Here is a 230686-nt window from a genome sequence, read left to right on the forward strand (position 1 = left end):
AAAAGGAAACAGGGTTTTTTATACACAAGTATTTAGATTTGCTTTTTGAAAGCTTTTCTTCCTTGCTTCATTTGTGACTTGAGTTCATCTATTGTAATTCCTTTTTTTGCAGCCAGTTCTTCCAGCTTCTTTTCTCTATCGGCTTCCACTTTGGCTTTTGCATCATCAAACGCTTTAACTACTGCATCCTCCTGAGCCTGTGTTATTGTTCCTGCCTTCACCAGACTGTCAAGACTCTCTTTAATTGTATTCTGAGTGTCTTTTGAAGGTTTTAGTGCCTCACGAATTGCCTTCTGCTGGTCGGCGGTTATTGTCCCTGCAGTTACAAGGCTATCCAATACATTAATATGCTTTTGATTTTTTCCCTTGAAAGCACCTTTTTTATCAGCAGGTTTCTGTGCCCTTGCGTTATCAAATGTTTTGACTACTGCATCCTCCTGAGCCTGTGTTATTGTTCCTGCCTTTACCAGACTATCAAGACTCTCTTTAATTGTATTCTGAGTGTCTTTTGAGGGCTTGAGCGCCTCGCAAATTGCCTTCTGTTGATCGGAAGTTATCGTTCCTGCCTTTACCAGACTCTCCAAAACGGCCGGCTTTTTAAATCCGCCCTTTCCCTTAAACATTTGTGAGTTCTGGTATTTCGGTTTTGCTGTATCTGATGATTTTTCGGAATTAGCAGCAAAAGCAAAACTCATTGAACTGATTAAAATAGCCAGACCCAAACCCATTCCGATTAACTTTTTTACATTACTCAACAAAAATCACTCCTTCAATTGTTTTTTTCGGATAATATACCCATGGTTATAGAATAGCCATCCTCTGTGTAGTTACTGTGAGATTTTTGTTAACAAAATTTGAACTGGATGTTACAAGTAGATTTTAAAGAATGTATAAGCATATTGTGAATATATTTATAATAATAATCAATTGGGGGTTTTTATGAAATACATATACAAGTCAGGAATTATAGTGTCATTGTTCTTTATAATTCTTGCCATAACTACGATCTGTATAAGGGTAGACAATCAGAATCACAAAACAAATATATTAGGAGGGTCTGTCAAGGAATTGGCGCAAATTAAAGAAACTGACGAGGTATTATCCAGACAAACAGTTTCTATTATGAAAGATAAACGTAATAATTTCAATGAAACTTATTTCAGGCCATCTTCATTAAAGTCACTGAATAACAATTTTATTGACTTTAACACCTTTTCAGAAACTTTTAAGGGAGGAACGGTTCCGGCAGAATTAATGGATACTCCGGTTAAAACAATTGTCAATTATTTCAGTGTGCTTCAGCAGGCTGAAAACCTTACAGATGAAAAAACAGGGGGTTGCGGCACTGTGGGTTATGCAAAAGAACCATACCCCATAGCATACCAGTTTCTTTCTAAAAATAATAAGAAATCAATGCCCTACAACGAATATCTGGATTCCTTTCAGGGTATAGGACATATAAACCTCATTAAAGTAATACCCGTAATAACTGAAAATCCCAAGGAAATCAAATATTTTCTGGAGTTGGAGATTCTTGAAGGAACAAATACCGGGGGAACATGTTTTAACTATTATTTTGCTGAAATTTCACTTGTAAACGCAAATAACAGGTATTATATTGATTCTCTCGCCCTGACTCCTGAGGATTTTTTCTGTGCTGCATATCACGGCTGGTCACAATATGCAGAATCTTATGTTGAAATTGTATACGGTAATTGGTGCGGTCTGATTAAAAAACAGTATCCGCCTCAGCAAAATGATTTCACTAAGGAAATTGTCGTTGACGGAGTAAACGGAGATAAATATATGTTTAAGTTTGCAAAATTGACAAACGGTACGGATTTTCTAATTAATACCCTGATACAAAAAGACGGTGCCTGGGTTCCAGTAAACATTGACGTTAATAAGTGTCTTGAAAAAATGAAAAAAGATAAGGCATAACAGCTGTAATTAACAGTTGTTATGCCTTTTGATTACTATGCTTTAATGCTATTGTAAACTCTTTTTGCGTATTCTTTTGCTGCTTTTATGTCGTTTACATCAGGACTCTTTCTGTTTGCAAATATAAAATACTTTCCTTTGCAGCAGAATGATTCATCAATAACATTTATACCCTTTTCTTTTAGAAGAGATTTAATTGTAGCAATCGCCGAACCTGCTATACCCTTTCCGTTAGTTCCGAAAACAGCTACATTTTTAACTCTGTCTTTGTTTAAAGTTCTGATAAATTCCAATAATTTTGAATCAGGCTTGCCTGCGTATTCACCTGTACCGAGAAACAGTAAGGTAACGTTTTCAGGTGGATATGCAGGGGGAATCTGTTCTGATTTCAATACATCGTCTAGCTCATCTGCAATTGCATCCGCAATCTTCTTGGTATTTCCACCTTTACTGTAATACAAAACCCATGTCTTCATTGCAATCTCCTCTACAAATATTGTTATGTTTGCAAAAGACTTATTGGTTCTGCCGGATATACTTGTCTATAGCCTCTGCTGCTTTCTTTCCGGCACCCATTGCCAATATAACAGTAGCTGCACCGGTAACAGCATCTCCACCGGCATAAACTCCACTCTTACTTGTTGCACCAGTCTCTTCTTCAACTATTATACCGCCCCACGATTGTATGTCAAGTCCGGGGGTAGTGGATGATATAAGCGGATTTGGAGATTGTCCTATTGCAATTATGACTGTTTCAAGGTCTACTACATGCTCGGAACCTTTCTTTTCTACAGGACGCCTTCTTCCTGACTTGTCAGGTTCGCCAAGCTCCATTTCCACACATTCCATACCTTTTACCCATCCGTCCTCTGTTCCCAGAATCTGCTTAGGATTGGTCAGAACCTTAAAAATTATTCCCTCTTCTTTTGCATGATGAACCTCTTCAAGTCTTGCAGGCATTTCTGCTTCAGAACGTCTGTATATAATGTAAACATTCTCGGCTCCGAGACGCTTTGCGCTTCTGGCTGCGTCCATAGCAACATTACCGCCTCCTACAACTGCAACATTTTTTCCCACGAATACCGGGGTATCGGTACTTGGGAATTTATATGCACCCATAAGGTTTATCCTTGTTAAAAACTCATTTGCAGAGTACACTCCGTTGTAGTTTTCTCCGGGAATCCCCATAAAACTTGGCAGACCGGCACCGGAGCCTATAAATACTGCCTTGTAGCCTTGTTCTTTCAGATCCTCAACGGAAAGAACCCTACCTATTACCATATTTGTCTGTATATCAACTCCCAGATCCTTCACTGTCTGGATTTCCTGCTGAACCAAAGCCTTTGGCAAACGGAACTCAGGTATTCCATACATAAGAACCCCACCCGGGACATGGAATGCTTCAAAAATAGTTACTTGGTATCCCATTTTTGCAAGGTCTCCTGCACAGGTAAGTCCCGCAGGTCCTGATCCTACAACAGCCACCTTTACACCATTACTTTCAGGCTTGTTAACGGAAGACTTTACGTTCTGCATGTACCAATCTGCCACAAACCTTTCAAGTCTGCCTATTCCAACAGACTCACCCTTATTAGTTCTTACACACACCATTTCACATTGGGACTCCTGTGGACAAACTCTTCCACAGACAGCGGGCAGGCTGTTGGTTTCTCTTATTTTATTATATGCTTCCTCAAATTTTCCTTCTGCTACGAGCTGGATAAACTCAGGTATCTTTACGTTAACAGGGCAACCGGATACACATGGCTTGTGTTTGCAGTTGAGGCATCTCTGTGCTTCTTCAATAGCCATCTTCTCATCGTAACCTAGTGCAACCTCTTTAAAGTTCTTGTTTCTTATGTCCGGCTCCTGCTCAGGCATTTTTACCTTAGTTAATGACATATTAGGCATTATTTGCACCCCCAAGTCTGCATACGTGTATATCAGTGGATTCTTTCTCCTGTTTTTTGTACATATTTTGTCTTCTCATTGCTTCGTCAAAATCTACTTCATGTCCGTCAAAGTCAGGCCCGTCTACACAAGCAAACTTTGTCTTTCCACCGACTGTAAGCCTGCAGCCTCCGCACATGCCTGTTCCGTCTATCATAACCGGGTTCATGCTTACCAATGTCTTAATCCCATATTCTCTGGTAAGGTTGCTGACAGCCTTCATCATTACAAGTGGCCCTATAGCAATAACCAAATCATATTTATTTCCTTCATCTATAAGCTGCTTTAACACATTAGTAACAAAACCTTTATTTCCGTTTGAACCGTCATCAGTCGCTACAATCAGCTTGCTGCTGACCTTTTCCATTTCTTCCTCAAGAATAATAAGGTCTTTATTTCTGAAGCCCGTAATTGCATGAACTTCTGCGCCAAGACTGTGAAGCTTTTTGGCTTGTGGATAGGCTATGGCACTTCCAAGACCTCCTCCGATAACAGCAACCTTTTTATAGCTATCAAAATGTGATGCAATTCCCAAAGGCCCTACAAAATCCAGGAGACTATCTCCCTCATTCATTTCAGCCAGCTCTCTTGTGGTCTTACCGACTATCTGATATATAATTGTAACAGTACCGTTTTCCCTGTCATAATCAGCTATAGTAAGGGGTATTCTTTCTCCCCCTTCGGATATCCTCAAAATGATGAATTGTCCCGGCTCAGCCTTCTTTGCTATTAAAGGTGCGTCTATAGACATTAAAACAACTGAAGAATTCAATACTTGTTTTTTTACTATTTTAAACATACAAATTCCCCCCCATTTGATATTATGGTTTTATAACATTCAATAAGACATTCTACTTGTAATTTTATAATTATGATGTACTAAAAGTCAACACAAACGATAGGTTTAAATAATACCATTTACCGCAAACTTAGCTTTTTGAATATTATATATTTTTTGTCAGCATTTCCCCTACTGTAATATCTGAAACACCTTTCATAAGTGTATTCAGGATATCTTGTTCTGTTATGGATTTTATAACATGCAAGTCATTATCCAATACCTTAATTATATGAAATACATTGGAATAATCCATTGCTTTTACCAAATCCAGTACTTTAACATCCTCCAATACCGCAATTTCTCTTACAGGAAAAATACCTTTTCTAATAATAGCCGAACGTTTTAAAATGAAGTTTTTCATATTCAAGATGGCAGCCTCCTTTTTGTTTTTCTTTAACAGAAAAATAATGTAAAATCCAATTAAAACAAGACTCCCATTGTATTTACTCTTAATTAATACCACCGTTCCGGTACATATAATCATAATTGAAAAAAACAATGAAAATATATTCATAAATCTGCTTGCACGGAATAAACCCACTTTATCCGACAGAAGTTCTATTGCGATTCTGCCACCGTCAAGGGGATGGATAGGAATCAAATTAAAAATAGCCAGCCATAAATTTATTGTTATGGCCAGCATAATATCTACAGTTAAAAGTCCTCCTGCAGGAGTCTTCCACTTATGTACACAGTATATGATTATTGCAAAAACAACATTTACCAAAGGGCCTGAAATATATATCATGAGTTTTTGAGACTTACTGCATTGAAAATCGTCAATAGCTGCATTAACGCCTACAGGTAAGAGCCTGAAGCTGCTGAGTCCGGCCCCGCACATTGCCCCGGCAGCGATATGACCGAGTTCATGACAAATAATAAAACCCAAGGTCATAGAATATGCAACAAGAAGTTTTCCTATCATTGCCGCCAAAAATACAGGAAGAATCAATAAATCTATCTGAATCCTTGTTCCTTTGAGTCGGAAATCCAAATGTGGCAATGCTTTAGTTACCTCCATTAATAAGGTCAAATAGCTTTCCCGGATTAATCAACTTGTTGTCCTTCCATACTTCAAAATGCAGATTTGAACTTGCTTCATCCTCAGAGTTACCAACCTTTGCAATTATATCTCCTTGATTAACCTTTTGTCCTACTTTTGCAACCAGAATTGAACAATGCCCATAAAGAGTCATTATACCGTCATTATGTTTTATCTTTACATACTTATCATATTCAGGATTTGAGCCCACCTCAGTAACTTCTCCCGACAATGCTGCTTTGATGGATGTTCCCATATTTGCCTCTATGTCAATACCTGAATGGAACTGAGGATTTCCGCTTAGTGGGTCTGTCCTTGTTCCAAAGGGCGAAATTATTTCTCCTTTAATAGGAACAATAAATGAGTATTTATCCGCAATACTCTTTATTTCAACATCGTCCAGCACCTGCATGTCACTTCCCGATACTGCTTTACTGTCCGTAGATACAGAACTGCTGTTTGTGCCGGATGCTGGATTAACCTCACCACCTGAATCTGTTTTATCTATAACAGATGAAGTCTGAATATCATTATCATCTGTACTATTTCCGCCTCCCACCAGTTTTTGAAGCTTACCGCCCTCTTCTGGCAATCTTACACCTAATGTAGTAGCCGCACTCACAATATATTTATTTACGTCATAGTTTACAGTTGTAATTGCCTTAACCTTTGATATAAAAGCGTCTGTTGCAGGTGTATTTGCTGCCTTACACAAGGCTATTGCAGATAAAAAAACCACCACAATCAGCATTTTTGCAGCTGCAATTGTTGAAATGAGGTCATTGTTTGTATTTCTTCTGTTTCTCCGGGGAGTACCGGTCGGTCGGGAGTATTTCGGTCTTTCAATAATTTCGTCCATTACTTCCACCCTTTCTTTGGCTTATTAATAATTATATAAATTATATTTAGCAATTTAATGGAATATTCCAGATAGAGTTTATAGTCAACAAAAAAGATACCCTGGAATATCTAGGATATCTTCTAAAATAAAAACTCTGTTATAAATTTTTCTTAATCCTGCCTCAGTAGCTCTCTCCACGCAAGGTCTCCACGTTCAAGACCCTTTATAAGCACCTCGGCAGATGCTATATTGGTAGCAAAAGGAATGTTGTTAACATCACAATGCTTGAATAACAGGTAATTATTGTGGTCCTCTTCACTATTTGCATCCCTGAAATAAATCAGTAAATCAATTTCATCGCAAGCAATCCTGGCTGATAACTGCTGTGCACCCAGACTGCCGTATGCAAGAAGATTGACATTCAACCCTGTGGCTTTATTGATCATAATACCTGTAGATCGTGTCGCTATTATATGATGTTCATGAAGAATTGACTTGTAAGCTATACAAAAGCTTGCCATTAATTCTTTTTTGTTATCATGAGCTATAAATGCTATATTCATCTAACCAATCACTTGCCTTTGAGTTTATTTACCTGCATTTTTTACATTTTTTATTGGAATATTTGCAACCAGAGCGGGAACCACTCTGTCACCTTCTTCACTTTTGGTTCTGGTTAATTGTATATCAAGTGCGCTCTCGTCAATTTCCATATAATGTTGTATTACCTTTATTATTTCACCCTTAACCATTTCTAAAAATTCAGGAGAAACGTTAGCTCTGTCATGAATCAGCACCAACTGGAGCCTTTCTTTGGCTACATCCTTAGACGGCTTGGATCTGCCAAAGATTTTAGAGAAATCTATCAGCATACTACTAACCCTCCTTATGTATTTTTAAATCCCAGTAATTTTTTAAACTTGTTCAAAAATCCTTCATCAGTATCAAGGTTCATGATGGGTACATCTTCACCTTGTATTCTTCTGGTTACGTTTCTGTATGCTTGTCCTGCAAGAGATTTTTCATCAGTTACCGCAGGCTCACCTTTGTTTGTAGACACAACAATCTTTTCATCGTCAGGTACAACACCTATCAAGTCAATAGCAAGTATATCAATGATATCGTCAATGGTCATCATATCTCCGCGCTTAACCATATCAATTCTTACCCTGTTTATTAAAAGCTTTGGATTTCTCAGTTCATTTGCCTCCAGCAACCCCACAATACGGTCAGCATCCCTTACCGCTGAAACCTCCGGTGTTGTTACTACTATTGCTCTGTTTGCTCCGGCAATAGCATTTTTAAAGCCTTGCTCGATTCCTGCCGGACAATCTATTATTATGTAATCAAAATCATTTTTTAATTCATTTACAAGATTAATCATCTGCTCAGGTGCTACTGATGACTTGTCTCTTGTCTGTGCTGCGGGCAGGAGATACAAACCTTCATACCTTTTATCCTTTATCAGGGCCTGCTTAACTCTACATACTCCTTCAATAACGTCAACCAAATCGTACACGATTCTGTTTTCCAAGCCCATTACAACATCCAGATTTCTTAGTCCTATATCAGTATCTATAAGTACTACCTTTTTACCTGCCAGTGCCAGGCCAGTACCAATATTGGCAGTTGTTGTAGTCTTACCTACTCCACCCTTTCCGGATGTAATTACAATTACCTCGCCCATACAGCATTGCCTCCAATTCTAAGAAGAAAATATATTAAAAGAGAATTATTTCAAACTTATACACATTAAACTATATATTTGTTTTTTCAATTTGTCAATATTGCTGCCTTTTTGAATCGGGCTATCTGGCAGGTAAAAACCGTTCTACGTAAAGCGTATCATCCTTTATATATGCCAGTTCAGGTATAGGATTCCCAACTCCTCCTTTTTCATCAGGAGAACGTGTTATAATGTCTGCTATTCTCAACTGTGTGGGATTCAAACCCAAAGCTGCTACTATTGCTTCCTTGTTTCCGTCGCGGCCTGCATGAACAACTCCCCTGAGCAAGCCCATTACAACTATATTTCCTGTAGCCTCAATTACTGCACCGGGATTAACATCTCCAAGTATTACCAGATTGCCGTCAAAGTTTACCAGCTGCCCTGAACGGACAGTTCCTCTGTAAAACTTTGTCTGTCCTTCTTCTATTCCTTTAAAGAACATATACTTTTTTATCTGATTCTTTCTTTCAACAGGCTTGTCCGTTGATACATTATTAACTGCAGCCTGAACCTGCTCCTTATCCTCTTCAAATGATTCTATCCTGGCTCCGCTTTCCCTGACAAGTATCTCCAACAGTTGGGACTTTTCTTCTTGATTGAGGATTCTGCCTTTATACTTTACTGCAAGCTTCGCACCTCTGAAGAATTTACCTGCGGAATTTACTTTGTCCCTCATGCATTTTACAACTTCACCAAATTCCGTCTCGTTCTTTAAAATAATTGTCAATCCGTTTACAGTCCCTTTAAAAGTTACTGAACTTTCATCCATACTTTTAACCTCCACCTGCCTTACCCTGCGGCATAAATACTTTACTTGGTCAATTGGACTATATCTGCCTTAACAGTATAATCCTTATTGCCTGTTCCGTTTGAATCAAAGTAATATTTAAGTATATCCTTTGCAATGGGTGCTGTATAAGCACCAAATACACCTCTTTCAACTACTACGGCTACTGCTATCTGTGGCTTATCGGCCGGTGCGTAGCAAATAAATAATGCATTTGAGGACTGAGTTGCTTCCCTTCCTGTTTCGGCAGTACCTGTTTTTCCTGCAACCGTTATTGGCTTTAAGTCAATGAAAGTATTTGCAGCCGTACCATCTGTGGCATTGGCAACCGCTATCATACCCTGCTGAATTGCTTTCATATTTTCCTTCTTAACAGGAATTATTTCATATTCCGGCTTTGTTTCAGTTACGATAGAACCATCATACTTTACAACCCTCTTTATAATGTGAGGTTTTAAATGCTTGCCTCCATTTGCAATGGTAGCAGCATAGTTTGCAAGCTGTATAGGTGTAAAGCTGTTATACATCTGCCCTATTGATGTCTGTGCTGTATCAGCGGCAGTCCAGGGATATGGTTCTACTGTTTTCTTGTACTCCCTAGAGGAAATAATACCCTTACTTTCACCCAGAAGGTCAATTCCTGTCTTTTGGCCCAACCCGAATTTTTTTGCCCATTTTACTATATTATCAATCCCAACTCTATTACCACGATTGTAAAAATAGGGATTGGACGATTTTTGTATTGCAGTTATAAGGTTAACTGTTCCAAGACCTGCACGGTATTGGTTGTACTCAATGGACTTTAGCATTAAACCGTCATATGTTTCGTAACCTTTGTCAAAATACGTTTCATATGGGGTTGTCTTTCCTTCTTCTAATGCGGCAATTCCTACCAAGGGTTTAAAGGTTGAACCCGGTGTATATATTCCGGCAATTGCCCTGTTATACTCAGACGTAGTTGTATTTTTAGGATCTCCCAAGGCTGCTTTTGCTTTATTTGCCGCCTCATCGTCAGGGTCTGCAATGAAAATGGACGGGTCGTAGCTTGGATAATTTGCAAGTGCAAGTACTTCGCCGGTATTGACATCTATTGCAACTGCTGCCCCCGCAAATGCATCATGACGATTTTTTTTGTTGTTGTTGGACTCTCGTATAAGCTTTATATTTTTTGCAAGGGAATCCATTGCTACCTTCTGAAGTCCCATGTCAACAGTCAACACAACGTCACTACCTGGCTTTACTGATTCTTCACTGACTGTTCTTGGCTTTCCGTTATCGTCAACTTCAACACGCCTGTAACCGTTAGTACCTCTCAGATACCCTTCGGTAGTCAGTTCTACTCCTGATTTACCTATAGTATCCGTCATTTTATAGCCTGCATCACTGTTCTTAGCCAGTTCTTCAGCATCTATAGGACCTACGTGACCAATTAATTGTCCTGCATACTTCGCATCAACATATTTCCTGCTGGGAACACTTTCTATAATTATTCCCGGAAATTCGTCGCTCCGTTCTTCCAACTCTGCAATTGTTTTGGTACTGATTGATTCTGCAAGAACAGGATCCATTGAAATTCCTTGAAACCTAAGTGTCATAATATCATAAGCATCCTTTTCGGAGTACTTGTCATCAACCTTGAACACCATGTCCTTGACATATTCATATATTTCTTCAGGTGTAGAATCCTGATCAAAGTCCTTGAATTCATATCCTGTCATAATTTTGAGGGTTTTTCTTCTATTTTCATTATTTTTCAGCATAGACCCAAAGCCCAAAGGGTAGGTCAGATACTTTGAGAAAGTTTTGTTGTGTGTGTCTCCGTTCTTTTCAAGAACCTTAAGAATCTTATACATCATTTCATTGAGCTTTTTAGACCCAAGCCCGGTATCCATTAATATAACGGAATAACTGGTGGAATTAACAGCTACAGGAACACCATACCTGTCAAGTATATTCCCACGTTCAGCCAGAATGGTTGTTGATCTCATTATTTTACTTTGGGACTGGGTATAGTAGTTTTCACCCTGAACCAACTGCATGTTTGCCAACTGGTAAACAATTACAGAGAACATCAGAACTATAACTATTCCCACAATGGTATATCTGTCTTTAAAAAACTGTTTCATTTAACCTCTAAACCTCATTTAATACCTGTTTTTTTCTTCAACCTCTAAAAACTTCCTGTCCAGCAATATAATAATTACAAATATAACGATACCCAAAACGCAGTTTACCAGTGATTCAGGTAAAATCACAGTTTTGAGGGTTGCAACAAACTCAATTTTCAGGCCCAGCAGATAGGATGCAAATATAATCGCAGACTCGAAAATATATGTAGATAAAAAAGTACAAAAAGCCATTACAAGTATATTTTCCTTGAAAAGCCTTTTGTTTATATTACCTAATGCAAGTCCGAGGAGCATTCCTACTAGTGCATGGTACCCCAAAGCAACACCTATTACGGCATCCATGCACAATCCGGCAGAAAAGCCGACAACCGCACCGTCTGTCTTGCCTTTCAGCAGTGAAATGCTAACTATTAAAATAATCACAAGATTCGGAGATACTCCGAAAATTGTAAAGTTATTCAATAATGTAACTTGTGCAGTTACAAATATGAATATAAGTATAGCATATAAAATTACTTTATTTCTCATTTGTCTGCATTTTCCATTTCTGACTTTGATTGTGCTTCTTTGTTTCTGAGTATTACCACCTGATTCAGTCTTTTTAAATCAGCTGCCGGCTGAATAATTGCATACCTGTCAAGATCGCTTTCTCCTGATCTTATTTCCTTGACTGTTCCTATGGTAATACCCTTTGGATAAATACCTCCGATTCCGGATGTTTCAATTACATCTCCCTGAATCAGGTCAAGCTCTGCAGGAATATATTCCAGTTTGCACAAACCTTCCTTTTCCAGCTTAATGTCTCCCTTTACAACAACATAGTCGCCACTTTTTGCAACAATGGCACTTACAGAGCTGCCGTCTTCAATGATGCTAATTATTTTGGAAGATAAAGGCTGTGCAGACACAACTTTTCCCACAAGGCCTTTGCTGGTAATAACCGGCATATTGTAATCAATCCCGTTAGCAGAACCTTTGTCCGTTAGAAAAATATTAAAGAGATTTCCGCCATCTCTAGCTATTATATTGGCACCAACAAAATCAGAGTCTGCCAGCTGATCTTTCAAATCAAAAACTTTTCGCAAGTCTTCATTTTCCCTTTTCAGCCTTAAATACTCGGTTCTTTCATTATTTAACTTATCAATTTTTTCTTTTAACTCCTTGTTTTCAGCTTGAAGCTTTTGAACATTGTCAAAAAGATTTATTCCATCCTCAACCTTCTGTCCTGTGTATGAAAATGCCTTTTCAACAGATGTAAAAGGTACTGAAATCAAGTTCCCTATCCAGTTTATATTACTTGCCGGATTTACGGTCAAGCCTATACACACAATTATAATTAAAATTATTATTGTAACTACCAACGCCCTACTTTTAAAATACTTCAAGGAATACTTCTCCTCTCTTAACCCACCTACTTAAAGCTTTTAGTTATTTTAACCTCTGTGGTGATAAAAGAACCTTTTTCAATGTTTCTATTTCCTCCAGAACTTTACCTGTTCCCAAAGCAACGCAATCAAGAGGATTTTCAGCAATTGATACAGGCATACCTGTCTCCTGCTTTATTAGCTTATCCAAACCGTCAAGAAGTGCCCCTCCTCCTGTGAGCATTATTCCCCTGTCCATAATATCGGAAGCCAACTCAGGCGGAGTTTTCTCAAGGGTATATTTAATGGAATCTATTATGGCATTGACAGGCTCTTTCAATGCTTCATTTATTTCTGAGGAAGTTATTTCAATGTTTTTTGGCAAGCCTGTAATCAGGTCTCTTCCCCTTATCATCATTTTTTCTTCTTTTGCCTTCGGAAAAGCGCTTCCTATTGTAACCTTGATTTGCTCTGCTGAACGCTCACCTATCATAAGGCTGTATTCTTTTTTAATATAATGTGCGATTGATTCGTCCAATTCATCTCCTGCAATTCTCAGTGATTTGCTTGTAACTATTCCTCCGAGAGATATTACCGCAACTTCCGAAGTACCTCCACCTATATCAACAACCATGCTTCCGGAAGGTTCTTCTACAGGTAACTCCGCACCAATCGCAGCAGCCATGGGCTCCTCAATAAGGTAAGCCTCTTTTGCTCCTGCCTGTAGAGTCGCATCTTCAACGGCTCTCTTTTCAACCTCTGTAACACCTGATGGAACACATATTACAACTCTTGGTTTACTGAACCTACCTTGAGACATAGCCTTTTTTATGAAATACTTTATCATATTTTGGGTTATGTCAAAATCAGCTATAACACCATCTTTCATAGGTCTGATTGCTACAATATTGCCTGGCGTACGTCCAATCATTTCCTTTGCGGCTTCTCCAACCGCCAATACTTCGTTATTTTTAATGTTAACTGCTACAACGGACGGCTCTCTAACAACAATTCCCTTTCCTTTAACATGTACCAATGTATTCGCAGTTCCCAAATCTATACCAATATCTCTTGCAAAAAAACTCATTTAAAAAGTACCTCCTGTGTATTTTGGCTAAATAAAGCCTTGTTCTTTTAAACTCACATATCTTCCATCACCCAGTACAATATGGTCCAATACCTTTATCCCCAATATGTCTCCCGCATTTACAAGTCTGTCAGTAGTACGTATATCTTCGTTACTGGGTGTAGGATCCCCACTTGGATGATTATGTACAAATATAATACTGTTGCAGCCGCATTTCACAGCTTCGCTGAAAACCTCTCTTGGATGAACAATGGAAGCATTCAAACTGCCTGTTGAAATACTAACTATTTTTAACACTTTATTTTTTGTATCCAGTAGAATAGCTTTGAACATTTCCTTCTTAAGGTATCGCATTTCTTCCATCATCAGATTACTTACATCATCGGCACTTTTGACAAAATGGCGTACAACTCCGTTACTCGTTGCTATTCTTTTTGAAAACTCAAGCACAGCTTTTATCTGAATTGCCTTTACACGGCCAATTCCCCTTACTTTCATAAGCTGTTCAATAGAGAGGTTGTTAAGGGAGGAAAGTCTTCCGTCCTGAGAAAGCTTTAAAACCATCTGTGCAAGCTCTACAGCTGTGTAAGATCTGGTTCCTGTCTTAATTACTATAGCAAGCAATTCGGCGTTTGACAGGCACTCTGCCCCCACTTCCGACATTTTTTCATAGGGCCTCTCGCATATGGGAAGCTCTTTTATCTTTAACCTATCCATTGTTACCCTCGTTAATTTTCCAGCGTTCTAACTAACTCACATATCTTTTATTATACCATGTTTTTGTTCCAATTACATCGTCATTATGTGTTTTAGAGTTGTAAATTTAAGAACCCGGTATTATAGCATTTTATTTAATGACGCTTTCCTGAAGCTTTTCCAACATTTCACTTAGTCTGGTTAACGGAAGTCCTACAACATTTGAATAACATCCTTTTATTCCCTTTACAAATATTGCCCCTACACCCTGAGCTGCATAAGAACCTGCCTTATCAAATGCCTCACCGCTTTTAATGTACGCTTTTATTTTTTCGTCATCCAGCTCTATAAATTGTACAATTGTTGTTTCATGTTGTATAAGCTCTATCTTGTTATCTAAGTCTATCAGACATACTCCGGTGATTACCTCATGTTCCCTTCCACTAAGCTTTTTAAGCATATCATAAGCGTCTTCGGGGCCTTTAGGCTTGCCTAAAATCTCATCGTCAATTACTACAATTGTATCTGCTCCTAAAACCAAACCTTTTTTAACTCTGTTGGAAACATCTCTTGCTTTTTGGTATGCCAGTTGTTCTGCCTTTTGGGCGGGAGTACCGGTCAACTCACTTATATTTTCATCAATTTCGCTTGGAATAATTTCAAATGGTAATTTTATTTGTCTCAGTAAATCTTTTCTTCTCGGCGACAATGATGCCAAAACTATATTTCTCATTTTTATTCCTCTTATGATTGCATATATTTTTAAATATTATATATTTTTATAGGTATTATTTCAAATGTATTGTAGCTTTGTAATGAACCTTTAATGTATTATTTACATTGCAGTATAATAATAGTAATTGTATTATATGGTTGTATTTATAGATATTACATGTCTTTGCAAAGTATATTATTGATAAATATTACTTCTCAACTATTTATTTTCGAAGTATAATAGAGTAAACTATTAAAAATTAATGTTCAGCAGGTTTTCCAGATTAAATTAATTAAAGTAAGTTGGTGATTGAATGAGAATAGAAAAAGTTAATGAAAATGTACTGAGGGTCACAATCACATTAAATGACCTGGAAGAAAGAAATATTGATATTTCTTCTCTGAATTATAATTCACCTGCCGCCCAGGAATTATTCTGGGATATGATGGAACGTGCCGAAGAAGAGTACGGTTTCGCATCAGGGGATTCTCAGCTGGTATTTGAAGCCTCACCGGAAAACGAGGACGGATTTGTCGTAACTATTACAAAGATTGATTCAGACGGCGAATTTGAATCCATTCAGAAATATATCAAAAGCAAATATAAGAATTCCGATTTGAGGCAGAAAAAGAAAAAAAGCAAGGTTTGCTCCACTTTGAACATATACTGTTTTGATTCAATTGAAGACTTATGCCAATTAGCAAAAAGGATTTATCCTTTGTACAACGGCGAAAGTTCTGTTTATAGGTTTAAAAGCAGCTATTACCTTCTACTTGCCGGGTCTTCATCCTCTCCTCAACTGGAGATAATCATGGATGAGTATTCTGCTCATGTGGGAAATGCCAACTTTTTTGAAGGCTATCTGAATGAATACGGAGAAAGAATTATCCATGAAAACGCTTTAGAAACTTTAAACGTTTACTTTTAATAAAACCATTAAAACCGGTTGCAGCTTCCGCTACAGCCGGTTTTATATTTATTTGTTATTCATTACCAAATCAATTACCTTGTCATATGCTTTTGCCAGATCGAATACATCCTCGTCAATGAGAGTGTCCTCTTCTATCAATACTTTTCCCTCATTATCATATATGGTTTTTGATACTCTTTTGCCATTGAGAAAATCACGGTGTTTATTTTCCATAAGCTCACTCATTGAACCTGATTCAATATTTTCGTCAATAATTGTATTGTTTATTTGGATTGTATCTGAACCTTCGTTTTCTATCCCTGATTCTAACTTTGAAATATCATCAGTAAGTGCGGATTCAACATTTTCCTGTACAACTATTAGGTTTTTACCAAAGGTTATAACACTTTCTCTTGGAATTAGTCTTATATTTTTTTGGTCTTTAATTGAAATGAACTCCAGAGCAAATATTGAACAACTGTTATCTTCATCTACATAGATATCCCCTATTTCACCTATTAAGCTTCCCTTTTTTGTCATAACTCTTGTGCCCTTAACGGGTATATTTTTTTGGAGATGGTCTATGGCAGCAGGTATTTTGCTAATATCATTTATCACAGCTTCATTTTCTATGGTCAGTGCATATTCACCGATTCCTATTACATCCTTTGCAGAAATTACTTTTGCATTTAGAATCTGTATTCCGTTTTCTACTACCACATAGTCAACCGCACCTTTTGCAGCATTAACTATAACTCCCTTTACCTTACCAACTTCCTCACCATCACAAATGCTAATTATAGGTAAACCTATTACCTCTTCAGTTTTTTTCATTAAAGCTGACCTCCTTGAAAAATGTAAAACAATCTTCCTTTATTTTAGATTTTTGATAATTTCCGCTCTGATTTCAGGTTTTAATTCATTACCGTACCTTTTTGCAACACTGTTCAAGATACTGCAGGCCAATTCATTAAGTCCCAGTTCCTTATACAGGGCACAAATGTCCAATACTACCCAAAAAACCATATCATTGCTAAGGTTGCCATAGTCTAAAGCCTTTGTATAATACTGGACAGCCTGCTCTTTTTGGCCTTTGACTTTACAATCAAAAGCTTTTAACACCAGAATTTCTGATTCATTAACAGGTTCATGCTTGTCTTCGGAAACCTCTTCTTTGAGAGTATCTTCCAAAACATCTTCACAAGCAACAGTTTCTTCGATAGCTGATATTAATTCACACTCTTCCTCAACTGACAAATCTTCACGGCTTTCATCGTTTTCGGAAACTTCAGGTGTCTTATTTTCCGATATCTCAGGTTTAAAATGACTTTTTGTCCTTCCAAAAAATCGTTCAATCACCAGGCTGCAATTTATGGAACTTAGCCTGTCAGGTAGAAAAACTGAAACTAATATACTTATGGTAAATACCAGAATTAAAAAGAATAAAGAAGCTATGACTAAAAAAAATAAAAATTCAACATCCCGATTTATGTTATTGAATCTTTCCATATAGCCAAATACAGTATTATAAGCGGGATTAAAAGTGATACCAAGAATAACTGCACCTATTGAAACAGACGTTAAAGTACCTAAATCAAGCTCTCTTGATTTATATAGATAGTAAAAAGCCAGCAAAGCTGTAATTAATATAGTTGCAGCAGCCATTATACTATTTGTCATAGGGTCCTCCGGATATAACTCTCTAATTATTTATTTGTAAACATAATTATCCCAAAATATTATATTCGCCATAAATTTATAAAAATCCTTCTTATTTTAAATTTTTTTTAAAGAAAAACAGCTATTTTGGAATATCATCCAATATAGCCACTTTAAATTTACCACATTATTTTTTAATCTTTAAGCCATTTTTTTCAGAACTTCTATTACTGCATCTCCAACATCATTTGTCTTGGAGGTTCCTCCCATATCAGGAGTCAAATGCTTCTTTTCTACCATTACCTGCTCAATTGCATTTAATACTTTACTTCCCCAATTTTCATAACCAAAGAAATCAAGCATTTGGCTTACTGACCATATTGCCGCCAGTGGGTTTGCTTTTCCCTGTCCTGCTATGTCAGGTGCCGAACCGTGTACAGGTTCAAACATTGATGGAAAAGTCCTTTCAGGATTTATATTTGCACCGGCAGCCAGTCCCATTCCTCCTGATATAGCCGCACCCAAATCTGTAATAATGTCTCCGAACAGGTTGGATGTTACTACTATCTGGAATCTCTCAGGCTGCTTTACAAAGAACATACAAGCAGCATCTACAAGATATGAATATGTTTTTACATCCGGATATTCTTTTCCTACCTCTTCAAAAATCTGATCCCAGAACACCATTGAATAGTTGAGAGCGTTTGCCTTACTTATGCTTGTGAGGGTCTTACCTTCTTTTCTTGCAAGCTCGTATGCGTATCTGATAACACGCTCGCAGCCTTTGCGCGAAAATACTCCCGTTTGAAGTACAACCTCTTCAGGCTTGTCCTTGAATAGCCAATCTCCGGCACCGGCATACTCGCCCTCACTGTTTTCTCTTACTACAATCATGTCAATCTGGCTGCGGTCTACTCCCTTTAAAGGACATTCCGCACCCTCAAGGAGCTTTACCGGACGAAGGTTTACATACTGGTCAAAGCCTTTTCTGATTTTAAGAAGAAGACCCCAAAGGGATATGTGGTCGGGTACTCCCGGATAACCCACGGCACCAAGATAAATTGCATCAAACTTCTTGAGTTGTTCCATTCCATCATCTGCAATCATTTTTCCAGTCTTTACATAATACTCGCATCCCCAAGGAAATTCCGTGAACTCAAAATTAATTTTCGGGTTCAATTCTGATATTGTCTTTAATACTTTTACTCCTTCAGCAATTACTTCAGGACCTATTCCATCTCCGGCAACTACTGCAATCTTGTGTGTGTTCATTTTAACACCCCTAACTCATTATATGTAAAATAATACAATTTCATCAGCAGCCGTTTTATTATTTACTACAAAAGACAGCTTTCCCTTAAGAAAACACTGTGTTTTCACAGGGAAAGCTGAAAGCTGTCTGACAATAATCATTATTTTTTAACTATTCCTTTTTATGAACAAGTGCATTTTCCAATACTGTATTCATATCAGGAGCACATATGAAATTTAGAGCCTGTCTTACATTCTCAGGTATTTCTTCTATATCTTTTTTATTGTCTACCGGAAGAATTATTGTCTCAATCCCAGCTCTATGTGCCGCCAGCACCTTTTCTTTGAGTCCGCCTATGGGAAGGACTCTGCCTCTGAGTGTAATTTCCCCTGTCATAGCTACTTTTCTGTTTACAGGTAATCCTGACAAGGCGGACACCATTGCCGTTGCCAGTGTAATTCCTGCTGAAGGTCCGTCTTTAGGAATTGCACCTTCGGGAACATGTATGTGTATGTCATTTTTTTCGTAAAACTTCTCATCTATTTTCAAGTCCGTGCATCTTGACCTTATAAAACTCATAGCCGCCTTGGCAGATTCTTTCATAACATCACCCAAATGCCCCGTAAGCTCCAACTTGCCATTACCCTGCATAAGGTTTACTTCTATTGAAAGTGTATCACCGCCTACAGGAGTCCATGCAAGGCCAGTGGCAATACCGATTTCATCCTTTTCCCCTGCATAATCAAACCTGAACCTCTTAACTCCAAGAAATTTCTCCAGATTATTTCTGTTTACTGTCACAGATTTTTTATTTTCAGATACCAGAACCTTGGCAACTTTTCTGCAAACGGAGCCTATCTCTCTTTCCAGATTTCTTACCCCTGCCTCACGTGTATAGTAATTGATAATATCCCTTACAGTTCCTTCGTCTATCCTTATATTTTTTGATGATAGACCGTGAAGTTTTATCTGTTTTGGGAGCAGGTATTTCATAGCTATATTTGCCTTGTCCTCTTCTGTATAGCTTGAAAGATTAATTATCTCCATTCTATCAAGCAGTGGTCTCGGTATTGTATCCAGAGTATTGGCAGTAGTCAGGAACAATGAATTTGATAGATTAAACGGCAGCTCCATATAGTGATCCCTGAAAGCAAAGTTTTGTTCTGAATCCAGTACTTCCAGCATAGCTGAAGCAGGGTCTCCTCTGAAATCGCTGCTCATTTTATCTATTTCATCCAGAAGTATCAAAGGATTGTTTGAGCCCGCCTGTTTTAAGGCTGATATTATTCTCCCGGGCATTGAACCAACATATGTTCTTCTATGTCCTCTTATCTCCGACTCATCCTTTACACCACCAAGAGAAATACGTACATAGTTTCTGTTCAGTGCTTTTGCTATAGACTTTGCAATGGATGTCTTACCCACTCCCGGTGGTCCTACAAGACAAAGAATAGGACCTTTCAGGCTATTTTTGAGCTTCTGAACCGCCAAATATTCTATTATTCTTTCCTTTACCTTTGTAAGACCGTAATGGTCTTTCTCCAGAATTTCTTCTGCACTTTTCAGATCTATATGCTCTTGTGTTGATTTATTCCATGGCAAATCAAATATCCAATCAAGGTAGGTTCTGATTACACCGCCTTCAGCAGAACCCTGAGGCATTTTCAAAAGCCTGTCCAATTCCTTCTGAACCTTCTTTTCAACCTCTTCCGGAAGCCCGGCTGATTTTAGTTTTTCCTTGTATTCCTCAACCTCACCGGCAATTCCCTCTCTGTCACCAAGCTCAGTTTGTATTGCCTTCATCTGTTCACGAAGATAGTATTCTTTCTGGAGCTTATCTATTTGTTTTCTTACTTTTGAATTTATATCTTTTTCAATCTCAAGTATTTCTGTTTCCTGATATAAAATTTCCAGTAGTTTTTCAACCCTTCTCAGAGGGTGGAATTCTGAAAGTATAGCCTGCTTCTGCTCAACCTTCAGAGGTATATTATTTGCTATTATATCGGAAACCTGACTTATGTTGCTAATCTCCACAACCGAAAGGGCTGTATCCGGAGAAACCTTTCCGCTGAGTTTTACATAATCCTCAAAGGCCGAAACCAGCCTTCTTTTCAAAGCTTCTACTTCATTTTCGACAAAGTCCTCTTCTTCTATAGTCGTCTCAACCACTTCTGCAATGAAAAAAGGATCATTCTGGACAATTTTCTTTATTTCGGCCCTGTGTATGCCTTCAACAAGAACTCTTATTGTATCACCCTGAAGTTTAAGTAACTGCTTAACCTTTGATACAGTACCGATTGAATAAATATCATCAGCACCGGGAGAATCAGCCGAAGCATCTTTTTGTGCAACAAGAAAAATCAGTTGGTCATTGATCATTGCCTCTTCGAGTGCCTTTATGGATTTATCCCTTCCTACATCAAAGTACAAGGTCATAAAAGGGAAAACCGTTAGTCCCCTGAGCGGAAGCAGCGGTAATTGCTTTTTCTGTTTTTTTTCACTTTTGTCAGCCATGTCTATCCTCTCATTTTTCCATAAAATATACCAATTAGCATTAATTATTATAACCTTATTGACTTTCCAGTTCAACTGATAAATCCCTTTTTCAGACATTTATCAATTACATCTGATTATCAGGCCTCTTTCAGAATCAACTGTTACTACGGAGCCCGATTTCAATATTTTAGTAGCATTTTCAGCCCCTACTACTACAGGTATATCCAGTGCCAAGCCAACTGTTGCAGTATGGCATGACTGTCCGTGTTCTTCGACAACTATGGCAGATGCCCTCTTTATTATGGGAAGCATAGAGTTATCTGTAAATGGGACAACTAATATATTACCATCGCTGAATTTATCCATTGCTTCTTTAGCATTCTGGGCAACACATAATTCACCTGTTGCACAGGCCGCACCGATTCCAACACCCTGAACCAACACTTTTCCCACAATATGCACTTTAAGCGTATTGGTTGTTCCGCTTATTCCGGCAGGCATTCCTGCAGTTATTACTGCCAAGTCACCGTTTTTAACAAGGCCGGATTCCAGTGCTTTTTCAATACCGTTGTCAAACATTTCATCTGTTGTATTTGCAATTCCTACTAAATACGGTAATACTCCCCACGATAAGTTCAACTGCCTTTGCACCTTTGGATTTGCTGTTGTTGCAATTATTGGGCAAGCAGGACGGAATCTGGCTATCATTCTGGCAGTGTGTCCCGACTGTGTAACCGTTATTATTGCAGAAGCCTTTAAGTCCAGCGCAGTAGTACAGGTTGCATGACTGATAGCATTTGTAACACTGGAATTTAATTCGGAACGTGCAGTTGTGAATCTCTTCCAGTAATCCATAGATCTTTCAGCCTTCTCGGCAATCCTTGCCATTACCTCAATGGTTTCAAGTGGGTACTTACCCGCAGCTGTTTCCCCTGAAAGCATTACACAGCTTGTTCCATCAAATATAGCATTTGCAACGTCGCTTGCTTCGGCTCTTGTAGGTCTAGGATTTCTAATCATAGAGTCAAGCATTTGGGTAGCAGTTATTACAGGCTTACCGGTCTGATAACATTTTTCTATAATGTTCTTTTGAACAATTGGAACCTCTTCTACAGGTATTTCTACACCAAGGTCTCCCCTTGCTACCATTATTCCGTCAGAAACCTTAAGAATATCATTGAAGTTCTTTATACCTTCTCTATTCTCAATTTTTGCTATTATTAATATATCCTTGCCGCCATTCTTTTCAAGTACCTTCCTTATCTCCACAACATCGGAAGCTTTTCTTACGAATGAGGCTGCAATGATATCAAAGTCGTTCTCTATACCGAATTTGATATCATCAATATCCTGTTTTGTCAGGGCAGGCAGTTTGATTTCCGCACCGGGTACATTTATTCCCTTGTGATTCCCTACTGCCCCACCGTTAAGAACTCTACAGTAAATATCCTTGTTCTTTATTTCAGTAACTTCAAGTTCAACCAAACCATCGTTAATAAGTATTTTGCTTCCCTTTGAAACGTCCTTGTAAAGCTCTTTGTAGGTAATTGTACATTTTGTTTCATCACCTATTATATCCTTGTTAACAAGTATAAACTCATCATTTTCACTAAGTATGACCTGGCCGTCCTTAAATTTGCCGGTTCTTATTTCAGGCCCTTTTGTATCAAGTAATAAAGGTATTGGAAGATTAAGTTCTTCTCTTATTTTCTTTACTAAGTCTGCCCTCTTTTTATGTTCTTCATGTGTTCCGTGGGAAAAATTCAATCTTGCCAGACTCATTCCGCCAAGCATCATATTCCTTAATACGTCCTCATTATCAGAAGCAGGCCCCAATGTACAAATTATTTTTGTTCTCCTCATTTTTGTCCTCCATATATACCATTTATTTTGTTTTAAATATATTATTATTGCTACGGTTTTATTGCATAAGTATCTAATTTATGATATTTTATTTTTTGCTCCTTGTCTACACATGTAATTATTTTGTTATTTTGGTTATACCCATGTTTTACATTTTTAACCTCATTAAAGTTACATATCTGTATTATTATTATCAAACTGTAAAAAATAATTATTACTAAAGCACTGGAGGTACTTTAAATTAATGGAAAAAAAATCGCAGGAAAGAGAAAGGTTTTCAACAGGATTAGCAGTATTTTTTGCAACACTAAGTTCTGCAGTAGGTCTTGGCAATATCTGGAAGTTTCCTTATCTTACAGGCAAGTACGGTGGAGGTGCTTTTCTACTGATATATTTTATATGTATTGTCCTTGTTGCACTGCCTGTTATGATAAGTGAACTATATATCGGAAGAAAAACCAGAAAAAATCCTATAGGTGCCATATCTTCCATTAAACCAAGAGGCCCATGGAAAATAATAGGGTATATGGGGATATTATCGGCTTTTTTTATTCTTTTCTTCTACAGCTCTGTGGCAGGCTGGACTTATTCCTATATTTTCAAGGGTTTGTCAGGAATTTTTGCAAACAGTACTTATAAAGACTTGGACAACATATTCAATCAAACCGTTTCTTCTCCGGTTGTGCCTATTATATGGCAGTTTATAGCTATCTTTGTAGTAGCGTCAATTCTCATTCTTGGCGTAAAAAAAGGTATTGAACGAATGACCAAAGTTTTGATGCCTATATTACTTATTCTAATTATAATCTGCGATATACGTTCATTGACATTGCCGGGTGCTATGGAGGGATTGGCTTTCATTTTTAAGGTGGACTTTTCCAGTATTACAAAAGAAGTTATTTTAATGGCATTAGGGCTTTCTTTTTTCAAACTGTCTTTGGGAATGGGAACTATTATTACCTATGGCAGCTACTTTACCTCTGACAACAATATGATTGCTACCGCCGGAAGGGTTGCCGTGTCAGATACAATTGTTTCGCTTCTGGCAGGTATAGCAATTTTTCCAGCTGTTTTCTCCTTTGGCATGACTCCTCAGCAAGGCCCCGGACTGTTGTTTAAAACTCTACCGTTGGTCTTTGCAAAAGTACCCTTTGGCAGAGTGCTTATAGTGTTATTCTTTATATTGTCGGCCATTGCAGCAACAACCGCAATGCTCTCAATGTTAGAGGTTGTGGTTACCTACTTTGTGGAAGAAAAGAAAACATCTAGAAGAAAAGCAGTTTTGATATGTTCCTCAATAGTTCTGATTATCGGAACATTTGTTACCATGTCTCAGAACGGAGCTAACCCAATAAGCAAAATAAAACCCTTCGGTTTAAACTTATTTGATTTGTTTGATCAGGTTTCTTCAAATATATTGTTACCTCTTGGCGGACTACTCATCGCATTGTTCGCAGGTTATGTTATAAATAAAAATGATATAAAAACAGAGCTTTCCAATTATGGAGAGTTGAAAAACCAGACACTCATAAGGATTTATACCTTTTTGGTAAGGTATATTACACCGGTTCTGCTGTTTATTGTTTTCATGAGTATGATAGGAGTTTGGGGATAACGCAACTTAAGCGTTTCCCCATCCTTATTAAAAAGAATAATTATCTTTCTTCCATCGGTAAGAATTTGTGCGGCTTTGAAATACTCTTGTATGCAGGCCTTATTATCTTTTGCATGCAAACTACCTCTTCAATTCTGTGGGCACACCAGCCAACTATTCTTGCAACTGCAAATAAAGGTGTGAACAGTTCGGTTGGAATTCCCAGTGCGTCATATACAAATCCTGAGTAAAGGTCAACATTGGCACAAATATTTTTAGTTGTACCTTTTGCCTGTGCAAATACTTCAGGTGCAATTCTTTCAACAGCATCATACAGCAGGAACTCTCTTTCCCTTCCCTTTTCGATTGCCAGATGGTGCGCCTTTTCCTTTAGCAGTATTGTTCTCGGGTCTGACAAAGTATACACGGCATGGCCCATTCCGTATATGAGGCCTGCCTTGTCAAAGGCTTCCTTGTTGATTATCTTTATCAGATAATTTCTGATTTCATCATCGTCCGCCCAATCTTGAACGTTTTCCTTTATATCTGTAAGCATATTCATTGCTTTTATGTTTGCTCCACCGTGCTTCGGTCCCTTCAGAGAGCCGACTGCAGCAGCAATGGCTGAATATGTATCTGTTTCGGTAGAAGAGACTACTCTTGCAGCAAACGTAGAGTTGTTTCCTCCTCCATGCTCTGCGTGAAGTACCAGTGCAAGGTCAAGTATTTCAGCCTCAGACTGCGTATATTTATTGTCAGGCCTGATCATATGCAGTATATTTTCAGCTGTTGACAATTCAGGTAAAGGACTATGGATATATAGACTTTGCCCTCCGTAATAGTGAGACTTTGCCTGAAATCCGTAAGCCACCATTGTAGGAAATCTAGCTATCAGCTCAATGCTCTGTCTTAAAAGATTTCTAGGGTCTATACCGTCGGGTTCTTCATCAAATGAATAAGAAACAAGTACACTTCTTGCAAGCTTGTTCATAATGTCTGAGCTGGGTGCCTTCAATATCATATCCTCGGTAAAGCCGTTTGGTAACGCTCTTAATCCTCCCAACAACTCCGTAAACTCTGACAGCTCATCACTATTTGGGAGCTTACCGAACAACAGCAGATAACATACTTCTTCAAAGCCAAATCTTTTCTCCTGCTGAAATCCCCTTACCAACTCGTAAACGTCTATACCTCTGTAAACAAGACGACCTTCGTCTTCTTTTCTCTCGCCTTCGTACATAACATAACCATGGACCTCACCTATTTCGGTCAATCCCACCAGAACTCCGGAACCATCGCTATTTCTTAGTCCTTTTTTAACACTGTATTTTGTAAAATATTCCGGGTCAATTCTGTTTACACAATCAACTACACTTACCATCTTATCAATATAATCATTTAATTTTTTTTCCATATCTTCTCCATTTCCGGCATTGGATAAAACATTTTTTATGCCTGTGCCACTATTTATTTGCTAAATTAATCAAAATTTATTTTGTTCTAGTATGAATTATCAGAGGCCTGTTCTTTCACAAAAAGTTCCCAATCTATACTAATTGTATAATAATTCATTTGTCAGTGCAAGTTTAATTTGTTAAAAATTCATCAATATCGATATACAAATTTCCCAAAGGCCTTGAACCTTGCCGTTTATAAGAAAAAACAAAGGCTTGAGTCAATCGGGGAAATATCCGTGTTTAACTCAAGCCTTTTATTTACGTGTATAATTATTCTCTAATATCAAAAAATCTTACTTTCCGCAACATTTCTTGTATTTTTTCCCACTCCCACAAGGGCAGGGGTCATTTCTGCCAACTTTATTGCTTATAGCAATTCCTGCCTTTCTGTATTCAGTAGTAATTTCTTTTCTTCTTTCAACAGTAAGTATGTCTTCCCATTCAGGCAGGTTGTATAACCATTCTGCTTTTGCATCCAGCATGTTAAAATACAGCTTTTCGTAATCTATTTCCGCATCCAGAACTGTTGTTTCATCTAATGACTCCAAATCAATCTCTTGTACGAGACTGGTATTTATTCCGTCCAAGAAACCTGTAAATGTAACATTATCCATATTAAACGTACTTGCAAGTTCTTTCAGTTCGCCTTTCAAGGTCTTTAAATTATTGCCTAATATATATGCGTAGTTATCTTTTTCCTTTAAAAAATAATCTTTCCAAAAAGACTCATTTTCTTGTGGAGTTCTTTCAGCATCCGCAATTTCTCTCCACTGTTCGTATATCGACATAACAACTACTCCTTTTCTTATAAAATCTCATGCTATTATACCATAAACAAATTAATCATACACTAATTATTTGAATTCCCTACAATATAAAATTTTTGTATGATTCTTTTTTATTTAATACTTATGTTAACTTTTCCCCATTCCACCGCATATATTGATATATGACTACTCAAATTTATTATAGAACATGGTGGTGAATTTTATGGATTATGACTTTTTTGACATTGATCAGGCTGACAGTCTGAGACAAATGCCCGGCATCTCATATGTCAGGCTGTTTCACGCTTCTCCGGGAACTCCTGCTGCTGATGTCTATGCAAATGACAGACTTATTGCCAGAGGACTTTCATATGGACAGTTTACTGAATATATGCCATTGGCTACAGGTACGTACAAGATTGAGGTGTACCCTGCCGGACAGAAGAATACTCCAATATTGAGTATAAATCTCCCCATATCGGAAAAACAGGTATTTACTCTGGCCGTAATCGGAATCCTTCCAAGAATAGGAATACTGCCTGTTGAAGATGAATATGAAACTCTTGCTCCAGGCAGAGTTAACATCAGGTTTGCTAACCTCTCACCTAATTCCGGCAACCTTGATCTTGTTTTAAGAGGAGGCCCGGCAGTATTTACAAATGTAGGATATACTGAAGTTTCCGATTACAGGAGCTTCCCTCCGGGTAGATACAACTTTTTTGTCAGACCGTCCAACTCGTCAACCAATCTCTTATTTGTGCCTGTAAATCTTCTCCCGAGAAGAAACCTGACTTTCTACGTTGTTGGAAATCAAGGGATTCAACCCGGACTGCAAGTATACATCCCTATGGACGGTACTACCTATCTGAGAGTGTAAAACATAAAAGGGAGCTTTTCACATTTTTTTGTGAAGCTCCCTCATTTTTACTAGAATTCACAGCTACCTGTGGTTCTTGCGAAAGGTATCACATCTCTGATATTTGTTATTCCTGTGAGATACATTATAGCTCTCTCAAAACCAAGACCGAAGCCTGCATGTTTTGTGCCTCCGTATTTGCGAAGGTCAAGATACCACTGGTAATCTTCCTTGTTAAGACCCATTTCATCCATCTTCTTTTCTAGGACATCCAGACGCTCTTCCCTCTGGCTTCCACCTATTATCTCGCCTACGCCGGGTACCAGAAGGTCCATGGCTGCAACAGTCTTGTCGTCATCATTAACCCTCATATAAAATGCTTTTATCTCTTTAGGGTAATCGGTAACAAATACAGGTTTCTTGTATACCTGTTCTGTAATATATCTTTCATGCTCTGTTTGGAGGTCAGCCCCCCACTCCACAGGATATTCAAACTTGTCCTTGTTCTTTTTCAGAATCTCAATAGCTTCTGTATAAGTAATGTGTGCGAAATCAGAATTAACAACGTTATCCAATCTTTCTAAAAGACCTTTATCTACGAAGCTATTAAAGAACTGCATCTCTTCAGGTGCATTTTCAACAACATAATTAATAACAAACTTGAGCATATCTTCTGCAAGCATCATGTCATCCTTTAAATCAGAAAAAGCAATTTCCGGTTCAATCATCCAGAACTCCGCTGCATGTCTGGCAGTGTTGGAGTTTTCAGCCCTGAAAGTAGGTCCGAAGGTGTATATGTTCTTAAATGCCATAGCATAGGCTTCACCAGTAAGCTGACCACTAACCGTAAGACTTGTTTCCTTTTCAAAGAAGTCCTGTGAATAATCTATCTCACCGTTTTCAGTCCTTGGAGGATTTTTCATATCCAGTGTGGTAACTCTGAACATCTGTCCTGCACCCTCACAGTCGCTTCCTGTGATAAGGGGAGTATGAACATAGACAAAGCCTCTCTCCTGAAAGAATTTGTGTATGGCAAAAGCAGCCAGCGACCTTACTCTGAAAACAGCAGAAAATGTGTTTGTTCTGGGTCTCAGATGTGAAATTGTCCTTAAAAATTCAAAGGAATGCCTTTTCTTCTGGAGCTGGTAGTCCGCAGGGCATAGGTTCTCAATGGATATCCTCTTTGCCTTAAGTTCAAAGGGCTGTTTTGCGTTTGGAGTCTCCACCAGTTCACCCTCAACCTCTATGGATGATCCAACAGAAAGTTTTGCAACCTCTTTAAAGTTGTCAAGCTTATCTTCTTCAAATACAACCTGAAGGTTTTTAAAAAAAGTTCCGTCGTTCAATTCAATAAAACCAAAGGTTTTGGAATCACGGACAGTTTTTACCCATCCCGGAACTGTTATGGTTTTTCCAATATATTCATCTGGCGACCTGAATAGTTTTTTTATCTCTGTATAACTCATTTACCGTACTCCTTTGTACATTTGTTTTACATAACATACTCTAGTCTATAATATGCCAAAACTTATTAAATTAAAAGTACCTGTATAAAATTAAGTACCCCATTGTACATTTTATATAGGCTTTATATATTCTTTTACAGTAATTCTATATTGTTCTTTGAGCAATCGGATATCATATCATCACTCCATATTGAAGCTTGAACCTCTCCGATATGTGCCTTTCCAAGGAAGAACATGCATATTCTTGATTGGCCGATTCCTCCGCCGATTGTGTAAGGGAGTTCCTTGTTTAAAAGCTCCTTGTGGAATTTGAGGTTCTTTCTGTCTTCACAGCCCGCTTTTTTAAGCTGAGCCATAAGTGAATCTTCATCTACTCTTATACCCATTGATGAAACCTCATATGCTATGTCCAAAACAGGATAGTAGAACACTATATCTCCGTTCAGTGCCCAGTCATCATAGTCAGGAGCTCTACCGTCGTGTTTGATTCCGGAATTCAGGGTGTCTCCTATTTTCATAATAAATATGGCTTTCTTTTCTTTTGCAAGTGCAGTTTCCCTTTCCTTTGGAGTCATTTCAGGATACATATCCTCAAGTTCCTGAGTGGTTACAAAGAATATATCTTCTGGAAGGTATCTTTGCAGGTTTGGATACAGTCCTGACAAATAGTCCTCAGTTCTCTTGAATACTGAGAATATCTTTTTTACTATATTTTTTAAGGTTTCTTCGGTTCTTTCGCTTTTAAGTATTATCCTCTCCCAGTCCCACTGGTCAACATATACTGAATGAAGATTGTCCATATCCTCATCTCTTCTGATTGCATTCATATCCGTGTAGAGGCCTTCTCCCGGTGCAAAACCGTATCTTTTGAGTGCCATTCTCTTCCATTTTGCAAGTGAATGAACAACTTCCACAGTGTCTCCGTCGATACCCTTTACATCGAAAGCTACGGGTCTTTCAACACCATTGAGGTTATCATTCAAGCCTGTTTCAGGTCTCACGAATAATGGTGCGGAAACTCTGGTCAAATTCAATTCTTTTGCAAGTTCACCTTCAAAATAATCCTTTGTCTTTTTAATGGCAACTTCTGTCATACGTATGTCAAGGCTTGGTTTATAGCCTTCTGGCTTAATTAAACTGTTCATGTTTACCTCCTGAAAAATTATTATTTAAAACTTAATAAATCTCTAAAATTTGCAAGTCGCAAAACAGCTAGTGTCATTTTATCACACTTTTAGGAAAATATATAGTAAATTGCCGGTGGCAGACAAAAAAGCATAATAACCGAATCCTATGGTTATTATGCTTTTAGGTTCTCTTTAATTACATCATTGAATCAAGAGTATTCTTTACTTCAACAAGGAATTGTTCGGTATTTACAGTCTTTATGTTCTTCAATTCAGAAAGAGCAGCCAAATCCTTTGTCATTACACCGTTTTCAATTGTCTTTATTGAAGCTTGTTCAAGCTTGTCCGCAAATTCAACCAGTTCATTTATGCCGTCCAGTTCCCCTCTCTTGCGGAGAGCTCCTGTCCATGCAAACAATGTAGCCATGGAGTTAGTGGAGGTTTCCTGTCCTTTGAGGTGCTGGTAGTAGTGACGCTGAACTGTTCCGTGAGCTGCCTCGTATTCATAGAAGCCCTCAGGTGATACAAGAACAGATGTCATCATTGCAAGACTTCCGAAGGCAGTAGCTACCATATCTGACATTACATCTCCGTCGTAGTTCTTGCAGGCCCATATGAATCCGCCTTCAGACCTTACAACACGTGCAACTGCATCATCAATCAAGGTATAGAAATATTCAATTCCTGCTTCCTTGAATTTTGCATCATATTCCTTCTCATATATCTCTTGGAAAATATCCTTAAATGTATGATCATATTTCTTTGATATGGTATCCTTTGTAGCGAACCATACGTCCTGTTTCACGTCAAGTGCATAGTTGAAGCAGGATCTTGCAAAGCTTTCTATGGACATATCGATATTGTGCATTCCTTGTATTACGCCTGCACCTTTGAAATCGTGGATTGTCTCACGGGTTTCTTCACCCTTTTCGTTTATAAATACCAATTCTGCCTTTCCTGCTCCGGGAACACGATATTCTACGTTCTTGTAAACGTCACCGTAGGCATGTCTTGCTATTGTAATAGGCTTTGTCCATGTTTTAACAAATGGTTTAATACTGTCAACCAATATAGGTGCACGGAAAACTGTTCCGTCAAGAATTGCTCTTATTGTACCGTTAGGGCTTTTCCACATCTGTGTAAGGTCGTATTCCTTTACTCTTTCTGCATTTGGAGTTATGGTTGCACATTTTACTGCAACACCGTATTTTTTAGTAGCAATAGCAGAATCTGTAGTTACCTTGTCCCCTGTCTTTTCTCTGTATTCAAGTCCAAGGTCGTAGTATTCTGTTTTGAGGTCAATATAAGGATTTAAAAGAATGTCCTTAATCATTTTCCAGATTACTCTGGTCATTTCGTCTCCATCCATTTCAACCAGTGGAGTTTTCATTGAAATTTTTGCCATATATATACTCCTTTTTAGATTAGTTTACTCAGATTGTACCGCATGTCCGAGTAAAATCCGAGTTTATTATACAAAGTTAGTTTGTTATTGATTTCACACACTACTTTAATATAGCATATCCGAAGGATGTATGTAAACTTGATTTTGATAGAGAAGGGAAAGAACTTAAAATCTTTAATCTACACAGTATTTTTAACAAAAAATTCAACAGACTTAATGATTATTTCTCTAATAAAACACTTTTGCTTTTTTATATACCGTCATGCATAGTAGTATATTTATTTTATGAATATCTAATAAAAGTTCCTTTAATATTAAACCTTCCTGATATAATCAAAAGCAGAATCCCTGTAAGTAGTATTTACAACCCTGTTCTACATAGCTTTAAATCATTTTTTGTCTTTTTATATTCGATTATTATAGGAATTATAATGCACATAAGTCTAGATGAATTCACACATTCCAATACATTTCTTTCTAAAAACTTTACCGTCCTTAGTAAAAAAGTTGGGATACTCTCTATATCCAACTACCTGTACATATTAACATCTATTGCAGGTACGGTAGTATTGGTACTTTATGTATTAAAAAAAAAGCGAAAATTCATTCACGAATCATTAAAAACAACTTCTGCACGAAAGTTCTTTTACTGGGGTTTTATACTTATCTGTGGAATTGTCAAATTACTTGGTTCATACCGACAATATAAAATACTTTTAATTGCATTCTTAAGTATCCATGATTACACAATCTTATTAGGATTAATAAGAACCTTTATAGTTCAGTTCCTCTCAGGATGTATTATCGGAATTTTAACAGTTTCTATTATTTTTAAAAGCCGGTGTGTATTTAAAAAATCTAAATCCAACCGGCCATTAAATACCTAGAGTTAATTATTATCTACATAATAGCTTCCACCTCATGTGTCCTGCCGTCGTCAACAAGCTCTATTCTGTTGGTCTCTGTAGTTTTACCGTCTATGGTTATTCTTTGAACGTTTCTGTTTTTGTGTCCCTGATTTTTTACTGTTATATTATAAACCGAACTGCCGTAAACATATCTGACGGAGTATTCGTTCATACTCTGCGGAATACAGGGATCCAGCAAAATGGAATTCCCTTGCTTTTTAATTCCCAAAAGATGATCTATACCTATCCTGTACATCCAGCCTGCTGCTCCAGTGTACCAAGTCCATCCCCCTCTGCCTTCGTTGGGGTAAACCGCATATACATCGGCAGCCATGACATAAGGCTCCACTTTGTAAGTCATACTCTCATTCTTTGTTCTGGCATGATTTACGGGGTTAATCATATTAAACAGCTCCCATGCCCTCTCTCCGTTTCCAAGTCTGGAAAATGCGTAAATAACCCAAGTAGCCGCGTGGGTATATTGCCCTCCGTTTTCTCTTACTCCGGGCAAATACCCCTTTATATAACCGGGATTGAGTTCACTGTCATAGAAGGGTGGAGTCAGCAGTTTAATAAGTCCGTTTCTCCTGTCAACCAGATATTTTTCTACCGCACCCATTGCTTCCTCTACCCTGCTGTTTTTTGCTGCCCCGGTTATTGCGGCCCATGACTGGGATAGAGAATCTATCTTACATTCATCATTTTCTATTGAACCCAGAGGCGTTCCATCGTCAAAATATGCACGTCGGTACCAGCTTCCGTCCCATGCTTCTCTTTCTATTGACTCAATAATAGCGTCAGCTTTTGTTTTGTATTTCTCTGCTCTTTGGCTATCTCCCATTTTGCTACAAATCGGAATCATCCTTAGCAGAACGCAATACATAAACCAGCCTAGCCAGATACTCTCACCTTTTCCATTAACACCCACAAGGTTCATTCCGTCGTTCCAGTCTCCACCACCCATCAGAGGTATTCCATGGATTCCGAATTTCAGACCCTGATCTATGGCCCTGACACAGTGGTCGTAAACTGTTCCCTTCAGACCTGAATCACTTGGTATTTCATATCTTTCATGTTCATTTTCATTAAGAGTAGGAGACGTAATGTACCGTTCCTCCATATTTAGGATTTCAAAATCTCCGGTTACATTTATATAATCACAGGTCACGTATGGCAGCCATAGCAGGTCATCAGAGTACCTTGTTCTGATACCGTTCATCTTTTGGTTATGCCACCAATGCTGAACATCTCCTTCCGGGAACTGATGCCTGCAATGCAAGAGTATCTGATTTTTTGTAAGCTCCGGCAAGCTATATACAACAGACATTACATCCTGCAGCTGATCACGGAAACCGAATGCACCTCCTGCCTGATAGAAGCCTGATCTTGCCCATATCCTACAGGAAAGCACCTGATATTGCAGCCACCCGTTCAACATCAGATTAATTGATATGTCCGGGGTATTAACCTGTATCTGTCCCAGTCTTCTGTTCCAACTGTCTTTTACCTTTTCAAGTTCATTTTTTACCTGCTCGGTATTTCTTAACCCTTTAATTACTTCCGAAACCCTTTCAAGATTGTCCTGTCCAATAAGAAAAACTATTTCTCTTGACTCACCGGGTTTAAGCCGTATACCGGCCTTTAAGACTGCACATGAATCAATACCTGCTCCTGTATTGGAATCAAGTTCTTCCCTCATACCTGCCGGATTTGATATTTCCATATCCGGGCCGAAAAATTTCATTCGGCTGCCGGTATAGGATACAACACTTTCAGAGCAAGCGAGAAAAGCTCTTAATCCTCTGAAATCGGCATTGTACACATTGTCAATAAGAATAGCGTTTGAAGCTTCATCAAATCCCGTGACAATATACGGGGATGTCTGTGAAAATTCCGTACCCAGTACCGGCCTGAAATAATATGCTGTTTCCAGAATCATTTCGCTTGTTGTGGTGTTTTCCAACTTCAATATACTGATTTTTACAGCTGCTTCTTCTGCTGCAAACTGTGTAAGGGTTTGGTCTATTCCATTGCTTTTATGCCTGAAACAGGTATACCCGAAGCCATGTCTTATGGTATACGGTTCCGTTTCTCTCACAGGCAAAGGAGTACAGCTCCACACCTTACCGCTTTGAGTGTTACAAATATATATTATCTCCGAAGGAGTATCGGTAATAGGATCATTTATCCATGAGGTCAGTTTATTCTGACTGCTGTTAAGATGCCATGTATAACCTCCTCCCGATTCGGTACATATAAATCCGAATCTTTCATTGGCAATTACATTTACCCATGGCGCAGGAGTAGTCATTCCTGCACCTAATTCAACAACGTATTCTTTACCGTCTTTGGTAAAGCCTCCAAAGCCATTGAAAAATAACAGTTCTTCGGTTGTTACGGTATCTTTCCCGGGGTTTTCACTTATCAGAGTCGGTGTAACAGTCTCTGTGTAAGGCTCTGAAGTCCCATGAATTTCAACATTCAGAGATTTTTCAATACTTTCTATTACCTCTATCAGCGACGGAATTCCCTTATCAGCGTCCACTACTATTTTTGCACATGCAAAAAGCAAGTTTTTCTGTTCTTCATTCATTTGCCTTGAATTTCTTATAAATATACCGCCTCTTTTATCAAGAAGGTCATAAGACCTCCCTGAAGCAGCCATATCCCGTATCATTTCAAATATAGGCTGTATATAGGATTCTTCATCTGTAAGAAGAATTACCAGATCAAATACAACCCCTTTGATTCTATAGAAATCATGTAATTTCAAGGCCCAGTCAACCTCTTCAAAGCTGTCTCTGCTTTTTACCGTAACAAGTACGATAGGCAGGTCTCCTGATATGCCAAAAGGCCATAAATCAGACTGGCTCAACGAATTACGCAGGATATATTCAGCCTGATTTCTTCTGTCAATACCAAATAGCATTCGAGGCAGAAGTCTCAGGTAAGCTTTCTCGTCATCCGCATCAACATCTATAAAGCCTGCCTCTACAACACTTCTTGTCCACGCCATTTCAATGACTCTGTCCGCCGCCGCCGGGTCGCTGTATTTTGACAGCATCTCAACCCCTGTTTTTCTGCTGTCACAAGCACCCATACAAAAATTGACTACAGTACTTTCTCCCGGTTCAACTATAACCCTTATTCTCAGACTGAAAACAGGGTCAAGTACTGAACCTACAGAGTTTGAAAGGGGTCTGTCCGGTTCCATGGCACGGGGATTTGCAAGATTTCTGTTTCTGCCTATAAAAAGGGACCTGTCCGTCTCATATTCCACATGCCCGTATACTTTCCCATTAGTAGATGCAATGTGATATCCCCATGTAGTCTGTTTTATATCATCTCTTTTCCTCCTCATTGCCAGAAGTCCGTTGTATTCATCCACATATTCAGTCTTTACAAACAGCTTACTGAATGCGGGGTGGGCTGAATCGGCTTCAGGCTGTGTCAGAACAACTTCCATATAACTGGTAAGCTCTATTACCCTTTTTGAGTTGCTGTGATTGTGTATGCTTACTCGTCTTACCTCGGTGTTGTCCTCTGAACTGATTATCACCTCGGTATTTGTTTCAATGTTCCCTTCTCTTCTGACAAACTCCGCCTTGTGAGGTGCAAATATAGCCTTGTAGGCCTCGGGCTTTGTATTTGTGGGATTATAGGTAGTGGACCAGAACTCATTTGAGTTTACATTTCTGATATATATAAATGCTCCGCTGCTCTGCATATAATCGTTAATCCATCTGTACACAGCCATTGAATGCAATTTACCGTAGCCGGAGCCTTTGTCCGTAATCATGAGGTAGTAGCTTCCGTTGGACAACAAGTGCATATTGGGATATGCTGTAAGCCGTTCATATTCCCTGATAACCGTATCCTCGTGGTTAATGTTCTTTCGTACTCCTCCTACAGGCTGTTCTCTGAATTCCTTGCTTATTACGGCAGCTGCCGGGAACTTCTCCTGAAGCAGGGAATCTACCGCTTTAATTAAAGGATTACTGTGGAAACGCTCCTGCATTATGTTATTTTTAAAGAAATTCACAAGAGCCAGCATACTCATTCCCTGATGGTGAACCATGTAGCATTTTACAACAGCACATGACTGATTCTTGCTCATTCTAGAGCTTGTAAAATCAACCGCTTCATAAAGTCCAAAATTCCCGACAGCACCAATCTCTTTGAACCTGTGTATGTTTTCAACACATTCCCGTGGTGCTATATCCAGAGCCATTACAGTTGCATAGGGTGCTGCAACAAAATCGTTTGCAAGGCCTCTTTTCAATCCCAATTGAGGTACACCGAAGGCTCTGTACTGGTAATTTAAACCTATATCAAATGCATAATAGCAGGATTCTGAAATTCCCCAAGGAGCTTTGTTTGCCAGTCCATATTTTATCTGTGTTTTTACAACAAATTCATAGGTTTTATCTATTAATGTGTTAGAGTAACTCTTAATCAGTAGTCTTGGCATAAGGTATTCAAACATTGTTCCTGTCCATGATGCAAGTCCCTTCATACCGTTTACCCTTACCAGCTTCCTTCCCAGCTTGAACCAGTGCTGTCTTCCTGCTTCGCCTCTGGCTATGGCAACAAGGCTGGTCTGTCTGGCTTCCGAAGCAAAAAGGTCATAATATGATTTGCTTGCATGGCCTTCCTCAACATCAAAGCCTATGGTAAAAAGATTTCTGACCGGGTCAAATAAATATTTGAATTCCATTGCATCAATGAGCTGCTGAACCTTTGTTTGCAGCTGTTGAATTCTCTGCATCTCCTGTGATATATTTTGTATGGGAGCAAAGAGATTTTCCTTGTATTTTGTGTATTCAGTGTTAAATGTGATAATACAGCTATCCAGCTTTTTGAGCCAGTAACCTGTTTTTTTGCTTTTATCCAGTTCATCAACTAATTTTAATACGGCTGGCAAGAGATTTTTATAGCTTTCTTCAATATTATCCCTGTCTACTAGCTTTTTCAAAAGCTCAGTATCAAAATACGCCTTACTGCTGTCTATTTCCGAATTGCATATTTCAAGCAGGTCAAATAACCCCTCGATTGTTGAGAAGTCATATATTGGACTCTCCATCAGCCCGGAAAGGCCTTCCTGAAGCACCATCAAATAGCCTATAAAGTTTCCGCTGTCTACAGTTGAAATAAATTTGGGACGAAGTACCTCCAAGGTGGCAGTGTTATACCAGTTATATAAATGCCCGTTCCATTTATCCATTTTTTCAACTGTATTTATTGTATTTTCTATTCTTGTTAAAAAGTCCAGTGTATTTATATATCCCATATCTCTGGCAGCCAGATTTGATACCAGAAGCAAACCTATGTTTGTAGGAGATGTTCTGTGTGCAGCTCCCTTATATGGCTCTTCCTGGTAATTATCCGCAGGCAGATAGTTTTCTTCCGGCCCTGCAAATTCATCAAAATAGCACCAGGTTCTTCTAGCCAGCAATCTGACTTCTTCCATTCCTGCCGAATCAAGCAAAGCATTGTCTTTTGTTGTAGGAAGGCTGATAATATAGGCTATCCATGGGGAAAGCACCCATAAAATAAATGCTGCCGCAGCCAGAGGTAAAAACTCTTTCCTGTATAAAATTGAAAGCAGCAAAATAATCGCACTATATACAGGTGAAAACCACATTCTTCTGTAATAGCTGCCCACTCCGTTTTTAAGGGACATTTCCATGTCAGCTGCTGTAACCCATTCCAGCAGGTTCTGTTTTGATAAATATACTCTGTATATTGATTTTGAAACAGCATTTACCATTAATTCCGCCTGATACGGCAAAAAGGTTATAAGCAGTCCCAATTGCAGGAGGATTGCTTTGAACCCCGTTATAATAGTAGTCCTCCGCTTTGCAATATATATTTTATAGTTGCCTGCAAGCACAAGCTGTACAAAATAGTTCAATACCGGAGAACACAAGGATATAAGCGCAAGTATGAGCCATCCCCTGCTGCTGTATCTGAAAAGCCACACGGCCAGTAATGCTATAAGTGCCAAAACGGGCTGAACCAGACTTCTCCTTAAGTTGTCTATCATCTTCCAGCGTGACAGCAAAGATAAAGGATTTTTGCCCAGTATCCACGGAAGCAGTTGCCAGTCCCCTCTTGTCCAGCGGTGAAGTCTCATCATAAATGAATTGTACTTTGCAGGGTAGCCGTCAATCAATTCTATATCTGTAACAAGAGCAGTTCTTAAAAAACTGCCTTCCAACAGGTCATGGCTTAACACACTGTTCTCAGGTATTGTTTTATCAAGAGCCATTCTGAAAACATCAACATCATATATGCCCTTCCCGGTAAATATTCCTTCGCCAAAAACATCCTGATATACATCAGATACTGTTGTTGTATACGGGTCAATACCTCCCTGCCCTGCAAATACTCTGGTAAAAAGGGATATTCCTGCACTTTCAATGTTTACGTCAACACGAGGCTGCATAATACCGTAACCTTTGGTTACAATCCCCTTTTCAGCATCAAAATAAGCCTTGTTCAAGGGATGAGCCATAGCTCCTACCATCTGTTTTGCAGTATCCAAAGGAAGCTGCGTATCCGCATCCAAAGTTATTACATACTTGATATTAGGCAGAGAAACAATATCGCCACTGTTAAATACATAGCTGGTATTTCTGTCTCCCCCAAGAAGTCTGTTAAATTCTACAATTGCCCCTCTTTTTCTTTCCCACCCCAGCCACTTACTCTGCTTTTCGTTGTAGGTTCTTTTCCTGCAGAAAAAATAAAAAATAGGTTTGCCTTCGCTCTGGCCGTATTTACTGTTTAAATCCTTTACCCTTTTTATGGCAGCCTCTACTATTCCATTATCATCAGAGAGGGTTTCTTCATCTGCATCCTTGAAATCTCCGACAAGGCTAAAATATATATTGTTGCCTTTGTTGGCAAGATAATAAATTTCAAGATTATCTATAAGTTCCAGCGTTCTCTTTACATTAGGTATAAGGGTAGGAATAATTACCATAGTCGCCCAATCCTCCGGGATGCCATCCTTGAGTTCCAGTTTTGGAAGCCGTGCTGGCTTTGCAACCCTGCTTATGCAGCTGTTGAGTACCGCCACAACTATCTCGCTTGCAGGAATTATTGAAAGTATTCCGACCAGTATAGCCAAAACTATTAGCCCGTCCTTTTCCCTTACAACGCTGCTCATTGTAGGGATAAGTGCAATTAAAACAGAGAAAATCACTATGGCTGAAATATAACATCTCTCACGGTTTTTAAAGAACGGGGGCTTATTGTTTCCAAGCCGGTCAGTAAGAATACTGCTTCCATTTCCGGCAAGATAATATCCTACATGGTTTTCAGCAGATATGAAAGAATTCTGTTGGTACTTTTCCTTTGCCAAATCTACGCACAATCTGGCTATGTTTATTTCAGTTGTATCGTATTTGCTCCCCATTTTCATCACTATGTCCCTGTACTGGTTTCTGGAATTGAAGTCCATTTGTGAATATATTCCACAGGGGTCAAGCTTGAGGATTCTCTCAACTTCACTTAATTCCTCGAACAGGACAGTATTATCAAAGTTAGATAATGCTCTGAAGCCGTTAATAACATTTCCTATGGATACCTGAAGTGTTGCCTGATTAAAATGATCTTCTGAGATAAGGTTGTCTGTTGAAGTACTTTTCTGAATAAGAATACTGTCCAAACATTCAATCATCCATAGAGTTTTTGCCCCATCCTTTCGCAGCTTTTTGATAAGATGCTCCGCAAAAGCAGGGGTTATTTCGTCAAGCTGTTCTATATGTCTTTTGAAATCATCGCAATTCTCATTATTATGTCTGATCCCATTAACTATATTATCTGCCCTGTACCAATCCTGACGGTTTGTATTCATCCTGTCGCAAACAGTCCAGAGTTTTTCTAAAAGAGCCGCCTTTAGCATTGTTGATAGCATCCAAAGCTCCTGTATTGAAAGGAAAGTGTACTTCTGATACGCAGTTATGAAGTCCCTTATTATCCTTTCATTGACATTGCCGTCACAATGGGACACTAAATCCGCCGCTATTGCAAATACCCTTGGATACCCTGCATAAGCACCCTCAGATATTACAGGCACCGCTTGTCTTGCTTCGCTTAATTCTTTTAGAAGGATGCTTTTTTGTTCTTCAATAATATAGAAGTTATCCAAAAGCCACTCCGCAGCCGGAGGAACAGGAAAAGACGCAGAAATATCTATATTGAATTTATGGTAGGTCTCAAGAACATTTTGGAAATTTCTTTCAATTCTTTCCCGAATCTTATTTATTCCTGAGCTTCTTTTTTCCGTAACCTGTTTCTTCGCCAACTGCTCGGCATGTCTCATTAAATCATCAGGATTGAGGACTACATCTTCTATCTGAACATCATAAGAGGGTCTGTTTCTTAGAACAAGTCCTATCAAACCTGCAATAATGGCAATTAGTGTTATTATTAGGATAATTGATATATTATTCATATATGTATATCACCGTTTATCTTAAAATTTTTTTATAACAAAAAACTAAACATCAATAATTATGTTTCCCTAAAATTGAATGTTTAGTCATTTGGTGAAATACATATTCATATTTAAATTTAATCTTTTAATTTAAGCAGGTTAATATCTATGATTTTTGTAATTGTTTTACCTGAGGAATTATCGTAAAAGCTGTATGTAAGATTCCCTTTATTATCCTTTTTCAATTCTGGCGAATAGCTTTTACTGCTTATGGAAAATTCACCGATATTGTTATAGTACCCTATTTTAAAGTCTTTTGTAACATAGTACATTTTATATGTATTTAAATTGGAAGATGCATATTGACCTATAAGAAAATCAAAATTCCCATCTTTATTATAATCCTTTAAAGTTATATCTATTTTATTTTTAAAGGTCAGCTCTTCATTAATTGGGTATGATTCAATAACACGATCCTGTAGTGTCTCAATAATACACAGTTTGAAGTTTCCTGTCCAGTTGGGCCCTGAATCACTTCCCGGGAGATACTGTTCATGATACTCACCTTTGAACATTCTCAGTGCCAGTATATAGTCAGCTTTTCCCATACTGTTTAACGAGCAGCTACCTAAGGTTACTTCCGTATTAACCTTAACACCCGGAGTACTTTCAGTTTGACTGACATCTTGTGTATTGACTGCCCCCTGCTGTCCATTGCAACCGCACAATACTATTAATAATAGTGCAATCATAGAAATAAAACGATTAATTTTCATTGTAACTAATTCCTTTTAATAAATGAGCTTGAAATATCTTTATTGTATAGCTACTTACAGCACTGTTCAAAATATCATCCTTCCTAACAATGTAATTAAATGGTTTATTTGTAACTCAATTACATTACTTTATCGGCTTTTTTTATATCAACCTTTAATTATTTTGCATTCATCATAGTCTTGACAATAAAGCATTTTTTAATATATGGTAATAGTTATAGCTATATGAACTTAACAATTTAACGGAGGCATTCATAATGCAACAGGAACATCTTTCATGGCTTTATAAATATTTATTGGAAACGTACCAAGCTCCCATACTTGAAAATTTTCTTCAGCTTGAAATAGCTGAACTGGCTGAAGGGAAATTTATATGCAAGACAAAAATTCTTGACAGGCATTGTAATATTTATGGCTTTGTCCATGGAGGAACTCTGGCTTCATTATCTGATATAGTCATGGGAGTTTCCTGTATTACACTTAAAAAGCGAGTTGTAACGATAGATATGAACAACAGCTATATAAAAAATTCACCTGTAGGCTGCAGCCTCACCGCGATAGGCGAGGTAATAAGCAACGGTAAAACCATTATGAGGGCTTCCGGTCAGATATTCAACGAACAGCAGCAGCTTCTTGTACGGTCACAGGCATCATATTTTGTAACAGGTGATTTTTGTGAAAATGACTTTCCTGTATTAAAAAAAATGCCTCAATGATTTTAAATCATGAGACATTTTTCTAGTGAAAAAACGAATTATAATTAATAGGGAGGTTTTGCTGATGAAGGCTAAATCAAACTGTGACTGCTGCATTAATTACCTATACGATGAAGAATACGGCACTTATTACTGTCAGGTAAATCTGGACGAGGATGAAATGCTAAGATTTATGACAAAATCCTTTAACAGCTGCCCATACTTTCAATTTAATGATGAATATAAAACCGTAAGAAAGCAAATGTAAAATTTTTACGGTTTTCCTGTGGTCAGAATGTTTTTAGCTCTGTCTACTTCTTCCTGTGAAGGGGACGACACTCCCTCCAGAGGGTATTCTACGTTTAGTTTCTCCCATTTGACCTTTCCCATAGAGTGGTACGGAAGAACCTCTATTTTCTCTATATTTTTAAATCCCTTTAAATAATTATATGCTGCCAGCAAATCCTCTTCATCGTCAGTATAACCCGGTACAAGGACGTATCTTATCCAGACAGGTTTTCCAATTTCACCAAGATAGCTGGAAAACAGCTTTATGCGTTCATTTTCCACACCTGTCAATTCCAAATGCTTCTTTGCGTTTGCCTGCTTTAAGTCCAGTAGTACAAGGTCTGTGTACTCAAGTGTTTCCTTGATATCTTCCACATTGACGTAGCCGGAAGTGTCCACAGCAGTATGTATCCCTGCTTCACGGCACAATTTAAACAGTTCCGTTACAAATTCATGCTGTATTAACGGCTCTCCTCCGCTGACTGTTATTCCTCCATGTGAGGCTTCTATAAAGTTTCTGTATTTCAGTACTTCCTTCATAACCTCCTGAGGGGTGTACAGTTTTGCACCCTCCGAGCTCCATGCATCTCTGTTATGGCAGTACTTACATCGCAGCGGGCAGCCTTTGAGAAATACTATAAATCTAATCCCGGGACCATCTACAGTCCCAAAGGTTTCAAACGAGTGTACTCTTCCTTTGATTTCCATCAGAATTACCTCCTTAAAACTGCAACCCCCGTATAAAGATTAAATCCGGGGCAGCTTCCGAGGAAATTTCTTTGACTGAATTATTCCTCGGAAGCTGTCCGGCTGTAGCTATATGTTTTCGTGTATAGTTCTGTTGATTACATCAAGCTGCTGTTCCCTCGTCAACTTTATAAAGTTTACCGCATAGCCGGAAACCCTTATTGTAAGCTGAGGATACTTTTCAGGGTGCTCCATTGCATCCATCAGCATTTCCCTTTCAAATACATTTATATTAATGTGATGTCCGCCTTCCTTAAAGTAAGAGTCTAGCATTGACGCAAGGTTGCTTATCCTTGTATCTTCCTCTCTTCCAAGTGCTTTTGGAATTATGGAAAATGTATAAGATATACCATCCTGTGCAAACTGGTAAGGTAGCTTTGCTATGGATTGAAGTACTGCAAGTGCTCCGTTCAGGTCCCTTCCGTGCATTGGATTTGCACCCGGTCCGAAAGGTTCGCCCGCTTTTCTTCCGTCAGGTGTATTGCCTGTCTTCGCTCCATATACCACATTTGATGTAATAGTGAGTACTGAAAGAGTAGGAACAGAATGTCTGTAAGTCCTCTGTTTCTCCAACTTTTCCATAAAACGTTTCACCAACATTACTGCTATATTGTCTACACGGTTGTCATTATTTCCGAACTTTGGATAATCCCCTTCAATAGCATAGTCAACGGCGAGTCCATCTTCATTTCTTATTACTTTAACCTTTGCATACTTGATAGCGCTCAGGGAATCTGCAACTACGGACAATCCTGCTATTCCGCAAGCCATGGTTCTTAATATATCCTTGTCGTGCAAAGACATCTGCAGTCTTTCATATGCGTATTTGTCGTGCATATAGTGTATAATATTCAGAGTGTTAATGTAAAGCTTTGCAACCCATGTAAGTACAGCATCAAACCTCTTCATTACATCATCATAATCAAGATATTCAGTCTCAACTGCCTGCATTATAGGCCCTACCTGAACTCCTGATTTTTCGTCACGCCCTCCGTTAATTGCATATAACAAAGCTTTTGCCATATTACAGCGGGCTCCGAAGAACTGCATCTGCTTTCCTATTCTCATGGCCGAAACACAGCATGCTATACCATAATCATCACCCCAATAATACCTCATTATGTCATCACTCTCATATTGAATGGAGCTTGTATTGATGGAAACGTATGAGCAGTATTTTTTGAAACCGTCAGGCAGATGCACCGACCATAGAACCGTTAAATTCGGCTCAGGTGCGTGTCCCAGATTAAACAACGTATGCAACATTCTAAAGGAATTCTTAGTTACAAGAGTACGTCCGTCAAGGCCCATACCTCCGATGCTCTCGGTTACCCAAGTGGGGTCGCCGGAAAACAGTTTTTCGTATTCCGGAGTCCTCAGAAATCTTACTAATCTCAGTTTCATAACAAAGTGGTCCACAAGCTCCTGGGCCTCTTCCTCAGTAAGTGTACCCTCCTTCATATCCCTCTCTATATAAATATCAAGGAATGTTGAAACTCTACCAAGACTCATTGCTGCACCGTTCTGCTCCTTTACTGCTCCCAGAAAACCGAAATACAGCCATTGGAATGCTTCCTGTGCGGTTTCTGCAGGCCTTGAGATATCAAAGCCATACATTTCTGCCATTTGCTTTAAGTACTCAAGGGCTTTTATCTGGCTTTTTGTTTCTTCCCTCTCCTGAATGGTTTCACTGTCCATATAATCCATTTCTAGACTTGTAAGTTGCTTCTTTTTATCTTCAACGAGCCTGTCAACCCCGTACAATGCAACCCTTCTGTAATCGCCGATTATTCTTCCTCTGCCATATGCATCAGGTAGCCCGGTTATGATACCAGCTTTTTTTGCCCTCATCATTTCAGGAGTGTATACATCGTAAACGCCGTCATTATGAGTTTTTCTATATTCAGTAAAGAGCTTTACAACGCTTTCGTCAATCTTTTTGCCGTAGGCCTCTCCACCCTTTACCACCATCCTTATGCCCCCAAATGGCATTATACCCCTTTTCAAAGGTTGGTCAGTCTGCAAGCCTACAATTTTCTCCAGTTCTTTATCTATATATCCGGGGTCATGAGAAGTCATTGTTGATATAATTTTTGTATCGACATCGAGGACTCCTCCGTTCTTCCTTTCCTCCTCCAGTTTGTCACTAACTTTTTTCCAGAGTTTTTGTGTCCTTTCCGTTGGACCCTTTAAAAAGGAATCATCCCCCTCATATGGTGTATAATTATTTACTATAAAATCCCTTACATCTATTTCCTCGGACCAATTCCCGTTTTTGAAATATCTCCATGCATCCATTGTAAACACCTCTTTTTATATTGTGTTAATATATTTATACCCAAAATAAGAAGTGAAAACCAACAAAATTACTGGGAATTTATAACACGCTATATGATAAAAGCTTCATCCAAAGTGGATGAAGCTTTTAAATACCGTTTCAGCATTAATTGTACTGCTTTTTATTATTTGCTTATTTTCCTATTTATAACTTATATTGGACTTAATGTCGATTCATATATTTTAGACTAGAAGCCATGATACATTGAATATGCAAGGTGGAAAATGGTTTCCTCATCTCTTACGTTTGTATTATCACTCATATACGCCTGAACACCGCATACATCGAAATAATGGTAGGAAACACCTGAATCGTACATTTCACCACCCACTCCTGAAGGCAAACCTATAGAAACGTTAAACCGGCCTGAAGAGTCAGTTACACTAGTGCCGGTTCTAACAGCACATGAAGGTGTGTTATTTCTATCCCAATATGGATTATAGTACATTCCTGTAACTCCCACTCCTGCAACCGCATAAGTAACATTTGTAGTAGGATCTTTTACTGTGGCATACCCGGAAATTGTTAATGTTCCTGTACCTGTCCTGAAATGAGTTCCATAGCCGGGATACGTAACCACATGATTCAAACCTTCTGTTCCGTTTAAATCTGTAATTGTAATAGTGTCCGCTCTTAATATCGGAGTTACTGTCAATGTATAGTTCTGAATATCTGCATCATTATATTCTTCCATGGTTTTTGCATTGCTGACTCTTATATAATATGTTCCGGTGCCAACAGAAAAATTATTTCCATTCGGAGTTACCGTCTGCATAGCAAACCCTGATGATGCAGCATTTCTATATACCTGGACTGAACAAGTATTAGCAGACGGAGTGGTGGCAGTAATCTGCAATTTGTCATATATTCTGCTGCTAGGTATTGTAATAACATACCAATCGTTATCTATTGGTGAACTCAAGTTTCTTGCGTTGACATATGCCCCACCTGTTCCGTATGTAAACGCAAGGGCCTGACTTACATGCTCATCTATTTCATAGTTATCACAAGCACTGCTTACTGAATAATCTAATGTAAATGCTTCGCTTACACTTCCTCCGTTTGAAGAATGAACATATAAATAATATGTAGCTGTTGCATCACCTGATGTTATATATCCCAGCGCTTCCGGCAATGTTCCGCTGGTTCCGTTAATCTGTGTAAAATACTCTGAACCACACAGAACATTTCCTTGTGAATCCAGCAAATATAAATCATAATCCAAATCCGGATTTGCAGGAGTTGTCAACTGTGCTTGAAGGTATATTCCGGGCTGCAAATTTAAAGAATATAATTCTGCATCACTGGTAGCAGATAAATATCCACTTACAGTCCCTGCCACTACTGTTGATTGAGCCGTTACGGCGGACTCGGTAGCTGCTACTTTCGCTGTCCCTGTCTCATTCTGCAGGTGTCCCTTCTTGACACTTGAAATATTAACTTTCTTCTCCAGCTTTTTGAGCTTATCCGTATTTTTAGCAGAAATCAATTTTGTAACCTGTACAGCTTCCTGGCTCTTTATTTCTTTATTTGGTGCATACTCAACATGCATTTTTGTATCTGTTTTTTCTGCTGCAAGTACGTTCATTGGACAAATAATAGCTAAAGACATTGAAACAACCATCAGCAATGATAGCAATTTCTTTTTATTAAATTTCATATAAAATCTCTCCTTGTTGTATAGTTAGTCGTCCGACTATCTTGAAGTTATCAAGGAAAACCCTTTACTTAGCAAATATTTTCTCTAAAAAAAGCAGTACAGTTCAGCTGATTATCAGCAGTACAGTACCCTCCCTTCATTGTCAGACTTACATTATGACCTGAACACTGTACTTTCTGATTTTATCAACTTCCCAAAATATTGTCAATAAATTCCATATATGTAATTTATTATAACACATTCCCTTTATCTTCACGGATGACAAAAAGGTATTTTATATCAAATACATGATATAAAATACCTTTTAAGATTAAGCACTATTATTTACTGTTTTTAAGCTTTTCCATTATAAATTTCTCTGCAAAGTCTTTACTGAACGGGAGAACAATCCTTTCTGTTCCCGAAACAAGCACTGTCTGTTTCTTGCCATCCTTATCCTCGGTAATAACCTTTGCAGTTTTAGCACTTATTGTATGCTCCTGTCCCATAAGCTTTAAGGTAGCTGTACCGTTGTCTACCGTGAAGCTTGGAAGATTAAAATAAATTACCACTCCAATTGCTATGACCGCAATAAGTATTCCAAGTTTCAACAGTTTTTTTGCCACCTTTGCAATAATAAGTACAATAAGAATAACCACAATAACCGGAACCAAGAAAGATGCATTTAAAATACCAAGTCCCTTTAAAATCTCCATTATTTTTCCTCCAAAACGTAAAAATCAAAAACCTTTTATTACTTCTACCACTATCTGTTATTTTCCTTCTTTGATAAATTTCTGATATTTTAGCTGTTGCCCATTTTCCCAAGGTCTATAATTATTGGCAAAGTCTACTCTGGATTTAAAAGTAGGGTGGTCATAGGTCCAAAGCATATAAACAATACCCGGTTCGGGCATGGTAAGACTTTGCTGGTGAAGCTTGACGGTTGCTGTTGCGGTAGCAAAATTATTCCTTGTAAGCTCAAGTTCGAAGCGGTCTGCCTCAGTTTCCATACTCCTGGAATATGCATTGGTTATGGGTGCAGTAAAAAACATCATCAGGTTTATAAGCAGTATTATAAGAGGAAATGCTGCTATATCCGATACCTTGCTGAAGCCAAGTCTTCCTTTGGTTTTTCTAAGTATATACCCCATCATCCTATATATAAGGTACAAAATAATAATACTTCCCAAGCCCCCAAAAACAATTGATTTCCATACATGCCCCATAAGGTAATGCCCCATCTCATGGGCGGTAACCCCCAATACTTCATCCGTGTCCAGATAATTTATTGTAGTGTCCCACAGAACGATTCTTTTGGTATTGAATACCCCCGTCATATAGGCATTCATCTGGTTTGTTTCCTTGCTTTTATCCACCTGATAAACCTGACAGTCACCTATTGGTGTTTTATGCAGCAAATCTTCGATTTTCAAAGACAGTTGACTGTCTTCAATTGGTTTGTACTGATTGAATATAGGGTCAATTACCACAGGCTGTATATACGAAACTACAAATAGATATGGAATTGATATTAATGCTATGTATAGCCACCAACGCTTCGGAGACTTTTTTATTATAAGAAACGGAACCCATATAATTGCGCCAGTTAAAACCGTATTTACAATGAAATTTTTAATTGTATCTATTAGCCATTGAACAAAATTCTGGTTTGACAGGCCGTATTGATGCATTCTGAAAAAACCTGTATAGATATCCAGAGGAAGATAAATTAGGGTTTCAATAATTGAATACGCAATGAAATATAGAATAATTATTGAAATCCAGCGGCGTGCTCTCCCGGCTGCCCAGTTTCTAATCTGAATTGATAGCTTTGAAAATATAAAAAAAGCAGGAACTGCAAAGCTGAGAAAAAGTCTTATCAGCCATGTTGTTACCTTGCTTTTCTGAAAATCAAAAGCCGCCTGAGTGGGCATTGTTACCTGAACAGTATCGGGTACAGCTATTTGCCCGCTTTGTGGGTATGTTCTTATGATATGATTGTAATTTACTATTTCCGATACTGTTACAGCTGCCGCAAATATTACAAACAGGCTGATAAATACTATTATTATCTTGCGAAAATCCTTGGTCAATGCAATCAACCTCCAATTAACTATTAGGAATATGTCCACCTGTTAATTATATGATTGTACCACGCATTTTAATGTATTAACTCAGCTTTTTTAATACATTTTCCCCTTGGCAATAACATTCACTATGTTCAGTCCGCTATCACAAATAACGCAATCTGCATCTTTTCCCACTTGCAAAGCACCCTTTTTATCGTCAATCTTCAGCCTCTGAGCAGCATTTTTTGTTATAATGCCTATTGCCGTTTCCACGGGAATTCCCCTGTCCTTAATGGCTGTACGAACCTCATCAAAAAGTATCTTGCAGCTTACGGTCTCGGAGGAAACCACGTTTCCGTTTTCGTCAAAGGTGGGTACGCTTCCGTACGCATCGGAGCTGATTGTTATACCTGAAAAATCCAGATTACTATCCTGGATAGTCCTTAATGCATCATAGGTAGCAACACATTCTGGGTCACTATCCGTCGGAATAAATCCCGCCGTCAAATCAATATTGCCACCCTGCTTTAAATACTCCAAAGCCTTGCTAAAAAGCCTTTTGGTACGATTAACATGTGTAGGAAGAATGTGCTGTTTGGGTATTAAAGTCTCATTTGCAAGCCTGAACATATACTCCATTGCACTTTCACCTAGTCCAAGATGAAAATGCACAAGACCAGCTTTGCCTGAAATAATAGCACCGTTTCTGGTTTGGGCTGCAATTCTGCTTATTTCGTCAAAAGACGGTTCAAATGTTCTGCTGTCGGCAAGGCAAATCTCTCCTACACCTATAACCTTATCTACGAAAACCATATCGCTTTGTACGCTTCCTGTTAAAGTTATAACCGGAACCTGATATGAACCGGTATATATATAAGTTGAAAGACCCTCAAGTTCCAGTTGACGTGCTTTTGCATAAAGATTGGGCATGTTTCTGGTAACACCATCTGCTCCAAGAACTCCTACAACTGTTGTTATGCCGTATTTGAGTATGTCAGCTGCCTTTGCTTCCTCAGTCCTTGTAGTAAAGCCACCTTCACCGCCTCCGCCCGTTATATGGACGTGAAGGTCGATAAAGCCCGGAAACACAATTTTGCCGTCACAGTTGACTAGCTCAATATCTTTAAAACCTTTAGGGTATATATTATCTTCAATTAAAGCCACCTTGTCAAAGCAAAACAATATGTCTTTCTTACCCAGATATTCCGGGGAATATACTGTTGCATCCTTTAACAGCTTGAACATACGTGCCTCCAACAATTTTTAAGAATTTACATTTATTATCTAAAGTATCTTACTTAAAAATTCCTTTGTTCTGTCATCTTTAGGATTTGTAAAAATTTCACTTGGTGGAGCATCTTCCTTAATTTTGCCCTCATCCATGAATAATACTCTGGTTCCAACCTCTTTTGCAAAGCCCATTTCATGAGTAACAACCACCATTGTCATTCCTTCTGCCGCCAACTCTTTCATTACCTCCAGAACTTCACCTACCATTTCCGGGTCAAGGGCTGAAGTAGGCTCGTCAAAAAGCATTACATCCGGGGACATAGCAAGAGCGCGAACAATAGCTATACGTTGTTTCTGTCCTCCTGAAAGCTGTGCAGGATAGTTATTTGCCTTTTCTTCCAATCCTATTCTCTTTAACAGTGACATAGCATTCTCTTTTGCTTGCTCAGGAGTCTGATTCTTGAGTTTTATAGGCCCGAGAGTTATATTATCAATAATAGACAAATGTGGGAATAGATTGAAATTCTGAAAAACCATCCCCATTTTCTGTCTTTGTTTGTTTACATCGTTTTTCTTATCAGTGATATTTATGCCCTCAAAAATTATTTCACCGTCGGTGGGCTGTTCCAATAAGTTCAAGCACCTGAGGAAAGTACTCTTGCCTGAACCGCTTGGGCCGATTACAACTACTACCTCGCCCTTTTCAATGGTTACGTCTATCCCCTGTAAAACATGAAGGCTACCGAATGTCTTGTGCAGATTCTTTACATTAATCACTTGTCCTCATCCTCCTTTCAGCATATCCCAGAAGCCTTGTAAGACTGAAGGTCAATACAAAATAAATAACAGCCGTAATGGCTAACGGCTCAAAAGGCCTGTAAATTGCGCCCTGTATAATATTTGTGTTTCTCATAAGCTCACTTATACTGATAACAGACAGTACGGAAGATTCCTTAATTACAACAACAAATTCATTTCCTAAAGCAGGGAGTATGTTCCTTAGTGCCTGTGGCAATACAATGTATCTCATAGCCTGCCCTTGAGTAAAACCGATAGATCTTGCCGCCTCCATCTGGCCCTTGTCCACAGCCTGAATCCCTGCTCGTATTATTTCAGCCACATATGCACCACTGTTTACAGACATAGCTATAACACCGGGTATAAATCTCTCCATTTCTAAACCGAATATATGAAATTCCGGCAGTGAAATCAGGTAGAAAAAAAGTGTTATCTGAACAAGAAGAGGTGTACCCCTTATAAACTCTATATAAGATGATGCAACTGCCTTGAAAATCTTGTTATGGGATATCTTCATTAATGCAATACCTGTACCTATAATAACACCAAGTATTACGGTGAGAATTGCAATTACTATTGTATTTACGGTACCGCTTACAAAGTAGTACCAATATTCACTTAGAAATCCGAAATCCAAGCTAATCCCTCCCTATTATAAAAATTCTCCGAAAACAAAACACAGGGGTGCCCGTGGACATCCCCTTTGCTTTGGCCTTCATATAATGTCAGTTATTATTTTGTCACGTTCTTTTCATTAGCCTCCTGAACAAACTTATCAATTAATCCATCCTTCATAAGTCTGTCAAGGGATTTATTTATCTGCTCTACAAGGTTTGAATTACCTTTTTTGACTGCTATAGCAGATCCGCCTGTATCATCCTTTACAGGAACATCTGTAAGTGCCAAATCGTTGTTGTTTTTAACGTAACCGCTTGCTACGGGAAGTTCAACAACCAGTGCATCTATCTTTTTATTCTTTAATTCCATAACCAAATCAGGAATCTTGCCTAATGATACAAGGTTTGCACCCTCAAGCTGTTCTTTTACTATCTTCTCCTGTGTAGTTCCCAGCTGTGCACCAACTTTTTTATCCTTTAAATCTGCAACAGTTTTATATTTGTCTTTGTCTTCAGCCCTTACCATTACACCTTGCTTTGCTTCATAATAAATCTTTGAAAAATCAACAGATTTTTTTCTCTTTTCGTCAGGATTCATACCGGCTATTACAATGTCTACCTTGTTTGTGTTAAGTGATGACAACAGTCCGTTGAAATCAGTATCCACAATCTGGAGCTGCACGCCCATGTCTTTTGCAATCTCCTCAGCAATTGAAATATCGATACCTACTATAGTATCCTTTCCATCTACCAGCATGTGATATTCATACGGTGCATAATCTCCGCTTGTACCTACAACCAGTTTGCCGGTCTTTTCAATTCTCTTCATTGTTTCTCCACCACCGCAGCCTGCAATGGATATTCCGATAGTGACAACAATAATCAAGCAAAATATCCTCTTTAACATTCCTTTCATCATTTTGAAATCCCCCTATTATTTTTCTACATAATAAAACATCGATGTGTACAATTATAAATTATTATGCATAAAAATTCAATACAATGCATAAATATTTTGTTACAATATGTCGTATATTAACATTCCCTTTAAATAGCCTCTCTTAATTTATATTCAGGGAAATATTCTATATGCAGATATTGTCTGCGGCACCGTTAAAGAGCCCCTATCAGTGATAATCGCCTTATTCGCAAAAAATGTAACAGTAATGAAATTTTCATTTTGACAGTAAAATTAATATAATGAACTAATGCAATACTATATTTTTCCAGTTATAATATAGTAATAACTAAAAATCAGAGGTGGATTGTATAATGCTTAAAAGACTTTTATTGCTTGGCACACTAATGATTGCCATACTATTTGAAAGTACAGCTGTTTGCGGTGCAGCCGACGCAAAAGACAAAAATCAGTATCCTGAAGTATCACAGTCGGCAGTGAAAATTGATACCACCGTATTGGATAAAACACTTGATACTCAAAAAAAACAGCAGGAAGCCCAGAAGAAAAAGGAAGAAGCTGCTGCAAAGGAAAAATTACAGAAGAAAGTTGCCCAGTTGCAAAAAGACATTACCGCCAATACATATTTGAAGTACATTAAGCAGCTTGGCTACTATAAAAAGGCTTCAAAAAGTGATGAGAAACTCAATATCAGAAATGCACTTCTTTTATTTCAAAGCAATCATAATATGAGTGTAACCGGTACATATGATACAGCAACAAAAAATATGCTTGTACAAAGGTTATCCAGTAACAAGTTCGTTTATCTTGACAAGGTTACAAAGGCCCCCACTAAAGGAAGGTGGATTGCTGTAAACAAGACCACAAGAGTTTTAACATTATATGAAGGTATAAAGGTATTAAAAAAGTATGCCGTTGCAGTAGGTAACCCCGCTTCCCTTACGAAATCCGGTAAATATATCGTCACCAGCAAACTTATAGACCCTGATTGGGGAGGTGGAGGATTTGCAGACCCCGTAAAAGGCGGAACACCTCAAAATCCTTTGGGAACCCGTTGGATGGGGATAAACAGAACCGATGGTTCCTATGGAATACACGGCACAAATTCATTTTATTCCATTGGAAGGTACATATCCCACGGCTGTATGAGAATGTCAAATTACTGTGTAGAGGAACTGTACCCTCTTGTTCCTATGAAAGCACCTGTCTGGGTAGGTACTCAGACCGAGTTAAAGAACTGGAGTATTACTCAACCCCTGTTCAAACAGCAGGTCTCGTAGAAAATTTTTATTATTGAATTTTAAACGGCATTGTGATAAAATACACAGTACAAATACAAATGTCATTGAATGGTGGACACTTTATTATTTTATTCGACTCACCCTCCATTCAATATCCTTTCAATAATATGAAAATCTACGAATAGGAGGCATAAAGGATGTCTAAGCTAAAAGTTGGTATAATCGGTGGTACTGGAATGGTCGGACAAAGATTTATTTCACTTCTTGAAAATCATCCATGGTTCGAAGTTGTTTCCATTGCTGCCAGTGAAAAATCTGCCGGAAAGCGATACGAAGAAGCAGTAGGTAATAGATGGAAGATGTCTACACCTATGCCTGAAAACGTTAAGAATATTGTAATAAAAAACGCAACAGAACAAGTTAAAGAGATTTGTGATGAAGTGGATTTCGTTTTCTGTGCAGTTGATATGAAAAAGGATGAGATCAAGAAGCTCGAGGAAGAATATGCGAAAAATGAAACTCCTGTAGTTTCCAACAATTCGGCACACAGGTGGACTCCTGACGTACCTATGCTTATACCTGAAATCAATGCAGATCATGTGAAGGCTATAGATGCTCAGAGGAAAAGGCTTGGAACAAAATACGGATTTATTGCCGTTAAGCCAAATTGTTCAATCCAGAGCTATGTTCCTGCTCTTACTCCTCTAATGAAATATGGTATTAAAAATGTTGTTGCAACTACTTACCAGGCAATTTCCGGTGCAGGAAAGAATTTCACTGACTGGCCTGAAATGCTTGATAACGTAATACCTTATATCGGTGGAGAAGAAGAAAAAAGCGAACAGGAACCTTTGAAAATCTGGGGTAAAGTTGAGAACGGAGAAATTGTAAAGACTTCATCACCTCTTATAACTACACAGTGTATAAGAGTGCCTGTAACTGACGGTCATCTTGCAGCAGTGTTTGTTTCCTTTGAAAACAAACCTTCAAAAGAAGAGATACTTGAGTTATGGAAAAACTTTAAAGGTGAACCCCAACTGTTGGATTTACCAAGTGCACCAAAGCAGTTTATTAAATATTTTGAAGAAGACAACAGACCACAAACCAAATTGGACAGAGATGCTGAAAACGGAATGGGTATAACTGCAGGAAGACTTCGTGAAGACACCCTTTATGATTATAAATTTGTTTGTCTCTCACACAATACTGTCCGCGGCGCTGCAGGCGGTGGTGTACTCATGGCAGAGTACCTAAAGTCCCAAGGATATATTCATGCAAAATAAGTAATATTACCTATTTTTCGTAGGATTAGGTAAATAATTTAGTATAATATGCCGATAAATGAGCTAGGTAAATAACCTAGCTTTTTTGTTATGTTCAAATTTTTACCACAAATGTTAATGTTCAATTTTCGTACAGGTAAAGGAGATCAAAATGGGCATAAAATCAGACTATGCAGGCCAATATTTGTCCGGTCAGAATGAAACGATTATTTATGAAGGTGACAGAGTATCCTCCGTTATTTTAATGCTCCAGGGGAAGCTGGATGTTTTACTGTCGCCCTTTGATACAGCACCAAATAATGAAGGTTACACAGCCGATAACAGCTGCCGCCTTTTTACCTTGGAGCAGAATACTTTTCTAAGCGTTAATGACATTTTGAAAAGCGGAAAGAACTCCTTTAGTTTAAGATCCCAGCAAGCTTGTAATTTATACTGTTTTCAGGCTTCATCCGCAAATGGTATAAGAGATATCATGAATACTCAAAAGGATTATTCAACATATATTGTCTCTTCACTGGCAACACTCATTGACTTAAGCTATGATTCCTATCAGAAGCTTCTACCTATATGCAGGAGTCTGGATATATTGGTAAAAAACCTATCCGTATATTATTGGGCTATAAAGGATAAATACTACTTCAAATATTCTCCTGAGATAGAGAATCTGGATTACTACAAAAACGCTTATCAGGAAGCAAGAGATAACGGTATACGTTTCTTCCCTGTTGATACTGATTCTTTATCAAATACATATATATGTGAAAATTGTGGGGACAACGAAAATGAAATAGATGATGCAGGTTTTGAGTATTTTTCAAAGCTGCTTAGCGTGCCTCTTGAACAAAGAAAAGGTTTTTTCAATAGCGAAAACTATGTTTGCGAATACCATATAAAAAAGGGTTCTGATCTTATGGAATCCCTTGTAGGTGAAATTAAGAGTAAGCTGTCCCAATTATACAATAATATTTACTGTCTCTATACTGCTCCGGTGAACCTTATGTCTTCTTACGCAAAAATAGCGGTAGATTCAAAGGATGATAAGGAAGCAGTACTGACCCTTTATGGAATTATGGAACAATCAGCAGCTGTTATTGCAAATTGTATTGGCAGGCTTCAGAATGAGTTTGACTGTTTCAACTCCATAACCATTTCAAAGATTAGTGAAATGGTTGAGGCTGTTAAGGAAAAGGCGTCCATAAACCGTATACCTCAGAATGATGATGGTACATATTCAGGAGATGAGCTTCCAAAGGAACTTGAAAATAGTCTTGATAAGATTTTAACCATATGCGGCTGCACTATGGATTTTAAAGACAGCTTTAATAAACGGCTTAGTCATTTCAGAGCCTTGAAGGATAAATCCGCCAGTGACTCTGAAGCAAGGGAGCTTCGTTCTTCACTTACAAGTGATTTCTTTACTGTTTATGAAACTGCTTTCAAAAAAGCTCAGGAAAGCGGCCAGTACCCAAAAATTATAAGCATGTTTTTAAATTTTGGTTATATGGATGAACGTCTTGTGACAAAAGAACAGGCCATTGCTTTATACAGACTATGTGACAAGGAATATCCAAAATCAAAATTCAATATATATAATTCAACAAAGTGGATTCAGGAAATTTATAATAACCGCAAAGAACCTTCTATCAATGACTTCGGGCAGGATTACTACGATGTTTTCAGAGATATGAAGAAAAGAAAAATTGTTACAGACCTTGATAAGCCGGCATATGAAAAGGACTTTAATACCAAGGTAAGCTTTGAAATAAATAACATGTTAAAAACAAATCAAAAAGTGTGCCATGGTCACATGAGCAGCTACTTTCCTATTTTGCACAAGGATATTATCACCCGTGATCTTGAGAAATCAGTTGTGACTCCTCATAAGATTACGGATGCTATTATGAATATCCTTGAAACTGATTTTTCAGTATTCTACAGAGAAATCTGGTATAAAAATGAAAAGAAGAATATTGAAAAAGAACCGATAATGAAAGAGATTCTTCCTGACATTATCATAGTGCCTACCTTCGGTTCTCGTGCGTCCATGTGGCAGGAAATTACAGGAAGAGGCAGAAATACACCCGGCAGATTCATATTCCCTGCATTTACAGATGAAAACATATATGATATGGTACTGAAACTTATCGGTACATTCAGATGGGAACTGTGCAGAACCATGATGGGCGTGGCATGGAACGATATAACTGAAAAATCTTTGACTTCGGAGTACACTGATTACATTCAGTTCTATAAGAAAAACCATGACCTTTCCGAAGAAGCCAAGGAAAAAATCAAGGTACAGATACAGAAAAACAGGAACATGATGAAGGATATTTTCACAAGTGATTATGATATCTGGATAAATTATGAATCAAAGGGTATCCTCAGGCTCAACAAAATAGCAAGATCAATATTATTCAGGCATTGTCCTCTTCCTAAAGAACAAAGGACAAATCTTGCAAAGCAGCCCGCATTCTCAGACCTGTGTATGCAGTTGAATACCACCAGAGCAAAGACGGCAAAGTCACTTACAAGTAAGTACACTAAACTATTCAAGAACGGCCCTATGGACGAGGATATGGAAGCAAACCTGATTTTCTATAGAGATCTTTAAAAATAATTTAATAAAAAATTAAAAAAATCAATGAGAGCTTCAAAACAAGCTGCTCATTGATTTTTTATACTTTTATCTATAATACCGCAATACATTCTATCTCGATTAAGACATCCTTTGGAAGTCTTGCAACCTCTACGCATGACCTTGCAGGGTAATTGTCCGTGAAGAATTTTTTATATACTTCGTTTATTGTTGCAAAATCATTCAGGTCTTTAATGAAAACGGTAGTTTTTACAACGTTCCCCAGACCTGCACCGGCTCCTTTCAGAACTTCTGCAAGATTTTTAATTGCCTGCTCTGCCTGTTGGGCTGCACCTCCGGCAACAACGTTTCCGCTGGCCGGATCTACTGGAATTGCTCCCGAGGTATATATAACGTTTCCGCATTTAACCGCTTGCGAATACGGGCCTATTGCGGCAGGTGCCTTGTCAGTTGAAATAATCTCCAAATCCATCTTTAATCACTCCTTAAATGTCTTTATATCTCTTCAATCTGCTTATCTATTTTTACATGCTTAAATTGTCTCTTGTTTGTGGCATAATCGTCCACAATCTGCCCGTTGCCAATCAGCATGTATTTGTAGCTTAACAAACCGTCCAAACCCACAGGGCCTCTGGCATGAAGCTTGCTTGTGCTTATTCCTACCTCTGCACCAAAACCGTACTTGAAACCGTCGCTAAATCTCGTAGATGCATTCCAGAAAACATTCCCGGAATCAACTAGATTCATAAATTTGACTGCAGTTGTTTTGTCCTTTGCCACTATGCTGTCAGTATGCCCTGATCCATAAGTATTGATATGCTTTATAGCTTCATTCACACCGGAAACAATCTTTATGGATATAATGTAATCAAGATACTCTGTAGCCCAGTCTTGGTCACTGGCAGGCTTAACTTCTATTATTTTAGCTGTTTCTTCATCTCCGAATATTTCAACCTTCTTTTTATCAAGTTCAGCCTTTAATCCCGGTAGAAATTCCTTTGCCACTGCCCTGTCAACCAAAAGGGTTTCTGTTGCATTACAAACTGCAACATACTGAGTTTTTGAATCTACTGTGATTTTCTTTGCCATTTCCAAGTCTGCACTTTCGTCCACGTAAACATGGCAAATACCGTCTGCATGGCCCATTACCGGTATTCTTGAATTATCCATTATATAACGTACAAATTCGTTTGAACCTCTTGGAATTATCAGGTCAATATATTCATCCATTTTCAGCATTTCATTAACATCGTCCCTGCTTTCAAGAAGACTTATCCATCCCTTGGGCAGTCCGGCTGCTACAGTAGCTTCTTCTATAACATCTGTAAGAACTCGGTTTGTTTCTTTTGCCTCAGAACCGCCTTTAAGGAGAACACAGTTTCCGCTTTTTAGGCAGAGTGTTGATATCTGCACAAGTGCGTCGGGCCTTGATTCAAATATGATACCTATAACACCTATTGGGCAGGTAACTTTAAACAGCTCAAGGTCTTCGTCCAGCATATTTGAAAACAGAGTTTTACCTACAGGTTCTTCAAGGGCCTCTAGACTTTTAATTCCTTCAACTACATCATTTAATTTCTTCTCATCAAATTTAAGTCTTTTTAGAAGCGGTGAAGCCAGATTCTCCTTTTCGCTTCTTTCAAGGTCATGCTGATTTGCTTCTATGATTCTTTTACTGTTGGCTAGTAATGCATCCTCTATTTTCAATAGTGCATTGTTCTTAACTTCTCCGCTTAGTGCAGCCATTTTTACAGATGCCTCACCGGCATATTTACATAATTGTCTTATGTCCATTTTTACCTCCTAAATATCCCATTTCATTGATTTTTCAACCGCTTTCTTCCACTTTAAGTATAGACCATCAAAGTATTTTTTATTTCCTAAAGGAGTGTACGTCTTGTCAAGATTCCATGCCTGTTCAATTTCTTCCTTGGATGTCCATATTCCGATTCCAAGCCCCGCCAGAAATGCCGAGCCAAGTGCCGTTGTCTCCCTTATCACAGGCCTTTGTACAGGTATATTCAGTATATCTGCCTGAAATTGCATAAGAAAATCACTCGCACTTGCACCTCCGTCTACCTTGAGTGCATTTAACTCTATTCCCGAATCCAGTTCCATTGCTTCCAGTACATCCCTGCTCTGATATGCTATGGCTTCAAGAGTGGCTCTAATAATATGTCTTCTGTTTGTACCTCTGGTTATCCCCAATATTGTACCACGAGCATACATATCCCAGTACGGCGCTCCTAATCCCGTAAATGCAGGAACAATATATACCCCACCCGTGTCTGGTACTTTTTCAGCCTCAATATCGCTTTCATGTGCGGTCTTTATTATACCAAGCTCATCCCTTAACCATTGAATGGCTGCTCCGGCATTGAATACACTGCCTTCAAGGGCATATTCTACTTGATTATCTATACCCCATGCAATAGTCGTAAGAAGATTGTTTTTTGAAGAAACAGGTGTTTTGCCGGTATTCATCAGAATGAAACATCCGGTACCATACGTATTTTTTGCATCTCCCTGTTTAAAGCAGGCTTGCCCGAAAAGAGACGCATGCTGGTCTCCGGCTATGCCGGAAATTGGGATTTTGGCTCCTAGAATTTTTTCAATTGAGTATGCACATACCCCGGATGATGAAACTACTTCCGGCAACATACAAGCCGGTATCTCCAGTTCCTTCAGCAGTTCTTCATCCCATTTTAATTCATTTATATTATATAGCATAGTTCTGGAGGCATTTGAATAATCCGTGATATGCTTTCTGCCTCCCGTTAAATTCCAGATAAGCCATGAATCAATGGTTCCGGCAAGGAGCTCCCCCCTTTGAGCCTTCTCCTTTGCTCCCTCTACCTGCTCCAGAATCCATTTTATCTTGGTTCCCGAAAAATATGCATCTATTACCAACCCGGTTTTACTTTTGATTTTATCTCTCAAACCAGCCATCTTTAAGCTGTCACATATTTCAGAACTTCTCCTGCACTGCCACACAATGGCTCTATGTACTGGTTTTCCTGTATTTTTGTCCCAGACAACTACGGTCTCCCTCTGGTTTGTGATACCGATGCAGGCAATTGCTTCAGGACTTATTCCCGCCATCTTTATTGCACCCGCTATAGCAGCCATCTGATCCCTGAAAATATCTTCCGCATCATGTTCAACCCATCCGGGCTGAGGATAAAACTGCTGCAGCGGCACACTCTTTATTCCGGCTATATTGCCGTTCAAACTGTCGAATATTACTGCTCTGGAGCTGGTAGTCCCCTGATCAAGGGATAAAATGTATCTCTTATGCATAAATCCCGTCCCCTTTGTACATCACAAAGTTGTTGCTTTTAACAATTTATTTAACAGTATTATATCATATTCTACACTCTGGAAATTATAATCTCACAAACGTAAACAACGGTAATTGCACACACAGCTACCTTTAACAGACTTTTTTCAAAGTAGGCCAGTATAACTGCAACTCCAAGTCCTATGACAGCTGACAAAAGATGCCCTGTGGACATAAGTATATCAGGAAATATCATAGCTCCCAGAACTGCATAAGGCACGTATGCGAGAAATGCAGTTATAAATCGGGACTTTATTTTATTTTTGAACACAGCCATGGGAAGAACTCGTGGAAAATATGTAACCAATGCCATAAGAAGTACTGCAATCAGAGTATCATTCATTTGCCGTATCCTCCATTGGGAAAAACTTTGCACCTATTGTACATGCAATAAAGGTGGCTATGATTATTCTCCATCCTCCTGAAACAACAGAAAATACAGGTACCCATTTTATAATAGAACTTATAAATATAGCGCAGCCTGCCACAATCAGAGCCGCTTTTGACCTCTTTGCCGCCGGTATTACAAGGGCAATAAACATAGCGTATAAAGCAATGCCCATTGAATTCTGCAAAGATTCGGGCAGTATAGTACACACTAAAGCACCTGCTGCGGTGCCTGCCGCCCACCCGATATAGGGCAGCACTTCAAGTCCTGTCATAAAGGAAAAGGTTATATCCTTTTTTTGCATGGCAGCTACTGTAAAGGTTTCATCTGTGATTCCGAAAGACATTAGCCAACGTTTATATCCCGGTATACCCTCAACAATTTTCTGAGATAGTGACAAGGACATAAGCATGTATCTGATATTTATAACAAAGGTGGTAATTGTAATTTCAGCAAGGCCCGCTCCTGCTATAATCAGGTTTGTCCCCGCAAACTGTCCCGCCGAAGTGAGGTTTGTCATTGATATTAATACGACTATCCAAACAGGTATTCCGCCCTTTACAGCCATAAGCCCGAACGTAAAAGATACGGGAAAATACCCCAAGGCTATAGGAAGGCTTTGTTTTGAACCGTCAAGGAAATCGTGGAATGCCGTGTGCTTGCTATGTAATACTTTCTCTTGCTTAGTTAACATTTCTAATATCCTTTTTTCATTTTCTTATGAATTAACAACAAGTAGTATTATAACATAGAAAGTGCAGTATTCTCATCAAAAAACTCTTACCTCGGTTTAGAGGTAAGAGTTTTTTGATACCTATCCAATCTAAAATTATGATATATTCCTTAGTTTCATTTCATTTTGCACAATTTCCAATATACCGCCAAAGGTAGAAAATTTTCCGTTGGCAATTTCCTCTTGAGGAATTGTAATATTGAACTGGCTCTTTACATCAAAGTATATGTATAGTAAATCTCTTGCGGATAACCGTATTTCTTCTCCTAAAAGATTTTTAGAATAATAATCCTTGTCCCATTTAGTAAAATCGATATTAATCCTTTTTTTAAAAATTTGGATAAGCCCTTCTTTTGTATTATCTGACAGTAAATTATCCATAGTGAGTTTTCTCCTTTATACTATCTGTACATTACCGTACCCGGTAAGTTTTTCAATAGTTTGGTGTACCATATTATCGGAATCATCTTTATTTAGAATATTAAATACAGGTATTTTGTTTTCGGTAAACTTTGTTTTCTTCTCATCAATAAACTTGTAATCCAATGAAGTATAAGACTGCACATATTCCTCATATGATCTTTCCCAATCAAATTGCATGTTTGCAACATTGAAAAAGTCAACATCAAATCCAAGTTTATATTTTATTGAATTTGCATACATATCAAATCCTTCAGCCTTGTAATCTTCATATAGTAAACTGGCAATAACAACGTCCGGGAAAACTGCATGAGATATTTCAAAGGCAAGTAAACCGAATTTGTTGGTAAACTTCCTGTTAAACGGCATAATACCACCGGGTACTCCGATAATTATAATATCGGGCTCTTCGGTCATTTCAATTTTCTTGATGAATCTATTGAACATCAATACTTTATTTATATCAGAAATAGCATTTCCATACATAAATGAAGGGAAAGAATGGAACCCCATCATCTCACAGTATGACCTAGTGCCTATCTGACTTATTTTATATCCTGATTTCTGAATTTTTTCCCTTAGTGCAAGCTGGATTTCAAATTTATTTGTTTTCTCAGATATTCCAACCGTCAAAATAACAGGTGTATCTATTTCTTCAATACTTTCGTTATAAATAGCTATCTCCTCTGGCAGAACATTCTGAATTCCGTCAAAGTACTTGAAATACACTCCCTCACAATTACACAGAGACGAAATTTCTTTAATAGCCTCTCCATCCAATTTCAATGAGCATATTATGTTTTTTTTCAATTTTACTGCCAATTTAATTTTATTAAATATATACTTTTCAAAATCAAACGGTAAATGCGATTCAACAATCATTACGGTATCGCATAAGTCCAGTGATTTTTCAAAATCTGCAGATACCAAGATGCCTATATCGGGTCCTCTATCTGCAATACCAGCATCTTTTCCTGTTAAGCCCCATCCATTTGGAGATACAAGGCACGATATGTCATATTCCGTAAGCAAAGACCTGTGCCTTAATACCGGAGTAAATTCCATATTGTACGGATAAATCAAAAGCCTCTCGTTTTTTTCCATATTAACCCCCTCCATTATTACAGCTTTCACTCCGCCATATCGAAAGCATGAATCTCTTCGCCTAATTCAGCCCCAAATTCCCTTAAAGTGCAAATATCCTTCAATATACTATCAGCTGAGTTTCTTTCATAACTGCATCTTGAAACCTTCTTTTCCATTGAAAGACCATCATTTTCATCTGCTGCTGCTGCACATAAATTACAAAACATAAGTGCCCAACAGTTTATACACTTCTTTTCACTTATTTTCCCTACATTAAGCAAAGATAGTATTTTATCAACATCAAAACCAGCATCTATATTTCCTATTTTCATGTGTGGCGATGCTTCACTAACCCTTTCACACGGGTAGAAATTACCGCCAACATCCATAAACAGCCTTTGAACCCCAGGTACGCATGGTCCTCCATGATGAATTTTATCAGGTAGCTCTGGTCTCATTTGCAATCGACCGTACCTATCCTTTCTTTCCGTGTAATGCCTCAATAGTAGTTTTGATGTATATTTCTCGTCCAGATAACCAAGCCTTGATAAAAATATCTTAAAATATTCATATTGAGTTTCAGAAATATAATTATCAGATGTTTTTACAGTATCTTTTCTGTATAAATTAGATATTTCTGAAGCCATAATATTTGCTTCTTTTGCTATTTCAAAATCAACAAAAAAATTATTTACACAGCTAAACTCATTCTGCGGATCTAACACAGCATTAAAAGCAATATTAGTACTTAAATAATCAGAAAATTTAGTTTTAATCATCTCTAAGTTTTCCATTACTTTTTCAAAAGTCCCCCTATCATCATATCCATAAACCCTGTTCTTGTTATGCACCTCAGAAGGGCCATCAAGACTTATTAGCAAATGTACATTATGCTTTTGAAAATAATTTACAATCTCTTCAGTTAAAAGGGTTGCATTTGTTGTCAAGTTTAAGTGAATATTTTTTCCCTCTGCTCTTTCTTCAAAGTACTCAATACAATTTTTTATAAATTCAAATTCAAGCAGAGGCTCACCCCCATAGAAAGCCAACAAGCCATTCTCATTATCTTTTGAATGCTCAATATAAAAATCTATTCCCTTTTTGGCTGTCTCAAGAGTCATTTTCTCATTTGAATGATCCCTATTTTCATAATTTCCTGAGTAAACACAGTATTTGCACCTGAGATTACATTGCTTTGTTATCTGCAGTGTAATCATTTTAACTTTATTATTGAGGTGGCTTAAAATTGTATCATTTAAAGGATGGTACATTTCCTTTGGCCTTTTTTCTGATAAGAAACCTAAAACACGCAAATGATCAATTGACTCTACAGCTTGTGTACTGAATTCCGAGGTGGTGCATTTACCGGTATCATCACTATCTCTATAATAATCGAGTATCTTATATTGCTCTTCCGATAAGCTGAGAATGACATTTTTGTTGACGTCATATAAATAATGCCCTCCAGGAGTTTTAAACAGGTGTATGAAAGAATCCAAAACTATCACTTCCTCCTTATTAATTAAAATTAACCGGAATATAAACTGTATTCCGGTTAATTTTTAGCATGAATTACCAATAAATTACGAATTGTAAGTATTAGTGAGATAAGCGCCAGTCGACACATCGTTTCGGTTATTCTGAAGAATATTCACCATAACTGTAGTGTCCCCACAGCTTGAATAACTACAAGCACAATTGCCGCAATAACTACATACGCACCAGTATGCCTCTATTGTTTCCATACCGTTATGTATTTTTTTACCTAACTTTTTCATATTTTCACCTCCATTTCGTATATTCAGATTTATTAAATTAGGTCTGACTTTATTTAAGCTCACTAAGCTTTACCGCGGATAAACCTTGTGAGTTCAAATCCTATTAAACAGCACCGTTCATAACAAGAAAATCATTATAATTATCGAATTGGTGTATGCTACCATTATCCACGACTAAAATTCTATCCACTTTAGTCAATATATCAGGCTTGTGGCTTATTATTAAAACCGTTTTGTCATTAAAATCCCGAGTCAAAAGTTGGTTTAAATACATCTCAGATTCCACGTCATAATTTGCTGTGGCTTCATCAAGAATAAGTATTTTTGCTTCCCTTGCAAAAGCTCTTGCTACAGCTATTTTCTGCCTTTGTCCACCTGATAGCTTAGAACCATTTCTGCCTACCTCACTTTTGTACTTTAAGGGCATGTCCTTTATGAACTCATATGCACCACTTCGCTTTGCAGCCCTTTTTATATTTGCTTCATCTTTTTTTAATCCGATAGATATGTTACCTTCAATTGATGTGTCAAAAAGATACAAATCCTGACTAACTACTGATATCAAGCTTCTATAATCCTTTAGGTTAATACTGCTTACATCGGTTCCGTCTAGTTCAATTTTCCCATTATCAGGCTTATAAAATCTTAACAGCAGATTAATAAATGTGCTCTTTCCTGAGCCGTTTGCCCCTATAATAGCTATCTTTTCTCCCGGATTTATTTCAAGATTAATATTGTTTAAAATTTGTTCATCTTCTCTATATGAAAATCTAACATTACTAAACTTTATCTTACCTTTGATTTTGCTTGCATCCAATCTTACAAGGTTTTTAGTCTTTTCTTCAGTTTCTGTTTCCATATCAATAAATTCGAAATACCTTTTTGCAGAAGGAATTATATTAGAAAAATTATATCCAATATTCAATATTGCTGATATTGGACCAATAACATACGCACTATATGTTAAAAAAGCAAACAAACCTCCAATGGTAACACCATTCTGGAAAACAATATATGCTCCAAGTATGTATAACATACAATTAATTCCCTGAAACACTATACTTTCAGAGTACTCATTAAACTTGTCTAAAAAAGCTAATTTTATATTCATTTTGACAATATTTTTTTGTTTCTTTATAAATTCACCTATTTTTATCCTGTCAATCCCCAATAGTTTTATTTCCTTAATACCGGTTATGGTATCTCCGTACCAGGATGAGTACTCCCTGTTATACTCCAGAAACTCCTTAAACATCGATTTTCTCTTTTTTGCAAGAAATTTTACGGTGAAATACCGAATGGGAACTACAAAAATTACCACTATAGTTAGTTTCCAATCGATAAGCAATAAGCCGACTAAGCCTCCGATAATTCTGAATATCTGAGATACTATTATAAAAGTACCCTTATCGCATATCCTTGATATATTTCCAACATCCATTCCGATGTTACCCATGATTTCAGAAAAATTTGTACTATTAAAGTATTGCAGTTTAAGCTTCAAAAGATGTTTAAATGCTGCCTTTTGTAACGAATACTGGAACATAGAATTTAAATAAGAAAAATATTTTGTTTCAAGTAAGCCAATTGCTTGATCAATTAAAACCAACGCAAAAGTAAAAAGAGAAAATTTAACTACTATCCCGAAATTACTTTTAAGTAGACCTCTATCCATAACTTGTTTGCTGAGTAGCGGAAAAAGCATACTGATACCGGCAGAAGCAATAATACATACAAAAATAATACTGATTTTTTTAATGTATGGCCTTAAAAGTTTTAAAATTCTTTTTAGAATGTTATTGGTATCTTTAGAAAATAGCATTTTGACCTCATCAGACAATTTACTTTATTTTTTAATTATGGTATATTGTACCATAAACTCTATGGTATATCTACATACATAATTTGTCAAATATTAATTAATCGGATTATTTATAATTTCTTTCATTTATGGTATTATTTGTATGGAGGTAACGCTAAAAAAACCCCACCTAATATTACACAAGCACTTAACATGTTTAACACTTAAAGAAGTGAGGTAATACAAATGGAATTAGAACTTAATCAGCCACCAATAAATTGTTATTTACATCATGCCTATCCCCTAACTGTAGCAATGTCCCACAAAGATTTTAATTCATGGTTTTTCAGTAATTATATACAGTTACAAATTAATGTCAAATATTATTTTTTGAATTTTTTTACATATCCAATATGCGGAAACTCTATTTTAAGTCCGTTAATAGATTACAAAATTTTAGATTTAGAATTTATATATAAATCAAATACAAATATAATTGATTTTATAAAAAGCAGTTTAAACCTTGGATATTATGTAATGACTTATACGGATGAGTTTTTTATACCCCATAGAGTATCATACATGAAAAAACACTTTAGACATGAGATTATGATTTACGGTTATAATTTAGATAATAGTCTATTTCATGTAATAGGTTATAATGATACGGGTACTTATTATCCGTCATGTGTTAGTTTTTCTGAGTTTGAAAACAGTTTCTTAAATTCTATAAAAAAAACCAATGATATAATATTAATGAAAGCCAAAGATAATACATCATATCGTCCATCATATGAATTTGATATGGAAAATGTTAAAAATCTACTATTCGACTATATTTTTTCTAAAAATACATCATTCAACTTGCGGACAATAGGAACCCCAAACAATTTAGTATACGGAATTTCAGTATATGATCAACTGATAAAATATTATGAGAATATCCTTAAAAATGATTCTGAAGAAGAATGTGACATTAGACATTTTCATTTACTTTATGAACATAAAAAAACTATGGTGTCCCGCCTGGAGTACTTTGTTGAAAAGAAGTATATTGATACTAAAAATAATTTCATTAATATCTTTTATAAATTAGAAAATGAAGCTTTAAATAATAGAAATATCTTAATTAAATATAATATTACTAAAAACAAAAATAAAATAAATACTGTAATTGAATCTCTACATGAAATGTATAAGGAAGAAAAGAAGACAATTGAAGATTTATTAACAGGTATCTCATCATAAGTTACGATTAGAAATAATCAAGCTTTTGACTTAGCTAACATTTTTCTTATAACCGATACTAGTAATAGCACTACAGGAATAAAGAATCCTTCAGTAAAGGCTAGCGCGGGCCAAGTTTCAGTATCCCATCTTATTTGGTATGGAACGCTTTTATATATAAATTGGGAAAAAACGGCTATAATTAGGCCAATTGGAATAACTATTTTTCTATAATCCGTAAGCTTCAATATCTGAGACATACCTTTAACTCCCAAATAGATGAAAAAAAATGTACTGATAAAATTAGTGGTTAACCAAACAGCTACTACAACGCCTTCAATTCTTTGGACTATAATACCTACATCAACCTCAGTGCTAAGAACAAAGAGAGGGTAGCGTAAATTTGCTGTAATGGTGCCACCCAGTACCAAAATACACATCAGTACTCCTAAAAAGGCCATAAACATACCTAATAAATAACCCAAAAACGTGGAACGTTTTGCATTTTTTATGTTACTAAAATAAGAAAGAGGAATCATATTTAGAATAATCATTGGCCAGGCGGATGGTTCTTTATATCTATATTGGGGGTAACCAGTATCAGGGTAAATAAATATAAAGGAAATAAGCCGTAAAAATAGATTGTTACAGCTCTATACATGGCTTCCAAGCCATATAGCAGTGCAATTACTAAAGCGACTACAAATAATATGTTAGTTGGATAGGCCGATATTTCGGGAGTATATGTTGTTGTTATTAAATCGCCGACATACCATATTATTTGAGTACCGGTTAAAAGTGCAGTAAAAACATAAATTATAGATAAAATATTCCCAAGCCATTTTCCAAGCAATAAACTAAATACTTCAATTAGCGTTTTATCCGGGTATAATTCCCTTAAATAAATGTTAATCCAAACAGACAATAAACCTAAAATAGTTGCAAAAATTGCAGAAATCCATGCATCTCTTCCTGCTATAATTGCAGTACCGGAAGAAAGAAAAAGTGGACTGGAACCAAAAACAAAACCGGAGGTTGTTATCATAAACTGTACATTTGATATTTTAATTTTGTCGTTCATTCGCTCACCTCCAAAAAGCGGTTTAAAGTTAGTTCTTTAATAAATCAGAAAACGGAGAAAATACCCATGCTACCCAGTCAGAGGGATTTGATATTTTAACATTAAGGCTTCTTAAAATTGCCATAATAACACCCAAGGCAAGTAATATACAAAAGGCCCATAAGTCTCTATAACTTTTACTATTAACCATTTGGGGAATTTCAAAAAAGCACAATATAGTACTGAAGGTCAATACTAATATAATAGATACAATAGGCATATTATTACTTCCCTTTCGTAAAGATTGACTTAGTAGTTTCCCCTAAACCGTTTATTTTACTCTTAACAGTAACACTAACTGGAAGCCTGGTGAATTCGTTATTCCAATCATTCTTTATTTTTTTCCTATAGCTTTGGATGAGCTCTGTGTATTACCTCTCCAAATCCGAAAATATCTGTTTGCAAATCTTCTTGAGTTCTCTTAATTGAAGCCTCACAATGCTTTTTTATTTTTTCTTCTACAAGGCTATTTAATTTTTCTGCATTTTTTTCTATTGATACATCATATTTCCCGACTTCTGCAGCAATATTTAAAGTTAAATCTATTACAACATTAACAGCCGGTTTACCATTTATCATATAAGCTTTTGTTTTTGATTTAGCTTCAATAACTTCAAAGGTTACCCTGTTTTTTTCATCAAGTTGTAAATATCCAACCGTATTTTTTACATTCCCCGTAATGTAGTTAAAACCCTTACTTTCATCCTCAGTCAGATATCCCAAAAACTTATCCTTTTTAAATGCACATAAACCGGTAAGCTTTAATTTACTGACAACACTTCGCTTCAAAATATCAATAGAATCTGACTTATCTTCTTGTTCAACAATCTCTACAGCTGATAAAACAGGATTTACGCCCTCAGAAACCAATTTACTGGCCAACTCAATTATTTTTACAGTTTTTGTAGGTGCCCATGCTTTCTCAGCGGCTTTTATTGAATTATACATTTCCATACCGGATACATATTCCAGTGGGGTTATACTTTTCAGTACTTCATTTGCAGTAGTTCCTTTTGCTACAACAAAATAAAAATCTGTACGAAACTCATGATCCCGAAGAAAGAAATCCAATAAGCCTTCAATCCCTTCTTTTGCAATCTCTTCATTTAATACAACCATTCTTAAGTGAGAATTATATATTTTCCTGGGAGATATTGTAGTAATGCGCCTTATTACCTCAAACAAATCTTTTCCTCGTTCCGTGTAAAGAAATACAGGCGATTCAATTGACGATTTTTTTGACGCAATTGCTTTAGGATTTAATATTTGGTAGGTTACAGAATACTCATCATCTACCTTATCTATTCCTATAGAAATAGATAGAGCAAGTGTATTAATCTCTTTACTACCTAAACAGCCGTTTAAAATAAGATTTGTGGATATGATAAATGTTAACAATATTTTTTTACATTTCATATTTATCATCTGAACTCCGGTTCTTCTTTTTGCTCAGTAGTTACAGGGTTATTCTCCTCTACCCTTGGAGACTTATCATTACTGATTCCAATGGGCCTGTATTTGTTATCCCAAATAGGATACCTCAATATTGTATCTTTAAATCCATTTTTTGTTGCTGTAGCAATAGGTGCCATATAAGGAACTCCCACAGATTTTAATTTACACAAATGAAGAATTAAAACTATTAACCCCATAAAAACACCATACAACCCAAATATAGCGGAAAGTATCATCAAAGCAAGCCGCATTAATCGTATACAATTAGACATTGTATAATTTGGTATTGCAAAACTTGATATAGCGGTAATTGAAACAATTATAACAATAACAGCAGATATAATACCTGCATCTACTGCGGCCTGACCTAAAACCAACGCACCAACAATAGATATTGCCGGCCCTATAACCTTGGGCATCCTTACCCCAGCTTCTCTTAATATTTCAAATGTTCCCTCCATGAATAAGGCTTCAACAAAAGCAGGAAAGGGTACTCCTTCACGCTGGGCAGCAATACTAATCAATAATTGAGTTGGAATCATTTCTTGATGGAACGTGGCTAGTGCAATATAACCTGCAGGTACAATAAGTGTAAGAAAAAAGGCTATATACCTTATTATCCTGATTGCAGAAGCTACTAAATAAGGATAATAGTAGTCTTCACTTGATTGAAGAAAATCAGTAAATAGAGCAGGAGCAGTCAGCACATATGCGGTTCCATTCACCAAAATAGCTACTCTCCCCTCAAGTATGGCAGCTGCAACAGAATCAGGTTTTTCAGAACTTAAAAATTGAGGGAAAATAGAATATCTGTCATCCTTTATCAATTCTTCAATGTAACTGCTATCAAAAATGCCGTCAATATTTATAGAGTTAAGTCTTCTTCTGAGCTCATCAACAATTGCTTTTTTTGCAATTTTATCAAAGTACATAATTACTATTTTGGTTTTTGTTATATTTCCCTTAGATAGCTCCTCAACTCTCAAGGATTTGTTTTTTATTCTATTCCTGAGCAACGAAACATTGACATTTATATTTTCAACAAAGCACTCCTTAGGGCCTCTAATGACATTCTGTGATGTAGGTTCTGAAACAGCTCTGCCTTCAACAGAAAAAGTATCTATTGAAAAGAATTTGTTATATCCATCAATAAAAAATAAAGTTTTTCCGGATAGTAAATTAGATATTAAAACATTAAAATCAGTGCCTTCTTCGGATTTTCTAAATCCAAAAAGGGCATTTTTAAATAAATTGAAATAGCCTTCAGGTGTGCAATCTTTTAATTTATCTTTTGCCTTAAGTACATTTGTTATTTCTGAGGATAGGCTATTTATAGTATCCTTATCTACAATATTTTCAATATAAATGCTTACATAACATAAGTTTTCATTGATATTGTCTTTACATAGATTAATTGAAAGATCGCTGGAATTGCCTAACTCATTTTTTATCTTTTCAATATTTTTATTTATATTTCTACTTAAATTTTCAGATTCAGAAATGTTGGATATATGTGTTTTTTTCTTAAATAAGTTTCCAAATGCCTTCATATTGCACCCCAATCCAATCATTTAATGTATTATTAATTAGTGTTACAAACACTTATTTTTTTATTCGTATTGGATTATTGTGGTTTATATTTGGATGCATATAAATTTCTTCGTTATTTTTCAACATATTTAGCCTTTAGAATAGGTAGTATTGTAGCTAATACCAGTACTATCAATAATATAAATGCCATTCCATTAGAAGCAACAAATCCCCTTGGACCAGAACCCTTTATAACTCCTGTAACTTGGAGTATTATGCCTATAAGTCCTATTATAGACCCTCCGGCAACAAGTCCGGAAGATAAGCTTATACCATTAGAAACCCTTGCATCTTTTTCTTGTTCAGATTTACTGGCTTTTTCAACAAAATATCTAACTAACGCGCCTATTAAAATTATAGAAGTCGTAGATATTGGCAAATAGAAACCTATTGCTACCGTCATTACAGAAAGCCTTAACAAGAATAAAACAACTCCCATAACAGCACCAACTATAACCATAACCCAGGGTAATTTACCTGACATTATACCACCTGTCAAGGTTGCCATTAAGTTAGCTTGAGGCAGTGCAAAAGCAACGTTATCACCGGTCATTACCAATTGGTTTGAAAGTAATAATATAGTTCCGATAACTACAGCAGTACCAGCTATACCAGCTATAGTAAAGTATTTCTGCATTTCATTTTTACTTCCACCAATTAAAAAAGTAACTTTTTGTGATTGGGTATAACCCCCAGCCATTGCTATAGCAGTAACTATGAAGGTACCAAATAAAAGTAGAGACCTGTTATTCTCAGTATTTTTCCATCCGAATATAACGAACAGTAATGTTACAATAACTATAGAAGCTATAGTCATACCCGATACAGGGAGGTTAGAAGTTCCTATGGTACCAGTTAAACGACCCGCAACTATGACAAATAATAATGATAAGAACAATGACAAAATAGATGCAGTTATTGCCATCAGTATATTACCCCTTGAAACTATAAACCCACCTATAAACCCTACTACTATACCACCTATTAATATCAAACTTTCAATAGATGAAGACTCACCGCTTTTAGAAGACTTGACATTAAGAGTTTCTTTTATAGATGATATTATGGTAGGTATGAGTTTTAAAGCACCTATTAATCCACCCGAAAGCATCATACCGGCACCCATATATTTTACATAACTACCTGCGATATGCTTAACTTGCATACTGTTAATAGCAACGTCAGGGTTATTCCATATGTTTGCACCTTGTTTTCCAAGTTCAGCGAAATAACCGATTAAAGGCGTAATACCGAAGTTAGATAATATTGAGCCTGCAAACATAGCTACCGAAACTTCCATTCCAACAATAAATCCTATACCTAATAATAGTGGGTTTACTTCTATTTCAAATTTCCACTTGTAGAAGGTTTCATTTACATAGCTAATAACGTTGTTGGCTACATTCAAAAATGAACTGGTTATAACAGTTATTATGCCGCCAATACCAAATCCAATCCCCATAAACTTCATTGATTCTCCGGCACCTTCTGAAGCAACTAGGGTTTCAGATATAGCCATTGACTCCGGGTACATTAATTTACCATGTTCTTCAACAATTAAGTAATTGTGAACAAGAGCAGCTATTCCTACACCAAATAACACTCCTCCCGCACTAACAATAAAACCTTCCAGGAACGTAACTTTAAAACCTATTAAAAGAACTGCCGGTAAAACAAATATAACACCACTGGCAACTGATTCCCCACCACTTGACATTCCTTGAACCAAGTTTTTTGCAAGGATACCTTTATGCTTAGCAAATACTGCTATAAATGCTGAACCTATTATAGAACCGGGTATACCGGCAGCAACTGTAAGTCCGGATTTCATACCTGAATAGGCAGTGGATGCCGTGAATAAAACAGCTAAAATAATACCGATTATTAATACAGAAATATTCCCACCTGATTTAGAACCGTCGGAAACATAGGGCACATAGTCTTTACCATTTACGCCGCCATAAGCATCTTTAGATAACTTTTTATCCATAGTATATACCTCTATTATTTTATATTCTTTAGTACTTCCAATAGGTATTCCCACATCCTCTGAACCGAAGAAATACTCATGTGCTCATTGGGAGTGTGAACGTCATATAGATTTGGTCCAAAAGAAATTGCATCAAGTTGCTCAAATTTTTCAGCAAAAAGTCCGCACTCAAGTCCAGCATGTATCGCCGTTATTTGAGGCTTCTTTTTGTACATTTTTTCATATACATCTTCGAAAATTGTTCTTATTTTGGAATCAGGATTATATGCCCATTCAGGGTAATCTGATTCCGTAACAACACTTCCACCATTTAGTTTAGCGGTTACAATAAGTCTATTAGTTAATTCATTCTTTAAACTTCTTACTGAACTTCTGATTGAGCTTATAAATTCTATGCAATCTTTAGAAGTCGTAATTACCCCCAGATTCAAGGAGCTTTCCACTAAACCCTTAATATCCATACTCATGGAAGTTACCCCATTTATCAGCAAGTACAAATAGTTAACTGCATTAATAGTTGATTCTTCTGAAAGCATTTCTTTGGGGTGGTCAGGTAAAACTTCAAATTCCACTCTTACATCAGGGTCTTGTGTTCTCAACTCCGTTGTAAACATTTTTTCACATTCAGATATTTTGTTCTCAACTAAGGTTTTATCATCAGCTCTTACTAAAATAACAGCATCTGACTCACGTGGAATTGCATTGTGTTTTGAACCTCCGTTTAATGAGCTAAGTCTGAAATCTGTTTCAGATAAAATAGACATAAGTATACGGCCCATCAGTTTATTGGAGTTTCCTCTTTCTTTATCTATCTCCATTCCGGAGTGTCCGCCCTTTAAGCCCCTAATTTTTACTATATATGGAACAAGGTTTGCATCTGCTGCTTCCCATATTGCCGGAATTGTTGTTTTAGCCGTACGTCCACCGGCACAGCTCACTAATAGAGTACCCTCTTCTTCTGAATCTATGTTAATAAGTATTCTTCCTTTGATATTTTCAGGTTCCAGTGCCATGGCTCCATCCATTCCTGTTTCCTCAGAAGTGGTAACAAGTAATTCAATGGCCGGATGTTGATATTCATCAGATGCCAAAATTGCTAATCCCATGGCAACTGCAATTCCGTTATCAGCCCCTAAAGTTGTATCAGTTGCATATATCATGTCATCAATTATTCTTAACTTTAATGGATCCTTGGTAAAATCATGCTCTATATCTTTATTTTTTTCACATACCATATCCATATGCCCTTGTAAAACAACAGCAGGGCTGTTCTCGAACCCCGGTGTAGCCTTCTTTCTTATAACAACATTTAATGCAGAGTCCTGAACGTATTCCAACTGATGTTCTTTTGCGAAGGATACCAAATAATCGCTGACCTCTTTTTCATTACCAGACCCCCTTGGAATCTGCGTGAGCTTTTCAAAGTATTTAAATACCTCAACAGGTTGTAAGTTTTTAAGTATTTCAGTCATTATATTTACCTCACATTTCTTATTTTGAATATTCGCCAAAAATTTCTACATCATTATTATACTAATTAACCAATAATATTAAACTTTAAGTCGTAAAATTTTATTTAGGTAGTATTCTTTCCATGTATGGCATAAATAACACTTTATTTTTAGATTGAATACTTTGGTACATTTTCTATGTAATTACAATATTGGGGTGAATTGCATTGGGTAGCGATTGAGAAGGGGGTTTATAAACGCAGAAAAGCCCGACAAAATCGGGCTTTTGAGATAAATTGTGGTGAAGGCAAACCGTACTCGTGAAAAAGTACAACGGATACGCTCTTAATAAGATTCACCCATTTAAAAATTTAGGATTGTAATCTGCAATGTAGAATACGCATGTACAAAGTATCGGGATAACCTTTTCGACCTCTACTTTAGAAAGTTGTTTCATTAAAACCTCTATTAAATCAGGAAGAAGCTGGTCGACAGCACCTAATTTTTGCCTTGCTTCTGATATGCGCCAAGCTTTATCAATATTTTGATGAATTACCATATTACATTCTTCACGATTAACAGCAAATTTAGAATAATTACGGTTACGGTTTTCTCTGTTTACTCTTTGTTTATATGTTCCTTCAATTAGTTCTTCTAATGAAACTATATAATCATTATAGTCTTTGTCAGGTATTGATTTCATGTGATAAAATGCTTCAACCATAGGATAATTTATATATAATTTGCCCATATCCGAGGACTCAGAGAAATATTGCATCATCTCTAATATTTTATCACCGGAAAATTGAGGATCCTGCGGCTCAAAATCAAATATTAAAATAATATCAGAATATCGAGCATCAAAAATTTTCTTTTTTGTTGGATCTTTTTCTCTTTCTTTAAGAAGTTGCACTAAATCTATGGAAGAAGGATCCCCATCCGCGAACATCTCCTGATATAATACATAGATATTCGTATTATACGGTACTATCTCATGGTTTTTGTCAATACTATATATATGTAGAAGATGCTCCATTAGTCGAAAATCAGTCTTTGCGCCTTCAACAAGAATAAGTATTCTGCTGGTTTTATCCATTAAATTCACCGCTCATATATAGTTTTTCCAAATTATGTCCCTCTCGAAGCTCCCGATCAGTTGCATTTACAAGAGATATTAATTTTTCCTTAGTTAATATGAAATAGCAGTCTGGTCGCATTATTCGGTTGGTAAGCAGATTTGTATTATGCGATGTCAAAATAATCTGAGTATAAGTCATCTTTTCCAACATAGAAACAATGCTTTCAGCTAGTTCATAATGATAGTAGGCATCAAACTCATCTATAAACATAAATGTAACATCGTTGCATGTCTTATACCAATAGAAAAAAGTATATAACGCCCTTGTACCACTTGATGCAACTTTAAAAAATGGTAATGGAGTATCAGTCTTGAAGTATAAACGTTTTTGACCATCATTATCCTCTTTAACAACCAGATTATCTTCCACTCCTGATTTGTGAAGAAAGCTTTCAAATTCAGATAGTACTTCTGGTTCGAATATAAAATCATAGTAATCGTTACTTTTATTCTTATAGCCAATATATCTATTTTCATCCAAGCTTCTAAACCAAAGCATGTTAGAAACGTATCTCATCATTCTCCGTAGGGGGTGGCTGTCATCAATCACGGTGTTATTCATTACATATTTAAGAATTGAATCAACATCTTGAAATGCCCAGTTCAATGTCGGTGCAATCTGCTTTATTCCTTCAGTATTACCTTTATTCTGCTTATAATCATATTCATAAAGCATTGTTTCATTAATAGAAACTTTTTCATACGTCAGTATATGCTTGTTATTTTTACGGTATCTGTAGTCAACCTCCTGTTGGTCGAACTTAAAGACATAGTGAAATTCCACATAGTCGTTGATACTATTAGCATTTAAATAATAATCATAAAGTCCAGGGGTGACATTTTTGTTTGATAAATGAGAAACAATATCAAATATTGCAAGTCCAAAATTAGATTTACCAACAGAGTTCTTTCCGTAAATGATAACCTTACCTAATAGATTCTTAGTAATGCAATTACTATTAAATTTATAATCACGAACATCCGAAAAATCTAACTTTATTGTATCTTTAAAACTTTTAAAACCTGTAACCTCAAATATCTTAAGCATTAATAATTCACCTCTTCGTATTTATTATATCCGAATATAACGAAAAGGCAACACCAGCCGGAAATTTTTTACGGAATAAATGCGAAATTTTTTCGGGATTATTTAAGATTCTTTGGCATTTATTGACATATGTATTACAAATATATAAAATGATAACAAATAACCATAGAATCTACTTATAATCAAACATATTTCTTTTCTAATAACTTAGGCTATTCAATTGTAATTATTCAAAAAATCATTCTTGTAAGACACTTCAACTAAAATCGATACAACATTTTTACTTAGAATTAATTATTCCATTTATCCAAGATGGCAGATAGAATATGCCGAAAGACTTTGGTTAGTAAAAAATTTAATACTAAATGGGGGGATTTTAAATGAACTTTTTGGGTACATGGATGCTACGATTTGCTTTTACATGTGGTCTTATATCGTTCTTGCTCATTACCTTTAAAAATGAAAAAGAGGAAAGTAAAAATCTTGGAATACTAGCAGGTATAGTTGCAAGCTTTGGAGTTCTGATATCTTCAATTCTTTTATTTTATTCCCTTGTAAGTGGGAACTATTCAGTTGAATATGTATATCATAATACAGAGAAATCACTTCCGTTAATATATAAAATTTCGGCATTCTGGTCGGGCAGTTCAGGTTCAATGCTTTTTTGGACTTCTGTTTTAGCTGTTCTTCTTATAATTGTCTATTTTAGAAATAAGGAAGAAAGTTCAACGAAAACTATAAGTGGTGTTTTATTATTTGTTATGACACTTTTTATGTTTGTTGTAACATTTATAAAAAACCCATTTAAACTGGTATCAGAACAAAGTGATGGGTTTGGCCTTAATCCAGCGCTCCAAAGTCTAGGTATGGTCTTTCATCCACCTGTTATAATTATCGCATTTTCTTTTTTCTTCATAGCTTTTGGATATCAATTATTTGACATCAGAAAAAACACTGAAGAGCACGTAAATATTACATGGAAATGGGCAATGTGGGGTTGGATACTTCTTACCTTCGGAATTGTTACCGGCGGCATATGGGCATATACCGAGCTTGGATGGGGAGGTTACTGGGCATGGGATCCAATAGAAAATTCATCTCTGGTTAACTGGTTATTTGCAACGGCTTTTCTCCATGGCTTGCGAAGCAAAGGTAATAACAATAAAAGAAGGAATTTTGTTTTGATATTTTTAACTGCATTTACCATACTTGTTGGGACATACATTGCAAGAAGCGGTTTATTGGAATCGGTACATGCATATAGCAGCCGTGGTGTCACAGTGGTTTTCGGTGTAGTATTACTGGTACTCGTACTGCTTTTCATTTTCTATTACTTCAAAATTAAAAGATTACATACAGAAGACATAATAAATAAACCTGATGAAACAGCCTTTAAAAAAACATTCCTTAATATAATTAAGCCTTGCAATCTGTTTTCTACAATAAGTATTATAACAGCTGTTTTAATTTTCGGTGGTACTACATTCCCCTTGTACGGGGGACTCTTTCTCAAAGATGTATCGGCTACCCCCATAAGTTTTTATGAATATGTTTTTGGGATATTTGGTTTACTGGTACTTTTATTTCTTGCAATTAATCCAAGCCTTTTTATAAGGAAAGTTCTTCTGATTCCCGGCGCTGTAAGTGGATTAACAGTATTGGGTCTAATGCTATTTCTTTCTGATTATGGCTGTCTTACAAAATTGTCTCTATCCGTTTGTGCAATGCTGGCAGTAAATTTGGTTATAGAACTTGTAATAAATTATAAAAAGCATATTTCCAATCCGAAACGAGTGGCAGTTTTATTACTACATGCTCCACTTATAATAATGGCAGTGGGATTTGCAGGGTCCATGGGCATGCCTTTGAATACTGATAAAACTCTGGAAAAAGGCAATACCATGGTTGTTGGAGAATATGAAGTAAAATACAGAAACCTCTATTGGAAAGAGGAAACCGGAAAAACTACAGCTGTTTCTGTTTTAGGCGTTAACGGTCCTAAGGGAAAATTCCAATTGAAACCCGAACTTTCATATTATCAGAAAATGAAAACGTCTCACTCTAGAGCAGTAATAAAATCAGGATTGAAAGAAGATTTGTACATAATTTTTGAAGGGATAGACGAAAAAGATAATATATCACTAAAAGTTAAGGTAGTAAAGTGGGTTAACCTTGTATGGATAGGAAGTATTTTATTGGTTGTATGCACAATTCTGTACTATTTTTCTGAAAATAAAAAAACAAAGATAGTAATAAAAAATAATTTAGAACAGGAGGTTTAAAAATGACAAAGGTATCAAAACTATCTCACAAGATTATTGTCGTTATGTTAATAACCGCAATTTTAATGGTTACTCAGATTTCTGTTGTATTGTCGGGAAATGTTGATCTTACAACGTCAGAGTTTAACTTTGACAAAATCGTTTTTACCAAACATCAGCCATATTCAGGTGTTGAAAACCATATGATTGATGGCAACTTTGGATTTACAGCAGTAAAAGGCGGAGGATTGTATATTCTGAATAATGCCTTTTCTGGCAATCCGACTGTAACCGATGTTTTGCAGAATTCTGTCTGCAAAAACGGACGTTACGCAGGGAAGAAGCTTACAGGAGGAGCCTTCTATTCCTTTGATCTGAGTTACGACGCGAAACAGATTGTATTCGCCTACACAGATGCACAAAATTCCTACGGTGTTTGGAATGAAAACACTACCTACCACATTTTCAAGGTAAATGTGGATGGGACAAATCTTACACAGCTGACTGATGGAAGTGTAAATGATTTTGATCCTCGCTGGCTTCCGGATGGAAGGATTGTATTTATATCAGAAAGAAGAGGCGGATATGGACGTTGCCACCAGCGTACAGTTCCCACCTTTAATCTACATACAATGAATGCAGATGGAAGCAATATCAGATGCATAAGTTACCATGAAACTAATGAATGGAGTCCATGTGTAGATAACAACGGCATGATTGTATACACCCGTTGGGACTACGTGGACAGAGGTGCCACTCATCCTCATTCTGCATGGATAACCACTCCGGATGGCCTTGATGCGAGAGCTATTACGTTAAATTACCCAAACTCGGGCGCCGAATGGTGGAAAAATGTCCCTATGATGCAGAATTCGTTAAGGGCGATACCAAATTCGAATAAATATGTTGCAACAGCCGCTCCTCATCATGCTCAAAACTATGGACCGCTTATTGTAATTGATCCAGATGTTGAAGATGATGATAATCTTTCCACGATTACAAAAATTACACCTGATGCAATGTATCCAGAAACCGAAACCGGTACCACAACCGATCAAAAATATGGAACTCCATATCCTTTAAGTGAAGACTATTTTCTATGTATATATGATCCAAATGCCAACAGTGATGGCGCAAACAAGCGATATGGCATATATGCAATAGATACAAAAGGAAACAAGACAATGCTTTATAGCGATCCTAATATTTCCTGCTACAGTCCGATACCATTAAGGCCACGTACTGTGCCCAATAGTATTCCGGGCTCTGCCATACCAACGGGACAAGCTCCAGATGGAGTTGTATCTATAATGAATATTTATGATACGCTACTTCCATTCCCGTCGGGGACAAAGATTAAAGAACTGCGTATATGGCAGGTCTATCCAAAGACTACTCCACTTGCAACAGACCCCATAGTAAGCTACGAAGGAACTGAAAGTTCATGGGCCGGAAGAAATACCAGAGGACTCTTAGGTTCAGTACCTGTTGAAGAAGATGGAAGTGCATCCTTCTATTTGGCACCCGGAAAACCTGTTTTTTTCCAGGCTATTGATCAGGATGGAACTGCTGTTCAGACTATGAGATCTGATACCTTCCTTATTCCCGGACAAAACCGGCTGTTATGTGAGGGCTGCCACGAACCTGCCCGCAAGGCAGCAGAGAATCCTGAAAGTGTTCCCCTTGCATTAAGAAGGGCTCCTTCAACAATTACACCTGATGCATCAGAAGGAGCAAGACCAATGAGTTTTCCAAGGCTTATTCAGCCTATCTTGGATAAAAAATGTATATCATGTCACAATGGCTCTCAGGTGCCTGACCTTAGAAAAGGAAACTTAGATTCCCAGACAAAATGGTTTAGTTCATATAAAAATTTGAAGCCATATGTTGCACTATTTGATGTAATGTATGCGGGTGCTAGCTGGGATCATGTATACCCACGAACCGAGCCAGGCAAGTTTGGTTCTAGGGCATCAAAGCTATATCAAAAGCTGAAGACAGGGCATGGTAATCTTACCCAAAGTGAGCTTCACTCATTTACAATTTGGATGGATTCAGGAATTGCTCCATTCTTCGGAGACTACAAGAATACAGATGCACAGTTAAGAGGAGAGCAGGTCGAGCCATCTCTGAATTAAATACATTGGCTAAAAATAATAATGGATGGGAGTGTTAAAAATGAATCGGGTTACAAATAAAAAACTAATTCCCATGATTCTTTGCATAGCGATAGTCATTACTATAGTAAGCTTCCTTTTCCCGGAAAGTAATATTGGGTATTCAGCTGATAATTCATATTTTTCACCTTTTGATACTGCATATTCTCCTGATGGCAGCTTGATTGCGGTATCGGATTCAACTAAAGCACAGATGGAAATATTGAAGGCATCCGATGGTGAAGTTCAAAAGGTTATACAATTGGATGGACAGCCTAAAGCCCTTGCATGGAACGGAAATCTAAATATATATGTTTGTGAGTACGGAGCAGGAACTGTTGCCGAAGTAAATCCTGCTTCAGGAGAAGTAACAAGAAGGTTTGCAACAGGTTCGAAACCTCTTGGAGTAAAAGTAGTAGACGATAAACTTGTTGTATCTGATTATGGCTTAAAAAAAGTATCTGTTGTTGATTTGTCCTCCGGTGATGTTGAAAAAGATATTACCGTTAAAGATTATCCATACTTGATGGATAGTACTGTCGATGGCAAATATGCAATAGTCGGACACGCATTGCCATCAGGAAATGCCTCTGAAGCCAAGTATGCTGCATCAGTTACCTTTATTGACATGAACACCTATAGTGAAGTTGCAAATATAGCTCTTCCGCAGGGTTCATCAAATGTAAGGGGAATTAAATGTTCGCCCGATGGCAAGTGGGCGTACGTTCTTCACACATTTGGAAAAACCTCCCTCCCTACTACCCAAATTACTAGAGGGTGGACAATGACAAATGCTGTTACAATAATTGATATTGCAAATAAAAACATATATACCACATTCTTATTGGACAGAATGATGGAAGGAGCAGCAGACCCATGGGGACTGGCAATATCAGCAGACAGTAAAACCATGTGGGTTAGTGTGTCAGGAACTCATCAGGTGCTGAGAGTTGATTTAAATGGTCTTCATCAGCTTTTAACCGGGAATTTGAACGGCGGTGACAGTTCTCAAATTGATTCAAACTCTTATTATAAGGTTGTAAACAGGAATAGTGGAAAAGCAGTTGATGTTCCGGGCGGTAATTCTGCAAACAACACACAACTGGTACAATGGGATGATGTTGGCAATAATAATCAGCAATATAAGTTAGTCGCTGATACTGATGGATATTATACCATTATCAATAGAGGAACAAACAAAGCACTGGACAATGCAGGTGCTACCGCCGATAATTCAGCTGTAGTTGAATGGGATGTGACTTCTTCCAATAATCAAAAATGGAAATTGATTGATACAGGGGACGGTTACTACAAGCTTCAGGTGAAATCCAGCCAGAAATATATGGATGTAAGTGGTGCTTCGGTTGCCAGCAATGCCGGTATAGTAACAAACAGCAGCAGCACAAGCTTGAGCCAGCAATGGAAAATATCAAAAGCCGGTACAGGAACTTCGTCAAGCAATTATTCCTTATTATTCCGTTCAAAATCAGGATTTGACAAACCATATTCAGATATATGGTTACAAATCAAAGCCGATCCCACAAAAAAAAGTGAGCTTAAATACGACCTTGGAGCATTATGGGGAGCAGGTCTGCTAAAAGAGATAGAGTTACCCGGTCAGGGGCCAAGGGGTATATCATTATCACCGGATGGTAAAACGGTAGCCGTAGGTGCATATTTTGCAGGAGAAGTATATCTTATAGATACCTTTGGGAGTGTATTGAAAAGCACAGCAAAACTCGGTATTCAACCCCAAGAAAGCCAGATTAGAAGTGGTGAACGTATATTCTACGATGCGTCAACCACCACACAAAAATGGCTTAGCTGTGCTTCCTGCCATCCTGATGGCAGAGCCGACGGACTTAATTGGGATATGCCGAATGACGGTATCGGCAATACTAAAAACACTAAATCAATGTTATATGTTTTTGACACACCTCCTGCTATGTGGCGTGGGGTAAGGGATGACGCCCATGTTGGCATAAAAGCAGGTTTCAAATACATAAAGTTTAAAGAGCCAACTCAACAAGAACTTGATGATGTAGCTGCTTATATCAAGAGCCTCTCTGAAGAGCCTGACCCATACTCAAATGAGAGTACGATGACAGCAGATGCTGTTGCCGGGAAAGCAATTTTTGAAAGTCCGGAAGCAAAATGTTCATATTGCCATTCAGGAGCACTGTATACAGATTTGAAAGCTCACGATGTAGGTACAAAGGATATTCTTGATCCTGATGGATTGTATTATACCCCAACACTTAAGGAGTTGTGGAGGACTGCTCCATATCTTCATGATGGTTCTGCTGCAACAATCCATGATGTACTGACAACGAAGAATGCAAATGACAAACATGGATATACATCACAGCTTACTGCTGAGCAACTCTCCCAGTTGGAGGCATACATACTTGAGATAGGTAGTAACCCTGCTCAAACATTACAAAAAGGTGATGTAAATGGGGATGGAGATGTTAATGCAATTGATTTGGCCTTTATGAAAAAGTACTTGATGGGAGAACTTAATTTGCCGGACGAACAGCTAAAAGCTGCTGATGTTGATGATAATGGAGAAATCAATGCCATTGATTTTGCCATTTTGAAACAAGTAGTACTTGGACTTAGAACTGGTTTTTAAATATTGTATCAATCAAGGGGCTGTTGCAAAACTGAAAGTTTGAGTTTTAACACCTGTACTCCCGTATAAAATTGTATCAATGATTGCTTCCAAGATATTTGCAAGTGTTTCTAGCGGCTCATCATAGGATATTTTACCGTCGCTCACATTCATCGTCCATGATTCATGGTTTCGCTAAAACCTACCTCGTGATAGGTTTTCCGGTAAAATATCCATGTTCGCCGACAAACATCTGCAAATATCTTTAACTAAGCTTCCATTGATACAATGTATACTCACTTACAGGCTAGAAAAGATAAAAACTAATTTTGCAACAACCTCTTATATTAGCATATCTATTTTGTAGGATAAGGTAATTCTGCAATATCACCCAGCAGGTATTTCTTGAATACGGCTAAATCAATGGCATCGATTGCGCCGTCACTATTGAGATCCGCCACTGCAGGGTCAATTTGTACTGGTAAATTAGTAGGAATTCCAAGCATATACATTTTCATCAGTGCATAGTCGGTTGCATCTACACTGGCATCCCCATTAAGATCTCCGGCCTTTACAGATACGCCAGTAAATTTGAACCAGTTTAAATTGAATAAGTATCCGCTTCCTCCTGTAAACTTCAGGTATACGTCATGTTTTCCGCTAACACCGCTGATACTACATGATGCATCTACATAAGTTTGCCAATCTCCGTTTCCGGCAATGGGACAAGTTCCTATCAAAGTACCGTTAATGCTATCGAGATGAATTTCAATATTTCCTCCACTGGAGTTACTCGCTACTCTGGCCTGAAATTTTTCCGCACCATTGCCAAAATCCATATTACTGTAAACAGCATAATCCCCATTTTCGATGTACCCAACATCCTCTCCGCCCTCAGAACAGGTTTCCGTTTGAACTCCCGATTGGTTGTTAAAGCTTTCTGCTTCAATCTGTGTAAAAGCCGACCTCAGTTCAGGGTCAGGTATCACAGCTCCACCTGTTATTTCCGGTCTTTCGTTCCAGACGGAGCTTTCTCCGTTTTCATTTACTGCCGTTACAGCAAAGTAATACTTTGTTCCGCTGGTAAGTTCTGAAACGGTGTATGGGCTTGCAGTAACACCTTTTATTGTATTGGTGTACACGCCGGGTTCCGTTCCGTATTTGATATTATATGAAGTTGCCCCTTTGGAAAGCCTGAACCAAAGCCTTACACTGTTGTTACCGGGCTGGTGGGAATATAATAATGGCGGGCATGGTTTGTTTTCTGTTGTGAATGACCATATACCACTGGAAGAGGCTGTGGAGTATGTCAGATTTTTTGAATATGCTGTAACTCTCCAGTAATACTTGGTATCAGGACTCAAAAGGTTCGGTTCTACGGTATATTTGTTGTAGATCATCCGATCCCTCAGGATTATGGGGTTAGACATGTCTGCATTTGCAGATACCTCAAGCTTGTAGAAGAATGCGTTCCTTGAAGGTGTCCATGAAAGCACCGCCCTGTTTGAAACCCCCATTGTTCCGTTTGTAGGAGCGGATAGGCTAAAGCTTGTAGGCGAATTTCCTGCAGCCTTTGTAGTAAAATACTGTGTAGGCCCATTTATTGGTCTCTCCCCATTTGCATTAACAGCATATACCTTCCAATAATATGTAGTATTGTTCTCCAATGCTGTGGTAGGAGTAAAAGTTGATGCCGTGTTGGAGCCGAACTCATTTGTACCTGTTATAGTAGTAATCCCTGACTTATTGATTACCGGGGATGAAAGGTCGCTGTTTTTGGAAACTACCAAACGATAAGAGGTTGCGTTATAAGCTCTTGACCACAGGAATTTTGGTGTAACTGATTCATTGGGTGCATTCCGTGATGGAAGATAAGGTCCAAATTGTCCGGGTACACCGGCATTTGCACCGGCTATAAACGAATACACCGCATCGTTTGAAACCGTCCGACTTCCACTGGAGTTTACGGCAGTAACATTCCAGTAATATTTTTGGCCTTCTGTCAAAGGTGTTGCAACCGTGTAGCTTGTATCAGTAATGCCTGCCTGGTTGATGACAGGGTCGGACAAATCCTTGTTTACAAATACTTTCACCGTATAACTTGTAGCACCTTGTGCTGCCGACCAGGTAAGTGTCGGTGCTACTGTAGTAACTTCCCCGTCATCAGGAGTCATTGGGTGGAAGAAGTTCGGAGCAGAATCAATCTTTTTCAAAACAACTAGCCATGAGTCATTAGCTGCCGCATTGTTTATTGAAAAGCTTATATTGGAAGTTGACGAAGGGGTAATGCTGGATTGGTACGTCAAACCGTTATTTTCACTTGAAGTGATCTTGTAAAGGTCTATCCTAACATTCTGCCCGCTGAAAGGCTGGTTGTTCAGATTTACATTAATGGTTCCTGCAGTTCCACTCTTTGCAATGATAACCTTGCATTCATCAGTATCTCTGCTGGCACAAGCGGTAAAGTCATCCCCTGTACTTGTTGAAACTCCTACATACTGTCCCGACAATTGAGAAAACATATAGTATACCCACCATATGGGCGTCCTCACAGCTCCATTTTGTTGGCTGTTTCTTACAGTTGTTGTCAATATATCGCTCATACCATTCCAATTGCCTGATTTGATACAACCCTTAATATTTTGGGTGATGCCTGACCGTATTACATTGGCCATACTTCGTGTCCAATCAATCGTTGACGTTGACCAAGAGTTGTTTTCCTCCCATACCACATACTTGCCGTTGGTTTCAGGATATTTTGTCTGAAGGCTGACAATCGGGTCTTTCCATTTATTTGTCTGGGTATAGGAGGCAAATGTGCTACCTTCCCAGTATTCATGCCAGCAAGGCCCTTCCAAATCCATTTGGTTTTGGCTTGAAAACGGGATGTAAAAATCCGCTATTCCTGAATAGCCCACTGCACCGGGGCCTACTATAGGTATATAGTCGGGATAAACTTCCCTCACTGCTTCCCAGTTACCCTTGAAAGTCTCTTCACGCCCAGTCCAGTACTCATTTGTAAGGTCTGCAAAGTCGGGCGTTGCTCCATTATCCTTTAAATACTGGAGCACGTCTTTCACATACTGCTTAAACCAAGCCTGATTGGTAGGGGCACCGCCACCGGGAGCGCCATTCGGCGCTGTCCACGACGGGTTAAGTCCCAGAAGGAAGTACCACTTCAATCCATTTGCCTTTGCCCTTTGATATGCTTCCAAGCACCTCTGGAGCTGACTGTCTTCGTTATTAAAGCATGTACTGTCCAAATCACCTACTCCCTGAAAGGTCTGGACTGGGATAGTCTCTCGGTTAAGAATCGGTCCGAGCATTTTCATCCTGCTATCGGGTATATCATAGTTAGGTGTGAGAATATAGCCGAAGTTACTATGATTTACCGGCCGTAAAATATTATTAAAATCCACGTTCACAGTATCAGTTGCCGCCGCTCGAACAAATCCGCCTGATTGAAAAAGCAACCCAAATACCAGAAAAATTGCAAGTTTACGGTAAAATACACAGTTGACTTTTTTCATAAATTGACCTCCTAATTTTTCATTTGCAAAACTTAATAATGGAACTCCTTTAATTGTAAGACAATATTACCATATTATCCCATAAGGTTCAATTATTTGCAGCCACTAAGATTGAGCTAATTTATTACAGGGAATTGTAAAACAGAATATATAAGCTATTTCTTCGATAACTCTCAAAGAAAAACGGTGAGCCTACAAAGCCCACCGTTCATTGTATAAGTTGCAGCATACTTCGGATCACTCCTTAACGCTGTCCTATTTATGCTGCAACATTTTATCATCAAAATAACAACTCTATCCGTAATCTATAGAGTGCGTTTCAAACCCTTCCCGACAGGACAGACTGTCCTGCATTTATTGCAGTCAACTGTATCAAAACCTTTTTTAGTTTTTCCGTATGAATTCAGTCTGCACTTTTTTTGTTCTACCTTGTCCTTATTAATAGCATTAACAGCACATATATCCAGACACAGTGTACATGCTTCAATACAGATACTTTTTGCGTAGGGGTCGGATTCAAGCTCAATATCGGTTAAAACCGCCCCAACAGTTAAACGGTTACCATATACTTCATTCAATAGCAATGTGTTTTTCCCAAGGGTACCAATACCGGCAGCCACAGCTGTATGCTTCATGGAGAGCAGCCCATGTCCCGTCATGGATTCTTCATTCCATGAGTTGTATGGAGCATCACATGGAAGTGGAACACAAGTACACCTGAATTCTTTTTCCATTCTGTTTGAAGCAGATAAAGCTATGTAATCAACCATGGAGCAACTAATTGTATTGAAATGTTCATACATGAGCCGGGGTTCTACTTCCCATAATCCCTTTGGTAAAGTAATACCAAAGACAATAACCGACTTGCATTTGCTATACAAATCTGTTGGATGAAATCCTTTCGGAGCAGTTTCAAACCTTTCTATACCTGCTATTCCACATACATCTGAACCTAAAGATGTGAAAATATTTTTTATAATTTCCTTCATTGCAGCCCTACCCCTTTTTCATTTTAAAGCAGCCGAATAAATACAGCCATAATATTAATTATATCTTAGTTAAGTCAGGCTTTCCAGATAGTCACAAATACTTGTGATAGTAGTAAAGCTCCTAAAATCCAATTCATCGTCGTCGAATTCAACATCAAATTCCTTTTCAAGCTCAACTACAATTTCTATGAATTTAATGGAATTAATCCCTACCTCCGACAAATCATCCTCGGTTTCAGCTTTCTCTTTTAAATCCGGTATGTTCATTACTTTTACTATTATATCAATAACTTTATCCCGTGTATCCATACTTATTCTCCTTATATATGTAGTCTTTAAATTGAAACCTTAAGGGCATTTCTGTCAATTTTCCCGTTATTATTAACAGGCATTTTTTCGGTGTGAACAAAAATTGACGGAATCATATACTGAGGTAATTTAGACTTTAAATACTTTTTCAGATCACTTTCAGATATCTCATTGTATGTTGAATAAACAGCACATAAGTACTGATTATTATCATTATCGGATTTAACAACAACGGCAGCCTGCTTTATATTGTCATATTCCATAATAACACACTCAATTTCACCAAGTTCGATTCTATATCCGCTTATTTTAATCTGATAATCCAGCCTGTATAAATAATTGATACTACCGTCGGGCAACCTTTCAACCAAATCTCCTGTTTTGTATAATCTGTCAGATGATATTTCCGGCAGAAAAACAAAGTTTTCTTCTGTCAACATGGGCTTATTTATATACCCTCTGGCTACTCCCACTCCCCCGATATATAGTTCACCCTTGTTGTCCAACTCTCCATTTTCATTAATAATAAAAGTCGTATAGTTTGACAAAGGCTTACCTATGTCAACAATTCCTTTGTCCGTAACATCTGAAACCAAACAATACACTGTTGCTTCCGTAGGCCCATAAGCATTATAGATTTTGGCAGTTGAATGTTTTTTTATCTGATCCCTCAGGGACTTTGGGAATACTTCTCCTCCGATAATCATTGTTTCAATATTTCTCAAATAATTCAGTTCTTTGTCACAGCTCAGAAAGTACTGTACTGTTGACGGTGTCATCTGGATAATATTGATATTGTTTTTTACTATAATTTTACCTAAAAGTCTGGGATTATAGAGTTCTCTTTCATTTGCAAGGTAAATTTCCATACCATGTGCCAATGCAAGTAATGACTCAATAACAAATATATCAAATACTATTTTTGTAATACTTAATAGCTTCCCTCCGTCCTCTAACCCCATAAACTCTGGTATGGCTTTGACTATATTTGTAACGGATTTATGTTCAATCATAACACCCTTTGGCTTACCGGTAGAGCCTGAAGTGTAAAGGATGTATGCTAGATCTTCCGGACAAATATCGGTCTTGGTAAAATCTTCCAATAGACTTGGATATTCAGCAAGTGCAGTGGTGATATTAATTGTTTTTTCATCAAAGATAAACCCGTCCTTAGTCCCGTCATTGATTAATAGCAATTCCATGTTACTGTCATCAATCATATATTCAATGCGTGGAGCAGGACAACCGGGATCAATAGGCATATACGCAGCCCCTGCCTTAAGTATGCCGATCATGGCAATAATCATTTCAATAGACCTGGTCATCATAATACCGACAACAGATTCTTTTTTTATCCCTCTCTGAATGAGTATACCGGCAAATGCATTTGATTTTCTGTCCAAATCTTTATATGATATACCTTCCTTGTTACAGACGATTGCCACTGCATCAGGGATATCGGCTGCCTTTTGTGAGATTATATTTGTTATGCTTTGAAAACTCAAACATACCACCTCTTTCTGATTTACCTATTATCCGTTAATTTGTGTTTAATTTTGTCCAAAACGTCTATACATTCTTTTTCATTTTCCAGAATTTCATCCAATTGCACTTTTATCTTCTCAAGCAGAGCATCTGTGCTTAGCAAGGAAAACTTAACAATCAGTTTAAGTAATTTACTCCACAAACTTACACCTTTTCCGATTACTTCAACCTCGTAATCGCAGTTCTCTACTGTAATACTCCGTAAGGCTCTCTCAATGTACCCTGCAAAAAACATTCGGTACTTTGGCATCAGGAACAGCATACCATGCAATCTTGAACTCAGCTTCTTCCTCTCAGTCTCCGAAAACTGCCCCATGTCATTTATGATTTCCTTCAATTTATACAAGACAGCGATTCCGCAACAACTACTCTCAGATATAGAGGTCTTTGAATAATACTCCTTTTGCATCTTGTCAATTGTAATGCTCAACAAGGTCCTGGAATCTGCTTCCCAACCATCTTTTTCAATCTCTATCCACTTATTCAAGATAGGAAAATCACTGTTTACAAGCATCCCCTTTGGGTTTTCAGATGCCCGGGCCTTCATAAAATCCTCATACTTCAGAGTACCCTTGTAAAAGTAAGGCTCATACCAATCAACAACATATACCTCCTGAAGCTCATCGGAATACCCGCATAAAATCACAGAGTGTATTGCATTTGCCTGCAGGTAGTAAGGCAGATATTTCAGATAATAAACATCAACCATTGTTATAACAGGTATTCCTTTTTCAACTTTTTCTTTTAAGGTATCCCAGTCAGCAAACTCATCCTTATATGCGATTGGAATAACAGATTTCACTTTACTCAAAAAAGGATCAAGTACAGAGGCGGTATCTATATTATATTTGATGTCAAGTTTAGTAATATCGTTCTCAGGAATTGACATATCCACGCCAATTACTGTATCGATAAATGCCCATGAATTTTCAACACCATAATAGTCCAATAATTGTTTTACATTGTTATGTATACAAAAGTTATCATACTCTTTTAAGAAGATACGCTCGCTCTGTATAAGCTCTTCAATTCTCACATTTTTTCCAGACATATTAAATCATCCGTTCTTATTTAAATGAAATATCCCAATATTACAGTTCAATCCATGTAAGTTTTGTCTGAGTATACTGTTCTATGGATTCAATTGATTTATCTCTGCCAAAACCTGACTGCTTGAATCCCCCGTGAGGAACACTCCAATCCCCGTCACCTGTACTGTTTATAAGTATCTTTCCACATTTAAGCTTTTTCGACAGGGATACTGCTTTCTTTAAATCCGATGTCCACACAAAAGCACATAGCCCATATATTGAATCATTTGCAATCTCAATTGCCTCTTCTTCGGTTTCAAACTCTATCACAGACAGGACAGGCCCAAATATTTCTTCTTGTGCAATACGCATATTGTTATTAACGTCACTAAAGATAGTAGGTTCTACATAATATCCGCCTGATTCGCAAAGAACCTGTTTACCGCCCATTTTTAGCTTTGCACCCTCTGCCTTTCCGATTTCGATATAGTTCAGTATCCTCTCCATCTGTTCACCTGTTACCACACTTCCCATTGAACAAGCGGGGTCCAAAGGATTTTTGGGCATATATTCTTTGCTGTATTCAATTAATTTCTTCAGGAAAGATTCCTTAATTGACTTATGTATCAATAAACGTGTAGGTGAATCACATACTTGTCCGCTGTTATAAAACATGGCTCCGGCAGTCTGCTTGGCTACGTCGTCCAAATCATATGCATCAGGGAAAACAATATTGGGGCATTTTCCTCCGCATTCCAAGGAGACCCTCTTCATATTTGAAAGTCCCGAATACTGCATAATTAATTTTCCAACCTCTGATGAACCGGTAAAAGTAATCTTATCAACATCCATATGTAATGCCAGAGCTTGTCCGGCAGTCTCACCGTAACCCGGAACAACATTGAATACTCCGTCCGGTATGCCTGCCTGTTTTGCAAATTCAGCTATACGAAGCAAGGTAAGAGGTGATTGTTCCGCAGGCTTTAATACAACACTGTTACCCGCCGCCAGTGCAGGTGCAAACTTCCAGACTGCCATCATAAGAGGATAGTTCCAGGGTATAATTGCCGCAACAACGCCATAGGGCTCACGCACAATCTGAGCATTGATACTTGGCCGTGTTGTTGCCACTGCTCCATATAATTTGTCAATTGCTTCTGCAAACCAGCGTATACCGTTAAAACATCTGCGAATCTCTCCTATTGAATTGGAAATGGGCTTTCCCATATCCATAGTTTCCAGTGTAGCTAACTCCATGTGATGAGCCTCAACCAGATTGGCAAATGCATAGAGAATATTCTTCCTTTGTTCCGGAGTAATATCAGACCATACCCCTTTTTCATAGGCTTGCCTTGCTGCACTTACAGCCAAATCCACATCAGCCTGTTTACATGATGCGATTTTTGCTATAACCTTGCCATCAATGGGACTTACCTTATCAAAGGTATCCCCGTCAAGACTGTCTGCATACTTTCCATTAATAAATGCCTGTGTTTTTATCTCGGCATTCTCTTTTAATTTTTTAACTTCTTCAAATGATAAACTCATACATGTACTATCCTTTCTATTAATATAAGTGGTATTAAATTTCTAATTTAAGGTTATTGCTGTTCAGTACAGAAATACTTGCTTCTCCGCCGCAGTACTTCCTTACCAACTCAGCCATTTCACCAAGAATTCCCCTCATATCCTCCTCAGAATATACTGAAACTCCCTCTACAAACAGACAAACATTCCTGGTTGTATCATCCAACTTAGTCTTATTACTTTCACGCCAATTCCACCGTCTGCACAGAACTTCTTTTTCGTCTCTGTAAATAACCTCTTTTTCACAGGCAAATTCTTTTTCTCCTGAATTAAGAACGCTGAACTCCTCCGTACCGTCTGCTACTGTCAGCCATATGTATCCTTCAACCTTATCAGTATCATCTCCCCCGACAGGTATTCGATGCTTTAAAGAAATATAGTTGTAAATATCTACTAATGGGTTGATTCTTCTTATTTGGTAATCATTCTTTTCAGATGTTACCATACGGCATAAGCTTTCAATAGAGCATCTGAATTTACTGGGTTTAGCACCAAATTGGGAGTAGATTCCTCTCCATCTGATTATAGTTTCATCCTCTGTTATCTCTTTGTCCTTGAAATGGTCATTTACAGATTTCTCTGCAGCTTTTAACAATCCGTCTATTTCGTCATAATTATTTTTATAGTCATTTGTCAATCCTTTAACAACTAATACTCCAATTTGTACATTATCAAACTGGTCCACGATTCTTTTATCAACCTTTATTTCCATTGTTATCCTCCTGAATTTAATGTTTATCCAAAAAACTAAACCTCTATTTCGTTAACAAAATTATTAAGTGAATTGAACATTATATGATCTTTGATATCCCTTTTTTCAAAGTTCTTAGCAACCGTACTAAGTGCAAGCTGCCATAAGCTGAATATTTGATAATTATCCAGAGTATTCGTCTTATATACAGGAACACCGGCATTCATCAAATCGCAGTTCATTAAATAATGGGAATAATCATTATCTATAATTTCAAGACCATATTGATCATGATTACTTATAAGATTTGTACCCGGGTAAGGAACCATAACCGAGATGTGCATAATGTCAACCAGGCCCTCAGCTGTAAGATAGTCCATCATCTTAATTGTCTGGATGCTGGTGTCAATAGTATCTCCCGGTAACCCGATAATAAAATAACCCTGAATTGCTATTTTATACTTTTTAACATTGCTGCAGATATCAAAAATAGACTGTGTAGCCTTAGCCCCATATTTCTTTGAATTTGTTTTTTCCAAGACCTCAGGGTCGGAGCTTTCAATGCCCAACGCCACTTGTACACACCCTGACTTCTCCATATATTCCAGAATCTCGTCATCCAGGATTTCAGGACGTGTCTGACACCACCATCTTATCTTCATTCCGCTGTCAATAATCCTCTTGCAAAAATCAATTGTGTCCTTTTTTGTAGAGGGGAAGCACAAATCTCCAATAAGCATTTCCTCGATTCTGTATTCATAGTACAACATCTTTATTTCGTTCATTACGTCATCCATATTTCTCTTTCTTTGTTTGCTCTTAAACAGCAGGTTGGCGACGCAATAATCACAATTTCCTATGCAGCCTCTTGATAAATAAATACGTGGAATCAAGGGTACATCCCTTGGCCATAAGGAATAATCAGGATATGCCAGCTTATTTATGTCTTCAATATGATTAATTTTATTGTCGTTTACGATTTTTCCATTCCTATCAATATAAACTATACCTTCAAAATTGCTCCATTTGTCTATATCATTTAAATTCTTCATAAGGTCAACTATGGCCTTTTCACCTTCACCTCTGATAATGACATCTACATATGGACAGCTTTTTATAGCTTCTTCAGCTATAAAAGTAAAATGAATTCCGCCTAATACTACCTTGCATTCCGGGTTGATTTTTTTGCATATCTCTGCAATCTTCAACGCCCTGTGGTGGGAACGGGTCAGAGATGATATTGCTACCATTTTGCTTTTCTTGGTAGATAGTATTTTTTCAATATCATCATAATCAACGAAATTTCCGGTTTTGGTGTATTTAACATAATCATACAAATGGAAATCCAGCATATGTACTGAAAAGTCATTCTGCTTAAGTGCCGAGGATAAATACAACAATCCCCAGTTTGGCTCAATGGGTAAGTCCCCTATCAAGGAACCGACTTTATCACTTGCCTCCCAGTAATGCTGCTGAACAATATCAATATCTTCAACAGATACATGCTTCAGTATGTGAGGTTGAATGAGTAATACGTCGCTCTTAACGTTTGTGTTAAACATTTCACTAAAATTCATGTTGTCTCTTCCTTTCCAGATCTCATGTTTCATTTGATCCCAATTGACTGTCAATTACTTCTGCTAAAGAGCTGATACTCGCCTCTGTCAATACATACATAAGCGGTAATTCCAAATCAAACTTTTTCTTAATCTCCATTATCAGTGTAAATGCCTGTAAGGATGTCCCCCCTAATGAGTAGAAATCATCTTCACTGGTAAAATCATCACGCTCCAATATTTCTTTCCAAATATTAAATAAAACTTCTTCTGTCTCTTTCAAAATAAATCCCCCTTCTTGTCTTATATATTACTGTAAAAGTTTACCAATTATCTGCCTTGAGCTAAAATCCATAATTATAAAGATGGCATATCAAATGTTTTAATAAACAAGCAAAACATAATAATCATTAGCATATAGTCTGTATCAATTGAAGTCTTCAGAGAAAAGTCGGGATCTAAGTACTTTTTCTTTAATCTCTCTACTTCGTCGGCATTGAAATAACCTTGCCGTTTAATGGTTTCATATGAAAGCAAATCATTTATCCAATCGTAATTTTTTCTGAGCAGGAACGGGCTTCCGGGGGCAATGAAAATATATTTTTCCCTGTTAATAATTGCTTCAGGTACAAACTTTTTTGCGGTCTGCTTCAATATGTATTTTTCCTTAAAATTATTTAGTTTAAAATCGGGAGGGACCGTTCTTATAAAATTAACCAAATTAATATCCAGAAATGGAAATCTACCTTCAACAGAACTTGCCATCAGCATTCTGTCACTGTGATCGGATACCAGATGATCCATTAGGCGAACTTTTAAATCTATGTATGACCTTTGATGAATAAGATGCCTTCCTGCTATTTTTGATTGATCTACTAACTGATGGTTTGTAAAATCAAAATCATCAAAGCAACCATTTAACTGCTGACTGTAAATTGCTTTTTTATCTTCCTTCAGCTTTAAGAAATCTGCTTCATATTTGAATAAAGGATCACCCCATACCTTACTACGCAGCATTTTCTCCTCAGCAGAAGATAAATCGTTTTGGTTTCTCAGCTTTCTGAACTGGTCGAAGCGGTAACTGGGATACCCTGCAAACAGCTCGTCCGATCCCTCACCTGTCAGAATCACCTTAATTCCCTGCGCTCTGGCCTTCGCTGCCAAAGCCATTGTTGCAGAATTATAAGATTCTTTTACAGGTGCTTCGGTATGGTATATTACCTTTTCCAATCTCTCTGCGATATCATCCACTTTAAACGGTACAGAATAGTGTTCATACTCCAACTGTTCAGCTACAATTTTCTGATACTTTCTCTCTGAAAATTCTTCATTCTCAAAATCTACTGAAAATATCTTTCTTCTGTTCTGAGACAATGCCTTCATCATGCATACAATCAACGAAGAATCAAGTCCTCCGCTTAGGAATGCACCTACATCTACGTCGGCCCGGGTACGGAACTTAATTGATTGCAAAAGCAGTTCTTCAATCCGTTCCATATAGTACGATTCACTACGCCGCTCAATTTCTTCATTTAACAGCGGATAATCCAAATCCCAGTATTGTTTTAAAATCACATCGGGTTTCCCGGCTTCTGCATACATTAAGTGGCCGGGAGCAAGGTTTTTGATATTTTTGAACATTGTCCTGGGACTCACAGTGTGCGGCAGAGAAAAGAACTGGTCCATTCCGACCAGATCTACTTCCCTTCTTACCAGCGGATTAGTAAGTAATGCTTTTATCTCTGATGCAAACAATAAAGTGCCGTCCACAAGAGTGTAGAATAAAGGCATTACTCCAAACTGGTCTCTAGCCAGCATAATACTCCGACGTTTTTCATCAATTATGGCCAACGCAAACTGGCCGTTTATTCTGTCCAGAAACCTTTCACCCAAATCCTCATACAGATGCACTAAAACTTCAACATCTGACTTGCTTCTGAACACATGTCCTTTTTTAAGAAGTTCTTCTCTCAACTCTATATGATTGAATATTTCCCCATTACAAATAACACAGATGGTACCGTCTTCGTTTTCTATTGGCTGGTTACCCGACTGCAGATCAATAATACTCAATCTTCGGAAACCAAGTCCGTAATATTCTCTAAGCCTATGGCCGGAATCGTCAGGCCCTCGATGCTCAAGTACGTCCATCATGTCAAATATTTCTTGTTTGTTGATTCGTTCATGTCCTGTTGTCTTAAAAATACCGCTGATACCGCACATAAATGTTACCCCGTATTATTCTATTATCTTAAACTCTCATTAAGTGCTTCCTTAATGACCTTTACAACATAGTCAACTTCCTCCGGCTTTATAATAAATGGAGGTGCCAGAGAAATGTTATTGCCAAGTGTCCTTACTCGTACGCCCTTTTCAAGACATTTTGTATACATCTTTGCTGCCAGATCAAAATTCTTTTCTCTGGAGGCTTTATCTGTAACGAATTCAACAGTGTACAGAAGTCCGATTCTGCGAATTTCTCCTACACAGTCATAATCCATGATACTTGCCAAATCCCTTGTAAGCTTGTCCCCCATTGCATTTGCATTTTCAAGCAAATGATCTCTCTCGATTATTTCAAGATTCTTTAGTGCAACTGCACAGGAAGCCGCATGCCCCGAATATGTAAATCCGTGAAGCCAAGCTTCATCACCGGGCGCATTCTGTATAACTTCATTAATTTTGTCGTTGACCTGCATTCCGCCTAAGGGCATGTAACCGCTTGTAATACCTTTTGCAAAGCATAGTACGTCAGGTTCAACACCCCAGTGATTCAATGCGAACATTTTACCTGTACGTCCAAAGCCTGTAATGATTTCATCAGCAATCATCAGAATATTATATTTGTCACAAAGTTTTCGGATAAGAGGGAAATAATCCTCAGGTGGTACAATTCCCCCGCCTGAGCCCTGAACAGGTTCTGCAATAAATGCCGCAATTGTGTCAGCGCCCTCTTTTAAGATAGTTTCTTCAAAAATTCTGGCTGCTGCCTGTCCCACTGTTTCATTTGCCTTTAATTCCTCAGAGAATCTATACGCATATGGATTTGCTATATGTATAAAGCCAGGTACCTTGTTAAACATATTCCAGAACTTAGGTATGCCTGTAGCACTTGCAGCTGCCATAGTCATGCCGTGATAAGCATTGTTGAGGCATATAATTTTTGTTTTTGTGGGTTTACCTTTTCTTTTCCAGTAGTACTGTGCTGTTTTAAAGGCCGAATCATTTGATTCAGAACCACCGCAAGTAAAGAACGTAGTTTTCAGACTGCTGTATGCGTATCCTTCAAGTTTTTGGGCCAGATAAATTTGAGGTAAAGTGGATGAACCTGAAAAGTTGGACCCATATGCTATCTTACAAATCTGGTCATAAGCTGTTTGAGCAATCTCCTTATTTCCATATCCGATATCAACATTCCACATACCCGAAAATGCGTCAAGTATCTTCTCTCCTGTACAAGTATATAAATATACACCTTCTCCCCGTTCAACAATTAAAGGTTCTTTGTGTGATGAAATATGTTGAAGCGGATGAAGAACCTTTAAGTCATTTTGAAAAATTTCCTTAACACTATCCATTGCCGTCTCCTCTTTTCTGATATATTTTAATAGATTTATTTTAATACCCGTTATTTATTAACATATTTAAGGCTTATTCCACTGATAGAACTGGGCCCTGATGCAATGGCAAGAATATTGTCTCCATCGGATATACCCCCGTCTGCAATCAATTTTGATAAGTTTATGAATATGTCTGATGCAAAGCAATGAGCATAACCGGCAATTTGCTCCGTATATACTATTTCTATGGGAATGTCTATCTGTTTTGCCAAACTTCTGGCAAACCCGGTGCTATAGTTATTCACCAGTACTAATTTGTAGTTGTCACAGCCCTCATTAAAGAACTCATCTTTAATGAAGTCCATACTTTTCATAAGTTCAATAGAGTAATTTGCAAACCCTGAATTATTCAGCATTCTGCTATTATGATACTGTTTAACTGCCAGAATCATAAAGCTGGCTCCATTGGGTTTACCGGATATTATACAGCTCCCCGCTCCGTCGCTTTTTATTGAAGAACCAGGTGGTACAATTCTCGATTCCGTTTTACCTGTAACATCTGATGAAACAATCAGTATATCCTTATCCGGATTCTCAGACAGTAAACTCTTTCCTATATGTATGGCAGAGATTACATTTGCACAATCAGATAGAAATATTCCATATGGATAAGCAGCTATCCCCAGTTTGTTAATTACCGTGTTCAACTCTCTAATGTTTGAGATTCTGTTATACGGCTCGGGTTGGGTATGAAAGCTTCCTGTGGTAAAAATCATTTCCTCTATTTGATTGTGATGCTCCTTAAGAGTTTGTTCAGCTGCCTTTACTGCCAGATCATAAATTGACCCGTTGAATTCCCGGTAATACTTAAGTCCGAACTTTGAGAACATTGCAATGGTCCGTTCATCTACTCCATTACCTGACAATGATACAATTTCCCTTTGTTCACCTGTAGCATAGCTTATATTAGATATGTATGTATCCATCTCTCCCCCTACACCCATTAACCTCTGTTATCAACCGCCGAATGCAGAATATTTGTCCAATCCGTTTTTCCAAAGCAATCGGCAAATTCCATATAATACGGCAATCCAGACAATCCCCAGCAATATTACGCCAAATACCTCGGTATAGCCATCGTACTTGTTCTGCAAAATAGTTACCGGCACATATGCCGTATATTGAAAAGGCGTAAAATCCAAAATTCTTCTAACAACCCCGGGCATAAGTGTTAGGGGAAATATTTTTCCTGATATTATTGTTAGCAAAACACCATACCCCATAATAAAGTTTCCAACCTGAGAAAAAGTAAAAGCCAGTAATCCCAATAAATAGTACAGCAGAAAGCTGATGAGTATTCCGATAATAAGACTGACCATGAACTGAACAAGCAAAATCGGATCCCAGCTCAGGGTAAGTGATTTTCTGATAAATAGGAATAAAACTGCTGTGGGAGCAGCTCCCCATAAAATAAACACTACTTTTCTGGGCAATTCGTTAAACAAGTGATAACCCATATAGTTCAAAGGCTTTAACAAATAAGGTATAATAGTCCCGGATCTTATATCATCACAAACCGTATAAGCAATATCACATTGCAAAAGGTTGTTAACAATCATCATAATAAAATAATAGGTAAATATTTCATTTAACGAATACCCATAAAGATCAGATGAATAATTATTGATAGACAACCAGATTAATGAGTTTACAGCAAACGGAATGAAGGAGCAGATAATTGTAGTCATAAACTGAAATCTGTATTCCATGTTATTTTGCAAACTAGTATTCATGATTTTTAAATACTTATTCATAAATAAATTTCTCCAATACTATATATATAAATTACAGATAATCTCCTGCATGTCTGCCTCCTCTATACTGATGTCCTTTATGTCATTCATACATTCACTCATCAATATATTTGTCAGCTGCATAACACTTTCCTTGCTTACCTTTACATTCATTCTCTCGTTATCTTCACTGAGTATTTCAACCCTGTGTTCTCCCATTACCGCCTTAATTCTGGCAGGGTCTCTGGAACATTTAATCCTGAGAATTTTTGTGGATGTCTGCTTTTGAATAAAATCCTCCAGCTGTCCATTAAACATCAACTGTCCCGAGTCTATTATCATAAGCTTGCTGCACACTGTCTCAATATCATCCAGATTATGGCTGGTTAGTATTATTGTAATATTATGTTTTTGGTTGTAGGCTTTAAGCATCTTGCGGATAACATTTTGTGATACAACGTCCAAACCTATAGTGGGTTCATCCAGAAAAATAATTTCCGGCGAATGCAGTAATGAAAGAATCAACTCCATTTTCATTCTTTCACCCAGAGACAATCTCCTTACCTGAGTGTTGATTAATTGACCCACATTTAACAGCTCAACCAACTCGTCCAGTGTATCTTTATACTGTTTTTCTTCAATTCCGTAGATTTCTTTATTTAGGGCAAACGCCTCTATTGCAGGTATATCAAGCCACAGTTGACTTCTACTGCCCATTACCATTGATATTCTCTTTAAAAAATCGTTCTTTTTATCAAAGGGATTGTATCCTAAAACATCAACTTCACCGGACGTAGGCTTCAAAATTCCGGATAACATTTTCAAAGTTGTAGTTTTACCTGCTCCATTCATCCCAATAAACCCTACCATATCACCTTTTTCTATAGAAAAGCTGAGATTCCTGACAGCTTCCTTACTGAGGATTTCCTTATGTATCAGGTTTTTTAAGCTTCCTCTTATTCCCTCTTGTTTTTTATAATATTGATATGTTTTTGAAATATCTTTTACATTTATGACCTTCATTGTTACCTCCCCTTATATAAATCATCAGCTGGTAGCGCTTGTATACTTTTTTATACCTCGTCTGTATAAAACATGGGATAATGCAAAAAAGATAACTGCAATTGCAAATCCGGCAATTAAGCTGGAAGTCGATAACTTATGGGATAGGTATAAAATCGGATAACTGAATGCTACACCCAAAGGTATCAAATAAGTAAATATTTTCTGTATCATTTTCGGGTACACATTAATAGGTTTATTACCTACTGTAAATAATTCCTGTGAATAGCCTATAATCGCATTAACTTTGATAACCCAGAAAGCCAGCATGGATAATGAGAAGTAGAAGGCATTTACTATTATCAGTGCACTTATTATCAGCAGTATAAACAACAATACATTGGGCAGGCTTAAATTTGTGGTAATCTTGTTTGTATAAATTATAATCATTACCACATTGAAGATTACATTTAAAATCTGACCCACATTGATTAACCGAAAAGACAGAAAGAATCTTTTATTAATGGGTTTTAATAAAAGTAAATCCAGATTTCCTTGCCGTATCAGGTTTGGTATGTCAATAAATCCTGATGCAAAGAAAAATGAGTGTACACTATCTACAAGTCCGCATATAAATACCAGTAACAGTACTTCATCTACTGACCATCCTGCAATGGAAGTGGTATTTTGATATAATGCCTTAAAAAATATTACATTTAAAATTACCCACAAGAACTCAAACAAGCCTCCCAGAATAAAGTTAGCCTTATATTCCAAAGCCTGAATAAATGCATATTTTAAAAATTTAACTATAATATTAAAATATCTTAACATTTCTTGTTCCACCTTTTATCATAAATACCTAACACCCACCTGCAAATGTTCCATCCATTTCAAACAGCAAGTTATCCCTGCACACGTCTGCAACTGTAATCAGAGCGGGTAGCTCAATATTTCGCCTTTTGCAGTATTCAATAAATACATCTATGTACTCTGCTTTTTTTAAGAATACCGTTCCTTCAACCATGTTGTTTAATTTCATTGAGCTTATATCCAACAGGGCATCAATTACAGAATATGTCTTATCAATCTGCAATCCGATATCGTCAAGGTATACTGTATTCCCCGAGTCATCAATTGATGCCGTACCGGATAAATAAACGTATCTACTTGTCTTGTCATCCAGCAGAATAGCCCTTGAAAAAGCAGATCCGTAGCGCATTGCAGACTTCTGGTCCTTACCCGATTCACTTGAGAAATTAAATTTTTCACTATTTTTAGTTCTTATAGCCAAAACGTCTGAGATTACAGTCAGGCCGTGGGGATTGCCGCAGCTGATACCGGTGCTTGCAGGCATGTATATTTCTTCGGTCTTATCAACATCTACGGAATCAGACCATAACCCGTTTTCTAAAAATACTTTTGTACGTGCTTTATTGAACTCATCGTACTGTAATAAAATTTTATCCAGATAAATCCATGTTCTTATAACATTTTTGAGTTGGAAGTCGTATTTGTTAAGCACTTGAATCATTGATTGGAACATCTCATATGTCTGTCCATAGTAGTCACTTTCCTTATTGCCATGAACCGTGTGTACCAGCATATAGTCCACAGCATCGGTTTTATACAGCTTCCCGCAGACTATTCCGTTGAACTCCACATCTTTAATCTCTTCATCGCATAAAATGATACCGTGTATGTTAATACCTGATATTCCTTCACCCCAATAAGGAGAGCCTTCAATATAACTGAAACACTTGTCCTGGGTATTCAGTTTTAGTTCTTCAGCCCTTATTTTCTGTACGTCATGATAATACTTGCTGGTTCCGAAAAACCTTTCATGAAATACTGTTATGTTATACTTGGTTAATATCTCATAGGCTTTTTTGTATAGCAGTGAAGCGGTCTTCAATATATTTTGGTCTTTATTTTGATTTGCAATCGTGATAAATACTTGCTTTCCGTCAACTGATTTTACATACAAATTATAGTTTTCATTTGATTCTTTAATCTCTATTTTCATATTTTTCTCCTAATCGTAATATTAGCTCAAGTAGTTAAAATGCACTGTTCTGATCTTAAAGTCCTCCATGTTGATTCCATCTTTTCCGGTATCAAATCCATGACTGACTTTCTTACAAATCTGGCGTTTTTCAAAATCATATAAATATAGATATGTGCCGTCTACAAAAACTATGAGCCTGTTATCCGGTGAAACCTCAATAGCAATAATCTCGGTGTTGTTTCCGCAAGAGTTTATATATAAACTGACATCATCCTGACTGCTCAGCTCGTCTTCTCCTATATCCTCATAAAACAAAAGCTCCATTGTATCTGCATCAGCGAAAATCAGTCTGTTGGGCTGACCGAATGTACAGATATACGTTTTTCCGTCTACACTGAATATCTTGTGGGACGTGTAACGATATCCCTTTTCATAGCTGAATGCTCCCTTATGTACCAATTTGTCCTCAACAATTTCAAACTTGTCTATTATTGCCGGCTCGAAATAGATAACTCCGTCTTTTACTCCAAAAAAATTGTGAGCAGAGGTATAGACGCAATTTTGTTGGCTGTCGATTTCAAAGTGAGCAGGACTCCCACCTGTAGTATTGTAGTAAGTCTGTTCGTTGGTTTTGCGGTTGATCATCATAATCCTGCCTTGCATGCACTTTATTCCATATTTTCTACGCATCTCCTGATATAATGCCGCTCTTTCCTCACGAAAACTCATCGGAACCTCACGTCCGACATTAAGTTTTATGGATAGCTTAAAATACATACGACTTAGCTCGTCCTGCGTAACAATCTTATTTTTTTTTGTTAGCTCAAATTGTGAGTAGCGGAACTCATCACTTAAGAAAAAATAGTCCTTATGATTCCGTAATACATGAGGAGGGATTGGCTTTCCTTCGAAAGAATTAACCTCGGTAATATCCTTCAGATCAAGGGATATTCTATAGATATGTAGTATTTGCTCAGTATCTACCGCAGACAGATAAAAATACGATGCATCAGTATCGTCTTTATAAAATGTATGGCTGATTTTTTCGAACTTAATTTCTGACTCAGGTATTAAATCCTTCATTGTACAGACATACATCTTTTTTTCAACGTAGTTAATAAAAGTAAAGAATTTTTCATCCTCATTGAAGGTCAAAAAACTCTCATTTTCCTTAACTTGTATTGAATTATGTGGACACTTTGACATATGGTACCGTTCTATTTCGTCCTGCATATCCAATATTCGTTTGTTACTGTTACTATATGAATAAATATATGTCATTTTATTATTATTAAAATCAACAAGCACATACGTTATAAAAAATGACATATCATCATTTTTATTAACCATGTAGTATATCAGAGGTTTGGTAAAGTGGGATTTGAAGTTTTCAAAACTAAGCTCCCGAGTAATAACTTTAACATCGAGTTCAAACATGTCTAACCTCCTGCGCCTTATATTCACACTGAATCACATGCATTAACTATACCGTTAACGGTAAGGTCCAGCATTACGTCTGTGTATTTCAACGAAATATTCAGTTCATTATTAATTTCCATAATCATCCTGATTGCTTCCAGAGAAGACCCTCCTAAAATAAAGAAGTCATCATCCTCAGAAATCTCACAATTCAGGTATTTTGTGAAAAGCTCTGTTATTATTGCTTTTTTATCCCTATCCGGGTAGAAGCCGTTATTTACACTTATCCGGGATGTTTTTTCTTTAAGCTTAAGCTTTTCCCTGTCAATTTTGCCGTTTGACGTAAGCTCAAACTCATCAACTTTAATATATTGCTGAGGGAGCATATATGCAGGTAATTCATTTTTTAAATACTCTGTTAAGAGTTCCTGGATTTTCAAACTATCTGAATCCTTATTAACCGGCTTATAAAAAGCCGCCAATATCTGTGATTCCTGTTCTGTCTTAAAGCATTTTACAACCGCAGCCTCTATCTGACGTATTTCACATATTTTTACTTCGATTTCACCTAAATCTACCCTATTTCCTCTTATCTTAACTGTCTGGTCCTTACGTCCCACATATACAAGGTCATTATCACAGTAGTAGCCTATATCACCGGTTCGGTACATTACCTCGCCCTCTCTGCTGTAGTGTTTGCAAAATGCATACTCCGTTTCCTGAGGCTTGTTAATGTAGCCCTTTCCTACTCCTATTCCGCTTATGCATATTTCACCTTTAATATGACTATCCATAATCAGCCTGTTGTCATCATCCAGCAGAAATACTTCCATATTATCTATGGCATCACCTAAGGGAACATAGCTTTTGCTTTCACATTCGTTCAGGCAACATGATGTAACACAGATAGAAGTCTCTGTAGGTCCATAAAAGTTGTATAGCTTTATGTCAGGATAATACTGTGTAAATGCCTTTAGCAGACCAAAAGTAAGTTCTTCTCCACTGCTAACGATTTTTCTTAAGCAGGCCAGCTTACTACTGCCATTGGTATTTGTATATTCTACAAGTATACGTAAAATTGAAGGAACAAACTGAGAGATTGTGACCCGAGTACTCTCTATAAGATTTATGATATATTCAACATCCATATATCCGTTTTCTTTGGAGATAACCAAAGATGCACCGGATACTAAGGGTAAAAACATCTCCCATAAAGAAATATCGAAGCCTATAGGTGCTTTATGTAAAATTCTATCCTTGAAATCAACGTTAAAATATTTTCTCTGCCACTGAATCCTGTTCAGAAAACCTCCGCAATGTATCATAACCCCCTTGGGTTTTCCAGTTGTACCAGAGGTATATATAGCGTAAGCTAAGTCATCATGCTGCATTATTTCAGTTGCTATTTTAGGGACATTTGTTTCAGAGAGGCCTTCTGTGGGACAAATTACATTTTTCACATTAAACTTATCACGCATATCAGAATTGACAATGAGTGAATCAATACCGGCATCCTTAATTATATAATCTGTTCTGGACACAGGATACTCAGGAGCTAACGGCACATAAACCGCACCTAATTTCAGAACTGCCATTGCGGCATATATCAGTTCAGGTGATTTTCTTATGCAAACACCAACATAATTACCTTTTTTTATTTTTTTATGTATTAATAATTCAGCCAGCTTGTTTATATTATTTTCTAACTCATGATATGTTATGGTCTTTCCTTCGAAAATAATCGCAGGCTCATTCTTATATATTTCCACAGCTTTATCAAATAAAGTTATTATATTAGCATTACTCACAGCTAGCCTCCTTCAAATCAACTATAAAGACCTAGCTTTTAAAAAAGCTTAATTAACGCTCTGCAAGCAAAAATCCACATAAGGATTGCAGATAAGCGATCCAACAACTTATAATTTCTTTGGCTTATGTTGGAATTAACCAGTTTTCCTATGATTACAATAGTGTAAAAAAATATAAAAGATGTAAGTACACATGCTAAACCAAATACAAACTTATCGGCGGTATTGTTGTAGTCAACGGATGCAATGCCTATTACCACAACAGTATCTAAAATAGCCTGTGGGTTAAACATTGATATAGCAAATATATGCATACTTTTCCGTAACAGATTCTTGTTAAAGGCTTCGCCTTTTAGTTGCTCAACCTGTAACTTTCTTCGCCAAAGGCCAATTCCAATATACGTAAGGAATCCTACGGAGAAAATATACAGTGCATATATTACAATCCTGTTTTCTGATATTATATTTGCGAATCCACTAACACCTAAAAAAATCAAAATTGTATCGGATAAGGCTGCTGCACTTGCAATAATAAAATCATGCTTTATGTTTTTCTGTGTAAGGCTATGTAATAAAATAAACATATTCTGTGGACCTATTGGCAATATCAGACTTATCGAAAGCCAAAATCCGTAACTGGCAATTGAAAATATATGCACCATACTCTGTTAATTCACCAATCTATAAAAGTCTTTATGCAAATGCAGGCATTTCACTTTCGCTTTTAGGTGTAAATAATCCTTTAGGCTGGAAGTGAGCAAAATGGTTGGCCTGCTGTTTTGCAACTTTTTCAAAACTTGCCGTTGCAGTAGATAATGCTAACTGCCAATACATATAAAGATGGTCTGCCGATAATTTTTCAGTATTTAACACCGGCTTTCCATACCCTAACTCATCACAGTTCATCCAGTATTTGCTAAAATCAGTATGATTTATTGTATATCCATACTTTTCAGGCTCATACCATATAGGAGTTCCGGGGAATGGAACAGGAACTGAAATATGTATTGAATCTGTCAAACCTGTCTCAATAAAGGTCTTAATCTTTTGTATTCTATGCTCAACAGATTCCTTGGTATCTCCGCCCAAACCGATTAACCAGTATGTTTGAACTGTCATCCCTGCATCTTTAACGAGTTGACATTGTACCTCAGTCTTACTTGCTGCATGAGGTTTATCAACGTTATTTAATATGCTTTGGTCTTCAGCTTCTACTCCAAAGGCTACCTGAATGCATCCTGCCTCCTTCATCAAAGCAAGATCCTCCGCATTCAATCTTCCAACAGTTGTCTGACACCACCATTTGATATTGTTTAATTTTCTCTCAATCAACAAATTACAAATCTGGTGTGCATATTCACGATTAATTGAATAGGTCAGATCACCCATGCAATAAAATTCAATATCAAAATTATCTTTCATATATTGTATTTCATTTATAACCGATTCAGGACTTCTCAGCTTAAATTTTCTATCATAATAGTGAGTAATAGTACAGAAGGCACAACCGTGCGGGCAGCCTCTTGCAGCAAGAACTCTCGGTACAATCGGGCTTGACTCCTGACAAATCAATTCATATGCCGGAAATGGAAGATTGTCTATGTCAACATCTGTAACAAGCCTGCGTGGATTATGTACAACCTTGCCATCTTTGCCCATATACATCAGGTTCTTGACTTCCTCAATACCTCTCTTTCCATCAAGGTATTCCATAAATTCAAGAGTACTTTCCTCTCCTTCTCCTCTGGAAACATAGTCAACCACATCAGAATGCTCTTTCAACAATTCGTCACCATAAAGTGTGGGATGGAGCCCTCCAAAAACTGTGATTGCTTCCGGGTGGAACTTTTTAATTATTCTTGCAATCTCAATAGCTCTGTTAATTGCAACGGTTTTAGAAGATATGGCATAAACTCTTGCATTCTTAGTCTTTATTGCATTTTCAATATCACTGTACTCAATCTTTCTTCCTTCCTTATATCTCAGATAACGGTCATAAGCGTAAAAATCAAGAGCATCAACAGCATACCCTGCCTTCAGTAAAGTTCCCGCTATAAAAAAAATACCATGATTAGGCTCCGATGGAATATCGCCTAATAAAACGGCATGTTTATGCATTGCTTCCCAGAATTCTACAACTATCTTGTTTTGTTCGTGTTTTAACTCATCTGTTAATAGATGCGGTTGTATAAATATGACATCATTCTGTTTTGTAGATTCCATTATTTCCATTATAGGTCTTCTTTTCAGCATATTCTCTACTCCTATTCCTCTTTTTATCCCTTATTTTTTATCCCCTTTTTCTATCCCTAGATTTTGCTACAAAATAACATATCTTCCAATTTTAATTATATTATTGATTATATTACTCATTTTACCAGTTATCAACTATTTTTTTATTTATTTACATTTATTTTGTTGTAACATTTTTGGGGTAGTATTCATTCAGAGTAATTTAACGGTGAACAATATAAGATAGTGTCAAAATACACTAATTAAGCAAAGTAAAGTTGCATTAAAAAGCATATTACTGACAAGGTGTTTCACTTGTTAAGACGGGATGTTCCAATGTTGGAGTTGTTTACATATTTCATAGGTATAAATATAATGAAAGAGCAGAAGCTGTTATACTCCTGCTCTTTGAAGAACGTTTCAAATTTTGTGTAAACATCAGGATTGATGCTGAGTTTTAAATTTTAATAAGCTTTTCACTTATTAACTAATAAGTGAAAGAAATGTAGAGCTGTCACATACTCCATTTGCAGGTAACCCATTGGCACTTTTAAATGAATTTATTGCTGATGTTAGTCCAGAGCCAAATATTCCCGGATATTCCACACCGTTTGGATTATATCCACGTAACATTACCAGAATTTCAGCTGCGGTGACCATGTATTGAGTTTCTCCGCTGGTTACATAATGATTTCCAAGAGCATTACTTGATGTAGTACTCCAAATACCATCAACAACAAGACCTGCATTATAATCTAAATTCATGGCAGTTTGTAAAACTTTAATACCTGCCTTTTTTGTTTCAGCCCCTCTTATGCCATCAGTAGCAATGCTAGAACCGGTAAATTTGTTAGCTTGAACCTGTCCCTCTTGTATAATGGCATTACCATTTGTTGGGGGAGTACTTCCTTCATTATATCTGAGAATACAATCCCATGGTTTATTATAATAGCTTCTGATACAAATTTCTTTTCCCGTTTGATCTCCTGCTTGTCCTCCGGTTACAGTACCGTTTTCATTTATACTCGCATGAACGATTTGTCCGTTTCCGATATACATTGCAGTATGTGAAGATGTATTTAGTAACACATCTCCACGTATCAGCCCAGAACCGCTTGATAGCACTACCGATGATATTACATCAGAAAAACCGGTGTTAAGAAAAACATTTTTCATATTACCGGTATAAGTCGCACCATTGCTTTTTACCGGCACACCTGCAGTCTGCCAGGCAGTAATGACGGCAGAAGAACAATCATAGTCACCATACTCACCCCACCTATATCCTTGATCGTAACCGTGGGTGTTATCATTTGCCAAGTCAATCATCCACTGTGTTGCAATTTCAATTTTTCCCATAGTAATCCTCCCTAAATGATTGATTATGAAACAAATAAATGAATGGGATATCAGTATGCAAAGAATTTATCCCTAATCCTCTGCGACTAAATTCAATTATTCTCTCACTATATTAAGTGTAAAAAACTGATAATTAACAACTTCATATCACATTATGGTTGAACACGGATATTTTACCGGAAGACTTACATGATGTAGGTTTTAGCGAAACAATTAATCATGGACCATGTATGTGAGCGACGGTAGGATATCCTAAGATGAGCCGCTAGAAACTCTTGCAAATATCTTGGAAGCAATCATTGATATAATTTTATACGGGAGTACCGGTGTTAAAACAGCCACTCTATTACAATTAAAGTTTAATGCTCGGTTTTATCATTGCCCATGTTTGTTAATATATGGTAAAATATTATAAAACATTTATTTATGGAGGTGTATAAATGAAAAACAAGGATAGACTTAAAGGCTTTTTTTCAGGAATAATATTTTCAATAATCATAGGGGTATTTGCATTGGGAGTAACAGTTTTTGCAGCGCCTATTGAAAGCAAGCTATCAGTTATGTATGATAACATTAAAATCTATGTAGATGGAGCCCTTTTCCAACCTCAGGACGCTAACGGTAAAGATATTAAGCCTTTTATTTCAAAGGGAATTACATATCTACCTGTTGCAGCATTAAGTAAGGCCCTTGGAAAAGACGTTAGTTGGGATGGAAAGGCAAAGAGTATTTATATAGGAAGAAAACCCGATACAAAGGCTGAAGAAGTAACGGTTTACAATGTTAATGAACTATATGACGCACTTGGTTCTAATAAACATATTAAGCTGAAACCGGGAATTTATAATATTTCCGATTTAAATCAGGATTCCAGTAAAAGTAAAAATATATATTGGGAAAGTGTTTACGACGGTAATGAATTAATTCTGGATGAGATTAATAATCTGACGTTGGAAGGTTTAGGGGATAAACCCGTTGAAATAGTTGTTGAGCCAAGATATGCAAATGTTCTGACATTTACAAACTCCAGAAAAATATCTATAAAGAATATTAAAGCCGGGCATACCATAAAGAAGGGTGAGTGTGTAGGAGGTGTATTTAACTTTGATGTATCAAAGGATATAGATATATCAAACAGCATTTTATATGGATGTGGAACCTACGGGATTATAGCAAAAGATACTGAGAATTTGAAATTTAATAATTCCATAATTGAAGAGTGTACATATGGAGCTATGACATTATATGATTGCAATGATTTCGTCTTTGCCAATAGTGTAATCAGAAAGTGTGAAAACTTTAATTTGATTGAAATTGATTCTTCAACAAATATTGTATACGACAAATGTGAGATATCTGATAATACATCAAGTGATGTTTTGACGGTAAGTTTATCTAATGGCGTTAAATTTACAAATTGTAAATTCAAAAATAACAACTCATTTGACCCCAATCTTTTTCTTAATGTTGATTTTACAGGAACTACTTTTGAATAACATAATCTAAGCCCCCAAGAAAGTTAATTCCCTTTCTTGGGGGCTTGTATTATAAATCAGATAGTATTTGATTATTTGGATTATACTTAAATTTTACCTGGGAAAGTAGTTATTTTACCCAGCAAGTATTGTTTAAGCAGTGAGAAATCCAATGCGTCTACTGTTCCGCTGGCATCTACATCAGCCGGCTTTATGTCGACCAAGGTTTCCACTCCTAAAAGATGCTTTTTCATAGCCATTAAATCCAATGCATCTATATCGCCGTCCGAATTAATATCACCTAATTTAATAACCGGTGTTGGAGTTCCAAGGTCTGCAACAAAGGTCGTAACGCTTTGAGCAGGAAGTTGAGCTGTAAATGTACCTGCTGATACATTAATATCTGAACCTGCTGCAACATTCTTGCTGCTGTCAGTTATCCATGTAGCTACCTTTGTTGCTGATGCTGAAGCACCATTTTGCATAATAAATTTTTGGCTTATTGCAGAAGTGCCTTTGTTGATTGCAACAATAACAACTTTGTTATCCCCTTTATAGGAGGAAACGAAAACGTTGGTATCAGGATTTTTGGTTGCGTCAACTCTTGTATATCCGGGACGAACAAACTTTGAGAACTGAGACATCATGGCACCACGTTTACTCATGGTACCGTCCTCTTTCATGGGGCCGTATTGTCTGCGGATAAACCACCACACATATGTCTGGAACTCAGCTTCAACCATTGCATTGTGCATATGGTTTGCAACTTCCAAAGCTTCCGGCCAGCGATCGGCGGAATTAGCTTCACTGTTAGGATAGTAAACTTCCGTCATCCACAAATCTTTTCCTGCACCCTTCTGTTTGAAGAGTGGATAAGGGAAATTGCTCACTTGAGTACCATAAAGGTGAGCACCGAGAATATCCATATTGGCAAGAGCCTGAGGATCATTTAAAATAGGGTCTGACATACTTTTGATATATTGAAAGGATTCAGGCGCTATTACTCTGCAATTGATAGTTCCGGCATAATCCTTCATAAAAGTAAGCATTTCTTGCGGAGTCCACCAGGTCCATTCATTTGCGTAATCCGGCTCATTCTGGATTGAAATAGCATACAAATCAACACCGTTTTCCTTCATGTACGCAACAAAATCGTTGAGATGCTGTGCATATGCACCGTATTTTGCCGGGATAACATGCTTTTGACCATTAACAGTCTGAACCATGTCAGAAGGAGGATTCCATGGTGAAGCAAAAACTATTGCACCGTTTTTAATTGCTGCTTTTGCAGTATCCACTTCTTTAGACCAAGTAGTTTTATCCGGGTCTACATGTATTCTTAAAATAGAAAAACCCAACTGACCGTTTCCATTACCAAAAGCAGTCTGTCTTTGATCAGCTGTCAAATCTGAACCTTGCCAAGCAGGGTAGTTCATTCCGCCAAAGCCACGAATCACTTGCTTTTCTGAAGATAGATTTACTGTTACATCGCTGGCTGCAAAGACCTCAGACACAGGAACAACAAATACCATTGAAAATACAACCAAGCAAACCATTAAAACACTAATCGTCCTTTTAAAGCTCGAAGTCATTCTTTTCATCTCCTATAAATAATATTTCAACCATAAATCGGCTGATTAAAAAGCCGGTCTTGCTGCTTTCGTATAACCAAATCAACAGCCTTTCCTTTATGAAACCGGTTAGTATAAATAAAATGAAAATGTTTATATGGATAGTAAAAAAATGAGTATTCGGCAGAGTTATGCAAAGAATAATGCAGGTAAACTCAAGAAAGAAGAATCATATAACTGGCTGTTGCTTTTGAAGTATCACCTCCTATTTTTGATATAAAGCAACAATCTAGCCTTTGTTTTAATTATACGTTATATTTGAAATAATCTCCATTATTACCAAGAATGATATAAGTAAGAGTGGAACTTCAAAAAGCATTGAACCCAGAATAACTTTTATTGGGATAAATTTCAAACTGTGCTATAATATTGACAAATCTGTATACTATAAAAGGTAAGCGTAGGAGAGATACATATGTGGATATCTATATTAACAATGATAATAAGTATTACGGCAATAATCATAAGTGCCGTCACGGTTTTATACACTATCAGAAAGGACCATGAACGTTCAAGACGTGAAAAGGCATTGGACCTTGTAATGCAGTGGAGTATAAATCTAAGTAGTAATCGAAAGTCAAGTCTTGCCAGAAAATATGTGGAAAAATTTGATGAGAAACAGGCAAGAAGTCTTATTAATCAGGAAGAAGTTATTTTTAATGAAAATGAGACGGAACTTTGCAGTAAAATCAGAAAACTATTATCAATCAACTTAGAAGCAGGTAAAGAATACGAAAGAAAGCTGACTATGGAGGAAAGTTCCGAACTTCGATGGATTATAATTTGCTATTTAAACATGTTGGAATCGGTTCTAAGTGCAAGTCATAATGGTGTAGCTGATAATAAGATAATCAGGGAACAGTTTCAATATTTATATAATCCGGCAAATGGTGATTACGTTTTAGAGAAGTTTAGAAAAGCATGTCCGGGGTGTTATCCGGCAACAGACAGCTTCTATGAAAAAATTAAAAATAAAAGTGGCGATGAAAGAGGCAAAGTTGCCTGATATTTGTCCATGAAAAAATAGAACCATTCGGATTAATTATCTGAATGGGAAAATATATGGTAAAAGGCATCAAATTATTAACTACTTATCATTAGCCCTCAAATCTAATTTCGTACTTAACAAAATATCTTTTACATTGTCTAATATTTTACTTTCACTAGAATCTATTATATTTAGAGTCAAATATTGGGGTACAGTATTTAAAGAATCAAAAGTTGCAATAGATGAGTACGTTGCAAAATCTCCATTAACTACATGCGACCCAATGTTACCTTTTGATTGAGCTATTCTTCCATTTCCATTATATGTTTAATGACTGCGCTTTATTTGATTTTAATGTTTTAAAGCATCTTAATCAAATCTTCTAGTTCTAGACACAATTTATTTGCACGTACAAAATTATTATCCTTTAAAGCTAATTCAATTTTGGTCTCTACTAATTTTTTCTTTTGTTCTATCTCTAAATAGTCTTTATCAAAATAACTAGCATAAATCATTTTTCTAAATTTTCGTATACTTATTTGTCTAATTGTCTTATCTTCAATGATCAAAACATAATCCATACAGTTTGCTATAGTATAGAAATCATGAGAAATCATTAGAATAGCACCTTTATAGTTTTGAATAGCCTTTTCCAATGCCATTTGTGAGTATGTGTCTAAATGACTTGTCGGTTCATCCAGAAGCAATAGGTTAGCTTTACTGGCAGAAACTTTAGCTAATTGAAGCATATTTTTTTCTCCACCAGATAATTCTTCTATCTTTTGATTGAGAATTTCTCCTTCAAAACCATAGTTTGAAATATAGGACCTGATATCGTCATAGGTTTTAAGCCCAGCATCGAACAATTCTTCAAATATGGTATTAGACTCATTTAGCCTTTCGCCTTGAAGCTGAGATAAATAGGCTACTTTAGCGTTATCATTTATTTCAATTAAATCATTATTATTTTTATAGATTTCTCGTAATAAAGTCGTTTTCCCGGTACCGTTCGAACCTACGAGAGCTACTTTATCGGTAGACTTTATCTCAAAGTTAACATTTTCTAAAAGCAACTCATCAAAGGCGATACTACAACTATTGACTTTCAAAACAACGGTGTCTTCGATTTCATCCTCTATATCAAAGCTGATATTTGGTTGCTTAATATCTACAAATGGGGCTTTAATTTTACGTGCTTCTAATCTTTCTAAATATTTAACTCTTGCTTTTAGCGCTTTGCCTCTGGAGGCATCAGCATTAAAAGTTGCAATTTTTCTAAGATTAATGACTACATCCTCATTTCTCTCAATTTCTTCATTCTCAGCGGCAGTAATTTCTTGTAACTCAATTTTAGATTGAAGTAATGTTAAGTTATAATCAAGATATCTTCCATTAAACTCTTGAAGCTCCATATTTTCAAGGTGAATAATTTTGTTAAAACAATGGTTCAGTAAATATCTGTTGTGTGTAATAATCAGCATTATTCCCTTGTGATTATTAATTAGATTTCTAAGAGAATTAAGATTATCAAAATCTAAAAATACTTCAGGTTCATCCATTATCATTAAATTTGGACTACTAAGCATTTCCTTGATTACTTGAATAAGTTTGAATTCCCCACCACTAAGTTCAGATACCCTTTGATGCTTAAGCTTGGTTAGGTTTGCAAGATTTAATTTCTTATTGACATTGCTTTCAAAATCTTCCCCACCAATTGAATCAAATACATCTAATGCTAGTTGATATTCTTCCAGTAAAGAATCAATCTCCGAAGATGTTTCCATTGCAGTACAAATAGATGTTATTTCATTTTGTACCTTAGTAAATTCTTCTAATAAATATTCAAAAACTGTTGTTTCTTTAGTCTTGTCTAGTTGTGAAAACTGACTTACATACCCAACCCTACAAGTTGGTTCCATATCTATCTCGCCATCGTACGTATATTTTTCCGGATTCATCAGTATATCTATCAGTGTGCTTTTTCCACTGCCGCTTGTTCCTACAAAAGCGCAATGTTGACCATCTTCTAATGTAAATGAAATATTTTTAAATAAATCTTTTTGCGGAAATGAGTAGGATAAATTATTAACTTTTATCATAGTATTACCTTTCTTTATAACTAAAGAAGAGCCTATTAAATAAGCTCTTTCTAATATAATATTCCCTATTGCAATTGAATAATATGTAGTTAACAAAATCGATTTTAGTGTTCAGTTTACCGTTGACAGAATAACATCTTTTACAACTAATTTCAATCATTTTTATATTTAAACATTAATATGTTAGTCACATGTTTTAGAGAGGACTGCTCTTAAGGAGACAGAATAAAGACGTAACTTGACAATATAAAATACATGTAATATAATTCTTAATATGTTAAATATTGGTAAATAGCTACCGTTTGTAAAACATATTATTAGTGTGTAAAGTATTGAGGAAAAACTTTTGTTTTTTATAGTATCATACTATAAAGTTCTACTTATAGAATATTTAAGTCTGGAAAAACACCTGCAGGGTTTTCAAAATAAAAAAATAAACGTTAGGAGAACATTATGTTCAAAAAGATTTTAAGTACTTTCTTAGCAATAAGTATCATGGTAGGTATGAGCCAAACAATATTCGCGACCAATATTGATGCTGAAAAAGCCGATACTCAAGTCATTCTTGCCAAAACCGCATATGTTAAAGATGTAAATGAGAATGGTACAAACTTAAACAATGATGTTATTGATGGCAACAAAAATGTAAAACAAGACACGAAACTTAAAATCAGTATAAACCCTGATAATTCCATGAATGTTTTTACAAATATAAATGGTGCTGATGTTACGTTTAACGGTATTCCTGCTGGAAGAAGTGAAAATAGCAATGCAGTTTTTTTTACAGGTAAATCTTCTGATCCTAAATATTCAATTATTAATTTTTCATATGAAAAAAACATTTCGGAATCCAGCATGTACTTTAAGAGCTATAAAGAACAAAAGAATTCTAAACCTTCGTCGCTCCTAAAGATTTATCTAAAAGTAAACGGTTCTGATACTCGTGACTACATATTTTTTGAGGCTTTTAATTTTAAACCTACTTTTGACGAGCAATTTATCTCCAATCTTCCTAAGAACACAATGCTAGGTGCCTGGGCAGCTACTCAGTTTAAGCCAATAGAATCATATAGTGGAGAAGTCAAAAGTGATATATCAATTATGTCTACATCTAATACAAAAAATTGGTATTGCACTAAGTCTTTTAATAATATGGGGGAAAATGAGACCCATACTATCAAATGGCTTACAAATGTGGATTATAGTAATGTCCCTGTAGGACAGGAAACTTATGAATATTATACACTGAAAGTTACTGATAAGACATGTAGATACAGTGTTAATACAAACCTTAATTCGGATTCTGAATCGTGTCTTCATGTTGATGCATTAAGTCTTGACCAGACCTCTATTCCGTATACCGCATGGAAAAGTACAAAGATAGATGGACTTGTGCAAAAAAGTGCATTTGCTGGTGATCTTTCTGCAAGCATAAGTGTAACTTATGGATTGTTAAGTCTCTCGTACAGTATACCTGTATCATTTTCTGATGTGGGTTCAGTTGATATAGATGGATTATATAATTCATATCTAAACGGTGTAAACGGAGATTATACCCGCAGCATTAATACTGAAATGGATAGCGGTTTCAGACTTACCCAGGAGGGACATTATTTTATGGTTCGCTCAGCATTAAGAGATTATGGAAACACAACTCGTTCAGCACAAACATTAAAATCAAGATGGCATATAAACATTCTCAATGCAGCTACTCTTGATGTATATCCACTTTATTTTGATCACGATGTATCAGTATCAATTACCTGATAACATACTCACATAAAAGCAAGTAGTAAGGGGTCACAGTAATGTGGCCTCTTTTATTACACAGAATCTAGATTGAAAATAGGTATATAATTATATGGAAATTCTGGTATAATAAAACAGAGTTGATGTATTTGTATCTCTACTCAACTTCGGGGGTGTTAAATGATTAAGAGAAGGTCAAAACTCATTATAATCACTATAATATTTGTTGCTTTAATATCTGCAATAATCAATAGCATGCCGGATAAAAGTACTGATATGTCTAAGCTTATTGAAAAGACTCTGTCTAAACAATATAAAGATAAAACAAAAATAGGGATTTTTGATACTTATGAAGTCTTAGACTATAAAATAGCCGGTTTCATAGAAGTTGGCAGTGATAAGTGTGGGTTTTCCGTGTTAAAACAGGATATTAATTCACGGTTTGAATTAATAAGTGTTAATAGATTTGATAGGCTTATGAAAAGAGCCTTAGATACATATATCCAGTATATTGATTTAAAGGACGAAAAATATGAATTAGGGTTTGAGCGTTATTTGGTTATTCTCAGTATGAATCCTGAATTATCCAGGATAAAGATGACTGTGGATGATGGAAAACCAATATATAAGGAGATCAAATCCACCCCCTCGCTGACAGTACTCAAATATCCAATCGAAGCCACCAATGCAGAATATCTTTTTTATGATAAAGCAGGTAAACTTCTCAGATAATAGCACAACAAAAAGGTTTAGACGTCTGAATCAACCTGAACCTGTCTGTATGCGGTTTTTTTCATTTGCTTTAAAAATAAAATTATCAGGGGAAGCCAATAATATACAGAGGAAAATTATAATAAAACCTCAGATTTTAGTCTCTGTTCTCCACTATCACTCCGGCCAGTTTTTCACTAATCCATCCAGATATTCTGGTATATTGACAATATTCTTTTTCATACAGCCAAAAGTTCTCCGGTTACTACCGTAGTTGGTTTTGAGTATTATAAAGAATCTTGCCACTCGCTGAATATCTGCTAAACCTTGCAGATTGTATTGTGAATCATTAAAAAGCTCTAGAATTTAAAAATATTGCAACTCTCTGCAGCTTGTCCACAGTGATACTTTACACATCTGAAACAGGTTCATAAGCTCACTGTTATAGTCATTATAAATTTCCATATCTTATGGGAATCGTTGTAGAAAAGCACCAATGCAGCTCCGCCAAAAACCTCTATGTATCTTTTTGCTCCTTCCGGGAACCTTTATGTTATTTCCTATAGATTGATATAATGTAAATTGTTGGTGTATATTTTCACAGAATATTATATAATAATTATAAACTACTCCTATATTTTCAAACTTCTACATTTTTCCATATATAAAAAGAAGGGCACAAATAAAATATTTATATTGAGCCTTGATACTAAGGAGTGGGAAGTAACAATTTCATTTAATTTTAAAGGAGGATGTATCATGTTTTGGAAAAAAGGTTTTAAAAAGAGCTTGTGTTTTGTTCTGTCGAGTATCATGACCCTCAGCGTGGTGTCTACTGCTAATATATCGGTATCTGCAGCTGATGCTAGTGATAAAGTTTTCAAACCGCTTCCTTATGAGTACAAAATGACTAGTTCAAAGCAAGGTACTATTGAAAGGTTAAGCTACAATTTCGGTAATGATACAAAATATTTTAACGTCTATCTTCCTAACGGATATAATCAGTCTGATACTTCTAAAAAGTATAATGTTGTATATCTGATGCACGGTGGCGGCGAAGATGAGAATTTATTATTCGGCGGACCGGGTCAGAACAAGGAATTAAAGGTAATAATTGATAATATGATTGCAAAGGGAGATATTGAACCGGTTATAGTTGTTACACCTTCATTTTACAAAGGTAATAATGATGTTGCTGGTTTTCCTCAGGAATTAAGCACTACACTTATTCCTTTGGTTGAAACCAAATATAATACCTATTTAAAATCAAAAAGCACTGCTGATATGAAGTCTTCCAGAGATCACAGGGCATTTGGTGGATTCTCAATGGGTTCGGTATGTACCTGGTATACATATATCAACTGCCTTGACTATATTAAATATTTTATGCCTTATAGCGGTGACTGTTGGGCTTTAGGTTCGACAGCCGGAAGCAGTAAACCAACGGAAACAGCACAGTATCTGGCAGATGTTGCAAAGAAAGCCGGTTATAAAGCACCACATGACTTCAAACTGTTCTGTGCTACAGGCAGTGACGATATTGCATATCCTAATATGAAACCCCAGATAGATGCAATGAAAAAACTAACAGATACTTTCGTATATTCATCTGACATAAAAAACGGAAATTTCTATTTTATGGTTGCAAATGGTGGTACACATGCATGGACTTGGATTAATCAGTACATTTATAACGTATTACCGGATTTGTTTAAAGATATAGCACCAGTTCAAACCTTGGGTGATCTGAATAACGATGGTTCAGTTGACTCAACAGATTATGCTCTCTTAAAAATGCATATGCTCAATATAACACCGCTTACGGGAGATGCTCTTAAAAATGCTGATGTGGACAGAAACGGCCAAGTTGACTCCATTGACTTTGCATTGCTTAAAAAGTATCTGCTTGGTAGTATATCAGCTTTCCCTGTATAGAATACAGCTTTTTCAATAAGGAAACATAAATAAATTAAGCATGAAAGAGTACCTTATCTTTCATGCTTTTTCGTTTAACCAGGTAATCACTTTAAGTTAATTTATTAATAATAATTCCTTACCAGCACCTCACAATACGTCTTCTCCATATACAAGAAATGATAAACGATTTTTCTAAAACACATTCCGAAAAAACATGCCGAAATTTCTTAGGTGATGTCGGTGGAGTTTTTAAATATGCAATATTGAATAAATCTATTAAAACAAACCCATGTGAAGGTATAAAGGTGCCCAAAGACACTGATAAATATGAATACTACATCTATGACGAAAATGAATTTAATGCACTATTAGATGTTGTTACTGGAACAAAGGAAGAAATACCAATCCTATTGGCTGGTCTGTGTGGATTAAGAGCCAGCGAAATAATGGGACTGACATGGAATGACATTAATTTTGATACTCACATAATCAATGTCCGGAAAGTAAAAGTTCACGTAAACGGCGAAGTAATAAGTAAAACCACTAAGACAAGAACATCCTACCGAAGCATAAAGGCTCCTGCATACGTCATTGAACGCTTGACAATTAATAAAAATGTTGATTTTGTGTACCCTAGGAAAAATGGAGCTGCAGAGCATGGTGGTAATTATGGAAAACGATTTACAAGAAAATTAAAAAATGCAGGGCTACCGCACACACGTTTCCACGATCTCAGGCATTTCAATGCAACCATGATGTTGAAAAAAGGAATTTCAGATAAGGAATCGGCTGAAAGGTTAGGCCATTCAGATACCAACATGACTAAAAAATATCAACATGTATTAAATAATATGAAAAACAGGCCAGCTGACGTCCTTGATACGATTGTTAGGAAATCGGATGTCAAAAAGGATGTCAAATGACCTGTAATCCGCTAATTTGTGGTGGAGGCGAACCGTACCAGTCAAAGATAACAACTGATATAAGTGGGTATAGGCATAAAATATACTCTAGATAAATTATTGAAGTCTTTTCGTACCTATAGTAATACAAAAAGATTGCTTAGCATAGGTAGTAATTATGTTCCCTAAGATGAACTCCTTAACTGATTATCATTTAACCATGCAACCAAATAATATATTACATTGATTCATATATCTCTAAAATTTTTATTATATTATATGTATTAACAAACTCGGTTCTATTTCTGACCCCTAAATTATTAAAAACATTGCTTATATATTTTCTTAATGTAGAAATGCTAATATTGCATTCGTTGCATATATGTTTATCCTCATATCCTTCTTTTAGAAGCTCCACTATTCTTCTTTCTTTATCACTAAATTGTAACGAAACTTTGGTATTTAAATATACTGGTACTTTTAAAGTATCCATTATATACTCAATTATAAAATTTCTATAAAAATTATTAACTAACATTTCCAAAAATAATAAAATAATATCGCTAGGCTCCGAGAATGTAACCATTGAAATAAATAATATCATTTCACCACTTGTTTTCTGTACTGGCATTGAAATAATATTTCCATATTTTTCACTCAATATATCTATTGAAAACGATTTTCTTTTTTTTGACGAATTGATATTATCATTGATTTTACATTCTAGTTCTCTTCCAATATTAAACTTTATAAACTTATATTTTCTGTATTTTAACGAAACAATATTAGTATATTTATTATCATTTAACAAAAATAGCGTTTCATCACATAAATCTTGAAAAGTCTTAGTGTTCGATATTTCTGTAATAGTATTGATAAATACTCTACTTATTAGGTTTTTGACTATTTCCACATCCATTGGTACTATACACCCTTCTAAATTTAGCATTTCAAACATTATAGCATCGTAAGGATTATATTGTAAATACTTATATTATTATCCGATATTAGGTATAAATGTAGATATTTTATTGATAATTCTATATAAAATCAAGGTAATAATATTCACTATTTTTTCCCACTTAGTTAATATATAATAACTAAGAATTATACGTGCGGCCGTAACTGAATTCAAAATATAATTAGTGGAGGTATTTATGAAATATTTTAAAAAAGTTATTATTCCATTTTTGTTAATAGTTTGTATGTTACTTTCAAGTTTGCCTGTTTGTGCAGCTCCGATACAGCCTTCGGGCACACTTGGTGGAGCATCGATACAATCTCTGCCTTCGGAGCCTTCGGGTGTATGGTATGCGCCTTATGGAGGAACCTGGAATGTCAACAATAATATTCCTGCCTCTGGAATATTACGTCCTCAAAAGATTGTATATATTACATATGACCAACTCGCACTTATTCAAGCTAACAAATTAACCTCAAGTGATTTATACTCTTTAGCTAGGCTTGCTATAGATAAAGGTATTTCATATGTATTAGAAAGTTTAACTAAAAAATTAGGTTCAACTATTGCCAAAAAGTTTGTTCCATATATTGGTAACGCAATACTTGCATATGACTTTTTTAATGGTTTATGTTCATTTATAACAGATGCTAGATTTGCTCAAGCAATATCTAGAAAACATGGAATTGCGATTAGTACCGGTTTCACATATACTGGTATCTCTTATAACCCTTATACAGCTTACGATGATTGGAGTTCAACTTATGTTTATAATCCGACGGGTTGTGTAGGTACCTTTACTGCAAATAACAACTAGTACCGGTTATCAATGCCTGAATGAGTCCAAAAGGAATATACCTATGGACTCATTTTATTTGGATAGTGAATATAGACTTTTGAAATAAATTCTATATAATATATATTATTACTCAAATAGGATGGTGAAATTATATGAGAGGCAAATTAAATGTGAAAAGTATATTATTAATTATTGTAATCATAATCTTTTTTTCGTCAGCAATTATAAGGGATAATTATTATTTAAATATATCAGCTATATTAGCTGGTTGTTCTGTTCTTTTCATATCAAATATTTTCAATCCTATAAAATGTATGTTAGTAAATAACCGTTTTAGTGTAATTGCCTTCCTAAGCATAGTATTTAATATAAGTATAATTATAATAGCTTCTATCTGTTTATTAGTCTTTTCAAATCCTTTGCTTATTGTTTCTATATTAGTTTTATGCTTTATTGATATGTTATTGAATTTTTTCATTAAGAAAAAAATAGATTTTGGTGATTCCCTTCTTTTGTTATGTTTGATGATTTATTTAATTAGTAATTTATATAAACTATAATATATTTTTTGATTCTTCATAAAGTATAAAAAACAGAACCTTGTATTTATCAGCAGAATTCAAATAATCAAGGTAATGCGACTTCAGGCATATAAACCCATATATAACTGCAAAAGATGGAAAGCTTACAAACGATGTTTCCGTTTAAATAACAGAGAAATTAAGTATAAGTGGGGTTTCAACCAAAAGCAATGGGTTGAAACCCTATATTTTTATTTATTCCCTTAATGTAATATTCCAACGTGCTATGTATATAATTAAATTAATCCTCAATAATTCCTCACCAACACCTCACAGTACGTCTTTTCCTTTCCCTCATACCTACTTAGTAAATTATGATTCCTCTGAATTTCCTCAATAGTAAAGTCACTGTAAAGCTCCCTTACATACTCACAGTCATTGTATGACAGCAGAAATTTACCTTTTATACTTTTCAAGGTTTTGGCAAGCCTTTCATGATCCTCCGTTTTGAATTCAGCCTGATAATACTTTTCTGTTCCATAATACGGCGGATCCAGATAGAAGAATGCTTCAGGCCTATCGTATATTTTAATCAGGTTTTCGAAGTCTCTGTTCTCCACTATCACTCCGGCCAGTCTCTCACTAATCCTGTCCAGATATTCTGTCATATTGGCAATATTCTTTTTCATACAGCCAAAGGTTCTCTGATTACTACCATAGCTGGTTTTAAGTATCATAAAGAATCTTGCCGCACGCTGAATATCTGTTAAGCCTTGCACATTGTATTGTGATTTGAAATCATTAAAAAGCTCCCTAGAATTTAAAAAATATTGCAACTCTCTCTGTAGCCCACCACAATGATACTTTACACATCTGAACAGGTTCACAAGCTCACTGTTATAGTCATTATAAACTTCCATATCTGCATGAGAATCCTTGTAGAAAAGCACCCATGCCGCTCCTCCGAAAACCTCTATGTATCTTTTCATACCTTCCGGGAATCTATTTGTTATTTCCTTTTTCAAACAATTCTTTCCGCCGATCCATCCGATAAAACTATTCATAAATATCCTCCACTTAATTAGGAGCAAATGCCTGCTCCAAGTTTTTTATTTTTAATACTATTTTTTAGAACATATGTTCGTATAAATGGTAAAATTTTTTTACCCGGGAGTTTTAGTCCCGGGTATTCATATCCTTATTTTTGATCCTTAAGTTTTACAGCAAAGAAAAACGATACTGCCATGGTTGCCATAGATGCAAGCTTTTCTGGGTCTATTCTGTCCGTTGCTGTAAATCCTATCACAGCACCTACAAGGGCAAAGGTTACTATAGTTTTAACATCTATTAGTTTTGCAATTTTTTCTTTCATAGATCTCAATCCTCCTTATTTAATTGCATTGGCTATTTTAATAAATAATGCAGGTAAACTTGATACGGTCTTTTTTGCTTTATCTTCCGGCAGTTTTGATAACCAATATTCAAGCGGCGAATCAACCTTATTACATATGATTTTTAATGCCTCACCATATGTCATTTCAGGCACTACATATTGTATGTATGGGCATTTAAGCCAATGTGTCCATGGTGTAGCTCCTGAACCTTTAAGTGGTGTTTTTATTACGCCTGCTTTTGTCCCGTGAGCTTCTATTACTTGACCGTTGCCTACGTATACTCCTATATGTCCCTTGTGCCACACACATACCCCTGATATTTCGGGAATAGTACTAATAGGCCCTTTTTCTTTTGCAGCCGTGTACATTCCGTCAGCGTTCACATCATATTTACTTGTGTAAACAGGATTGTTTTTCCCCCAATCCCACCATAGATATGACTTGATAAGGTTGACACAGTCTGCTGTTCGTCTTTCTATGTAATGTCCTTTAATAAAATTCAAATACCGCCCAACATCATCCCCACATTGCTTTAATTTTGCCTGTAAGATAGATTCTGTTAATACCTGTCCGTACGTTCCCCGGACATATCCCCAACGTTCATTTAATGCCTTTTTGACGTGTTCAACTAACCCTATATTTGTTAACATGTTTTCCTCCTATTTACCCGTAAATTTTAAAGCCCCTACTATAGCACCGATAACGGTTATTGCTGTAGTAAGGGCTTTTATAAGCTCTAACATAATTGGCGACCAAGCTTTGTTGTCGCTCTCGTTTCTTTTTTTAATATCTGCCTTTATCTCGGTTAAGTCCTCCTTTATCGCTTTGACGTAAACTTTTGTTTCCGAATGGTTTTGCTCCAATGTTCTTATCCGTTCTTCGTTTAAACAGTGGTACCCACATTCACCTGCCATCGACTCACTTCTTTCTGTCCTAAAATATAAAAGGACTACCCATTTCTGAGTAATCATTTCAGGTATTATGTTAACCAATTATTTTGGATTTTTCCTCTGCCGTTATCCACCCCTTTGATACCGCAATATCAAGCTGTTTTTCTGTGAGTTCATTTACCTTATGTAAGTAATTCAACCTTTCAAACATACTTTATACCTCCTGTAAATTTGATGTGATTAGAGTGTCAATTTGTGCCTGCATATTAAGATTGTCCAAGATTAATGTATCAACCATTTTCTGTAGCTTTTCAATTTCTGTTTTCTCTACAATAAGTTTTTGACCGTCCCTATAAAAATACCCGTCCTTGTAAGAATCTCCTATAGCAACGGGAATGGTTCCACAAATGATAAGACCATTTGAATAAGCAAATGATTGATCAGCTATAATAATATTTTCTACAGTTGTTCCGTCCTGTGCTAGTATCGCACATCTTAGATTTTCCATGATACCCTCCTCTAATAACCCCATCGTATAATTACTATTCCACTACCACCAGTTCCTCTAGTACTACTTCCGTAGCCACCGCCACCACCTCCTCCACCGTAGCCACCACCACCATTACCTCCACCACATCCCATGACTCCTACACTACCAGTTTGACCAGCACTTCCAGACCCAGCTGTAAAAGATGATGTCCCGGGGTCTCCAGACGTTCCTACACCAGTTGATGTATTTCCCCCTGCTCCCCCAGCACCACCTCCGGCATGTATCCTACCCCAAAAATCAGTAGTTGGTGTGCCCTGTCCCGTACCGTTGGAGCCAGCACCAGAAGAACCTTTAATATAATATGCGGGAGTACCATTGCCACCATTAGAACCTGCTACACCACCCGCAGACCATGTACTAGATGATAAAATCATACCTCCTCCTCCAGCAGAACCACCATTGGCTCCATTACTGGAAGTTGCACCCCCACCTCCAGAAGCTGAAGTCAACCAGGTATAAGTACTTGAGCCACCTGTGGAGCCTGCTGTGCCCCCTGCACCTACAGTAATGGTTACAGGAGTTGAGGGTTTTACCTTATAGAAAGTCTTTGTATAACCTCCTGCCCCTCCACCGCCACCTACATATGAATTCCCTGAACTACTACCTCCGCCACCTCCACCTACCAGGAATACGTCAACAGTTTGGGGAAGTCTATCACTGAAAGAAAGCGTACCTGAGGAATAACATTCTATATAACCTTTTGTAGCTGTTTCTGCAACGATTTTACATGAACCTGTATAGTTAACTTGCAAAGGTTTACCACCGCTACCACTACGAATAAAAAAATTGCTACCTACCCTCACAAAACTGTAAGGCTTATTAGCTTTCATTGCTCCTTCTGTTAATGCAACACCGTCTGCATCTAAAAGCGGTGTTGCACCTAACCCACTAACATTTAACTTTGGTGATGCACTGCAATCAACATTCGGTATTATAGTTATTGGTAGGCCATCTTCATATGCGGTTAACGGAGGAGTAAGAGTTACTTTATATTCGGTTGATGTACTATCACTATCTACTTTCCCACTATACGGTTGTCTCACATAATCGGATAAATGAGTGTCAAGGTTGGATGTATTATCATTAATCAAATTTAAAAGATTACCGGCAGTATTTTCGTCAAGGATATCCTTTAAGTTCTCTACCCATGTTATAAAATCCTCATTTTTTTCTTTCTTAAAACTATCTAGTGCAGCCTGATATTGATTGAAAATTTCTGAAGTATTTACCTGTTCTACTGTTCCATGAACTATTCCACATAAATCACTGTTCAATCTTTGATCTGTAATGTTTGCTTGTAATATTGCGGTGTCTCCATTATTAATTAAGATGTCAGCTATAGCAAGTTCATATATATCTGCATTCCTTGTCAATGTTCGGGCTGTTGGTGTACTTGCCGGAGTCCCTTTCAAAACTGATAAAGCAATTTGCCTATTCAGATGATCCAGCCTCAATACAATCCTGTCAATTCTCTTTAATACACCGTCAGCCACATCTATTGACATATTGAATGTACCGGTATTTTCATAGTAATATCCATTTATCCATGCTTTCCCAGCAGCGACTGAAATGTTCATTCCACCTGAAGCTGTCACGGCTAAATTGTTACCCGGATTTGGATACACTCCGTTACCGATAAAGCTCCCGAAATAGGCAGCATAATCGGAGGCATTGTATTTTCTGTCCCCGTTTATACTGTTAAAAAAACTGCTTTTCTGCACTGTTTATTCCCCCTTCAATATATCCTTCAATTCCGGAAGTGGACTCCCGAAAGTAGGTGTTAGTGTTATGATACCGTTTTCATATACCTCTTCGATTTCGGTTATACGAACATCAATGACTTTGTTCCAAGCTCGATTTCTACAGGTGACAATATCTCCAAGGTCAAAATCCTTTTTATATACCAAACTAGATTGAAAATTTACATTGCTTTCAAAAGTTTCATTTTTGACTGACTGAGCCAAAGCTTCATTTCCACGTTGGATTAACAATGCCTTGTAGACATTCTCCGTTAAATCACCTTTTTGTATGTCCTTGGCATCAACGAATAATTCCCGTCTTTCAAGGCCTGTTGTATCTCCCACCGTAACAATTATTCTGGCTGTTCCTTCTCCCTCTCCGCCAACTATAGCCACTGTCTTATAATTTTCAGTTTCAAGAGAATATTTACTATCGGTTACATTTTCAAACTCTTCGGAGAAAATGGCCCTTGGATATACTTTCTGTGCTGCACTTCTGTTAATCCCCTGATAACATTCAAACAAAAGCTTTTTATCTTTTCTGTCGAATCTAACCCTGTATCCGATATTGCTTACCTGAGCGATTTTAGTTAATGTGGTGCATACATTTTTGTAAGTTATCTGCAAATCAACTGTTTCTGTATAGTTTTTTAGCTCTCCCAGTTCCAGAAACGGTATTGAATTCATATTACTTACAAGTGTCCGCATGGCAAGTTCAGCTGTGGTATTCAACACGGTTTCCTTCATTACGATTCGCCGTTCAGTGAGGGACGATAAAAAACGTCCTTTAACTGCAAGGTCATCTTTATCTATACTGATTCCCTCAATTATTCCGGCTTCATTTGCATCCCGCCGGGCAATTATATTGTCCTCTTCAAGTAGCTTCATATTTTCAGCAGTGTACTTTAAATGAAGTCCAAATTCTCCGGGCTGAAAATACCTTCTCCGCCACCTCAAACTGTCAAACACATCAATAAGTCCAATTAAATCAAGGCTTCTGTTATATATGTAAAGTTCCATATCACACCCCCAAATAGGCCGGAGTATAGTAAATTGATACTTCCAAGTTGTTGAGGTTTTGGTCTGCGTTGTACCTGATAAGATTATCTCCCGGCCCAAATTGCAGAAATACGCTGTCAGAATCAAGAGCATTAATCACGTTTGTTATAATTCCTGATCTGTTTAATTCTGCTCTTTTCTTTCCATATAGGGTACTTACTGTTATAATATCTCCGGCCTCCATTTCAATATTAATTTTAAGCTCCTGCTGCTTGTAAACATCAAAAATACTCGGATTTAACACACTTCCCAAAGCTTTAAATTCGACTACCATTCCAAGTGGTATGTCTCCGTAATTGATTACATTGACCACAAGACTCAATTGTCTTTGGCCCATTTCAATTCCATTAGGTATTATTTCAAGTGGAAATTCAAATGCTGGCAACCAGGAAGCAATATTATTACGGATACTGTTGATATCCTCCCAAAATGGGCTTGGACATAGTAAACTTAGTGATGCGGTCTTTAGAATTTTATTATCATTAATTTCAAGACTTTCAACTCTGCATGAAATTTTTCTCTTTATGTTATCCTGTTCAAATATCAGAGTACCTTCCGACTTAGGGATAAAAACACTGTATAGAAGATTCCTATTGGCTGAATAGTTGTTCTCAATCTGAAAATCAATAACAATATTCCTCATTGCTAATGTGCTGCCTATATAGCTTTCACCGTCCTGACCCGAGCCTTTGGATGTATTGATTTTTGTCTTAGGGGTACTTGTACCTCCATCAAAGTTGACTAAATAAAAAGGATCGAAGTACCCTATTTTAATACTTCGACCCTTATTATTTATATATGTTAATATCTTTGGCATTTTACACCCCCAGAACCAAACGCCTTGAAGCATTTCTGGTCTGCCTTGCAACTTCTGCTGGTGTTAAAGGTGTAGGACTGTAAATGTTAACAGTCTGGTTGTAATCTCCCGGATGACCAGAGCCACTGGATGAACTGTTGTTGCCCGGTATATAATCCTTTTTGTTAACAGGTATCGCCTTTGCCATGTTTGACGATACACTTCCCATTTCTGCTTCAAAGCCCATGCCGATTCCCTGGGCCATGTATTTACCTACCTCGTCAGCTAACACACGAGAAGGGGAATGTATATCAAGAACCGACTTAATACTGTTTACTATTCCATTTGCAAATCCGGTAATTTTATCTTTTAGCCATCCTACTGCACCCGTCATGCCATTCCATATCCCTTCAACAATGTTTTTGCCTATATTAGCCATTTTGTTTGGCAGCTCCAACATGAACCCAACAAATTTTGCTATAAACGAAGGCAGGTTATTATTAGCCCAATTGATAAGTTCTGATTTGAGATTATTGAATTTATCCTTAATCCCGATTATTGCATTCCACACCTTGCCCGGCAGTCCCTTAAAAAATTTAACGACATCATTGACAAAACCATCCACAAAGTTCTTAAAACCGTCACAGTTGTCATACAGCAATTTGAATGCTCCGGCAAAAGGATTGACTATCATTAATAGCAGTGCTTGCCAATTACCTTTTATAAAGTCAATTACGGTATTAAAAACACCTTTCACTTTTTCAACGGCTGTAAAAACGGCACTTTTTATCTTTTCCCATATTCCGATTATGGCATCTCTAAAATCTTCATTTGTGTTCCACAACACTATTATTGCAGCAACTAATCCAGCCACCAATGTTGCTATTAAAGCTATTGGATTTGCTGTCATTGCAAGATTGAATAGTTTTTGAGCTAATGTAGCACCTTCTAGCGCTTTTGTAAACCCAATAATCCCCTGCACCATAGTAACTATATTCCAAGCAGCCAAACCAACTCCAATTGCCGTGATAGTCGCTAAAACAATAGCTTGATTATCTACTATCCATCTGACAACATTTTCAATTAATTTAGACAAGTTTTCTATAGCAGGAACTAACTTTTCAGCGATTTGACCTCCAATTACTCCGAAACTGCTCATAGCAGTTGCCTTCAATTTGTCTACCCCATCAGCAAAGGCATTAGCACCATCTAAAGCTTCTTGGGATAAAATCAAACCTGCGGCTTCCGCTTCTTCTCCATATTTCTTTAAATCTTCGGCACCGCCAAGTATCAATGGATTTAAATCTTGAGCAGACTTACCAAATATTTGCATAGCAAGTGCATCTCTTTGGGTTTCATTCTCCATTTTACCAAGAGCATCTATTACTTCATTAAACACATCTTGATTATCTCTTAATTTCCCTTCATTGTCTGTTATGGTTATTCCTAAAGCCTTGAATGCTTCTTCTTGGTTTTTGCTACCTTGTCGTGCGCTTTCCATATTTCTTGTGAGTTTTGCCATAGAGCCTGTTAAAGTTTCCATGGATACATCTATTCTATCACTAGCATACTGGAATTTCTGTATCTGTTCAGTTGATAATCCCGTCTGTTTTGCCAGTGTATTGATATCATCAGCTGCAGCTCCTGCTTGTACAGCCATACCTATTAACCCAGTACCTATTCCAGCTGCCGCAACTGTTGCGCCCTTCATAAAGTTATTCATTTTCTCAGATTTTTCTCCAAGAAAATCAATTTCTTTATTGGTCTTTTTAGCCTGGTCTTCTATCTTCTTTAGTTCGATTTCGGTTTTTGCAACTTCTCTTTGAAAGGCTCTGTATTGCTCTTCGGATATTTTTCCTTGCTTAACTTGCTCTTGAACCTGTTTTTCAGCTTCTTTGAGGGTATTCAGTTTACTTTTTGTATTGTCAACCGAATCTGCAAGAAGTTTCTGCTTCTGTGCTAGAAGTTCAGTATTGGTGGGGTCAAGCTTTAAAAGCCTTTCAACCTGTCTTAACTCGTTCTGTAAACCCCTACTTGTCTTATCTACATCACCAAGTGCTTTATTTAATGGCCCTGTATTACCGCCAATTTCAACTGTTATTCCTTTTATTGTTCCTCCTGCCAATGTCATTCCTCCTTTCCGAAGTTCTTCCTCAACTTAGCTCTATCTGGTTTGGTCTGCTCAAGGATCCAGCTCCTTTCTAAATACTTTTGCCCCTCTTCTGATTGCATGTATTTATATATAACTGCATCTCGAAGTATAGCTTGATACTCAAAAACATTAAGTTCATATATTTGAGCAAAATTAAAGCCAGTATATTCAGATACCAGCTTTTCTTCAATATAATTTAGTTTATAATGCCCCTCGTCTGTATCATCAGGACAGCGAGGGATTTTTAGTTTGGGCTGTTCTTGGTTTCGCTAATCCATTTGAAGTACTCTGTAAGAATAAGACTTACTTGATCCATGTCAAGATCATCAATGACACTGTCTGGAACTGTATACCCTGATTTATTTTTATTCAAAATCATTTCCAAAGATTTAAATAAACCATCAACTACCTCCGGCCCTTTACTTTGGGTTAATTCGATAACTTTATTTAGAACTTTCTTTGTTGGAGGCTCTACATCAAGTACAATACCTCCAATTTTTATTGTAAAATATCTCTTATTTGCAGAATTAATATCAAACATATTTTTATCACCTCTTTATAATTCAAGGGGCCATAAGGCCCCTGTCAATTAACCTGCTAACGGAATTTTCTCTTCATATTTTATAAGTGTTCCTTCGTTATCCTGTGGCTGTGCCTTAAATTCTGCATCAATGACTGTTTCCTTATCCTTCTTGAAAGCCAAGGAAAATCCCGCCTGATTTTGACCAACTATAGTAACCCTGATATCACCATCCACCGGGTCTTCATGTACAAAATGTAAGACATATTTTTTGCCGTTGTCATTTCCTACTCCACCGATTTTTACGGTTCTTACTCCGGCGGCCTCGGTTACTCGTGCTGTACTACAGAGTTTTCCAAGTGTTTTTCCGTTCCATGTCATTATTCCGGATTTTAGAGTAGCTTCTTCTTCAGTAATTATTACTTTCGTGACTTTCCCCATATCGTCCTTAGCTTCATAAAATTTGGGCTTATACTCTAAGCTTGCACCACCCTGTATTAATCCAAGCAAATTTTCCTCTGTTTCAATTACATTGTTTTCAGGCACCGTTCCCGTGAACTCGGTACAATACAAATACCCACTGCCTAAAACTATTTTTTCTCCCTCTGTGGCCATTTTATCTGCTCCTTTCGGTTAACGTAATTTGATAAACAACCTGATATAAAGCCTCTGATTGTATGTATTCTTCAAAGGTTTTGTATTCTGGGTCTATTGTGTTCAATATTTCTTCGATTTTGTGCTCTGCTTCCAAGTCTTTTTTAACAGTGTAAAGTTCGATCTGATAATTTTTAAACTTTCCATGCACTTTGTAGTCTGATGAAATATTCTCATCAGTAGTCCTAATGTAAACGATGTACGGCGGATCCGGCGATGTTGTAAAATGATGGTATGCCACGGGATATCCAGTTGATTTTAACTGATTGCACAGCTCAATTTGTGTCATTTTTGCACCGCCCTTTCAATCCGTTCAACAAGTTCTTTCTTCGCCTTTTCTTCATTTGTAGAAATATGCGGCCTACCTTCTACCCTTCCGCCGCCTGTCTTAGCGTGTCCGAATTCCAGTAGGTGTGTCAGCTGATAGTCCGTGGCATTGTAAGTAGTCAGCCGGATATTGTCTCTATCTTCGTATTCCACCTTTGACCGCCAACCTTTAGCATATTTCCCCGTACCGTCAAACAGGGTTTTACTATCCTGTCTAATAGCTTCGGTCATTTCCTTGCTTACATCCTTGCAGGTCTTTTTTACCTCCTGAGTTACCTCTGTAGAATACTCAGACAATACTGCTGCCAATTGTGCTTCCAGGTCACTCATACAACACCTGCTTTCCTGTTGCAGTACAATTCCAACAACCCGCCACCCCGTGGATATGTACGGTATATGCTATATGTCTTGTCCTCATATTTAATGGTCGTTTCCCCATCGTATTCCTCTAAATCTATAACGAGCAAATGTTCAGGTTTTATTCCAGACTGTCCTGCATTATAAAATTCGGATGAGTTGACAGGTAATTCAGCACAGTAAACAAGCCTCTCCATTGGAGTTTTCAACTGATTTCCTATATTGTCATCACTAACGGTTGTTGATAGCAGATAGCAAACAAGGTCCAGCGATATGCTTTCCTTATTAGATATACTTTTACGTTTCAGCATATCGGGACCTCGCTTTCACTACCCGGTTTCTCAACCTATATGTCAAGTTTTGAGGTAGTCCTACATCTTCCTGCCGTTTTCGATACTTCCATGCGGCATAGTCGGATAATAGCATTTGGTCTTCCACATTACTTAAATCCAGAGTTATTCCCCTATCCTCAATTTCCTTTTGTGCTGCCAAAATCGTTGAAGTGAAATAAGCATCTCTTAAGTCATGAGTTATACCAAGGTCAATTTTCAGAAGATTTAATATAATTTCCATGTCCTATGCCTCAGATGTATATTCCAGCGTAACAAGTACAAAAGCATCATTTTTAGTCGGTTTTCCGTCAAATCTTCCTTTACCTCTGAATGCCATCTGGTCCTCAGAAAACTTGACATGCTCTGATTTATCAATCACAATGCTTTCACGTTCAACAAGGGTATACTTGTCAAACTCACCGTATAGGATTTCATCAGTATCCATATTGTTGTTGAATACAACCCGTAATCCTAACAAGTCAGGATTTTTAAGGTTTGGAAGTTTTGCAACAACCTCACCTGTTGCAGTTGGTTGAATGCTGTATCCCAATAGTCTGTTATAATATGTAGATCTTTTCATAACAGCAACAATCTCGCCAACACTGTCGTCCCCAGAATCAATCAATCCGATAGGCTTAACAATATCAACATATCCTGTCGGGTCTGTAACAGTTACTTTATGATCTTCTGCAAGTTTAGGAATAATGCCATCAGGTTGCTTATTGGCTGAACCTGTCCCTTTTAATATCGCAAGGTCAAGACCCTTAGCTATAGCACGGGCGATTTTCTTTGTAACATAATCATCAAGATTTATGATACTGTCCTGAAGCATGGCATTGTCAACAAAGGTAACCTTTCCAATCTTGTAACCGTCAAAGCTGATATCTGTGATTGTTCCGACTTCCGAGGTTGGTAATGTACCAGTCTGTTCAATCCAGGTTGCAGCTGCTGTATCAGTATCAATCAGAATTCTTGCAGTCCCCGTTACCCTTATCTTGTCAACCAACGGATACAAAGTCGTAAAGTCTCCCATAATATCCATGATACGGTTGATAACAACCTCTGGAATTGTCAGGCCTTCTCCGCCGACTGCCCTTAGATTTTTAAATTTCTCGTAAAACTCTTTTACTTCTGACCTCTCGTAGTATGCACCTGATTTTAAAAGCTCCCTTACTTGGTATCTGTTCATACTGTTTCCTCCTCTTTCTTCAATATCTTTTTTAGGTGGTTTTGGATTGTTTCCTCTTGCTTCAATTTCAGCAAGTTCACCTTCAATACGTGTGATTTCAGCTGAGACACTTGTAATTTTTTCATCTGTACCAGCTTCAGCAATTTCATTTTCCAGCTCATCAATGCCCTGTTGTACAAGAGCGATATCTTCGTCAGTCTTTGCTTCCTCTAAAGCTGTTCTAAGTTCGTTCTGCCTTTTTTTAAAATCGGTTCTCTTCTCTTGTAGAATCTGCATCTCAGCATTTCTTTGCTTTAACTCTGCCTGTAATTTCAGCTGTTTTAGCATCTAATCCCCTCCAGTTTCTTTTTTAAATCTATTTTTCTTTGCTCCCGGCTTCTATTTTGAGACACCTCGAAGTCTTTCTGCCTTGCCTGTATTTCTGTCTGTGGGTATGCCGGAAATGTACATATAGAAACCTCCATGGTATCTGCTTCATTTACTGTCCAGTGCAATCCGTCATCCCGTTCCTCATAGTCCTCTCCTTTAGGCTCAAACCCGAAGGAACAGCCTGATATATCCCCTCTTTCAACCCGTGCATAGACATCCATTGCCTGTGAATCATTGGGGTTAATCTTTACCCTGCCCCACAAGCCATATGCATCCACTTTCAGTTCAAGTGTTTTACTTGCTGTTCTGCCCAAAACAAATCCGCTGTCATGGTTGAACAAACAGCGGATATCGTTATTTTTTATTGAATTGTCGAATGCCCCTCTTGCTATCTTCTCAAAACACCGGGGCCAGAGTTCGGTTTCCTGCTCAAATACTGCGAAATATCCTTCTATGTATTTGTCATTTTCACCCTCTGCCCGGGTCTTAAGTTCACTTTTGAAATAGGAGTGTCTTTTATCCACCGTTACCACCTCCTTGTTCCAGTTTCTTTTGTTTACTTAAATCAGAAACTTTCAAATAGTTTTCTAACACTGTATAATCGTTCATGCCATCAACATCTACAGGTGAGTAATCAAACTCGGCTCTACCTTCATTTTTACTTAACATGCCAGTTGTAACCATTTTAACTACATGCTCGTCTTTTTCACCTAAATCATACTGCATAAGGGATTTAGGGTTGAATTTAAAGTACATTGTCGGTGAAAATAAAAGTTTCTTGGACAGCTCTTGCTGCAGGATCATGGCTATGGACATTATCGTTGTAGAAATAAAATTGTTGTACTCTTCCTTATTAAAAGCACCTACCCCAACCATAAAGCCGGGAACTCCTATTGCCGCCGCTATGACTTTTAGGTCTAGGGTTATACTGTCCTGTATTGCAAGGTCATTAAGGGTAAGGGGCTGTATTGTTTTTACATCTATCTCCCCCGCCGGAATCAACCACGGCTCCCCTATTTCAGTTGTCTTAGTGTAACTACCGAGAATTTTTGCCCGTTTTTCAGGATCCTGCAATTCTTCTGCATCAGAATTGATTGATATTATCATGCTCGGTTTCCATTTACTTTTCAGGAACCCTTTTTTAGTTGCATTTGCTTGCAGAAGGTTCATCACCGTTTCTTTAATCAACTGTGTGTAGCCTTGCCCTTTAAATGGGTAATCATCATCGGGATTCAAAACAAAATGCAGTACTTCGTCAGGGTAATATGGTGTGCCTCTATACCTTATTTGATAACTGTCCCCCACCTCATCAAAATTTAGACTGTCGGCATTAAGTATTTTCAGGTTATCAATCAAGCCGTTTTTTATCTGAGGGTATGCAACTGCATTACCGGTCAGTATCATATCTGTTACAAGCTTGTGAATGAAGTTTTTTCGGGTCATGTTATTGTTTGGGTATATGTCAATCTTCTTTGATAATTCATTTTTCAGCCGTATATCTCCGTTTTCTCCATTCTCCATTAACATGATTGTCATGTTGGACACCAGATCAGCAATCTTAAAAACACACCTTCTTATTTCTTCATTTTTAGATAATGGCGTATAGCCTTCCGGGCAAAGTATATCTCTGGCATCCGTACCGTTAAGCCACAACATTACCGGGTCTGCCCGTGTCTTATTCCTTCTAAATGGATTTTTCAATTTCATCACCACCCTTCTAAAACCATCCGCTTAGCTTACCTTTTTCCAATGCTTCCAATTTCCTTACACATGCAAAAACAGAGGCATCGAATATATCAATCCTCTGTGAATCCTCAACCTTTTCATACTGTACCATGTCATCCGTTTTCTCAATTGCCCTTACATTCTGAACACAGTATTCATATGCCTGGGAGCTGAGATAATATAAATTTCCGTCTTTTGCCTTCTGCTCTATCCGTCTGAACCCCTCGGACTTTTTATAGAAATATTGAGGCTGGTCAATAATATTGAAGTTTGCTTTCTTCATTCCAATAAAATATTCTCTACAGAATTTTCTATCATGCCCAACCTGCTTTATTTTAAAACCCATGTTTCTCATTTTTTTAAACCAGTTGACAATCTCGGCATGATTAACTGTTGCCGAATTACTCATGTCAAGCCAGCCGTCATCCTTCCAGCCAAATAGCGGAATGCTGTCTTCATCTGCCTTTTGAGCTGCCGCAACTATTGGAAACCATGCATGAGAGATTATAATATCTATTTCCTCGGGTACTTCTATTACTTCTCCCTTTTCATTTGTGATTTTAATCATCCGCCCGGTCATATAACTTCCATATAAAGCAGCCGCCGTCAAGTCATGGAGCTTTGACAAGTCTGCACCGCCATACCATTCAATGGGCAAGTTTTTCAGAAACTCAATCTTTTTATCCAGTTTCCACTCCGGCTTGATGTTGAGCTTTGCTTCGCAAGCTGTGTCAGACTTCCTGAATTCATCAATGTTGAAATATGCTCTTAATGCGGCAGTAAATACATTTAAAGATTTGGCAAAAAAGTCTTTTCTCAACTGAGGATCGTTCATGGCTTGCAAGGAATCATTTAAAATATCGTCGGGCCGTATTGAGACTCCATATGCCGGGTTTGCCATCTCATGAATAACCGGGTTTGTATAGTCAACATCCCCGTTTTCTTTTTCATCTGCCTTGCAAATAAAGACAAAGTACTGTTCATCGGTTACTGTCTTATCAAGAATCTTTTTACAATACTGAAGCTTTTGATAACAGAAGCTTGTCATACTGTCTCCGGCAGTAGTAATACCTATCATCAATTTATTTGTGTATGCCTTCATTGCTTCCTTTATAATGTTGTACTGCTTCGGTGTCTTGTATGCATGTATTTCATCAGCTATACCGATGTTACAGTTAAGAGAATCCTGACTGTCAGGGTTCGCCGCCAGTGCCTGAATAAATAAAGAACCGTCATCCAAATCCCCGCTAATGCTATGCTCCTGATTATTGTCAATAACCCGGAAGTTTTCCTTCTCTCCCATCTGTTCCAAATTAAAATTAATGAAGTTGAAGCTTTCAAGGGATTGTTTCAAAGCAGCAGCAACAATATATACCTTGCTGCCACTTCGCCTTTCCAAAATACCAAGGGCCCATGCAAGAGCAGCGGCAAAACTTGTCTTGATATTTTTTCTGGGAATAAAAATAAACGCCTCTTTGAAGCGCCTTCTTTTAGTCCCTTTGTGGTAAAACCCTAAAATGTTATATACAATAAATTTATGAAACGGTTCCAATAAAAAAGGCGTACCCCGGAGTGGAGTGCCGTCCAACTTTTCCCCCTGCATATGTACGAAAGTGTTCTCAATCAACTCAATAACGAATTCTGCATCATCAGTTTTAAAGTCGTATAGTGGATTCTCTAAGTCCTTTAAAAACCTTTGACAGCATTGGATCTGTTCTTTACAAGCAATTTTTCTATGGCCTGTGATACTTCTGGCATACTCCATTATAATATCAAAATTGTTAACTTTAGAATCAGCCATTCTTACTCATCACCTGTGTGAGCTTGCTTGTTTTTTTCTTAGCTTTCATTTCGTCGTTTATTTTTTTCAAGCCTAATGGAGTCAATCCCAAAATGCTCCTGTAGTTAACAAGGTCACTCCGTAAATTTTCAATAGCCAAGTACGTTGCTGTTTTTCTTATGTTCGTGAATCCTGAATTATTGGTGTACTCCTCCATCATCTTGCCGCCGCTGATAATGAAATCCTTGTATGCCCGATTGTAAATCTGCTGAGTCTCAGCATAAATTTTAACAGTGGCATCAAATTGCGGTTTGTAGGTATTGACTTCCTGCATTTCTTTAATTGTGTTTTTAATGATTTTGTTAACTTCTTTTTGTTCCGGTGACATTGACATTTTTTAATAACCCCCTTTTTTTAAAAATTCCGGTCTATTGGAAAAGCCTCCCTATCCCCGGTGTCCCAAAATTAATTATTTTTGTCCTTGGGTGGGGGGGTTCTTTTCCTCAATGCTTCTCCCTGTGGTGTCAATTTCTTGGTAAGTCTGTGATGCATTTTGTTGTGTACCCTATTTGCAAGGGATATAAGGTTCCAATCCTCCCATGCATACTCTGGATATTCATCAGCAGGCCATATGTGATGAACCATATCAGCATCGATTCTTTTTCCATACCGTTTGCTTTCCTGACACATGTAACCGTCACGCTTTAAAATGTGTTCCCGTTTCCGTTCCCACCGCTTGGAATTATAATCAATCATATTAACACCTCAACTAATTAAAATTTACATACATTATAGAAGGAAAAATTTTTTCACTTTAACATATCTACTATTCTGTTAAACTGGCATTTCCCTTGTAAAGCCTTGAATTAATGCATCTTAGGATAACATTGCAAATGAGTTTAACACATTCTCGTTATGTTAATGTCAAATCAAAATAAACGAAATTTCTTCATGCTCTTATTGATGTCTTCCTGCTCTATTCCAATGTACCTTAAAGTGATTTTTTGGCTTGAATGATTGAATATTGTCATTAACAATGCTGCATCTTTGAATTGTTTATAGTGTTGATAACCAAATGTTTTTCTTAACGTGTGAGTACCGAGGTCAGGTATGTCAAATAAATTGCCAACCTCTTTCATTATCTGATATGCTCTTACCCGGCTTAAGGGAGTATTCTTACCCTGTCTACTTGGTATTAAATATTCGTTAGGGTTCTTCCCTTCACAATATTTTTTTAATTCTTTTTTTAGTCTCAGGATTTATTTCAAACTTTTTCTCTTTCTTAGTTTTCTTTTCACGAATCCTGATTACGTCTTTATTTTTAACATCACATATCCGTAGTTTAAGAATGTCTGAAATTCTAAGTCCTGAATAAGCACCAGTGTAGAACATAATAAAATCCCTTTTATTATTCATCTTTAGGTACGAACAAATTTGTTTGATTTTCTCAGGATCCCTTATAGGGTCAACAGTGTTCATCTTAAACCACCTTCTTTGCATAAATACTTTTAGGAAAACAAAAATACCGCCCCGGCCTTCACCCCGAAACGGTACTTTTCAGATTACATAATAACATCATTTAATGTGACATTGCATCGACATGTTTTGGACATTAATAATCGTTTCAATATTTTTATAATAAAGAATCTTATAACTCAATTTATTCAGCCACAAATTTTCTAACCATAGTTAATTTAATACATACATAATGCTTTATACATTCGAGCTTCTGATTTTTCACTAATTTCGTGATAATTTTCGCTGACATCCCCATATCTATCATTTTCAAAGCAATAATGGCGAAACTCATCAAAAAAGTGTTCTATATCCATAGTAATCCCTTCTATAAAGCACCCATACTCTACTAATTCATTTAAAGCACATTTATCAGCAGGATCCAATAAATATCTTTCATTAAAAGGGTGTTTTTTTCCTATTTATTTTTGAGAAATAACTCATAAATATAATTTATATTATTTTGATTTGTTTTGACTAAATTACATTTATTATTCTCGTAACTATTTTTTAGCATTATAGAATGGAAATTGGTAAGCTGATAACATTGCATCAAATCATCTTCTAAAAATTCTTGAGGGTTAATAATATCCTTATTTTTCATAAAAAACTCATTTAACGGCATAGAGTATGAACTATATTCCCTTAAAAATTTCAATGTTTCAAAATGTTCGCGAGCATTGAAGGAAATTATCGGTTTTTTCCCTATAGCAAAATTGGAAGAAAAACAGTTTATAACTTTAGAATGATTAATATTAATAAGCTTTTCTACAGTTTCTTTATCATCTAAGTATAATGTAGACAGCATTGCATGAAATAAAGAATAGTAACTTAAAAAATAATATGCAGAATAAATACCATTTTGAAATGCAAATTGTGCTTCTGTAAAAAAAGTAGATGACGTTGCTATTTCCTTTAATGATTTTCTTGTCCTAATAGTCCACTCTATCAATTTATTTTCATCACAAGATTTGAATATTTTACTATATCTACTCATCCAATTATTATAGTATTTTGTCTGCTCTTTTTCGTCAGGTATATTCTTATTTAATAATTCAAAATTTGCAACTAACCCATCTGGAATATGTATTTCAAAAGCCATAATTACCTCCGCTAATACAATTATATGCATTATATTAACATATATTTCAAATAATTAAATAATTTTACTTCAATTTCACAGAAAAAATATCGCTCAATTTTCAACAGAGAGCGATATTTTTATCAAAGATATTATACTAAAATTTTATATTTCACTTATGCATCCAGCTTCAACCCATCCACACCGAATATCAAAACCGATAATTCTTCAATAGCTTCTTTTCTGTCCCTTTCAATAGTCTTTGTACTGCAATACAGCTCTTCGGCCATCTGACTGTATGTCTTTTTGTCAATATACAGACCCACAAGCACCCTGTATTTTCTCTCCTTCTCCGGCTCCGATTTTGTTATGTACTTGTAGTACCCGAGGATCCTTTTAATGTGGTTAACAATAAGAAAGGTTCTTTCTCTTGTCCTCATAATTGAACGGACATAAACTTCGTCCTCATCGTCCTCCACCTCATCCAGAATGTCAATTGCATTAGCCTGCTTCAGCTGTTTGCTGGTGTACAGTGCCGTGTTGCAGTGTGCCACAAATTTGTTGTAGTTCTTTAGCAGTAAATCAGTATTCCTTAGCCTCCTATCAAACCGTGATTTCCTTTTTTCCTCCTTCTCCTTGCTGATCCTGTCCAGAGCTTCCCTGACTCCGGCTTGTACCCCAATCTGAATAATCTTGTCAATTGAAAATTCCACTCCATCTCCCGCCTTTCTCTCTTTGAACTTGTTTTCTACTGCATCTGTGTTATAATAAAAGTGAACATTTGTTTGGGCGAGAGAGCCCATTTTTTTTGCACAAAAAACCGCACTTCTTAAAAAATGAATGTGCGGTCGTGACTATTTTACTCTTATAAATTATATAAAATACCAAAACTTCTTCCTACTCAATTCTAAATCTATTGGCCAGTAACTCCGTTTCACTAATATACTTAACATTCTCGTATCCCATTTTCAGAGTGTAATTGTACATTTTCCCCAACAATTGTTTGTCTTTGCACCAAAGGATAACCCCCGAGCAATCGTATACACATAGTGCCATTTGGCAATCACTTTGTAGGAACTCTTGATAATTTGTAATATCTTCAACAGCTCCCTCTTCATTGAAAGCCTTAAGCGTAGCAAATACCATGTAATAAGTATTGTCTTTTGCCCTATTATATAAAATATCTCCGGATATAATTCGTTCTTCAGCCTTAAATAAGAATTCGTTTGTAAATTCACCATCTTCAAGCAAGTGTATCTCATCCCGGCTAAGTAACCACATGAAATTCTGGGCTTCCAAAGGCTCTAGTAGGTCAGATAAGTAATGCCCATAACCGTTAGTTATTTCAAAACATATCCCCATGTTTCTCAATAAGGTATCCTCCAAATATAATTTTAACTTTTTTCATTTGTCCGACTCATATATAATAATACATTTTAATAATTCCAATATATACTATATGTTAGACTTACTCAAGTTGTAGCCGCTCAAAATTTTTGGCACAAATTCTCAAAATATTTGGCAAAAATTTTATTGTTTCTTTGAAATAATTCCTAGAGAATATTTTTATTATATACTCTAGGAATTATTTAATCTAGGTCGTTTTTTTATCCTTATCCAACTACTAGAATAATCTCGCCATTTGATAATTTACTTTTTGTTACTGTACCTCCACCGCCTCCAGATATGCTTATACGATTATCTATATTATCAACAAAAGTACAATTTGCGTTATAAGAGGTTGACCCTCTACCACCACCACCAGAATTATTAACATCATTTTTTATGATTTTACTCTCATTGCACGTACAGGTCTTACGTTTACGATTATATATACAATAATCAAATAACCCTACACCACCACCCTCGGACAATTTATGCCAATAGGGACATTTAATAATATTACTATATTCTTTTTTATATCTTATTTTCTTTATAAAACGTTGAAATTTAATGCATAGTGATTTTAACATAAGTTCAGTAACCTCCTTAACCAATTATTTTGGATTTTTCCTCGGCGGTTATCCATCCCTTTGATACTGCAATGCCCAGTTGTTCTGCTGTTAGTTTTCCTATATTATATAAATAATGTAATCTTTCAAACATATCTTTATACCTCCTATAAATTTGATGTGATTAGAGTGTCAATTTGTGCCTGCATATTAAGATTGTCCAAGATTAAAGTGTCAACCATTTTCTGTAGTTTTTCAATTTCTGTTTTCTCTGCGATAAGTTTTACTCCGTCTCTATAAAAATAACCATCTTGGTATGTATCACCAATACTGACAGGAACTGTACCACAAATAACCGCACCAATACTGTATGCAAAGGATTGGTCAGCTATTATTATATTTTCTACTGTCGTTTTATCCTCCGCCAATATTGCACATCTTAAAGCTAAATCCATATCAATACCCCCAACGTATAATTACTATCCCACTACCACCAGTACCGCCATTTCCTCGAGGACTGCCATATCCTCCGCCACCACCGCCTCCGCCATAACCGCCGCCGCCCGGCCCACCACTAGACATTACCAAACCTACAGTTCCAAGACCGCCCTCTGAACCTGAACCAGTTATAAACGCTGAAGCTCCCGGAGCATTACCAGAACCTCCACCAGAATAATTACTTCCAGAAGTATTTCCGCCGCCTCCGCCAGCACCGCCTCCGGCATGTATACGACCAAAGAAATCCGTTGTAGGTGTTCCTTGTCCTGAACCGTTTACACCTGCTCCTGAATTACCCCCGGAAGAATAGATAGGATTAATGCCGTTACCTCCATTTGAACCCGCTACCCCGTTGTATGACCAAGTGGTACTTGACAAAATATTCCCTCCTCCTCCGGCAGAACCGCCATTTGCTCCATTACTAGAAGTTGCACCATTACCACCCGAAGCTGAAGTCAATCCAGTATAAGTACTTGACCCACCAGATGAACCAGAAGCACCTCCTGCACCTACGTAAATGGCTATAGGCGTTGAGGGTTTTACCTTAAAGAAAGTTTTGGTGTAACCACCACCACCGCCGCCACCGCCTGTGTAGGTGCTACCTGAACTGCTACCACCTCCACCGCCACCTACTAGAAATACGTCAACTGTTTGTGGAAGTCTATCAATGAAAGAAAGAGTGCCTGAAGAATAACATTCTATATAACCTTTTGTAGCTGTTTCTGCAACGATTTTACATGAACCTGTATAATTAACTTCCAGAGGTTTACCACCACTACCACTACGAATAAAAAAATTACTACCTACCCTCACAAAACTATAAGGTTTATTAGCTTTCATTACTCCCGTTGTTAATCGTGCACCCTCAGCATCTAAAAGTGGTGTAGCACCTAAACCGCAAATGTCCAATGTTGGTGATTCACCGCAATCAACATTTGGTATTATTGTTATTGGTAAGCCGTCTTCATATGCTGTTAAGGGGGGAGTAAGCGTTACTTTATAGTTGGTTGGTGTACTATCACTATCTACTCTACCGCTATAGGGTTGCCTGACATAATCCAACTTATGTGTATCAAGGTCAGTTTGGTTGGCCTTTGTTCCTATTAGGTTAGTGATAGTAGTTGCAAAGTTTGGGTCAGCTCCCAGAGCATCTGACAGCTCATTTAAAGTGTCGAGAGCAGCCGGAGCTGATGCAATAAGTTCAGCAATTTTGTCATCTGTATACTGCTTTAAAACTGATTGTGTATTGCTTGCAAGGTTTTGAGCATCCTCAATTCCTTGCTCTATATTGTTCATTTTCTCTGCGGTGAACCTAGTCCCTTGCTGTAAAACTTGACCGCTTTCAGGGTCAACAATATGGTCTATCCAAGTAGTTTTTTGGTATACTTCAGCCATCTGTTACACTTCCTTTATCTCAATATTGAATCTTCTCAATAATCCCTTTTCGCTTGGCTTTGTGATTATATCCGCCTTTTCAGCTAATACATTCCCACTTGTTGATATGAGTTTAAAATTGCTGAAGCTTCCACTCACACCTTCTCCAAAATTAAAATATACGCTGATTTTACTACCCTGAACGGTTACACTATAGGGAGCAATAATATTTGTCTGTCCGTCAATATCATATTGTCCGTGGTCAATTAAGTTCTTTACTGCTTGAGTTATTTCGCTAATACCTTGACTTGTAAGCATCAATAATCACCTCCACAAATAAGCACATTACAAATCGGAAATTCATATAAAAAGAAGTCAAACCTACATGATAGGCTTATACTTCCTTCGGTACTCAGTCCATAGTTTGGCTTTGCTGATGCTTCCTTTACCTTCATGACTTCGGCATCTATAACATATAAGTCATTAATAGTGCTTGGTGTTTTACTTTGAAGAAATACAATAAATTCTGCCCATCGAGAGGGGTCTGACAAATACATAGGCTCAATGTAAGATTTCTCATAACCAAGGGCCTTGACTGCCAAAAGTACACCTTCTTTTGTTCCGGCCTTTTCTGCGATAATGGCTTTCATGGAGAGCCGTGTTCTATAGGTTTCTATGTCTTCACCTTTTAGCCTTGGCATTCCTCGGTCTTTTCCATGTTCATTGAGCATAAGTTCATTTGCACTTATTATCATTGATTCATCTCTTACCCGAAACAGGTATTCTTTGCAGTCATCAAACAATTTTCCTATAACCTTAAAAAATATATAAAATTGATTAGCTGCTTTTAGTCCTTTTCTCAAAGGCGTAAACAATAGGCTGAACATATATTCTCCAAAACTTTCGAACTTTGCCATCACATCACACCCTTTCAACTGTCACGTTTATTTCACCGAGAATAATAACCTTATCATTTTCTAGGAATAAGTCCTCGCTTGGAACTGTTACCTTGACATTACGGGCAAAGGAGACTTTTCTTTTAATAGCATAAATAATGTCAGCGTGAGTAAGTTCATTAAGGGCTCGGTCTTTACTTATTTTAAGTAGCTGTGTAACTGCTGCTATGACACTCTCTGAAACGGTATTATCAGTTACAGAGTTTGGTATAGTAACAACCACAGAAACAGGTTGTGCAATGGTTGTAGAACTTTTTACAAGCACATCATCATAAGTGCCTTTAATTTCATTAACAGCTGTACGGACTTTTGTAAGAAGGCTCTCTGTGGCTTCTCCCGCCGTACCTGTTATGATTATATCTACCGTTCCTTGTCCTCGAGGATGCAAATCATTCACCTTGGCAAAGAGTACTCCTGAAATTGATTCGCATACATTTTGATATTTTTCAGCGGTGGGCCTTGTAGCCAGTTCTGACCATGAGCGGAGAGTACGTTCCCTCAGACTTTCCAAATCCTCAGTATCGCTGCCTTCTTGAGTTATCCAATCTACGTTATTTGAAACAGTACAGCCTCCATCCAAATATGTAAGTGACCGGGTTATTTGTCCTTGTGGGACATTATATTTTGTGCCTTCAAGTTCAGCCTCTACAAGAACATTTACCGTGTTGGAACCCTTTTGAAGGACAGTATCCTCGACCACAAAGAATCTAAGTTCTTCACCGTTTACATCCTTGATAGTTTTAAAAACGTGTCCTTTAGGAATTTTAACGGCGTCAGAACTGTTTCCTCGGGTCACAATTACATAGCCTTGTGTTTTTATAGCTTCTTTCTGTTTTTTACTGAAGTCTGCGGCCTTTAATTTGAGCCATGTTCCATCTGCATGTGTCACAAACAAATTGTTTAGGATGCTGCGAAGGAGCGTTATGAATTCAACTTTTATCTGTAATGCAATCATTAAGAGTGTGTAAAAGATACCTCCCGAGCTAAAGTTTGTTATCACAAAGCCTTCACTTTCAAGCTCGGCAACTTTTTCATCCTTCAGGTCGTTTATGTCCGGGAGCGGAATAATTTCATCAAGAATTTTTTCGTCAATCAATTTCAATCACCTCCACATTCACTCTGTCTACTGTAACGCTAACACTATAGGTAGTTGAGTCGCCAACAAAGCAAAATGTAACAATAACCTTCAGTGCGTCAGATTCAAAGTTCACTTCTGTTGATACTGTCTCAGCGTCAATTACTTCTCTTTTTTCAAGCTTTTCTCTTACACGTTCCTTTATTTCGATAATAGTTAAGTCATCTTCTTCACTTTGGAAGAAGTCTACAAGTGACCATCCCCATGTATCATCGTAAAAAAGTTCTCCTTCCTGCGAAACAGCTTCAAGACGAATATCCTGCATTATACATTCGAACCCAGAAGCAATGGGAGCGTCTCCTGTCGCTGCCTGTGTGAGCTGCCATGATTCATCAAGTTTTATATCTGTATCATCGAGTCCCGCCATCAAGCCACCTCCCCAAAAATATAAGGATTAAGCTCTCCATATAGAAGTCCGATTGCAACATACTTCCCGGAATCAACCTGAAGCTTTGAAAGGACTCCTGGTATTTCAGGATAGCGTTCATCAAATTCACCTGTTTTGCCAATAATCTTGAGACTGTATTCAAACCACTCACCTGAAGGAGTTACTTTTGTTATCTTCGCACGAAGCAGAGAGGGGAGCTGCAAATGAGGGTAGGTGTCGGCTATTTGTTTATCAATAACACTTTTTATCATTTCCTCAAGCATTGTTTTCACCCCTAAAAGTAGATATATGTTCGAATAAATCCTGCCTCATTTGTTGTAAACACAACCTTTTTTACTTCAAATTCTCCAGACACTTCAGGGTGTGAAATACTGATTTTCTGTGAGTGTTTGATAAATGGAGCCGATACCGTTTCCAATTCCCACACACCACCGGGCCTGTTCAGGGATATAATGTTAGTGCCATATTCAAATGAATAAACCTTTTCTTGTTCTGGTTTTTCGCCCCAATAGAATATACCTCCTGAAAAGAAAAACTTTTGTGAAATATTCCAAACTGCATTTATTTCTTTCAGAACGGCGATTACACTCTTTTGAAATATAGGAATCCGTGCCTTTGTAGGATAGGAAACATTTGAAAGCTTAACATTTGTGACCCCGGCTTTCGAAAGGCAAAATGATATAATTTCCTGCGGTGTTGAATCAAGAAATGTGTTGCTGATTGTGGTCTCCTCTAGGAAAATCATTTCATCCTTCAGAAGTATTTCGTTAGCGTATGTACCGCTATTATATGACTTTGTGATATATCCTTCAAACACGTCATCAAATACACTATTGTATCCTAGCTGAATTAAAGCTTTTTCCTTTGACGAAAGAGAGAGCTTATCCTTGAACTGTTCTGTAAAACGTACTTTTGCCCAATCAAAATAACTACTTTGACTTGAATATACCTCAATTTCAATACCTTCAGTAAAACTATATGTTCCAAGTTCAACACTAATTTCAGGGTAAAACAGTTCTGTTGTGTCCATCTTAGAATCACTTCCTTTCAGTATGGCATTTTTGAGAGCCTATTTGTGTAGTTCGCAGTTTTTGCATCATCCACAGCGGGAGTATTTTTGGTTTTTGGAACCTTGCCTCTGTCATTTTTCAGGTAGTTTTGATATGCAGGGTCAAGGCCGCTTGCTGTTTTGGAGGTACTTTTCTTTTTACTTTTACTTGGTTTTTTTGCTTTTATAGTAATTGTGTTATAGGCCCAAAACTCCAAGCTTACTACAAGCTGCTGCTTTTTATTTTCTTCTTTAGTTCCAAGGCTTTTAAATATAACCTTTTTAATACGGCGAGCTGCCAAATGCTCATTGATAATCTCATGGACAACTGGCTTTGTCTGTCCGGCTTTCTTGAAAAGGTTTTGAATTTTATTGAGCTTATCTCTCTTTGTGGCTTTCGGGCCATCCTCAAGAACAAGCTCTATTGTGATTTTTGCATCCTCATAGCCCGTTGCCTGTTTTACTTTCACCGTGCTACCCTTGACCTCCTGTTCGTCAATTAAAGCATCGTCTTTGACCTCAATACTTTTAATGAGGCCGGGGAGGACAACCCCGCTCACTTTTATTGAACTGTCATCAACAAATATCATCGGTTATCCCTCCCCCGCAACAATAAGTCCGTTACCGTTTGTAAAATCTTCAATTTCTTTTATAAGCTTCAGGAGCTGCGAAAGCTCTTTTATTTTAGAAAAGTCCACATTCATAAGAAACTTCTGAATTACAACCTGTCTGTCCTTTTCGGTAGTGGTTTCTGAACTCTCTTTTTCTTTTGTAACTTCTTTGAGGTCGACCTTCTTTATAGGCTTGCGTTCAGTATCAATCTTCCCGAGGCCCTGTTCAACTGCTTTGTATGGAAGGTTAGAACCCTTATCAATACCTTCAGCAATAGTCGACATTGTCCTATGTCCTGAAAGTGTCAATTCACTAAGAGGCCCTTCGTGTGCATCTGAAAAGGGAAGTAGCTGTCTGACTTTATGAAATATATCTTTAACAGCGTGGTAAGGTTTCATTGCAGCCCCTTTGATTCCTTCAACAAGTGTGTCTATGATTTTCCCACCACTTTGCTTAAACCATTCAGGAACACCCATAAAGAAGTTTTTAATGGCATTAATACCATTTACAAAGCCCTCTTTGATTCGAGCCCACATATCAGTAAAGAAGGTAACTATGGAATTCCAATGAGTAATTATAAGCAGCGGTATTCCGATAAATGGCATAAATGCTGCTATTGCAATTTGTAACCATATTGGCATACCCGAGAATAGGTTTTTTATCCAATCAAACCCGGACTTGATACCGCTTACAAACTCGTTCCATACACCCTGAATCCAAGAGACCACCGAATCCCAATTTTGCCAGAGCAGAATAATTGCGGCAATCAAAGCAACAATACCAACAACCACCCATGTGATAGGGTTTGCAATCAAGGCCGCTGTGAAGCTCCATACTGAAGCAATAAGTCCGGGCATTGCTGTTACTGCTGTTGTAATTGCCTGCCTTGCCATTCCAACAAGGCCAACAACCATATTTTTCAATGCTGTGGCTCCGTTAATTACTGCGGTCTTTGCCATAGTTCCAATACTTACAGCAACATTTTTAATTCCCGTTACTGCTGTTGAAGCAAAGGTCTTTACTGCACTGAAGCCTTTTTTTAATCCATCCCCTGCGTAAAGAGCTTTTATATATATTGTGTCAAATAACCCCGGAAGTGCTTTTAAAGCTATACGCATACCATTTATAAGTCCTGCCGTTTTAGTAAATACAAGTCCCACGCCTCCAACAACTGCTATTGTCGTTCCTGCTACTGTTAAAAATGCTCCTATTGCAATCACTATGAGCATGATAACCTTGACAAGTTCCTGATTGTTTTTGACCCATTCACTAAACTTCGTCAGGATTTCCGAACCCTTGCCTAGCATCTCGTTAAAGGTAGGAAGTAGGCTTTTACCGATTTCTTCCGCTATGTTGTGGAGCTTTTGCTGTAATACCTCATATTTTTCTCCCTCCGGCTGATTAATTGCGTTTGCCATATCTTTAGCAACACCTATGCCTTGGCCCATACTACTGTATAATGATAATATGTTTGACTGGAGGTCTCCCGTTTTTGTGTAAAGTAAATCTATCAAGCTAACGGCTTCATCAGTTCCAAATGCTTTTGTCAACTTCATTTTCTCTGCCGCATCCATCGTCTCTCCGAATTTGCCCCTCAAGAGTGCAAGTATCTGAGGCATTGACAAAAGCTGATTATTGGTATCAGTAAATTTTAGTCCTAATTCTTGCCCAGCTTTTGCTGCTGTTTGTAGGAAAGCCCTATATTTTGTCCCTGCCTCACTCCCGCTCATTGTGGCTTGAAGCATTCCGAGGATGGAAAGTTGCTCTTCCATCGGCACTTTTGCACTTGTTGCAGCTGCACCCATCGTCTGTATTGCTTGAGCCATTCCCGAGCCTGTCGTTTTAAAAGCCTGCACCGATTTAGATATCCCGGCAGAGAACATCTCACCGAAGTCTGTGTCGCTAATATTTTTGTAAAAGTCTTTATAAATTCCATATCCAGTCGCAAAAAGGCTTGTCATTTCAGCAATGCTTGACTTTGTGCCTTTAGCAGTAATACCAGCAATTTCGGTAAATTTGGCAACTGATTCGTCCGACAGTGAAGATATTCCAGATTTTATATCATAAGCTGCCGTTATAAAGTCTGCTTTTGTATTACCCGCCCAAGTATTCGAAAAATCTGTTGCCGCATTCTCAAGGGCTTTTAGGTTTTTGACTCCGAGAGAAGCCAATTCTCCAAGGGCTCGACGTGTCTCAAATGTTGCCTCAACTGGGGATAAAGCTGCATCAGATATTTGAGCACCAATGCCCGCCATAACTGCTCCTGCTTTTGTTACATCACCAAAAGTCTGCTGCATTCCTTGAAGCTTTGATACAGAGCCTTCAGTTACTGACTGAACTCTTGCCATAGGGCTCGTCAGATTGTCGACCATATTCATAATAAGAGATAATTTAAATACCGATTCTAAGCTCACACTATTGCTCACCTCGTTTCTAATTGGTATAATAAGTCAGAGGAGGGATTATCTTGACACTGATATTTGTTATGTTAAAGGTCTTGGTATTTGCCTTATGTGCCGGAGCTATTGTCTCCGTAGTAATTCTTATTCCAACATTTTTATATACGATTCCATATACCTTATGGGTAGGTCGTGAAAACACAATGGGTAGGCATAAAGACAAATCAAAAGAAAGTATTTTTCGAGCCGCTCGGAATGCAACTAAACTGTATAAATCATGGATTACCAGACAGAAACCGACCTTTTAAAAGAGGTTGGTTTTTTTAATCCGAGAATACTTTTGAGATTGCCCTTGCAACAATGTCCTCCTCAATTTCTTCAATATACCTCGCCCGAGCAAGGAGCCTGATAAAATCCTCTAAATCAAGCTTCCCTATATCATCCGGCAGAAGAGCAGGGGGGACGAATCTATGAATCTCAAGTGATGCCGCTTCTATAAAATCTGTCCTCACCCTCCCGAGCTGCTCTTCTACAGCTTCATTAAATTTGCACTTTTAGATAATCCGAGCATGGAGAGAAGTTTCTCACCCGCACTTAAAGTAAGAGCCGGATATTCTTCAAGGTCAGCCTCTAATTTGTCACGGTGTTCAGGAATGATATTATCAAACATAAAGGTTTTGAGTGCCTTGGTCATGCCATTGGATGATGTCTTGACATAACGGTCATAGCTTGCAGTAGTTGGCTTTATAAAGATATACGATTTTTCAATCTCTGTATTATCGTCAGGGTTCAGTGTCAAATCGAGCTTATACACCTTTCCGTGTTTTGCCTTCAGTTCATCAACATTGGGAGTAGAAGAGCTACTTTCAACTCCAGTATTATTCTTAATTGTCTTGTCATCCATAAAAAAATCCTCCTATTGAATTTGACATTTATTTTGAGATTTATAATGCAGCAACGCCGTCGCTTTCGATTCCTCCAACTATAAGAATATCAAGGTCTATTTTCAAGCTCTTGTCCCCTTGAGCTGCCTTATTACTTCTCTTAGTAAAAGTGACAGTTTTAAGTACATCGCTTCTTGTACGGTCTCCATCATTTGCATATGACACTATAATCATGGGGATTACAAGCTTGAAAATTGGGGTCTTTTTGCTTTTACAATAATCAAGCAGAGCATCATAATCATCACGGAGCATACTGAGCTTGCCTTCTGCCTTGTAATTACCTTCGCCATAACCTCTCGGTTTTTGGCCTTTACCATATGCAAGTTCTTTTTCAAGCTCGTCATCATATGAAATTTCTTGAACTTCAAGAGAAAGACCGGGGAGCTTGACATCGACATCGCCCCAATCATACGCTTTTCCATTTACTTTTAACATTGTTCAGCCTCCTTCTAGTCCGAACTCGGTTTGGTTCTGCCGAGGTCAACTTCTATTTCTCTGATATAGCCACGGGAGACATATCTTATAACTATAGACATTTTTTCAGTCATAATTATATCCTGTCCCTCTAGGACGGTAATTGTAGCCGAGGTTATTTCCTTCAGCTTGACCATATCATCAAGCGGAGTCTGCATGAATTTCGCTCTGGTCTCAAGTTCATTCTGAACATCCTCAAGGTCGATATCATCCTGAAGGAGCTGAAGAGCTTCCTTGCGTACTTCTCTGATGATTTTATTCTTAACACGAACATCTTCCGCATAGCGATAGTCAGAACCTTCAGGAGACATGACCCGTGCATTTGTAACAAAGAAGCTATCAAGTCCGTCATATGAACGGAATGTCAGATATTTTGCAGTATCAAGAAGCTCTATGTATTCCTCTATTCCATTTGGTCTCAGCTCAAGCATCTTTGTTTTGGATATTCCCATTCCAGAGGTATCCCTTGTCTTGCCTATACTCTGATGTACTTCCGACTTAGAATACAATCCGCATACTATTCCGGCGTTATTGATTTCTCTTGTTATACCATCCATTCCTATGTAAAGCGAGCGTGCAGCGACAACCTGTATGTCGGTGTTTTTGACATCCTTTTTATCTGCTTCAAGTCTCTGGGCGTATGCTGAAACATTTTCATTATCATCTGGGGCATATGCTTCAAGCACAAAGAGGAGCGGTTTATGATAAGAAGTTGCAAGAACGACCTGTTGTTCTGATACTGCCGACCATAAAGCCTTTTGTGATTCCCCGACTATATGAACCAATTCATAATACTCATTGAAATACTTCAGCTTATCAATGGATGCAAGAGCGTCGCTATTGGTCATGGTAGGTGCAGTAGTTTTGAACTTGAATACATCTCCGACAAGAAATGATGTTTCAACGTCAGATTCCGCGCCTTCAGTAAAAGTAATTGTTAAGCCAGTTAATGGTATTTCATATTGACCAGTCAAAGGCACTGTCAGTTCATCGGAATAGCTGTATCCGCCATCTATTGAGTATATAAATAATGCTGAATTTCTGCGGCCTTGTCCTGTAATTTTAATTATCACATTAAAAGCATTGTATGGGTTTCCACTAACCGACAAAGACCCTGAACCTGTTGCAATCTTTTCAACTGTGCTTCTGCTTCCTGCTGTAGAGGCAGAAACCGGGATACAATATATACGACTTGAACCATTTTCAATTGAATCCATAACCTTATCAGCAAGGGGACTCAACCCAAGTAATTCTTTAATTTTTGTTGCTGTCATGTTTCCAGTTATAACAATAGGAGTGTCAGAGATAACAGGGGAGACTCCTATTTTTAAATGTACTCCATCGCCCTTATTGGAATTAAGACCAAGAAGGCCATCTGTTATGTTTGTTGTAACGTCTCTAAGCAATTATTTCACCTTCTTTCCGATTGGAGTACCAGAGAAATTTTTAACTGCTGCATCGAATTCTTCCTCCTCCACCATCTTTCCTGACTTCCACCCTTGAGCAGCACATACACCGTTTAAAATTGGTGTTGGAATTTTCTTTTTTCTCTGAAGTTCATCAACGAGGAAGAGTGGAGCTGTAATTGTAGCCGATTCCTGTTGTTTTTCCTTTTCTGCCATTTTGAGTCTCCTTTCATTTCTTTACCGATTCAATCACCACATCCGAAATCTTTACAAAGTCTGAGTCTTTATATACGCCACCTAAAAACTTAACCTTAAAATTAACTGCAACCTTTGCCTTGAGTATACTGTCATCGTCGTCAACCCATTCTGCCTCCTCAACTTGGATGGGAGTATAGTCTCCATTGATATAAATTCCTGAATCAATGATTCTTAGAAACGCTTCAAATATCGTTTCAGTTTTCGTTGGGTCTGGGTCTCCTATTATCACACTGAAGGTTGTCTCTCGGGAGAAAATCTTTCGCCTCTTATGTCGTTCACCTGTTTGGTCACTGAATATAGTTTTTGTGCCGCTTCGGTTGAAAGACTCCTCCTCAAAGAGTACAGCCCCAACATGAGTCTCTTGAGAGGCCCTAAGTCTCTTCATGCTAGTGTAGGGTTTTGAATGGATTCCTGCTTCCTTTAGCTTTGTTAATAGGTATTCTCTGCATTCTGTAAACATTGCTAATCCTCCATAAAATAATCCTCAAGAGTTCCCCTGATTTCTTCAATGTCTTCATCGCTCAGACCGAGGAAGGGGCGGGCAGGAATATTTACTCTCACATTTACTTGTTTTTTTCGTATCCAACGACCTTCCATTTGGAAAACAAGGCCCTTTGATGTCTTGGCCCGGATGGTGATACGTCTATTCTTTGCACCTAGTTGCTGAGTTGCTGCATAAATTTTATTAGTACCAACCGTAAAACCTGAAGCATCGGACTTTGACTTGATAGAGTTCTTCAGGCCAGCACTTACAACCAGAGTGACACCGCCTTCCTGCTCAGCCCGGATTGATTTCTTCCACTTCTTTCCGTCCGGGTCTTTTCGGTTCGGAACCGTTCTACGGTTGAACCTCTGACAGCCTCAGCAATAGTATCATTAATACCCTTTTTGTCGATTTCCTTGAGTTGTCTCATTCGGTTTATCAATCTTCGTGTATCACCATCAAGGCGTATACTGTACATTTCACATCCCCCTCAGTTGGTTCCGTGAGAATAGGCGAGGATTAGATGAAACTGAAAAGCCCGTTTTTGCTGCCTGAGTTGTATTTACCTTTCCGATTTCAACCTTTCCATCAGCAAGCAGTTCAAAGAACCTAATTGCTGCTTTATACCTGTTGAGATAGTTCTTTTCTCTGTCGCTTTCATCTATGCCTATTCGTGAATATAAGTTATAAACGGTAATGTCCTTGGCGAACTTGTTAATGACTTGAGGGACAGGAAATAGAGGAAGTGAGTATCTTTTTGCGATATATCCGTCAATCTCTGCCTCAGCGTCAGTTATTGCACCTTCGATGATAGGAACGATTTTTGCTTCACGCTCTGCAACATCCTCTATGTATTCACTGCCAATTATTGTGTTCAGAGCGTCATCCTTTAACATTCCTCGAACTTCTCCAACTGTACAGTAAGTCATTTCGCATCATCCTTTACTCTTTCTCACCAGTGCTTCCGTAAGCCATCTGCCAAAAACCATATCCTGCATTTGCTCTTCCATCGACACCATAAAGGAATTGCTTTTTCATAAATACATTAGTATCTGCGTCATTTACCATAGCAACAAATTGAGGTGCCTTTCTTTCTTGGTAAATAAGCGGTTTTAAAGGTCTTGAAGTACAAAGGAGATACCACTGAGTGTCCGCTCCTGCAAGCTCAGGAACAACAAGTAATTCCGCTGTATCCTTGTATATGTTGGTTGTGCCATCAATTTCATCGGCAAGAAGTATCTTTCTTCCGTTTGCTTCTTCATTTGGAGCTACAACAAGAAGGTCTGGAATTAACTTCAAGCTTTTACCGTTTTCATCTGTGAGTGACATCATGGAGCTTCTGGCTGCTCCATATGAAGTCGGGGAAAGTTTTTTGTCCCCTTTGTTGCTGACTGTCTTTTTTCCAACCTTATGAGCGTCGGAGAAAAACGGTTGCCCGTCGTAGCACTTGTTTACAAATCCATTCTTTAGTAGTGTAAAAACAAGGTCATCCGGGAAAGTAACAGCACTCTGACCTATATCCTGAATGGCCGGAGTGTATAATCCAACCTTATCGTCTTCAATGTCGTTACGGTCTACACCAATCGTAAGCTCAAAATCCTTGTTTTTGATAGTGTAGTCACTTGCACTCAAATTCTGAATCTGTCGGTCTCCAATCCATTCTCGCATTCTTGGTATCATACCGAGCCATTTGTAACTTTCTTCTCCTGCCTCTGAAGGAACTTTTGTTGCCACCCTGTCCCAGAGAGTTTTTGATTGGTCGAAAGCTTTGGCAAAAATAGTTTTAAAACCTGTAAAAATACCTCTTAAAGATTGTTGATTAACTATCATAGTTAATGATTCCTCCTGTTTTTATTAAAGAGTTTCAACGGTAACACTGCCGTCGTCTGATACTGCAAGTACTTTTCCTGCCCGAGAGCTACCTGTTGCTAATGCTGTTACAGTGCAGTCATCTTCAATGTAGCAGTCCTTCAGGACATGTTCGGGTTTAACCTTGTTAGCTTCTGTAATTGTGTTGTCCCAAACAAAAGCACCTCTTTTAACCTTAACAGTCAAGTCTCCATCTACACCGTTTCTGTTATCAACGTACTCCTCAGCACGGCCTGCCGCTGTTAATCCTTCGGCTTTGGTTGCAGCCTCTGCGTAACCTGTTGCATTTAGTACAACTAGACTACCATCAAAAATGACTGCTCCTGCTGCAACCGGAAGAACAATACTCTGTCCATTCAAAAGTAGCTCTGCTGTATTTCTTCCTGCTGATAATGCCATGTTATCTCACGTCCTTTCCATATTTTTTAAGGTCTTCTTCACCTACGCCGAGCTGCTTGCAAATACGCAATGTTGCTTCATCAAAGCTATCCTCTTTGTTAGCCTTTGTCTCAATTTCAAGTTCACCCATAGGAACACCTTGAGGGGCTTTCTCAACAAAAGACTTGAAGCCCTCCGGGTCTTTCAAAGCGTACTCTGTAGCCCAATCCTTTTGAGCCGGAGTAAGTTTCCCCGCTTTAAGGGCCATAAGTACAGCATCATCCGCATCCCTCTGGGCGAGTCTTTCCTTGAGTGCTTTAAACTCAGTTTCAATGGTGTTCGAAGTATTTGTGTTCTTCAAGGCTATAATTGCAGCAGCCACATCTTCAGTCTTAGCTCCTGCTTTAAGTCCCAACATCTCACAAATGACCTTATTTGCTACAACCTTACCCTCGGCTTCAGTATTTACAGCCTTTTCTTTAAGCTTTTTTGCATCCTCAACGAGGGCCTTTAATGCTTCGATGACCTGTTCTTCGGTTGCATCCTCGCCGAGTCCCAAAAGAGCTGCAAGCTGTTTTAAAATATTCATACTGTTTCCTCCTTCATAATCCTCAATTTCGATAGAATTTATTATTGGGAACATTCCGTCAATGGCGGGTGTGTTCGTCAATGCGACTGAATGCAAAACTATTGCCTTACTGTCTTTTTTTCTAACAAGTACAACGGGTGAGAGATAACGGTATTCTTTATTTTCAAGGTACTGTTTTCCCTTTGGAGTCCATTCTACCTTTGCCACAATTGCTCCGTCCTCGAGGGATAAGTCTTTAATCCATCCGCCCGCCGGAGCTTGTACGTCTTCAAGTGTTTGGTGCTCATAATCAATCACAATGTCGATACCCCGTTCCTGAAATGTCTGTTTCATCAGACGGAAGCTTTCCTCGTCAACATTGAAGTCACCCTTTTGGCTTTTAACGTGTCCAATAGGAAGTATCTTTATTTTTCCGGGAGCTCCGTTTATTTCCGATTGGCTACCGCTACAAACAAATAATTTTGCCATTTACTCACCTCTAACAATCATAATGTGTATTTATTCGCCGTTAACCCCGTTAGCACGCGTGCTAACGCATGATATTTTGATAAGTGGGAAAATTACCCTCTTACTATTTTTAAATACTCTACAGGTCTTTTAAACTCCAATATCTACTTTTTACCTTTTACCTGTTTGTTGTATGCTTTCACAAGTGTTTCAGGATATCCTTTGAGGTCAGGAGTAAATGGCACCTTTGCCGGATTAGTTTGGAATCTCGGGTCAGGTATGACATTTACAAAGCGACCGTCCTGAAGCTGTGCAGCCTTGGGAATCTCATTTTCTATTGTCAGGTTCTGCTGTTCGACTTGTCTCCTTGAAAGCGAGCGAACCGTGCAACGACAACGAAATCCATTCGGTGGATACCATACATCCCAAACAGGGGAGTCTGCCGGAAAAACTTTTCCATCCATAGCCAAATGGGAAGGGCGAGTATGAGTATCGTTTACAGCGTCATATATCCAATAGGGGCGAAGCTTCAAAACATCCGGGTCTGTCATTTGCCTGTAGTGTCCAACTTGGTAAGCTGCTTGTGTGTTTGTTCTGAAAATATTGTCCGCCTGAAAATTTGTTATTCCTTCGTAACCTTCAATTTCAAGGAATTCGTTCATCTTGTCCCTGAAGCTCTGCATAGTCTCTCCATCCTTGATGGCCCGGAGAAGCTCGTCATGAAACTTTTTGAGGACTTGAACCTTTGTATATCCTGAGACAGTGAAGGCGAGAGTTTGATACTCTGCTGAAAGTTCATAGAACTGCTTCATTGTTATAGGAATTTTCCCTTTGAAGTAATCAACTGCTTCCTCAAAGGTCATCTCTTTATTCAGAGAGATAATGCTTTCAATGTCATCCATCATTCGTCACCTGCCCTGAAAGGTCTGCTACAAGCATTGCCCTTTGAAGGAGCTCCTCAATGTCTCTGACATCCATATCCTCTGCAAGCTTAGTTACAAGCTGTTCGTTTTCAAACAGTTTCTTAACCTCGTCAAGGTCTTCAGCATTGTCAAGCATCTTGAGAACAGGGGCAAAAAGCTTTTGAAATAAGCCTGAGCTTTTCCTTGTCACCACTGTTGCAAGGTTATCAATGTGCTTCTGTGTTCCAAGTTCTTCTTTGGCTGTCTCCTTATTGGCTATTAATTGTGTCCTTTGTTTCATCGGAAGTGGAAAGCTTGTTCCGTTACTTGGAGTAGCAACCTCCTCGCCATTCTCCGGCTTTGGAATAGAAAATTTCTTGTAAAGGTGAGCAGTCGGAACCTTGAGGCCAATGTCACAAATAAGCTGTTTATATATCCCAACCGTTTCCTTCTGGTCTTCAGCTTCTTCACAGTCATACCGTATATATGGAATTCGTCTGTCTTCTCCGAAGTTGAATAGAACAAGTGGACGTATAATATCCCTTCGCAATGTAGCAGCAAGAGCCTTGCAGTCTGCGACCGTCAGGTCGTGTCTTACTTCATTATGCGTCTTTGACTGTGCGAAGCTTCCACCGCCGCTATCTGAAGTAAGTGTCTGACCGAGAATTGCCTTTGACATTTGCTCGTCACAGTACCGGGCAAGTCTCTCGTATACATCTGTACTTGAAGTCTTTGCAGCTTCTTTAAAATCAATTTCCGTTCCGTCTGGGATTATTCCCGCTGCATCAGTGCCAATTTGAATAAGGGCTTGCATCAGTGCTTTTTTATCATCTTCACTTGAACCTTGAGCATATTTGCCAAGTCTAAGCGGCATCCCGAATATTTCGCAAAAACTGACCCAATCTTTAAGGTCATAGTTTTTGAACAAATACATCCAAGCAACTACCCTGAGTACTCCTGCTCTGGATGGATGTCCGCTGCGAGCTTTGTACCTATGAACTATGAATTTGTTCTCAGGGATATGAATACCACTTGGTGACTCCTTTGTTATAACTTTGAAGTCATCGTTATAATCCCAAAAGAAACGTTTTTGATATCTACTCTTAATGTCTTTAATTACGGTATTCCCATTGTCATAGTCCCATATGATTTCAGATACTGAGAAACCTTTACCTATTGCATCGAGTAAGTCCATTTGAACATCCTCAAAGTTTTCAATGCTTTTGATTTCCTGTGCAACAAACTCAGCAATTTGTTTGTCACGTTCATCATCAGCGTCAAAAGGAATAATCTCATAGTCAAGGCCAGTGACAGCATTTTTTCGAGTCTGAAGCTGACTAAAGAGGTGAGGGTCTTTCTCTTCCATTTCTTCAAAAAGCTCCATCTGACGAAGTACATCCCCAGAGTCGGCTTCCCTGAAAATATTTGCAAGTTTAACAGGTGTGAGGCCGTTGCTTGGATAGTCAGAATATTTGTCCTGAACTTGAGCAACTGCAATCTCAGTCAAGTCTGGCCTCTTGGGAGTAACCACTTTTAATCTTTTCTGAACTTTTTTCATCGTTTCACCCCTTTAATATGAGCCACTCCTAAATTTAAGAGCTCTGCTGATTACCGACTTATAATCAACCTTAGTTCCTATTTTTACAGATAATGCGAGCTTAACAGCCATTTCCAATCCATCAGGGCCATCGTCATTCTTGCCCATAGGATACTCAAACATTTGTTTTAAAAGTGCTTTATGCTTCTTACTAAATTTTATATAGCCGTTTTTAATAAATGGTTGTAAACTCTGTATTCTGGCATCCTTATTTTGTGTACTGTTGATTTCCTCTATTGGGAGAAACTCTCCAACCTCAGCAGATTTTTGTCTCATAATCTCTGCAAAGTAATATTGAAACTGCACTGCTTCGACTCCAAACTTATAATAAGGCCGCTTGTATTCTCGCTTGAGTCGCTTGGATGCTTCGATTGCATCGTCAATTATCTTGTCAGGCTTTCGCTTTTCAATATCTGCTATGACCACATACATGAATCCAGTTTTTATATCTTTTGCAAGTGCAAATATTGAGGATGTATCAGACTTCTTATTCTTACCAAGCGACGGGTCATTAGAGCCAATGAACAAAAATTTTGTATCCGAGAAGTCAGGTACAGTTTTTCCGTCGTCATCATAGAAGTCAAACCACTCTTCCTGAAATGAACAACTTTCTGGGTCAATAGGGTCGTTCTGAATTTCAGAATTGAATGAAGCTTCTCCTTCAGATACACGAATAACCATAAGGTCGTAGTAACTGAGCTTAGCTTCCCATAGCACCTCAGTGCCTTCAAGCATCTCTTCACGATTAGCCTCAAAGAACTCCTTAGCGTCTTCCTGTCTGTTCTCATTTGCAAGGTTGGTATAGATTCTTTCCCAAGCGTCCCATAATGTGTCATCGGTTGCAAAACTTATAACACCACGGTATTTTACAGTTTTATAGCTTGGGTTGTTTGCAACATTTGCAAGTAAGGCGTCAAAGTGGAGGAGGGTTCCGATATACACAATGTCGGTGTAAGTGTCTCCTGCTTTTGACACTGCTTTATAGAACCAGTTCCGAAGCTTCTTTCTCTGCTCAGGTGTATTGACATTCTCGTCATTTTAAGGTCATCACAGATAATAAGGTCGGGACGCCATTGCTTATGACGACGACCACGGATTTTCTTACCGCTGCCGATTGCTTCAATCTTTACTCCGTTTGATAAGAGGATTATTCCTGCTTTCCAAACCTTGCCTTGGCATATTTCAAAATCCTCCCGGATAGCTGCATTCTCTTCGTACTCTGTTTTGATATCTGTCAGAAATCCTTCTGCTTGGTCAGAGCTGTCCGAAAGTATAATGACATAATGCTTGTATGCATAGACTGAAGCATGAAGCGTATCCTTAAAGGTGAATGTCGTAGACTTAGCGTGTCCACGTGGAGCTTCTATCGCTCTCCTGCATCCTTCAGCCCGGGAGATTTCTTTTGCATCCCGGATTGCGTTCTTATCCTTCATTACACCGACTTCCCATATGTTATCAAGCTCATTATGAAACTTCGGTGATTCCCTGACAAAATAGTGGGGAAGGTAAGCCCTACCAAAATATTCAAGGTCAAATGCTCCGAGACGTTTTCTCAATCCCTTCGGGCCTGCAAGTTCAGCTCCGTTATGAAACTCCTTCAGGAGCTGCTCCCGTTCTTCCTTGTGTTTTCCTTCCCGTGTTGCGTATTTCTCGAAGAGCTCACGCTGATATTGTCGGTTTGCAACCTCCTCACGGTCTTCAGGCTCCTCAAGCTTTTCGATGTATTCCTTCAGGTTAATCATCTGTCAGTATCCGGTCGCGGGCCTTTTGGAGGACTGCGTGTAGCTCTTTTGAAAGCTGCGGGTCTGCCTTGATTGCCTTTAAAAGGTCTTCCTCAAGGGCCTCAAAGGCGAGCTCCATCTTACTTTTATAATCTCGTTTGACCTTCTGCTCATAAACTCCCACACGGGAAAGGGAAGCTATAAGCTTTCCGGCTTTATCAAGTGGCATTTCTGCAAAGTCATCCTCTGCTGTAGACACCCTTTGCATTAGGCCGTCCATCAAAACCATTCTTGATGCCTTTGTGAAGTCAAGGTCTGGATTTTTTTCGACGGCTGCGGCTATTGCTTTTGTCCTTTCTAGTGTCTCAGCAACACGCTGAGCAGCTTGATTGGCTCTTATCGCATAGCGACCGACTGCACTTTTGCTTATGTTGAAGCCTTCGCCTTTGAGCCACTTTGCAATATCATCATATGTGTTAGAAGTATCAAGGAGTTGTGCATCTAGCTGCTCCTTAATATCTTCAGGTAGCTGTGTAATCTTTGAGTTAACTCTTGTTCGTCTTCTCTCAGCCATTACACATCAACTCCCGCGTCTTCGATTGTGGATTCAACAAGGTCAACGCCTTTTTTGGTTAGTTTTATAACTGCATCCTTGCGATACGCATTATATGCATTAACTGCCTTATCCACAAAAGTGATATATCCGCCTTCCAATAGATAATCAAGCGGCTTACTGATGTCAGGGGAGACAATCATCCCATCAGCGACCAGTGCGTTTGTTATCTGTCTCAAGAGAAGTGTGTTCTGATGACCTTTAACGAGGCTGCGGATAATGTAACCACGAATAGCTTTGTTGCGGCTTACCTCAAGCTCGCTCATATCGTCCATGATGTCATCCCTCCTTTGTTACTTTTATTTGTAAAATTCTGTCCAACTTACCGTTCATGTCGCCCATATTCTTGTCAACATTGTTAAGTGTTCGGATGAAGTCCTCCCTCAGTACATAAACGAGAGGAAGGTCACTCTTTAATTCCGATAGCTCCGTTTTTACCTTCTCGATGTCAAACGTATTCTTTTTAATAGCGTCCTTCATGTCGGAGATAGCACTTTTTACGCCCCAACCTATAAGGGCAATAACAAGTGTTGTAATGGTTTGAAGTGCGTACATGAGAATTTGACTTCCTTGCATGTGCTCACTCCTTGTTTAAGTTAGTGTCTTCAGTTTGAGAACCTTCTCCTCAACAAGTTTGGAGATGTAATCTCTGAAGTTGCCGAGATTCTCTTCAATAATTTTCTGTGTACCGGGCTTGACTGAGGCCGTAATTTCATTGACTGCCTGTTTTGACAAGGCAACAAGTTCTTCACGTTCGGCTTTTCCATCCTTAACAGCCTCCCTGAGCTGTTTTGCTGTAGTCTGCTCAATAGATGCAACGGTGACAATCGTCAATTCTTCAACATCCTCAAGTGCATTGTTGAGCAAACGACGAGCATCTTCATCCTTGAGCTGTGCCGTCTGAGTTTTCACCTTCTGAGTAGCCTTGTGTATGCCATATGTAGCATATGCAGCAAGTAACCCAATGAGAGAAATGGTAACGGTGACAAGTGCCTGACTGACTGTCGATTGAATCGCTTCCATGTTGATTCCTCCTATCCAAAAATTTTGACTAAAATAAAAAACCATAGGAGCATAGCTCCTATGGTTAATATTACAGTGTTTCTTGAGAACCTTATATATGTAGTACTTCTGAGGTTTTCTTCCTAATTTTGGGGTATTTATCCATTGCCTCCCTGGTCATAATCAAAGAGGGAAAGCTGTCCTTCGGCGTGTCCTTCTCCACATAATTGCCGAACCCACCGCTCTGTAACTTCGTACTTCTTCGAGAGTTCTAAATGATTGTAACCATTGAACTCTGCCCTAATCTTTGCGTCTCTTACAGGACGGACAATGCTCTCGGTCTTTGGTAGATATATTGTGGAGCCTCCGACTATTTGGGTGAGCTCAACAAAATTCATAATACCGATTGCTTCTGCAATTTGCCTATATAGGCCATCGGGAATTTGTTCAAGTGTCAGCTCCTTTGCATATGCTGCTTCCATCGGTTGTCCTCCTTTCCCGGAGCATTACCTTATTTATATAGCTGAAAGGTTCGAAGCTTTGACGGCTGCGGTTACTGTCTTACCGATACCTATTACAACTTTGTCACCGCTCACGCTTATAACATCGTATGAACCGTAATAGGCTTTAAACGGCTTGCCGTTGTATTGTATAGCTTTCAGTATCTTTACTTTTCCGCCTTTGACAATCGGCTTACCTTTGTTATAGTTGTTAGTGGGGGGCTTTATATCTTTGCTCGGAGGAGTGATTCCATTACTGAAACCGTTCAGTCCGGCACTCCTTATTATTGATGGGTAATCTTTGAATGATATGTTAAGGTCTACGTTTCCGCTAATGCCCGGAACCTTTCCGCTGCTTGTATACTGCCACAGCCCGACATCATTGCGGTCACAATTCTTATTGTACCATGCATACCATAAGTCAAAACCTCTCAAGGCATTCATATCCAGCATATTCCTTATGTAGTCCTTGTTAGCATAATTCGTTGCATAGTATCCGGCCTTTTGAACCTCGGTGCAGAATGCTTTTACAAAAGCCGTAGCTTGTACCTTGCCGATTGTAACGCCTTTCTTTCTGGCCCGAGTTACTGTGTCATACTCAATGTCATAGCAAACGGGGTATTCCACCTTATAAGGCTTAATCAATGCTATACACTGCCGAGCTTCACGAACTGCATTCTCAGCGTTCAAAGCGTAGCTGAACCAATAAACTCCCACCGGGATTCCAAGCCTGTTACACTCCGAAATGTTTCTTTTGAACTGCTCGTCAATATTGTTGTTCCCAAAACCCGCCCTCAGAATTGCGAACTCAATTCCGGCAGCCTTCACCTTGTTCCAATCAATTACTCCCTGATGTTTTGAAACATCAATACCGTTCTTGTTTATCTGTGCCATATCTCTCAATCTCCTTTTAAAATTAGGGTTATTCTTCTATGTCTGTCTCAATTAAGACTTCTTCGCCTTCAATCTCACTGTTAATCACTAGAATTACTTTACCGGGCTTATCTGAAGGCTCTTCTGCTTTTATGGGATACATTTTATCCTTGTATAGCAGTACCTGACCGTTATCAACTACATCATGGTTTAATTTAATCATTCTGATTTAACCTCCTTCAAAGGGCAGTCCTTATGCCTTTCAATAAAATTTTCTATTTCAATACTGAGCACTGGACAAAATAAGTTTTCTGAACTTCCTGACATTTCAAAATCTGAAATAGTGCATTTTAAGCAATTGTCAGGCATGTCAATTTCTAAAATAGCTCTTGGCATTGATAATCTCCTAAAGTCTTAATATTGGGGTTACTATGTCCAGTAATTCCCCTATGGTGTAAGAGCTGCGGCCTTCATCCTTGAGCCTTTTCTTAAACCGAGTAACTTCAACGGTTATCTTCATAAGCTTCAGAACTCCGACTTGCTCCTCAGTAACCTTGTTCATCTTATCCGATACCATGCATCCGAGAGATTGTCTGAGTTCAAGGACTGCCTCAAAAGTGCTGCATTCTTCTTTGAATTCCTTCCAAACCTCCTCGGCAAATTTCTTGCGGTTGAGTTTGGGTTTATCGGGAGGAATTAAACCTTTATCCTGAAGCATTTTTTTAAATTCGGCCCGTTCAGTCTTTTCACGATTGGTTAATTCCCTTGGCTTTTTTGTCTTAGTTGCTGCCATCAGAGTTCTCCTTTCTGTCGACCATCTTTTTGAGGGCCTCAATCAGCTTGTGACTCTGTGAAACTGTCAACCATTCAAGACGCTCGACCTTAAACATTTTCTTGCAAAATCCGTTTATTCTCTCGTTATTATCATTCCAACCAAGCTCACCAGTAAGGGCGTATATCTTACGGCGTAAATTCTCTGTCAAAAGATTTCCGCCTTCGTCTGTCCGTTTTCGTTGCTCGGCCTTTTGAATACCATCCTTCAAATTGGAGAGTACACGGCATACCTTGTCAATTTCACCCTGAGTGAGTTTCTTCATACTGTCCTTCTTTGTTTCTCTACCGATGATACCATATAGGTCTTCATCATCTAGGGAAAGCTCAGGTGACTTTGCAAGTCCCCAAATTGTGCGGATAGAGTAGTGGGGGCGATTACGCCCCCCGTAAATTTTTCCTTGCATGATACCTCCTCCTAACACTGCACAGCTTGAAGTTTCTCACGGTCGGTTTCATACCAAAATGTGTCCTCTTTTTTTAGAGATGCTCCAACCCGGATGATTTCATCCTCGGTGTACTTCTTGAGTACATCTTTGTTTATAGTTTCCGTTGTAATGATGCAATCGTTCATCTTTCTAGCCTTTAGGCTTTTGACGATAGCAGCAAGCTTTTCTTTCGCTTTGGGAAGTACGACCTTTGTGCTCTTACGAAAACCCGTTTTCCCAAAGTTTAAAGTCTTCGTCTTGCCGTCAAGCTCGTCTCTATGTTCCTCGACAAAAGCCTTAATGTCCTTGCCGATTGCCACAATACGGTCTTGAACAGGCTTAGCCTCTTGAGCAGCCGTGAGTTTGATGCCCTGTATTTGTTTGTTCATATCGCCTTCGATGTCCAGAAGGTCAAGCTCAGCTTCTGCGATTTCCTTCAGTGCCTTGTCTACATCTTCCCATGACTTGTATGTTGGAGTTTCCTTGATTCTTATTCTCGTCAATGTTCTTCGCCTCCTTTCATAAATGTGTTGTATATGCCGACATCCGGCGTGGAGCCGAAGTCAATCCCTTTTTCAGATATGACATGAGATAAGCTGAAGAGTCTTTCAACTTTACCTTTTTTTAACGGGTTTAATCCACCTTCTTCAACGTATGCACTAATTATTTTCCCATCGTGGATTTCAAACCCGAGGCCGAATTCATTATGAAGCCAATAGAAAACATCAGTAGGAAATTCCTCAAGAGAGTGTGTCTCATGTATTAAAATACTGTTTTGTGAAACAGCCTTCAGTATGTTGTTCTTAACGGTAGTTTTATTATCTAGGCCCTGTTCAAGACAGGCGAGGCCGACCGAAACGACCTCCTCAATTCTTAATTCTGCTGTGTTTTTCATGTATAACCCTCCTCTGAATATTCTGAGATTAAAGCATCATCATGTTAGATGCTTGATTAATTGTGTTCAGTGTGATTGTGTCATTCCCACGCTCTTTGAGAATTCTGAAAACATTATTGAGTGTACGGTCAAGTAATCGGAAGCAGCCTGTCTGAGTATTGCACGCCCGGGCCTTTAGTTCTGCAAGTGCATCCACCTCAACCTCATAACCTTCAAGGAAACCCTCGACCTCCTTATCAGAGAGGCCTTTCAAACTTGCATAAAAGTCTACACGGTTTGCAAAACGGGTGAGATAGGACTTAATCTGGGCCTCAAGCTTCGGTTCTCCTGCAATAACCATACCAATATCGGACTGGTCGAATATCGCCCTGAGTATTTCCATTTTCTTTTGAGTGTACTTATTAATCAACTTGTCCGCCTCGTCGATAATGAGAAGATATCCTCTGTTTACATTGAAAAACTCCCGAATACCGTTGACACGTTTCCATATTGTCCCGTAAGTAGTAGGGATACCAAGCGTCCTCTCTATAGCTTCAACAAGGTCACGGCTTGACATGGTGTCGTCACATTCGATGTAGGCGACTCGGGGCATCTTTGAGTAATACTTTAGGGCATGAGTTTTTCCGAAACCGGATTTTCCGACCACAATACCGAGACCAATATACTCCTGACAGGAGCTACACACGCCAATGATGTTCTGTGCATCCCTACTTTCAAAAAAGCTCTTCCGTTGTTTTGAGAAGTTTACGACTCTTCCTTGCTCAGTAGTTGCAGCGGAAAGTTCTTCTCCTGACACTTCCGCAAGGAAAGCTGTTAGTTTTGACTCAAGCTCTGTTGCATCACTGTCATATTTCCCTGAGAGATACCGGGAAACCGTAGACCGTGAATAGTTAATAGTGCTTGCAATTTCTGTGATGGTCTTACCCTTACTCTGTATAAACTCATTAACCTTATCTGCAAGGGTTTTTGATTCATATGTGTAAGTCTTTGCTGCTGCTTCCATATCATTATCCTCCTTATTATCCGAGGGCTCTCAGCCGTTCGAGGGCTTGTTGAGCCTTTTGGTTAAAAAACTCGTCATCTGTTTCTTTATGCTGCTTTTGTTTCTTAGAAACACTTCCTGCCTTGACATCATCCCGGAACTCCTTATCGTTCGGGAGCTGAATAAGCTTTTCGTTTTTCTTAGCCTTGACCGTGAGGTCTACACCTCCAACCACGGCGGGAGTACCGTTGTTCTGTACCCTGAGTTCATATGGTGTCTGATACCATTCAAGCTCTTGCTTTGTCTCTCGGAGCTGTCGCTTTTGCTTCTTGATGTGCTCTTCGAGTGCTGCCTGTGGAACACGGGGCGCAATCTGAAGCAATTCAGCGGAGACAGCCTCACAAATTTTCTTGCCCTCTTTGTTGAATACATATAGCTTTGTAACATCGTCTATATCCCATTTGATATTGACAGTTTCTCCGATGTAATGGCAAAGCTCATAATCCGTGTAGAGTGTGCCAAATTTGATAATGCCTTGATTACGAACGAGAGCAGTGTCCGCTTTTAATAAGAGCATTGATGCATATTCCCTAGGTGGTGATGCCTTATAATATCGTTCGCCGTTTTCAAATAATTCTATCGGTGTGATGTATTTCTCACGGCTTTTCCTGAGAGAAGAATGTTCTCTTTTGTGGTAAACTTCGTTTTTCCACTTAGTCCAATATCCGTAGAACTCTTCCATTGTAAGAAGTTCACCACGTTCTAACATACCGGGTATATCTTTTTTTCGTTTACCTGAAGTCTTCGAACCAGTGAGAGTTCCAACATAGGAGCCTATCCATTTGGTAAACATAGAGCATACAGTTCCGAAGAACCTCTCAATTTGTCCTTTACTCCACGGCTCATAGGGGAGAGACCTTGACCACTCCTCAATTCCTATGGAGCGGTAGAAGCCTTTTGTCTCGCTGTCAAAGTTAAGTTCCTGCATTCTACGGTCATTTCGACTCTGCCCGGTATTGGTCTTTGAAGTGTAATCTTTTCCGTTGTCAATGTGCAAGTGTTTCGGAACACCCCCCGGGTGTGAGTACAGCATCTTAACAAGGCTTTCTTTGAGTATCTGTGAATTAGCATCCACACAAAGCACATCACCCATGATGCAGCGTGACCGAGTGTCAAGCCATGCGACAAGCTTCGGTCGGACTGCTTTAATTTTCCCGTTCGGGTGGGTATACTGTACCCAACAATCAAAAGTGTGCTCGTCACCCTGTACAAATTCCATTACCTCAAGAGCTGTCGTATCTCGTTTACCCTTTAGCATTCGTGCATTTTTGAACTCCCTTAATCCATTTGCAGCAAGATAGTGGGCGTTACGGCCCCGAAGATTATCCATAAGGTACTTGATGTATCGGGCTACTGTCTTAATTGAGGGATAATCATTCCATCCCTTACAGTCAGCTATATCTTTGAATTTCCAATAAAGCATTTCTATTGTGCCGTGGTTCTGTGAAAAACCCGGGTCAAACCAAATGTTTTCAATAAGGACTTTTTGTTCTTCGGTTAAACTAGGAAAAGTGTGCGATTCTTTTGGCTTCCTGCAAAGTGCAAGTACTTTGAAGAATTCAAAGTTTTCACCTTCTTCTCGTTCAAGCTTGGAAGCCCATGCACTTGACTCAAGGTATCCCTCAGCATATCGGTAGAGTGTACGCTTGCTGATGTTAAGCTTTGCTGCAAACATTTCAGCAAAGGCAGTCCGCTCACCTTCACCGTAGGAGACAAACTCCTGAATTTTTCTTGAGAGTTCAACAGCCTCATAATATTCTCTTTTGTGTGTTTCAATATACCAATTTAGGTCAATATCTAAGTACCAAGGGGACTCTTGACTTTTTTGAACAATTTCCGAATCCTCTCTATAAACCTTACGCTCTGCCTTATGAGCTTTTCGTGCTTTTGTAGAGAGAGAGGAAATGGCCACAAAGACTCTGTCTTTTCCTCCGCATCTTGATTCTGTTTTCGTTTTGAAGCTACCCGGATTTCTTTCAATTCTTGATGTCATTCCTTTATAGCTTATACCTTCGAGCTGAGCTGCCTGTTCTAGTGAAATAAATGTTTCTTCCAATCCCTGTCCCTCCTTTGCACTTTACTTTCTTTTGTGGACTTGGTAGAATAGAGGGGATGAATATTTTCATCAGTTCCAGATAAGAGCGTTTCCTTTTCGAGTGGACGCTCTTTTCTCTTACCCCTATGCACATTAATTCCCCCCGACTATTTAACAACATTTATATTGAGCTCCTTTAATGATTGCTCAAGTTTCTTGATTTCTGATGTAACATATCCCTTTATTAAACTAAAACTTTCAATACTAGCCTGCTTCATATTAACGTAAGCAAATAGGTCGTCTATCTCTCTTTGAATTTCTTCATCAAGCTGATTTACTTTGTCTTGAAACTCTCTGAGTTTCCTCTCGTTAATAAATTTGATATCTTCTTGTGTTAGTGCATTTTTGCCTTTTCCCATATCTGATTTAAGGTTCTCAAGTTCCACGATAAAATTACTAATATTTTTCAAATAAATTCCTCCTTATGCCGATTTTTGCAATTCTTCAGGGTCTATTTCTAGTACTGAAATAATCTTATGTATGTACTTCTCGCCAGTCCTATCCCCGTAAAGGATTAGGTTTAAATATTTGTTGCTTGTTCCTACCTTTTCAGCAAGCAAAACCTGTGTCATACCTTTTTCTATAAGCCTCTTTTTTACAGTCATTCCAAACTGTGTGAGTTGCCTTTTTCGCATCAAGCATCCTCCTTCCCGTCTCTTAGATGTACTTCAAATTGGTTTACTAAGACGGCCATTGTGCCGACTCATTGCTACAAAGTTTAATAAACAGGAGAATAACCTTTATCCAACAACCTAATCCCTTGAAGTTCAGCTTCTTCAGCTTCTTTTGCCTTAACCATAGTGATTAATTCCTCTACAATTTCACAGTCCCTGACAGCTTCAGAATGTTCATTTCTATAACCTTCTTTTGGTGTATCCATCTCATATGTCATGGAATAACATAAGCGATTATGCCATGCTAAGTCCTTTCGCTCCAATAAGTATTGAAGTGTAGTTTTCATTTTCATCCTCCTTGACTTGTCGCTTCTTTTCCACTTGATGGGGAAATATATCATGTTTTCCCAGAGTTCTTATGCATCATATCAAGTCCTTCTTTTGTATCCCTAATGACGAGCCCAATTTTCCAATTAAGCCGACCTCACCGTATTTCAAAATATCACCTCCAAATTATTTTTAGCACCATATAGGCAAGAGTGCTCATTTGTTGGATATATGAATGCATTTGGAAAAATATTGAAAATCTTTCCGAGAAAAATCTCGCATTCGAGAACATACTGTGTTAATATATTTCTGATGTATTTATCTATCTTAGTTAATTTTATACCACAAATGAGAACTTGTCAATATAATAGTTCTCATTTGTATGACTTTTAATTGTGACTTTGTAAGTAGAAAGGGGGCTTTACCATGATTGAGAACTTTGAGGGTGTGGGAGATAGAATATCCTCTCAGATGAAAAAATTAAAAATAAAACAAGTTGACATATGCAAAGATACCGAAATATCCAAGAATGCAATTAGTAATTATGTGAACGGAAATAGAATACCTGATACTTTATCTAGTTATAAACTTTCTAAAGCTCTAAAAGTTTCTATGGAATGGTTATTAACTGGAGAAGATAGCTCAGCTCCCTCAAGTGAGAACTTAGAGAGTACTACAGAAAGTTTATCGGAAATAGAACAAGAATTGATTCAGGAATTCAGACAGTTAACTGACCGAGATAAAAAAGAGGTGACTACTTTTGTAAAGTTTAAACGGAACTTGGAGAAGGGTCGTGCGGCTCTGCCATCGTCGACCTTGAACAATGGAGAGAACGACACAGGGGAGGAAGCCGCAACAAGTGAAATAGCTTGATTTTTTTATCTATATTTGATGGATTATTCTATCATTTTTTTGCAGAATTCATTACATGTTTTTTTTAACCTCTTATTAACACTGAAACGCTTGATAACGGTGCATTTCTGCATTTTACTTTCAAATGTTTCATTTTGCGGAATTGATTTTTATTTATTTTATTATGTGTAATAGTAATCCCGCACGTTTTTCGCACGACGTATTTATCATTTGAGCATCTGCAAACGCTTAATTCTACAGGCTTTTATTTTTACATATCAAATATGTTAATGTTTCGCACGCTGCGTTAGCACGCTACTGATATCGACTTTTATAATGTGCACTGATATAATACATACATGGGCCGTGATGACATTCTTTATCCTCTATGCTGCTAGTACTTCCAGAATGTTTGAGCGGTCCTTCTTGTTTAATTACAAGGATTCTAGACGTTTAGCTTGTTCACAGAAAGTATAAAAAAAATAGCACCGTATTAATCAATGCTATTCTCATTATATTTGTCCAACGAATCTTTTATTATCTCTTACAAACCCGCATAAATACTGAGGTTTCTCGTCACCTCTCGTAGTATCCCGTGTTATCTCGGTGTGTCAATTATGTTGTCTGAGTACACAAGTCATCTTTCACCGCACTATTAAATTTTCAAGGTTCAACCAACTCAAAATTTCTGTTACCCTATTACTCTTTTTTTACACCTGTTGTTTAGTATCAAGTAGTTTAAAATAGCGGTTTCAGCCTTCTGTTTGCAATTCAATTTATTCACCTTGTTTCCTCTGCCTTTCTCCGCTAGAAGCATATCTTGTGCAATTCTATCAATTGATTTACCGCTCCTAAATTCAGAAACAATTAAGGTGTCAGTGTATTCAACCATAAAAATATCACTCCATTTCCTTCTCAATCTATTTCTAAATTTTTATATTTTCAGCCCGTGTTATTGAAGAACCCATCAAAGTATTCGTCTCCGTATGTCCTCTGTTCAAAGTTGCTCCTGTTAGATGGCTGCTCCTTTTTCTGAGAGGAAAACAAGGTACTGTTCTTTTCCCATGTCCTTACACAAGCTTTCCAATCCTTCACTTTTGATTTACCTCTCGTCCATCCGTTAGCTATGTAATGGTCAACAAATTTTTCAGGATCCACACTATTATTTCGTTCCTGACAATAATCTTGTACTTCCTCAAGTGTAGGTGGAACAAATTTTTGTGTTTTAGGATTTGACACATATATATCTTTTAATTCTTTTATATTCTTAATATTCTTTATATTCTTTTTATTTGGTTCTCGGTTGGTTTTCTGTTGGTTATTTTGTTGGTTGTCGATATCCTTTAAAGCCTTATCATTACTAGCGTTGCCGTTGGTTGTTTCGTTGGTTATGTTTTGGCGTATATTTACCCTATCAGTGTCCAAAGTGTCATTTGACTGGTACTTCTCCCAGTTTACAACCGTAATAACAGAATACCTTCTGCCTACAGTGTCAAGTGTGATCATTGAATCCTGCTTCAAGAGGTCAATAATGCTTCTAAGCTTACCTTCTGGAATATTAAGTAGCCTACTCCATTCAGGACGGCCATAAATTAGCTGCCCTGAATGAATAGTCACCATTGTTCCCTTACAGGGCTTTTTATAGTCTTTGTATGCAGCACTAAGGAGAATATAGTTCCAAACTTTAAAAGCATATGCATCTTGAAAAACCCAATGATCAACAATATTTCTATATTCTTTTATAAACCCTTGTATATTACCGCCCCCTGTATATTTGAACTACAGCCCCCGCTAAATCAAATAATGAAAGTTGCTTTGGCTGAAGAAATATTTCTTATAACAAAACCTTATCAAACTGCTCATTCCTTCACTCCCTCACTTATATCAGCTATACAATGAGGACATATATTTTTACCCTTAAAATTAGTTATATTCTTGGCATTACCGCAGAATATGCAAGCCGGCTCATACTTTTTCAAAATAATAGTTTCTTCATCCACAAAAATCTCTAAAGCATCCTTCTCCTCAATATCAAGTGTTCTTCTCAGCTCAACTGGTAAAACAACTCTACCCAACTCATCAACTTTTCTTACAATACCTGTAGCTTTCATATAATTAAATCCTCCTTAGAATTTGTAATATTATAAATAACTCAATATTCCTATTCGACCTTCTAAATAGGCAGCATTGTGTGTTTATACTCATTGACACATGCCAACTGCCCATGCTAGAATCAAATTAACGTTTTTATCTTAGCGGCTTTCAATAGCTGCTTTTTTTATGTCTTTTTCTACTAAAACAATCTTTCTGTCTCCATCATAGGAAACACTCAAGCCCAGCTTTCTGAGCAATAATGCAAGTTTGACTGTCATAAACTCTGTCCCTCCCTACAAACACACAAGACCTTCGTCAATATATCCGCAGTTTACTTCCCTTATCAGACTTTCAAGCTCACCAACACCATACTCCCTGATAAGCTGTTCTTTAAGGGTTTCAATCCAGTATTCAGCCTCCAATATTTCCTTGACCATCTTCCGCATACGCGACATATCAGTGTTTGTGACACTCTGGTATGCAAACTCCTTGAGACTGTTCACATGCTCCTCGGCTTCCTTCATATTCCTAACAGTAATGGCAGTCAGATTTTTAGGCATCTTATTTGGAAGTATGAAATTCAGTTTCCTTCCTATAGGACAATTACATTTGCAGTGTGCATTCAGCAGAGCAGGTTCATTATAAAGCCGGGCCATATTAAAAACATTCTGAGGATCAGGCATTGTTTCGCCATTCTCCATATTTGAAAGAGTCTGCCGTGTGACGTGTAGCTTTCCGGCGGCTTCCTTTGTGCCAAGCCCACAAGTGATCCGGGCCTGCCGTGCAATTTCTCCAAACTTCATTTTACTTTCACCTCCTATTCGTAAAGTAGAAATGTACCAACTGAAATAGACTTGCAATGTAGCTGGTAATATAATGGCATTGTCAAACCACTTCATACCAAGCCTTCACTTCTCAAGCCCCTTCCGCCCGGTGTTCCAGTCCTTGGGGAGTTCTCTCCCTCTCCTGCATCTTCAAATCCTCAAGCATCTTGCCAACATAGCTGTCAACATCTCCGACTGTAGCCCTCAAAAGCTTGTTGGTATGTTCCTCAAGTGTTATCTCCGGCACTTCCCCATATGGCTCATAAGTCTCGGAAAGCTTTTCCCCTGTTTTCCTGTCAATCGATACCTTATGGATGTACTGCTTAACCTTCACATCTGCTTCAACTGCCACTTCCATCACCTCCGGCAATATAGAATACTTCTCCCAGCTCCTTCCCAAAGAATAAGCAAACTTTCAGCATAAGACCCGGCCCGGGAGAAAACCTCTGGTTCTCAAGCTTGGATAAATATGTACGGGTCACTCCCAAGACTTCTGAAAGTTCCTCCTGATTAAGTCCTCTGGACTCCCGTAATTTTTGAATATTGTTTTTGATAGGAATGTTCATATTTCCCTTGCCTCCTATGCGGATTCTTGCTTCTTAATGTAGCAACGGTTCCCAAAAAAAATTTCCTCCGGAAATGCTTCTTCAATAGTGACACCAAAAGCATCTGATATTTTATGTGCAACCTCAAAGCTTGGGTTCCTTTCTCCATTCTCAATAAACCCATAATGACTTCTATTAATGGCAACCATATCTGCAACTTGAACCTGAGTTAAGTTACTTTTTTTTCTAAGGGTAATAAGTTTTTCTCTCTTCATTCTAACCTCCTGCGACATATTGTAGCTTTAATAAGTATTATAATGCTACTTATTGTAGCTGTCAATATGAAATTATACTTTTTGCTTCTTTTTGTAGCAGTTATTTCAATGCTACAATTTGTAGTATACAATTAATTTAGAGGTGTAAATAATGCTAAAAGTACGTATTTCACAATTACGCAAAGAGGTTAACTTAACTCAAGAAGAACTATCTAAAAAACTAAAAATAACTCGCTCCGCTTTATCCCTTTATGAACTTGGGAAAAGAGACCCCGATACTGAAACTTTAAATCTGCTGGCAGACTTTTTTCATGTTTCCGTTGACTACCTTCTCGGACGTACTGATATTCGTGATTTATCAGAATCAAAAGTTGAAACCAGAGCATACCATAATCTTGATGTTGCTGGCCTGCCGGACGAAGCCATAAAAAAGGTTGAGGATTATATTGAACTGGTAAAGCTAAAATATAACCCGGATGGGAGTTTGAAAAAGTAAGTAAATTATAAATAAAAAGTACAAGCCATTTGGGTCTAAGTTATTGTTATTTTGTATTTATTAAGGGTACTGTCTAAAATACATGAACCACTTTACTAAAGGAGTACATATGCATCCAATAAATAAGTATAATACAGAATACTTCTCCCAACTCCTTGCCAAAAAATAAGCAAACTTTCTACATAAACCCGGTTTCGGAGAAAACTTCTGGTTTTCAATCTTGGCTAAATTCAAAACCCAAGACCTCAGCAATCGCTTTTGCTGTATCATGTGAAGGTCTCACACTTTCAGTTTCAAATTTACTAATCAGGCTTCTCTCAACACCTATCTTTTGTGGGAGCTTTTCCCGTGATAAGTCTGAGTTTTCTCTAATGGTTTTAAACCACTTCATTTCTAATTTACCGCCATATCAATTGAATGGTAATGTTCACATTTACGAGGTGAAAATAATTCACATGCAATAATAAAGAGGTGTACTTATGGAAGAAAAATTACTTCGGAAATTAAGAAAATCAAAAAAACTGACCCAAGCAGATGTGGCTTCTGCTCTTGAAATTGGAAGAAGCACGTATACTAAATATGAGTCCGGAAAAAGTAAACCAGTCTCCGAAATGCTAATCAAAATAGCTGATTATTTCGGTGTTTCTGTTGATTACCTTCTTGGACGTACTGATATTCGCAATTATCAGGAATCAAAAATTAAAACAAAAGCATATCACAATCTTGATGTTACTGGCTTGCCGGATGAAGCAGTAAAGCAAGTGGAAGATTATATAGAACTTATAAAACTTAAATATAAACCGGATGGGAGTTATAAAAAAGGCTTGTAAAATATAAGAAGAACAGTTATTGCTGTTCTTTTTATATTTTTTATTTCTAAATTATCTATAAAATATTATCTATAAAATAAAATTGGGGCTTATTTTGCATAACCATTCCTTGTAGGGATTATGATTATTTCAGTACCAGTTGTCAATTAAACATTCCCCGCTATTATTTTACTATTTACATTAATTTTCTCATCAGTTTTTCAATATAATATCTTATTTATTTAATTTATAACATATTATACCATTTATTTGAAATAACTGGTATAATTGATGAGTATATAATAGGAGGGTTTAAATGAACAACACTTTAATTTTACAGGATTGTCTTGAGGAATTCATTTGTCAAAATGAACTGGGCGAAATTAAGCATCAAGATGCTTTTGAAATGTTCTCAATATTACAAATTACGAAGGAATCCGAAACCTCTTATGACGAGTTAAGTTCTTGCATCGTAGATGGTGGTCTAGATGGTGGAATAGATTCATTTATTATTTTAGTTAACGATAAGGCCATAAACTCAGAAGATCAGTTACCTGAAATTAAGATTATTGAAAGTTCTAACATACAGATTTTCATTAACCAATCGAAATATGAAAATTCTTTTAAAGAAGGCCCAATAAATAACCTTCAATCATCAATGCCTATTATATTAGATATTGACGCTTTAGAGGATATTCTACTAGAGAGATTTAACCCTTTATTAGTTGAAAAAATATTATTATTTAGATCAATCTGGAGATTATGTATTAAGAAAAAGGCAAGTATAAATTTAAAGTATACATATAGCAGTAAATCAAACGAAATATGTATTAACAAATCATTTCAGTCTAAAGTAGATCAGCTAATTGCATTTACAAAGAATAACATGAATATTGATAATATCGGATTTAAATTATATAGTGCAAAAGAACTCCTAACAATATATAGTAAGCAAACATCTAAAGAACTAGAACTAAAATTTAAAGAAAATCCAGTTCCTGTTTCTTTTAGGGAAACAGAGTTTGGTTACATTGGTATAGTGGCCTTAAACGACTACTATAATTTTATTACTAATGACGGTAATTCCATTAGAGAAAATATTTTCGAAAATAATATTAGGCACTATCAAGGGGCAGTTGATGTTAATAATAATATTTCATTGACCTTAAGGAATGACAATGAAAACGATTTTTGGTGGCTAAATAACGGAATTACTATTATAGCGTCGAATTGCAGGCCTCTTTTAAAAACCCTTTTTCTAGAAGATCCTCAAATAGTAAACGGTTTACAAACATCTTATACAATAGGTAAATATTATTCTGAACCTAAAAATGAAAACAGATCAATTTTAATAAAAGTTATACAATCAAATAATAAGAAAACTATCGATAAAATCATTTCTGCCTCCAATAGTCAAAATCCTGTCCCACCTTCACTATTGAGGGCTACAGACGATATTCAAAGAGATTTAGAGATCTATTGTTTAAATAAAGGATATTATTATGATAGGCGAAAAAATTACTATAAGAACAAGCAAAAACCCGCAAATAAAATAATAAGTATTCAAAATATGGCTCAAGCAATAGAAGCTATTTTAAATTATAGTCCTGCTAACGCTAGATCGAAACCAACTACGCTTATTAAAGAAGAAATATCATATAAAAAAATATTTAATCCCAATATAGATTTTGGTGCATATCTTACTTGTTCAATAATTTGCCAAAAAGTAGCAGACTTTATTAAGAATAATGTGAATTCGGATGAGAAAGGCATTCAAAGAAATTTTATGTATCACTTAGCTAGAGTTACTGTATCATTTATTTTATGTAAGCATAATTATAACTCTGATGAAATAGCAAGAATAAGAGAAGATTCCATTTCTATAGAAAAAATAAAAGATGCAAATGATTTTTTGGCACAGGTAATTTACAAGTACAGGGAATCTAATCCGAAAGAAAATATAATAAATATCTCAAAGTCAAATAAATTTGTTACCTTATTAAATGATAGTCTGAAAATTATTTTTAATGACTGACTCTTCAAACAGTCCTAAATAATTTTATAGGAAATTAGAATTTAAACCTAAAAAGATTTAGAATGACAAAGGTACCCTTTATAACGGGCACCTTTTTGTTATTCTAAACTACAATATTTTTTTATTGCTTCCAACCTTTTAGCTCTTTGCGCTTTTGTTCTAGTACCGTAATCCATACTCTTCTTATAATCTAAAATATTTTTGTCTTTGGTGTTTCCGGATCTTAAACCTTCAAACATTTTAACAAGTTTGGCTCTAACCTTCTCAGGGCCGATGCTATTTTTAACACAATAGTCAGCAAAAGCCCATAATCCGTAAAGATGACTACTCCGTCCGATTTTATATTTTTTAAAATCTAATTTTAAACTTTCAATAAATTTAGTATTTAAAATAAACCTGTTTTTAATCTCTGAAATATCAATATCATCAAAATTATCATTCCACTTTTTATACAGATCATCTATATCTTTAGGTTCAGCCGAATTTACTTTCCCATCCTCTAGCAAAACAAATAATATCTCTGATATGAATTCGTGATCAGCCATTCTATTTACCCTAAGATTACTTAATCTTGTTTTCCAAAAAGGTATTTCTGCTAATTCAATAATTATTTTATACAAATCAGAATGATAGAATTGTGCTTTTCTAAGTTCTTGCGGTGTAAGTACTTCACCATTTCTATTTAGCCTGTCGAAGATATTATCAATTGTTTCGCCCGAATCGGTATCTATATATTCAATTGTTAATTGATATTTCCAAAAATGTCGTATATAAGCTGATAGGGCATCGTCTTTTTTTATTTCTGAAAAAAGTAATCCGTTTAGTCTGTCATCTCCAAAAATATCATCTCCAAAGAAATCAGGTACTGGAACCTTATCTTCAATAAAATCTATTATAGATGTTAGTCGTTGTTTCCCATCAATAACATCATATCTAGATGTACCATCCTTTAATATAATCTGATGCAGAAATATTGGAGGTAAGGGGAAATTTTTTAAAATCGAATCAATTAAGAACGACTTTAGTTCTAAGCTCCACACATCTCCTCTTCTTTGATATGGTGGACTTAAATTATACTTACTAGGTGTTAATTTATAACCTTGATAAAACTCCGATAATGAAATATTATTCGATGATCTTGGCAAAAAATTTTCCATAGTTTTCACACTCCTAAAATATCTGTATCCGTATAACATTGATAATTATTAAATAAGCTAGTTAAAACCGCATTTAATGTCTTTGGTGGTTTTGGGTTAATAAGCTTAATATTAACATTTGGGTCAAAGGATGTCAGCAACTCATCTATCTCAGATCTATCAACATGCCAATAAGATACTCCACAGAGTATGACATCGTCATTATCTTTTAATGTTTTTGCTATTTTGACGGCTTCTTTTCTAAGTTTTACAGACCATTCATTATAAATTCGCCCCGAATCTCCTGCAGGAGGTATTATTGAATTAGTTAATGTAGGCCTAGTTAAATCTTCATATCTTACACCTAGTTCATTTAAAGAAGGGCCAGATATCTCTTTGTTATAAATATTAATATCACCACTAAATATTCGTTTATCATAAAAACTTATTGATCCATGCGGCTTAATAATCTTTACTGAGCTATTTCGATTTACATCAATCTTTACAATATCAAAAGTGATCTCTAAATACTTCAACATACGTTCAAGCCATATATCATAATTATATGTTACTATGAATATTTTATCATATTCCCCACTTCCACTTTTAAACTTTGCAAAAAATTTTAGCCACTTCCATTTTAAAAAGTCACTGTTATTTATAATTGAACCAAAATCCATAATTTTATCATAATTAATAAATAGGTATTTTAAATAATGAGATAATTCTAAATATGCATTTATGTACACATTCCCAGTAGGCTTAGTGTTTCTATTATAAATATCTTGTCTGCTACTTGGATTTTTAAATATTGCACTTTCAGTGGCATTCGCACATGTAACAATTTCTTCAATTATCTCTAAAGATTCCTCCTTAGAAATATTAGGATGTGCTCCTAAATTCCATAAAAAAGGAGAGTATTTATAAGATAGAAATCCCTTTTCCCCATTTTCAGGCCAAGGAACTCTGGCTCCGTTACTAAAAAGGTTCATTACATCTATATCTTTAATTCCAATTTGAGAAATTAAATCAATAGAAAATCCATTTCCCAGTATCAAGAATAACTTTTTTATTTTTACCACCTCAAAATTACCTATATAGGTACTAAAATAAATAGCTTTAAATAACCTTATCATAAATGAAAAAATTGTGCAATTAATTGTCACAATTTACTCATAATTACATAGTTAGATAACATTTGTTTAATTACAATTATGCTAAATTAAATAATATAATTTTTTTCTCTTTAATAAGTAAAAAAAATAATGTAGAATATTCAAGTGTAAGAATACAAAAGATATATTTAAGGAGTAACTAAATGGGAACCACGATAGAGCTTTTCTCTGGTCCTGGAGGTCTTGGACTTGGATTTCATATGGCAGGATTTAAAACACTTGCTGCTTTTGAATATGAAGACGATTGCATTAATACATATAAGGCAAACTTTCCTGAAACATATGTTGAAAAAAAGGACTTAAAAAGTTTCTCCGAAACTGATATAGAAAGCTTGAAGGAATTTATCAGAAATAATGGTAGTCCTCTAATTGACGTTGTCATGGGTGGCCCTCCTTGTAGGAGTTTTTCAACTTCAAATTCCAAGAGGGAGCATGGTGACCATAGGGACTACTTGTATAAATCCTTGGTTTATGTTGCAAGCCAACTTAATGCCAAATATTTCATTATGGAGAATGTTGAGGATATTTTATCTAAGTCTGTTGAAAAGGGAAACAGTAAAAAAGTTTTCCACCGGTTACTAGAAGACCTACAGATTGCGGGGTTTCATTATATTAACTTTAAAATATTAAAATCTGCGGATTACGGTGTTCCTCAGACAAGGGAAAGGATTATTATCATTGCAACAAAAGATCCTAACCTTCAGATAACTTATCCAAAACCTACACATTATCCAGACAGGGAACCAAAGTGGATATCCGTCAGTGAAGCTTTTGAAGACCTTCCAAAGGTAACATCTCCAAGTGATAATGAGCGTGGTGCAAACCAAGAACTATTGCATCATGTTGGTAAAAATTATGTTTGTTACCAGTATGCTAGTAATCCAAGGAATGATTATACCCGGTATTGTAGGGGATTTGAAAGCTCTTATGGATATCTGCCTTTTCCATGGACTGCTTACGATCCTAATCAGCTTTCACTGTTTATTGTACCAGAACATAAGGAAAGGATTATTGAAAGGTATTCTCTTCTGGAAGAAGATGAGAATCAGGGGGATTTGGTAAAAAGGTTAAAGTCACAGTTATCAGAGGAACAGTTTCAAAATTTGCTTAAAAGGCAGGTAATCCCCAAAAAAATATTTGTTCAAAAAAATAGAAAGTTACCCGCAAATATTCCTGCCCGGACAGTTACCTCCCATGCCCGAGAAGAGTTGGTACATCCTGACTTTAATAGAAATTTAACAGCACGAGAAGTTGCAAGATTACAAGGATTCCCTGACTGGTACAAAATAACCGGAGATAACCAAAAACCTTATAAGGGTGATCCGGATAGAGAGATAGGAGCAGGCCGTGACTATTACCAACAGCTAGGGGATGCAGTTCCACCGTTAATGGCAGCAGCAATAGCTAAAGAAGTAAAGAAAAATATTGAACATTCAGGACACGCCAAGAATGCCGAATTAAGAAAGCTTCTTGTAAAGTATATATATAGTCATAATATTAAAATTCAAGATGTAATGTCTAAGTTTAAAATTAATAATTTTGAACTTTCCGATATTCTGTCCGGAATAGTGGAGATACCTACCGAGGTAATTGACAAGATATCATCAAAAATTTATGAAGACTAAAAAAGCTGCTATAAGCAGCTTTTCTTATTTTACCGTGGACGCCAATTCGCATTGAAGTTACTATTGTTTATATCTGTAACCATTTCTAGAACTTGAAGTGCATGGTTTTTTATAAGTTCCTGGATCCTATCCATACTCCCAAAATATATACTATCGTCATTCGGCTTGTCCTCATCAATCAAATACACTCCATGCCAGTCTTCCTTAGCAGCTTTGTAATACTGGCCTTTTAGAAAATAATCTGGGTCAAGTGCAAGTAATATTGACCATAGGTTATTATCCATAGCTTTCCGACTTGAACTTGTATTTATCTTTACTCTATCCCTTATAGATGTCTTACACTGAATTAATCCGAATAATGTCCATTTCCTAGAAAACTGCGTTAAATATAATAAAAATAAATCAAAATTCTTACTCTTTAATATTTCCCCAATATATGATCTTTGAGAGTCATTACTTATATGCAGCTCTGCTTCTTCTCCATTCTGCCTTGGTTGACTTCCACCCTTGAACAATTTATTCATCATGCTATCATTAACAACAATAATTTCTCCGGAATTGTCACCCAATGTGAGTCCCTGTCTAAAGAAGTTTTCCCATGCTATACCTGATGCACGTTTCCAGCTTTGAGTGGCACTATCAAATATCGACAGTAATTCATCATCTGTCAGCAATTCAAAGGCTTTATCTTCATCTATATTTTTGGCCTGTAAAATGGTTTTTATTGTTTCTCTCTTGTTATCTATATATGAATTTATATGTGCCTTTTGAACCATTCTCCAGACATGCCCCGGATTTTCTCCCGGAAACTTTGAGACCAAGCTGCTAAAAACCTCATGAATTGTATCTGTTCGAAGACTTGCAATTTTTTTATCTGTAACTGTACCACTTATATTGCATGTTTTTTCAGATAAAATTTTAGCATATTCGTTATTAGCATCATCTATTGATATATTTGGCATAAGTTTCTCCTAAATCTCTTATCATGGATTATATAATCTTATACACCAAATTGTACCAAAGTAAGCTAAATTGTGCAATATAATGACACATCGTATAAATTTTTTACTACATGCTACTGCTTTTTTAATAGCGGTATAAGTGTAGCCGTTGCAATTCCAACAAAAACACTTGCTGTAACCTCACTAATAGAAGCCTTACACATGAGTAAATATAAACAGAAAATCAAAATTGGGATTATAATTAAATTGAGGTTATTTTCTAATTTAAAAAATCTCTTAATTTTTAATTTTATCGACTTTTTCTCATCTTTATCCTCTTCAACAATTGGAATAGTATTTAAGTCATTAATGCATTCAGCAAATAAATCAATACTATATTTATGTGGATTGGTAATCTTATTAATATTTTCATAATTGGGTATTAAATTATAAGTAATCTTCAAAAGATTTTTAATTACTATTGAGATTTCTGAAAGATACAGTCCTTTTCTAAGATTTGGTAATACTCTCTTGTTCAAGCTAATATAGAAATCCCTAAGATATTGTTCTTCTACAGAAATATTAAATAAGTTAATCTTCCGGTAGAATTTTAAAGAATCATATATAAGCCAGTTAAAATGCATACCTATTTGATTAAGTTCTTTTATAATTTTTTTACGTTCATCTTCTACTTTGCATTCATTTGAACATACCTCTAACCGATTTCTTAAAAGATATAATATGTAAAATTGCTTATTATATGTATCGAGATTATTGAATGCTCTGTTATAAGTCTTTATATAGGCATGTGCTATAAAGATAAAACTTAAGCAATACAAAAGGTAAAAATAAATTTGTGATATTTTAAATACACTTAAGGCATTTATCATGGAAATAATAAATGGTAAAGGGGTTAACAGAATAAGAATCCACAAATTTTTATTTATATTTACTATTCTTCTCTCAAACTTGTTTTTATGAATTTTTTTGAAAAAAATATTCATTTGCTCAGGTGTAACTTCACAATTTCTATTCTTTTCTTCAATACCATTATTCAAAAAATCACCTCCACAATTATACATTGATAATATCAAATTTGCCCCAAAGGTTCAATAACATAACACATTCAACTAATTTTTGCCTTTTATAATTCTCATACACATGCTATAATAGAACGTATGTTCGACAAATTATTCGAGGTACCATATGATATCAACAGACAAACTAGAATTAATATGTAGAAAATGTCACATTATCAAGGAGTTTGCCCCCTTACCCGAATCAATACTAGGCTACTATTATTGTGACGGGAACTACTATGTTATTTTGATTAACGAGAGTATTAGGGATGATGAGAAGCTTTACCGCTGTGTTCTTGCGGAAGAGATAGGACACTACAGGACCACTATCGGTGATATAACCCCACGTAAATACATGTGCTACAGGGACAGGCTCACAGTGGACAAAATGGAACATTTGGCCTTACGGTGGGCAACCGATTTCATGGTACCTACAGGTATGCTAATTGATTCGCTTAGAGAATGGCTACAGCCGACACTTGATGGTCTGGTGGAATACTTTCAGGTAACTAACGAATTTATGCTGCATAAGCTGGAATTTATGTCAAAGCAGAATTGTCTCTGGGACATAGACGGTAAAAGAAGTTTGTACCTTGCCAACTTTCCGTCAGTACATATTTATGAAAGAATATAACATGGAGGTGTATGTCATGATAGCTGCTATATATGCAAGATATTCAAGCGACAACCAGAGAGAGGAATCTATTGATGCTCAGGTAAGGGCGATTAATGAATATGCCCAGAGAAACGGTTATAGCATAGTCAAAATATATTCGGACGAGGCACGATCCGCCACAACAGACAACAGGCCACAGTTTTTGCAGATGATGAAAGACAGTGCATTAGGTCTGTTCAACGCTGTTATAGTCCACAAGCTGGACAGGTTTAGCCGTGACAGGTACGATTCTGCCTTCTACAAAAGACAGCTTAAAAAGAACGGTGTGAAGCTTATATCTGTTCTGGAAAATCTGGATGACAGCCCGGAGAGTATCATTCTTGAATCGGTACTGGAAGGCATGGCCGAGTACTACAGTGCAAACCTTGCCCGTGAGGTTATGAAAGGCATGAAGGAAACTGCTCTACAGTGCAGGCACAACGGAGGTACTCCGCCCCTTGGTTACGATGTGCTTCCTGACAAAAGCTATTCTATAAATGAATCTGAAGCACGGATTGTGAGAACCATATTTGAAATGTACGCATCCGGCCACAGCTACAGCGAGATAATTGACACCATGAACCGTGAGGGTTACAAGAGCAAGTCCGGGCGATCCTTCGGCAAGAACAGCCTCCACGATATACTGAGAAATGAGAAATATACCGGTACATATATTTTCAACCGTACTGTTAGCAAAGCCGGAGGCAAGCGTAATAACCACAGTTCAAAGTCGGATATAGATATAATCCGGGTGGAAAACGGAATGCCTGCTATTATATCAAAGGAATTATGGAATGAGGTGAGCAAAAAGATGAACGGAAATAAACGTGCCAGGGCCGCCAACTCTGCAAAGGAAAACTACCTTCTGAGTGGTCTGGTTTTTTGCGGTGTATGCGGTGGATCCTTTGCAGGAAACCGTAAATTTTCGGGACGTAATAAAAACCTGTATGTAACATATGAGTGTACCACCAGAAAACGTAAACGTACCTGCTGCATGAAGTCCATTGAAAAGAATTTTATCGAAAATCTGGTTATTGACCAGCTATTAACTGATATTTTTGCTCCCGATGCCATAGAAAGAATTGCAGACAGGATTGCTGAGTATGCGAAAACCAGAACATCTGAGATTTCAAAAAACATTAGGGAATATGAAAATGAATTAGCAGGAATTCAGACACAAATAAGCAATACTGTAAATGCAATTGCCAACGGAATGTTCCACCCTTCCATGAAGCAGAAAATGGACGAATTGGAGGCAAGAAAATCAGCTTTGGTAATCAGGATCGAGGAAGCAAAACGGCAGGCGGAAATAAATTCTCCCTCAAGAGATTTCATCCGCTCCTATCTGGAACAGGATTCCGATATAAAAAACAAAAGCCCGGAAGATCAGAAACGGATCATCCAGACTTATGTCGTTAAAATTATTGTCTACAATGATAGGATTGACACCTATACAATTGTGGACTTTGATGGTGGAGGCGAGGGGAGTCGAACCCCTGTCCGAAACCATATCCTCAAGAACTTCTACGGGTGTAGCCTATGATTTGTGCAAAATCACGTTTCCCTTGCGGGACGATGATCTTGCGCTTCCCTAGGTTGTTCCCCCACAGGCAAGGTATCAACTTCGGTAGCCTTTAAATTCCGACTCGGCTCAAGGCTACTACCGAATCAGTGCTAGCATTTAACCTTCCTATGCAAAAGGGCTGACTTGTCGACGCCAGTGCCCCCAGGTGCAGCAACCTGGGACTGACGGGCTGCCATTAGGCAGCAGCTAAAGCGAAATTATCGTTTTTAGCGTTTAATTTTAAGTTCTCGTTTTTTAAGAGGCCCACGAGAATCCTCTACCCGCTTATCAAGTCTCAACAATCCCGTCGAAACCATTACGCCCCCATGTATAAAATATTATAGAATCAAAAAATATTGACCTATAAATAAATTGTAACAGATTAATCTAACAAATTAAAGGCGAACAAATAAGCTTTTAAACAATATTAAATTATCAATAATCAGACTATTATGATATCATCTGATATGCAGAACTACAACAACTGATTTATGGAAAATTCACATATATTACCTAAGCTGTTCTTTCAACTTTCTGTCAATTTCTCTTTTAGCATCACGGGCTGCAATATCATCTCTTTTGTCATACAATTTCTTACCGCGAGCAACGCCCAGCTCTATTTTAACCATACCGCGTTTTAAGTATGCCTGAACAGGTACCAACGTAAACCCCTTTTGCTGGGTCAACCCTATAAGCCTGTTTATTTCAGACTTGTGTAAAAGAAGCTTTCTGTCACGCAAGGGATCTTTGTTAAAAATATTACCTTGTTCATAAGGGCTTATATGCATTCCGCTGACAATAACTTCACCATCAATAATAGATGCATAGCTTTCCTTTAAATTGAGCTTACCCTGTCTGACAGACTTTACCTCTGTACCGGACAGCACAATGCCTGCCTCTATCGTTTCTTCGATAAAATAATCATGACGAGCTTTTTTATTTTGAGCAACAATCTTAACTGCTTCCTTAACCATTTTCTTACCGCCCACTGCTAATTTTAATTAATACTAAATTTCATCAAGATAAAAATAACCCTTTTGGGAAAGGGCTAAAATTAATTATATCACTACAATAACACAAAGGTCAAGTATACCTATCTCTTCATGTTATTCTGGTATTCTCTTAGTTTGTCCAGCAACTCATATGGAACCTTGAGGCCGCCTCTTCCGCTACCTAGCTCAATTCCGGGTTTAAAATTTCCATGAAAATCACTACCCCCGGTTGCAACCAGTTCATGCTTAATAGCAAGCCTTAAAAAATTGCCCGTATCCTCTTTAGTATTTTCACTATAATGAGCTTCTATACCTCCCAGACCGTACCCTTTAAGTTCTTGCAGCAGTTTATCCATCTCATCATAACTTTTCCTCAAAAAAACGGGATGAGCAATAACCGGTACACCACCGGATTTTCTTATAGCCTTAATCCCATCCACAGGCTCAAGTTCGAATCTCTGAAAATAAGCAAGGCCTTCCTTACATAAATAAATGTCAAAGGCTTCGTCTATGGTTTTGACATATCCTTTAGCCACCAAAACTCTGGCGATATGGGGCCTTCCCGTAATATCACCCATTGCCACATCCTTTATCTCATCCTCTGTAATTTCAATACCCAACTCATTAAGCCTATTTATGATTTTTTTGTTTCTGTCTTCTCTGCCCTTCTTTACAGTCAATAGCTCAGAACGAATATTCAGATAATTATCAGTATCGGGGAACAGGCCCAAAATGTGCATTTCAGGTTTATATCTGACGCTTATTTCTATCCCAGGTATAACTTCAACACCTGACCGCTTTCCTTCCTTGATAGCCTCTTCAATGCCATCCACAGTATCATGATCGGTTAACGCTACTGCTGCAAGCCCTCTATCCTTAGCATGGCGGACAAGTTCTGCCGGACTCATGCTTCCATCTGATGCTGTACTATGCGTATGCAAATCAATAAATTTCTCCATCCAATCATCTCCGTGTTTAAAGTAGTGGGGATATCCCGCGTATTCTTTTCTTAAATCGTAAAAACATTAACTAAACCTTCCAATATTTTTCTTCCATACATATTGCAGGAGGAAAAACACCTTTATAAATATTCTGTAAAATGTTATCCATTTTTTTAAGAGAACTGCACGCCTGCTCCTGTGTTATCAGTCCTTTTTCCAGTGCTTCTGCAAGCTCGTCAGCATCAAGTACTTTCATAGTACCGTCCGGCATCAGCTTGACATCCAGAAGTAAGTCAATCAATGTAAACCTGTCGGTTTCATTATCATACTCAACATCAATTATATCACAGTACCAATACGCAAACCTTTTGTCTGCGTCGTAGAATCGGCTTATCTTAATGCCTTCTTTCAAAAAAGTATATGAAATTCCACCGGAAATATCATTTCTCGGCTTAATTGCCTTCCACCTTGTGATTAATAGCTCCTCATCCCTAAACAAAAGTTCATCGCTGGAAATATCAACAGTCTCAAATGGGATATATCTGGTTCGAAATATGCTTGGCTTATTCATTTTATCTCCTAAAGTCATCAAAATTCTTATGGTTATTATACATTACAAATAGTTATTTTTGAAGTATCTATCTATTATATGCTAAATGTATTTCCCATTTTATCACTTCTCTAGCAGTTAATGCTATAATGTAGTAAATTATTTTATTTTTATGGCAGTTCGGGTCACGGAGGTTTTTAATTATGAAGCATAAGAAGTGCTGCAAAAGCTGTGAGAGAGGTTTATCCCTGCATCTGACAAATGATATACTATGCAAATACCACGGGGTTGTAACGCCGGATTACGTTTGTTTCAGATATAAGGAGAGTACCATTTTAACCGCTTCAAAAGACGTTAGCCTTAAATGTATTCACTGTGAGAATTTTATTGTACATATTGACTCTCCGAATGAAAATGTAGGCCGTTGCAAGCTCTTCTCAGAAAGACATTTTGATGGTACAAACAGAAACCCTTGTTCCAAATTCAGTAAAAAAATACTAATATCATAATGCAGTGTATATTCAAACCCTTAAAATGTCTGTTAAATGTTTATTCAGTTATACCGATATAGTTATTGTAGCTTATACTTACAAATGAAATGTAGTTAGGTGATTATATGAATATTGATATAGATGCAATTTTTAAACAAAAACTGGCAGAGATAGAAAACAGGCTGGCTGGAATTCCCGGAATGAATACAGGAAACTCCGGCAGCTCAGATATTCCTTTTCAGAAGTATCTTGATGACGTAACCCAGCCGGGTTTGGCCAATTCCCTCAACGGACTTGAAGATAACCCTTTGCAGGATACGTCACTGACAAACTTACTTGGTCAGCTTGATAACAGTAGTACGAATAACATTTTAAAAGCTCGTACGGCTCTGGCAAATTCAAAAGCTTATATACCCACTGATATAACTGAACTTATGAATTTAATCAATTCAAGTATTGACAATGCCTCGGCAAAGTATGGAGTAGACAAAGAATTAATTAGAGCAGTCATTAAGCAGGAATCCTCCTTTGACCCTACTGCTATTTCTAACGCAGGAGCAGAAGGCTTAATGCAACTTATGCCCGGTACCGCAGATGGACTTGGCATTAAGGACCCCTTTGATATTGCCCAAAACATTGACGGTGGAACACGTTATTTAAAAAACCAGTTGGAAAGATTCAACGGAAATATAAGTCTTGCCTTGGCTGCTTATAACGCCGGCCCAAACAGTGTGGACAAATACGGTGGAATTCCACCCTATACGGAAACCCAAAATTATGTAAAAAATGTCACAGAATATTTTAATCAGTATAAAATGTCAACAAGCAGGTAAATACCTGCTTGTATTTTATTTCTAGCTATTACATTTCCTGAATTTTAGAACAGACAACCCAATACTTATCCACACTATCCACAAATTTATCCACAAGTCTCAAACACTTATTTCCCAAATGTTCTATCAAGTTTCCACAGAATCTATAAATTATTCACAGTTTTTTATTCACATTTAAGACTCTAAAGGCCAGAACGCCGATGGTTACAAGGTTTAAAGGTGATTCTAAAAATAGTGTAAAAAAATGTAATACGGTTCTATTTACTTATATCACTGTGAAAGGGGGTTATTCTTGTCTTTGGAGACACTTGTGGATAACTTTAATCCCGGAACGGCATTTAAATCCATCCCTGCTCTTTTTCCGTTTATAAACTCGTAGTAAGCAGCACAACCTATCATAGCGGCATTATCAGTACAAAGTATTAAACCCGGATACATTACCTTGATACCTTGCTTTTCTGCTTTTTGCTTCATGTCATTTCGCAGTTGCGTATTTGCAGCAACTCCACCTGCTAAAGCTATTTTGTTTATGTTCTTCATTTTTGCTGCTGCTATTGTATTCCTAACCAGGACATCCACAACTGCCTGCTGAAAGCTTGCTGCTACATCAGGAATATTAATCTTCTCACCGGTTTGTTCCATCCTGTTAAGATAATTCAAAACTGCGGTTTTTAGTCCACTGAAACTAAAATCCAGAGAACCATCCTCAAAGGTTACACGTGGAAATTGAATTGCTTTACTATTACCGTTCAATGCATTCTTATCAATTAAAGGGCCTCCCGGATATCCAAGCCCTATTGCTCTGGAAATCTTATCAAAAGCCTCTCCGGCGGCATCGTCCCTGGTCTGCCCCAGAATTTCAAATTCGCTGTAGCTTTTAACATGGACAATATGACTGTGTCCGCCGGAAGCCACAAGACATATGAAAGGCGGCTCCAACTCCGGCTCCTGCAAGTAGTTTGCCGCAATATGTCCCTCTATGTGATGTACTCCCACAAGTGGTTTGTTGGCAGCAAATGCAATTGCCTTGGCAGCAGTCAATCCCACAAGTAGAGCTCCTACCAAACCTGGGCCATAGGTAACACCTACCGCATCAATTTCCTTTAAGGAAACACCCGCCTCTTCCAGTGCCTGATGTACAACCGGCATAATCAATTCCACATGTTTTCTTGATGCGATTTCCGGAACAACTCCACCATACTTTTTATGCAAATCTATTTGAGATGAAATAACATTTGACATTATATATCTTCCATTTTTTATAACCGAAGCAGCGGTTTCATCACAGCTGCTTTCTATACCAAGTATAAGTGTATCCATCAATTTTCCTCCGATTTTTCATATGCTTTATTTTATCATAGCTTAATGGCCTTCAATAATCAAGGATTGGGAAAAGCCCCAAATCCACCTTTTTCATATAAAAAAATATCTGTATGAATCAGCCCCTTTTCAGGGAAAACAATATATTCATACAGATATTTTTGATTTGTCATTAAAGTAAAGTGCTGCTAGAATGAGTCTTTGTTCGTTGGGTTGTTAAAAATACCGAAAGCCGTTAATGCAGCAAAAATAAGGGTTGTCAATTCCTTAAAACTATCTTCGCTCAAGCCTATAGGTGCTAGAAGGTTAAAGGTTTTCAGTACAAACAATACCAAAGCAACAAAAGCTGCCCATGCAACCGGGCTTCTCAATCTGTTCATAAAATGCCTCCTATAATATACCATTTTAACGTCATAGTACATAATATGAAAGTTCGTACTTTATGTTTACTTATTTGTTCAATTTGAAAAAAGGGCACAAAAAAACATGGAGCCTACGGGCTCCATGCCCCTAAAAAGGAGAAATGCTAATGTTCAATATTATATTACCAAAAAATCCTTATACAATATATAGAAAAATTTTACCAATATAATAGTTCTGAAGTCCCAAATTTTGTGAAATTTCGATTAATTAGTATTGCTATTTACTATTTTTGTAGGACGCTACATATTTTCCTTTTTGGTTTTTAATAAATGGTCGTTTTCTTTCGGGCAGTTCCCAAAAGCCCTTGCCCTCTGTAATTGCATCATTTTGCAGTTTATCGTAAAAGGACTTTAAAAGGGTGTTGGGACTATAAAAAACTGAAACAGCATAGCCTTCGTTTACCATCATGGCATTGTAAAAGCTTCCGTCATCGAGAACTACATGAGCTAGAAGTCTGCCGTACTGATCTGTGGTACCCTCTTCGAAAATCAGCTTTACAGTCTTATTTGTAAGAGTCTTTTTGGTTAACTCCGAGGCCTCACCGGAATATGGTTGGGGATCAACACCTGATTTAACTGATTCGGGAGTATCTATGTCAAGCATTCTGACCTTGTATTCCTTGTCTTTATATTCAGCACGAAAAGTGTCGCCATCTGTAACTTTTGTAACAAAAGCATTTATGTAGCCAAAAGGTTCAATACCCTCTCCGGACACGTCAATTATAGAATCCGGAAACTCTACTTTTTCCAGTGTATGGATACTGCTGTATGAACCTGATTTATCATTAACGGCTGTCTTGTTTCCGTCCTGATAGAAGTAGCCACCGAAAATCACAAAAACAGCAGTTATTATAGATGCTACCGATGCTATAGTTTTTTTCTTCATGTATTTTCCTCTCTTTTTAAAGTATAAATATTATGACCTTGATATTCTAACACCTTACGAACTCGCTGAAAAGCCCTGTTCCTTTCAATGTAGGAACAGGGCTTTTCAGCGTTTCAGATTGTATTGGCCGATATCACGTAAGCTGATTCAAATTACATAGGGCTGTTAAAAAACATCTAGGTTCCTTGTGCAGTAAGCACCGTAATAGGTGCAGAACCGCTGGGAACTGTTTCGTCCTTTTTTTCTACCAGATCAATATCAAATACTGCCTTCATAACTTCACTGATATTTTCAACCGGTATAATGTCGATATCCATATCTTCGAATATCTCCTGATAATTATCTTTTGGAATAAACACCTTTTTTATACCTGCGGCTTTAGCAGCATCTACTTTAGCCACAACGCCTCCAACAGGCTTTACTTTTCCCTTGATTGATAATTCCCCTGTCATTGCCAGTTCTCCGCTTACAGGTATATTTTTGACCGCAGAATATACCGCTGTTGCAATAGCAATTCCCGCAGAAGGTCCATCAATAGGAATACCTCCGGGAAAGTTCAAATGTATTTCGTAATTCTTAAAGTCAACATCCATATATTTTCTTAAAACAGTTAAAACGTTTTCAACGGAAGCCTTGGCTGAACTTGTCCTTTTGAGCTTATGGCCCCTGTTATCCATTTCTTCTTCTTCAACAATGCCTGTTATTCTTATATTTCCTGTTCCACTTGCAACAGGTATTGCCGTAACCTCCACATCAATAACCATCCCGGTACTATCTCCGAAGACAGCTAAACCGTTGATACAGCCTATCTGATTTGCAGGACTGACTTTTTTATCAAGTCTGGGGCTGTAGTGACCGAACTCTATAACCCATTCTATGTCTTTTATATCAATAGTGCTCCTGTTCTCTATCATGGAAACACCACCGGCAATTTGAATAATATTGACTGCATCTCTTCCATTTTGGGCGTATCTTGACACCAGCTCGCTGCATCCGGGTCTCAGTTCAAAGCCTCCTTTGGTTGCTGCATTTTCGCATATTTTGCATATTTCATCTGCACGTAAGGAACGGAAATGTATTTCAACACATCTTGACCTTATTGCTGCCGGTATCTCATCAGGAGTTCTTGTAGTGGCTCCCACCAGTCTGAAATCGGCAGGCAGACCCTTTTGGAAAATATCATGTATATGGGAGGGTATATTGCTGTCCTCTGCACTGTAATACGCACTTTCAAGGTATACCTTCCTATCCTCCAGAACTTTAAGCAGCTTGTTCATCTGAATGGAATGAAGTTCCCCTATCTCATCAATAAAAAGGACTCCACCATGTGCTTTTGTAACGGCTCCCTGCTTTGGCTGAGGTATCCCTGCTACACCGTATGCACCTGCTCCCTGATATATCGGGTCATGTACTGAGCCTATCAGAGGATCTGCAATCCCTCTTTCGTCAAATCTCAATGTTGTAGCATCCATTTCTATGAACTTTGCTTCTCTCCTGAAAGGCGACATGCTGTTCTTCTTGGCTTCTTCAAGTATTACCCTTGCAGCCGCAGTTTTACCTACTCCGGGAGGGCCGTATATAATTACGTGCTGTGGATTCGTTCCGCACAAAGCAGCCCTGAGTGCCTTTAGCCCCTGCTCCTGCCCTACTATGTCTGATAAGGTGGCGGGCCTTGTCTTTTCCGACAAAGGCTCTGTTAGATGAATATCCCTCATTCTTCTTAACTTTTCCAGTTCTTTTTTGGATTCTTTTTCTATAGCACTTTTATTACCTTGCTGGTTCTTTAGAAGAGATAAAAAGTATATTCCGATAATAACTGAGAAGAAGAACTGTATAATAAACAAAGTTGTCGTAAACATCATATCCTCCTTAAACTTGGATCAATTCCTATAAAGTTATTATTGGCAACAAGTTTTATTTTATCCAAAAAATATGGAAAATCTGAAAATAAAAAAACAGGGTGTATATGTTCTGATAAACACATACATCCTGCCTGTTTTAATAAGAATGAACTAGGAAACTGATTCCTTCTTAACTCTTGTTTTTTTGGCCCCGGCTTTTTTTAGCGATTTGCGGTTTTCATTGAGAATCATTTCAGGTTCTGAATGTTCCGCAATCACTTCCTTCCCTATAATGCATTTCTCGACATTTGTCATTGAAGGAATGTCATACATAACTCCCATCATTGCTTCTTCCAGAATGGCACGCAGTCCTCTCGCTCCGGTGTTTCGCTCTATTGCTTTTTCAGCAATAAGCTCCAAAGCCTCATCCTGTATTTCAAGTATAACGTCATCCATTTCAAAAAGCTTCTGATACTGCTTTACCAAAGCATTCTTGGGTTCGGTAAGTATTTGAACAAGAGCATTTTTATCAAGAGACTGAAGAGTTACAACTATTGGAAGTCTTCCTACAAACTCAGGAATAAGCCCGAATTTCAGCAAATCCTGAGGAAGTATGTCTTTCAGTAATTGTCCAACATCCTTGTCCTTGTTGCTTTCAATTTTTGCACCAAAGCCTAATGATTTCTTGCCTATTCTATTTTGTATTATCTTGTCTATTCCGTCAAAAGCACCACCGCAAATAAACAAAATATTAGTAGTATCTATTTGTATAAACTCCTGATGGGGGTGCTTCCTACCGCCCTGTGGTGGTACTGAAGCCAGTGTTCCTTCCAGAATCTTCAAGAGTGCCTGCTGAACACCTTCACCGCTGACATCCCTTGTTATGGAAGGATTCTCTGATTTTCTTGCAATCTTGTCTATTTCATCAATGTAGATAATTCCCTTTTCAGCCTTTTCAATGTCATAATCCGCAGCCTGTATAAGCCTTAAAAGGATATTTTCTACATCTTCACCTACGTAGCCCGCTTCAGTGAGAGAAGTAGCATCGGCTATAGCAAAAGGAACATTGAGTATCTTAGCAAGTGTTTGAGCAAGAAAAGTTTTTCCGCTACCGGTAGGTCCCAGCATAACTATGTTACTTTTCTGAAGTTCTATATCAGAGGTCTTTACATCGCTGTTTATTCTCTTATAGTGGTTGTAAACAGCCACCGAAAGAGACCTTTTAGCCGTATCCTGACCAACTACATACTGGTCGAGAATTTCCTTTATCTCTTTTGGTTTCGGTATCTCACTAACTTCTGCATCAATCTTTGTGTCTTCAAATTCTTCTTCTATAATTTCGGAACACAGCTCGATACACTCGTCACAGATATATACACCCGGTCCTGCAACCAGCCGTTTAACCTGCTCCTGAGATTTCCCACAAAAAGAGCACTTTAACTGCTTCTTCTCATCATATCTGGTCATCATTGCACCTCAATTATTTTCTTCTAACCATAATATCATCAATAATACCGTAGGCCATAGCCTCATCAGCAGACATAAAGAAGTCTCTCTCAGTGTCTCTCTCAATCTTATCAAGAGGTTGACCTGTTCTTTCGCTTAGTATCTTATTGAGCTTATCTCTGGTTCTAAGTATATTCTCTGCATGAATCTTAATGTCTGTAGCTTGACCTTTTGCTCCTCCAAGAGGCTGGTGAATCATAATTTCACTGTTTGGCAGTGCAAATCTTTTTCCCTTTTCTCCTGCGGCTAACAGGAAAGCACCCATACTTGCTGCCATTCCCATACATATAGTTGATACATCGCACTTTACATACTGCATAGTATCATATATTGCAAAACCTGATGCTACTGACCCCCCAGGGCTGTTTATATAAAACTGTATATCCTTATCAGGGTCCTGAGCTTCAAGATAAAGCATTTGTGCAACAACCAAACTGGCCGTAGCGTCATTAACCTCATCACTTAATACAATAATTCTGTCATTTAATAGTCTCGAAAATATATCGTATGATCTCTCACCACGATTAGTTTGTTCAACAACCATAGGTACTAAACTCATATGCATACCTCCCTTATTTAATATATGTTTAGTTATTATTGATGGAACCTTAACATTGCTTTTTATATAATGATACCCATTTTACCAACAATTAAATAACACAAATTAGTTAAATTTTGCGTTATCTGTCAAAAGCTTAATTGTCTTTCTGAATGCGATATCATTCTTTACGTATTCAAGGTCTTCCGGTCTCAATGTCTTTTTAAGCTCTTCAGCAGGTTGTTTGTAAGCTTCTGCTGTCTTTGTGATTTCTTCTTCTACGTCTGCGTCAGTTGCTTCAACATTTTCAACCTTGCTGATCTTTTCAATTACCAGCTGTATCTTAACTTCATTTGCAGCTCTTTCTCTGAACTGTTCTCTAAAGCCTTCAAAATCAGTTCCCATCATTTCCAGATATCTCTGAAGGTCAAGTCCCTGATAACGGAGTCTCATATCAAAATCTCTTGCCATGGCGTCAATATGCTTTTCAACCATAACGTTTGGTACATCAACAGTTGCATTTCCAACAACAGCTTGGATTACGCTTTCTTCATTATCGCGTTCCGCTTTGTTTTTTGCACTTTCTTCAAGTTTATTTCTCAAGTCATTCTTATATTCTTCGAGAGTGTCAAACTCGCTTATATCCTTGGCAAATTCATCATCAACCGTAGGCAATTCCTTTACTTTTATTTCCTTAACTAATACTTTGAATAATGCTTCTTTACCATTCAAATCTTCTTTGCCGTATTCTTCAGGAAAAGCTACCTTTACATCAACATCATCAGCAATATTCTTTCCGATAAGCTGGTCTTCAAAGCCTGGAATAAATGTTCCTGAACCTATAACAAGACTGTAGTCCTCACCTTTTCCGCCTTCGAAAGGAACTGAATCAATAAATCCTTCAAAGTCAATTACCGCTGTGTCGCCTGATTGTATAGGTCTGTCTGTAACAGAAACAAGACGTGCATTCTTTTCAACAACCTTGTTGAATTCATTTTCAATATCTTCATCAGTTACGTTAGCTTCAGCCTTTTTAACCTCTACGCCCATGTAAGCTCCAAGCTCAACTTCAGGCTTAACAGTAACCTTTGCTGTAAAGATCAGGTTTTCCTTGTTTCCTATTTGTACTATATCAATTTCAGGTCTGTCTACTGGATGAATATTGTTCTCTTCTATAGCATTATCATATGCTTCGGAGCATACAATATTTATTGCATCATCATAAAGTGCCTGTTCGCCGTAATAACGTTCAATGATATTTCTTGGAGCTTTACCTTTTCTGAAGCCCGGTACATTGAACTTCTTTACATTCTTCAAGTATGATTGCTGCATTCCCTCTTCAAATTTAGCTGCATCAACTTCTATCTCAAGCTGTACAACATTCTTTTCAACATTTTCAACTTTTACTTTCATTTAACAAACTTCCTCCCGGTATTTAGTTTTATTTTTATTAATTTTATCCGTCATTTACATAGGCTGCAAAACTGCAGCACAATTATGTTACCTCTAATCCCTAACACTCTAAAAATTAACCACTCAATTATACCACAAACGATATTACAATTCCAAGTGTAACCTTAATTATATGTTAATTTTTAAACTTTCGCTTATATCAGTCTTTTCAACGCTTTTTTTGTTTGGGAAAACCTATATGATTTTTAATGGTTTAAAGTTCAAATAATCCGCTGAAACAAGTTTTAAATCGATACCTTCATACTCTCCTTCGATTGCCCCTTTTATACCTTCACCATGCAAATGACCGTAATAACACTCTTTTATTCCGTACTTCTTCATTATATCAATAAATCCTGTCATAGGGCTTTTGACAGTAACCGGAGGATAATGCATAAATACCAGCATACGTGAAAGTTCCAGCTTTAACGCTGCCTTGACGGATAACTCCAGTCGTTCTATTTCCCTCTTGTATATTTTCTCATCATCTTTTTTAAAATCGTCTTCTCCGGGGCCCTTCCATCCCCTGGTACCGCATACCGCAACTCCTTCCAATTCAAAGGCATTGTTATGCATAAAAGATATGGTAGTCAAGTTGTTCTCTGTCAGATACTTATTAAGCTTTGACGAAGTTGTCCACCAGTAATCATGATTTCCCTTGGAAATTACTTTTTTCCCCGGTAAATCCTCAATAAACCTGAAATCCTCATATGCGCTTTCTATATATGTGGCCCAGGAAACATCTCCGGGAATAATTACAGTGTCCTTTTCAGAAACATCGCTTATCCAGTTTTCTTTAAGCTTTTCCATATAGTTTGACCATCTTCCTCCGAATACATCCATAGGCTTGTCTATTCCCAAGGCAAGATGAAGGTCTGCTATCGTAAAAATTGACATATAAACTTTTCTCTTTCCTGTTTAATTAAAATATTCATAAATCTTTATTGCTATTTTCTCGCTTATACCGTCTACTTCCTGCAACTGTGCAATATCTGCTTTTTTAATAGCCGCAACTGATTTAAAATGCTTGATAAGGGCTTTTTTACGGGTTTGGCCTATACCCTCTATTTCATCAAGCTCTGATTTGACGTAACGTTTTTCCCTGAGTTTTCTATTATACTCTACGGCAACTCTGTGAGTCTCATCCTGTATTTCCGTAATCAGCCTTAATAAAGGCATATTCGCCGTTAAATCATACTCATTTCCCATGTAAACCAGTGATTTTGTACGGTGTCGGTCGTCTTTGGCCATACCTGCTATTTTAAAACTATAGCCAAGTTCTTCAATAACCTGTTTGGCTGCATTCACATGGTTTAAGCCTCCATCCACAAGTATTAAGTCGGGCAGTTTTGAGAATTTGGCATTTTCGGCCGCCTCTTCCTTTTCACGCTTTGCACGGTTTAACCTTCTGAACAAAGTCTCCTGCATACTTCCATAATCGTTTTGCTGCTCTATGGACTTCATTTTAAATTTTCTGTATTCCTGACGGGCAGGTCTTCCATTTTCAAATACTACCATAGAGGCTACTATTTCCGATGAGCCCGTATTGGATATATCATAGGATTCAATCCTTGCCGGAGTCTCTTCCAGTTCCAAAAGTTTAACCAGCTGAGACATTCCCTCCGCAGGAACTGTACCTTCTCTGCTTTGACGCTCTCTGTGTAGCTTTAATGTAATTTCCGCATTTTCCGATACCATATGAACAAGCTTTACCAAGTCCCCTCTTTGGGGCACCCTTAAAGCTACTTTAAAGCCTCTCTTTTCAGTAAGCCATTTTGATATAGTCTCGCTATCGTCTATTTCACTCTGGAGCACTATTTCCGAAGGAACATACTGGACTGTGGTGTAAAACTGCTTTATAAAGGTTGAAAGGGAATATCTCTTGTCCTCGTTTGCCTCCCCTTCAAATATAAAATGCTCCCTACCTATAACTCTACCATTTCTTACAAAAAACACCTGCACGCAGAGGTCTGTGGAATCTGCATAATAGCCTATTATATCCCTGTCTTCCAAATCTGTAGATAATACCTTCTGAGATTCAGACAACTGCTTTATGCTTGATATTTTATTTCTAAGCTGTGCAGCCTTCTCAAAGTCCAACTGTTCTGCGGCACTTTCCATTTGTATACGAATATCATTTAATATTTCGTCATACTGCCCGCCTAAAAATCTGCATATTTTCTTCATCATTTCTCTGTATTCATCCCTGTTTACCCCACCTTGACAGGGAGCCAGGCACTGCTTCATGTGGTAGTTCAGACAGGGACGGGTTTTGCCTATATCTCTGGGCAAATTTTTATTACAGGTTTTCAAAGGAAAAAGTTTTTTTAAAGTATCTATGGTATCATTAACCGCAAAACCGCTGGAGTAAGGACCAAAATATCTGGCACCGTCCTTTTCTACTCTTCTGGTCTTCAGAATTCTGGGGTATTCCTCATTTAAAGTCACCTTTATATATGGATAATGTTTATCATCTTTAAGAAGTATATTATATTTGGGCTTGTACTTTTTTATAAGGTTACATTCAAGCATAAGTGCTTCAACTTCCGAGTCAACCACAATATACTCAAATTCGCTGACCTTAGAAACCATTGCCTGAACCTTGGGAGGGTGGTTTGCAGACTGCTGGAAGTACTGTCTTACCCGGTTTTTGAGTACAACAGCCTTACCTACATATATAACCACTCCGGTGGCGTCCTTCATTATATACACACCTGATTTATCGGGTAACTTTTTCAGTTCTTCCTGAATATCAAACAATTATCTCACCTCTTAATATGTTCGTTTTGCTTTAATTAAACATAATGCCGCCTGTATCACGCTTTTTAAGCGGGAGCAGAAGCGGCAAATAGGACAAAAAGCTGTGACCTCAGTATTCTAAGCCACAGCCGCAAATCAATATCAAATAAATTTAAAATTTATGGTTTGTCTCTAAAATCCAACAGTAAAATATTCTGATATTTCATCTGCTGCTTTTTTTTCATCTTCTCCGTCAGTAATTATTGTAATGGCAGCGTTCCTTTCAACTCCCAGTGAAAGCAACCCTAAGAGGCTTTTTGCATTTGCTCTTCTCTCACCCTTTTCCAACCATATGCTGGAACTATAACCGGATACTTTCTGAACAAGCAATGCCGCAGCTTTGGAATCCAATCCTGCAGGGCAGTTTATCGTAACTTTAGTAGATATCATCCTTGTGCTCCCCCATTTTTTTATAAACTCGCCAATATATCATCTATTATACAAAAAACAACCCATAAAATCAAATAGGTCATTTTTTATTTGTAGCAATTCGTTTTCTTTCCAAAACCGGTATCAATAATTGTACCTATTCCAAAAAACGCCATTGAGTATTGCAGTATAATAAAACAGATTCCGTATATTAACATAGCCGTATAGGAGCCGCTTGGTATCAGTATTAAGGGAACTATTTTAAGGATGCTTACAAGTATTTGGCCTACTAAAAACTGAAGATATATTGTTGTCCTATCATAATTTTCTTTAAAAATTAATGTCCCGACGAAAATACTGGCAACTATATCAGCGAACATAAGGAGCAGTACGTAAAATATGGGAGCAACCATCAAGAATAAAAGAAATATTACAATAATTGTAAATCCTATAACTACCAGCCCGCCCATTATCATACGTCTGGAGATTCCTTTACTCATCTTATAGGACATAACACGATATCTTCCGGAAAATATACTTATTAGTATAAGTCCGGCGGCAAGTGTTATTAACGACAATATAATAAGGCCGTTTATAATTATTCCGTGTGATTTAAACATTGATATAATATCAACGTCTATATTAACTTTAGTACCGTTTATTATTACATCATTATCATTTTTTAGTTTTCCCAGAGATACAACATTTCCCTGTATTAAAGATTTATCTTTAATATAAACATCACCAAAAACCGAAACAATATCTCCGCCTATCATGCCGTTTATAGAAGCTTTTCCGAAAACAACAATTACGCTTCCATTTATATTGGTCTGAATATCAGCATCTCCAATAACAACGGTAACATTTCCCATATTATGGTGTTTTATTACTTTATCCTCAAAAAATACCAACCTATTTGAAAAGTCAAACTGCGATGCCGATGCTATGCAGGGTATAAATAGTATGAACAACAGTGATACTAAAATTGCCTTGATCTTTCTGTTCATTGTGTTCCTCCATTACCCGCTTTTACCATTCGGATAAAAAGTCCTTGTGTTACGAGCAGTAGAATACCCAGTATCATATATGCATAATAGTATGTTTTGTAAATCGAAGCTGTAACACCCACAACAGCTATGGCTAAGCCCTTAATCATACTTAAAGCTGCTGATATAAAGTCCTTGACCATCTCCAATGTCAGGTGAGTCTGCTGTATTAATCCGATAGGCTTGTTTAATACTTCCCACATTATACTTCCAAAAACAAATACAAATATCAGGGAAACAGCCGTTAATAATATATTGTACACAAAAACATTATCATTTTTTTGCTTTTGATACATATAAGCTTCTTTTTCGATCCTGTTCATAACTTGAAGTTCAAAGTCTTCAGGAGGTTCCAGAAACTCTGTATCCTGTTCGATTTCGGTAAATATCTGCTGCATATTAGTAAATTCTTCCGAACATTTTTCACAGTTTTTGAGATGCTGTTTAAGCTTTGCCTGCTCAATATCATTTAAGTCTCTGTCAAAATATCTCATTATATAGTTTTGTGATTCGTTACAGTTCATAATACCTCCTCCTTTCTTGCACTCTCAAGCTTTTCCTTCAACATTAGCCTCGCTCTGTAAAGGCGATTTTTTATAATTGACATCGGTTCGTTTAATATCTTTGTCATTTCTTCATATGACATTCCCCTGTTATGAAAAAGTACTATTAATATTTTATACTTTTCCGGCAGTTCATCTATAGCCTTTTTTATCAATTGAGATCTTTGATGCTTTATTACTGCTTCTTCAGGTGTATCAACCTCACTTGAAACTCCGATTGCATCGTCCAGCGTAACAGTGTCCTGTTTTTTCTTTCTGAGGGTATCCAGACATAAATTGGAGGTGATTTTTACAATCCATGTAGACATTTTAAACTCTGGATTGTATTTATCAAGGGAACGGTAAAGCCTTATAAAAACCTCCTGACATACATCATGTACCTCTTCCTTATCCGATATCATTTTATATACAACGCTGTAGACCAGCTTCTTATATCTGGTAACTATTTCCTCAAACGCACTGCTATCACCATTCACGCACTGAGACACCAGCTCTGCATCCGTAAGTGCCAAGAGTTGATTCACCCCCTTATCGAATATCATCTTAAAGGTTTTAATTTATCTTTCCCCAAAAGAGTTAATACAATAGTTACGTGAAGAATTAAAATATGTCTGAATTATATTATCTCTTTATTTTTTTCTTTTTCCTCCTGATGATGATACTGTAGCGGCAAATCTTCTCAATTTTTCACTTACCAGGTAATTTATGGTATCATTTTTATATTCTCCATTCTTCTCTTTTTCACCTGCTTTTTTGCCGGTCAATATTTCAATTCCCTGATCAATGGTTTCAACAGGATATATATGAAATAGTTTTTTCTTTACGGCATCTATTACTTCGTCCTTTAAAACAAGATTTTTTACATTCTGGCAAGGTATGATTACTCCCTGCTCACCTGTCAAACCTCTGAGTTTACATAGTTCAAAAAACCCTTCTATTTTATATCCTACACCGCCTACAGGCTGTATTTCACCTTTCTGGTTAACTGAGCCTGTTACTGCTATTGATTGCTTTATGGGTACTTCTGCCAAACTGGATAATATTGCGTATAACTCAGCACTTGATGCGCTGTCTCCGTCAACCCCTCCATACATTTGTTCAAAGCAAAGGCTTGCCGTAAGTGAAAGCGGGAATTCCTGCGCATATTTTTGACCTATATATCCGCTTAATATGAGTACACCCTTACTGTGGGATGTTCCGCTTAAATCAACTTCCCTTTCAACGTTGACTATTCCACTTTCTCCAATGTAGGTTGACGCAGTTATTCTGGAAGGCTTTCCAAAGGAGTAATCTCCCATATCCATTACCGTAAGTCCGTTAATCTGGCCAATTTCACTGCCTTCGGTGTCTACCATTATTGTTCCCTCATTCAGCATTTCCAAAAGCTTTTTATCCAAACGGTCACATCTGTAAGCTTTTTCAGAAATAGCCTGCTGAACATGCTTTGCTTTTACAAGCTTTGCACCGTCATCCTCTGCCCACATACATGATTCACAAAGTATTTCAACTATTTCATTAAACCTTGTAGACAGCTTGTTTTTATCCTCTACCAGCCCTGAAGCATATTCAACTACCTTGGCTACACCAGATTTATCAAAATGAAGTGTATCTTCTTTTTTGCAGAAGCCGCTTATGAATTGGGCCAGCTTTAATATGTTTTCATCATTTCTTTCCATTTCCTCATCAAAGTCCACCTTGACTTTAAATAGCTTTCTGAAATCCTCCTCGTACTCATACAGCAACTCGTAAATGGTAGTACTTCCAACCAGTATTACCTTTAGATCTACAGGTATGGGTTGAGGCTTGATTGCTGTAACAGCCACTACACCGGTTTGATCCTTCATATTCTCTATTATTATTTTCTTTGTTTTCAGTACTCTGTTTATAGCCTCATATGCCTGTGGATTGCCGAGAACATCCTTTGCTTGTAATATTAGATATCCTCCGTTTGCCACATGAAATAATCCGGGCTTTATTTTTGTATAGTCAGTTGACACAGAGCCAAACTCATTTTCGTATTCAATTTTTCCAATGAGGTTGGAATATGTAGGATTGGAATCCAGAATTACCGGCGCTCCTTTTAGTGTGCTATTATCAACCAATACATTTACCTTATATTTTGTAATGGATGTTTCCGGTTTTTGCATCCAAGGAATAACCAGCTGTTGCTGTTCTTCAGAAACTTCTTCTTCCTTGAAGTCATCCAGATTATCTAGAATGTCCTTCTGCACCTCTTCAAGGTACTTCTGTATTATATCAAATTTTTTGTATTTTTCCTTTAAATCATCTATATGTACTCCCAGTGCCAGTAAAGCGATTTTATTTTCCCATTCCGACACCTTTTTCTCTGTTTCCTTGTCGTTGTTTTTCAGCTTTCTTATTATATCCAGAGTTTCCTGTTGCAGAATATTTGTTTTTTGGTTTATTTCATCTTTTGTTTCCTCATCCAGACTACTGAATTCTTCTTCACTGATAGTTTTTCCTTCTATTATAGGCAGAAAGTATATTCCGGAGCTGCCTGTATTAACCTTGAAACCATGCTCTTCAGCATCTTTACTCAGTTTATCAAGGAGCTCGTCTTTCTTGTCCTCATATTCATCCATTATTTCTGATTTTTCTTTTTCATACTGGTCATTGTCAAATGCATTGACTATTTCCTGTTTTATTATTTTTGTAAATTCGTCCATGTCTTGCTGAAACTGCTTTCCTGTTCCGGCAGGAAGGTTTATAGCCAACGGCTGATTAGGCTGACTGAAGTTGTATATGTAGCACCAATCATCAGGTATCTTCTGATTTGCGGCAGTTTCATTCAATATTTGTCTGGCAAAACTCGTTTTTCCTGTTCCCGTAGGCCCCGACATATATATATTGTAGCCTCTCATTTTCATCTTGAGACCGAATTTCATAGCCTTTGAAGCTCTTTCCTGACCTATAATGCCTTCATAGGTTTCTAACTGTGATGTGTTCTTAAATGGTAATGATTCAAGTTTACATCTGTTGTCAAGATCTTGATATGAAAGCTCTTTTAGCTTTGACATGTTTAACCTCCGCTTTGCATTTTTTATGTTTGAAGCTGATATTTCTAGATACCGTGTTTCCACATTATCAGTGCATCCTCTCCGGTATCGGAATAATAACCTTTGCGAATGCCCTCCGGTTTAAAACCATATTTGCAGTACAGATTTTGGGCTGCAACATTGCCTTTCCGAACTTCAAGGGTAAGGCTTTTTATCCCTTTTTCCTCTGACGTTTCAAGTATTTTCTCTATTATGCCCGAGGCTGCTCTACAGCGGCGGAATTCAGGGTGTACAGCAATATTGGTTATGTGTCCCTCATCGAATATCTTCCACATACCTCCATATCCGATAACCTGCTCATTACACAACGCCACAAAATATACGGCCATATCATTAGTAGTTATCTCATCCACAAAAGCCTGTCTTGACCAGGGTATTTTAAAACTGAGATTTTCTACAACCATCACGCCATCTATATGGTCAGCTGTCATTTCCTTTATTTCAAATCTGTTAATCATCTGATTTTACCTTTTGATTCTCTCTTTCTCGTTCAGCCTGGGATTTTCTCAAATAAAAAGGTACCATATCATAGCAGCTTTCCAGTTTTCCTTCCCTATAGGCTTTTCCCGCAAGTATGGCTACTGATGATGCTTTTGCCAGCGCTGTGCCGGGAGGTGCAATCTTTACTCTATTACCCAGTTCACTAACAAAGTATTCCATGTGCATATTGCAGGCATCTCCCAGAAAGACTGTATCCCCTTCCATATTCCTTAATATATCGGCCAATTCTGTAACGGGTATTCCCATGTAGTCGGTAAGCCTTTCAAGTTTATTCCCTATAAATCTATATATGGCGGTAAACACCTGATTGTTACGTGCATCTATCATTGGACAAATAAGATTTTCTGCAAATGGGATATTATATGCCAATGCATCAAGGGTGTGTACGCTTATTACAGGCTTTTCTGCTGCAAATGCCATTGCCTTTACTGTTGTAACCCCTATTCGCAGTCCTGTAAAGGAGCCTGGCCCTATTGACGCAGAAAAGGCATCCATATCACTTACAGTCAGCCCCACTGTTTCCATAAGGTGCTGTACCATAGGCATAAGCCGTTGGGAATGTGTTTTTCCCCTGTTGCAGTTATATTCTCCTATTATTACATCGTCTTCTAATATTGCAGCTGACGCAACATTTGTTGAAGTGTCCACAGCAAGTATTCTCATATTAGCCTCCGCTTAAATCCTGTAGTCGGAATACCGACTGCCCATAAATTCTATTGTTATTTCTCTTACATCCAATCCCTTTTGAAGATTTTTCTCTATAGTAACACGTATTATATCTGACGGAAGAATTTCTGCTATCTGCTCTCCCCACTCAATTACCGTCACACCGCCATTATTCAAATATTCGTCGAAACCAATATCAAACATCTCATCCGGGTCGGCAATCCTGTACACATCGAAGTGATATAACGGCATTATTCCTTCATATTCATTTACCAGATTGAATGTAGGGCTGGTTATATAGGCGTCTATTCCCAAGGCTTTTGCTATACCGTTGGTCAAAGCGGTTTTTCCCGTTCCCAGATCCCCTGATAGCCAGATAACATCGCCGGGTTTAAGAATATTACCGAGCTTTAGTCCTGCTTCAACTGTTTCTTCAAATGAATGTGTTTCAAGTTTATTCATCCTGTTTCCTTTCATAAATTACAACACCGTTTATTATAGTCTTCTGTACGGTGGTTTTCAATTCCAACGGATTACCGTTAAATATAACGATGTCGGCATCCTTTCCTTTTTCAAGAGAACCTACCCGGTCACTGATGCCTGTTATTTCTGCCGCATTTATTGTTATTGCCTTTAAGGCTTCTTTTTCATCCATACCTTCACGGGCAGCGATTGCGGCACACAGGCACAGATGATGTTCGGGAACACATGGGTGGTCGGTCATTATTGCAACCTTTAATCCTGCTTTTGAAAGAATCCCCGGTGTTTTCAGGTTTTGGTTTCTCAATTCTATTTTTGACCTGTCGGTAAGCATTGGCCCTATAATTACAGGAAGTCCTGCTTCTGCGAGAATGTCTTTTATAAGATATCCTTCCGTACAGTGGTCAAGAGTTATATCTACATCAAATTCTTTAGCTATCCTGATAGCAGTTATTATATCATCGGCTCTATGTGCATGAGCTTTTAAAGGTATCTGCCTGTTTAATACCTGAAGCAAAGCTTCCATTTTAAAGTCAAACTCCGGCTTATCATATTCTTCAGGGTCTTTTTTATATTCTTCCCAAAGTTCCTTATATTCTTTTGCCTTAAACAGACTTTCACGAAGTATTGCAGCAGTGGCCATTCTGGTCATAGGTGCCTGATGTTTTTCGTTATACACTGTTTTTGGATTTTCTCCGAATGCCACTTTCATTGCTATAGGATGTTTTATAACCATCTCATCTACACATCGTCCGTAGGTTTTCAGAGCAGCAAACTGTCCTCCTATTACATTGGCACTGCCCGGGCCTGTAACAACAGCTGTCACACCACTTTCATACGCTTCCACAAAAGACCTGTCTGCGTGGTAAATAGCATCTATTGCCCTCAATTGGGGTGTTACCGGGTCAGTGGACTCATTTCCATCATCACCTTCAAAACCAACTGCATCCTCCCACATTCCGATATGACTGTGAGGGTCTATTAACCCCGGTAATACATAGCCTCCGTTTGCATCTATCCTCTTTGTATCCGGCTGCAGTTGTTCTTTTACCTCTGATAGATCCTTTCCTACAGCTATTATTTTATCATTATCAATAAGCACGTATCCATTTTCATAATCTGTATCTGACATTGTTACTATTTTGCCGTTATATATTAAAAGCATTTTTAACCTCCATATTTATCCAAGACATTACCCTTTATTTTTTTAACATCCTAATTTTATTATATTATGACATCAAAAACAATATAATAAATGGTTGGTTTGTGCTCAGTCCCTATGGTTTATGCACCATACAGGGAATTTTATGTGATATATTTTTTAAAAATGAATATAAATGTCTATAGATACTTTTCAGGCAGTATCACAGAAGGAAGTGACATTAATGGAAGAGTTATCAAAATTTCATACAGTAAGAGGATACCAGCTTTTAATGCAGAATAAAAATCTCCTCACCTCCTCAATGGAAGATTATCTTGAAATGATATACAGAAACAGCCTGACAGAGGGCTATATGAGAATTAATACCATTTCCGAGCTTCTTAACGTAGCAGCTCCCTCTGCAACTAAAATGGTTCAAAAGCTAAGCAAGATTGGATTGCTGCAATATAAAAAGTATGGGATCATTTCCCTGACTGATAATGGACGTGAGCTTGGCAAGTTTTTGTTAGATAGACACAATATTATAGAAAGCTTTCTAATAAATCTTGGGACAGATGAAGATGTCCTTGTTGAAACAGAACTGGTGGAACACAGTATTTCCGCCGGAACCTTATCAACGTTAAATATGTTTAACAAATTTCTGTTATTAAATCCGGATTTGATTCAAAAATTCCGGGATTTCTGTAAACAAGATACCGGGTAAAAAGTTTTTAATTCAGCTGCTTTGTGACTAATCGCAAAGCAGCTTTTTAATTTTTGTACCCATGTGTAACACTTTTATATAATGATACATATTTTAGATTAGGTAAACGAAATTAGACTCAGCTAAAGTTATTAGTTAAGTATAAAAATGTCAAGAGGTGTTAATTTTGTTGGATGAGAGCTATGTTCCAACTATGGGTTCTCAAACGGAATCTTTAAATGTTGGAAGGGTTATACCACATAATCGTAAATCAATTGGTAGAATTAGAACCTTACTTAAATTTTTAGGGCCCGCATTTATAGTAAGTGTGGCATATATTGATCCAGCTAATTTGAAATTGGAACACTTATTTCTTTCCATATATCTGCATAAACAAGCCGGAGGGGCTGCTACGCCCCTCCGGAAAAAATGTTATTACAAGCCGAAAAGCTTAAGTATCAGGTTGATATATGAATTCAGCATATGTTCCATATATTGTCCGTTGAGCCTTTCATTAAATTGAATCAAATCAAAGGAAATAGTATCCTGCATGATTTTTATACAAATCTCATAGTCAAATAGCACGGCCTCTTCTTTTGAAGACTTATTACCAAACTTCAGGAGAGGTACAACCTGAGCTCCATCCAGATTTTCTATGAAGGCCCTTGATATTTCATTTAAATCGTAAGAATTCTTTACTGCATGTTCCCTAGCCTCTTTAACCTTATTTACTATACTGTCCAGCAAATGATTATCCTCCAGATCAATGTCCAAAGAGTAATATTTACTGTCACTGTTCCTGCATTGAATTTGTATTTTCTCCTGCTTACTGATATTATTCAGCAAATAATAGTATATACCTGTAAATATATTCTGTAATTCAGTGTAATCAGCCTCTTGTCTGAGTATACCGTTTACCTGTTCCTGAGTACATGAATAATTGTATCTGCCGGTTCCCCCATTTTCAATGTCCCCACTGAAAAATACCTCAGGTAAAACGATTCCCTTTAATCGCCTGTATTCACCATTTCTGTTCTGATGTTTCTCAATAACTTCTGCCAGCATAACAATTGAAGGGTTTGCAAAAATGTCGGAAATACTAAGTGCTTTCGGATAAATTTCTTCTAGTTTTTCGTGCATACTGATTAATAATATGGAGTTTCCACCCACATCAAAGAAATTATCATATACACCTATATTTTCTGTTTCCAATACTTCTTTCCATACATCCAGCACATTTTCCATTATTTCTGTCATTTCAACTGTAATTTCTACTTTTTCTTCAAAAGCTTCCGGATCAGGCAGCTTCTTTTTATCAACTTTCCCGTTTGAAGTTACAGGCATATTATCCAGTAAGCAGTATGCATTTGGTATCATATATCCCGGGAGGAACCTTGCAATAAAAGCTTTCAGCTCCTGTGCATCAATAGTCTCCGAAGCACAGTAATACAAAGCTATCCTTTTATCAGCCGATTTTGTCTCCCACACTGTTGCCACGCAATCTGTAATACCTTGGAACTGCAATGCCACCTTTTCAATTTCGCCTATTTCTACTCTGTTGCCTCTTATTTTAACCTGCTCATCACATCTTCCCAGATACTCCAGATTTCCATCCTTGGTCCACCTGACAATGTCTCCCGTTAGGTATATCCTTGAATCATAGGAGAAAGCATTTTCTATAAACTTCTCCTTTGTAAGACTTTCATTAAATAAATATCCCCGAGCCAGACTGTCTCCTGCAACGGCAAGCTGGCCTGGCATTCCTTCCGGAACCAGTTTATAATTTTTATCTATTACATAAGCTCTGACGTTATCCACGGGCTTTCCTATCGGTATATTGTCATATTCCCTGTCAACCGTGAAGTAAGTGGACACTACAGTATTTTCCGTAGGCCCGTAATTATTCACCAATGAATATCCTCTGGAAATGAAGCTTCTCAGCTTGTCTCCTCCTGTTAACAATACCCTGAGGGACCTGTTATCCTGTTTTATGAACTGTTCACATATCTGAGTTGGCAGGAAGCTGACAGTAACACCGTTTTCCTCAAAGTACTTATTAAGTCCGGCCATATTCATTCGTAAATCCTTCTCAATTATGTGTATCTGTGCACCTACCGCCAAATAAGGATATATCTCCCATACAGACGCATCAAATCCAAAGCCGGCGTACTTGGTGGCTATGTCTTTTTCTGTAATACTATACACACGGTTGTGCCAATAAACCAGATTGGTTATACATCTGTGCTCAACCATTACTCCCTTTGGCTTCCCTGTGGACCCTGAAGTATAAATGACATATGCCAGATCAGACGGTTTGTTATCTGATTCAAATTCCGCAGATTCATATGAAAAATCATTATCAATGCATATTGTCTTTCCCGAAAACTTCACTTTACCCGCCAGACTTTGTTGTGTCAGCAAAATTTCCGCTTTGCTGTCCTCAAGCATGTATTCAATTCGTTCCTCAGGATAATCAGGGTCTACCGGCAAATACGCTGCTCCTGATTTCAGTATTCCGAGTAGTCCTGACAAAATAAACTCGGATGGCTCAAGCATTATCCCTACTATGTCTTCCTTACCCACATTATGTCTCTTCAAATGATTGGCAATGCGGTTTGCCGCACTATTCAGCTCCGAGTATGACTGCCTGACGCCCTTATATACTGCCGCTATGGCATCCGGGGCTGAATAAGCCTGTTTTTCAAACAGATGACATATTGTAAAATTGCTTGGATACGTTGTCCCTGTATTGTTGAACTGATTCAGCAGCCTGTCCTTTTCTTCCGGACTCAAAATCTCAATATCCATAATTTTTTGTTCCGGGTTTTCCAGTGTATTTTTAAGTATAAGCATAAAATGACTGCTAATATTTCGGATGGTATCTTCTTTGAACAAATCTGTGCAATAGCCTATACTCATATCATAGCCGGAATTTTCAGATTCTCCGATATATATTGTCAGATCAAACTTCTGACTTTCCATACAATGCTCTACCGGTTCCATTGTTATATTATCCATCTCCAGTATTGCATTATCATTATTCTGGAATGAAAACATAACGTCAAAAAGTGGATTTCTGGAGAAGTCCCTTTTTATGTCCAGTGCTTCCACAAGATCATCAAACTGGTAATCCTGGTTTTGGTATGCCCTCAATGATTTTTCCTTGATTTCATTCAGGAAATCAATATATTTCTTATGACCTTCCGGTTTGCCCCGTAATGCCAGAGTATTGACAAATACACCTATGAGGTTCTCAACATCCTTGTGAGTCCTTCCGAATATAGGGCTTCCCACCACAATATCCTCCTGATTGCTGAACCTTCCCAAAGTAATCATAATAGCTGATAAAAGCACCATGTATTCCGTAGCTCCGGTACTCTTTGACAATTTTTTTACATTTTCCCTTATGCATTCGTCAATGGATGAATTTATTATTTTACCATTAAAGCTTTGTGTCTTTTCACGTTTAAAATCAAGAGGTAACTCGAGTACAGGTATTTCATCGGAAAATTCCTGCAACCAATATTCTTTCTGCTTCTCAATGCCCCTTGCAGTCATCCATTGGCAATAATCCGTATATTGAATTCTCAATTCCGGCAGCTCTTTGCCCATATATAACTTGGATAATTCTTTAAACATTATTGACACGCTCATGCCGTCTGAAATTATATGGTGAGTGTCGATAAACAGGTAATAACTGTCACAATACTTTACAACCTTTACCCTTAACAGGCATCCCTCCATGAAATCAAAAGGTCTTACAAATTTTCTCACAGCTTCGTCCACATTAAAGCTGTTGCTTTCTTCGTATTCGAAATCTACCCGGCAGGAATCTATAATTTCCTGTACCGCCTCATTCTGTTTCATGTAAAAGCGGGTATGTAATATCTCATGGCGGCATACCAGTCTGCCAAATGCAGACTTTAGTTTTTCTATATCCAATTCACCTTTGACAACGTATACCATTGGCATATTATATGCTGTACGGGTTTCATCAAACTGGCTTACAATAAATATTCTCTTTTGTGCAGAGCTCATCAGATAATACGGTTTTACTTCATATACCGGTATTTCAGTAAAATTGTTATTACTTTTATCTACTATTTCACTAAGTTTTTCAACTGTGGAATATGTAAATATATCCTTCAGGGAAACTCTGCAACCCGTCTCTGCTTCAAGCCTGTTTATCACCTTTGTGGCTTTCAGGGAATGTCCTCCCAGTTCAAAGAAATCGTCTTTAATTCCCACTTTCTTAATTCCCAATACATCTTCAAAAATACCGGCTATTATATTTTGTGTATCATTTTCAGGTGCAGCATATGTATCCGTTTCTTCCATAATAATGTCAGGCAAAGCCCTCACATCCAGCTTTCCATTTCTGGTTACCGGCAGGAAATCCACCTTGGCAATATATGAAGGTATCATATAATCAGGGAACAGATTTCTAAGAGACGCCCTGACATCAACCTCTCTACCAGTACCGTCCCCAACAATAAATGCACATATTCTTTTGTCTCCCTTATCATCTTCACGGACAATGACAGCACAATCCTTTATACCGTCAATTCCTTTTATTACTGTCTCAATCTCACCGAGTTCAACCCTGAACCCTCTTATTTTTACCTGCTCGTCAATTCTTCCAAGAAATTCGATATTTCCGTCTGGAAGCCATCTGGCTAAATCTCCAGTACGGTACATCCTGCCTTCTCCGAAAGGATTATCCGTAAACTTTTCTCCGGTTAGCTGTTCTCTGTTGAGATATCCTCGTGCCACACCATCTCCTGTTGTGCACAATTCACCCGGTACATTTATTCCACAAAGATAGTTATTTTTATCAAGTATATATACCTTTGAATTTGAAACCGGGCTACCTATGGACATCCTTTCAAACTTGTCCGGTATGGAATATGTAGTAGTAAAGGTTGTATTTTCAGTAGGCCCATACCCGTTTATCAGCCTAGTCGATATATTATTTTCCTTAAACATTCTTACGTGCTTGTCAGACAGTTTCTCTCCACCTATCAGCAAATACTTCAGAGGATCAAATATCCCACAATCAGTTTCAACAAGTTGGTTAAACAAAGTAGAAGTCAGCCACATGGTATTTACATGGTATTTTTCTATAGCAGCACCCAGAAGACTTGCATTTAATATTACCTCCTGTTCTGCCAAGACCAGCCTTCCTCCGTTCAGCAATGAACCCCAGACTTCTAATGTTGAAGCATCAAAAGCCATAGCACCTGTCTGCATAATGACAGTGTCCCTGTTCAGTTCCAAGAAATTATTGTTTTTAACAAGCCGCAATATGCTCCTGTGTTCAATCATTGTACCTTTAGGATTTCCTGTTGTTCCTGATGTATAAATAATATATGCCAAATCTGTAGGCCTATTTATAACCTCAATCTTACTGCAAGCTCCTTCAAATATACGTGCGTCTGCCAGATCTATAAAAGGAACATCCGTGTCAATCCTCGAATTACATGTAAGTACCGCTTTAGGATTACAATCTTTAATTATAAACTGTGCCCTCGCCTCCGGATACCTGATATCAATAGGTACATACGCTCCTCCGGCTTTCAGTATGGCACATATGCCAATAATCATTTCTATACTTGTTTGTGCCAGAACAGCAACCGTATCATCCTGTCCAACACCCATGGCTCTCAGTTTGACTGCCAATATATCGGATTTCCTTACAAGTTCTGCATATGAAATTTCATCATTACCACATATGACTGCTATTTCATCAGGGTTCTCGTCCGCTTGTTCGTTCAGGATTTCAGACACTGTCTTGTCTCTTGGATACTCGGCGTCCGTGTTGTTGAATATATTTAAAACTTTATGCTCCTCATCCCTGCTAATCCGCTGAATGTCTTTGATACTCTGATAAGGGTCCTGCACCATGTTGCTGATAATAGTATTAAGGTGTGATAGCATAACATTCATTGAGGACTCTTTAAACAAATCATTCCGATATCCCAGATTGACTATATATTCGCTGTCCTGTTCACCAACCGCTATTGTAATGTCGAATTTCTCAACCTTAAACTCTGCCGAGATATCTGTTATTCTAATGTCGCCGGCATCAAACATGTACTTTTCATTATTCTGCATAACAAACATTACATCAAATAACGGATTTCTGGATATATCCCTTTTAATCTCCAGCTTGTCAAGTAATTCATTAAAGGGGTACTCCTGATTTTCGGCAGCTTTTAAAGCGGCAGTCCTTACTTCATTTATAAATTCCAGACATTGCTTGTCTGGTGCAGGTTTACCGTCAATAACCACTGTATTTACAAACATTCCCAGCATTTCTTCCACGTCTTTGTGAGTTCTGCCTGACATTGCAGTTCCTAATAGTATTTCCTCCTTTCCGCTGTGTATGGAAAGCAGCACCATAGCCGCTGACATGAATACCATATATGGAGTCACATTCTCTGTCTTGCAAAATTGGTCTATTTTCTGCTTCAGTTCTCTTCCGATAGCATATTCCACCGTATCTCCACTGAATCCCTGAACTCTTGAACGCGGATAGTCCAGCCTGAGATCAAGCTCCGGTACATGATTCTGAAACTTGGATACCCAATAGTCTTCCTGCGGTTTCATATCCTTAGAAAGCATCCATTCACTGTAATCCCTGTACTGTTGGTTTAATTCACCGGGATTCTTTCCAATGTAGTACTGCATTACTTCTTTCCAGAACATTGAACTGCTCATTCCATCCGATATAATGTGATGGATATCAACGAGCATATACCAACAACCGCTGTTTTCTATCAGCCTAACACGGAATAACGGCGCCTTACCTAAATCAAAAGGACGGACAAAGTCCTTCATGGTTTTTTCCAATTCACTATTACTTAAGCTACTATATTCAAAATCTACATTTGCTGAAGGTTCTATCTTCTGAACCATTCTTCCGTCAAGCATCATAAAGGAGGTTCTCAGTATTTCATGCCTTTCAATCATATTTATAAATGCCTGCTTCATTTTTTCAGCATCCAGAGTTCCCTCAATCTTCATAAACCTTGGCATATTGTATGCAATACCATCCGGCTCCATCTGATTCAGCAGATAAATCCTCCTCTGAACAGAAGACATATCATAATATGTTTTAATTTCAGCCTTTGGGATGTGTTCATATTTATTGTTGTTTTTATTTTCAGCTATAAATGAACAAAGCATTTCGACTGTAGGATAAACGAATATTTCCTTTAATGAAATTCTTGCTCCAGCTGTTTCTTCAATACGGTTAATAAGCCTTGTTGCACGCAGCGAATGACCACCCAATTCGAAGAAGTTGTCTGTCACTCCTACTTTTTCAATATTAAGAATATCCGCAAATATTCCGGCAACAGTATTTTCAAGCTCATTTCTTGGAGCAATATATTCTGTATCTTCGGTGAAATCAACCTCTGGAAGCCGTTTTCTGTCCAGTTTTCCATTTATAGTCAAAGGAAGTTCATTCAATTGAATTACTCTGGACGGGATCATATATTCCGGCAAGGTTTTACGCAACTCCTTTTTCAATCCGGAAGCATTATTTCCGTCTCTCATGACCACGTATGCACAGATATACTTTTCGTCATCGGGCTTCTCTTTTAATACCACCGCCACATCTTTTACAGTGTCACTTTTCCTTATTGTTGCTTCAATCTCACCCAGCTCGATTCTGAAGCCCCTTATTTTAACCTGTTGGTCAATCCTTCCAAGGTATTCAATATTTCCGTCAGGAAGCCATCTGACAAGGTCTCCTGTGTGGTACATGTTTCCTTCTCCGAAAATATTAGGTTCAAACTTCTCAGTAGTCAGCTGAGGATTATTGAGATAACCATCAGATAAACCGTCCCCTGATGTGCATAATTCTCCGGGCATTCCTATTCCGCACACCTCATGCCCATTCATTATGTATACCTGTGTATTTGCAATGGGGCGTCCAATTGGTATCTGGTTCATGCATTCTTTAATTTCATATGTAGTCGTAAATGTAGTATTCTCAGTAGGACCATAGCCGTTAATCAAATGTGTTGTATTATTCACGGTCTTTAGCATATTAACATGCTTTTCGGACAATTTTTCTCCACCTATCAAAAGGTATAAAATACTGTCAAACATATTACTATTGCCTGTAATCATCTGATTATAGAGGGATGCTGTCAGCCACATTGTATTAACGCTCTTGTTTATTATCTCCTTGTATAGATATTTCTCATTTGTAAGCACCTCATTGGACGCAATAACAAGCTTTCCGCCGTTTAACAGAGCTCCCCAGATTTCAAATGTAGAGGCATCAAATGCAAGTGAACCTGTTTGCATTATTACAGTATTTCTATCAAGGGATACATAATTTGTATTTTTGACCAGTCTGACAACATTCCTATGCTTCACCATAACCCCCTTTGGGGTTCCCGTTGTTCCCGATGTATAAATCAGATATGCCAAATCCTCCGGGCCATTGATATTTTCCGGAGTTTCGGCCGGATAGTCACCTATATCTGTAATATCAAAAATTATATACCCGGTATCTAACGGTAATTTTTCCTTACCCTGCAAACAAACTTTTGGTTTACAATCCTCGAGAATATACCTGAGCCTTTCCTCAGGATAGTTTAAATCAATAGGTACGTACGCACCTCCTGCCTTTACAATACCCAAAATTCCTATAATAGTCTCCAAGGTTCTCTCAGTGGTTACCGCAACAAAATCACCTGCTCTTACTCCTTCATTTCTCAAAGCTGCGGCTATTTTACCGGATAGGATGTCAAGCTCAGCGTATGTTATGGCAGTGCTGTCGGACATTAGTGCTACCGCATCTGGTAATTGCCTTGCCTGTTCTACAAACAACTCTCCGATAGTCTTATGTGAAGGGTAATCTGTTTTATTGTCATTAAACCTATGTGTTACTTTTGTATACTCATCATTATCCAGGGCACTTATTTCCCTGAGCTTAAGACTTGTATTTCCAATAGCGTTTTCTATAGCATTTTTAAAGTGTACCAATAATAAATCAATTGATTCTTCTCTGAATAGGTCGGTACAATAACTTGCGGATACGGTATATCCCTTCTCCGCAGGACTTATAATTACAGTCATATCAAATTTTTCAATATCATTGCCTGAAGCACAAGGTTCAAGGCTGAATTCCTCTGTGGTTAAGCTTATCCTCTCATTATTCTGGTAGACAAACATCACATCAAACAATGGATTTCTGGATATGGTTCTTTCTATATTTAAGTCTTCCAGCAATTCTTCAAATGGATATTCTTGATTATCGTATCCATTCATAACTGTGCTTTTTACTTCTTTCAGGAATTCTCCAAAGCTCTTTTCCTTTTCCGGGAATGTTCTGAAAGCCAGAGTGTTTACAAACATACCCAACATACTTTCGGTATCCTTGTGCGTTCTTCCTGATATAGGGCTGCCTACGATTATGTCTTCCTGTCTGGTGTATTTGCCCAGCAGCATTGTGAATGCAGCCAATAGCACCATATATTCTGTTGTACCTGTATCCTTAGTAAGCTTAATTATCTTATTTCTTGTCTCATCGGTAATAGTCGTCTCTATAGTCTTGCCCCGGAAGGTTTGAAGCTGGGGTCTGGTAAAGTCCAGAGGAAAATCAAGTACCGGTATATCGCCTTTGAATTGATCTTTCCAGTACTGCCTTTGATTACGGAAATCTCTCGAATTAATCCACTGGCTGTAATCCTTGTACTGTACTCTTAATGGCATGAGTTCCTGTTTGCCATACAGTTTCATAAGCTCATCAAACAAAATTACTGAGCTCATTCCGTCAGATATAATATGGTGCATATCCAGCATCACATATTCATCAGATTTCGTACGAACTACCTTTAATCTAATGAGGGGTAGTTCCTCCAGCTTGAACTTTCTTACAAAACCATTAATTATATTTTCAAGTGAATCATTGTTTTCTTCATATGTACACTCCACCAGAGGCTTGTCTTGAATTTTCTGAATCAAATTACCGTCTATCATTTTAAATACGGTTCTCAGAATTTCATGCCGTCTCAGCAGTTCCGAGAAAGCACGTTCCAATCTTCCATAATCAAGCTGACCTCCAGACACCTTCATTATAAAAGGCATATTGTATGAAAGCCCTGTTTCATCCATATGATAAATCATGTACATTCTCTTCTGGGCTGATGACATTGGGTAATATTTATTTTGTTCAACAGCAGGAATAGGTTCAAATCCACCGTTTATAGATTTTTCTGCAAATTGAGACAATCTCTCAATCGTAGGATATTCAAAAATATCTTTTAATGAAAGTCGAATCCCCATTGCTTCTTCAATCTCATTGATAACACGCATAGCCCTGAGGCTGTGCCCACCCATTTCAAAGAAATCATCCTTTATGGATAGCTCGTCTGTCTGCAATACACTACTGAAAATCGAATATATCGCCTTTTCAGTTTGAGTACCCGGTGCAACCTGTTCTCTGAGGCTTGATGCCTTTATGTTCTGCAAAGCCCTTTTATCCAGTTTTCCGTTTGCTGTTACGGGTAATTTATCCAGTATCGCTATAAAAGAAGGTATCATGTAATCCGGCAGCAGCTTTCGTAATTGTTCTTTTACGTCCGTAGTCGAAATGGTATTTTTAGGGACAATATATGCATATATTGCCTTCTGTGCCGCTTCATCCTCATGAACCATTACTGCACAGTCACTGACTTCATCAAGCCCTTTTATAACAGCTTCTATTTCACTAAGCTCAATTCTGAAACCTCTTATTTTTATTTGCTCGTCAATTCTTCCTAAATACTCAATGTTACCGTCAGGAAGCCACCTTCCCAAATCCCCGGTGCAATACAGCATGTCTTCACCTAAAGCACCCGGAATAAACTTTTCCTCAGTGAGTTCAGGTTTGTTAAGATATCCCCGGGAAACACCTGCTCCCGCAGCACATATCTCGCCCGGAATCCCGATGCCACAAAGTGCTTTCCGTTCATCAACAATATAAACTCTGGTATTTGCAATAGGAGTTCCTATTGGGATTCTCTCAAAGTCATCTGGAATACAGAAGGTTGTTGTGAATGTAGTGTTTTCAGTTGGGCCGTATCCGTTAATCAGTCTGGTTTTAACATTTTCCTTCTTAAATATCCTTACGTGTTTGTCAGACAGCTTCTCTCCTCCTATCAGGAGGGTATCCAAAGAGTCAAAAATACTGCATTTCATTTCTACCAGCTGGTTGAATAATGTTGATGTAAGCCACATTGTATTGACCTTGTTCTTTAAAATAACATTTTCCAATGCATTTGCTTCGAGGATTACATCGTAGTCAGCCAGAACAAGCTTTCCTCCATTCAGCAATGGCCCCCAGACTTCCATGGTTGAAGCATCAAAAGCCATTGCACCTGTTTGCAGGATTACCGAATCAGCTCCAAAGGTGATATAGTTGGTGTCCTTTACAAGCCTGATAACACTCCTGTGTTCTATCATGGAACCTTTTGGATTCCCGGTAGTACCCGAGGTATAAATAATGTATGCCAAATTCGAAGGTTTATTAACCGTAGGCAGATTATCACTGCTGCCTTCCCATGTACTCTTTTCTGCCAGATCAATTACAGGTACTCCTGCATCTATAAAGTTCTTGTGGACAAGAACCGCTTTTGCAGAACAATCTTCTATTATATATCTGATTCTTGTTTCGGGATATCTGGTGTCTATAGGTACATATGCTCCACCCGCCTTAAGAATTGCACAGATGCCTATAATCATTTCTGCACTTCGTTCTGCCAGAACAGCAATCCTGTCATCCGGCTGTACTCCCATACTCCGTAGCTTGTTGGCCAATATATTGGAGCGTTTATTCAATTCATAATAGGTTATATTGGTGTCATCGAACACCACAGCAATACTGTCTGGAGCTTTGTTAACCTGCTCCTCAAAGAGTTCGACTAGAGTTTTGTCCTTGGGATAGCCCGTTTCAGTCCTGTTGAACATGGCAATACTAACCCTGTCCCCCTCTGTAAGTATCTCAATATCACCAACGGTTCCGTAATAGTTGGCTGTAATTGAATCTAGTACTTGTATATAATGATTCATTATTCCAAGAACACTGTCTTCTCTGTACAAATCCGTACTGTATTCCAACAGAAGCTGATATCCTTCCTTATATGGCAACAAAGTAAATGTCAAATCGAATTTTGAAGTAGTGTGTCTGTCATCCTGTGCCGAGTCATTGAAAACAAGCCCCTCAAAGTTTTCCGTATTCTGATCATTGTTTTCCATTACAAACATTACATCAAAAAGCGGATTTCTTGATAAGTCTCTGCTTACACCGGCTGCTTCTACTATCTCTTCAAATGGAAAGTCCTGATTTTCATATGCTTTGAGACATGTCTCTTTTATTTCTCCAAGAAAATCAAGGAATTTTTTTCCACCCTCCGGTTTAGCTCGCAATGGCAGGGTATTTACAAACATACCGGCTATCCCCTCGGTATCTTTATGATTTCTCCCTGATACAGGACTTCCTACTATAATGTCATGCTGTCTGCTGTATTTTGAAAGGATTATCATCAAAGCACTGAAAAGCACCATGTACTCTGTTGTTCCTGATTTTTGGGCCAGCTGACACAGGCGCTCCTTCAGAGCTCCTCCAATGAAGGATTTCACAGAGCTTCCGTTAAATCTTTGCTTTGAAGGTCTTGGATAATCCAAGGGCATTTCCAGTACAGGAATATCATCGCTAAATTGATTTTTCCAGTATTCCTGTTGGGTAGTCAAATCCCTTGAAAGCATCCACTCGCTATAATCTTTGTATTGTAAATCCAGTGTGGGAAGTTCCTCACCGTTGTACAGCCTTATAAGATCATTTTGAATAATATTTAAGCTCATTCCATCTGAAATGATATGATGCATGTCAATCAGTATATTTGTAATCCCATTTTTGGAATAAACCACCATTAACTGCATAAGAGGAGCCTTGCTCAGATCAAATGGTTTAACGAATCCCCTGTAGAGCTTCATAATATCAGCTTCCTCTGCTTCGGCAAAAGTTATGTCAATATTAACATTATCATTAATAACTTGAACTGTTTCACCATTAACAACAGTAAAGCTCGTTCTTAAAGCCTCATGTCTATGGGTCAGCTGCTCAACAGCTCTCCTGAACTTAACACTATCTAATTTTCCGGACAGTTCCAAAATACCTGATATATTATAAGCCACTCCTGTATTATCAAGTTCATTAAGCAAGTACATCCTTTTCTGAGCCGATGAAACAGCATAGTATTCTTTTTGGACAGCCGGGGTTATGCCGTTGTATACCTTGCCAGAATGTGCGTCAACCAATGAGGCGATAAGCTCGGGTGTTGGACTGCTGAATATGTCTTTCAATGATAATCTTACACCTGTATCAGCCTCTATTTTATTTACCAGTTTAGTGGCTCTCAATGAGTGCCCGCCCAATTCGAAGAAATCATCATGGATTCCCGTCTGCTCTAAATTCAGCACATCGCAAAAGGCCGCACAAATTATTGTTTCCGTTTCGTTCTGTGGAGCGTGATACTCACCGGAACTTCTGATTTCTATATCCGGCAGAGCACGTTTATCGACCTTTCCGCTTCCGGTAACCGGAATAGAATCAATCTGCATCATGTATCCGGGAATCATATATTCCGGCAGGGATTTTCTGATTTCATCCTTCAACGTACCTAAATCAACTTCTTCATCAGACACCACGTATGCATAAATGGCATTGTCACCGCTATTATCCGGCTTGGCTATTGCTACTGAGTCGTTTATGTATGGGATTTTTCTGATAACATTCTCTATTTCCTCAAGCTCGATTCTAAAACCTCTGATTTTCACCTGTTCATCAATTCTGCCAAGGTACTCTATATTTCCGTCAGGCAGCCAGCGTGCCAAATCCCCCGACCTGTACATTTTGCCTTCTCCAAAGAGATTATCAATGAACTTTTCATTTGTTAAATCAGAAAGATTCAAATATCCTCTCGCCAATCCGTCACCCGTAATGCACAATTCACCCGGTATACCCGTACCACACAGGTTATTCCCATCGAGGATATATATCCTGCTGTTGTATATCGGTTTTCCGATAGGAACATTATTCGGTATTTCAGTATTGGGAGCATATTCCCAGTGGGTTGCCAGTACCGTATTCTCTGTAGGGCCATAAGCATTTATAAATCTGGTCTTTTCACCATATTTCCTAATAACCTCTCTATTAGCTGCAGAACCTCCGGTGGTCAATACTCTGAGTCCCTTTACCGACGTCTGAAGACAGAACTGTGGTGGGAGAAGTGTAACTGTTACTCTGTGCTCCTCTACATATTCTTCAAATAATTTTACGTCGGCTATTACTTCCTGTGGTATCAGGCACAGACTTGCTCCGGTGAATAGTGAAATCGTAAGTTCCCAAACCGACGCATCAAATATGCAGTTTGCGAACTGCAGAACTACATCATCTCCGCTCATTTGGTACAAGTCAGCAAGATATGATGTCATTGATACAACACCCCTGTGTTCCAGCATTACACCTTTAGGTTTTCCGGAGGTACCCGAAGTATAAATTAAATACATCAGATCATTTGGTTTATTTACAAGGGGAAGATTGTCCTGTGCTCCTTCCCATAGCTGTTGGTTTGCAAGGTCAATGACCGGAATATCTGTTTTAACATCAGCATTATATATGAGCACAGCTTTGGCTCCGCTGTCCTCCAATATATAGTCAATCCTTTCAGCAGGGTATGAGGCATCTATTGGTACATAAGCTCCTCCGGCCTTTATAACCGCCAGCATTCCCACTATCATTTCAATACTACGCTCAGCCATAACAGCCACAAAATCATCCGGCCGGATGCCCATTTCGCGTAATCTTGCTGCAACACAATTTACCCTGCTATTCAGTTCTGAATATGTTATTTTTGTGTCTTCATAAGTTATTGCCATACGGTCAGGTGAATTTCTGACTTGTTCTTCAAATAATTCAACAACGGTTTTTTCTTTTGCATACTGCTTTGAGGTATTATTAAATGCGTTGAGTATGATGTTCTTTTCTTCGTTTGTTACAGTATTGATTTCCGCTAAAGTCAAATCGTTACTGTCCGTTATTTCATCGATAATCTTTTTAAAATGCCCGGCCATAGCAAGTATGCTTTCTTTTCTAAATAGATCGCTGCAATATTCAAACAGAACCAGATATCCGCCATTGCTTTCACCGGCACTGATTGCCAAATCAAATTTTGCAATATTGTGGTTTAAAACCTCTGCAGTTTCATTTATATTTATACCTTCAAATTCATCATCAAAATTCCTGTTATTCTGGACTGAAAACATAACATCAAACAGAGGGTTACGTGATATGTCCCTGTTAACCTTGATTTCTTCCAGAAGTTCTTCAAAAGGAAACTCTTGATTCTCATATGCAGATAAACAGATTTCCCTTACCTCTGACAGGAAATCAATATACTGTTTTGTTGTTTCGGGTTTTGCCCTCATCACAAGGGTATTAACGAACATACCCAGCATACTCTCGGTATCCTTATGGGTTCTTCCTGAAACCGGGCTGCCTACTGCAATATCATCTTGCCTGCTGTACTTTCCAAGTAAAATAAATACAGCACTAAGAAGTACCATATATTCCGTTGTTCCGGTCCTGCGTGCCAGATTTTTGATAGCCGCAGTCCGATCAGGTCCTATAAAAGTACTCACACCACCGCCTTTAAATGACTGAATGGAAGGTCTCTTATAGTCCAGAGGCAGATTTAAGACAGGTACCTCATCACTGAATCGGCTGACCCAGTATTCTTTTTGCCTTGATAAATCCCTATGATTCATCCATTGGCTGTAGTCCTTATAGTGAACCCTTATTTCATTAAGTTCTTCACCTGCATATAACTTCAGCAGTTCATCCTTCAATATATCCATACTCATACCGTCTGATATGATATGGTGGATATCAACGAGCAGTACTGTCTCAGTTTCCCTTTTTACTGCACATAGTCTCATAAGAGGTGCTTCCTGAAGGTCAAAGGGCTTTCTGAAATCATCCCGGAGCTTAC

The 230686-nt window shown here is 37.5% G+C and carries 216 protein-coding genes, 1 other RNA gene and 3 pseudogenes (1 of these 220 cut by a window edge); 33 read left to right on the plus strand and 187 right to left on the minus strand.

The genetic code is table 11. The features are described from left to right. Positions 1-32: 32 nt before the first annotated feature. Entirely contained in the window at positions 33-755 is a 723-nt protein-coding gene (locus tag L323_RS39405; protein ID WP_020817187.1) for a hypothetical protein, read from the minus strand. A 184-nt stretch (positions 756-939) separates the two neighbouring features. Here L323_RS39405 and L323_RS39410 point away from each other — a divergent pair, with 184 nt between their 5' ends. Further along, on the plus strand, positions 940-1941 hold the full coding sequence (locus tag L323_RS39410) for a hypothetical protein (protein ID WP_020817188.1): 1002 nt from the start codon (positions 940-942) through the stop codon (positions 1939-1941). Positions 1942-1976: 35 nt separating this feature from the next. Here L323_RS39410 and L323_RS39415 read toward each other — a convergent pair whose 3' ends face one another. The 15 genes from L323_RS39415 to L323_RS39485 all read right to left on the minus strand — a co-directional run bounded on the left by L323_RS39415 (position 1977) and on the right by L323_RS39485 (position 15140). Beyond that, complete coding sequence (locus L323_RS39415; RefSeq protein WP_020817189.1) at positions 1977-2417, minus strand: flavodoxin family protein; 441 nt, start codon at positions 2415-2417, stop codon at positions 1977-1979. Between the two features lie 40 nt (positions 2418-2457). Then, positions 2458-3852 carry an NADPH-dependent glutamate synthase gene (gene gltA / locus L323_RS39420; protein ID WP_020817190.1) on the minus strand — a complete coding sequence of 465 codons (1395 nt, stop codon included), beginning with the start codon at positions 3850-3852 and terminating at the stop codon, positions 2458-2460. Further along, entirely contained in the window at positions 3845-4690 is an 846-nt protein-coding gene (locus L323_RS39425; RefSeq protein ID WP_020817191.1) for a sulfide/dihydroorotate dehydrogenase-like FAD/NAD-binding protein, read from the minus strand. Before L323_RS39425 ends, gltA begins: the two co-directional genes overlap by 8 nt. 145 nt (positions 4691-4835) lie before the next feature. After that, positions 4836-5735, minus strand: a complete 900-nt coding sequence (locus L323_RS39430; protein WP_020817192.1) for a site-2 protease family protein — start codon at positions 5733-5735, stop codon at positions 4836-4838. A 4-nt stretch (positions 5736-5739) separates the two neighbouring features. Beyond that, positions 5740-6633: a M23 family metallopeptidase gene (locus tag L323_RS39435; RefSeq protein WP_020817193.1), complete on the minus strand. Its 894-nt coding sequence runs from the start codon at positions 6631-6633 to the stop codon at positions 5740-5742. A 152-nt stretch (positions 6634-6785) separates the two neighbouring features. Next, positions 6786-7178, minus strand: coding sequence for a methylglyoxal synthase (locus L323_RS39440; protein WP_014312310.1), 393 nt, complete (start codon positions 7176-7178; stop codon positions 6786-6788). Between the two features lie 24 nt (positions 7179-7202). Further along, positions 7203-7487, minus strand: a complete 285-nt coding sequence (minE, locus tag L323_RS39445; protein ID WP_020817194.1) for a cell division topological specificity factor MinE — start codon at positions 7485-7487, stop codon at positions 7203-7205. A gap of 14 nt (positions 7488-7501) precedes the next feature. After that, positions 7502-8302 (minus strand): septum site-determining protein MinD, encoded by an 801-nt coding sequence (gene minD, locus L323_RS39450; RefSeq protein ID WP_020817195.1) that lies wholly within the window; start codon positions 8300-8302, stop codon positions 7502-7504. A gap of 121 nt (positions 8303-8423) precedes the next feature. Next, complete coding sequence (gene minC, locus L323_RS39455) at positions 8424-9113, minus strand: septum site-determining protein MinC (protein ID WP_020817196.1); 690 nt, start codon at positions 9111-9113, stop codon at positions 8424-8426. A 41-nt stretch (positions 9114-9154) separates the two neighbouring features. Further along, a complete protein-coding gene (locus L323_RS39460) occupies positions 9155-11257 on the minus strand; it encodes a penicillin-binding protein 2 (protein ID WP_020817197.1) in 2103 nt (700 codons plus the stop codon). Between the two features lie 18 nt (positions 11258-11275). Then, positions 11276-11788, minus strand: a complete 513-nt coding sequence (mreD, locus tag L323_RS39465; protein WP_020817198.1) for a rod shape-determining protein MreD — start codon at positions 11786-11788, stop codon at positions 11276-11278. Further along, a complete protein-coding gene (gene mreC / locus L323_RS39470; RefSeq protein WP_020817199.1) occupies positions 11785-12645 on the minus strand; it encodes a rod shape-determining protein MreC in 861 nt (286 codons plus the stop codon). Before mreC ends, mreD begins: the two co-directional genes overlap by 4 nt. A 43-nt stretch (positions 12646-12688) precedes the next feature. Beyond that, on the minus strand, positions 12689-13711 hold the full coding sequence (locus L323_RS39475; protein WP_020817200.1) for a rod shape-determining protein: 1023 nt from the start codon (positions 13709-13711) through the stop codon (positions 12689-12691). Positions 13712-13738: 27 nt separating this feature from the next. Then, on the minus strand, positions 13739-14428 hold the full coding sequence (radC, locus tag L323_RS39480) for a RadC family protein (RefSeq protein ID WP_020817201.1): 690 nt from the start codon (positions 14426-14428) through the stop codon (positions 13739-13741). 130 nt (positions 14429-14558) lie between these two features. Next, positions 14559-15140 (minus strand): Maf family protein, encoded by a 582-nt coding sequence (locus L323_RS39485; RefSeq protein ID WP_020817202.1) that lies wholly within the window; start codon positions 15138-15140, stop codon positions 14559-14561. 295 nt (positions 15141-15435) lie between these two features. Between L323_RS39485 and L323_RS39490 the strand changes: the two genes are divergently transcribed. Next, positions 15436-16050 carry an adaptor protein MecA gene (locus L323_RS39490; RefSeq protein ID WP_020817203.1) on the plus strand — a complete coding sequence of 205 codons (615 nt, stop codon included), beginning with the start codon at positions 15436-15438 and terminating at the stop codon, positions 16048-16050. A 48-nt stretch (positions 16051-16098) separates the two neighbouring features. Here the strand turns inward: L323_RS39490 and L323_RS39495 are convergent, their stop codons facing one another. From L323_RS39495 to pyk, 5 genes are all read right to left on the minus strand, one after another. Next, positions 16099-16866, minus strand: coding sequence for a PRC-barrel domain-containing protein (locus L323_RS39495; RefSeq protein ID WP_020817204.1), 768 nt, complete (start codon positions 16864-16866; stop codon positions 16099-16101). 39 nt (positions 16867-16905) lie between these two features. Next, positions 16906-17712, minus strand: a complete 807-nt coding sequence (locus L323_RS39500; protein WP_020817205.1) for a hypothetical protein — start codon at positions 17710-17712, stop codon at positions 16906-16908. A gap of 180 nt (positions 17713-17892) precedes the next feature. Next, the gene (locus L323_RS39505) at positions 17893-18963 is read right to left on the minus strand and encodes a tartrate dehydrogenase (RefSeq protein WP_020817206.1); all 1071 of its coding nucleotides are present in this window, start codon (positions 18961-18963) and stop codon (positions 17893-17895) included. A gap of 151 nt (positions 18964-19114) precedes the next feature. Beyond that, positions 19115-21457, minus strand: a complete 2343-nt coding sequence (gene lon / locus L323_RS39510) for an endopeptidase La (protein ID WP_031342563.1) — start codon at positions 21455-21457, stop codon at positions 19115-19117. 102 nt (positions 21458-21559) lie between these two features. Further along, positions 21560-23302 carry a pyruvate kinase gene (gene pyk / locus L323_RS39515; protein WP_020817209.1) on the minus strand — a complete coding sequence of 581 codons (1743 nt, stop codon included), beginning with the start codon at positions 23300-23302 and terminating at the stop codon, positions 21560-21562. A 244-nt stretch (positions 23303-23546) separates the two neighbouring features. On the opposite strand from pyk, the gene L323_RS39520 reads away from it, so the two are divergent. Next, entirely contained in the window at positions 23547-24917 is a 1371-nt protein-coding gene (locus L323_RS39520; RefSeq protein WP_020817210.1) for a sodium-dependent transporter, read from the plus strand. Positions 24918-24957: 40 nt separating this feature from the next. On the opposite strand, the gene L323_RS39525 is transcribed toward L323_RS39520, so the two are convergent. Both L323_RS39525 and L323_RS39530 read right to left on the minus strand, forming a co-directional pair. Beyond that, entirely contained in the window at positions 24958-26310 is a 1353-nt protein-coding gene (locus tag L323_RS39525; protein WP_020817211.1) for a citrate/2-methylcitrate synthase, read from the minus strand. A 336-nt stretch (positions 26311-26646) separates the two neighbouring features. After that, positions 26647-27141: an SEC-C metal-binding domain-containing protein gene (locus L323_RS39530; RefSeq protein ID WP_020817212.1), complete on the minus strand. Its 495-nt coding sequence runs from the start codon at positions 27139-27141 to the stop codon at positions 26647-26649. Positions 27142-27343: 202 nt separating this feature from the next. On the opposite strand from L323_RS39530, the gene L323_RS39535 reads away from it, so the two are divergent. Further along, the gene (locus tag L323_RS39535) at positions 27344-27997 is read left to right on the plus strand and encodes a DUF4397 domain-containing protein (RefSeq protein WP_020817213.1); all 654 of its coding nucleotides are present in this window, start codon (positions 27344-27346) and stop codon (positions 27995-27997) included. 50 nt (positions 27998-28047) lie between these two features. Here L323_RS39535 and asnS read toward each other — a convergent pair whose 3' ends face one another. The 3 genes from asnS to L323_RS39550 form a co-directional block, all read right to left on the minus strand. Further along, positions 28048-29442, minus strand: coding sequence for an asparagine--tRNA ligase (asnS, locus tag L323_RS39540; RefSeq protein WP_020817214.1), 1395 nt, complete (start codon positions 29440-29442; stop codon positions 28048-28050). 134 nt (positions 29443-29576) lie between these two features. Beyond that, positions 29577-30587 (minus strand): aspartate--ammonia ligase, encoded by a 1011-nt coding sequence (gene asnA / locus L323_RS39545; protein ID WP_020817215.1) that lies wholly within the window; start codon positions 30585-30587, stop codon positions 29577-29579. Between the two features lie 178 nt (positions 30588-30765). Then, complete coding sequence (locus tag L323_RS39550) at positions 30766-31974, minus strand: NADP-dependent isocitrate dehydrogenase (RefSeq protein WP_020817216.1); 1209 nt, start codon at positions 31972-31974, stop codon at positions 30766-30768. A 242-nt stretch (positions 31975-32216) separates the two neighbouring features. On the opposite strand from L323_RS39550, the gene L323_RS42185 reads away from it, so the two are divergent. Continuing rightward, complete coding sequence (locus tag L323_RS42185; RefSeq protein ID WP_165582698.1) at positions 32217-32861, plus strand: DUF4184 family protein; 645 nt, start codon at positions 32217-32219, stop codon at positions 32859-32861. A gap of 13 nt (positions 32862-32874) precedes the next feature. On the opposite strand, the gene L323_RS39555 is transcribed toward L323_RS42185, so the two are convergent. Then, positions 32875-41343: a GH36-type glycosyl hydrolase domain-containing protein gene (locus tag L323_RS39555; RefSeq protein WP_020817217.1), complete on the minus strand. Its 8469-nt coding sequence runs from the start codon at positions 41341-41343 to the stop codon at positions 32875-32877. Positions 41344-41462: 119 nt separating this feature from the next. Next, positions 41463-42101, minus strand: coding sequence for a hypothetical protein (locus L323_RS39560; RefSeq protein ID WP_020817218.1), 639 nt, complete (start codon positions 42099-42101; stop codon positions 41463-41465). 257 nt (positions 42102-42358) lie between these two features. On the opposite strand from L323_RS39560, the gene L323_RS39565 reads away from it, so the two are divergent. Together L323_RS39565 and L323_RS39570 are read left to right on the plus strand one after the other, a co-directional pair. Beyond that, positions 42359-42817 carry a PaaI family thioesterase gene (locus L323_RS39565; protein WP_020817219.1) on the plus strand — a complete coding sequence of 153 codons (459 nt, stop codon included), beginning with the start codon at positions 42359-42361 and terminating at the stop codon, positions 42815-42817. 64 nt (positions 42818-42881) lie between these two features. Further along, positions 42882-43064: a DUF6472 family protein gene (locus tag L323_RS39570; protein WP_020817220.1), complete on the plus strand. Its 183-nt coding sequence runs from the start codon at positions 42882-42884 to the stop codon at positions 43062-43064. 5 nt (positions 43065-43069) lie between these two features. Here the strand turns inward: L323_RS39570 and pflA are convergent, their stop codons facing one another. The 9 genes from pflA to L323_RS39615 form a co-directional block, all read right to left on the minus strand. After that, on the minus strand, positions 43070-43792 hold the full coding sequence (pflA, locus tag L323_RS39575; RefSeq protein WP_020817221.1) for a pyruvate formate-lyase-activating protein: 723 nt from the start codon (positions 43790-43792) through the stop codon (positions 43070-43072). A gap of 108 nt (positions 43793-43900) precedes the next feature. After that, positions 43901-46129 carry a formate C-acetyltransferase gene (gene pflB / locus L323_RS39580; protein WP_020817222.1) on the minus strand — a complete coding sequence of 743 codons (2229 nt, stop codon included), beginning with the start codon at positions 46127-46129 and terminating at the stop codon, positions 43901-43903. A 227-nt stretch (positions 46130-46356) separates the two neighbouring features. Continuing rightward, positions 46357-47829: a hypothetical protein gene (locus L323_RS39585; protein WP_020817223.1), complete on the minus strand. Its 1473-nt coding sequence runs from the start codon at positions 47827-47829 to the stop codon at positions 46357-46359. 320 nt (positions 47830-48149) lie between these two features. Further along, positions 48150-48524, minus strand: a complete 375-nt coding sequence (locus L323_RS39590; protein WP_020817224.1) for a hypothetical protein — start codon at positions 48522-48524, stop codon at positions 48150-48152. 57 nt (positions 48525-48581) lie between these two features. Continuing rightward, positions 48582-49904: a M48 family metallopeptidase gene (locus L323_RS39595; RefSeq protein ID WP_020817225.1), complete on the minus strand. Its 1323-nt coding sequence runs from the start codon at positions 49902-49904 to the stop codon at positions 48582-48584. Positions 49905-49994: 90 nt separating this feature from the next. Then, positions 49995-51125 (minus strand): beta-aspartyl-peptidase, encoded by a 1131-nt coding sequence (gene iadA / locus L323_RS39600; protein WP_020817226.1) that lies wholly within the window; start codon positions 51123-51125, stop codon positions 49995-49997. A 39-nt stretch (positions 51126-51164) separates the two neighbouring features. Continuing rightward, the gene (locus L323_RS39605; RefSeq protein WP_020817227.1) at positions 51165-51887 is read right to left on the minus strand and encodes an amino acid ABC transporter ATP-binding protein; all 723 of its coding nucleotides are present in this window, start codon (positions 51885-51887) and stop codon (positions 51165-51167) included. Next, positions 51880-52545 carry an amino acid ABC transporter permease gene (locus L323_RS39610; protein WP_020817228.1) on the minus strand — a complete coding sequence of 222 codons (666 nt, stop codon included), beginning with the start codon at positions 52543-52545 and terminating at the stop codon, positions 51880-51882. The genes L323_RS39605 and L323_RS39610 overlap by 8 nt, the downstream gene beginning before the upstream one ends. Positions 52546-52640: 95 nt before the next feature. Continuing rightward, complete coding sequence (locus L323_RS39615; RefSeq protein ID WP_020817229.1) at positions 52641-53444, minus strand: ABC transporter substrate-binding protein; 804 nt, start codon at positions 53442-53444, stop codon at positions 52641-52643. A gap of 353 nt (positions 53445-53797) precedes the next feature. Here L323_RS39615 and L323_RS39620 point away from each other — a divergent pair, with 353 nt between their 5' ends. From L323_RS39620 to L323_RS39630, 3 genes are all read left to right on the plus strand, one after another. Continuing rightward, positions 53798-54724 carry a L,D-transpeptidase family protein gene (locus L323_RS39620; protein ID WP_020817230.1) on the plus strand — a complete coding sequence of 309 codons (927 nt, stop codon included), beginning with the start codon at positions 53798-53800 and terminating at the stop codon, positions 54722-54724. 158 nt (positions 54725-54882) lie between these two features. Continuing rightward, the gene (asd, locus tag L323_RS39625) at positions 54883-55968 is read left to right on the plus strand and encodes an aspartate-semialdehyde dehydrogenase (protein WP_020817231.1); all 1086 of its coding nucleotides are present in this window, start codon (positions 54883-54885) and stop codon (positions 55966-55968) included. A gap of 151 nt (positions 55969-56119) precedes the next feature. After that, a complete protein-coding gene (locus tag L323_RS39630; RefSeq protein ID WP_020817232.1) occupies positions 56120-58582 on the plus strand; it encodes a hypothetical protein in 2463 nt (820 codons plus the stop codon). Positions 58583-58658: 76 nt separating this feature from the next. Here L323_RS39630 and L323_RS39635 read toward each other — a convergent pair whose 3' ends face one another. From L323_RS39635 to L323_RS39680, 10 genes are all read right to left on the minus strand, one after another. After that, positions 58659-59039, minus strand: a complete 381-nt coding sequence (locus L323_RS39635; protein ID WP_020817233.1) for a RidA family protein — start codon at positions 59037-59039, stop codon at positions 58659-58661. A gap of 23 nt (positions 59040-59062) precedes the next feature. Beyond that, positions 59063-60361, minus strand: coding sequence for a glutamate-5-semialdehyde dehydrogenase (locus L323_RS39640; protein WP_020817234.1), 1299 nt, complete (start codon positions 60359-60361; stop codon positions 59063-59065). Positions 60362-60370: 9 nt separating this feature from the next. Beyond that, positions 60371-61867 carry a glycerol kinase GlpK gene (glpK, locus tag L323_RS39645; RefSeq protein ID WP_020817235.1) on the minus strand — a complete coding sequence of 499 codons (1497 nt, stop codon included), beginning with the start codon at positions 61865-61867 and terminating at the stop codon, positions 60371-60373. 71 nt (positions 61868-61938) lie between these two features. Further along, positions 61939-62250, minus strand: coding sequence for an AzlD domain-containing protein (locus tag L323_RS39650; RefSeq protein ID WP_020817236.1), 312 nt, complete (start codon positions 62248-62250; stop codon positions 61939-61941). Next, positions 62243-62989: an AzlC family ABC transporter permease gene (locus L323_RS39655; RefSeq protein WP_020817237.1), complete on the minus strand. Its 747-nt coding sequence runs from the start codon at positions 62987-62989 to the stop codon at positions 62243-62245. The genes L323_RS39650 and L323_RS39655 overlap by 8 nt, the downstream gene beginning before the upstream one ends. Before the next feature lie 135 nt (positions 62990-63124). Beyond that, on the minus strand, positions 63125-63409 hold the full coding sequence (locus L323_RS39660) for a peptide maturation system acyl carrier-related protein (RefSeq protein ID WP_020817238.1): 285 nt from the start codon (positions 63407-63409) through the stop codon (positions 63125-63127). A 15-nt stretch (positions 63410-63424) separates the two neighbouring features. Continuing rightward, positions 63425-64552 carry a TIGR04066 family peptide maturation system protein gene (locus L323_RS39665; RefSeq protein WP_020817239.1) on the minus strand — a complete coding sequence of 376 codons (1128 nt, stop codon included), beginning with the start codon at positions 64550-64552 and terminating at the stop codon, positions 63425-63427. Between the two features lie 26 nt (positions 64553-64578). Beyond that, complete coding sequence (gene ccpM, locus L323_RS39670; protein ID WP_020817240.1) at positions 64579-66033, minus strand: Cys-rich peptide radical SAM maturase CcpM; 1455 nt, start codon at positions 66031-66033, stop codon at positions 64579-64581. Between the two features lie 84 nt (positions 66034-66117). Continuing rightward, positions 66118-66312 (minus strand): CLI_3235 family bacteriocin precursor, encoded by a 195-nt coding sequence (locus tag L323_RS39675; RefSeq protein ID WP_020817241.1) that lies wholly within the window; start codon positions 66310-66312, stop codon positions 66118-66120. A gap of 103 nt (positions 66313-66415) precedes the next feature. Continuing rightward, on the minus strand, positions 66416-68134 hold the full coding sequence (locus L323_RS39680; protein ID WP_020817242.1) for an ABC transporter ATP-binding protein: 1719 nt from the start codon (positions 68132-68134) through the stop codon (positions 66416-66418). 225 nt (positions 68135-68359) lie between these two features. On the opposite strand from L323_RS39680, the gene L323_RS39685 reads away from it, so the two are divergent. Continuing rightward, the gene (locus L323_RS39685) at positions 68360-69361 is read left to right on the plus strand and encodes a hypothetical protein (protein WP_020817243.1); all 1002 of its coding nucleotides are present in this window, start codon (positions 68360-68362) and stop codon (positions 69359-69361) included. A gap of 17 nt (positions 69362-69378) precedes the next feature. Here L323_RS39685 and L323_RS41990 read toward each other — a convergent pair whose 3' ends face one another. The 8 genes from L323_RS41990 to L323_RS39720 all read right to left on the minus strand — a co-directional run bounded on the left by L323_RS41990 (position 69379) and on the right by L323_RS39720 (position 79132). After that, a complete protein-coding gene (locus tag L323_RS41990; RefSeq protein ID WP_081665760.1) occupies positions 69379-69894 on the minus strand; it encodes a GerAB/ArcD/ProY family transporter in 516 nt (171 codons plus the stop codon). After that, the gene (locus tag L323_RS41995; RefSeq protein WP_031342572.1) at positions 69891-70421 is read right to left on the minus strand and encodes a GerAB/ArcD/ProY family transporter; all 531 of its coding nucleotides are present in this window, start codon (positions 70419-70421) and stop codon (positions 69891-69893) included. Before L323_RS41995 ends, L323_RS41990 begins: the two co-directional genes overlap by 4 nt. A 384-nt stretch (positions 70422-70805) precedes the next feature. Then, positions 70806-71885, minus strand: coding sequence for a Ger(x)C family spore germination protein (locus tag L323_RS39695; protein ID WP_020817245.1), 1080 nt, complete (start codon positions 71883-71885; stop codon positions 70806-70808). Then, complete coding sequence (locus L323_RS39700) at positions 71882-73465, minus strand: spore germination protein (RefSeq protein WP_020817246.1); 1584 nt, start codon at positions 73463-73465, stop codon at positions 71882-71884. The genes L323_RS39695 and L323_RS39700 overlap by 4 nt, the downstream gene beginning before the upstream one ends. Before the next feature lie 113 nt (positions 73466-73578). Next, complete coding sequence (locus L323_RS39705) at positions 73579-75495, minus strand: OPT family oligopeptide transporter (RefSeq protein ID WP_031342573.1); 1917 nt, start codon at positions 75493-75495, stop codon at positions 73579-73581. Between the two features lie 14 nt (positions 75496-75509). Further along, complete coding sequence (locus L323_RS39710) at positions 75510-76967, minus strand: aminoacyl-histidine dipeptidase (RefSeq protein WP_020817248.1); 1458 nt, start codon at positions 76965-76967, stop codon at positions 75510-75512. Between the two features lie 334 nt (positions 76968-77301). After that, positions 77302-78042, minus strand: coding sequence for a hypothetical protein (locus tag L323_RS39715; protein ID WP_020817249.1), 741 nt, complete (start codon positions 78040-78042; stop codon positions 77302-77304). Continuing rightward, positions 78035-79132 carry an AAA family ATPase gene (locus L323_RS39720; RefSeq protein ID WP_020817250.1) on the minus strand — a complete coding sequence of 366 codons (1098 nt, stop codon included), beginning with the start codon at positions 79130-79132 and terminating at the stop codon, positions 78035-78037. The genes L323_RS39715 and L323_RS39720 overlap by 8 nt, the downstream gene beginning before the upstream one ends. 380 nt (positions 79133-79512) lie before the next feature. On the opposite strand from L323_RS39720, the gene ccsA reads away from it, so the two are divergent. The 3 genes from ccsA to L323_RS39735 are packed head-to-tail and all read left to right on the plus strand — an operon-like array spanning position 79513 to position 86184. Next, complete coding sequence (ccsA, locus tag L323_RS39725) at positions 79513-81414, plus strand: cytochrome c biogenesis protein CcsA (protein ID WP_020817251.1); 1902 nt, start codon at positions 79513-79515, stop codon at positions 81412-81414. A 2-nt stretch (positions 81415-81416) separates the two neighbouring features. Continuing rightward, positions 81417-83531: a PD40 domain-containing protein gene (locus L323_RS39730; protein ID WP_020817252.1), complete on the plus strand. Its 2115-nt coding sequence runs from the start codon at positions 81417-81419 to the stop codon at positions 83529-83531. 40 nt (positions 83532-83571) lie between these two features. Then, positions 83572-86184: an RICIN domain-containing protein gene (locus tag L323_RS39735; protein ID WP_020817253.1), complete on the plus strand. Its 2613-nt coding sequence runs from the start codon at positions 83572-83574 to the stop codon at positions 86182-86184. Between the two features lie 12 nt (positions 86185-86196). Here the strand turns inward: L323_RS39735 and L323_RS42000 are convergent, their stop codons facing one another. From L323_RS42000 to L323_RS39835, 22 genes are all read right to left on the minus strand, one after another. Then, entirely contained in the window at positions 86197-86331 is a 135-nt protein-coding gene (locus L323_RS42000; protein ID WP_020817254.1) for a hypothetical protein, read from the minus strand. A 188-nt stretch (positions 86332-86519) separates the two neighbouring features. Further along, positions 86520-89693 carry a carbohydrate-binding protein gene (locus L323_RS39740; protein WP_020817255.1) on the minus strand — a complete coding sequence of 1058 codons (3174 nt, stop codon included), beginning with the start codon at positions 89691-89693 and terminating at the stop codon, positions 86520-86522. 305 nt (positions 89694-89998) lie between these two features. Beyond that, positions 89999-90682, minus strand: a complete 684-nt coding sequence (locus L323_RS39745) for an epoxyqueuosine reductase (RefSeq protein ID WP_020817256.1) — start codon at positions 90680-90682, stop codon at positions 89999-90001. A 69-nt stretch (positions 90683-90751) separates the two neighbouring features. Continuing rightward, positions 90752-90991, minus strand: coding sequence for an acyl carrier protein (locus L323_RS39750; RefSeq protein ID WP_020817257.1), 240 nt, complete (start codon positions 90989-90991; stop codon positions 90752-90754). 26 nt (positions 90992-91017) lie between these two features. Continuing rightward, positions 91018-92496, minus strand: a complete 1479-nt coding sequence (locus tag L323_RS39755; protein WP_020817258.1) for an amino acid adenylation domain-containing protein — start codon at positions 92494-92496, stop codon at positions 91018-91020. Between the two features lie 20 nt (positions 92497-92516). Beyond that, entirely contained in the window at positions 92517-93587 is a 1071-nt protein-coding gene (locus L323_RS39760) for a BtrH N-terminal domain-containing protein (protein ID WP_020817259.1), read from the minus strand. A 40-nt stretch (positions 93588-93627) separates the two neighbouring features. After that, positions 93628-95115, minus strand: coding sequence for an aldehyde dehydrogenase (locus tag L323_RS39765; protein WP_020817260.1), 1488 nt, complete (start codon positions 95113-95115; stop codon positions 93628-93630). 34 nt (positions 95116-95149) lie between these two features. After that, a complete protein-coding gene (locus tag L323_RS39770) occupies positions 95150-95866 on the minus strand; it encodes a B3/B4 domain-containing protein (protein WP_020817261.1) in 717 nt (238 codons plus the stop codon). A 35-nt stretch (positions 95867-95901) separates the two neighbouring features. Next, positions 95902-97422, minus strand: a complete 1521-nt coding sequence (locus tag L323_RS39775; RefSeq protein ID WP_020817262.1) for a B12-binding domain-containing radical SAM protein — start codon at positions 97420-97422, stop codon at positions 95902-95904. Between the two features lie 22 nt (positions 97423-97444). Further along, on the minus strand, positions 97445-97684 hold the full coding sequence (locus tag L323_RS39780) for an acyl carrier protein (protein ID WP_020817263.1): 240 nt from the start codon (positions 97682-97684) through the stop codon (positions 97445-97447). A gap of 74 nt (positions 97685-97758) precedes the next feature. Beyond that, a complete protein-coding gene (asnB, locus tag L323_RS39785; RefSeq protein ID WP_020817264.1) occupies positions 97759-99624 on the minus strand; it encodes an asparagine synthase (glutamine-hydrolyzing) in 1866 nt (621 codons plus the stop codon). 23 nt (positions 99625-99647) lie between these two features. Beyond that, positions 99648-100979, minus strand: coding sequence for an aspartate aminotransferase family protein (locus L323_RS39790; protein ID WP_020817265.1), 1332 nt, complete (start codon positions 100977-100979; stop codon positions 99648-99650). A gap of 50 nt (positions 100980-101029) precedes the next feature. Next, positions 101030-101947 carry a 3-oxoacyl-[acyl-carrier-protein] synthase III C-terminal domain-containing protein gene (locus L323_RS39795; protein WP_020817266.1) on the minus strand — a complete coding sequence of 306 codons (918 nt, stop codon included), beginning with the start codon at positions 101945-101947 and terminating at the stop codon, positions 101030-101032. Between the two features lie 30 nt (positions 101948-101977). After that, positions 101978-102775 (minus strand): ABC transporter permease, encoded by a 798-nt coding sequence (locus L323_RS39800; RefSeq protein ID WP_020817267.1) that lies wholly within the window; start codon positions 102773-102775, stop codon positions 101978-101980. Between the two features lie 18 nt (positions 102776-102793). Beyond that, a complete protein-coding gene (locus tag L323_RS39805; protein ID WP_020817268.1) occupies positions 102794-103777 on the minus strand; it encodes an ABC transporter ATP-binding protein in 984 nt (327 codons plus the stop codon). 24 nt (positions 103778-103801) lie between these two features. After that, positions 103802-104590, minus strand: a complete 789-nt coding sequence (locus L323_RS39810; RefSeq protein WP_020817269.1) for an ABC transporter permease — start codon at positions 104588-104590, stop codon at positions 103802-103804. Positions 104591-104618: 28 nt separating this feature from the next. Beyond that, complete coding sequence (locus tag L323_RS39815) at positions 104619-105782, minus strand: endoribonuclease L-PSP (protein ID WP_020817270.1); 1164 nt, start codon at positions 105780-105782, stop codon at positions 104619-104621. Between the two features lie 21 nt (positions 105783-105803). Further along, entirely contained in the window at positions 105804-107201 is a 1398-nt protein-coding gene (locus L323_RS39820; RefSeq protein ID WP_020817271.1) for a hypothetical protein, read from the minus strand. Positions 107202-107224: 23 nt separating this feature from the next. Continuing rightward, complete coding sequence (locus tag L323_RS39825) at positions 107225-108991, minus strand: non-ribosomal peptide synthetase (protein WP_020817272.1); 1767 nt, start codon at positions 108989-108991, stop codon at positions 107225-107227. Between the two features lie 38 nt (positions 108992-109029). Then, positions 109030-109653, minus strand: coding sequence for a LysE/ArgO family amino acid transporter (locus tag L323_RS39830; protein ID WP_020817273.1), 624 nt, complete (start codon positions 109651-109653; stop codon positions 109030-109032). Between the two features lie 31 nt (positions 109654-109684). Further along, positions 109685-111244 carry a B12-binding domain-containing radical SAM protein gene (locus L323_RS0121305; RefSeq protein ID WP_031342575.1) on the minus strand — a complete coding sequence of 520 codons (1560 nt, stop codon included), beginning with the start codon at positions 111242-111244 and terminating at the stop codon, positions 109685-109687. A gap of 462 nt (positions 111245-111706) precedes the next feature. Continuing rightward, positions 111707-112582: a peptidoglycan-binding protein gene (locus tag L323_RS39835; RefSeq protein ID WP_020817274.1), complete on the minus strand. Its 876-nt coding sequence runs from the start codon at positions 112580-112582 to the stop codon at positions 111707-111709. Positions 112583-113022: 440 nt separating this feature from the next. On the opposite strand from L323_RS39835, the gene L323_RS39840 reads away from it, so the two are divergent. Continuing rightward, positions 113023-114078, plus strand: a complete 1056-nt coding sequence (locus tag L323_RS39840) for a right-handed parallel beta-helix repeat-containing protein (RefSeq protein WP_020817275.1) — start codon at positions 113023-113025, stop codon at positions 114076-114078. A gap of 86 nt (positions 114079-114164) precedes the next feature. Here the strand turns inward: L323_RS39840 and L323_RS39845 are convergent, their stop codons facing one another. Further along, the gene (locus tag L323_RS39845) at positions 114165-115649 is read right to left on the minus strand and encodes a dockerin type I domain-containing protein (protein WP_020817276.1); all 1485 of its coding nucleotides are present in this window, start codon (positions 115647-115649) and stop codon (positions 114165-114167) included. 454 nt (positions 115650-116103) lie between these two features. Here L323_RS39845 and L323_RS39850 point away from each other — a divergent pair, with 454 nt between their 5' ends. Beyond that, on the plus strand, positions 116104-116694 hold the full coding sequence (locus tag L323_RS39850; RefSeq protein ID WP_020817277.1) for a hypothetical protein: 591 nt from the start codon (positions 116104-116106) through the stop codon (positions 116692-116694). A gap of 341 nt (positions 116695-117035) precedes the next feature. Here the strand turns inward: L323_RS39850 and L323_RS39855 are convergent, their stop codons facing one another. Beyond that, entirely contained in the window at positions 117036-118775 is a 1740-nt protein-coding gene (locus tag L323_RS39855) for an ABC-F family ATP-binding cassette domain-containing protein (protein WP_020817278.1), read from the minus strand. Between the two features lie 453 nt (positions 118776-119228). Between L323_RS39855 and L323_RS39860 the strand changes: the two genes are divergently transcribed. The 4 genes from L323_RS39860 to L323_RS39875 all read left to right on the plus strand — a co-directional run bounded on the left by L323_RS39860 (position 119229) and on the right by L323_RS39875 (position 124075). Continuing rightward, positions 119229-120542, plus strand: a complete 1314-nt coding sequence (locus tag L323_RS39860) for a hypothetical protein (protein WP_020817279.1) — start codon at positions 119229-119231, stop codon at positions 120540-120542. 162 nt (positions 120543-120704) lie between these two features. Beyond that, on the plus strand, positions 120705-121256 hold the full coding sequence (locus tag L323_RS39865; RefSeq protein ID WP_020817280.1) for a hypothetical protein: 552 nt from the start codon (positions 120705-120707) through the stop codon (positions 121254-121256). Positions 121257-121994: 738 nt separating this feature from the next. Beyond that, positions 121995-123170 (plus strand): dockerin type I domain-containing protein, encoded by a 1176-nt coding sequence (locus L323_RS39870; protein WP_020817281.1) that lies wholly within the window; start codon positions 121995-121997, stop codon positions 123168-123170. Between the two features lie 287 nt (positions 123171-123457). Beyond that, positions 123458-124075 carry a site-specific integrase gene (locus L323_RS39875; RefSeq protein WP_020817282.1) on the plus strand — a complete coding sequence of 206 codons (618 nt, stop codon included), beginning with the start codon at positions 123458-123460 and terminating at the stop codon, positions 124073-124075. A 217-nt stretch (positions 124076-124292) separates the two neighbouring features. Here L323_RS39875 and L323_RS39880 read toward each other — a convergent pair whose 3' ends face one another. Next, positions 124293-124973, minus strand: coding sequence for a helix-turn-helix transcriptional regulator (locus L323_RS39880; RefSeq protein WP_020817283.1), 681 nt, complete (start codon positions 124971-124973; stop codon positions 124293-124295). Between the two features lie 238 nt (positions 124974-125211). Here L323_RS39880 and L323_RS39885 point away from each other — a divergent pair, with 238 nt between their 5' ends. After that, the gene (locus L323_RS39885) at positions 125212-125832 is read left to right on the plus strand and encodes a hypothetical protein (RefSeq protein ID WP_020817284.1); all 621 of its coding nucleotides are present in this window, start codon (positions 125212-125214) and stop codon (positions 125830-125832) included. A gap of 811 nt (positions 125833-126643) precedes the next feature. On the opposite strand, the gene L323_RS39895 is transcribed toward L323_RS39885, so the two are convergent. From L323_RS39895 to L323_RS40060, 39 genes and pseudogenes are all read right to left on the minus strand, one after another. Further along, positions 126644-127399, minus strand: coding sequence for a DNA adenine methylase (locus L323_RS39895; RefSeq protein WP_020817286.1), 756 nt, complete (start codon positions 127397-127399; stop codon positions 126644-126646). 134 nt (positions 127400-127533) lie between these two features. Then, positions 127534-127707, minus strand: coding sequence for a hypothetical protein (locus L323_RS41465; protein WP_020817287.1), 174 nt, complete (start codon positions 127705-127707; stop codon positions 127534-127536). Between the two features lie 15 nt (positions 127708-127722). Then, the gene (locus tag L323_RS39900; RefSeq protein WP_020817288.1) at positions 127723-128379 is read right to left on the minus strand and encodes a hypothetical protein; all 657 of its coding nucleotides are present in this window, start codon (positions 128377-128379) and stop codon (positions 127723-127725) included. Positions 128380-128388: 9 nt separating this feature from the next. Then, the gene (locus tag L323_RS0121310) at positions 128389-128721 is read right to left on the minus strand and encodes a hypothetical protein (RefSeq protein WP_020817289.1); all 333 of its coding nucleotides are present in this window, start codon (positions 128719-128721) and stop codon (positions 128389-128391) included. Then, positions 128714-128830: an XkdX family protein gene (locus L323_RS41005; RefSeq protein ID WP_020817290.1), complete on the minus strand. Its 117-nt coding sequence runs from the start codon at positions 128828-128830 to the stop codon at positions 128714-128716. The genes L323_RS0121310 and L323_RS41005 overlap by 8 nt, the downstream gene beginning before the upstream one ends. Before the next feature lie 3 nt (positions 128831-128833). Then, a complete protein-coding gene (locus L323_RS39905; protein WP_020817291.1) occupies positions 128834-129127 on the minus strand; it encodes a hypothetical protein in 294 nt (97 codons plus the stop codon). An 11-nt stretch (positions 129128-129138) separates the two neighbouring features. Then, positions 129139-130890 (minus strand): glycine-rich domain-containing protein, encoded by a 1752-nt coding sequence (locus L323_RS39910; RefSeq protein ID WP_020817292.1) that lies wholly within the window; start codon positions 130888-130890, stop codon positions 129139-129141. 3 nt (positions 130891-130893) lie between these two features. Next, a complete protein-coding gene (locus L323_RS39915; protein WP_020817293.1) occupies positions 130894-131928 on the minus strand; it encodes a siphovirus ReqiPepy6 Gp37-like family protein in 1035 nt (344 codons plus the stop codon). A 1-nt stretch (position 131929) separates the two neighbouring features. Next, positions 131930-132784 (minus strand): phage tail family protein, encoded by an 855-nt coding sequence (locus L323_RS39920; protein ID WP_020817294.1) that lies wholly within the window; start codon positions 132782-132784, stop codon positions 131930-131932. Between the two features lies 1 nt (position 132785). Further along, positions 132786-134888: a phage tail protein gene (locus tag L323_RS39925; protein WP_020817295.1), complete on the minus strand. Its 2103-nt coding sequence runs from the start codon at positions 134886-134888 to the stop codon at positions 132786-132788. Positions 134889-135159: 271 nt separating this feature from the next. Further along, a complete protein-coding gene (locus L323_RS39930) occupies positions 135160-135456 on the minus strand; it encodes a hypothetical protein (protein WP_020817296.1) in 297 nt (98 codons plus the stop codon). A 48-nt stretch (positions 135457-135504) separates the two neighbouring features. Beyond that, complete coding sequence (locus L323_RS39935; RefSeq protein ID WP_020817297.1) at positions 135505-136050, minus strand: hypothetical protein; 546 nt, start codon at positions 136048-136050, stop codon at positions 135505-135507. A 1-nt stretch (position 136051) separates the two neighbouring features. Continuing rightward, positions 136052-136378 carry a hypothetical protein gene (locus tag L323_RS39940; protein WP_020817298.1) on the minus strand — a complete coding sequence of 109 codons (327 nt, stop codon included), beginning with the start codon at positions 136376-136378 and terminating at the stop codon, positions 136052-136054. Then, entirely contained in the window at positions 136375-136746 is a 372-nt protein-coding gene (locus L323_RS39945; RefSeq protein ID WP_020817299.1) for an HK97 gp10 family phage protein, read from the minus strand. Before L323_RS39945 ends, L323_RS39940 begins: the two co-directional genes overlap by 4 nt. Beyond that, positions 136743-137084, minus strand: coding sequence for a phage head closure protein (locus L323_RS39950; protein WP_020817300.1), 342 nt, complete (start codon positions 137082-137084; stop codon positions 136743-136745). The genes L323_RS39945 and L323_RS39950 overlap by 4 nt, the downstream gene beginning before the upstream one ends. Further along, positions 137071-137346, minus strand: coding sequence for a hypothetical protein (locus L323_RS39955; protein ID WP_020817301.1), 276 nt, complete (start codon positions 137344-137346; stop codon positions 137071-137073). The genes L323_RS39950 and L323_RS39955 overlap by 14 nt, the downstream gene beginning before the upstream one ends. A 3-nt stretch (positions 137347-137349) precedes the next feature. Next, positions 137350-138621: a phage major capsid protein gene (locus L323_RS39960; protein ID WP_020817302.1), complete on the minus strand. Its 1272-nt coding sequence runs from the start codon at positions 138619-138621 to the stop codon at positions 137350-137352. After that, positions 138615-139187, minus strand: a complete 573-nt coding sequence (locus tag L323_RS39965) for an HK97 family phage prohead protease (RefSeq protein WP_020817303.1) — start codon at positions 139185-139187, stop codon at positions 138615-138617. The genes L323_RS39960 and L323_RS39965 overlap by 7 nt, the downstream gene beginning before the upstream one ends. Beyond that, the gene (locus L323_RS39970) at positions 139180-140370 is read right to left on the minus strand and encodes a phage portal protein (RefSeq protein ID WP_020817304.1); all 1191 of its coding nucleotides are present in this window, start codon (positions 140368-140370) and stop codon (positions 139180-139182) included. Before L323_RS39970 ends, L323_RS39965 begins: the two co-directional genes overlap by 8 nt. A gap of 10 nt (positions 140371-140380) precedes the next feature. Then, positions 140381-142189 (minus strand): terminase large subunit, encoded by a 1809-nt coding sequence (locus L323_RS39975; RefSeq protein WP_020817305.1) that lies wholly within the window; start codon positions 142187-142189, stop codon positions 140381-140383. Next, entirely contained in the window at positions 142182-142562 is a 381-nt protein-coding gene (locus L323_RS39980; protein ID WP_004620724.1) for a P27 family phage terminase small subunit, read from the minus strand. The genes L323_RS39975 and L323_RS39980 overlap by 8 nt, the downstream gene beginning before the upstream one ends. 71 nt (positions 142563-142633) lie before the next feature. Continuing rightward, positions 142634-142924 (minus strand): HNH endonuclease, encoded by a 291-nt coding sequence (locus tag L323_RS39985; RefSeq protein WP_020817306.1) that lies wholly within the window; start codon positions 142922-142924, stop codon positions 142634-142636. Between the two features lie 173 nt (positions 142925-143097). Then, positions 143098-143647, minus strand: a pseudogene (locus L323_RS39990) (tyrosine-type recombinase/integrase). A gap of 215 nt (positions 143648-143862) precedes the next feature. Continuing rightward, positions 143863-144069, minus strand: coding sequence for a hypothetical protein (locus L323_RS41200; RefSeq protein ID WP_131451057.1), 207 nt, complete (start codon positions 144067-144069; stop codon positions 143863-143865). Between the two features lie 32 nt (positions 144070-144101). Continuing rightward, a complete protein-coding gene (locus L323_RS40665; protein ID WP_020817308.1) occupies positions 144102-144785 on the minus strand; it encodes a hypothetical protein in 684 nt (227 codons plus the stop codon). 155 nt (positions 144786-144940) lie between these two features. After that, positions 144941-145477 (minus strand): hypothetical protein, encoded by a 537-nt coding sequence (locus tag L323_RS39995; RefSeq protein WP_031342586.1) that lies wholly within the window; start codon positions 145475-145477, stop codon positions 144941-144943. A 184-nt stretch (positions 145478-145661) separates the two neighbouring features. Further along, a complete protein-coding gene (locus tag L323_RS40000; protein WP_242835345.1) occupies positions 145662-146126 on the minus strand; it encodes a DUF2691 family protein in 465 nt (154 codons plus the stop codon). A 251-nt stretch (positions 146127-146377) separates the two neighbouring features. Next, entirely contained in the window at positions 146378-146737 is a 360-nt protein-coding gene (locus L323_RS40005) for a hypothetical protein (RefSeq protein WP_020817311.1), read from the minus strand. Between the two features lie 16 nt (positions 146738-146753). Next, on the minus strand, positions 146754-146870 hold the full coding sequence (locus tag L323_RS41015) for an XkdX family protein (protein ID WP_020817312.1): 117 nt from the start codon (positions 146868-146870) through the stop codon (positions 146754-146756). 13 nt (positions 146871-146883) lie between these two features. Then, positions 146884-147171 (minus strand): hypothetical protein, encoded by a 288-nt coding sequence (locus L323_RS40010; RefSeq protein WP_020817313.1) that lies wholly within the window; start codon positions 147169-147171, stop codon positions 146884-146886. A gap of 1 nt (position 147172) precedes the next feature. Beyond that, on the minus strand, positions 147173-148609 hold the full coding sequence (locus L323_RS41855; RefSeq protein ID WP_020817314.1) for a glycine-rich domain-containing protein: 1437 nt from the start codon (positions 148607-148609) through the stop codon (positions 147173-147175). A 3-nt stretch (positions 148610-148612) separates the two neighbouring features. Continuing rightward, complete coding sequence (locus L323_RS40025; RefSeq protein WP_020817315.1) at positions 148613-148906, minus strand: hypothetical protein; 294 nt, start codon at positions 148904-148906, stop codon at positions 148613-148615. Next, complete coding sequence (locus L323_RS40030; RefSeq protein ID WP_020817316.1) at positions 148906-149505, minus strand: hypothetical protein; 600 nt, start codon at positions 149503-149505, stop codon at positions 148906-148908. Before L323_RS40030 ends, L323_RS40025 begins: the two co-directional genes overlap by 1 nt. Positions 149506-149509: 4 nt before the next feature. Continuing rightward, complete coding sequence (locus tag L323_RS40035; RefSeq protein WP_020817317.1) at positions 149510-150640, minus strand: baseplate J/gp47 family protein; 1131 nt, start codon at positions 150638-150640, stop codon at positions 149510-149512. After that, entirely contained in the window at positions 150633-151046 is a 414-nt protein-coding gene (locus tag L323_RS40040; protein WP_020817318.1) for a hypothetical protein, read from the minus strand. Before L323_RS40040 ends, L323_RS40035 begins: the two co-directional genes overlap by 8 nt. Beyond that, positions 151046-151330, minus strand: coding sequence for a hypothetical protein (locus L323_RS40045; RefSeq protein WP_020817319.1), 285 nt, complete (start codon positions 151328-151330; stop codon positions 151046-151048). Before L323_RS40045 ends, L323_RS40040 begins: the two co-directional genes overlap by 1 nt. A gap of 11 nt (positions 151331-151341) precedes the next feature. Then, positions 151342-152097, minus strand: coding sequence for a hypothetical protein (locus L323_RS40050; protein ID WP_020817320.1), 756 nt, complete (start codon positions 152095-152097; stop codon positions 151342-151344). A gap of 17 nt (positions 152098-152114) precedes the next feature. Next, the gene (locus tag L323_RS40055; protein WP_020817321.1) at positions 152115-152705 is read right to left on the minus strand and encodes a hypothetical protein; all 591 of its coding nucleotides are present in this window, start codon (positions 152703-152705) and stop codon (positions 152115-152117) included. A gap of 3 nt (positions 152706-152708) precedes the next feature. Next, positions 152709-155141, minus strand: a complete 2433-nt coding sequence (locus tag L323_RS40060; protein ID WP_020817322.1) for a phage tail tape measure protein — start codon at positions 155139-155141, stop codon at positions 152709-152711. A gap of 53 nt (positions 155142-155194) precedes the next feature. Between L323_RS40060 and L323_RS40065 the strand changes: the two genes are divergently transcribed. Beyond that, positions 155195-155434, plus strand: coding sequence for a hypothetical protein (locus tag L323_RS40065; protein WP_020817323.1), 240 nt, complete (start codon positions 155195-155197; stop codon positions 155432-155434). A gap of 15 nt (positions 155435-155449) precedes the next feature. On the opposite strand, the gene L323_RS40070 is transcribed toward L323_RS40065, so the two are convergent. From L323_RS40070 to L323_RS40210, 33 genes are all read right to left on the minus strand, one after another. Beyond that, complete coding sequence (locus L323_RS40070) at positions 155450-155638, minus strand: hypothetical protein (protein WP_020817324.1); 189 nt, start codon at positions 155636-155638, stop codon at positions 155450-155452. 17 nt (positions 155639-155655) lie between these two features. Then, positions 155656-156030 carry a DUF6848 family protein gene (locus L323_RS40075; RefSeq protein ID WP_020817325.1) on the minus strand — a complete coding sequence of 125 codons (375 nt, stop codon included), beginning with the start codon at positions 156028-156030 and terminating at the stop codon, positions 155656-155658. Between the two features lie 40 nt (positions 156031-156070). After that, positions 156071-156505 (minus strand): hypothetical protein, encoded by a 435-nt coding sequence (locus L323_RS40080; protein ID WP_020817326.1) that lies wholly within the window; start codon positions 156503-156505, stop codon positions 156071-156073. A gap of 14 nt (positions 156506-156519) precedes the next feature. Continuing rightward, a complete protein-coding gene (locus L323_RS40085) occupies positions 156520-157950 on the minus strand; it encodes a DUF2586 domain-containing protein (protein ID WP_020817327.1) in 1431 nt (476 codons plus the stop codon). Further along, a complete protein-coding gene (locus L323_RS40090; RefSeq protein ID WP_020817328.1) occupies positions 157951-158166 on the minus strand; it encodes a hypothetical protein in 216 nt (71 codons plus the stop codon). Between the two features lie 13 nt (positions 158167-158179). Further along, the gene (locus tag L323_RS40095) at positions 158180-158668 is read right to left on the minus strand and encodes a hypothetical protein (RefSeq protein ID WP_020817329.1); all 489 of its coding nucleotides are present in this window, start codon (positions 158666-158668) and stop codon (positions 158180-158182) included. A 2-nt stretch (positions 158669-158670) separates the two neighbouring features. Continuing rightward, positions 158671-158997 (minus strand): phage virion morphogenesis protein, encoded by a 327-nt coding sequence (locus tag L323_RS40100; RefSeq protein WP_347499145.1) that lies wholly within the window; start codon positions 158995-158997, stop codon positions 158671-158673. After that, entirely contained in the window at positions 158958-159170 is a 213-nt protein-coding gene (locus L323_RS42040; RefSeq protein ID WP_347499129.1) for a hypothetical protein, read from the minus strand. The genes L323_RS40100 and L323_RS42040 overlap by 40 nt, the downstream gene beginning before the upstream one ends. Before the next feature lies 1 nt (position 159171). Next, positions 159172-159621 carry a gp436 family protein gene (locus tag L323_RS40105; RefSeq protein WP_020817330.1) on the minus strand — a complete coding sequence of 150 codons (450 nt, stop codon included), beginning with the start codon at positions 159619-159621 and terminating at the stop codon, positions 159172-159174. Positions 159622-159634: 13 nt separating this feature from the next. Beyond that, complete coding sequence (locus L323_RS40110) at positions 159635-160522, minus strand: Mu-like prophage major head subunit gpT family protein (protein ID WP_020817331.1); 888 nt, start codon at positions 160520-160522, stop codon at positions 159635-159637. 24 nt (positions 160523-160546) lie between these two features. Next, the gene (locus tag L323_RS40115; RefSeq protein ID WP_020817332.1) at positions 160547-160960 is read right to left on the minus strand and encodes a hypothetical protein; all 414 of its coding nucleotides are present in this window, start codon (positions 160958-160960) and stop codon (positions 160547-160549) included. A gap of 1 nt (position 160961) precedes the next feature. Next, positions 160962-161996 carry a phage protease gene (locus tag L323_RS40120; protein ID WP_020817333.1) on the minus strand — a complete coding sequence of 345 codons (1035 nt, stop codon included), beginning with the start codon at positions 161994-161996 and terminating at the stop codon, positions 160962-160964. Positions 161997-162139: 143 nt separating this feature from the next. Next, a complete protein-coding gene (locus tag L323_RS40125; protein WP_020817334.1) occupies positions 162140-162880 on the minus strand; it encodes a phage head morphogenesis protein in 741 nt (246 codons plus the stop codon). Then, a complete protein-coding gene (locus tag L323_RS40130; protein WP_020817335.1) occupies positions 162870-164435 on the minus strand; it encodes a DUF935 domain-containing protein in 1566 nt (521 codons plus the stop codon). Before L323_RS40130 ends, L323_RS40125 begins: the two co-directional genes overlap by 11 nt. 12 nt (positions 164436-164447) lie before the next feature. Further along, entirely contained in the window at positions 164448-165449 is a 1002-nt protein-coding gene (gene terL / locus L323_RS42190; protein WP_431602541.1) for a phage terminase large subunit, read from the minus strand. After that, entirely contained in the window at positions 165341-166216 is an 876-nt protein-coding gene (locus L323_RS42195; protein ID WP_431602542.1) for a hypothetical protein, read from the minus strand. The genes terL and L323_RS42195 overlap by 109 nt, the downstream gene beginning before the upstream one ends. Further along, on the minus strand, positions 166209-166769 hold the full coding sequence (locus L323_RS40140; RefSeq protein ID WP_020817336.1) for a DUF3486 family protein: 561 nt from the start codon (positions 166767-166769) through the stop codon (positions 166209-166211). The genes L323_RS42195 and L323_RS40140 overlap by 8 nt, the downstream gene beginning before the upstream one ends. Continuing rightward, a complete protein-coding gene (locus tag L323_RS40145; protein WP_020817337.1) occupies positions 166769-167083 on the minus strand; it encodes a hypothetical protein in 315 nt (104 codons plus the stop codon). The genes L323_RS40140 and L323_RS40145 overlap by 1 nt, the downstream gene beginning before the upstream one ends. A gap of 4 nt (positions 167084-167087) precedes the next feature. Continuing rightward, positions 167088-167384 carry a hypothetical protein gene (locus tag L323_RS40150; protein WP_020817338.1) on the minus strand — a complete coding sequence of 99 codons (297 nt, stop codon included), beginning with the start codon at positions 167382-167384 and terminating at the stop codon, positions 167088-167090. Between the two features lie 15 nt (positions 167385-167399). After that, positions 167400-167831 carry a hypothetical protein gene (locus L323_RS40155; protein ID WP_020817339.1) on the minus strand — a complete coding sequence of 144 codons (432 nt, stop codon included), beginning with the start codon at positions 167829-167831 and terminating at the stop codon, positions 167400-167402. Between the two features lie 137 nt (positions 167832-167968). Further along, the gene (locus tag L323_RS40160; RefSeq protein ID WP_020817340.1) at positions 167969-168292 is read right to left on the minus strand and encodes a Mor transcription activator family protein; all 324 of its coding nucleotides are present in this window, start codon (positions 168290-168292) and stop codon (positions 167969-167971) included. Positions 168293-168325: 33 nt separating this feature from the next. After that, positions 168326-169204: a glycoside hydrolase family 25 protein gene (locus tag L323_RS40165; RefSeq protein ID WP_020817341.1), complete on the minus strand. Its 879-nt coding sequence runs from the start codon at positions 169202-169204 to the stop codon at positions 168326-168328. Between the two features lie 28 nt (positions 169205-169232). Further along, positions 169233-169406, minus strand: a complete 174-nt coding sequence (locus L323_RS41470; RefSeq protein WP_020817342.1) for a hypothetical protein — start codon at positions 169404-169406, stop codon at positions 169233-169235. Beyond that, positions 169403-169579: a hypothetical protein gene (locus L323_RS41475; RefSeq protein ID WP_020817343.1), complete on the minus strand. Its 177-nt coding sequence runs from the start codon at positions 169577-169579 to the stop codon at positions 169403-169405. Before L323_RS41475 ends, L323_RS41470 begins: the two co-directional genes overlap by 4 nt. 10 nt (positions 169580-169589) lie before the next feature. Next, positions 169590-169976, minus strand: coding sequence for a hypothetical protein (locus L323_RS40170; RefSeq protein ID WP_020817344.1), 387 nt, complete (start codon positions 169974-169976; stop codon positions 169590-169592). Continuing rightward, the gene (locus L323_RS40175) at positions 169963-170421 is read right to left on the minus strand and encodes a regulatory protein GemA (RefSeq protein WP_020817345.1); all 459 of its coding nucleotides are present in this window, start codon (positions 170419-170421) and stop codon (positions 169963-169965) included. Before L323_RS40175 ends, L323_RS40170 begins: the two co-directional genes overlap by 14 nt. A gap of 11 nt (positions 170422-170432) precedes the next feature. Beyond that, the gene (locus L323_RS40180) at positions 170433-170945 is read right to left on the minus strand and encodes a host-nuclease inhibitor Gam family protein (protein WP_020817346.1); all 513 of its coding nucleotides are present in this window, start codon (positions 170943-170945) and stop codon (positions 170433-170435) included. Continuing rightward, positions 170942-171337 carry a hypothetical protein gene (locus L323_RS40185; RefSeq protein ID WP_020817347.1) on the minus strand — a complete coding sequence of 132 codons (396 nt, stop codon included), beginning with the start codon at positions 171335-171337 and terminating at the stop codon, positions 170942-170944. The genes L323_RS40180 and L323_RS40185 overlap by 4 nt, the downstream gene beginning before the upstream one ends. Positions 171338-171365: 28 nt before the next feature. After that, positions 171366-172340, minus strand: coding sequence for an ATPase (locus tag L323_RS40190; RefSeq protein ID WP_020817348.1), 975 nt, complete (start codon positions 172338-172340; stop codon positions 171366-171368). A gap of 16 nt (positions 172341-172356) precedes the next feature. Beyond that, positions 172357-174435, minus strand: coding sequence for a Mu transposase C-terminal domain-containing protein (locus tag L323_RS40195; protein WP_020817349.1), 2079 nt, complete (start codon positions 174433-174435; stop codon positions 172357-172359). 146 nt (positions 174436-174581) lie between these two features. Beyond that, on the minus strand, positions 174582-174884 hold the full coding sequence (locus L323_RS40200) for a hypothetical protein (RefSeq protein WP_020817351.1): 303 nt from the start codon (positions 174882-174884) through the stop codon (positions 174582-174584). A gap of 12 nt (positions 174885-174896) precedes the next feature. Then, positions 174897-175109 carry a helix-turn-helix domain-containing protein gene (locus L323_RS40205; protein ID WP_020817352.1) on the minus strand — a complete coding sequence of 71 codons (213 nt, stop codon included), beginning with the start codon at positions 175107-175109 and terminating at the stop codon, positions 174897-174899. Positions 175110-175192: 83 nt separating this feature from the next. Continuing rightward, entirely contained in the window at positions 175193-175435 is a 243-nt protein-coding gene (locus tag L323_RS40210) for a hypothetical protein (RefSeq protein WP_020817353.1), read from the minus strand. A gap of 406 nt (positions 175436-175841) precedes the next feature. On the opposite strand from L323_RS40210, the gene L323_RS40675 reads away from it, so the two are divergent. After that, positions 175842-176288: a helix-turn-helix domain-containing protein gene (locus tag L323_RS40675; RefSeq protein WP_020817354.1), complete on the plus strand. Its 447-nt coding sequence runs from the start codon at positions 175842-175844 to the stop codon at positions 176286-176288. A 670-nt stretch (positions 176289-176958) separates the two neighbouring features. On the opposite strand, the gene L323_RS40220 is transcribed toward L323_RS40675, so the two are convergent. The 7 genes from L323_RS40220 to L323_RS40250 all read right to left on the minus strand — a co-directional run bounded on the left by L323_RS40220 (position 176959) and on the right by L323_RS40250 (position 180005). Further along, positions 176959-177159: a hypothetical protein gene (locus L323_RS40220; RefSeq protein ID WP_020817355.1), complete on the minus strand. Its 201-nt coding sequence runs from the start codon at positions 177157-177159 to the stop codon at positions 176959-176961. Between the two features lie 50 nt (positions 177160-177209). Then, complete coding sequence (locus tag L323_RS40225) at positions 177210-177887, minus strand: phage replisome organizer N-terminal domain-containing protein (protein WP_242835343.1); 678 nt, start codon at positions 177885-177887, stop codon at positions 177210-177212. Between the two features lie 239 nt (positions 177888-178126). Then, positions 178127-178378, minus strand: coding sequence for an AbrB/MazE/SpoVT family DNA-binding domain-containing protein (locus tag L323_RS40230; RefSeq protein ID WP_020817357.1), 252 nt, complete (start codon positions 178376-178378; stop codon positions 178127-178129). Positions 178379-178654: 276 nt separating this feature from the next. Further along, complete coding sequence (locus tag L323_RS40235) at positions 178655-179164, minus strand: helix-turn-helix transcriptional regulator (protein WP_014312200.1); 510 nt, start codon at positions 179162-179164, stop codon at positions 178655-178657. A 112-nt stretch (positions 179165-179276) separates the two neighbouring features. Beyond that, the gene (locus L323_RS40240) at positions 179277-179537 is read right to left on the minus strand and encodes a hypothetical protein (RefSeq protein ID WP_020817359.1); all 261 of its coding nucleotides are present in this window, start codon (positions 179535-179537) and stop codon (positions 179277-179279) included. After that, entirely contained in the window at positions 179527-179751 is a 225-nt protein-coding gene (locus L323_RS40245; protein ID WP_020817360.1) for a helix-turn-helix transcriptional regulator, read from the minus strand. The genes L323_RS40240 and L323_RS40245 overlap by 11 nt, the downstream gene beginning before the upstream one ends. 14 nt (positions 179752-179765) lie before the next feature. Next, complete coding sequence (locus L323_RS40250) at positions 179766-180005, minus strand: helix-turn-helix transcriptional regulator (protein WP_020817361.1); 240 nt, start codon at positions 180003-180005, stop codon at positions 179766-179768. Between the two features lie 151 nt (positions 180006-180156). Between L323_RS40250 and L323_RS40255 the strand changes: the two genes are divergently transcribed. Continuing rightward, positions 180157-180501 (plus strand): helix-turn-helix domain-containing protein, encoded by a 345-nt coding sequence (locus tag L323_RS40255; RefSeq protein WP_020817362.1) that lies wholly within the window; start codon positions 180157-180159, stop codon positions 180499-180501. A gap of 214 nt (positions 180502-180715) precedes the next feature. Here the strand turns inward: L323_RS40255 and L323_RS40260 are convergent, their stop codons facing one another. Then, the gene (locus L323_RS40260; RefSeq protein WP_020817363.1) at positions 180716-180892 is read right to left on the minus strand and encodes a helix-turn-helix domain-containing protein; all 177 of its coding nucleotides are present in this window, start codon (positions 180890-180892) and stop codon (positions 180716-180718) included. A gap of 88 nt (positions 180893-180980) precedes the next feature. Here L323_RS40260 and L323_RS40265 point away from each other — a divergent pair, with 88 nt between their 5' ends. Both L323_RS40265 and L323_RS40270 read left to right on the plus strand, forming a co-directional pair. Then, positions 180981-181331 (plus strand): helix-turn-helix domain-containing protein, encoded by a 351-nt coding sequence (locus tag L323_RS40265; RefSeq protein ID WP_020817364.1) that lies wholly within the window; start codon positions 180981-180983, stop codon positions 181329-181331. Positions 181332-181626: 295 nt separating this feature from the next. Continuing rightward, complete coding sequence (locus L323_RS40270; RefSeq protein ID WP_020817365.1) at positions 181627-183345, plus strand: AIPR family protein; 1719 nt, start codon at positions 181627-181629, stop codon at positions 183343-183345. A gap of 98 nt (positions 183346-183443) precedes the next feature. Here the strand turns inward: L323_RS40270 and L323_RS40275 are convergent, their stop codons facing one another. Together L323_RS40275 and L323_RS40280 are read right to left on the minus strand one after the other, a co-directional pair. Then, a complete protein-coding gene (locus L323_RS40275) occupies positions 183444-184502 on the minus strand; it encodes a DUF262 domain-containing protein (RefSeq protein WP_020817366.1) in 1059 nt (352 codons plus the stop codon). A 5-nt stretch (positions 184503-184507) separates the two neighbouring features. Then, positions 184508-185563, minus strand: coding sequence for an SIR2 family protein (locus L323_RS40280; protein WP_242835344.1), 1056 nt, complete (start codon positions 185561-185563; stop codon positions 184508-184510). A gap of 236 nt (positions 185564-185799) precedes the next feature. Between L323_RS40280 and L323_RS40285 the strand changes: the two genes are divergently transcribed. Next, positions 185800-187281 (plus strand): DNA cytosine methyltransferase, encoded by a 1482-nt coding sequence (locus L323_RS40285; protein ID WP_020817368.1) that lies wholly within the window; start codon positions 185800-185802, stop codon positions 187279-187281. A 29-nt stretch (positions 187282-187310) separates the two neighbouring features. Here L323_RS40285 and L323_RS40290 read toward each other — a convergent pair whose 3' ends face one another. Together L323_RS40290 and L323_RS40295 are read right to left on the minus strand one after the other, a co-directional pair. After that, the gene (locus L323_RS40290) at positions 187311-188243 is read right to left on the minus strand and encodes a BsaWI family type II restriction enzyme (RefSeq protein ID WP_020817369.1); all 933 of its coding nucleotides are present in this window, start codon (positions 188241-188243) and stop codon (positions 187311-187313) included. A gap of 113 nt (positions 188244-188356) precedes the next feature. Continuing rightward, the gene (locus L323_RS40295) at positions 188357-189280 is read right to left on the minus strand and encodes a hypothetical protein (RefSeq protein ID WP_020817370.1); all 924 of its coding nucleotides are present in this window, start codon (positions 189278-189280) and stop codon (positions 188357-188359) included. A 148-nt stretch (positions 189281-189428) separates the two neighbouring features. Here L323_RS40295 and L323_RS40300 point away from each other — a divergent pair, with 148 nt between their 5' ends. Then, the gene (locus L323_RS40300; protein ID WP_020817371.1) at positions 189429-189935 is read left to right on the plus strand and encodes an ImmA/IrrE family metallo-endopeptidase; all 507 of its coding nucleotides are present in this window, start codon (positions 189429-189431) and stop codon (positions 189933-189935) included. A gap of 16 nt (positions 189936-189951) precedes the next feature. Then, positions 189952-190989: pseudogene (locus tag L323_RS40305) on the plus strand (recombinase family protein); the annotation flags it as partial. A 437-nt stretch (positions 190990-191426) separates the two neighbouring features. Here the strand turns inward: L323_RS40305 and ssrA are convergent. The 4 genes from ssrA to L323_RS40320 all read right to left on the minus strand — a co-directional run bounded on the left by ssrA (position 191427) and on the right by L323_RS40320 (position 194024). Beyond that, positions 191427-191846: a transfer-messenger RNA gene (ssrA, locus tag L323_RS41020) on the minus strand. Positions 191847-192029: 183 nt separating this feature from the next. Further along, a complete protein-coding gene (gene smpB / locus L323_RS40310) occupies positions 192030-192494 on the minus strand; it encodes an SsrA-binding protein SmpB (protein ID WP_020817373.1) in 465 nt (154 codons plus the stop codon). Between the two features lie 119 nt (positions 192495-192613). Beyond that, positions 192614-193471 (minus strand): PHP domain-containing protein, encoded by an 858-nt coding sequence (locus L323_RS40315; RefSeq protein WP_020817374.1) that lies wholly within the window; start codon positions 193469-193471, stop codon positions 192614-192616. Between the two features lie 70 nt (positions 193472-193541). Beyond that, positions 193542-194024, minus strand: a complete 483-nt coding sequence (locus L323_RS40320; RefSeq protein WP_020817375.1) for a DUF402 domain-containing protein — start codon at positions 194022-194024, stop codon at positions 193542-193544. A 182-nt stretch (positions 194025-194206) separates the two neighbouring features. Between L323_RS40320 and L323_RS40325 the strand changes: the two genes are divergently transcribed. Together L323_RS40325 and L323_RS41860 are read left to right on the plus strand one after the other, a co-directional pair. After that, positions 194207-194512 carry a hypothetical protein gene (locus L323_RS40325; RefSeq protein WP_020817376.1) on the plus strand — a complete coding sequence of 102 codons (306 nt, stop codon included), beginning with the start codon at positions 194207-194209 and terminating at the stop codon, positions 194510-194512. Between the two features lie 107 nt (positions 194513-194619). Then, the gene (locus tag L323_RS41860; RefSeq protein WP_020817377.1) at positions 194620-195327 is read left to right on the plus strand and encodes a lytic transglycosylase domain-containing protein; all 708 of its coding nucleotides are present in this window, start codon (positions 194620-194622) and stop codon (positions 195325-195327) included. Between the two features lie 270 nt (positions 195328-195597). Here the strand turns inward: L323_RS41860 and tsaD are convergent, their stop codons facing one another. The 18 genes from tsaD to L323_RS40415 all read right to left on the minus strand — a co-directional run bounded on the left by tsaD (position 195598) and on the right by L323_RS40415 (position 213958). Continuing rightward, positions 195598-196647 (minus strand): tRNA (adenosine(37)-N6)-threonylcarbamoyltransferase complex transferase subunit TsaD, encoded by a 1050-nt coding sequence (gene tsaD, locus L323_RS40335; protein ID WP_020817378.1) that lies wholly within the window; start codon positions 196645-196647, stop codon positions 195598-195600. Positions 196648-196835: 188 nt separating this feature from the next. Beyond that, on the minus strand, positions 196836-197027 hold the full coding sequence (locus L323_RS40340) for a holin (RefSeq protein ID WP_020817380.1): 192 nt from the start codon (positions 197025-197027) through the stop codon (positions 196836-196838). 259 nt (positions 197028-197286) lie between these two features. After that, positions 197287-197955, minus strand: coding sequence for a thermonuclease family protein (locus L323_RS40345; RefSeq protein ID WP_020817381.1), 669 nt, complete (start codon positions 197953-197955; stop codon positions 197287-197289). 176 nt (positions 197956-198131) lie between these two features. After that, complete coding sequence (gene lonB / locus L323_RS40350; RefSeq protein ID WP_020817382.1) at positions 198132-199814, minus strand: ATP-dependent protease LonB; 1683 nt, start codon at positions 199812-199814, stop codon at positions 198132-198134. Between the two features lie 153 nt (positions 199815-199967). After that, the gene (gene clpX / locus L323_RS40355) at positions 199968-201263 is read right to left on the minus strand and encodes an ATP-dependent Clp protease ATP-binding subunit ClpX (protein WP_020817384.1); all 1296 of its coding nucleotides are present in this window, start codon (positions 201261-201263) and stop codon (positions 199968-199970) included. A 13-nt stretch (positions 201264-201276) separates the two neighbouring features. Beyond that, complete coding sequence (gene clpP / locus L323_RS40360) at positions 201277-201861, minus strand: ATP-dependent Clp endopeptidase proteolytic subunit ClpP (RefSeq protein WP_020817385.1); 585 nt, start codon at positions 201859-201861, stop codon at positions 201277-201279. A 105-nt stretch (positions 201862-201966) separates the two neighbouring features. Then, positions 201967-203253, minus strand: coding sequence for a trigger factor (gene tig / locus L323_RS40365; protein WP_020817386.1), 1287 nt, complete (start codon positions 203251-203253; stop codon positions 201967-201969). A gap of 234 nt (positions 203254-203487) precedes the next feature. Continuing rightward, positions 203488-204189 carry a metallophosphoesterase gene (locus L323_RS40370; RefSeq protein ID WP_020817387.1) on the minus strand — a complete coding sequence of 234 codons (702 nt, stop codon included), beginning with the start codon at positions 204187-204189 and terminating at the stop codon, positions 203488-203490. 21 nt (positions 204190-204210) lie between these two features. After that, positions 204211-206052 carry an excinuclease ABC subunit UvrC gene (uvrC, locus tag L323_RS40375; RefSeq protein ID WP_020817388.1) on the minus strand — a complete coding sequence of 614 codons (1842 nt, stop codon included), beginning with the start codon at positions 206050-206052 and terminating at the stop codon, positions 204211-204213. Positions 206053-206223: 171 nt separating this feature from the next. Next, positions 206224-206481 (minus strand): HPr family phosphocarrier protein, encoded by a 258-nt coding sequence (locus L323_RS40380; protein WP_014312168.1) that lies wholly within the window; start codon positions 206479-206481, stop codon positions 206224-206226. 86 nt (positions 206482-206567) lie between these two features. Continuing rightward, a complete protein-coding gene (locus L323_RS0121335) occupies positions 206568-207467 on the minus strand; it encodes a hypothetical protein (protein WP_031342596.1) in 900 nt (299 codons plus the stop codon). Beyond that, positions 207464-208030 (minus strand): anti-sigma factor family protein, encoded by a 567-nt coding sequence (locus L323_RS40385; RefSeq protein WP_020817389.1) that lies wholly within the window; start codon positions 208028-208030, stop codon positions 207464-207466. Before L323_RS40385 ends, L323_RS0121335 begins: the two co-directional genes overlap by 4 nt. Beyond that, positions 208027-208581: an RNA polymerase sigma factor gene (locus L323_RS40390; RefSeq protein ID WP_020817390.1), complete on the minus strand. Its 555-nt coding sequence runs from the start codon at positions 208579-208581 to the stop codon at positions 208027-208029. The genes L323_RS40385 and L323_RS40390 overlap by 4 nt, the downstream gene beginning before the upstream one ends. A 117-nt stretch (positions 208582-208698) precedes the next feature. Further along, positions 208699-211107, minus strand: a complete 2409-nt coding sequence (locus L323_RS40395; RefSeq protein ID WP_020817391.1) for a Lon protease family protein — start codon at positions 211105-211107, stop codon at positions 208699-208701. 44 nt (positions 211108-211151) lie between these two features. Then, the gene (rimI, locus tag L323_RS40400) at positions 211152-211604 is read right to left on the minus strand and encodes a ribosomal protein S18-alanine N-acetyltransferase (RefSeq protein WP_020817392.1); all 453 of its coding nucleotides are present in this window, start codon (positions 211602-211604) and stop codon (positions 211152-211154) included. Further along, positions 211597-212310 (minus strand): tRNA (adenosine(37)-N6)-threonylcarbamoyltransferase complex dimerization subunit type 1 TsaB, encoded by a 714-nt coding sequence (gene tsaB, locus L323_RS40405; protein ID WP_020817393.1) that lies wholly within the window; start codon positions 212308-212310, stop codon positions 211597-211599. Before tsaB ends, rimI begins: the two co-directional genes overlap by 8 nt. Positions 212311-212322: 12 nt before the next feature. Continuing rightward, positions 212323-212775 carry a tRNA (adenosine(37)-N6)-threonylcarbamoyltransferase complex ATPase subunit type 1 TsaE gene (gene tsaE / locus L323_RS40410; protein WP_031342598.1) on the minus strand — a complete coding sequence of 151 codons (453 nt, stop codon included), beginning with the start codon at positions 212773-212775 and terminating at the stop codon, positions 212323-212325. Continuing rightward, complete coding sequence (locus L323_RS40415) at positions 212768-213958, minus strand: amidohydrolase (RefSeq protein WP_020817395.1); 1191 nt, start codon at positions 213956-213958, stop codon at positions 212768-212770. Before L323_RS40415 ends, tsaE begins: the two co-directional genes overlap by 8 nt. Before the next feature lie 220 nt (positions 213959-214178). Here L323_RS40415 and L323_RS40420 point away from each other — a divergent pair, with 220 nt between their 5' ends. Then, positions 214179-214658 carry a metal-dependent transcriptional regulator gene (locus tag L323_RS40420; RefSeq protein ID WP_020817396.1) on the plus strand — a complete coding sequence of 160 codons (480 nt, stop codon included), beginning with the start codon at positions 214179-214181 and terminating at the stop codon, positions 214656-214658. 166 nt (positions 214659-214824) lie between these two features. Further along, positions 214825-214989 (plus strand): annotated as a pseudogene (locus L323_RS41865) (Nramp family divalent metal transporter); the annotation flags it as partial. An 83-nt stretch (positions 214990-215072) separates the two neighbouring features. Here L323_RS41865 and L323_RS40425 read toward each other — a convergent pair. After that, positions 215073-230686: the 3' portion of a non-ribosomal peptide synthase/polyketide synthase gene (locus tag L323_RS40425; RefSeq protein WP_020817397.1), read on the minus strand. Its footprint extends 6541 nt past the window's final position; 15614 of the gene's 22155 nt are visible here — the last part of the coding sequence; its start codon lies beyond the right edge, outside the window — the gene reads right to left on this strand; the stop codon is at positions 215073-215075.

The organism is Ruminiclostridium papyrosolvens C7 (assembly GCF_000421965.1).
Taxonomy (GTDB): domain Bacteria; phylum Bacillota; class Clostridia; order Acetivibrionales; family DSM-1351; genus Ruminiclostridium; species Ruminiclostridium papyrosolvens_A.

Bases quoted from the DNA above. Each gene is read 5' to 3' on its own strand.
- L323_RS39410 (WP_020817188.1), top strand. From the start codon at position 940: ATGAAATACATATACAAGTCAGGAATTATAGTGTCATTGTTCTTTATA.
- L323_RS39415 (WP_020817189.1), bottom strand. From the start codon at position 2,417: ATGAAGACATGGGTTTTGTATTACAGTAAAGGTGGAAATACCAAGAAG.
- gltA (WP_020817190.1), bottom strand. From the start codon at position 3,852: ATGCCTAATATGTCATTAACTAAGGTAAAAATGCCTGAGCAGGAGCCG.
- L323_RS39425 (WP_020817191.1), bottom strand. From the start codon at position 4,690: ATGTTTAAAATAGTAAAAAAACAAGTATTGAATTCTTCAGTTGTTTTA.
- L323_RS39435 (WP_020817193.1), bottom strand. From the start codon at position 6,633: ATGGACGAAATTATTGAAAGACCGAAATACTCCCGACCGACCGGTACT.
- L323_RS39440 (WP_014312310.1), bottom strand. From the start codon at position 7,178: ATGAATATAGCATTTATAGCTCATGATAACAAAAAAGAATTAATGGCA.
- minE (WP_020817194.1), bottom strand. From the start codon at position 7,487: ATGCTGATAGATTTCTCTAAAATCTTTGGCAGATCCAAGCCGTCTAAG.
- minD (WP_020817195.1), bottom strand. From the start codon at position 8,302: ATGGGCGAGGTAATTGTAATTACATCCGGAAAGGGTGGAGTAGGTAAG.
- minC (WP_020817196.1), bottom strand. From the start codon at position 9,113: ATGGATGAAAGTTCAGTAACTTTTAAAGGGACTGTAAACGGATTGACA.
- L323_RS39460 (WP_020817197.1), bottom strand. From the start codon at position 11,257: ATGAAACAGTTTTTTAAAGACAGATATACCATTGTGGGAATAGTTATA.
- mreD (WP_020817198.1), bottom strand. From the start codon at position 11,788: ATGAGAAATAAAGTAATTTTATATGCTATACTTATATTCATATTTGTA.
- L323_RS39475 (WP_020817200.1), bottom strand. From the start codon at position 13,711: ATGAGTTTTTTTGCAAGAGATATTGGTATAGATTTGGGAACTGCGAAT.
- radC (WP_020817201.1), bottom strand. From the start codon at position 14,428: ATGGATAGGTTAAAGATAAAAGAGCTTCCCATATGCGAGAGGCCCTAT.
- L323_RS39485 (WP_020817202.1), bottom strand. From the start codon at position 15,140: ATGAGAAATATAGTTTTGGCATCATTGTCGCCGAGAAGAAAAGATTTA.
- L323_RS39490 (WP_020817203.1), top strand. From the start codon at position 15,436: ATGAGAATAGAAAAAGTTAATGAAAATGTACTGAGGGTCACAATCACA.
- L323_RS39495 (WP_020817204.1), bottom strand. From the start codon at position 16,866: ATGAAAAAAACTGAAGAGGTAATAGGTTTACCTATAATTAGCATTTGT.
- L323_RS39500 (WP_020817205.1), bottom strand. From the start codon at position 17,712: ATGACAAATAGTATAATGGCTGCTGCAACTATATTAATTACAGCTTTG.
- L323_RS39505 (WP_020817206.1), bottom strand. From the start codon at position 18,963: ATGAACACACACAAGATTGCAGTAGTTGCCGGAGATGGAATAGGTCCT.
- lon (WP_031342563.1), bottom strand. From the start codon at position 21,457: ATGGCTGACAAAAGTGAAAAAAAACAGAAAAAGCAATTACCGCTGCTT.
- pyk (WP_020817209.1), bottom strand. From the start codon at position 23,302: ATGAGGAGAACAAAAATAATTTGTACATTGGGGCCTGCTTCTGATAAT.
- L323_RS39520 (WP_020817210.1), top strand. From the start codon at position 23,547: ATGGAAAAAAAATCGCAGGAAAGAGAAAGGTTTTCAACAGGATTAGCA.
- L323_RS39525 (WP_020817211.1), bottom strand. From the start codon at position 26,310: ATGGAAAAAAAATTAAATGATTATATTGATAAGATGGTAAGTGTAGTT.
- L323_RS39530 (WP_020817212.1), bottom strand. From the start codon at position 27,141: ATGTCGATATACGAACAGTGGAGAGAAATTGCGGATGCTGAAAGAACT.
- L323_RS39535 (WP_020817213.1), top strand. From the start codon at position 27,344: ATGGATTATGACTTTTTTGACATTGATCAGGCTGACAGTCTGAGACAA.
- asnS (WP_020817214.1), bottom strand. From the start codon at position 29,442: ATGAGTTATACAGAGATAAAAAAACTATTCAGGTCGCCAGATGAATAT.
- asnA (WP_020817215.1), bottom strand. From the start codon at position 30,587: ATGAACAGTTTAATTAAGCCAGAAGGCTATAAACCAAGCCTTGACATA.
- L323_RS39550 (WP_020817216.1), bottom strand. From the start codon at position 31,974: ATGGCAAAAATTTCAATGAAAACTCCACTGGTTGAAATGGATGGAGAC.
- L323_RS39555 (WP_020817217.1), bottom strand. From the start codon at position 41,343: ATGAATAATATATCAATTATCCTAATAATAACACTAATTGCCATTATT.
- L323_RS39560 (WP_020817218.1), bottom strand. From the start codon at position 42,101: ATGAAAATTAATCGTTTTATTTCTATGATTGCACTATTATTAATAGTA.
- L323_RS39565 (WP_020817219.1), top strand. From the start codon at position 42,359: ATGCAACAGGAACATCTTTCATGGCTTTATAAATATTTATTGGAAACG.
- L323_RS39570 (WP_020817220.1), top strand. From the start codon at position 42,882: ATGAAGGCTAAATCAAACTGTGACTGCTGCATTAATTACCTATACGAT.
- pflA (WP_020817221.1), bottom strand. From the start codon at position 43,792: ATGGAAATCAAAGGAAGAGTACACTCGTTTGAAACCTTTGGGACTGTA.
- pflB (WP_020817222.1), bottom strand. From the start codon at position 46,129: ATGGATGCATGGAGATATTTCAAAAACGGGAATTGGTCCGAGGAAATA.
- L323_RS39585 (WP_020817223.1), bottom strand. From the start codon at position 47,829: ATGAAATTTAATAAAAAGAAATTGCTATCATTGCTGATGGTTGTTTCA.
- L323_RS39590 (WP_020817224.1), bottom strand. From the start codon at position 48,524: ATGGAGATTTTAAAGGGACTTGGTATTTTAAATGCATCTTTCTTGGTT.
- iadA (WP_020817226.1), bottom strand. From the start codon at position 51,125: ATGTTCAAGCTGTTAAAGGATGCAACAGTATATTCCCCGGAATATCTG.
- L323_RS39615 (WP_020817229.1), bottom strand. From the start codon at position 53,444: ATGATGAAAGGAATGTTAAAGAGGATATTTTGCTTGATTATTGTTGTC.
- L323_RS39620 (WP_020817230.1), top strand. From the start codon at position 53,798: ATGCTTAAAAGACTTTTATTGCTTGGCACACTAATGATTGCCATACTA.
- asd (WP_020817231.1), top strand. From the start codon at position 54,883: ATGTCTAAGCTAAAAGTTGGTATAATCGGTGGTACTGGAATGGTCGGA.
- L323_RS39630 (WP_020817232.1), top strand. From the start codon at position 56,120: ATGGGCATAAAATCAGACTATGCAGGCCAATATTTGTCCGGTCAGAAT.
- L323_RS39635 (WP_020817233.1), bottom strand. From the start codon at position 59,039: ATGGATTTGGAGATTATTTCAACTGACAAGGCACCTGCCGCAATAGGC.
- L323_RS39640 (WP_020817234.1), bottom strand. From the start codon at position 60,361: ATGGACATAAGACAATTATGTAAATATGCCGGTGAGGCATCTGTAAAA.
- glpK (WP_020817235.1), bottom strand. From the start codon at position 61,867: ATGCATAAGAGATACATTTTATCCCTTGATCAGGGGACTACCAGCTCC.
- L323_RS39650 (WP_020817236.1), bottom strand. From the start codon at position 62,250: ATGAATGATACTCTGATTGCAGTACTTCTTATGGCATTGGTTACATAT.
- L323_RS39655 (WP_020817237.1), bottom strand. From the start codon at position 62,989: ATGTTAACTAAGCAAGAGAAAGTATTACATAGCAAGCACACGGCATTC.
- L323_RS39660 (WP_020817238.1), bottom strand. From the start codon at position 63,409: ATGGATAATTTACTGTCAGATAATACAAAAGAAGGGCTTATCCAAATT.
- L323_RS39665 (WP_020817239.1), bottom strand. From the start codon at position 64,552: ATGGAAAAAAACGAGAGGCTTTTGATTTATCCGTACAATATGGAATTT.
- L323_RS39675 (WP_020817241.1), bottom strand. From the start codon at position 66,312: ATGAAAAAGTTAGGTAAAAAAATACATAACGGTATGGAAACAATAGAG.
- L323_RS39680 (WP_020817242.1), bottom strand. From the start codon at position 68,134: ATGCTATTTTCTAAAGATACCAATAACATTCTAAAAAGAATTTTAAAA.
- L323_RS39685 (WP_020817243.1), top strand. From the start codon at position 68,360: ATGGAATTAGAACTTAATCAGCCACCAATAAATTGTTATTTACATCAT.
- L323_RS41990 (WP_081665760.1), bottom strand. From the start codon at position 69,894: ATGATTATTCTAAATATGATTCCTCTTTCTTATTTTAGTAACATAAAA.
- L323_RS41995 (WP_031342572.1), bottom strand. From the start codon at position 70,421: ATGAACGACAAAATTAAAATATCAAATGTACAGTTTATGATAACAACC.
- L323_RS39695 (WP_020817245.1), bottom strand. From the start codon at position 71,885: ATGATAAATATGAAATGTAAAAAAATATTGTTAACATTTATCATATCC.
- L323_RS39700 (WP_020817246.1), bottom strand. From the start codon at position 73,465: ATGAAGGCATTTGGAAACTTATTTAAGAAAAAAACACATATATCCAAC.
- L323_RS39705 (WP_031342573.1), bottom strand. From the start codon at position 75,495: ATGGATAAAAAGTTATCTAAAGATGCTTATGGCGGCGTAAATGGTAAA.
- L323_RS39710 (WP_020817248.1), bottom strand. From the start codon at position 76,967: ATGACTGAAATACTTAAAAACTTACAACCTGTTGAGGTATTTAAATAC.
- L323_RS39715 (WP_020817249.1), bottom strand. From the start codon at position 78,042: ATGGATAAAACCAGCAGAATACTTATTCTTGTTGAAGGCGCAAAGACT.
- L323_RS39720 (WP_020817250.1), bottom strand. From the start codon at position 79,132: ATGCTTAAGATATTTGAGGTTACAGGTTTTAAAAGTTTTAAAGATACA.
- ccsA (WP_020817251.1), top strand. From the start codon at position 79,513: ATGAACTTTTTGGGTACATGGATGCTACGATTTGCTTTTACATGTGGT.
- L323_RS39730 (WP_020817252.1), top strand. From the start codon at position 81,417: ATGACAAAGGTATCAAAACTATCTCACAAGATTATTGTCGTTATGTTA.
- L323_RS39735 (WP_020817253.1), top strand. From the start codon at position 83,572: ATGAATCGGGTTACAAATAAAAAACTAATTCCCATGATTCTTTGCATA.
- L323_RS39740 (WP_020817255.1), bottom strand. From the start codon at position 89,693: ATGAAAAAAGTCAACTGTGTATTTTACCGTAAACTTGCAATTTTTCTG.
- L323_RS39745 (WP_020817256.1), bottom strand. From the start codon at position 90,682: ATGAAGGAAATTATAAAAAATATTTTCACATCTTTAGGTTCAGATGTA.
- L323_RS39750 (WP_020817257.1), bottom strand. From the start codon at position 90,991: ATGGATACACGGGATAAAGTTATTGATATAATAGTAAAAGTAATGAAC.
- L323_RS39760 (WP_020817259.1), bottom strand. From the start codon at position 93,587: ATGTCTGGAAAAAATGTGAGAATTGAAGAGCTTATACAGAGCGAGCGT.
- L323_RS39765 (WP_020817260.1), bottom strand. From the start codon at position 95,115: ATGAGTTTATCATTTGAAGAAGTTAAAAAATTAAAAGAGAATGCCGAG.
- L323_RS39770 (WP_020817261.1), bottom strand. From the start codon at position 95,866: ATGGAAATAAAGGTTGATAAAAGAATCGTGGACCAGTTTGATAATGTA.
- L323_RS39775 (WP_020817262.1), bottom strand. From the start codon at position 97,422: ATGAATTTTAGTGAAATGTTTAACACAAACGTTAAGAGCGACGTATTA.
- asnB (WP_020817264.1), bottom strand. From the start codon at position 99,624: ATGTGCGGTATCAGCGGTATTTTTAAGACAACAGGACATGAACGAATC.
- L323_RS39790 (WP_020817265.1), bottom strand. From the start codon at position 100,979: ATGGATAGTGTTAAGGAAATTTTTCAAAATGACTTAAAGGTTCTTCAT.
- L323_RS39795 (WP_020817266.1), bottom strand. From the start codon at position 101,947: ATGGATACATACATATCTAATATAAGCTATGCTACAGGTGAACAAAGG.
- L323_RS39800 (WP_020817267.1), bottom strand. From the start codon at position 102,775: ATGAATAAGTATTTAAAAATCATGAATACTAGTTTGCAAAATAACATG.
- L323_RS39805 (WP_020817268.1), bottom strand. From the start codon at position 103,777: ATGAAGGTCATAAATGTAAAAGATATTTCAAAAACATATCAATATTAT.
- L323_RS39810 (WP_020817269.1), bottom strand. From the start codon at position 104,590: ATGTTAAGATATTTTAATATTATAGTTAAATTTTTAAAATATGCATTT.
- L323_RS39815 (WP_020817270.1), bottom strand. From the start codon at position 105,782: ATGAAAATAGAGATTAAAGAATCAAATGAAAACTATAATTTGTATGTA.
- L323_RS39820 (WP_020817271.1), bottom strand. From the start codon at position 107,201: ATGTTTGAACTCGATGTTAAAGTTATTACTCGGGAGCTTAGTTTTGAA.
- L323_RS39830 (WP_020817273.1), bottom strand. From the start codon at position 109,653: ATGGTGCATATATTTTCAATTGCCAGTTACGGATTTTGGCTTTCGATA.
- L323_RS0121305 (WP_031342575.1), bottom strand. From the start codon at position 111,244: ATGCTGAAAAGAAGACCTATAATGGAAATAATGGAATCTACAAAACAG.
- L323_RS39835 (WP_020817274.1), bottom strand. From the start codon at position 112,582: ATGGGAAAAATTGAAATTGCAACACAGTGGATGATTGACTTGGCAAAT.
- L323_RS39840 (WP_020817275.1), top strand. From the start codon at position 113,023: ATGAAAAACAAGGATAGACTTAAAGGCTTTTTTTCAGGAATAATATTT.
- L323_RS39845 (WP_020817276.1), bottom strand. From the start codon at position 115,649: ATGACTTCGAGCTTTAAAAGGACGATTAGTGTTTTAATGGTTTGCTTG.
- L323_RS39850 (WP_020817277.1), top strand. From the start codon at position 116,104: ATGTGGATATCTATATTAACAATGATAATAAGTATTACGGCAATAATC.
- L323_RS39855 (WP_020817278.1), bottom strand. From the start codon at position 118,775: ATGATAAAAGTTAATAATTTATCCTACTCATTTCCGCAAAAAGATTTA.
- L323_RS39860 (WP_020817279.1), top strand. From the start codon at position 119,229: ATGTTCAAAAAGATTTTAAGTACTTTCTTAGCAATAAGTATCATGGTA.
- L323_RS39865 (WP_020817280.1), top strand. From the start codon at position 120,705: ATGATTAAGAGAAGGTCAAAACTCATTATAATCACTATAATATTTGTT.
- L323_RS39870 (WP_020817281.1), top strand. From the start codon at position 121,995: ATGTTTTGGAAAAAAGGTTTTAAAAAGAGCTTGTGTTTTGTTCTGTCG.
- L323_RS39880 (WP_020817283.1), bottom strand. From the start codon at position 124,973: ATGGATGTGGAAATAGTCAAAAACCTAATAAGTAGAGTATTTATCAAT.
- L323_RS39885 (WP_020817284.1), top strand. From the start codon at position 125,212: ATGAAATATTTTAAAAAAGTTATTATTCCATTTTTGTTAATAGTTTGT.
- L323_RS39895 (WP_020817286.1), bottom strand. From the start codon at position 127,399: ATGAATAGTTTTATCGGATGGATCGGCGGAAAGAATTGTTTGAAAAAG.
- L323_RS41465 (WP_020817287.1), bottom strand. From the start codon at position 127,707: ATGAAAGAAAAAATTGCAAAACTAATAGATGTTAAAACTATAGTAACC.
- L323_RS39900 (WP_020817288.1), bottom strand. From the start codon at position 128,379: ATGTTAACAAATATAGGGTTAGTTGAACACGTCAAAAAGGCATTAAAT.
- L323_RS41005 (WP_020817290.1), bottom strand. From the start codon at position 128,830: ATGTTTGAAAGGTTGAATTACTTACATAAGGTAAATGAACTCACAGAA.
- L323_RS39905 (WP_020817291.1), bottom strand. From the start codon at position 129,127: ATGGAAAATCTAAGATGTGCGATACTAGCACAGGACGGAACAACTGTA.
- L323_RS39915 (WP_020817293.1), bottom strand. From the start codon at position 131,928: ATGGAACTTTACATATATAACAGAAGCCTTGATTTAATTGGACTTATT.
- L323_RS39920 (WP_020817294.1), bottom strand. From the start codon at position 132,784: ATGCCAAAGATATTAACATATATAAATAATAAGGGTCGAAGTATTAAA.
- L323_RS39930 (WP_020817296.1), bottom strand. From the start codon at position 135,456: ATGTTTGATATTAATTCTGCAAATAAGAGATATTTTACAATAAAAATT.
- L323_RS39935 (WP_020817297.1), bottom strand. From the start codon at position 136,050: ATGGCCACAGAGGGAGAAAAAATAGTTTTAGGCAGTGGGTATTTGTAT.
- L323_RS39940 (WP_020817298.1), bottom strand. From the start codon at position 136,378: ATGACACAAATTGAGCTGTGCAATCAGTTAAAATCAACTGGATATCCC.
- L323_RS39945 (WP_020817299.1), bottom strand. From the start codon at position 136,746: ATGAGTGACCTGGAAGCACAATTGGCAGCAGTATTGTCTGAGTATTCT.
- L323_RS39950 (WP_020817300.1), bottom strand. From the start codon at position 137,084: ATGCTGAAACGTAAAAGTATATCTAATAAGGAAAGCATATCGCTGGAC.
- L323_RS39955 (WP_020817301.1), bottom strand. From the start codon at position 137,346: ATGGAAATTATATTAAATCTTCTGAAAATTGACCTTGGTATAACTCAT.
- L323_RS39960 (WP_020817302.1), bottom strand. From the start codon at position 138,621: ATGCTAAAACAGCTGAAATTACAGGCAGAGTTAAAGCAAAGAAATGCT.
- L323_RS39970 (WP_020817304.1), bottom strand. From the start codon at position 140,370: ATGAAATTGAAAAATCCATTTAGAAGGAATAAGACACGGGCAGACCCG.
- L323_RS39975 (WP_020817305.1), bottom strand. From the start codon at position 142,189: ATGGCTGATTCTAAAGTTAACAATTTTGATATTATAATGGAGTATGCC.
- L323_RS39980 (WP_004620724.1), bottom strand. From the start codon at position 142,562: ATGTCAATGTCACCGGAACAAAAAGAAGTTAACAAAATCATTAAAAAC.
- L323_RS39985 (WP_020817306.1), bottom strand. From the start codon at position 142,924: ATGATTGATTATAATTCCAAGCGGTGGGAACGGAAACGGGAACACATT.
- L323_RS40665 (WP_020817308.1), bottom strand. From the start codon at position 144,785: ATGGCTTTTGAAATACATATTCCAGATGGGTTAGTTGCAAATTTTGAA.
- L323_RS40000 (WP_242835345.1), bottom strand. From the start codon at position 146,126: ATGGGGATATGTTTTGAAATAACTAACGGTTATGGGCATTACTTATCT.
- L323_RS40005 (WP_020817311.1), bottom strand. From the start codon at position 146,737: ATGTTAAAATCACTATGCATTAAATTTCAACGTTTTATAAAGAAAATA.
- L323_RS41015 (WP_020817312.1), bottom strand. From the start codon at position 146,870: ATGTTTGAAAGATTACATTATTTATATAATATAGGAAAACTAACAGCA.
- L323_RS40010 (WP_020817313.1), bottom strand. From the start codon at position 147,171: ATGGATTTAGCTTTAAGATGTGCAATATTGGCGGAGGATAAAACGACA.
- L323_RS41855 (WP_020817314.1), bottom strand. From the start codon at position 148,609: ATGGCTGAAGTATACCAAAAAACTACTTGGATAGACCATATTGTTGAC.
- L323_RS40025 (WP_020817315.1), bottom strand. From the start codon at position 148,906: ATGCTTACAAGTCAAGGTATTAGCGAAATAACTCAAGCAGTAAAGAAC.
- L323_RS40030 (WP_020817316.1), bottom strand. From the start codon at position 149,505: ATGGCAAAGTTCGAAAGTTTTGGAGAATATATGTTCAGCCTATTGTTT.
- L323_RS40040 (WP_020817318.1), bottom strand. From the start codon at position 151,046: ATGGCGGGACTCGATGATACAGATATAAAACTTGATGAATCATGGCAG.
- L323_RS40045 (WP_020817319.1), bottom strand. From the start codon at position 151,330: ATGCTTGAGGAAATGATAAAAAGTGTTATTGATAAACAAATAGCCGAC.
- L323_RS40050 (WP_020817320.1), bottom strand. From the start codon at position 152,097: ATGGACACAACAGAACTGTTTTACCCTGAAATTAGTGTTGAACTTGGA.
- L323_RS40055 (WP_020817321.1), bottom strand. From the start codon at position 152,705: ATGATATTTGTTGATGACAGTTCAATAAAAGTGAGCGGGGTTGTCCTC.
- L323_RS40075 (WP_020817325.1), bottom strand. From the start codon at position 156,030: ATGGATGACAAGACAATTAAGAATAATACTGGAGTTGAAAGTAGCTCT.
- L323_RS40080 (WP_020817326.1), bottom strand. From the start codon at position 156,505: ATGTTAAAAGTAAATGGAAAAGCGTATGATTGGGGCGATGTCGATGTC.
- L323_RS40090 (WP_020817328.1), bottom strand. From the start codon at position 158,166: ATGGCAGAAAAGGAAAAACAACAGGAATCGGCTACAATTACAGCTCCA.
- L323_RS40095 (WP_020817329.1), bottom strand. From the start codon at position 158,668: ATGTTTACAGAATGCAGAGAATACCTATTAACAAAGCTAAAGGAAGCA.
- L323_RS42040 (WP_347499129.1), bottom strand. From the start codon at position 159,170: ATGTACAGTATACGCCTTGATGGTGATACACGAAGATTGATAAACCGA.
- L323_RS40105 (WP_020817330.1), bottom strand. From the start codon at position 159,621: ATGACTTACTGTACAGTTGGAGAAGTTCGAGGAATGTTAAAGGATGAC.
- L323_RS40110 (WP_020817331.1), bottom strand. From the start codon at position 160,522: ATGATAGTTAATCAACAATCTTTAAGAGGTATTTTTACAGGTTTTAAA.
- L323_RS40115 (WP_020817332.1), bottom strand. From the start codon at position 160,960: ATGGCATTATCAGCAGGAAGAAATACAGCAGAGCTACTTTTGAATGGA.
- L323_RS40120 (WP_020817333.1), bottom strand. From the start codon at position 161,996: ATGGCAAAATTATTTGTTTGTAGCGGTAGCCAATCGGAAATAAACGGA.
- L323_RS40125 (WP_020817334.1), bottom strand. From the start codon at position 162,880: ATGATGGATGACATTGAAAGCATTATCTCTCTGAATAAAGAGATGACC.
- L323_RS40130 (WP_020817335.1), bottom strand. From the start codon at position 164,435: ATGAAAAAAGTTCAGAAAAGATTAAAAGTGGTTACTCCCAAGAGGCCA.
- L323_RS42195 (WP_431602542.1), bottom strand. From the start codon at position 166,216: ATGATTAACCTGAAGGAATACATCGAAAAGCTTGAGGAGCCTGAAGAC.
- L323_RS40140 (WP_020817336.1), bottom strand. From the start codon at position 166,769: ATGGCTGAGAGAAGACGAACAAGAGTTAACTCAAAGATTACACAGCTA.
- L323_RS40145 (WP_020817337.1), bottom strand. From the start codon at position 167,083: ATGGACGATATGAGCGAGCTTGAGGTAAGCCGCAACAAAGCTATTCGT.
- L323_RS40150 (WP_020817338.1), bottom strand. From the start codon at position 167,384: ATGCAAGGAAGTCAAATTCTCATGTACGCACTTCAAACCATTACAACA.
- L323_RS40155 (WP_020817339.1), bottom strand. From the start codon at position 167,831: ATGGAAGCGATTCAATCGACAGTCAGTCAGGCACTTGTCACCGTTACC.
- L323_RS40160 (WP_020817340.1), bottom strand. From the start codon at position 168,292: ATGGAAGCAGCATATGCAAAGGAGCTGACACTTGAACAAATTCCCGAT.
- L323_RS40165 (WP_020817341.1), bottom strand. From the start codon at position 169,204: ATGGCACAGATAAACAAGAACGGTATTGATGTTTCAAAACATCAGGGA.
- L323_RS41470 (WP_020817342.1), bottom strand. From the start codon at position 169,406: ATGATTAAATTAAACCATGATGTAGTTGATAACGGTCAGGTACTGCTA.
- L323_RS41475 (WP_020817343.1), bottom strand. From the start codon at position 169,579: ATGCCAAGAGCTATTTTAGAAATTGACATGCCTGACAATTGCTTAAAA.
- L323_RS40170 (WP_020817344.1), bottom strand. From the start codon at position 169,976: ATGGCAGCAACTAAGACAAAAAAGCCAAGGGAATTAACCAATCGTGAA.
- L323_RS40175 (WP_020817345.1), bottom strand. From the start codon at position 170,421: ATGCAAGGAAAAATTTACGGGGGGCGTAATCGCCCCCACTACTCTATC.
- L323_RS40185 (WP_020817347.1), bottom strand. From the start codon at position 171,337: ATGAAAAACACAGCAGAATTAAGAATTGAGGAGGTCGTTTCGGTCGGC.
- L323_RS40190 (WP_020817348.1), bottom strand. From the start codon at position 172,340: ATGGAAGCAGCAGCAAAGACTTACACATATGAATCAAAAACCCTTGCA.
- L323_RS40205 (WP_020817352.1), bottom strand. From the start codon at position 175,109: ATGCGAAAAAGGCAACTCACACAGTTTGGAATGACTGTAAAAAAGAGG.
- L323_RS40210 (WP_020817353.1), bottom strand. From the start codon at position 175,435: ATGAAAACTACACTTCAATACTTATTGGAGCGAAAGGACTTAGCATGG.
- L323_RS40675 (WP_020817354.1), top strand. From the start codon at position 175,842: ATGATTGAGAACTTTGAGGGTGTGGGAGATAGAATATCCTCTCAGATG.
- L323_RS40220 (WP_020817355.1), bottom strand. From the start codon at position 177,159: ATGGTTGAATACACTGACACCTTAATTGTTTCTGAATTTAGGAGCGGT.
- L323_RS40225 (WP_242835343.1), bottom strand. From the start codon at position 177,887: ATGGTGACTATTCATTCAGGGCAGCTAATTTATGGCCGTCCTGAATGG.
- L323_RS40230 (WP_020817357.1), bottom strand. From the start codon at position 178,378: ATGAAAGCTACAGGTATTGTAAGAAAAGTTGATGAGTTGGGTAGAGTT.
- L323_RS40235 (WP_014312200.1), bottom strand. From the start codon at position 179,164: ATGAAGTTTGGAGAAATTGCACGGCAGGCCCGGATCACTTGTGGGCTT.
- L323_RS40245 (WP_020817360.1), bottom strand. From the start codon at position 179,751: ATGAACATTCCTATCAAAAACAATATTCAAAAATTACGGGAGTCCAGA.
- L323_RS40250 (WP_020817361.1), bottom strand. From the start codon at position 180,005: ATGAAGAGAGAAAAACTTATTACCCTTAGAAAAAAAAGTAACTTAACT.
- L323_RS40255 (WP_020817362.1), top strand. From the start codon at position 180,157: ATGCTAAAAGTACGTATTTCACAATTACGCAAAGAGGTTAACTTAACT.
- L323_RS40260 (WP_020817363.1), bottom strand. From the start codon at position 180,892: ATGAAGTGGTTTAAAACCATTAGAGAAAACTCAGACTTATCACGGGAA.
- L323_RS40265 (WP_020817364.1), top strand. From the start codon at position 180,981: ATGGAAGAAAAATTACTTCGGAAATTAAGAAAATCAAAAAAACTGACC.
- L323_RS40270 (WP_020817365.1), top strand. From the start codon at position 181,627: ATGAACAACACTTTAATTTTACAGGATTGTCTTGAGGAATTCATTTGT.
- L323_RS40275 (WP_020817366.1), bottom strand. From the start codon at position 184,502: ATGGAAAATTTTTTGCCAAGATCATCGAATAATATTTCATTATCGGAG.
- L323_RS40285 (WP_020817368.1), top strand. From the start codon at position 185,800: ATGGGAACCACGATAGAGCTTTTCTCTGGTCCTGGAGGTCTTGGACTT.
- L323_RS40290 (WP_020817369.1), bottom strand. From the start codon at position 188,243: ATGCCAAATATATCAATAGATGATGCTAATAACGAATATGCTAAAATT.
- L323_RS40300 (WP_020817371.1), top strand. From the start codon at position 189,429: ATGATATCAACAGACAAACTAGAATTAATATGTAGAAAATGTCACATT.
- smpB (WP_020817373.1), bottom strand. From the start codon at position 192,494: ATGGTTAAGGAAGCAGTTAAGATTGTTGCTCAAAATAAAAAAGCTCGT.
- L323_RS40315 (WP_020817374.1), bottom strand. From the start codon at position 193,471: ATGGAGAAATTTATTGATTTGCATACGCATAGTACAGCATCAGATGGA.
- L323_RS40320 (WP_020817375.1), bottom strand. From the start codon at position 194,024: ATGAATAAGCCAAGCATATTTCGAACCAGATATATCCCATTTGAGACT.
- L323_RS40325 (WP_020817376.1), top strand. From the start codon at position 194,207: ATGAAGCATAAGAAGTGCTGCAAAAGCTGTGAGAGAGGTTTATCCCTG.
- L323_RS41860 (WP_020817377.1), top strand. From the start codon at position 194,620: ATGAATATTGATATAGATGCAATTTTTAAACAAAAACTGGCAGAGATA.
- tsaD (WP_020817378.1), bottom strand. From the start codon at position 196,647: ATGGATACACTTATACTTGGTATAGAAAGCAGCTGTGATGAAACCGCT.
- L323_RS40340 (WP_020817380.1), bottom strand. From the start codon at position 197,027: ATGAACAGATTGAGAAGCCCGGTTGCATGGGCAGCTTTTGTTGCTTTG.
- L323_RS40345 (WP_020817381.1), bottom strand. From the start codon at position 197,955: ATGAAGAAAAAAACTATAGCATCGGTAGCATCTATAATAACTGCTGTT.
- lonB (WP_020817382.1), bottom strand. From the start codon at position 199,814: ATGTTTACGACAACTTTGTTTATTATACAGTTCTTCTTCTCAGTTATT.
- clpX (WP_020817384.1), bottom strand. From the start codon at position 201,263: ATGACCAGATATGATGAGAAGAAGCAGTTAAAGTGCTCTTTTTGTGGG.
- clpP (WP_020817385.1), bottom strand. From the start codon at position 201,861: ATGAGTTTAGTACCTATGGTTGTTGAACAAACTAATCGTGGTGAGAGA.
- tig (WP_020817386.1), bottom strand. From the start codon at position 203,253: ATGAAAGTAAAAGTTGAAAATGTTGAAAAGAATGTTGTACAGCTTGAG.
- L323_RS40370 (WP_020817387.1), bottom strand. From the start codon at position 204,189: ATGTCAATTTTTACGATAGCAGACCTTCATCTTGCCTTGGGAATAGAC.
- L323_RS40380 (WP_014312168.1), bottom strand. From the start codon at position 206,481: ATGATATCTACTAAAGTTACGATAAACTGCCCTGCAGGATTGGATTCC.
- L323_RS0121335 (WP_031342596.1), bottom strand. From the start codon at position 207,467: ATGAACAGAAAGATCAAGGCAATTTTAGTATCACTGTTGTTCATACTA.
- L323_RS40385 (WP_020817389.1), bottom strand. From the start codon at position 208,030: ATGAACTGTAACGAATCACAAAACTATATAATGAGATATTTTGACAGA.
- L323_RS40395 (WP_020817391.1), bottom strand. From the start codon at position 211,107: ATGTCAAAGCTAAAAGAGCTTTCATATCAAGATCTTGACAACAGATGT.
- rimI (WP_020817392.1), bottom strand. From the start codon at position 211,604: ATGATTAACAGATTTGAAATAAAGGAAATGACAGCTGACCATATAGAT.
- tsaB (WP_020817393.1), bottom strand. From the start codon at position 212,310: ATGAGAATACTTGCTGTGGACACTTCAACAAATGTTGCGTCAGCTGCA.
- tsaE (WP_031342598.1), bottom strand. From the start codon at position 212,775: ATGAATAAACTTGAAACACATTCATTTGAAGAAACAGTTGAAGCAGGA.
- L323_RS40415 (WP_020817395.1), bottom strand. From the start codon at position 213,958: ATGCTTTTAATATATAACGGCAAAATAGTAACAATGTCAGATACAGAT.
- L323_RS40420 (WP_020817396.1), top strand. From the start codon at position 214,179: ATGGAAGAGTTATCAAAATTTCATACAGTAAGAGGATACCAGCTTTTA.